Here is a 230,686-nt window from a genome sequence, read left to right on the forward strand (position 1 = left end):
GCCCGGATAACCCGGGATTATGACAAGGGCTATGCGCACTTCACTACGCGCCAGAACATTCAGTTAAACTGGCCCAATCTGGAAGATGTGCCAGACATTCTCGCCGAGTTGGCGGAAGTCGAAATGCATTCCAACCAGACCAGCGGTAACTGCATCAGAAACACCACAACTGACCAGTTTTCAGGTGTTCAGTCTGATGAACTTACAGATCCTCGGCCTTACTGCGAAATCATTCGCCAGTGGTCTACTTTTCATCCGGAGTTCGCATACCTGCCCCGGAAGTTCAAAGTTGCAGTCAATGCCTCCGAGAAAACCGACAGAGCGGCCATTCAGGTTCACGACATAGGCCTTCAGATTGTACGCAATGATGCCGGCGAACTGGGCTTCCGCGTGCACGTAGGTGGTGGCCTTGGGCGCACACCCATGGTGGCTCCGGTTATTCGTGAGTTCCTCCCAGAACTCGACCTGCTGACCTACCTGGAATCGGTACTCCGCGTTTATAACCGCTATGGCCGTCGTGATAACAAGTTTAAAGCCCGTATCAAGATTCTGGTAAAAGCGTTAACGCCTGAGGGCTTTGCGGAAAAGGTTGAGGCTGAGTGGGCTCACACCAAGGACTCCCCTAGCCGGCTTACTCCTGAGGCCATCGATCGCATCAAGACCTACTTTACCGAGCCAGCCTATGTCAGCCTGGACAACGCAACGGAACTTCTCGCTCAGCAAAGGTTCGAAAACCGTGGCTTTGACCAGTGGCTTAAGTACAACGTGGATGTTCACAAAAAGCCCGGGTACGCGATTGTTTCGCTGACCATGAAAGAAACCGGGACTCCCCCGGGAGATGTAACCGATCGCCAACTGGAGCAAATCGCCGATTTGGCCGATGAATACAGCTTCGGCGAAGTACGGGTAACCCATGAGCAGAACGTGGTTCTTGCGGATGTCCGCCAGGATCAGTTGCTGGAGCTGTGGGAGCAGTTAGGCCCCATGGGTTTCGCCACAGCAAACCTGAACATGCTTACGGATATTATCTGCTGCCCCGGCGGCGATTTCTGTGCGCTGGCTAATGCCAAGTCCATTCCTGTAGCAGAAGCCATTCAGCGTCGTTTCGATAACCTGGATTTCTTGTACGATCTTGGTGAGATTGATTTGAATATATCAGGTTGCATGAACGCCTGTGGTCATCACCACGTTGGAAACATCGGTGTTCTGGGTGTCGATAAAAAGGGTCAGGAGTTCTATCAGGTTAGCCTGGGAGGCACGTCACAGCACGATGCAACAATTGGCAAGATCCTGGGGCCATCTTTCGCTCAGGATGATATGCCGGATGTAATCGCCAAGATCATTGATGTTTACGTTAACAAGCGCACGGAGGAGGAATCGTTTCTGGATACCTACCGTCGTGTTGGAATTGATGCTTTCAAGGAGCGGGTTTATGCCTGACGTTATTTTCCGGGATGGCAGCATCCGTCAGAATCAGTGGAACGTTATTTCCCGCCCCGAGAGTGGCGAAGCTCTGGATATTCCAGCCCAGCGGCGTGTGTTGATTCCAGCTGATCTTTGGGTGGCCAATCGTGATCAGTACGCGGGCAACGAGGATGTTGGTGTTTGGCTCGACAGTCATGATGAGCCCGAGATTCTCGCGGAATATGTGAACGATCTGTCCATGATTGCGGTTAACTTCCCCAAGTTCAGCGATGGCCGGGGTTACAGCACTGCTCGCCTTTTGAGGGAGCGGTTTGGCTATAAAAATGAGCTGCGGGCGATTGGTGATGTGCTGTTGGATCAGCTTCAGTTTATGAAGCGCTGTGGTTTCGATACTTATGAGCTGCGCCCTGATAAGGATATTCGCAAGGCTGCACGGTGCTTGAATTTCTTTAGTCAGGGGTATCAAGCGGCTACGGATACTGATTTGCCTTTGTTTCGGCGTCGGGCTTCTTGATGGTCTGATCCGGAGTCCGGCATCAGAGCCGGGCCTTTAGTCAAAACACGCTGTGGATACGTCCTTGTACGCTTGGCTCCGCCATCCATGGCTACGCACAGTTTTGACTAAAGGCCCGGCTCTGATGCCTCAAACTTTGGCAGTTTACGCCGAGTGATCCAGAACAATTTTCCCTGCCGACTCGCCTTTCAGGAACGCTTTTAAAGCAGTATCGAGATCTGCGCGTCCAATTTTACTGGCAGACGCTTCCGTCTTCTCGCACTTCCAGTCACCCGCAAACTTTTTCCACACCACTTCCTTTTCCGCCAGCGGAATTTCCACTGAATCCACGCCCAGCAGGTTTACGCCCCGCAGGATGAATGGAAGCACTGTGGTTTGTAGCTGCACACCGGCGACCAGGCCGCAGCAAGATACAGAACCACCGGGTTTGATTTGCTTTAGAAGTTCAGCCAAAGGTGAGCCGCCTACTGTGTCCACAGCGTTGGCGAAGGTCGGCTTCAGCAAGGGCTTCTTGTCTTCGGTCAGTGCGTCGCGGCCAACTACTTCAGTGGCGCCCAAGGCTGTGAGGCTATCTGTATGATCTGCTTTGCCGCTGATTGCCACTACGTCGAAGCCCAGTTGCGCCAGCAGCTCTACTGCAACACTGCCAACTGCGCCTGAGGCGCCGGAGACGGCCACTTTGCCTTGTTCTGGCCTGGCACCCATGGTCAAGAGTTTTTGTACGCACAGACCGGCAGTGAGGCCTGCGGTGCCGTAGATCATGGCAGTTTTAGCATCCCATCCAGAAGGCATGGGAACACACCATGCAGCGGGTACGCGGATGTATTCGCCAAAACCGCCAGCGGTGTTCATGCCCAGGTCGTAACCGGTTACGATAACCTGACTGCCAACAGCCGGAGTGCCGGTGGCAGATTCAACAACCTCTCCAGCGGCGTCGATACCGGGTGTGTGTGGAAACGACCGGCTAACGCCTTTGTTACCAGAGGCCGAGAGGGCGTCTTTGTAGTTCAGTGAGGAGTAGCTGACTTTTATCAGTACTTCGCCCGCCGGGAGATCGGCCGTGCTCAGGGTCTGTTCTGTGCCTTTATAGTTGCCCTCATGCTCGTCAACTCGCCAGGCGTTGAATTCGACATTGCTGGTCATAGCCTTCTCCACGTTCTATTAGCTACTGAATGTTCTGGTTGCGAAATGCGCTCAACACTTTCCATACGGTGTGCTCGAGGGCGGCGCTGGTCGCGAGCCCAAGCTTTTCAGGCAAGGTTTTTTTGCGCTCGAATGACACCGATACTACGTCTGCCCTCTCACAAGCTTCAATGAGATATTCGTCGGAGGTTTTAATCTCGTCAATCAATTTTACGTCCAGTGCACGCTTCCCAAACCATATATCCCCGGTAGCTACCGCTGCTATATCCAACTCTGGCCGGCGTTCGCTAACGTAGTCTTTGAACAGGTCGTGGGTGTCTTCCAGATCCGACAGAAATTTCTGCCTGCCCTTATCGGTGTTCTCACCAAATATGGTCATGGTGCGCTTATGCTCGCCCGCCGTCAGGATCTCGAAGTCGACATCGTTTTTCTTGAGCAGGCGATGGAAGTTCGGCAACTGGGCGACAACACCAATCGAACCAAGAATCGCAAACGGCGATGCAATGATGCGGTCTGCCACGCAGGCCATCATGTACCCACCGCTTGCCGCGACTTTGTCGACGCAAGCTGTCAAGTGAATGCCTTTGCCTCGGATACGATCAAGCTGTGCAGCAGCCAGCCCATAGGAATGCACCAGCCCGCCTCCGCTTTCCAGCCGGATGACGACTTCATCTTTACCGGGTTCGGCCACGCTCAACACGGCAGAGATCGCCCTGCGCAGTGGATCGGTATCACTGGCTTTGATATCACCGTCAAAATCCAGCACAAAAAGCCGTGCCGGCGTTGCTTCTGGCTCACCTGCGTCCGGTTTTTTTGCTTTCTCAGCCTTCTTTTCGGCTTTCTCTTTTTTCTTTTTAGCCTTGCCCCAGGCTTTCAGCTCTTGCTCCGTCATCAGGCGTGCCTGAATCGACTCACGCAATTTACGGTACTTATCGTTGAGCTTACGGATCTGCAACTCTCCGTCGTCATCTTCTCCATCTTTATCCTTATGGGTGGCTGCAATAATGATAGAGACAACAACCACTGCCGCAATAACAAAGGTGACCACTTTGGCCAAAAACAAACCGTATTCTGTCAGGAACTCCAAATCACTTCTCCAGCGAGTTAAGCAAGCACGAGAGTGTAACTTACCGAAACTCTGGTGATAAGCAGAGCAAAATTATTAAAACAAGCGTTCGATCGGGCTTGACAGGGGTTAAGTCTCACCATAAAGTCGGAAAGCGAAGTCGGCTCTATCCGGCAGCTGCCAACGATGGCTTGTGTAGCCAAGCATACATAGCAGTTTTAAAGACAAGACAACCACTAAACAAAGGGTAAACAAATGTCTGTAGATCAAATCTTTGAAAAGCTCGAGCAGAACTTCAATGCAGATGCCGCGCAGGGCCTGGATCTGGTATTCCAGTTTGATATCGAAGACGACAAGACCCACCACCTGGTCATCAAAGACGGCACATGCAAGCTGCACGAAGGCCCGCATGACGATCCTTCTGTAACACTGATCATGAACTCAGAAACCCTTCAGGGTATCGTTTCCGGCGAAACCGATGGCATGCAAGCCTTTATGGCTGGCCAGCTGCGCGCTGAAGGCGACATGATGCTGGCTACCAAGCTGGGCGAGCTTTTCAACATGGGCTGATTGCGCCCTGTTGAGCAGATTAAAGCTCATAAAAAAACCCGCGCTTGGCGCGGGTTTTTTGTTCTCTGGAGAAGAGTTTTCAGACTTCCACTAAAGATCCACATCATCCAGAGATGTTTCCGCCAAACGAAGCAGATCTACGTTACTCTCCTCACGCTTGCCAATCCCCTCAATGTAGTACTCAAGCGATGTCAGAGCATCCGCCAGCGCTTCCAGAACCTGGTTCCCCGGCGCTTCACGAGAATCCAGCATGCGCTCCTGAATAGAGGCTGCCACACGCTCAAGCACGTGGGCAGCGCCCGGATCATTTATCATCTGCAACCCACCCCAAATACTGTGCAGGGTTGCGGGCAGATTCGCCAAATGAAGCTTGTCATAATCCGACTCCACGAAGGCGGTAATCGCGCGCTTCGCCAGCGTTAATGCTCCGCGGGCTTCATCCGCAACCACATACACGGCCTCCTTGAAGTACATAGACTCTTCATGGCTGCGCTCAGTGCCCGCCAGTGCGTCAGTTTCAGCGGTAATACCCCGGCTGACGATCTGCATAACAGCGTCTTCAATACCCAGTACCGAATCCGCAAGGCGGAATAGCTCTTCTTCTCCAGGTAGCCGTGATTCTGCTTCCCAGTTGCGGAGCTTGCCTGCTTCTTCGCGGGCAATGGTGGCAAGCCGATTAAGGTCCAGCATAACCAAGGTGTTAGAAAGGCGCTCCAGCGCATCGGCAATGGAGGAAAGCTCTGCCAGATCCGGCTCTATGCCACGCTCGATAATGTCCAGTTTATCTTTTAGCTGGTTGAGCTCATCTTGCAGTGCCTCGGATAACGACGTCAGTACGTCAGTACCAGGCCCATACAATCGTCTTGCATGGGCTTCGAGGATGGAATCCGGAAATTCGGCTGGTGCGAGCTGGAATTCTGAAAGCACACGCGTCACTTCGGGATTGCCGGAGCCGCTGCGGTAGAGCAGATATACCAGGTCGCGAATAAGCGAGTCCGGAGCATCTTTTGCAGTCGCTACCTTGCCAACATACACCAGTTCCCGAGAGTATTTTTCAATACGCATAAACGTGCGCTTTCGAGCTTTGGTAAACGGCATGGCACGGTCAAGCATGGTGTCAGCCACGATAGCAACGAGGCACCACATTTGCCCCATTGGGGCACCCTGACACAAACGAACAAAGCCCCGAGCGGCCCGGCTTATGAGCTTTTGGCTCACCACAGGGTTTCGATCCCTGAGAATACCCAACAAAGCTACCTGAAATGTAAGGCGCATCCGCCGAGCAACAATTTCGTATTCGGCCTCATTACCCTCAAAATCAGGAACTTTTAAACCAGCGCAAAAATTCCGTTGATCTTTTATGTCGACATCGAAAAAGCAGGACTCGGGATAAGGCTTTTCCCGGCGAGCTTCACGAAGGTCGTTTATAACAGGCAGTAACAACTCGGGATGGTCTGCGCGCTGCTGATGGTAGTACTCCACATAGCGGCGAAGGATAAACAGCGCATTGCTTAAGGTGGTGAGTAATATGTTCTTGTCATCGTTGGCGCCGACAGGAACATCGTTGGCCATGGCCACGGCTTCCTGGCACAAAAGCGTGCCGCCGCGAAGCTCCACCAGGATAAAGATGCCACGAAGCTGGTTGAGGAAATCCAGGCAGTTCTGCAAATCCTCTCCGCTTTCACGGTTTTCCTGAAAGCGCTCAAGACTGGATTCTGCCTGCTTGATGGTCTGCTCTATTTCACTTTTGACCAGATCAAACGACTGCGATTTCGTCGCAAGAGACGATTAAACCATAAACGCTTCCTGTTAATCTGCGGAAACTACCGCACCTTCCTAGTGAACTGTAGGCCGGCAAGGGTGGGTGCCAGACCTTTTTGTTATGGAGCCGGCTCAAACTCTCCTGACCTGAGCCCGTGCACTCTGCACGAAAAAACTGACGTACTTATCACTACTTATAACATAAAACTCGAGTACCTCAACAAGGCTGGCGTGTAACAATTAGTACAGGCCGACACAGTTCTCATTCTAGGCCTTCAAGTTTACTCCAGACAGTTTCACCTGCTTTCTTTTCCATAGCAGACATGAACGCTTGATGCGCCTCCAATTCAGCATCTGTAGCGCCAACAACAGGCAGCGCAGGACGGCTTGAGCTCAACCGGCGAACACCTCCGCCCAAGCCTCCATTCTCCGACCCGGCATCCAGTGACAACGCTGTCTGGCCACCGGTGAGAAGCAGGAACACCTCCGCCAGGATCTCGGCATCCAGCAGAGCTCCGTGAAGCTCACGGTTGCTGTTGTCAACGCCGTAGCGTTTGCACAGGGCATCGAGGTTATTCTTCTGCCCTGGGTGCTTCGCTCGAGCTATCGCAAGCGAGTCCACAACACCACAATGGTCCGCAGTTTTGCGCACAGGCCTGATTCGGCCAAACTCCGAATCCATGAAACCCACGTCAAAGGCGGCATTGTGAATAACAAGCTCTGCACCCTTGATGAACTCGAAAAACTCGTCAGCAATGTCTGCAAATTTGGGCTTATCAACGAGAAATTCGTTGGTGATCCCGTGAATAGTGATAGCTTCGGCTTCGATCTCCCGCTCAGGGTTCACGTACACATGGTAGTTACGCCCTGTGAGCTTGCGCTCCATCATCTCGACACACCCGATCTCGATGATCCGGTGACCTTGCGCCGGGTCAATACCGGTTGTTTCTGTATCCAGTATTATCTGTCTCATAAATCCCACATTAATCCAGTTCAGCAACGCCCTTGTTCGCAAGCTCGTCTGCGAGTTCGTTATCCGGCACACCTGCGTGGCCTTTTACCCAATGCCAGTTAACCTTATGCTTCTTCGTTTCCGAATCCAGTTCACGCCATAGGTCATCATTTTTAACCGGCTTTTTTGCAGAAGTTTTCCAGCCGTTACGCTTCCACCCGGAAAGCCATTCTGTAATTCCTTTCCGGACATACTGGGAGTCCGTGTACAACTCCACTTCACAATCGCGCTTGAGAGCTTTTAACCCCTGGATTGCAGCCATCAACTCCATGCGGTTATTCGTAGTGTGCCGTTCTCCACCGTGCATGGTTTTTACTGCGTCACCATAACGCAATACAACACCCCAACCACCTCGCCCCGGGTTCCCCTTACAAGCGCCATCGGTATATACAATTACCTTTCCGGACATTCAAACTCCCGCATGTATTTCAGTTTAGCGGCCTTTTAAGGCCGGTCAGTCTTCAGGGTGCTCGCAGCTCTGTGGCGGACACGCTCTCGCCGCACCAACTGTGCGTTTTCCCGACAGACCCAGAACGCTGCTTTGTCGCCAAACATGTCGCCGTGGAATCCGGGCACACACCCTTTTTTTTGCAAGGATACAGTAATAGGCACCAACCGGCAGAAACCCGTAAGCTGACATACGCTCGCCCAGCGCGCCCGTCCCTTTGCGACCACTGCGCTGCAAAGGTAATCGATAGAATCGGGTCAGGGATGTTTCAATCTGAAAGTCCAGCAAGTGAAGCCAATCCTCCATTCGCCCCCGGGACAGGAACCGCCCACCCCACGGCCCTCCATTATGACGCGATATCAGCCTTCGCACCCCCCAAAAGCTGACAGGATTAAAGCCAATCAGCGCAATCATGCCATCACCTCGCAACACGCGGGCAGCCTCTCGCAAAACCTGATGGGGATCGGGCGAAAAGTCCGCAGTATGATGGAGTACCACCAGATCCATGGAGTCCCCGGGGAAAGGCAACTCGTCCGCATCGCACACAACCACGCCCTCAGGTATGTTGGCAAAACAACTGGGGGTAGTCATGATCTTTTGAGAAAAGTCAGTCCCATTAGCCAAGGGAAGCCGGTGACTGACACCGACTTGAAGTTGCCGAGCTCCAGTCAACCTCTTCAGCCGCTGCTCAAGAAAGGCCCGTTGATCTGCCAGAAGCCTGCGCCCGAGCGGTGTCTGAAACCAATTCTCAAAGCTCTCGCTCCTTGATGAATAATCAACCATCTGGGCATTCTTCACACTACCTATACTCCCGCGTTGAATAACCGGATGGAATACCAGGGTTTCACCGGCTGTTGGGGCTACGACCTTAATGCTCTATCATATTAGCCACACTTGCCAAGCATTTACGGGGACATCTGATGCTCACCATCTCTGCCATACCGGCGTTCAGCGATAACTATATCTGGTGTATTGCCGATACAGATACCGGCAAAGCCCTGATTGTGGACCCAGGCCAGGCGAAGCCGGTTCAGGAACACCTTGCAAAACAGGGGCTGACACTGGACACCATTCTCGTTACCCATCACCACCCTGATCACGTAGGGGGAATCAAGGACCTCGTTCAGGACAATCCCGACTGCCGCGTAACCGGGCCTGCAGAATCACCCTTTAAAGGTAGCACCAACGTTGTTCATCCGGGCGATGAAGTGGTTTGGAGAGACATTACTTTTCAGGTGATGAGTGTTCCGGGACACACGCTCGATCACATTGCCTACTTCACAGACACTAAAATTAATGGACGCCCCGCTCTATTCTGTGGCGATACGCTTTTCGTAATTGGCTGCGGCCGATTATTTGAAGGCACCCCGTCCCAGATGCTGGAGTCTCTCAAGTCTATTCGCGAACTCCCAGGTGAAACGGCTATTTATTGCGCCCATGAGTACACTCTTTCAAACCTACGCTTCGCCCGCAGCTTGCTACCGGATGACAGCAAGCTTGAAGCCTTTGAACGTGCGTGCAAAGACAAGCGGGATGCAGGTGAGCCAACTGTGCCGTCGATACTTGATGAAGAAAAACAGCTTAACCCGTTTTTGCGCTGGGACGATCCCCAGGTTGTAAGTGCGGCCAAACGCTACGCTGCCGGGCAAGGTCTGCCGGCGGATTCAGACAGTGCGATCTTTGCAGCCATACGCCACGGTAAAGATAACTTTTGATCGGTTAACAAAACCTCTCATTGTCGTAACGAGAGGTTTCTTGACCCTATTAAACGAGCTCCCATAGAATCCTTTAAACTTTTGCTCGTAACTCATTAAATATGCCGGGTTTTTAGACATAAGCCCAGCGGAATATCAGATTCGGAATCCGCCTATGTTGGTCAAACGTTTGCCCCTGCTTTTTATCCTCGGTGCTTTGGCGGGTGGCTGCAGCTCTCTCTATTTGTCTAAAGATTCAGCATCTCAAAGTCCGCTGGAGTCTGAAGAAGTAACCCTCGCTGCCGGTGATGAAGAGCTTAAGGAGTCTGTTGAAACCGGCAAAGACAGTGATGCAGTGCGCAATGAGCCGCTGGACGACGCAATCGCGCCAGAGCTTAAAGCAGCCGCACGGGATGCACGGGAAAAATTGGACAATCCTGAACAGAACATCACCGCAGACGCCGCCGGAGAGGCGGATATGTGGGACCGGCTCAGGGCCGGATTCATGCTCGACCACGATGTTGATGACAAGCGCGTAGAAGACCAGTTGAACTGGTACGCACGGCATCCGAACTACATTAACCGCGTCGTTGAGCGCGGAAGCCGGTATCTGTACCACATTGTTAATGAAACAGAGAAACGTGGTCTACCAGCTGAATTCGCCCTGCTACCCGTCGTTGAGAGTGCGTTCGATCCGTTTGCATATTCCCACGGCCGGGCAGCCGGGCTCTGGCAATTTATTCCTTCAACAGGTAAGTATTTCGGCCTGACCCAAAGCTGGTGGCACGATGACCGCCGCGATGTAATAGCCGCCACAGATGCTGCCCTCACCTATCTCGACCGCCTGACCAACCGCTTTGGTGGTGACTACACACTCGCACTGGCCGCCTACAACAGTGGCGGGGGCACCGTTTCAATTGCCATGCGCCGGAACCGGAACAGCAACAAGCCCGAGGATTTCTGGTCGCTGCAATTACCACAGGAAACACGCCACTACGTGCCCAAGCTGATTGCGCTGGCAAAGATATTCGATGACCCGAAAGCCTACGGCATAGAGCTTCCAACGCTCAAAGACGAACCCTATTTCGACATCGTCGAAACCGGCGGGCAACTGGATCTCGCCCAGGCTGCAGAACTTGCGAGCGTCGACATTGACGAAATCTATCTGCTTAATCCTTCGTATAACCGTTGGGCGACCTCTCCAGAAGGCCCGCACCGTTTGCTCGTGCCCCACCAGAATGCCGAAAGCTTCCGTACGGCTTTAGCGAACATTCCACCAGAAAAACGAGTGTCCTGGCGCAACTATGTCGTCAAATCCGGAGATAGTCTGAACACTATCTCCAGAAAGTTTTCCACCACCCCTGCGGTGCTGCAGCAGGTCAACAACCTCAACGGCGACCTTATCCGCATTGGCCAACGGCTGATGATCCCTTCAGCTTCAAAGAATTCCGACGCCTACGCTCTCAGCGCGTCCCAGCGGCTTGAGCGCAAGCAGGACAAAAAGCGGTCGGGAAGCAAGCTGCGTTACACTGTGCGCCGCGGCGACACCTTCTGGGATATTGCGCGAGAACATCGGGTTTCAGTGCGCCAGGTGGCGGCCTGGAACGGTATGGCACCCGGAGACCCGCTGATCCCCGGAAAAGAACTGGTGATCTGGTCAAATACCGCACAACCCACTATTGCCTCAGCTGGCAGCACCCGTGGCAAAGCCATGGTTCGAAAGGTGGGATACCGCGTTCGTAAAGGCGACTCCCTTGCCCTCATTGCGAATCGTTTCTCGGTAAACGTGCGCGACATCGCAAGCTGGAACGATCTGAATACCTCCCGTTATCTGCAACCAGGGCAAAGTCTGGTACTCTACGTCGACATCCGGAACAGCCCCTGATTGTTAACTTTTCAGGGCCGGAACTTTCAGTAAGTATAAGAATCATAAAAATTTAGCAGACAGGAGCGCGGGGCAGGATGCCCCCGCGTCGGCTTGAAACACCTGAATGTGCGAGACCCATGACAAGAATCTTTTCTGCCTCACGCCTTACAACATTTCTTTCAGTTCTGGCTTTTTTGGCTTCTCCAATTTCTTTGTATGCCAGCGAATCATCAACAGACCCAGAAGGGCTCAAGGTACAACCCGTCCACGGTATGGCCATGCACGGCGCGCCAAAATATCCGGAAGGGTTTGGTCATTTCGACTACGTTAACCCCAAGGCCCCAAAAGGCGGATCGCTAAAAATGGCTGTAGTGGCCAACGGTTTTGATACCTTCAACCCCTTTGTTATTCGCGGGGTTTCCGCCGCCGGTATTAGTAGCTATCTCTACGACACCCTACTTGAGTACTCGGCAGACGAACCTTTCTCCATGTATGGGCTGATAGCGGAATCCCTGGAAACGCCGGAAGACCGAAGCTATGTGGTTTTCAACCTTAGGCAATCAGCGCGCTTCCAGGATGGCGAGCCCATTAATGCGGAGGACGTGAAATTTTCCTTTGAAACCCTGACGACCAAGGGGCACCCGTTTTACCGGAACTACTATGCGGATGTGAGCAACGTCACTATCGAAAGCCCTCACCGTATCCGTTTCGATTTCCAGGAAACCAGCAACCGTGAATTACCGCTGATTCTCGGCCAGATGCCCATTCTGCCTGCCCACTATTGGGAAGGTCGCGAGTTTGGAAAGAACGGCCTGACTACACCTGTCGGCAGCGGCGCCTATCGTATCGGTAGTTTTGAAGCAGGCCGCACAATTGAGTATGAGCGGCAGGACGATTATTGGGCGAAAGATCTTGCGGTACGCAAAGGCCGGTTGAATTTTGACCGTGTTCGCTATGACTACTATACCGACGACACCGTGGCTCTGGAGGCTTTCAAAGCGGGTAGCTTTGATTTCAGAGTTGAAACCTCTGCCAAAAACTGGGCAACCGCCTACACCGGTGAAAGGTTTGAGAACGGCACTATCATTACCGAAGCCATTGAACACCATCGCCCCACCGGCATGCAGGGCTTTGTGTTCAACACCCGCAAAAAGGTGTTCAGCGATCCCCTGGTACGGGAAGCACTCACTTACGCTTTCGATTTTGAGTGGACCAACAAGAATCTGTTCTATGGTCAATATGACCGCACCAACAGTTACTTCGAAAACAGCGAACTTGCTGCAACCGGCCTGCCAACTGGCCGGGAACTCGAAATACTCGAGGCTTACAAGGACAGATTGGATGAGGACATTTTCACCAAGGCGTTTGAAGCCCCTTCCACCGAAGGTAAGCAAGGCCTGAGAGGCAACCTCAGAACAGCGATGGAACTTCTGCGTTCGGCAGGCTACGAAGTTCGCGACGGGAAAATGGTTCATACAGAAACAGGCAAACAATTGGCCTTCGAGATTCTGCTGTTCCAGAAAACCTTTGAGCGCGTTGTACTGCCTTTCAAAAATAACCTCGCCCGCCTTGGTATTGACATGTCTGTACGCTTGGTAGACAGCAATCAATACGTTCAACGCGTGCGTGAATTTGACTACGACATGATTACCCAGGCCATCGGCCAGTCAGATTCTCCTGGCAACGAGCAGCGCGAGTATTGGCACTCATCCACTGTAGACACAAACGGCTCCCGTAACTATGCCGGCGTAAATGATCCAGTGGTGGACGAACTGGTAAGCCTGGTGATTCAGGCCCCAGACCGGGACGAGCTGGTACAGCGCACACGCGCCCTCGATAGAGTGTTACTTCAAGGGCATTACGTGGTGCCACACTGGCACCTTGCTAAAGATCGCGTTGCCTACTGGAGCCACCTGAAGCATCCGGATAAGACGCCCAAAAACGGTACCGACCTCGACGATTGGTGGGCAGAGCCCTGAGGAAGTAGCCGCTAAATGGGCATTTACATACTTCGGCGCCTCGCGCTGATCATCCCTACTCTGATCGGCATTCTGCTGCTCAACTTCGTGATCATTCAGGCTGCGCCTGGCGGACCAGTTGAGCAATTGATTGCCGAAATGGAGGGTCATGGCGGCAGTGCCCTGGCCCGTGCAGGTGGTGGCGACACAGGTGGTGAGGTTTCCAGCGCTTCCGGTGACAGCAGGGGGTCCCGAGGCATTCCTGATGAAATGCTGAAAGAAATCGAAGTAATGTATGGCTTTGATAAACCCGCCCACGAGCGTTTCTTTAAAATGCTCAAAGACTACGCCACATTCAACTTCGGTGATTCTTTTTTCCGCGAGCGGAGCGTAACCGAACTTATTGTCGACAAGATGCCCGTGTCCATATCGCTTGGGCTCTGGTCTACCCTGATCATCTACTTCATTTCCATACCCCTTGGTATTCGCAAAGCGGTGTCAGACGGTTCCCGGTTCGATGTATGGAGCAGTTCAGCCATTGTCATCGGTTACGCCATTCCGGGCTTTCTGTTCGCGATCCTGCTCATCGTCATTTTTGCCGGTGGCAGTTACTTCGATTGGTTCCCTCTACGGGGATTAACGTCCTCCAACTTCGATCAGATGAATTGGTATCAGCAAGTTGGCGATTATTTCTGGCATCTCGCACTCCCGGTGACCGCCAATGTGATCGGCGGCTTCGCCACACTCACCCTGCTAACCAAGAACTCATTTCTTGATGAAATCGGTAAGCACTACGTCGTCACAGCCAGAGCCAAGGGTCTGGATGAAAAGCAGGTTCTGTACGGCCATGTGTTCCGCAACGCCATGCTGATTGTAATTGCCAGCCTGCCCGGTGTTCTCGTTTCACTGTTCTTTACTGGCTCTCTTTTGATTGAGGTAATCTTCTCCCTCGATGGCCTTGGTTTGCTTGGATTTGAAGCGGCGCTTAACCGGGACTATCCAGTTATTTTCGGCACCCTCTTTATATTTACGCTGATGGGCCTCGCTCTGAAGTTGATCAGCGACATCACCTATGTGCTCGTAGATCCTCGCATCGACTTTGAAAGCCGGGAGGGTGCGTAACGTGAAGGCGCTGACTCCCATTCAACAACGTCGTTTGCGTAACTTTCGCAATAACCGCCGAGGTTACTGGTCGTTGTGGGCGTTTCTGGCAATTTTTGGGCTGACTCTGGTGGCCGAACTAATTGCAAACGACAAACCTCTGGTCATTTCGTATCAGGACACACTTTACTTTCCGGTGATAGAAAACGTACCCGAGGAAACCTTTGGTGGATTCTTGCCAACAGATGCCGATTACCGGGATCCTTTTATAGCTGAGGAGATTTTGGCTAATGGCTGGATGCTCTGGCCGCCGATCCGGTTCAGCTACGATACGATAAATTATGACCTTAAGGTGCCCTCACCTGCACCGCCAAGCTCCGTAAACTGGTTGGGGACTGACGACCAGGGGCGGGATGTTGCCGCACGAGTCATTTACGGCTTCCGCCTTTCGGTTTTGTTCGGCCTTACGCTCACCTTTGCCAGCTGCATTGTTGGCGTGATGGTTGGTGCCATCCAGGGCTTTTACGGCGGCAAGATCGACTTGATAGGCCAGCGTTTTATCGAAATTTGGTCGGGGCTGCCGGTACTGTACCTGTTGATTATTCTCTCGGGCATTGTGCAACCAAACTTTTGGTGGCTGCTCGGTATTATGTTGATGTTCAGTTGGATGGGTTTGGTTGATGTGGTTCGCGCCGAATTCCTTCGGGCACGTAACTTTGAATACGTCAAAGCTGCGAGGGCGCTGGGGCTGGATAATCGGAAAATCATGTTCCGCCACATTCTACCCAATGCCATGGTGGCAACCCTGACCTTCCTGCCATTTATCCTAACTGGCGCCATTACTGGCCTGACCTCGCTGGACTTCCTGGGCTTTGGTTTGCCGTCCGGTTCGCCGTCTCTCGGGGAGCTGATTGCCCAAGGCAAGGCCAACCTGCATGCGCCCTGGCTGGGTATTTCAGCCTTCGCTTCCTTATCACTGATGCTGACTCTGCTGGTTTTCGCAGGGGAAGCCGTGCGGGATGCCTTTGATCCCCGAAAGAACGGTTAAGAGGGCGCTGATATGAGTGAACTGTTAGAAATCACCAATCTCTCGGTTTCCTTCAACAAGGGGCCAAAGGCCGTCGATTCTATATCCCTCAGCCTGAACAAAGGAGAAACTCTGGCACTGGTTGGTGAAAGCGGTTCAGGTAAATCCGTTACTGCACTGTCGGTTTTGCGACTTCTGGATGAACGTTACGCGAGCTACCCCACAGGCGACATTCGTTATCGGGGTGAAAACCTTCTGCAGGCCTCTGAGAAGCGCTTACGCCAGGTTCGCGGGCGTGAAATCAGCATGATTTTTCAGGAGCCCATGACCTCTCTGAACCCGCTCCACAACATCGAGAAGCAAATCAGCGAAACCCTGGAACTGCACAAGGGCATGCGCGGGCCTCAAGCGAGACAGCGCTGCCTGGAACTGTTAACGCTGGTTGGTATCGAAAGCCCCGAGAGCCGCCTTGGCGCCTATCCGCACCAGCTTTCCGGTGGCCAGAAGCAGCGTGTGATGATTGCCATGGCACTGGCAAACGAACCGGACTTGCTGATCGCGGATGAACCGACTACTGCACTGGACGTAACCGTTCAAAAACAAGTGCTGGAGCTGTTGCAAGATCTGCAGAAGAAGCTCGGAATGGCCATTTTGCTGATTACTCACGACCTCACCATTGTGCGCCGTTATGCCAGTCGCGTTGCGGTCATGGAACATGGCAAACTGGTCGAGCAAGCTGAAACGGCTACATTGTTTGCTTCTCCCAGCCACCCTTATACCCGCAAACTTCTTAGTGCTGAGCCCCCAGAAGCTCCTCAAGCTACCCCAAAGAGTGACCGGCCACTATTGAGTGTCAGTAGCCTGGATGTCCGCTTCCCCACCCGCAAGGGGCTGTTCGGCAAGGTTAAAGAGCATTTCCATGCAGTCAAACAAGTCAGCTTCAGCCTCGACCGTGGCCAGACTCTAGGGATTGTGGGGGAAAGCGGAAGTGGTAAAACCACCATTGGCCATGCCATTCTGAAGCTTACGGGAAGCACTGGCAGCATAAAGTTAGACGGCCAGGAACTGTCAGAACTGAACCAAAGCGCCTTCCGGCCTTGGCGCCGGCGTGTTCAGATCGTCTTTCAGGATCCTTTTGGCAGCCTGAGCCCGCGAATGTCCATTGCCGAAATCGTTCGTGAAGGACTTGAGATACACGATGCTGACAACCGAGATACTCACGACGACAAAGTGATTACGGCGCTTAAGGATGTGGGGCTCGACCCTGAAGCAAGGCACCGCTACCCCCACGAGTTCTCTGGTGGCCAGCGCCAGCGCATTGCCATTGCCCGTGCGCTGGTTTTGCAGCCGGACCTTATTATTCTGGATGAACCCACATCGGCCCTGGATCGCACCGTACAAAAACAGGTCATCGAACTGCTTCGGGATATTCAGGCACGCTATGGTCTAAGCTATATTTTTATCAGTCACGATCTTGCGGTTGTCCGGGCGCTTAGCCACCAGTTGTTGGTGCTTCGGCAGGGTGCGATTGTAGAATTTGGAGAGGCCGACGACGTTTTCCGGGCTCCCGCAGAAGAATACACGCAAGAGTTGCTGCACGCGGCTTTTTTCTACCAGACGAAAAATGCCAATATCACTACGACTATTTGAGCGTTACTCCTGCCGGCTTACTTCGGGGATAATGCTCTAAAATCAGGAACACAGGGAGAAAGATCCATGGGTATACTCAGTGGTAAAAGAGCGCTGATTGTTGGCGTAGCCAGCAAACTGTCCATTGCTTACGGTATTGCAGACGCCTTTGCCCGCGAAGGTGCGGAACTGGCTTTCACCTACCAGAACGACAAGTTGCAGCCGCGAGTAGAGAAATTTGCCGAAGGCTGGGGCAGCAAGCTTATATTCCCTTGCGACGTAGCCAGTGATGAAGAAATTGAAAATGTGTTCAAGGAACTGAACAAGCACTGGGACAACATCGACATTATTGTTCATGCCGTTGGCTTCGCGCCTGGGCACGAGCTTGATGGCAACTATGTTGATGTGACCACACGTGAAGGCTTCAAGATCGCCCACGACATCAGCTCCTATAGCTTTGTCGCTCTAGCGAAGGGTGCACGCTCAATGATGCACGAAGGCAGCTCCTTACTAACCCTCACCTATCTGGGCGCCGAGAAGGTTCTTCAGAACTATAACGTGATGGGGCTTGCCAAAGCCTCTCTGGAAGCGAACGTTCGCTACATGGCGGCCAGCCTCGGTCGCGATGGTATTCGAGTGAACGGTATTTCTGCCGGGCCGATCAGAACCCTGGCTGCCTCTGGCATCAAGAGTTTCCGTAAGATGCTGGCGGAAAACGCCCGTCGCGCCCCGCTTCGTCGCAACGTAACCATTGATGAAGTGGGTAATGCAGCCGCATTCCTGACGTCAGATATGGCCAGCGGTATTACCGGTGAGATCATGTATGTAGACGGTGGATTCAATATCACCGGCATGGGTGAGTTGGAGGAGTAATTCGTTGCATGTCATGGGGAAAGTCAGCCTTGAGCTGGCTTTCCTTCAGCTTAAGCAAAATGGTCTTAGCTAGGGCGTTTCCATTGCGCTAGCCACAGCCTCTGTCCATTCCACATACGCAGTCTGAGCTGATTCAACAATTTGCATCCCTACCAGATAGCCAGCCCTTTCCGGGCGACACCAGACAACCTCCACAGTCAGAACAAACGGCTCTTCATGGTTCCCCAGTGACACTGACACTGGGTACAAGGCGCCAGTCGACAGGCACTCCTCGGAAAGCAGACAAAGCCCGCTGGCGGAAATATCACGTATGTCGCATGCCATTTCTCGCCCAGAGGAACCCGGTATGCCTTCCGATGCAGGGTACTCTGCTTCCAACTCAAGAGTAATTTGTGCACGGGCCGTTAGGCGGTACTGCATACGGTTATCCTGCCCGCCAGCAGGATCTTCCAGTGTTCCAAAGGTGTAGTCAGTGTCTTTCATTATTTTTCCTGGCTTTTTGTTTTTGGACCAATCAGTTACGCCCGACACGAATACGGCCAACCACCCTGCTTAGCGTGTCATCAAACTCTGCAGCACCACCAAGAATACGAATCCGTTCCTCGACAATTCCCAGCACGAGTTCATCTTCTAAAAACTCACGGCGATTAAGCCCAAGCCGGTCGACGAAGATCAGCTTTCTCGAGGCATTGGTGCGGACAGCAAGTTTGAGCCTGGCGTCTTCCGTTTCAGGCTCCTCTGCTTTCACCACAATCCAGCCACCAAGGCTTATCTCATCGACCTGTTTTTGCGCAATCAGGGTCTTTTCCCTGTGGAGCCTTTCCTGCTCCGCCTGCTCATCTGCCAGCCGTTGGTCTTCAGCTTCCTGTCGCTGACGCTCCTGCGTTTGCAGGCGCTTAGCTTCCTGTTCCTTGCGCGCAAGTTCAGCCGCCTCCTTTTCTTTGCGCAGCGCTTCAGCACGGGCTTTCGCCGCCGCCGCAGCAGCCTCACGCTGAACCCGTTGCTTATCATATGCCGCCGCGAGTAGGAGAACGGTTTCTTCAAGCACATCACCAAATGGCGTAGCTGCAGGGAGAGGACGAATGCTTCCGCGCTCCTTGGCTTCACAGAAGGCATCCCAGGGCTGCAAGCCAAGCTTTACACCTGTACCGTTGGTCCAGAGTATTTCAGCTGTATCTTCCAGCAAAACACAGAAAAAACGACGCTGTTCAGATGCACCCTCACCTTCAACGAACCACATTCCCTCAAACGGCTGAAACTGGTTGTTCTCTATACTTTCAAAGCTGAGCCAGGATGGGTTCCATGTGAAATTGCGGCTTTCGGGTAGTGCGTTGGTCAATTCGGGGGTTTCGCCACGCAATCTCGACATCATTACCGTCCCGATGCCGGCAAGCGCGTTAGGTGTAAGAGGGCGATCAAACACGCGACTCCATACATCCACCAGTCGGTCTCCAATCTGCTCACCAACATGGTATAGACGATCTCTGTCTTTATCTGACAGGGAGGGGTCACCTACCCATACCAGCCACTCCAGCAACTTGCTGCCGTGGCGACACGCTTCACCGTTGACACCTGAATCCCACACAGTTTGCTTAAGAAGGCCCTGCCAATGATCAAAAATAAAATCGAGTACTGGCTGAGGTAACTTCCGCCCCTGCAAAGCACGTCCGATCAGCGCTCTGGAAGTGTGCTCCGCACGTCGCTGGCGCGCTGCGCCCTGCTCGGTTTCCTGCAAACGTTGGCGTAGCTTTCCGGTGTGGGCATCACGCTTGGCTGTATCCTCCTGCCACTGAGCACAAAATGTGTCCACAGCGCTGGTTGAGCCAGAATTGAAACCCGCAGAAACGGCAACAACCAACGTGTCCAACTGATCGAGAAGTGCTTTTGATGAGCGTCCACCGGAATCACTCCATCCACGCCATTCCTGCAGACTGTCAAGCCACTCCAGCAATATGTTACTAAAAGCCTGGTGACCATCGATATTCATCCGCCATGCAAGATAGAAGCGCAACCGGGCAATACGCCGGGCAATCTCGGTATGCAACCCACTTGTTTTGAGGAATACATCCATGATGCGATCGGCCACGTAGGCGGCATTGATTTGACGCACCGACCAATCAAGGTGCACTGAACGAATAACGTGGGTTACTCGCTCATCCCGTTGCTCTGTCCAGCATGAAAACAGCAGCGACTTCCAATCGCTGGCGGTTTCTGGTGACAACTTACCCGCGGGGTAAGGAAGGTTGGGAACACGGATACCGGCAAGCACATCATCAATTTTTTCGGCAACCGCCTTCCGCGAAGCCACCTGGTGGGACTTCGGCCTATTTTGTGACATCCATTCCCCATGCTCAAGAAGCGTTGAAAAGGCCCAGTAAATAAAGCAGTATAACGAACTCGCCGGGGTTCACCACAACTGCGCCCGGCGTTATTCGCGTTAATCTGCAGTCCTGCTGGCTTATTTCACAGTACAGCCAGGCTACAATGAAAAGAATCGGGGAAACCGCAAACAATGTCCGGCAATAAACTTGAAAATTTGAACGTGGCGAGCCAGGAAACACTGATTACCCCTGAAAAGCTCAAACAGGATATGCCGCTCACTGGTAAGGCTGCGCAAACCGTTACGAATGGCCGCCAGGCGATTTATGACATTATTGACGGTAAAGACCATCGTTTGTTCCTGGTGGTGGGCCCCTGCTCTATTCACGACGTGGACGCGGCCCGTGATTACGCCATCCGGCTCAAAAAACTTGCAGATGAAGTCAGCGACACCCTGCTGATCGTTATGCGTGTGTATTTTGAAAAACCACGCACAACCGTAGGCTGGAAAGGTTTGATCAACGACCCGCACCTGAACGACACCTTTGATATCGAACGGGGCCTGCAACTTGGTCGTCGCCTCTTACTCGACATTAACGAGCTGGGGTTACCTGTTGCCACCGAAGCGCTTGATCCGATTTCGCCCCAATACCTCCAGGACTCTATTGCCTGGTCCGCCATTGGCGCCCGCACCACGGAATCCCAAACTCACCGTGAGATGAGCAGCGGTCTTTCCATGGCCATCGGCTTTAAAAATGGCACAGATGGCAGCCTTGATGTTGCCGTAAACGCCATGAAATCTGTTTCCTACTCCCATAACTTCCTGGGCATCGATCAGCAAGGCCAGGTGGCGATCATTCGCACCAAAGGTAACCGGTATGGGCATGTGGTTTTGCGTGGCGGAGGCGGAAAGCCTAATTACGATTCAGTCAGTGTGACCCTGTGCGAGCAAGCACTCGACAAGGCCGGCCTGCGCAAATCCATCATGGTTGATTGCAGCCACGCTAACTCCAGCAAAGATCCCGCCATTCAGCCACTGGTTATGCAGGACGTCAGCCACCAGATCCTTGAAGGCAACACTTCTATTCAAAGCCTGATGATTGAAAGCAATATCAACTGGGGTAACCAGTCTATTCCTGAGAATCTCGCAGACCTTAAATACGGTGTATCGGTTACCGATGCCTGTATCGACTGGGAAACCACCGAGAAAGCCATTCGCGACATGCGCAATAAACTGAAAGACGTGTTGCCGAAGAGAAAAACAACCTGAGTTTTTAATCAGGGTATAAAAAAACGGGGAGCCAGCGGCTCCCCGTTTTTGTTTGCCCGGTTCTGAAAGTCAGGCTGTCAGGCTTGGCAAGCCGCCTACCCAATCCAGCCGATTCCTTAAAGCAACGACATGGCCGACGATAACGAGAGTGGGTGCCTGCACGCCTTCATCGTTTACCCGCTGCACAATGGTTTCCAGATTGCCGGTAACGACCAGTTGATCACGGGTCGTACCTTTGGAAATCAGAGCAACCGGCATGTCCGGTGCCATTCCATGCTTTATCAACTGTTCACAGATAATCGGGAGGCCAACCAGGCCCATGTAAAACACCAGCGTCTGGTTGTTTTGTACAAAATCTTTCCAGGGTAAATCGCAGGTATTATTTTTAAGATGGCCCGTCACAAAGCGCACGGATTGTGCGTAATCACGATGGGTCAGCGGAATGCCGGCATAGGCCGCGCACCCGGACGCTGCCGTAATTCCCGGCACAACTTGAAACCGAATTCCAGCCCCGGCGAGGGTCTCGATTTCCTCACCACCACGGCCAAAGATAAACGGGTCTCCACCTTTAAGCCTGACGACCCGAAAGCCCTGTTTGGCTAAATCCACTAATCTTTGGTTGATCTGATCCTGGGGTAGCGTGTGGTTAGCACGCTGCTTGCCAACATGGATCTTTTCTGCCGAATCAGGAATCAACGCAAGAATCTCCGGCGACACCAATCGGTCGTATAGCACCACCTCTGCAGCAGTAATAAGACGCCATGCTTTCAGCGTGAGCAACTCCGGATCCCCGGGGCCCGCGCCCACCAGAGCAACCTCACCCGCCGAACTGTTGGGGTTAGAGGTAACCGGATTCGTTCTGTAGCGGACCGGTGCAGGCGTTGCACCCACACCTGATCCAACCTGTTGCCCGTGTTTGTCGCTCATTGAATACGCTCGGCGCCACCCATGTATGGCTTGAGGGCCGTGGGAATAAGAATACTTCCGTCCGCTTGCTGGTAATTCTCCATAACAGCAATAAGGGCTCGGCCAACTGCCAGGCCGGAACCGTTCAGTGTATGCACTGGCTCCGGCTTTCCGGTTTCCGGGTTGCGCCAGCGGGCACCCATTCGGCGGGCCTGGAAGTCGCGGGTGTTGGAGCATGAGGAAATTTCACGGTACTTGCCTTGCCCCGGCAGCCAGACTTCAATGTCGTAGGTTTTTGCAGCTGAAAAACCCATATCGCCGCCGCACAAAGCGACCAGCCTATACGGCAATTCAAGTAACTGAAGTACTTTTTCGGCATGACCGGTAAGTGCTTCCAGTGCCGCATCGGATTCTTCGGGACGAACCACCTGAACCAACTCAACCTTATCGAATTGGTGCTGGCGAATCATGCCACGGGTATCACGGCCGTATGAGCCTGCTTCGCTACGGAAGCAAGGTGTATGACAAACCATTTTCAGAGGCAACTCGGCGGCGTCAAGAATCGTGTCTGATACCAGGTTTGTTACCGGTACTTCCGCGGTCGGTATCAGATAGAGCGATGGCTCGCCCTGCATCTTGAACAGATCATCTTCAAACTTTGGTAACTGGCCCGTGCCATATAGCGCATCGGCGTTGACCAGATAAGGCACATAGGTTTCGGAATAACCATGCTCATCTGTGTGCAGGTTGAGCATGAACTGTGCAAGAGCGCGGTGCAGTCGAGCGACTTGCCCCCGCATGACCGCAAACCGGGAGTGTGCAAGCCGGGTGGCGGTTTCAAAGTCCAGGCCACCGAGTTCACCCCCCAGTGCAACGTGATCCTTAGGCTCGAAATCAAACGCTTTGGGCGTACCCCAGGTACGAACTTCAACGTTGTCTTCTTCGCTGTCACCGGGGGTTACTTCTGCATCCGGAAGATTCGGAATGCCGGCCAGGAATTCATTGATCTCCTGCTGCAGAACATTCAGCTCCTTTTCCGCCTCCGATTTGCGAGACTTCAGGCTCTCTACTTCGTCCAGCAACGGCTGAATATCTTCGCCTGCTGCTTTCGCCTTACCGATGGACTTCGACTTTTTATTCTGCTCGCTCTGCAAGTTTTCTGTACTTACCTGAAGGGCGCGGCGACGCTCTTCCAGAGTTTCGAAAGCGGCGATGTCAAATACGAAGTTCTTGATGGCCAGCCGGCGGGCGATCTCTTCAGTCTGGTTACGGACGAGTTTGGGATCGAGCATGGGTATCCTGGATTTTCCGGTTTACGATGTATGTAGAATAACTCACCATTATACCCGTGCCGGCGCCGGTGGCTACCGCTGCAGAATCCTTGTTCGAGGTTCAGGTATGACGTTTTCTTGGGCTTTGTTGATTGAGAGCATCCAGCCGCTGGCGCTTTTCGGAGAGTTTGATTTCCAGACCCCGGTTTACGGGCTCATAGTACCTGCGTTGGTGAATGGCCTCCGGCAGATAAGACTCACCTGCCGCAAAGGCATCCGGCTCATGGTGCGCGTAACGATAGGTGTCGCCATGGCCCAGGCTTTTCATGAGTTTGGTGGGGGCGTTGCGCAGATGCACCGGAACCTCATAATCCGGATCGCTCCGTATGTCAGCCATGCACTGATTGTACGCTTTATAAACTGCATCGCTTTTCGGCGACAGCGCGAGATAAGTTACCGCCTGTGCCAGGGCAAGCTCTCCTTCAGGACTGCCCAAGCGCTCCTGAACATCCCAGGCATCCATACTCAACTGCAGCGCGCGAGGGTCAGCATTACCTATATCTTCACTCGCGATGCGCACCAGACGGCGAGCAACGTACAGTGGATCACAACCCCCATCAAGCATCCGACACAGCCAATAAAGCGAGCCATCGGGGTCTGAGCCCCTTACAGACTTGTGCAGAGCTGATATCTGGTCGAAGAATACGTCTCCGCCCTTATCGAAGCGTCGCAAACTGGTTTGCATCACCTGTTCGAGGTGTTCTGCACTAACCCGGTTTTTCCCGTCGTTGCCTGGCTCCGCCAGATCCGCCGAAATCTCCAGAATGTTCAGCGCTCTGCGCGCATCCCCGCCGGATGCAGAGGCCATTACCTGCAACACTTCGTCCGACACTGCAAGCTGGCCACCAAACCCCTCTTCTGCCGCGAGGGCCCTGCTCAATAGTTGCAGAATGTCGGCTTCTTCCAGGTTTTTGAGGACGTATACACGGGTGCGGGACAGCAATGCACTATTCAGTTCAAATGAAGGATTCTCGGTGGTAGCACCGACAAAAATAAACGTGCCGTCTTCGATGTGCGGCAGAAAGGCGTCTTGCTGGCTTTTGTTGAAGCGGTGGACTTCGTCCACAAACAGCAGTGTATCCTGACCTTGGGATTGCTTGCGGTTGCGGGCGCGTTCAACAATGGCGCGAATGTCCTTAACACCACTGAGTACGGCTGAAACCGTCTCAAAACTGAGATCGCCAACGCTTGCCAACAGTTGTGCAAAGGTAGTTTTGCCAACCCCAGGCGGCCCCCATAAAATCATGGAGTGGAGCTGCGCCTGCTCTACCGCTCTACGCAGCGGTTTCCCGGGACCCACAAGATGCGCCTGCCCAACATAGTCGTCGAGGCTTTCAGGGCGCATGCGGGCCGCGAGAGGCCGGAAGCCGACCTGCTCGGTGAACAGGCTATTCTGCATATCAGCCTTCGTCCCGGATTACGTCTACGCCCTCCGGGTACTCAAGCTTGAACACGCTTTTTTCCACGGATTCATTCAGCCGAATGTGATCAAAACTCAGCACGCTGAGCTGCGCCAGGGAATCCTGCATACGCATCTCCTGCAACTCATTCTTGAAAAAAGTCAGGCGCAGAGACACAAACAACGAATCCTCGTTTTTAGGCTCAAGTGTGAACTCCCGGGTATCCTCGCTCACCTGGCGGCCGGAAACCCTGTAGGTCTCTTCCAGGTTATCAACCTCGCCACTCAGCAGCAGCGCGGGTGTGCTTTGCACCCGGTCATCCAGATTGTGCACGGTTACCTGTTCAAGGTCCGGATCGTACACCTCTACACTGCTTCCATCACTCACAATAAACTGGGACAAAGGTGCACGGGTTTCCCAGTAAAACAGCCCAGGCCGTTTGGCTTTCAGGGAGCCACGGGTTTCCTGAACGTTGTCCCCGTTCTCACTGACCACGATCTGGATAAAGTCTGCCTGATAAGTTTCGTAGCTTTTCAGCAGGGAGGCCAGCTCCGTTGCTGAGCTCTCTTTACTATCCGCCATCAGTGAATTGCTGAACGTAAGTGCTACCACCAATGTCGCAACCAATGCCGACAGGCGCTTCAGGAAAATCTGTTGCATACAATAGAACTCCTAATCTCTGGGTGGGGGCGGTGCCAGAACTTCACGGGCTCCGTTATGGCCGGCTGAACTGACCACTCCGGATGCTTCCATAGCTTCTACCAGGTTGGCCGCCCGGTTATAACCTATCTTGAATTTCCGTTGCACGGAGGAAATAGACACCCTGCGCCCTTCCGTTACAAACGCTACGGCTTCATCAAAAAGCGCATCACCTTCATTGTCGCCACCCTCAGAGAGAGTGGGCACACCCGGCAGGTGCTCGCCTTCAGCGCCGTTAAGCACATCGTCTACGTACACAGGCTCGCCTCTGGCCTTCCAGGCACTCACGACCCGGTGCACTTCGTCATCATCTACAAAGGCGCCATGCACACGCACAGGCAGACCAGAACCGGGTGGCAGATAAAGCATGTCACCATGTCCGAGAAGCTGCTCGGCACCGCCCTGATCGAGCACCGTGCGGGAGTCAATCTTGGACGATACCTGGAACGAAATACGGGTTGGAATGTTTGCTTTGATAAGGCCGGTAATTACATCCACCGACGGCCTCTGCGTTGCCAGGATCAAGTGGATACCGGCCGCTCTCGCCTTCTGGGCGATACGCGCGATCAGCTCTTCTACCTTCTTGCCAACAATCATCATCATGTCGGCAAACTCATCGATAACAACAACGATCAACGGCAAATGTTCAAGCTCCGGGCGTTGTTGCTCATCGTCCGCAAGGTACTCGTCAGGCTTCCACAGCGGGTCCAGCAATGGTTCACCGGCGGCAGCTGCCTCTTTAACTTTAAGATTGTAGCCAGCAAGGTTTCGTACGCCTTGCGTGGACATTAGCCGGTATCGACGCTCCATCTCTGCCACGCACCAACGCAGTGCATTTGCAGCCTCTTTCATGTCGGTAACAACGGGCGCCAGCAGGTGGGGAATACCATCGTAGATGCTGAGTTCCAGCATCTTGGGGTCCACCATGATGAAGCGAACATCCTCAGGCCCTGCCTTCAAAAGCATACTGAGCAGCATGGCGTTTACGCCGACAGATTTACCGGAACCAGTGGTACCGGCAACCAGCAGGTGAGGCATTTTGGCGAGGTTGGCAACCATGGGATTGCCGCCAATATCGTTACCCAGAGCCATGGTGAGCGCCGAACTGGATTCTTTGAATACACGAGAACCGAGGACTTCGCTAAGCCGAACGATTTCCCGCTTTTCATTGGGAATCTCGATGCCGACCACTGATTTACCGGGAATAACCTCCACAACCCGCACACTTAGTACCGCAAGTGAGCGCGCCAGGTCTTTGGCAAGATTGGAAATTCTACTGACTTTTACGCCCGCTGCCGGTTTGATCTCAAAGCGAGTGATCACTGGGCCAGGGTTAACTTCAACCACTTCTACAGACACACCAAAATCCCCCAGCTTTTCCTCAAGCAATCGGGACATGTGCTCCAGAGCTTCTTCGGAGTAACCGCTTTCCTTGTGCTCCTCGGGTGGGTCAAGCAGAGATATAGGCGGAATCGGGCTCTCTATATCCTCCAGCAACGAAGGCTGAGAGTTTTTTGCATTGTTTGTCGGTGGTTGTTCATTCTTTTTGAACGGGGATATCTTCAGAGCACGCCCACCGGCGGCTGGCGGTGTTTTTTCCTTGTTTGATTCCGATGGCTGGCTGCGAGCTTTCGCTGGCGCATCGTCCCGGGAGCTGAAACTTTCCAGGCGTGCAGGTTCGGAATCTTCATTGGCAGAAAAACCGTCAATCGCAGGTTCCTGCCGCTCGCTGGCTCGGGCTTTTAGCTTGGGAGCCTTGGCTGGCCCAAACCCGGGAATACTATGCCACCATCGTTTAGCTGGTTTGTCCTGCATAGCATCATTGTCAGGTTGGCTAATCCGGGCGGTTGATTTTGGCTTTGTCTCGACAGCACTTAACTCAGGCTGGGCAGGTTTCTCCGCGGCCGTCTTCGTTTTATCTGACTGCACAAGCTTTTTAAGGTACTGCCCGAAGCGAAGGGTAAGGCCACCAAGCTGATCCATAAGCCAGAACCATGACAAACCAACCGTCACTGTCAGGGCAAAGAGAAAGATCGCTATAAGCAAAAGCGTGGTTGCAGGCAGGTTAAAAAAGCGAATCATTGCGTCTGAAACAGCGGTGCCGAGCACTCCCCCTGACGAGGCACCAAGACCAAATACAGAGTAGAGTGAGAGAAGACTGGTCGCGGACAGCAAGATCAACAGAAAGCCACCGAATCGCATCAGAAACAGCGGCCAGTGCAGATCCAGAGAATCATTACGCCTACGGATCAGCATGATGGCGTAGCCTGCCACCATCATCGGGAACAGATAGGCGACGTGACCGAAAAAATCCATCAGAAGGCTTGCCAGCCAAGCACCAGAACGGCCCGCCGCGTTCAACACGCTAGTGTCGTGCCCGATGCTCGCCCAACCAGGGTCTGCAGGATTAAAGGTGACAAGTGCCATGGCCAAATAGATGCAAAGGGCAATAAGCCCGATCACCGCACCTTCACGGGCACCCTGTGCAGCAAGGCGACGGAAGCGCAGCTGTTTCTCTGTCAGGTTCTGTGGTGATTGCTTCGCTTTTGCAGATTCGGCCATGAATACTCAAACGTTAAGTGTTGCTTGCGTTCTGAAGTTCCTGAAAGCCTCTGTACAAGTCTGTTTTCAGATCTTCGACTGCTTCTATACCCACCGAGACACGCAAAAGATTCTCGGTGATGCCGGCCCTGGACTTGTCTTCCGGCGATAAGCGCCCGTGAGTCGTTGTGGCCGGATGGGTAATCGTGGTTTTAACATCGCCCAGATTAGCGGTAATGGAAATCATCCGGGTGGCATCGATAAACTTCCAGGCCTCTTCCCGACCGCCCTTCAGACAAAATGACAGCACCCCACCAAATCCTTTCTGCTGCTTTTTTGCAAGCTCATGCTGTGGATGGCTCTGAAGCCCGGCGTAGTATACCCGTTCCACGGCTGGCTGCTGTTCCAGCCACACCGCCAACTCTAGCGCATTGTCGCAATGGGCTCGCATACGGATTGGTAAGGTTTCCAGCCCTTTGTGAAAGACCCAAGCATTGAATGGGCTCATTGTCGGGCCTGCGGATCTCAGGAAGCCATAGACTTCATCCATGAGCTTTGTTGGACCAACCACAACACCACCTACACAGCGGCCCTGGCCATCGAGATACTTGGTCGCGGAGTGGATGACGATATCTGCTCCGTGTTCCAGAGGCCGCTGCAGTACCGGAGTGCAGAAGCAGTTGTCCACCACGAACAGCGCGCTATTTTCATGGGCAAGCTTTGCCAATGCCGCCATATCCGCCACTTCGCAAAGGGGGTTGGACGGGGTTTCAACAAACAGCATGCGTGTGTTCGGGCGCATTGCTCCGGCCCATTCCTGAGCATCTGTAAGGCTCACAAACGACGTTTCAACACCAAATTTCGCCATGTATTTCTGGAACAGCACATTGGTGGTTCCGAACACACCTCGGGAGCAAATGACGTGATCGCCCGCCTTCAACAGCGCCATGCAAGTGCTGAGAATGGCAGCCATGCCAGATGAGGTTGCGACCGCCCGCTCTCCGCCCTCCATCGCAGCGATGCGTCCCTCAAAGGCCTGAACCGTCGGGTTCGTAAAGCGGGAGTAGATATTACCCGGCTCTTCACCACCAAAACGTGCCGCAGCCTGAGCGGCACTGGCGTAGACGAAACTCGACGTAGGGAAAATGGCGTCGCTGTGCTCAAGCTGAGCCGTGCGCAACTGCCCTGCCCTCACCGCCAGAGTATCGAGAGACATACCCTCAAGATCCGATTCGGGAATCTGGGCAGTTTCTTCGCGGTGAAAAGTCATGAGCGTCTCCTGGTCAGGCTCGGTAATCAGTCTTCGTCGTTGTGAAGGTCAATAACGCCATTGTCACCAGACATAGCATCTCCGCCACCTGAACGCTGGATGTCATTACGCGCTTCATCAAGGCGATTGAGATAAGCCGTGTCTATATCTCCGGTTACATAATCTCCGGTAAACACGGAACACTCCCAGCCATCAATGTTGTCATTTACATCACTGACGCAGGTCACAAGGTCTTCCAGGTCTTGATACAGCAGCCAGTCGGCACCAATCTGGTCGCGAATTTCGTCCACTGTTCGATCATGAGCAATCAGTTCGCTGGCTGACGGCATGTCGATACCGTACACGTTAGGATAGCGAACCGGGGGCGCGGCAGAGGCAAAGTACACCTTTCTGGCACCGGCATCCCTGGCCATCTGAACAATTTCCTCACACGTGGTACCCCGAACAATGGAGTCATCCACCAACATCACGTTTTTACCCTTGAACTCAAGCTCAATGGGGTTCAGTTTCTGGCGCACAGACTTCTTGCGCATGGTCTGGCCAGGCATGATGAATGTGCGACCGATATAGCGATTTTTTATGAAGCCTTCACGAAACTTCAACCCCAACCTGTGGGCCATTTGCATCGCAGATGTGCGGCTGGTATCAGGAATTGGCATAACCACATCGATATCGTGGTCCGGGCGCTCACGCTGCACTTTGTCTGCGAGGGTTTCACCCATACGCAGTCGCGCTTTATAGACCGATACACCATCCATAATGGAGTCCGGGCGCGCAAAATAAACGTGCTCGAAAATGCAGGGGAACAACTTGGGTGCGGCGGCGCATTGCTGCGTATAAAGTGTGCCATCAGTTTCGATGTAAACCGCTTCGCCAGGAGCGATGTCTCTCACAAGGGTGTAACCCGCAGCACTGAGAGCAACACTCTCGGACGCAATCATATATTCCTTACGGCCGTTTTCATCTGTGCGCTCACCATAACACACCGGGCGTATGCCATTCGGGTCGCGAAATCCAACAATGCCGTAGCCGGTGATCATGGCAATAACGGCATAGGCTCCGCGGCAACGTTCGTGTACCGCCCGAACCGCCGAGAAGATTTCATCTTTGGTCGGATCAAACTTGCCCAGCTTTTGCAGTTCATGTGCAAAAACGTTTAGCAGCACTTCTGAATCCGAGTTGGTGTTGATATGACGCAGGTCTGTGCGGAACAGGTCCTGGCTCAGTTCGTCGGCATTCGTCAGATTGCCGTTATGAGCCAGAGTAATGCCGTAAGGGCTGTTTACATAGAAAGGCTGGGATTCAGCCGAACTGGAGCTGCCTGCTGTGGGGTACCGTACGTGGCCTATGCCAACGTTGCCCACAAGACGGTGCATATGACGGGTATGGAACACGTCCCGCACCAAACCATTGTCTTTACGCAGAAAAAAGCGATCATCCTGGAACGTTACAATACCCGCCGCATCCTGGCCTCGGTGCTGAAGTACAGTCAGCGCATCATAAAGCGACTGATTGACATGGGAACTACTGACAATGCCGACAATGCCACACATGGATAAGATGATCTCCGGGTGTTAATTCTGAATGTTATCGGGATGCGGACGTGGGTTCCACGGCCTTTTGAGATTCTGGTGCCAGAAAACGCGCAAACTCGTCACCGAATGTTCGCCGGGACCAGTCTTCAACCACCCCCAATCGATCAATCATGACGGATGTCCTCCACCAGGTATCCTGAGCCAGAGGGGTGTAACGAATGAATGCTATCGCAACAATCACAACAACAATGCCGCGCAGCAGTCCAAACCCCATACCAAGAACACGATCAGTTGCTGATAGCCCCGTAGCACGGACCAGATGACCGATCATGTTATTGATAATAGCGCCAACAATTAGAGTGCCAAAAAAGAGAATGGCAAACGCGGCAATCAGGCGTACCAGCGGCGTTTCTACCGTGTTCTCGAGCAACGCCTGCATTTGGGGATGGAAGGTTCGGGCAAGTATGAACGCACCGACCCACGTCACGAGCGACAAAGCTTCTTTGACGAAGCCCCGCTTCAGACTGATGAGAGTGGAAACTGTAATGAGGGCAATGATGACCCAGTCGATCCAGATCAGCGCTTCCATGGAAGTCCCGGTGGAGAAAAGGAAGCGCGAATTCTATCAGGAAACGGCTGTGTGCCAAAACGCCTGATTGACATAAAGCAGACCAAAAGCGTTATTTGTTGCCCGAAGTGACCAGACTGTTCAACTTGAAGGCTTCATCAAGGGCGCGCTTGGCAGCTTCTGCTTTGGATTTTTCAGCGAAAGGACCGCTAAAAACCCGTGTGAGCGTGCTATCACCACGAACGACTTCCTGAAGATGGGAACTGTATCCCGCCTTGCGAACGTTATCACGGAGACGGCGAGCATTGTCACCATCACCAAAGCTGCCTAACTGAACAACCCAGGCACCTTCTAACGAGCGAGTGAACTCTGCATTTGTCTGGCCAGTATCAGCCTCTGGAGTCTTTGGCTCTGATGCGGCAGGTTGAGAAGAAGACGCGACCGGCTTCGGCTCTGAAGGTTCAGCCTGTACAGGCTTTGCCACATCGGCGGCGGGGTTTGCAGGAGCATCTGGTACAGGCTGGGCTGCAGATCCATCATCTTCAAGGATTCGGAAGCCTTTATTGCCGGAGTCTGGACTACCCGCAGAATCTTGCTGGTACGCAGGTGGCGCTGCCAAATCTGACACCGGCGTTTCAACTTCCGGGAAAGGCGGTTCCTCAGGGATATTAATTGAGGTGGAGGTGCGTTCCGAGTGAGGCTCATCGAAAACCATAGGGACAAAAATAACAGCCAGCGAAATAAGAACCAGCGCCCCAATGATTCTTTGCTTCAGTCCATCCACGTTTCTTGGCTCCTCGCTCATTTTTCCCACAGTCATACTAACTGCCCTCCATCCATAACTCCAAGCCCTGCGGCAAGCTATGGACAAAGTTTAAGGCTCACCGCCTACTGCTCACAAAAGCATCAACCGCGCCTCTGCGACCGTAAAAAACGAACCAAAAACAATAATAATGTCATTCGGGCCAGCATCGCCCCGGGCTTTTTCAATGGCTCTGGCTACGGAATCCTGTGCACACACAGTGGGTAATTCGCAGGGGCCAAGCTTGGTTTGAAGGTCTTCAGAACTCAGGCCTCTGGGCACGTTCAGCCCGGCAAGGTACCAGTGATCAACAGCCGGGGCCATGGCATGCGCGACGCCCTCGACATCTTTGTCGGCGAGTGCCGCATACACCGCGTGCACCTTGCGGCTTACACCTTTCAGAGCCTTTAGCCTTGCGGAAAGCCAACGGGCGGCGTGGGGATTGTGGCCCACATCAACGTATATATCAGGCTTGCGCCCAAGGCACTCGAACCGTCCTGGCACAGACACCTTAGCCAAGGCAGCCTCGATTGAGACTATCGGCATATCCGGCTCAAGCGTCAGCATTGCCACCGCAGCAGCAGCCACACTCGGAACAGGCAAAGGTCCGGCCGGCAATCTTATGGCTTGATTCTGAACATGCAAAGTGAAACCAAGCTCACCTGTACTGCCGGCAAACTCCTCAATTGTGTACGTCTTTCCTACTCTTGCCAGCATGACCTTCTGCGCAACTGCCTGCTGAATTACTGAGCGCGGCGGATCCATATCGGCAAGCACCACGGGTATGCCGGGCCGCAGAACACCGGCCTTCTCGAACCCGATAACCTCACGGTTGTCCCCGAGAAATGCCACGTGGTCAATATCCACTGAGGTAATAATCGCCAGATCCGGGTCGATCACATTGACGGCATCAAGACGACCACCAAGGCCTACCTCAAGAATCCAGTCCTCGACACCCGCATCATTCAGAACGACAAATGCGGCCAGGGTACCAAACTCAAAATACGTCAGAGTTACAGAACCGCGAGCTGCTTCCACCTTTTCGAACGCAGATATCAGAGTCGCATCATCAACATCCTGACCATCAACGCGAATACGCTCGTTGTAATTTTGTAGATGCGGTGATGTATAGGCACCGGTGCGACGGCCCCGGGCCCTCAACAGCGCCTCAAGGGTTGCCACTGTGCTGCCCTTGCCGTTGGTCCCGGCAACAGTAATCACCCGCGCCTTGGGCTTGTTACGGAAAATCCGCCGCAGAACCACAAGTACCCGGTCGAGCCCAAGATCAATTTCGGTGGGGTGGATCGATTCCAGCCAGAACAGCCAGTCATTAAGGGAAGCACCAGCCCCCGGTGCTTTCGGGGGCTGGGATTGCGATTTACTCGGCTGGAACATCAGCGTCTGGCTTTTCCGTTATCTCAAATTCAATGGGCTCGTCGGTTCCCGGGCGTTCCTGGCCGGTGAACTTCGCCAACACGTGGGCAATGCGCTCACGCATCTGGTGACGGTGCAGAATCATGTCTATGGCTCCGTGTTCAAGCAAGAACTCGCTGCGCTGGAAGCCTTCAGGAAGCTTTTCACGAACCGTCTGCTCAATAACCCGCGGCCCTGCAAAACCAATCAACGCGTTGGGTTCCGCGATATTGAGATCGCCCAGCATTGCCAAGCTCGCAGACACACCACCGAAAACCGGGTCGGTCATCACGGAGATATACGGAATGCCTTCCTGCTTCATGCGCTCCAGCACGGCTGCTGTTTTGGACATCTGCATCAGCGAAAGAATGGCCTCTTGCATCCGTGCGCCACCGCTGGCAGAAAAACAGACCAGTGGAATACGCTCGGCAAGCGCTATATTGGCAGCCTGAACGAACTTCTCGCCAACCACCTGCCCCATGGAACCGCCCATGAAGCCAAATTCAAAGGAGCAGGCCACCAGTGGAACGCCCAGTGTTCTGCCTTTCATGGCAACAAGAGCGTCCTTCTCACCTGTGGCCTTTTGAGCCTGCACGAGGCGATCTTTGTAGCGCTTGGTGTCCTTGAACTTCAAACGATCCCACGGCTCAAGGTTTGCTCCGATTTCTTCGCGGTCTTCCGGGTCCAGAAAAATATCAAGACGGCGACGGGCAGCAACCCTCAGGTGATGATTGCACTTAGGGCAAACATCCAGATTCTTCTCCAGCTCCGGCTTGTAGAGAAAGGCTCCACATTTGGGACATTTTTTCCAAAGCCCTTCAGGAACACCCGTTCTGCGATTGGATTCCGAGCGAATCTTGCCCGGCATTATCTTGTCCAGCCAGTTACTCATGGTTTCATCCTGTCCTTTGATTCCTGTCTGCCGTCACCTTCCAACTTTCAGGTCAGGAGGCCAGGCTGTCCAGTGCTTCACGCATAGGGTTGAGCAGATCTGTCAGTGCTCGTTTAAGCGCGTCGATATCTGTTTGATTTCTGGCTATTGTATCCACCAATACACTGCCAACAATTACACCATCGGATACCCTTCCCACGGCGGCAGCTGTCTCTGCGTCACGAATACCAAAGCCAACACCAACCGGTAGCGCAGTCAGTTCATGGATATGGGCCACTTTAGCGGCAACTTCATCCACGTTTATTTTGGCAGCTCCGGTCACACCATTAAATGAAACATAGTACACATAGCCCGAAGAGTGGTCGGCAATTGCACGAATTCTTTCATCGGTCGTTGTCGGCGCCAGCAGGAAAATCGGGTCCAACCCGCGTTTTGCAAACATAGGTGCAACGTCATCCGCTTCTTCCGGGGGCAAGTCCACGGTCAGAACGCCGTCTACGCCTGCCTTTACCGCCGCATCAGCGAAAGCTTCATAGCCCATGGCTTCGACGGGGTTGAGGTAGCCCATCAACACCACCGGAGTGGTGTCATTGGTTTTTCTGAACTCACTCACCATCGCCAACACACGACGCAATGATGTGCCGTATTTGAGTGCGCGCTCGCAGGCCAGCTGAATCACCGGCCCATCGGCCATCGGGTCTGAAAACGGCACACCCAGCTCGATGATATCGACACCGGCGTCCACCATAGTGTGCATCAGCCCCACCGTTTCGTCGGGGTGCGGATCACCGGCGGTAATAAAGGGAATCAGTGCCTTACGGCCTTGTCCTTTGAGGGTTTGGAGAACCCCTTCAATTCGGCTCATGCCTGCTCCTGTCGATTAATCAGACCAATATTTACAGTTCAATACCATCTAGCTGTGCAACGGTATGGATGTCTTTGTCGCCGCGGCCGGAGATGTTAATTACCACCATCTGGTCTTTGTCCATTGTGGCTGCAAGCTTGACTGCATAAGCCACGGCGTGAGCTGATTCCAGTGCCGGCATAATACCTTCAACGAGAGTCAACATGCGAAACGCTTCGAGCGCCTCTTCATCGGTTACCGACACATAATTGGCCCGCCCGATATCCTTCAACCAGCTGTGCTCTGGCCCTACTCCGGGGTAATCCAGCCCGGCACTGACGGAATGGGTGCTGGCTATTTGCCCGTCATCATCTTCCATCAAGTAGGTGCGGTTGCCGTGGAGTACTCCAGGACGACCAGCACACAAGGGAGCCGCGTGCTCACCGGTTTCAATGCCATGGCCGCCGGCTTCAACGCCATAAAGCTGTACAGATTCATCGGTCAGGAACGGGTAGAACATACCAATCGCATTGGAACCCCCACCCACACAGGCCACCAGCGCATCCGGCAACTTGCCTGTTTTTTCAAGAGATTGGCGGCGGGTTTCGCGCCCGATGACCGACTGGAAATCACGCACCAACAAAGGGTAAGGATGAGGCCCGGCTACGGTACCGATAATGTAGAAGGTATCTTCAACATTGGTAACCCAGTCACGCATGGCGTCGTTCATGGCGTCTTTAAGTGTACGACTACCGCTCTGAACCGCGTGGACCTGTGCACCAAGAAGTTTCATGCGGTACACGTTAAGTGACTGACGCTGAACGTCGTCAGCACCCATAAAAACATGACACTCCAGCCCCAAACGTGCGCAAACAGTAGCTGTAGCAACCCCGTGTTGCCCTGCTCCGGTTTCTGCGATGATCCGCTTTTTACCGAGGAAACTGGCGAGCAAGGCCTGACCAATCGTATTATTTACCTTGTGGGCGCCGGTGTGATTCAGGTCTTCCCGCTTTAGCCAGATTTGCGCACCACCGGTTTCCCGGGTCAGTCGCTCAGCAAAGTATAAAGGGCTGGGACGACCAACATAGTCTGCGAGATCTTTATCAAACGTGGCCTGGAACTCAGGATCATTCTTGAGCCGCAAGTATTCCCGCTCAAGCGTCATCAAAGAATCCATCAGCGTCTCGGAAACAAATCGTCCGCCAAAGGCGCCGAAGTGTCCTCGCGCATCCGGTAGTGCCGTCAGCATTTCTTCAGTCAGTTTTACAGACACGGTGAACCTCTCTAATAAACTCAGTGATTTTTTCGATGTCCTTGATGCCTTTGCTCTTTTCAACACCACCGCTGACATCAACAGCCCAAGGCCTCACCTTCTCTACAGCGCCAGACACGTTATCAGATGACAAGCCACCGGCCAATATGAGAGGTAAAGCACGCTCGGGCGGAATCAGATCCCAATTAAATGAGTGGCCGGTGCCGCCATAGCGATCAGGGTCCCAGGCGTCGACCAGAAGCCCGGAGGCACGCTTGTAATCGTTAAAAGCTTGCTCGATTTGCCCGGCCCGCTGAACCCTAATTGCCTTGACCCAGCGTCGATCAAACTGCTCGCAAAACTCCGAGGTTTCATCCCCATGAAATTGCAACAAATCCAAAGGTACACGGCTCAGTACCTCTCTGACCTGCTCTTTTTGTGGGTTCACGAACAGCCCAACGACGGACACAAAGGCGGGAACATAACGGGCAAGCACCTCAGCCTGCTCAATCGTAACAGCACGAGGGCTCGGCTCGTAAAACACGAAGCCAATGGCGTCCGCACCTTCGGAGACCGCTGCCAAAACATCCTCAGCACGGGTCAGGCCGCAAATTTTTACTCGGGTATTCATGGTGATTGCACCGGCTTCTGCTTTGGGTGAATGTGCGTTGGTTGCACCGGATAGTTATCCGCTTTGCTAAACCAAGGCCGGACAAACCCCGGGCCGCATTCCGCCTGTGGTATCTCAAAACTGTCAGGGTAGCCAACATCAACCAGATACAAGCCGTGAGGCGGTGCGGTTACTCCGGCCAAGGTGCGATCCTTCGCAAGCAGTATGTCATGAATCCAGGACAACGACTGCTTTCCGGTACCTACCGCCATAAGTGCCCCGGCGATATTCCGAACCATGTGGTGAAGAAACGCATTAGCCTGCACATCTATTACGACGAAGTTTGCTTTGCGGGTTACTTTTATCTGTTCAAGAAAGCGAATGGGGGTTCGTGATTGGCAACCTGCAGCACGAAATGAGGAGAAATCATGTTCCCCCACCAGCGCCTGAGCCGCTTCGTGCATTCGCTCCGCGTCCAGCTCCCGAAAGGTCCAGCTCACCTGCCCACGCTGAATACCGGGGCGTACCGGGCTGTTATATATAACGTAGCGATAACGCCTGTACACGGCGGAAAAGCGCGCATGAAAGTCCTCGCAGGCGTTTCCAGCCCAGTGCACAGCAATATCAAACGGTAGTGCAGTATTAATGCCCATAACCCAGGAACGGAGGTTACGAACAGAAGGCGTCTCAAAATGCGCGATCTGATAGCTTGCGTGCACCCCGGTATCAGTACGGCCAGCACAGACAAGGTTTACGGGGTGGTTGGCCACCTTGGCCACGGCTTTGGTAAGTTCGGCTTCAACCGAGCGCACTCCGGATTTTTGCAACTGCCAGCCATGAAAACTTCGGCCATCGTACTCGAAAGCCAAGGCCACACGCCCGCCTCCAATCGCATTGTCCGCTGTGAGTTCCTGAGGGTAGAGAAACAAGTGTGAATCCGGAAAGTATGTTGCTGTAAAAACAAAGCGCCGGCTGAGTGCCGGGTAAATCCCCGGCGGCCGGCGCTTGCTGCCTCAATAATCCGATTATAACGGATCAGGACAGATTTTTAAGCAAGTCCTGGGCTTCAGCTTTCTGCTCGCCATTCCCTTCAAGAGCAACCTCTTCGAGAATATCACGGGCTCCATCATTGTCGCCCATCTCGATGTAAGCTCTTGCCAAGTCAAGCTTGGTGGCGGCTTCATCCGTTCCAGCGAGGAAGTCGAAGTCATCATCGTCGCCAAGATCGTCTTCGTGAATCTCGGAAAGCGGTGGTTTTACGACGGTATCCCGAACTTCTTCGGAAGCGATAGGCAGATCCTCATCGAGAAGGCTTTCGTCAGCTTCTGACTCCAGCGCGTCCTCAAGCCCGAGTTCATCTTCCAGAGACAACTCATCATCCAGAGAGAGTTCATCCCCTTCCAGACTATCGCTGTCGCTCTCAGCCGCATCGGAGAACTCTTCCATCAAGGCAAGGTCTTCATCCGATACATCCAGCTCAAGATCATCAAGCGTCGATTCTTCCATCTCTTCGCCAGCCAGCTCGTCGTCTTCACCGGCGACTTTGTCCAGCTCGGCATCCAGTTCGTCCAGGAAGCTTTCATCGAGGGAATCAAGATCCAGGCTTTCGACATCCGCTTCCACTTCCGACTCGTCTGCAGTCTCAGGCTCTATCTTGAAATCGGAATCGAGAGCATCATCAAGCTCCAGAGCACTCTCTGGAGATTCATCGGAATCGTCCAGATCTATCTCAAGAGATGAAAAGTCACTCTCCTCCGCAACGCCTGACTCTTCGTCATCGGCTTTGGGTAACTCAAGGCCTGACAAATCGTATTCGATCGGGTCGTCGGATTTATTCTTTTCTTCGGTGTCCAGCGCATCGAGATCGAAGTCAGCAAGATCGGCGTCGAAATCACCGAATTCGTTTTCAACCTGTTCCTCGCGGGCTGACTCAGCCTGATCGGACAAAAGCTCATCGGAAAGAGGTGCTGGCGTCTCAAGTTCTTCGCCGAAGGAGTCGGAACGAAGCTGGGATTCAAGATCATCAATGCTAGGCATTGACTCAGCCTCTTCAAGGCGAGCGCTAAGCTCGTTCGCCTGGGCCAAAGCCTCGTCATCGTTCAGCGTTTGAATTTCACCAAACTGCTTTTCGAAGGATTCGCGATCCCGGTTGTCGGCATACACTCCAAGAAGCTTCAAACGCAGATCTGTGCGGCTTGGCTCTTTGGAAATCGCAGCTTCCAGAACCTGTGCTGCCTGATCGTAGCGACCGTAAGCTACGTAGGTGTCAGCCTCTTCTAGAGCATCGCTGGCAACTTCGCTCTGAACAGGCTCTTCGTCGTCCAGGGTCAGATCAAAGGTATCTTCGGGCCCCTCAGGGTCATTGTTCAGCTGCTCGTAAAATGCCTTCTCTCTGTTCGCACTGCGTCGCGCAAGAAGCAGAAGAAGCAGGAGCAAAAGAATCAGGCCGCCACCAAGGGCAATCTGATACACCGTATTGCCAGTGATGGCATCGATGATATTTCCGGGAAAGCCCTTTTCAACAACGGGTGCAGGTTTTGGCTGGGGCTTGGCTTCAGCAGCGTCTGTCTCTGCAGGCTGAGCTGGCTGCTCTGACGGCTCGCCAGTGACAGGCATTGCCTCACCGCCGGCGACATCTGTTTCCTGGCCAACCTCGGTCACATCCCCAGTCGGCTCGGAATCAGAAGTGATATCCGTCGCTTCTGTCTCACTTGTGGCCTCACCTGAGGTCTCAGCCTGGTCAGCCGCCCCTTCCATGCCGGCAGGGTCAGTTTCAGCTGCTGATTGTTCTTGTCCAGCTTCACCAGCCAGCTCAGTTTCAGCGGCGTCTTCTGCAGTTTCACCTTGCTCAGGTTCTGCTGCCGTTTCACCTTGCTCGGGTGCGGTGTCACTCTCAACAGCGGTCGAATCAACTCCAGCTGTGTCTGCCACTGGTGCTGTTTCAGCTTCAACCATGGCGTCGCCAGCAGCTGCACCTTGCTGCATTTCTGCTAGCTGAGTATTTTTTAGTTCAAGCAGACGCTGAAGGGTTTGTACCTGGTCTTGAAGGTCGTCAACACGGGTATTAAGCTCGTCGTTCTCACGGCGCGTGCTTTCGAGCTGCTCCATGACTACGGCAGAACCTGCATCGACACCTCCGGCAAGTTGGCCATCACCACCAGCAGAACCGCCATCAACCTGGCTGCGGTTACCTTCATCGTCGGCAACCAGCAGTTTGAGCTCGTCTCCACCAGCCTGACTTGCACCAGCAACGCCCGCAGCAGACTGCTGGGCGACTGTTGCGTCAACGGTGCGCTTAGGCTGCTGGAACTCCTGATTCTGCTGAGCCACCGCACGGGTTGCCTCAGCACGACTGCGATTGCGGATTTGATCCGCTGTTGGAACACGAAGAACCTGGCCCCGCTTCAGCCGGTTGATATTGTTACCAATAAACGCGTCGGGGTTCAGATCCTGTAACGCCAACATTACCTGCTGCATGGACAGGCTATTATCAGGGCGAACGGTAGCTGCGATCGTCCAGAGCGTATCGGCAGGGCCTGTGGGCCCAAAGGTGCCTGAGCCATACCCACTGCTTCGGGGCTGCTCTACCCTGGCTTGACGCCGAACTGACTCAGCACTGCGCCCCGCAGTAGCGGGACGAGATTGTGCAGAAGGTGTTCGTACTTGTTCTGCAACGCCAGAATCTTCAGCAAAAACTGGGGGATCCACAAGAACTGCGTACTCACGCATGATCCGACCGTTAGGCCAGGTCAGTTCCAACAGAAAATTGAGGTACGGCTCTCTCAACGGCTCCCGGGAGGATACATTCACAACCAGGCTGCCATCAGGGCTCGTAGCTACATTAAAACGGAGCTTGCCAACAAATTGGCCCCGTTGCAGACCCAGTCTCTGATATGCCCTTTCTGGAGCGATGTTCACAAACACATCTCCGGGATCAACACCCCGGCTTTGTGGCAGAACAATTTCCGCATCCATTGGCTCATTCAGATAGGACTGAAGTTCAATCTCACCCAGTCCCAGGGCTTGAGCGACGCCAGATCCGAGTCCTCCGGCCAACGCCAATGCAACCGCAAGCTTGCGTACCTTCATGCTTTTTCCTTTCAAGTCTCCGTTATCCGCGACTGTTTTTTAAACAGAACCGGACGAGGTAGGGTGACTTCCGTCTGGATAATTCCCGATTAATATGTCGCGTTTTCAGTTCTTAGCCCGGCAAGTATTGTTGATAAAGCCTCTTTTATCAATCAATCAGCCGCAATCCTTGCACCAAATATTTATCAGTTGCACGGAACTCTCTATTAGCCCTGAAAATAACAGGGGCGGAGCCTGAAATCAGCCTCCGCCCCCTAACCGGCTTCCTGAAACCGGACACAGTTGGCATTTATTGCCTCTGTGTAACAATTCTTAACGTTCCTGAAGGATTCGCAACATGCGGCGCAAGGGCTCAGCAGCACCCCACAACAGTTGATCGCCTACTGTAAACGCAGAAATATACTCCGGTCCCATGGCCAATTTACGGATTCGACCAATGGGGATGCTCAGAGTACCGGTCACCTTTGCAGGCGTCAGTTCCGTAACGCTTGCATCACGCTCGTTGGGAATTACTTTAACCCAGTCGTTAGCCTTCGCCAGAATTGATTCAATTTGCGAAACCGACAGATCTTTCTTGAGCTTGATGGTTAGCGCCTGGCTGTGAGAGCGCATGGCTCCAATCCGCACGCAAATGCCATCAATAGGAATCGGGTTATCTGTCCGACCAAGAATTTTATTGGTCTCCACCCCTGCTTTCCACTCTTCCTTGCTCATGCCGTTATCAAGCTGCTTATCGATAAACGGTATCAAGCTGCCCGCCAAGGGCACCTGAAAATGCTCAGTAGGAAACGTATCTGAGCGCATGGCATCAGTGATCTTGCGGTCAATATCCAGAATCGCGGAAGACGGGCTTGCAAGCTCATCACCCACACTGCGGTTGAGCTCACCCATCTGGTTAAGCAATTCACGCATATTCTGAGCACCGGAGCCAGAAGCAGCCTGATAGGTCATGGGGGAAACCCATTCAATCAGATCCTGTTCGAGCAGACCGCCAAGCGCAAGCATCATCAGGCTCACTGTGCAGTTGCCCCCGATATAATCCTTAACACCGAGCTTTAACGCATCGTCAATAACGTTGCGGTTTACCGGATCCAACACAATGACAGAATGATCTGCCATACGCAGCGTGGAAGCAGCATCGATCCAGTAGCCTTCCCAGCCTGCATCACGCAGCTTCTGATAGACCGCACCGGTGTAGTCGCCACCCTGACAAGTGAGGATCACATCCAGAGTTTTGAGGGTTTCGATATCAAACGCATCCTGCAAGGGAGGCACACCCTCCTTGCCCACATCCGGCGCTGGCTGACCAGCTTGAGAGGTGGTGAAAAATACCGGATCGATATCAGCAAAATCATTTTCTTCGCGCATGCGCTGCATGAGGACAGAGCCCACCATACCGCGCCAACCTACAAGTCCAACTCGCTTCATGTGCGACCTTTGAACCTCGCTTTATGCCCGCCCTCAGCCTATATCGCTGGCGGGGACAGGATGAATGTTCCCGCAGCAACCGCATCGTGTTGCTGTCGGGGATGATCGAAATTTACAGGGCAGCCAGTACCGCATCACCCATTTCACGGGTTGAAACCCGGGTTCCGCCTTCCGACATAATATCGGCTGTACGCAGCCCCTGGTCCAACACCTTATGTACAGCCGCTTCAATTGCCGCTCCTGCCGGTTCTTCATCCAGACTGTACCGCAACATCATTGCGGCACTGATAATCGTTGCCAACGGATTGGCAATGCCTTTACCGGCTATGTCCGGCGCAGAACCATGGCAAGGCTCATACATACCTTGCTTTTCGGAGTTCAGCGATGCCGATGGCAACATACCAATGGAGCCTGTCAGCATGGCCGCTTCATCTGAAAGAATATCACCAAACATGTTACCAGTCACAATCACGTCGAACTGTTTGGGTGCACGAACCAACTGCATGGCTGCGTTATCCACGTACATATGGGACAGCTCGACATCCGGATACTCGCTCTTCAGCTCGTTCATAATCTCGCGCCACAGCACGGTCACTTCAAGCACATTAGCTTTGTCTACGGAGCATAGCTTTTTGCCCCGTTGCTGGGCTGCTTCAAACGCAACCCGGCCAATACGACGGATCTCGGTCTCGGTATAGGCGTAGGTGTTGTAGCCCTGGCGCTCGCCACTCTCTAGCTGGCGCACACCCCGTGGCTGGCCGAAGTAAATACCACCGGTAAGCTCACGCACAATCATGATATCCAGACCCGAAACCACCTCAGGCTTGAGAGAGGATGCGGACGCCAGCTGTGGGTAAAGAATAGCTGGCCGCAGATTGGCAAACAGCTTCAAGTTGGAACGCAAACCCAGCAATCCTTTCTCGGGCCGCTTGGCCATTGGAAGCGCATCCCACTTGGGGCCGCCAACTGCGCCCAACAAGATGGCATCAGCCCTACGCGCCTTCTCAAGAGTCTCATCCGGTAACGGATTATCTTCTTCGTCCAGAGCTGCCCCTCCAACGAGGCCTGTCTCAAACGTTAGCTTAAGGTCAAACTTTTCATTGATAGCACGCAGGATCTTTTCTGCCTCTGTAACAATTTCCGGGCCTATGCCGTCACCCGGCAAAAGAAGTACTGTTCTGGACATGATGCGCTTCCAAATCTTGATAAGCCGTCCCTGACCAGGTCGGCGAATTAAAAATTGCCGGGTGTGGTACTACGCACCCGGACTGTTACGAGCTTCAGCTTTTACGCAGTAAACCTGAAAGCCTTTACTGGCCAGCACCGAACAACCAAGGTGCCGTTTTGCGGCGCTGATTTTCATATGACTTGATCAGTTCTGCATCTTCCAGCGTCACCCCAATATCATCCAACCCATTCAACAAACAATGACGACGGAAATCATCCACATCAAAGCCGAAGGATTCGCCAGATGGCGTGATCACTGTTTTTGCCTCCAGATCCACAGTCAATTGATAGCCTTCCGAAACCTCAGCCTCTTCAAACAACTGGTCTACAGCTTTCTCTTCAAGAACAATTGGTAACAAGCCATTCTTAAAGCAGTTATTGTAGAAAATATCTGCAAAGCTTGGAGCGATAATAACTCGAAACCCATAGTCATCAAGTGCCCAGGGAGCGTGCTCACGACTCGACCCGCAACCGAAATTGCTGCGAGCCAACAAAACACTTGCACCCTTGTAACGGGACTGATTAAGCACAAAATCCGGATTCAGCGGGCGTTGGGAGCTGTCTTGATCCGGCTTGCCTTCGTCAAGATAGCGCAGCTCATCAAACAGATTCGGGCCAAAGCCCGTGCGCTTGATGGATTTCAAAAACTGCTTGGGAATAATCATGTCCGTATCCACGTTGGAACGGTCCATGGGGGCCACAAGGCCCTGGTGTTGCGTAAATGCGCGCATGGTTCAGTTCTCTCCTGTGGCTCAGTTCAGCAATTCGCGAACATCAACAAAATGACCAGCGATTGCGGCAGCGGCTGCCATCGCGGGGCTCACCAAATGGGTACGCCCGCCAAAGCCTTGCCGGCCCTCAAAGTTACGGTTGGAAGTGGATGCACAGTGCTCACCCTGCCCAAGTTTGTCGGCGTTCATCGCCAGACACATGGAACAGCCCGGGTCGCGCCACTCAAGGCCAGCATCCAGGAAGATACGATCCAGCCCTTCCTCTTCCGCCTGGGCTTTTACCAAACCGGAGCCCGGCACAACCATCGCCTGCATGAGGCTATCCGCTACTTTGCGGCCTTTTACCACCGCAGCCGCTTCGCGCAAGTCTTCAATACGGCTGTTGGTGCAAGAGCCAATAAATACCCTGTCGAGCTTTATGTCGGTAATTGCCTGATTTGCCTCCAGGCCCATATATTTCAGTGCCCGCTCAATGCCCTCGCGCTTGATAGGATCTTCTTCTTTGGCTGGGTCTGGCACATTACCCGTAACATCAGCCACCATTTCCGGAGACGTACCCCAGCTTACCTGCGGCATGATCGCCGAGCCGTCCAGCTCAACCACCTTGTCGAATTCGGCATTCAAATCGCTGTGCAGCGTGCGCCAGTGTTTAACGGCGGCGTCCCAGTTTTCACCGGTCGGTGAAAAAGGGCGACCTTTCACATAGTCGATCGTGGTGCCGTCTACGGCAACCATGCCAACTCTTGCGCCGGCTTCAATCGCCATGTTGCACACGGTCATCCGACCTTCCATGCTCATGTTCTGAAGTACCTCACCACCAAACTCGATGGCGTGGCCAGTGCCGCCGGCGGTGCCAATTTTACCAATAATCGCCAGCACCACATCTTTGGCGGTAACGCCTATCCCTAACTTGCCGTCTACCTTCACCAGCATATTCTTCATCTTCTGCTGAACCAGGCACTGGGTAGCCAGCACGTGCTCAACTTCGGATGTCCCTATACCGTGGGCAAGACAACCAAACGCGCCGTGAGTAGAAGTATGGGAGTCCCCGCACACAATGGTCATGCCGGGCAAAGTGGCGCCTTGTTCGGGCCCAATCACATGAACGATACCCTGGCGTTTATCCATGATCTTGAATTCAAGAATGCCGAACTCATCACAGTTCTTGCCCAGGGTTTCCACCTGAATGCGCGAAACCGGATCGACAATACCCTCAATACCCTTTGCACGGTCCGTGGTCGGAACGTTGTGGTCGGGTGTTGCCAGGTTCGCATCGATACGCCAAGGCGCACGATTGGCCAAACGCAGCCCCTCGAATGCCTGAGGTGAAGTCACCTCGTGCAACAACTGACGATCAATGTAAATCAATGCGGAGCCGTCGTCCCGCTGCTTCACCAGATGGTCGTCCCACAATTTATCGTATAACGTCTTGCCCGCCATGATTCTCTCTCACTCTCTGGAGGTACAGTTTCTAAAGCTATCGCTGGGTATTCGTATCCAATACTTAAGCCATCATACCGCCTGGGTTAGAATAACCGCAATTCATGTTTGTCATTCATCGCATTCCATTTGGTTATGCTGTAGCCTTTTCTTAAAAAGCTACGCCGGAGCATAAATCGTGGATTCAAACGCACTCAAAGCATTCCTGACCATCGTCGATCAAGGCTCATTTTCAGAAGCGGCTGAACAGCTCCATATCACCCAGCCAGCCATCAGCAAACGCCTGGCTGCCTTGGAGAACCAACTCGATACAACATTGATCGACCGCAGCCACCGGCTAATTCGCCTTACCGACACCGGAAACAGACTCCTGCCCCACGCGCGAAAAATCCTCGACGAAATTCACAATGCGCGCGTTGCCTTATCGCCTGATTCAGAGTTGCTCGAGGGCGAACTACAGATTATTGCCAGCCACCATATAGGCCTTCACCATCTGCCTAAATGGTTACGCCGCTTCAAACGTGAATACCCGCAGATAACCATAAACCTGCAGTTTATGGAATCCGATGCGGCCTACGAGCAAATGCGCAAGCGTAATGCCGAACTGGCATTTGTTACCCTGAGCGACAGCATGCTGCCAAGCTTTCATGTATTCGCCCAGTGGCCCGACCCCATGGCCTTTGTAGTAGGCACCGACCACCCTTTGGCGGAACTGGAAGCCCCCAAGCTTGCCGACCTGGCACAACACCCGGCCTTGCTGCCAGACACCTCTACCTCAACGTATCGCGTTGTGAGCCGGTTATTCCTTGAAGCAAATCTGCCCCTGAACCCACAAATGCCCACCAACTACCTGGAAACCCTGAAAATGATGACCAGCGTTGGCCTCGGGTGGAGCGTATTACCACTGCGCATGGCAGATGAAAGCCTGAAAGTGCTTGGAGGAGTTTTGGAAAAAGGAAAGGACACAGGCAATTCGGTTACCCGAGTTCTCGGCGGTATCGGCCTGACTGACCGGCAGCCCGGGAACGCCGCGAAGGCGCTGTTGAAGATTGTTCAAGAAGAAGAGGTAGCGGGAAAGCACCAAGTGGATTCGCTGAAGCTTTGAATAACTGCAGCCTTGGTAGGATAAACCACAAGCTATGGTGATCCAGTCAGGTGAAGCTGTTCAAAAATCTGGAGCGCCAAGGACGGCGCGACGAAGCCCTACACGGACGTATTCACGGGCGTTTTTTGAACAGCTTCACCTGACCGGATCGCTTCGCCAAAATTACCAAGCCTAAAGCTGCCCAATAACCGGCGTAGCAACAGAAACATCCCCATTCTGACCACGATGACGCAAATAATGATCCATCAACACAATGGCCATCATCGCCTCCGCAATCGGCGTCGCACGAATACCCACACAAGGATCGTGCCGCCCAGTGGTAATAACCTCCACCGGATTGCCATGCACATCAATACTGCGGCCCGGCAAACGCAAACTCGACGTCGGCTTGAGCGCAATACTGGCAAGAATCGGCTGCCCGGAAGAAATGCCACCCAGTACACCGCCAGCATGGTTCGACAAAAAGCCTTCAGGCGTCATTTCATCACGGTGCTCAGTACCCTTTTGAGCGATACACCCAAAGCCCGCACCTATCTCAACTCCCTTCACCGCATTAATGCTCATCAGCGCGTGGGCCAAATCCGCATCCAAACGATCAAAAACCGGCTCGCCCAACCCGGGAGGCACACCCTCGGCTACAACATTAATACGCGCGCCAATAGAATCCCCTTCCTTACGAAGCGCATCCATATAGGCCTCCATCTCCGGAACCTTATCGACATCAGGACAGAAAAACGGGTTTAGATGCACCTGATCCCAATCAAGCTTCTCCGCACGCACTGGCCCAAGCTCTGACAAGTATCCGCGAATACGGATACCCAGGCGCTCCTGCAAAAACTTCCGGGCCACAGCACCCGCGGCAACACGCATCGCCGTTTCGCGGGCTGAAGATCGGCCACCACCACGATAGTCCCGAATGCCGTATTTATGGGCATAGGTGTAATCAGCGTGTGCCGGGCGGAACTGTTCAGAAATTTTTGAATAGTCCTTGGAGCGCTGATCTGTGTTCTCAATAATCAGACCAATGGGCGTACCCGTGGTTTTACCCTCAAACACTCCAGACAGAATACGAACCTCATCTGCCTCACGGCGCTGGGTTGTATGTCGGGACGTGCCCGGCTTGCGCCGATCCAGATCCGCCTGCATATCCGCTTCCGACAGCGCCAGCCCGGGAGGGCAGCCATCAATAATGCAGCCCAATGCAGCCCCGTGGCTTTCACCGAAGGTGGTCACGGTAAAGAGTTTTCCGAAAGAGTTTCCTGACATAATTCAATATCTTGTTAGGGCATTTGAATAATTTGGTTTAACGCTTGTTTTGCCATTGGCGGAGATCCTGCTCTGTAATGGCAAACACGCCATCGCCGCCATTACTGAATTCCAGCCAAGTGAACGGGAGCTCGGGGTAGGCCTCATCCAGCGCCACCCAGCTATTCCCTACCTCGACGATCAGCAATCCGCCGGGCGTAAGATGCTCTGCTGCTCCGGCAATAATCCGGTGCGCAATATCCAGCCCATCATCACCGGCTGCCAGCCCCAGTACGGGCTCATGGTGAAACTCGTCTGGCATGTCGCCCATATCTTCCGCATCAACGTAGGGCGGATTGCTCACAATAATATCGTACTGCCCGCTGATATTTGCGAATACATCCGACTGCACAGTGCGAACCCGGCCCTGCAGTTCATGAAACTCTATATTGGATTCGGCAACTGCTAAAGCGTCTGACGATATATCAGACAAATCTACAGCAGCGTCTTCGAATACCATTGCCGCACCAATACCAATGCAACCGCTGCCAGTACAAAGATCAAGAATACGCTCAACAGGTTTGTCTCCCAGCCATGGCTGAAACCCATTCTCGATCAACTCCCCTATGGGGGAACGCGGCACCAACACACGTTCATCCACATGAAATGGCATCCCCATAAACCAGGCTTCGCCCAAAAGGTAAGCAAGGGGAACCCGCTCATCAATGCGGCGCCGAATACGTTCAAGCACGAGCTGCCGCTCATCTCGGGTTAACCGCGCATCCATAAACAGGGTATTGTTTTCCAGCGGCAAGTAAAGGCTGCGCATTACCAGATGCACGGCCTCATCCCATACGTTGTCTGTGCCATGGCCGAAAAAAACCGGCGCAGCTGCAAACTGCGAAGAGGCGTAGCGAAGGTAATCGCGAACGGTGTGAAGGTCTTCAATCGGGCTGGTCACAAACACTGTTTCCTGTCAGGTCGGATTCAGCGCGGATTATACGCTGTTTCAATGCTCTACTGCAGCCATGGTATTGCCACCATGCCATTGGCTCAAACTGACAATGGCCCAGAGCTGCTCCGGTTCTCCTCAAAACGATCCAAAGCTGCAGCCATGCACTCACGCCCTAACTGAATCAGCTCAGGGGCTTTATGGAAGTCGTAGGTCCGGCAGGCATTTTTGGGAACATTCACCAACAAATCAGGCGGATAACCCGCAAGCTTGTACTGTACCAACGCGCTTTGCATGGTTTCGATAGTCAGGTTCATTACATCAAACTTGCCGATACCCAACTTGTCCCAGTTGATCGTTTCGTGCTCTTCCTGCTGCTTCCTCTCGTTCTTCTTGCTACGCTCTTTTTCCACTTGTTTGTGGATTTTTTCTTCCGGGCTCTCATGCTCGTTCGCACTGGCTTTCCCACCACCTAGGGATCTTAGGGAGTCCCAGTCAAGCCAACGGGAGGCTTTGTCGCGGAATGTATCCACCATTGCATCCGGACCATCACCTCCAATGCCACCCTGATATCCGCTAAAGGCAGCGTCGGGAATACGGTGGTGGCGGTCATTTTCACCACTGAGATTCACTGCCACAACCAGATCCGCGTGAGCGGAAATAGTCGGCATAATGGGTAGTGGGTTCAGCAAAGCGCCATCGACCAGCACACGGCCGTCAAGAACAAGGGGCGTGACAACGCTTGGAATAGCAACGGAAGCCCGGATTGCCCTATCCAGCGGGCCCTCCTGAAACCAGATTTCCTTGTGTGCCAGCAAGTCAGTGGCGACAGCGGTGTAGTGCAGCGGCAGGTTTTCGATACGGGTATCGCCCAGCATTTCCCGAACGATTGAAAAAATCTTTTCACCCCGAATCGCGCCAACGGCATTGAAGGTCAAGTCGAGCAACTTGAGCACATCAAACTGGCCCAGCCCGGTTACCCAGTCTTTATAGTCCTGCATCTTGCCGGCAGCGTACATTCCGCCAACCAGGGCACCCATGGAACAACCAGAAATAGCCACAATGTTGTAGCCGCGCTCCGCCAGAATTTCGATGGCACCAATATGGGCATAACCACGGGCGCCACCACTGCCCAGCGTTAGGGCAACCGTTTGGCGTTTACGCTCCGGAGCTTTGTTTTCGTCACTCGCGTTTGAGTCAGTGGTCGATATGTCTGAGCTATCGGGAACCTTGGTTACAGGGTTATCCGGCACGTTACTACCTCATTCCAATTAGCGAGCTATAACCATTACTTCAACCCGATCACCCTGGCGAGCCGGATCAGTTACCACTACAGATGGCCCAACAATAACCAACTCCTGCTGTTGCCTCGAAACGCCTGTTTTAGCGAGCACTTCAGAAAGCGATTCGACAGCCCTGCGGGCACGCTCCATGGAAGCACTGAACGATTCACTCTCACCAAGCTCGGAGTATCCCACGAGTACCACTTTTGCACCTTCAGTTCGGGCAAGCTCACTGACCTTACGACGATCCGTAGCCTGCCAGTTAAAGCGATATGTAACACCACCCTGCCAAGGCACAATCACAGGCCCCTCAACCCGGCTTGTAACCGAACCAAGGCCAGGAACAACGGCGCCAGCGGCAACCTTCAGGTGTTCCACCCAAACGTACTCCCTGAGGTTGCCCCGGGTAACAGCGTAAACAGCGGTCAGCCACCGGGAGCCATCCTCGGCGACCACCCCTGCAACCAGGTAGTCCTGGGTGCCGTCACGGCCATAAAGTACAGACTGATTGAATATCTGGTTTGCCCACACATTACTTCGGCCGCAGCGAATGCCGGAACACTCGAATAAAATTTGCGCACCACGCTCGTTAAGCTGCCCAAGATAATGTTCCAGAGCCTCTCGACGATTGGCATCCCGGGAAATCTGATAAAGACGTCCCTCCCCGGAAACTGGCAACCGGGCCATGGTTTCAGAGCGAATCTCGTTGTTAACCTCGCGCACAGGACTAAACAACACAAGGTGGCCAGTTGAGTCGATCCGGGTGGTCACCTCCAGCACTGATTGGGTAAATGGCTGCGGTGCTTCGCCAGGCAAGGCCGCAGCGGTAAAACCGGAACCTGCTGATAGCACCGCTGAAACCAAAAAGCTAAGTACAAGATTCTTTGACAAGGTATCACTCGTTCTCAAGAAAATGTCTGACAGCATCGGCAACCGGACGGGTATCTCCATCAAGGTGACAATGATGTCCTCCAGGCACATCAACCATTTTCAGATCCGATATCGCTTCCGCACGACTATCAAGCCCTTTTCGCGTGGTCAGCAGTCCTTCCTTGGCCCTCACAAACAGAGTAGGCGCTTTAACGGCCTTCAAAGAAGCCACTACCTGCTCCTCGGTCATCATCAATGGCGAAGGGTGCCGCAAACGAGCATCGGTTCGCCAACCGTATCCTTCTGCCTCAGGCTTCACGTTACGGGAAATCAAAGCCAGTGCTGCTTCATGGCTCAAGGGGCTAAACCCACCTTCACGAACTTTAGCTGCAGCGGCAATATCAGCATAGATCGCTGGGCGGCCAGATCCGGCGATCCGCTTTTTAATGGATTTGCGTAGCTGTGGAATGGTTTCGGCTGCCGGATGGCTCAGTGCGCCAAGGCTGTCGATCATGACCAGCTTGCGCACCCTGTCAGGAAACGCAGCTGCATAGAGCGCACCCACAATACCGCCTAATGAGTGGCCAACAATGTCGAGCTGATCCAAGCCACTGAAATGCGTTTCTATCAACTCGGCAAGGTCTGCCACGTAATCCATCAATTGGTAGCTTTGCCCTGGGGGGCGGTGCCCGGAATGACCGTGGCCCGCCATATCCACTGCGTACAACACCGACTGCTGCGCCAACTCTGGTGCTAGCCGGGAAAAAGTCAGGCTGTTATCCAGCCATCCATGGAGCAATATAATCGGTGGGTTAGCGGGCTCAGCAGACTGTGGAGATTTGCACCAGTTCAGGCCCGCAAGCGTGATGTGCTGCAGTGGCCACACCATCTCGCGCACAACAGGCTCGCTGCCTTGAGCGTTCGGCGTTAAGGCAAGGTCATTCATCTGTGTAAAGCCCCTCACATTGTATGTGTTGGGCGATCAGAGCTCAGAGAACCGGCAAGATAGGATTCAATCTTGGTTTTGGCACTTTCATCATCACCGTTAAACTGAACGCCAATACCGGCCGCCCGATTACCCTGCGCGCCTTTTGGCGTAATCCAGATAACCTTACCGGCAACCGGCAACTTCTCTGGTTCATCCATCAGGTTCAACAACAAGAACACTTCGTCGCCAAGCTGATATTGCTTTTGCGTAGGTATAAACAGACCGCCCTGGCGAATGTATGGCATATAGGCGGCGTATAAAACCGCTTTATCCTTGATCGTCAGGGTAAGAATGCCGCTGCGTGCGCCGAATCCGGGCCCCATATCTGACACCTTCTGAAATTGATTATTTTAAGATTAAATAAAAACTCTTTATATTGCCCGATGATAGCAGGAGTTCTAACGAAAAGCGTAATCAGGACGCTCGGCGCCTTGTGGGCATAAGTTCCCGCCAGGCGATCAGCAGCCGGCTGGCCTCAAGCTCGGGGTTTACATTGTAGACCCCCGCCGTGCGGGCCTCTCGAACCATGTCCAGCAGCTCATGGGCGCGCCATGCCGGGTTATTGCTCGCCAGGAACCCGATCATTTCTCCGGCCTCGTGGTCGCTGGCTTTACCCCCGGCACACAGTCGGGCCAAATCGGCGGCCCAGCCTTCAAATAACCACAGCATATCTTCCAGCCCAAGCGCCTTGAACGCTTTGGCGGCTTCCGCCACCGCCACCTGGCCTCTCATGAACTGACGGAACTTGTCGAATGCATCATCCCGTAGCCCGGGAAACTCACCTGTTGCATATTCCAGCGCCAAGCGCGGTGCGTTACCCGCCAGCATCAGCGATTTGGTCAGAAGCTCCGCAGATGGTTTTTTGTCGCCTTCCATATGTGTAACTTTGGTGGCAAGCCACTGATCAGCTTGCTCCGTTGACGGCAGTGGAATAGACAGCACCTGACACCGGGAGCGAATAGTAGGTAATACAGGCCTGCCACTCTCTTGCAAAAGTATAAGCACGAAGTCTGGCACGGGCTCTTCAAGGGTTTTCAGTAACGCATTGGCAGAATTGATGTTGAGCTGATCGGCACGATCAATCACCGCAATCTTGCGACCAGCCACTTGCGGTGACGACACGGCGAACGCCGATAGCGACCTTATCTGCTCAATTCGTATCATCCGGGACTTTTCCGGCGAAAACACCCGAACATCCGGGTGGCTGGATGCCGAGAGAAGTTGGCACTGACGGCACTCACCACAGGCAACCGGCGCACCGCCTTCCTTGTGCAAAGGCGCGGAACATAATAACAAGCCGGAAACCGCATCGGCCCAAGCTCGCTTGCCTACACCACACTCACCATTAACCAACAACGCATGGGGAAGCCGGCCCTCAGACAGAAGACGTTGAATCATCTGCCAGGGTTTCTCCAGCCACGGCATTTCTAGAGCAATATCAGTCACTGTGTTTTCCTGAAGGGGCATTGGAGCTTGGTATTTTCGGCTGAGCTTTGCCGGCCCTGCGAAGCTGCCGCTTCATAGTACTCAACAATCGGCGCAAACGCCTCAGCTCATCATCGTGGTGCTGGCCGTTATCGCCTTTGGCAGAACCAGGAGCCGATACAGCACTATAGTAATGGCTGTTAACCATCCGGGCAAAAAGACGTGCCGATTCGGCTACAGCAGGTTCAGCCGCCGCCAGCCTTGAAGCCAGAGTGGCCGGGGTTTCGCCACTTCTTACCGGCACCCCTGCACGCCCGCATAGCTGATACCAGCCATCCAGCAACCGAATATAGCGGTCCTTGCTGCGCCCTCTGCGTATTTGCAAGGCCGATATCAGGCCCGCTATCAAGAGGCCAACGCCGACAATACCGGCGGTGAAGTAGCCTAACTCTTTCATACCGAACCCACCGGGCAAACGGGACATGAAGTTCAATTGGCTTTGACCCTGATAACCCACCACCCAGCGCTGCCATTGATAATTCACTCGATCAAGCTGTTGGCTCATCCATCTTATTACAGCCACATTCCCATACCGCTGTGCAGATGCCCAGTTGTTTTCAAGGAAGGACCCTTCGTCGGCCACTGCTTCCCGCAAGCCAGATTCAATTCTTCTTGGTGAGATAGCAGCGGTGGGATCAAGGCGAATCCAACCCTCACCTTCAACCCAGGCTTCAACCCATGCGTGGGCATCGTATTGGCGCACAACCAGGTACTCATTACCCGCCCCGCTTTCGCCCCCTTGATACCCGACCACAACCCTTGCCGGAATTCCGGCCGAGCGCAGCACAAATGTGGTGGCTCCCGCGTAATGGGCGCAGAACCCGCGCATTTCATCAAAAAGCAGGCTGTCTATTCCGTCGCTCGGCATTCTGGGTGGGCGCAAGGTATAGAAGTAGGGCTGCTCCCGAAACCGGTTCAACAGCGTCCGGATAACACCCATATCATCCGTGGACTGCCTCAGCTGTGCTGCCAATTCGCGGGCTCTCGGGTTTCCCGATGCGGGCAACTGCAAATAGCGACGCGCGTCGCCGGGTTTTAGAGTTTCGCTGACTTGCACTGCGGAATCGTTAAACGCCAATCTGTAACGAACGGCGCTATCTGCAGGCCGCCGGAAGCGAAACAAATCTTCAGCCTCTTTCACTACGTTGTCTGAAACCGCTACGGAATTTTCCAGGGCAAACGCCCAGCGCTTATCGGTTGGCTCCATCAACACATCGTATTGCCCGGGCTCCAGCGCTCCAATTCCGCCGTCAACATCAACCCGCCCCGGTCGACGGAAAGGTTCGTAACCACTCTGGCGCCAGGTGCCATTATCGAGGGTATCGAGAATCAGCCCACGCCAATATCTGTCTCGGTGTGCGGGAATGGGACCACCAAAGGTCACCCGAAACGCCCGCGCACTGCTTTGCGCAAGGTTTGAAATATCTCCCGGCCGCATGGTGTCGCTGATTCCACTGCGGGCCTGGCCAGACACCAATGGCACACTCCAAAGCGGTTCCATGCGCGGGAAGAACACAAACAACAACACAACAACCGGCAGCACTTTCAGTAACATGCTTGCCAGCCTGCGCCACCCCGCTTTTATTCCTCCAGGTAAATCCGGCGCATTAAGCACCTGCAACCCAATCAACAATAAGGCGATGGAACCGATGTTCACCAACGCCCAATGAATTTCCTGATGAAACAGGAAGTTTACTGTGGCCAGGTACACCAGAATATAAAACAGCACGTAGAAGTCACGGGCGCTGCGGGTTTCCAGCCACTTCAAGCCAACGGTCAGTACAAAGAACGATGCCGCTGTATCCACGGTGAAGCTTCCTTGGACTCGCACCAGGTATACCGCAATCAGCGCCAGCATAATCCCGGTTCGAAGCCAGCGCCCTGGTAAGCGCACACGGCCTTGTTGGGCGAGCCATCGCCAGCCCGCAAGCGCAACGCACACAAGGATCAGCCACAGGGGCAGGCGATCAATCTGAGGCGTTAGCAATAACGCAAAACTCGCCATCAACCAGAGCAGCGCCTGGGATGGCAGGCTGTCGCTCTGTTTTTCAGGCTCCGGCGTCGACCGGCTCCAAAAACTCATGTTCTGGCCCCTGCCATCGCTTTCCCACCCGAATCTGTATTGCTGCGTGTTCCGTGGGCCGCTCTGAGCATATCCCTTGGTTTTTCTTCACCCCAAACCGCCAGCGCCCGAAGGCAACGGGTTGCATGGGCTTGGCCAGAATCTGGCTCTATAACTTGCCCCGGCAGGTTCAAACCAAAGCGTGCCCCACTCTTGCCGCGCTCAATCACGAGCCAGGACAAGTAACTGAGCCGTAGTTCGTGGTCAGTGCCGGAAAACGCATTAAAATCCAACCAATGGGGGCTGCCCTTATCGGCTTCCCAATCAGCCACCACCATCTGGCCGCTGCGTGCAAATCGTTTCCACATAACGCGTTGGCTCATATCCCCATCACGCCAAGGCCTTAATTCCGCATGATCATTACCCTCGGGCGAACGGGTGCTTGACGTTTGATCGCCATCATCTACGGCGCTGGCAACATCGGAAGCGGCAACCGGCCTGGGAAACACAACACCCGCTGAAACCGGCCTCATCCAGGACCAGGCCTTGAGTAAACCAAAGGGGAAACGGGTTTCAATTCGAATACTGTCCGGCCGCAGGTAACCCCGAAAGGCCGAACCCACCGGCAAAGCCACGTCTGCAGACTGCCCGGAAGGCACATGGCCCAAGCTTACCTGTGTGTCGCCATCCGAAAGCGCAATGGCTATGGCGTCGTCTTTACCGGCGGCGGCCCGTAATCGAAAGATAATGTCATCCCCAGCAAATCCCTCCCCCGCTTGAACCAAGGTAAGCTCCAGACCAGACAGGTTTCGGTGGGTTTGGTGCATGGCACCCACAAACACGGTCCCAAGGAGAAAAGTAACCAGATAAATCAGACTGTTCTGATAATTAATGGCGGTAAGCAGCATAATCAGTAAAAGCACGCCGAATACCACGCCAGCCGCCGTAGGTAAGATGAAAAGATTTTTCTGGGTGAATCGCTGCACGTCGGAGCGCGGAATTCGACGGTTGATCCAGCGCTGCCAACGGCTACGGATGAGTCTGCTCATTATGTCCCTGAAGCGAGAAGATTGAATAGAAGTTCAGCACATCGAACATTCATTGCCATGTTACCCCGCAACGCAGCGGTTTTATAACTCTACGACCAATCAAGGATTCTGATCACAAACTAACACCCACACTCTTGAAATGAAGCGGGACAACCCGAATACTGCTAAATAGAGAGATGCGTACTGATTGCTGTAACCTCAGACACGCCTCGTACCTGAGTTTATCGCAGCAAGAGGCCAGACTATGAACCACCAACACCTGCCAGGCAGGCACAAGCTCCGCGTGGCCAGCCTTAATAAAAGTGCAACCCCTATCGCAGCGGCCATTGCGGCCACGCTTGCAGCCGCTTCAGTGCCGGCGTTTGCGGGCGTCCAGACCATGACCTCTGATGAGATGGTCGATACCTACGTTAAAGATTCTGCGGTTATTGTTGTACCCAGAGAAGGCCGCAAATCGGAAGCCGACCGTCAGCGTATCATCCGCGCTCTTACCATTTCCCCTGGTGAGCCGGTTGTTACCGAAGCAGAAGAAGAAGCCTACCGCGAAGGCCTGCAACGTCTTACCGACGAAAACCAATCCGATGCACTGGTTAGCGCCGAAGAAGAATTCCTGCGCCGGGCGCTGCTGCTTCCCCAGGAGGAACTGGCAAGAGCTCAGCCGCCGGCAGACTTCACGCCAAACCTTCCACCTTTAATCTTCGGCCAGCAGATGCAGATTCCGGATGAACCCTTCACCCAATCGTTTCTTAACGATCAGTTGGGCATAGGTTTTGATGGGCAGAACCTGAACTTCTCCATCGGCAATCCGCCGGGTATAGATCAGATTCATCTTCCTCAGGGAATAAATGAAGGGCCGATTCAGCTAACGCCACGGCCAGGTGGTGGGTTTGATCTTTCTATTCGAGTGCCTGATCAGTAAGTAGCAGCCCCCTTCCAGACACAGACGTAAACAAAACGGCAGTTTGTATTCGCAAGCTGCCGTTTTTTTTGTGCCTTTGAAACTGCATAGTTCTTTATATTTCTTTTCTATAAACGAAAAACGCCCCGCAGAGCGGGGCGCTTCAACACTACTGGTGGTCAGGTCAGATTAGTGACCGTATACCGCCAGCTTGGTGTTGGTTATAGCTACGTTGTCGAGCGCAACGGAACCGATGGAAGCGCCACCAATTTCGATGCTGGCAACCGAAACATCCATATAGATGTTGTTAACATCGATGCGGAGTACGTCAGTTGCTGTAGAAGCGCCAAGGCCGGAGCCTTTGTAGACATCCAAGTTAGCATTGGCGAACCCTGCCAATACTAGGGCTTCTTGTGAAGTTGGCGCGAGACCAAACTCACCGTCGGCATCCGCCGCCATTACAGAGCCATCGCCATCATAGTCGAAGTTTCCACCAGCACCGGTGATCTTCAGACCACGAACACCCACACCCAAGAAATCAACATCAAAGTCCATATTTTCAACGCTAAATGCTGCTACCAGGTTCAGGTGATCAGTTGCAGTGTCAACACGAATGTCAAGCTGTGCCAACATACCGAAGCCACTCAGATTCGAAATCAGAGTCGTGCTGTCTGTTCCAGTATTACCAGCCAGCAACTCCATGGAACCAATGTTCAGACCCCAATCGATCGGATTGCTGTCAAGTGTACTAACGTGAATGATCGCGTCGCCGTCGTCAGCAATGTCGATATCAACCTTGATCTGGTCCAGCAGGTCATTAAAGCCAGCACCAGCGCCGATTGTAGTCACACCAGCACCACCAAGAACGATATCGTTCACTGCGAAGGAACCTTCGTCGGTGTACTTGAACTGGCCAATAGACACTTTGGTTTCCAGCTCAATGGTGACACCGGCCTGACCGGTTACGTCGCCCATTGCGGTGTCGTTCATGGCTTGCAGTTCTGCGTTAGCTGCGAATGGGGCAGCCGCCATAGCAGTGATCAAAGCAATTCTTTTCAGGCCTTTCATATTGTTCTCCTTATAAACTCATTTTGTTTTTCTTGCTGAGCTTTTCGTTTTGGATGTGGAGATCGTTAATCCACGATTCCATTTAAGATTGTTTTACAGTCCTAGTCCGTGACCGCATTCACACTTCGTTAACACTGCATTTACATGCCGTAACGAATGTCGATTGGCTCTCACATCAATTCGTGGTGTTCGCTTCGGGCTTGCTGTCATGGAAGATCTGAAAAGGCTTCTCAGTAGTAACCGGCTCCCCATAGGTCACCTGGCCATTTTCCACCTGATATGGAACAACCTTGTTACCGGAAATGCCCAAGCGATGCTCAAACTCAATCACCAAGGCTTCATCATCGCTACCCTCACGAATTTTCCCTGTGTAGAGAATAACCGACCCATGGATCTTCCCGTGACGCGCCACAGATTTAAGGGCCGCACGATACATAAGAATACGAATCTGAGCCGGCGCCTCCTTTGCCTGCTCATCTATATTAATTCGCTTAACGGTGACGCCGTCTTCAAGAAGCATCCACGCTGAAGGCATGTTGGGCTCTGAGTCGGCCAAAGTCTCCGTATACTCATCGGTCGCCTGCTCAGTCAAATGAAGTATTTGCTGTTGGCCAAGAACTGCGTATTTTGACAGCTCCAGCTTTATGGCCATTTCCTGCTCTGGGGTTAGTTCAGCGGGGGGCGCTTCCTCGGCGCTTGCGGCAGGAACAGCAAAAAACACAGTAAGTAGAAGAGCGGTTTGCAGCGACTTTCCAAGATAAGACGTCATTATTGATCCTGTTTTATTAGCGGTAGCTTCTACGCTAAGACTTGCAACTCGGCTAGAATGCGACGTTCCAGTTCCGAGCAGGCAGTCTTCGTTTTTTTGTATTTTCATTAGACCAGCCGCCTTCTAGGTCCGACAATGCAAATTTTGTGGCCTGAGTATCATTATTCCAATTAACCGGAGTTAATTTGCTACTTCCTGTTTCCCCAATGTTAAGTCGCGAAGACTACGAACAACTACTCGAGCAAGCCGCCACCCAATCAGACTTTGCCTACCTGGGAAGTATTGGAGCTGGTAACGGCCGCGGTTCGTTTAGTGGGTTTACGGCCTGCGCGATTGCCACAAAGATCATTGAGCCGGATACTGACTTGCTACTCGACACAAACACCCTCGCCACAGAAATGGAAAGCCTGGTTCATCGCTACCAAAGCTCGGCGCAAGAGCCGCAAACCTACCTGACAGGTGGCTGGGTGGGTTTTCTGAGTTACGAATTCGGCTACATGAAAGAATCCCGCCTTGCTCCACTGTGCCCTGCGACTTTAACTCCCCTGCTCTTTGCAGGCTTTTATCTTTGGGCTGCAAGCCACAACCGAACCACCGATACGTATCACCTTTGGGTTCACCCCGAATGCCCAGAGTGGGTGCGCAGCAAGCTTCACCGGTGGCAGCACACTACACCTGTGCCCAGCGAAACCGTGACTGGGGAGACGGCAGACTGGAAAATGATTTCGCCGTTCAAGCCACGCCAACCAGCCGAAGAATTCATTAACGGTGTCGGCGTGATCAAGGACTACATAAATGCTGGCGACTGTTATCAGGTGAATCTTTCCCAGGAGTTTCAGGGTTGCTATCAAGGAACGCCCTGGGCGGCATTTCAGGCGCTGGCCGAAGCCAATCCAACACCTTACAGCGCTTTCCTGAAAACCGATTCTGGCTCGGTTCTGTCGATCTCACCGGAACGCTTCCTGGAAATTCGCGGCCGCACCGTTAAGACCAGCCCGATCAAAGGCACTCGGCCAAGAGGTACAACACCATCCGACGATATGGCTTATGCGGCAGAGCTGGAAGCATCCGAGAAGGACCGTGCCGAGAACCTGATGATTGTCGACTTACTAAGGAACGACTTAAGTGTGCACGCTGCGGCCGGGTCCGTATCCGTGGACAGCTTATTTGCCCTTGAGTCCTACCGGAACGTGCATCACCTGGTCAGCCACATTCGCGCCGAGTTGGCGGAGGGCGTTTCACCCATGCAGGTGCTGTTCGATGCCTTCCCAGGCGGCTCTATAACCGGCGCACCTAAAATTCGAGCCATGGAGATTATCAGGGAGCTTGAGCCCCATTGGCGCGGGCCCTATTGCGGATCGGTGTTTTATCGGGGCCTGGACGGCACACTGGATAGTAATATTGCTATTCGCACTATGCTATGTGAGAAAGAAAAGGCTAAGGGGCAAGCACAGGAGCAAGGAAGTATTCGTTGTTGGGGCGGTGGCGGGATCGTTGCGGATTCAGACCCGGAAAGCGAATACCAGGAAACCCTCACCAAAGTAAAACCACTGATGGATTTCCTGGAGAATCTTACCCAGAGCGAGTAGCACCGCTCTGGGCTGAAGGCCCTTTACAAAAGGCTCCTCAAAAACACCTTACGATCAAACGCTGTGAACAGCGCTCGCCTTCAGGAATTCTTTCTTCAAATCTTCAAATTCATGTACCGCCGGATACTGCGGGAACTCATCAATCACGTTTTTAGGTGCGTGGAACAGAATGCCTGCTTCCGCCTGCCCCAGCATGGTGGTGTCGTTGTAGGAATCACCCGCTGCAATAACGCGATAGTTCAATAGCTGGAAGGCACGCACCGACTGGCGTTTGGGGTCTCTCTGGCGCAGCAGGTAATTGGTAATCTGACCGTTCTCCGCCACTTCCAGCTTGTGGCACAAAAGCGCGGGGTAGCCCAGCTTTTTCATCAACGGCATGGCGAATTCGTAAAAGGTGTCTGACAGAATCACCACCTGGAACCGCTCACGCAGCCAATCCAGAAACTCACGGGCGCCCGGCAGCGGGTCCAATGTACCGATCACTTCCTGAATGGCCGGCAGGCCGTATCCGTGCTCATCCAGAATCCGCAGACGCTGCTTCATCAGAACATCGTAATCCGGAATGTCACGGGTGGTGGCCTTGAGCTCTTCAATACCGGTTTTTTCTGCAAATGCGATCCAGATTTCCGGGATCAATACGCCTTCAAGGTCAAGACATGCCAGTTCCACAGTGATCTCCTGATTCAATGATTCAAGTGTTAGTTCTGAATGAGAGCATGGCCTGCCCCCTGATATTGACGCGGTATGATAAGAAATATCCCGGCAAAAAGCATCGTGCATCCCGATAAAACACCAGGATATTCAGGGTTCGCTCGCCCACTTCGCTATAACCATATAGATTGTCATTCCTTCATGGAATTAGCCATTTAATGTAACCTGCACGAAACCCCATCAAGGTATTACTATTTTATGAGCAATATCCACGAGCTACAGAACGAACTGGCCGGTGAAAGCCCAAGGGGAATTCTGAAGGCTGCCTTCAAGCGCTATGACAACATCGCTATTTCTTTTAGTGGCGCCGAGGACGTGGTGCTTATCGAAATGGCCCACAAGCTGACGGACAACCTGAAAGTGTTCACACTGGATACCGGCCGTCTCCACCCGGAAACCTACGAATTTATTGAACGGGTCCGCAAGCATTACGGCATAGCCATTGAAGTGCTGTTTCCAGATACCTATGAAGTACAGGATCTGGTCAACCAAAAGGGTTTATTCAGCTTTTTTGAGGACGGTCACAGCGAGTGCTGCGGGATGCGAAAAGTAAACCCGCTCAAGCGCAAACTCGCAGGCGTTGACGCCTGGATTACGGGCCAACGTAAAGATCAGAGCCCGGGAACCCGGAATGAAGTGCCTGTTGTTCAAGAAGACGCAACCTTCTCTGCCCCTGACAAGGCTCTGGTGAAATTTAACCCCCTGGCGAACTGGACATCCAAAGAAGTGTGGGACTACATCCGCATGTCAGAAGTACCCTACAACGCGCTGCACGAACAGGGGTATGTCAGTATTGGTTGTCAGCCCTGCACTCGCCCAGTACTACCAGGACAGCACGAGCGCGAAGGCCGCTGGTGGTGGGAAGAAGCCACACAGAAAGAGTGTGGCCTGCACGCAGGGAACCTGATTGCCCGCCAGTGAACACTGGCGAATGACCCGTCAACTAAGCGCTTATAGAACCGGCAGCTTTATGTCTTTGAACAAGGCTTCTATTTCACTGCGGCTACTCTGGCGAGCCACCGCTGCATCAACCACATCTTTTGTCAGGTGTGGTGCGAAGCGCTGAATAAACTCGTACATATAACCTCGCAAGAAGGTGCCCTTGCGGAAACCGATTCGCGTAACACTCGCACTAAATAGCTTTTTGGCATCCAGCGCGACCAGATCCGGGTCCATTTTTGGATCGAACGCCATGCTCGCGATGATTCCAACCCCAAGCCCCAGGCGCACATAGGTTTTGATAACGTCGGCGTCTGCTGCAGTGAACACCACCTTGGGTGTCAAGCCCTTGGACTTGAACGCCTCATCAAGCTTCGAGCGCCCTGTAAAACCAAACACGTAGGTTACCAAGGGGTGCTCTGCCAGTGCTTCCAACGTCAGTTCAGGTAATTTGGCCAGCGGGTGGTCTTTAGGCACAATCACCGTGCGGTTCCAGCGGTAACAAGGCATCATTATAAGATCGTTGAACAGCTCCATAGCTTCAGTCGCTATGGCGAAATCGACCGCGCCCGTTGCGGCCATTTCAGAAATTTGCATGGGTGTGCCCTGGTGCATATGCAGGGAAACATCCGGGTAGGTCTCTATAAAGCCACTGATCACTGGCGGCAGTGCATATCGCGCCTGGGTGTGAGTGGTGGCGATGCTCAGCTCACCTTTGCGCTGGTTACTGAACTCCTGAGCGATCTTTTTAATTCCCTCCGCTCGGCGTAAAATCTCACCTGCCTCACGAACGATAATTTCGCCCCCCGGGGTAATGCGGGTGAGATGTTTACCACTGCGGGCAAAAATCTCCAGCCCCAGTTCATCTTCAAGAAGGCGAATTTGCTTGGAAATACCCGGCTGAGACGTAAAAAGACTCTGGGCGGTTGCCGACACGTTGAGATCATGGTGCGCAACTTCCCAAATATAGCGCAGCTGTTGTAACTTCATTGGCCTTGTCGCTCCCTGAGTTATTAGCCTGAGGCGGACTGCAAGTGGGTGTACACGGAAAAACAGTAACTAAGAATACGCATAAGAGATCCGTTTTTCATTCTTTTTTAGTATAGATGAGCCCTTTGATTCAGTTTAGACCAAAATTGCGCCTGCGCAGCCTGTAACGCAGGTGTTTGTTTCTCCAGCCATTGACTTGAGATACACAAAGCACACAATCCCAGTTCAACTTTCTATCTGGCATACAGGTCGTCAATGCTGTTAACCACCAAATTCCTAAGGCCAGCGAGCGATCCCAAAGCCGTGCAGCGCGAGCGACTTAGCTCACTGTTAGCGCCTGGCCATCCGAAGCGGCTCAACCTTGTATTGGCCCCGGCAGGGTTTGGAAAAACAACCCTGGTAAGCCAGTGGTGCGCACGCACCAGCGGACCTATTGCCTGGCTCTCCCTCGATGAGCACGACGATGACCCCCAGCGTTTTTGGCAATACATTGCCAGCGCATTTGAACACGCAGGCCTCACGGGGCTTGAACCCTGCCATAAAAGCCTTTCGGGTAGCACAGATGACAGCATTAACAGCGCGATCACGGCACTGGTTAATGCCTTGGCTGCGGATGGTGGCCCCTGGGTTCTGGTGCTGGATGATTTTCAGTTTGCTGCCAACGACCGTATTCACCGGCAGTTTGGGTACTTTGTGGACTACCTCCCTGCGGATGTGACCGTTACCTTGATCTCCCGCTCCGAGCCTCCCCTGCCTCTGGCTCGCTGGCGCGTGCGACGTTGGGTGCAGGAGGTCCACCCGGCACTTCTGGCGTTTTCCGAAGATGAATGCCGGGAATTTTTTCACACCACCATGGGCATGGCCATTTCAGAGAAGGATGTGCAGGCCATCTGCCACCGTACCGAAGGCTGGGTAGCGGCCCTGCAGCTTTCTGCTCTATCAGGCAGTGACAGTGGTCTGGAGCAGATCAAATCGGGCGCAGACCAAGGTGTTCCTTCCACCGCGCTGAGCATCGACGAGCGACACATCAGTGATTACGTGCTCAGCGAGGTGCTCGACAAACAGCCTGCTGAAACTGTGGCCTTCTTGCTCGACACCGCTTGCTGCCCACGACTGTGCGCTTCCATGTGCGACTCTATTCGTGACACTGCCAATAGTCAGGAGATGCTGGAAACCTTGCTCTCGCAGCACCTGTTCCTGATTCCTCTGGACAATCACAGCGAATGGTTCCGTTACCACGACCTGTTTCGAGATGCCTTACTCCAGCGGATTGGGCAGGCCGACCCCGCCCGGGCGCACCGCCTCTGGCAACGAACGGTAGAATGGTTGATTGACCACGGGCAAGTTCAGGGTGCCATAGCCCAGATTGTGCAGAATAGAGACTGGCCGTGGCTGGCGCAGGTATTAGCGACACACGGCAACAACCTTATTCATGGTGGGTATCACTTGCCGGTCCTGAACTGGCTCGATGAGTTGCCCGTGGATGACGTTAAAGAAAGCCCTCAGTTGCAGATGCTTCGGGTGTGGGGCCATTTTTTCGCGAATCGACTCGATAACCTGGAACACCTGCTGGCCAATGTGGAAGATTTGCTTGATCAGCGCGTCGCTGATTCCGCCCCGGATGCCGAGGGCGCACTTGGCGTGCAAAGTGAGATAACCTTGATACGCTCCTACCTTGCCCGCTCACGCAGCGATGACAAGAACGCCAGTGACCTCACTCGCCAGGTGCTTGCAGAAATAGATCACACGAAAATTCCCCTCAAATCCGTAACCTACTATGGCCTTGGCCTGGACGATTACGGCAAAGGTGACTTGCCAGGGGCCGAAGAAGCCCTGAAATCTGCGGTTCATTACGGGCAGGTTGAACGCAAGCCAAGCACCGTTCTCTCAAGCGGTGGTTTGCTCGCGTGGATACAGTACAACCGTGGCGACATGGATCTGGCCCTCGAGACCTGCACAAAGGTACGCAAGTGGGTAGATCAACACTACGCAGACCCAAGCCAGCCAAGGCTTATTTCCTGCTGGCTTAGCGCTTCACTGACGGAAATTTTCCGGGAGCGAAACCAGCTTCGGGATGCAGCAGCTCACCTGGAGCCTTTGCTTGAACACGTAAACAAGGGCGCTGAGCCAGGCCAGCATATAATTATCCAGCATGTGCGCGGGCACTTGGCCTTCAGCGATGGCCGTTATCAGGAAGCCATAGAGTATCTTGAAGACGCGGAGCAAGTCGGTCGTAAACGCCGGGAGCACATCGTGTTTGAACCACCCGCCAGCTCTGCCCTGTTTGCGCGCTGCTACCTCGCGGGTGGGCAAACCGCCCAAGCTCGCAGCATTCTTGAATCCGTCGAGAGCCATACGCTGACTAATCCGCTGAACAGGGAGCAGAACAGCATCAGCTATGCGCGGCTGTTGGTTGATGAAGGCAAGCCGGAACAGGCACTGGATATCCTCGATGCACTGATGGCAGCCGCCATGCATAACGAGCATACCCGGCACGTTGTTGAAGCCTTGCTTGTATCAGCTGAAGCGCTGGACCAGCTAAACCGTCCTGAAGAGAGCGAGGATCGCCTTGCACGGGCAGTGGCTGTTGCTGCCGAAGCCGGATTTTTGAGACTGTTTGCTGAAGAAAGTCCTCGTTTGCAGGCGCTACTGGCGGAATCCCCCACCCTCAATAATGGGGGCAGCTGGCAGCGCAACCTGACCGAGATGCTTTTAAGTCCGAACAGTAAGCCCGCCGATAACGTTCCGCAAACCTCTATTGAAACGAGCACCAAGGGTTCAGCTCAGGCACTTGCGGAGCCTCTGAGCCAACGTGAACTCGAAGTACTGGATCTCATTAATGCAGGCTATTCCAACAAGGACATTGCGGTACGCATGGGTGTGGCACCGGCCACGGTAAAAGCCCACATACGTAACCTCTACGGCAAGCTGGACGTAGGCCGGCGAACAGAAGCTCTGGCCCGAGCCCGTGAATTGGGCATCCTAACCGGGTGATTTTGTGACACACATCACATAGCGCAGGAAGTTTCTACCCGTGCTACGCCCTTTGGACGATTCGGCTACGCCCCCTACTCCCTTATTATTGTTTCCAAGGTGAGGCAACCCCTCGCTACGAATTCTGAAACTTCAGGCCTTCAGTGTTCTTATTCTTAAAAGCCAGCCCTCGGGCTGGCTCTTTTTTTGCCGAAAAACCACCTTCCATCTCATCTTCTTCTAGCTGACTACCTTTCAATAATGCGCCGAAACGGTGGCAGTGAATCCAGCAGCAGTTGTCCATAACGTCTTGCGACAATACGGCGATCAAGGATAGTAACCCTGCCGGTGTCTTCTTCTGTGCGAAGCAACCGGCCAACCGCCTGTACCAGCTTTATGGAGGCATCCGGCACCGTTATTTCCATAAAAGGATTGCCACCCCGCTGGGTTATCCATTCCGCCAGGCCAGCTTCGATAGGATCGTCAGGAACCGAAAAAGGCAACCGGGTAATCACCACGTGGTGCAGGTACTTACCGGGCAAATCGATACCCTCGGCAAAACTTGCCACACCAAATAACACGCTGGCCCTGCCTTCATCAATGCGACTACGGTGCTGGCGCAACACTTCACCCCGAGACATATCATCCTGGGTAATGATCAAATCCGGGAAGTCTGGTGCCAAAGCATCCCGAACCTGATGCATCTGGCGGCGGGAGGTGAACAGCACAAGTGTGGCGGTTTCCCCGGCCCAGCATTCCGGTAAGCGCTTGATCAGCTCATCAGCAAAGCCATCATCAGTGGGCATACAAGCCATGGCCGGAACTTCAACGGTTGCCATTTCTGCATACCGGAATGAACTGGGAACCACCAGCAAGCGGCTTGCTTCCGGCAACCCGGCCCTTGCCTGCAGCCGATCAAAACGGCCGAGGGCTGTGAGTGTGGCACTTGTTAGCACAGACCCATAAGCTCGCGACCACAGCCGGGAATATAGCAAGTTGTCTGCCAGCACTGGCGAACTGAACAGGGTGATATCTTCGGCGTGATCCCACTTCTGCCGCACACTCCAGCGTGCTGGAGGGGGGCTCCTATGTATCCGGCTTCGTGCTTCGGGTGCGGCGTCAGTGGCGTCATCCTGAGTATTTTCTGATGGGCCCTCAGTGACCCCCTGCTGACTTTCCGTCGCCTTTGTTGCACTGCCGACTTGCTCAGTCCAGGCCGCCCATAGTCGCAACTGGTCTTCGGCCCGGCTGTGGAAGGCGCCAATTACTGGATACCAGGCTTCGGCGGTGTCTCGGTCTATCTCGTGTTGCTTACGCTCATCGAAAGCGCCTTGCAGTTCATCTGCCAATGCGCCCAGGTGACGGACCAGGTTGGCAGTCACAATTCTGCTTTCAGCGGCTAATTCTGCCAAGGCGTCTGGCAGCTCACCTTCGGGATACCGCCATTGCGCAGATCGGCGCTCTTCATTGAACTCCCAGCCAGTATTGTGTTCGGCCTCTTCATAAACTCGGGCGAGAATGAGATCCACATCCCGCGAGGCAGTACTGATGCGCTCAACCGATTTAGCGGCTTGCGTAGCCGGCGCAAGATAGGGCTGCATTTTCACCAATGCCTGGGATAGCTGTTTAAGCCATTGGCGGGTGGAGTTCAGAGGCACAGAGGCCGCAAAGTGATTCAACGCTTTATCTGGGAGGTGGTGAGCCTCATCAAAGATGAACAATGCGTTTTCAGGCTCTGGAAGAATGGCGCCCCCACCCAACGCAAGATCAGCCAGCACAAGGTCGTGATTCGCCACCACGATATCTACTTCATCCAGATCCTTGCGAGCGTCGAAAAACGCACAGCTATCGAAATAACTACAATGCCGGTTCGTGCACTGGCGGTGATCAGTCGTTACCTGCCGCCAAACTTCGTCAGGTATCTGTTCAGGCCAGTGATCTCTGTCTCCGTCCCACTTGCGGGAGCCATAGCTTGCCAGCATTTCTTCAAAGAAAGCGCGGGTTCCTGGCTCTTCGGTGCCAGGGCTATCCAGCAAAAAGAGAGGCATGGTATCGCTGTCGCCGTTGCCTTCATCGTGCAGTCGCGTTTCCAGACGGGACATGCACAGATACCGTCCACGGCCTTTGGCGAGGGTCCAGCTGAAATTCATTTTGCTGTGTTTTTTGAGGTCTGGCAGATCTTTAAGAACAATCTGATCTTGCAGTGCCACGGTGGCGGTGGAGATCACCAGGGTTTTGCCCAAGGCCCGAGCTACGGGAATGGCAGTAATCAGATAGGCCAGTGTTTTACCGGTACCCGTTCCGGCTTCAACCACGCAGGCCGCTGGTGGTGATGTGCGTTGGCCGTCGTTGTCGGTAATCTCACCCATGTACCGGGCAATCTCAGCTATCATCAGGCGCTGGCCATAGCGGGCGCGCACCTCTTTACCGGCCAACACATCGCGATACGCCTGCTGAATCTGCTGTTTTACGTCCCCGGTTAATGCCATTAGCGCGGGCTCACCCAGTCGCGGACAATACCCACGCGGAAACTTCTGCCTTGCTTGCTGAGAATAACGCCATTTTCTGTCACTTCTTCTACCAGGATCCCCGAAAATGCATCCCCCTGACCAAGATAGTGGCCATTAATCATCACTCGGCTGGCGTAGGGGTCTGTTGAATAAAGATGACTGTTGAACATCAGGTCCGGAATACTCTTTTGAAATGAAAGGGGTAACTCAACAAGGTGCGGCACACGCATTTTAGGCCCAGTCTCGGCCACCTCCGGCTGCTCGCGTTGCTGGCGCACAGACGGCGTGATAATGGCAGGCCACTGGCGTTCGGCTTCAGCTACCGGATTGTTTTCCGACACAGGCGGCGGGGAAACGACAGCTTGGGTAGATTCAGCCTGGACTGCTGGCTCAGGCTCTACTTTTTCGGCTGCTGGCGCGGTTTTCGCCGCCAATTCTTGCTCCTGCTTTGGTGCTGGCTCTTGCGCTGTCTCCACTGCTGGCTTCGGCCAGAATACAACGGCCAGCACTCCAGCATTCACCAGCAACGCCAGCACCACCCACACCATTGAGGATGTACGCTTTTTCTTAGGGCGATGTATCAATTGCACCTGTTGCCCCAGATCAGGGACTTTACCCTGGCGGCGCTCGGTTTCAGATTTTCTGAGCGCATCAAGAATGTAGGACATGCGTTATCCCTTCCCCTCAGGCCCTTTGATCATAAGCCTCGGAACATCTGCATTGAGGTCGCTGTTGATCTGAATAACGGTCATGGCACCGGCAATACCATCCACCGTGAGCCCCTTCAACGACTGATACCAACGCACCTGCTGTTGTGCAGTCATGCGTTTGATTCTTGCCGTGTCGGCGGGTGATTCGCCGTAGGCTTCCGCAAGTTCCATCATGCGAACCCCTATCCACATTTCCTCACCGGCTACATCTCTGGCATCGGCCCGAAAGGTCACGTAGTTCGGAAGTTGCCACAACACGCGGTACTCTCCAAACCAGAAGGGCTCAATACTGGAAAATGACACTTCCGCCGAGCCCTCAGGCGTCACAATTTCCGTCAAATCGCCTTGAAGATGACGCAGCACAACATAACCCCGGTTGCCGTTGTCGTCCTGAAGCATCAGCATGGCCGGCCTGTCCAGATACCCCAGGCTACGACGGCTCCCCTGCCGTTCCAGGCAATCAAGACCCGAGCTGCGAGCAAACTCACAGGCAATCGGCGATTCCTGCGAGTTGTACGATAAACCCCAAATACTGAGCAGTCCGCGAAATGCTTCGGACAGATTCATCGCCTGATCTGAGAACCTGAACGAGGGCACCGGTTGCGGTTCTGTTTCATCTTGTGGTGCCAGTTGGACGTCCGGCGAGTCTTCACGCTGTACAGTACCGGCGAGCTGCTCGGGGACTGCGTCTACCTCGGATATCGCATCCGGGCCTGACCACTGCTTATACACCCAATAGCTGCTCACAATAGCGAGCAGTAATGATGCCGCGACCAACAGGATGCCGGGCAGGTCCGGTTTGCCTGCTCCCTTGGTTGACTTTGGCCCTATGTTTTTACCGCCTCCAACTTCTTTCGCCGCCTGCCGTATATGTGCAACCGACACTTCGTGCTCACCTTCGGCATAGGCTCCCAGCAGCGCACGATCGCTAATCAGGTTGATAAGCCGAGGTATACCGTTACTTAAACGATAGAGCTTACGGACAGCCGCCGGTGCGAAGATGTCGCCGCGCATGCCTGCAACGCCAAGTCGGTAGCTGAGATAGGCCGGCAGTTCATCACGGTTGATGGCATCCAGGTGGTAGCGTGCAGTTACCCGCTGGTTCAATTGGCGGAGTTTTGGAAGCGAGAGTATTTGCTGCAACTCCGGCTGGCCCAACAATACAATTTGCAGCAGTTTCTTTTCTGCGGTTTCGAGATTGGTCAGAAGGCGCAGTTGTTCCAGTACATCGGCTGACAAATTCTGAGCTTCATCAATCATCAGAACCTTATGCCTGCCGGCTGCATGGGCCTTGAGCAGATCACGGTTGATCAAATCGACCATCTGCTTGATGGTGGCGCCGGCCGGGTGAGCTATTTCCAGCTCGTCGCAAATCGACGAAAGTAACTCTCGGGCTGAAAGCCGTGGATTCAGAATCAGGGCTATGTCTGCATGAGCCGGCGCATTCTCAATAAAGCATCGGCTAACAGTGGTTTTACCCGTACCCACCTCCCCGGTGATCACAATAAATCCGCCCTGCCCCTGAACACCATACATCAGGTGCGCGAGCGCTTCTTTATGGCGTTCGCTCAAATAGAGGTATCGGGGATCAGGCGCAATAGAGAACGGAGGCTCTCTGAAGCCGAAGAAGTCGTAATACATGGGCGTCCAGTCTAATGCTCAGGCGCCGGGCTGATCGGTAAATTACCGAGCCAGGCTCTTTAGCTGCGTATCATACCGCCCGCCTCGCCAGGCTGTCATCTCAGGATGTTCCGGAATCAGCACTGTTTATCAGCCTGAGATCCGCGGCACTCTGGCGGTTTTTCTGTTTAAGGCGGCGCACGCAACGCTCCAGGGTTTTGGATATGCGCGCATGGGAACGGATCATTGAAATTTTTGGCCAGGTTGCGCGCTCACCTGCCAGAGTCATTTCTCGCACAAACTCTGGCTTAGGGTCGGCGAGCATTCGGGTGTAATCCATGAGGCCATAGGTGGGCGCAATGGTTATGTCTCCAGAGTACCGCTGGGCCATGATCGTGTACATGTGGCCGTAAATCTGCCGCAACAGCTCGGGGCGGGCGCGTTTACGGAGGTAATCGAACACTCCTTGCCCGTGAAACTGGACTTCAGATTTGAGCAAGTGCAGTGGCAGCCTGGCCAAAGACAATTTGTCATCAGTGCCACGGTCGCTTAAAAAAGGAACAACGTGGGGGTTGGTCTGGCTCACGATGGTGAAATTCACATCGTAGAGATGCATCAGCCGCTCAATGGGCAGATCGCTCACAACAGAACCATCCACAAATTTCAGCCTTGGCATGTAAGGCAAGGCCTGACCCTGAAGATCCTTTTTCATCAGTGTAACCGGCGGGAAGATACCCGGTACCGCCGCACTGGCTAACGCAGCGCTCCACACCATCAGATAGGGCGACGTGTAACCAGATAACAGTCGCGCCTTCTGATGGGCCTGCACCGGCGACACGCTCATATTAATCGAGCGGCCCGTACGCTGGTAGGCCTCTTCAAAGGTGTATTCACCAATGTTAGTTCTCAGGCACGAGCGCAGCTGCTCTTGATCCATTAAACCTTCACCGCGCATGGCGCTGATGATGCCCCGCCACTTCCAGGCTTTCAGGTTGTGGTTCTCCGGAACCAGCATCTCAGGGATTTCAGCGTCTGTATGCACGCCCAGCATGCCCGCAACAATAGCGCCGGCGCTAGAGCCCGTAACCACCTGAGGCAGCAAGCCTCTTTCCCATAGTGCTTTGATAACCCCGAAGTGAAACATGCCAAGGCTGGCGCCCCCACTTAACAAAAGTGTTGGTCTGCCATAACTGGTAAGGGTGTCGCGAAAAAACTGAAGTTTGTCAGCAACCGGAAAGCCGGGCACCGGGTGATCGCACAGGAAATCCAGGGCTTCACAGGCCTGCGCTATGTACTCTTCAATCAGGTGTTTGGTCCCAACCCGGGAACGTGTGTAAAGCGCCGGGTTACCCATATTGCCAAGGTCGTGGTGGAGGCCCTCACGCAGTGCGCGCTTGAGGCGTTCAAAATCGTTTTGTTGGCGATACTGTTTAATACTACTCAGACGGTCATACAGCAATTCGTAGTGATAATGCTCTGAGACAAAATCCTCTTTCCACTCAGCATTACCTTCCAGAAAATCCAGCTCCAGAGCCGCAGCCTTCCACACCTCATAATTTGGTGCCTCAGCCAGCATCTTGCGGAATTTACTAATCCTTGGATCTTTAAGCACCGCGTGTCTCCTTCACCCAGAAATCCGAATCAGAAGTCGTCCAGCATCAAGTCATCATCGTCTTCGCTGGCAAATGGATCTCGGGTCACCCTGCCATCATTAATAAGAAACTCTCTGCGCTGCAAGAAGGCGTTGCGTACAAAAATATATACGTCGCCAGAAATAAAGCCCTCTGCGGGAATCAGGTCTGCCCGTTTATCAACAATCTGGACGCCTCGGGCATAATAGTTATAAGGGCTGTCAACGTTGTCCCACAGCGATGGTAACGCAAACCCATCGGCACCCAATCCAGTAAGGTGCCTTGGGCTTGATGGCCCAAGGAATGGAAGCATCAGATAGGGGCCAGAGCCCGCACCCCAATATCCTAAAGTCTGGCCGAAATCTTCGGGCCGCTCAGGGAGATCAAACGCTGTAGCAACATCAATCAACCCACCCAGGCCAAACACAGTGTTGTAGGTGAAACGCCCGGCAGCGACAACAGCCGATTCGCCCTTCAACTGGAATATGCTGTTAGTGAAATTTCGCACTTCCGACAAATTATTGAAAAAGTTCGTGATGGCTCGGTCGACAATATCCGGCATGAACGTTCGGTAGGTTTGAGCTACCGGCCGCAACGCCCAGCGATCAATTGTGTCATTGAATGTATAAACCTTGCGGTTCCAGTTCTCGTAAGGGTCCTGCGGGTTAACGGTACGCGCACCTTCAGGGGCAGGCTCCGCTGCGTTCTGAGCTTTGGCGGTGCCAGCGACCAACACCAGTGCCAGCACTGCCATAAGTTGCATGGCAGCATGCCAGCTCCGGGGTAAAAGTTTTGTCATGCTCAACTCTTGGATTGTCGACTTTTAGCGCCGGCGTACTACAACACTGCCAATGGAATAACCTGCACCGAAGGAGCATATAACACCCGTATCGCCGGTTTTCAGGTCGTCTTTGTGCTTATGGAACGCAATGATGGAACCTGCGGAGCTGGTATTAGCGTACTCATCAAGAATCACCGGCGCTTCATCTTCGGCAGCATCGCGGCCAAGCACCCTGCGGGCGATCAGCTGATTCATATTCAGGTTTGCCTGATGCAGCCACATTCTGCGCAGATCGTCTGGCGCAAGCGACAAGCTCTGAAGATGATTCTGGATCGTTTCAGCAACCAGCGGCGAAACTTCCTTAAATACCTTACGACCCTGCTGGATAAATAGTTTATCCGGCTGACCAATTCCCGATTCATCCGCACGATTCAAAAAGCCGAAATTGTTCCGGATATTGTTAGAAAAGGTGGTTGTCAGACGGGTACCAAGAATCTCAAAGCCCTGCCCTGGTTCAGTATTTTCTTCCCGCTCTACCAGAATAGCCGTGCATGCATCACCAAAAATAAAGTGGCTGTCGCGCTCGCGGAAGTTCAAGTGGCCAGAACAAATTTCAGGGCTTACGACCAGCACAGCTCGGGCAGCGCCGTTCTCTACAGAGTTCACTGCGGCTTGCAGGCCAAAGGTTGCAGAGCTACACGCCACGTTCATGTCGTAGGCAAAGCCTTGAATACCCAATGCAGACTGAACTTCTATGGAAACGGCGGGATAGGCACGCTGCATGTTTGAGCAGGCAACGATAACTGCGTCTACATCGTCGACAGTCTTGCCCGCTTGGGCGAGTGCTTCTTTGCAGGCCACAACAGCCATATCACACTGCACAGATTGCTCATCGTCCCCACGCTCGGGAATATACGGAGCCATGCGTTTGGGATCAAGAATGCCAGTTTTGTCGATAACGTGCCGGCGTTTGATACCTGAAGCTTTTTCTATGAACGCTGAAGAGGACGGCTGCAACGGCTCGATGTCACCGCGCTCAATCGCGTCAGCGTGCTCCGCGTTATACAGTTCGACATACTGGTTAAAGGCTTCGACCAGTTCATCGTTATCGATGGTTGCCGGCGGTGTGTACAGGCCGGTTCCGGAAATGACGGCTTTAATCACGCTAACCCCACGTCATGAATATGAAAATAAGAAGAAAGGAAAATCGCACTTTCAGAAATACTAACACAGTCCGCAGAATTTGCCCGCCCCACTGCCTCCGACCAAAGGCGGACACTCGCTTGTTATACGCGGGTTAACTGCCACTGCTTATCAAGACGCTTGGCGGATACTGTCATGGCGGTGCCCAATTGTTGGGCAAAAAACGACACCCGGAATTCTTCCAGCATCCATCGGTAAATAACCAGCTCCGGATCCCGTACACCTTGTTTTTGCTGTTCATCCCGCTTGCTCGCGTAACGGGCCCAAAGCGGTTCCATAACATGCAGGAACTCCCTTTCACGGCCCATTTCTCTGGGCATCTTTTCCAGCCTGACCAGCGCAGCATCAAAATAACGGCCGAATTCCGCCAACCATTCAGGAGGCGTTGCGACCAAAAAGCCCGGATAAACAAGGTCCTGCAGTTGAAACTTCAAATCCGCCATACTGTTAGCCAAGGCAAGGTTAATCTTGCCTTTCAACTTTTTTGCGATTTGCTGGTAGCCAGTCATGGCCTGAAACAGGCGCTCGTCGGCTTGTTCAAGGGCCGGGATAAAATCACCCCTATGACGATTGACCAACGCATCAAAGGCTTCCCGGGAATCCGGCATCTGATCCTGTAAAAAATGCGCCATTGCCGTGGACAAAAGCAAATCGTCGAGAAGTAATTTTGCCTTGCCGATAGGGGCAAACATCAAAGCCGACTGTTTGAAGCGCGGGAGTTTACGCTCCAGATCGTCCAGCGTATTCCCGAACCGATTGAGGATAAGGCGTGCGACACCTTTACGGGTTGTATCCTCAGCAGTGAGCCGGTCGAGGCAGCGAATTTCTTTGACCGATTTACCCATATCCTCAAGTGCCGGGTACACCGTAATTTGCATGCCGCCTTTTTCCGTTTGAACCTTGGCGGGCAACTCGCCAAACTCCCATTCGGTGTATTCACTAACAGGCTTTTGTTCAGTGCTTTCGCTCGTTGCTGATGCCAATGCCGCCTCGGCCCGCCCTTCCAGTTGATCCTGAAGTACCCCTGCCTCACGGCTTTCGGCGATAACCTTACCGCCGTCTCCGAGCACTCTCAGATTCATCCGCAGATGTCGTGGCAGCTCATCTCTCGGCCAGATTTCCGGATCAATGCGCACACCCGTCATTCTGCGCAGCTGCTCTCCCAATTGGAGAGCCAAAGGCTCGTTAGAAGGCTGCAAGTTTGCGATGGCTGCATCGACAAAGTCTGGCACGGGAACAAAATTTCGCCGCAGCGCCTTCGGAAGCCCTTTCACCAGCGCTATGCACTTTTCTCTAAGTAGCCCTGGCACAAGCCATTCCAGGCGCCGTGAAGGAATCTGCCGAAGCGCCATTAGTGGCACATGAAGGGTAACGCCATCTCGCTCGCTGGTGGGTTCAAACTCATAACTGAGCGGGTAGCGCACCCCTTCCCACTCCAGAAAATCCGGGTAAAGATCGGCCGCCTGAGCATCCACCGGGCGCTGCAGAACATCTTCTTCTGTCAGTTCAAGATTGCGCAGCTCTTCCGCAGTCAGGCCTTTCCACCAGCTTTCGAAGTGGCGACCGCTGACAATCTCTGCAGGCACGCGCTCATCGTAAAAGCTGACCAGCACTTCATCGTCTACCAGAAGATCCCGCCGACGGGTTTTGCTTTCAAGGTTTTCGACGCTGGTGAGCATCTCCCGGTTGCGCGCAATAAACGGTGCTTTCGACCGGTAATCACCTTCTACGAGCGCATGGCGGATAAACAGGTTGCGACATTCAACCGGGTCTATTTTGCTGAACGCGATGCTGCGTTTGGGCACAATATCCAGGCCGTACAGGGTGATCTTCTCGTACCCCATCACTTGAGCTCGTTTCTGTTCCCAGTGCGGCTCAAAATAGTGATGCTTCACCACATGCCCAGCCAACGGCTCTATCCATTCAGGCTGAATTGCCGCAACCATACGGGCAAACACCCGACTGGTTTCCACAATTTCTGCGGCAACAATCCACTTGGGTCCGATTTTGGATACTTTCGACCCCGGGAAGATCATCACTTTGCGATTACGGGTAGCCAGATATTCCTTTTTCTCTACCTTGGTGGCTACCTGCCCCAGCAGTCCCGCCAAAATCGCCTTGTGCATGGCCTCGTAGGACGCAGCTTCCTTGTTGAGCGACAACCTTTGCTCACGGCAAATCAGTGTGAGTTGTCGGTGTATGTCTCGCCACTCCCGCATGCGCATCCAGCTAAGAAAACTTTTCTGACAGAGCTTCCTTAACTGGTTCTGAGTCAGTGTCTGGCGCTGTTCTTCGTAGAAATTCCAGATATTGAGCAGGGTGGCAAAGTCAGACTCTTTGTCATTGAAAGGCGCATGGGCCTGATCAGCTGCTTGCTGTTTGTCCTGGGGCCGCTCTCTCGGGTCCTGCACCGTCAGCCCCGCAATAATGACCAGTGTTTCTGCGAGGCTACCGTGATCTGCGGCGGTTACCAGCATCCGTGCGAGCCGCGGATCCAGCGGCAGCTTGGACATGGTGCGACCAAGCTTTGTTACCCGGCGCTTGTCGTCCACCGCACTGAGTTCTTCCAGCAACTTATAGCCATCATTAATCAGGCGTTTATCGGGCGCTTCTATAAACGGGAAGTGGCGAATTTCACCAAGGCCGGAAGTGGCCATTTGCAGAATGACGGCAGCCAGATTGGTGCGAAGTATTTCGGGATCTGTGTATTCAGACCTATTGAGAAAGTCGGCCTCGTCATACAGGCGAAAACAGATGCCAGGCGCAACCCGGCCACAGCGCCCTGCCCGCTGGTTAGCACTGGCCTGGGATACAGGCTCAATGGGCAGGCGCTGTATCTTTGATCGAACACTGTACCGGCTAAGCCGTGCGACACCGGTATCTATAACGTAGCGAATACCCGGGACTGTCAGTGAGGTTTCCGCCACGTTAGTTGAGAGCACAATCCGACGACCACGATGATTCTGGAATACCCGATTTTGTTCTTGATTGCTCAGCCGTGAATACAGAGGAAGCACTTCAGTGTGCCTCAACTCCGCATGTCGCAGCATCTTACTCAGGTTACGAATCTCCCGTTCGCCTGGCAGGAATATAAGCACATCGCCCGGGGGTAACTTAGCGCTACGCTCATGCTGCTCAATTTCATCCATCACCGCGAGCACGCCGTCGTTCCAGCCCTGGTCGCGATCGTCTTCGTCGCCTGTTAATGGACGATATTGGATATCTACAGGGAAGGTTCGGCCGCTGACTTCCAGCACCGGCGCCTTGTTGAAGAATTCGCTGAAGCGCTCCACTTCAATGGTCGCAGACGTGATAATAACTTTCAGATCAGGGCGTTTGGGCAGAAGCTGCTTGAGATAGCCCAACAGGAAATCGATGTTCAGGCTGCGTTCGTGGGCCTCATCGATAATCAGTGTGTCGTAACGTTTGAGGTAACGGTCGTGCTGAACCTCGGCCAGCAGAATCCCATCAGTCATGACTTTGACGCGGGTCTGATCGGAGGTGTTATCGGTAAAACGCACCTGATAGCCAATCTGCTGGCCCACCTGCTCGCCCAGTTCATCGGCAATACGGGCTGCGACACTGCGGGCAGCAATACGTCTTGGTTGGGTATGACCGATAAGGCCGCGAATGCCGCGGCCCATGTTCATGCAGATTTTGGGAATCTGGGTGGTTTTACCGGAACCGGTTTCCCCTGCAACGATGACAACCTGATGGTTTTCGATCGCTTTACGGATGTCATCCACACGATCAGAAACCGGCAACCCTGCCGGAAAACTGATCGGTTTGTGCAGGGCCGCCCGGATATCAGCTTTTGAAGTCACCGTTATTACTTGTTACCCGGCTCGTCGCGCAGCTCACGGCGCAGGATCTTACCTACGTTGGTTTTCGGAAGCTCATCGCGGAATTCAAAGAAGCGAGGCACCTTGTAGGCAGTCAGTCGCTCACGGCAGAATTCTTTAAGTTCGTTTTCGGTGACACCCTCAGCTGAAGCAACCAGGTACACCTTAACCGCTTCGCCACTCTTGGCATCGGGAACACCCACTGCCGCGCACTCAACTACCTTCGGGTGGCTGCTTACCACATCCTCGATCTCATTCGGGTACACGTTAAACCCGGAAACGATGATCATGTCTTTCTTGCGATCGACAATGCGGATGTAGCCATCTTCCTGTATCACAGCAACGTCGCCGGTCTGAATATAGCCATCTTCAGTGAAGGATTTACGGGTATCTTCCGGACGCTGCCAGTAACCGCGCATAACCTGAGGGCCTTTCACACAAAGCTCACCGGGCTCACCCAGTTTTGTTTCGTTGCCATCATCATCAATAGTCTTGACCGACGTCGATGGTACCGGCAATCCAATGGTACCCAACTGAATGGCACTGCGGGGGTTGAAGGTAACCACCGGCGAGGTTTCGGTCATGCCGTAGCCTTCAGAGATCGGACAGCCTGTTACTCGCTCCCACATTTTTGCGGTGTCGCTGGTCAGCGCCATGCCGCCAGAGGATGTGAGTTTTAGGTGACTGAAATCGAGACCCTGGAACTCCTCGTTGTTGCACAACGCAACGAACAGAGTGTTAAGCCCGAGAAACGCTGTAAATTTGTGGTTCTTCAACTCTTTCACAAAGCCCGGGATATCACGGGGATTCGGGATCAGAATGTTGTGGCCACCGGCCTCAAGCATAATGCCGCAGTTCAGGGTGAACGAATAAATGTGGTACAGGGGCAATGGTGCAATAACGACTTCTTGCCCCTCTATTACAGTGTCTTCCATCATCGGACGAACCTGCAGCAGGTTTGCTACAAGGTTCGCGTGGGTGAGCATCGCGCCCTTGGCCACGCCGGTTGTACCACCGGTGTACTGAAGCACGGCAATATCGTCGGATTTGACCTGAACCGGAGTAAACGTCTCACGGGCGCCCGCGCTGAGGACAGCCGGCAGCTTGTGAGCTTGTGGTAGGTTAAACGGCGGTACCATCTTTTTCACATGCTTCACAACCGCATTCATCAGTGTGCGCTTGATGGGCGAATGCATGTCGGCAATTTCAGTAACGATTACATGCTCGATGCTGGTATGGGGCAGCACTTTTTCTGCGTTTTCAGCCATGTTCGCAAGTACTACCAATGCTTTGGCACCAGAATCATTAAACTGGTGTTCCATTTCGCGAGTGGTGTACAGCGGGTTGGTGTTAACCACAATCAAGCCAGCGCGCATGGCACCAAATACCACAACCGGATACTGACCCAGGTTGGGCATTTGTACTGCAATACGATCGCCAGGCTTCAGATCGGTATTGTTTTGCAGCCAGGCCGCAAAATTCCGAGTTTGAGTATCCAGATCGCGATAGGTGAGAGTTGCCCCGACAGCACTGAAGGCTGGGCGGTCAGCGTATTTTTTAACCGCCTGTTCAAATACATCCACCATGCTGCTGTATTTATTTAAATCCACGTCACGGGGAATACTGGCAGGGTATTTGTCTTGATAGAACTTCTCGAAATCCATCACCATCTCCTGTCTAGCGCTTCTATTTATAGTGATTCACGTACATCGAGCGACAGCCTGGTCAACTCGACATAAGTATCAGCCTCAAAAAAGTGGGGAGAGAATAGCAGTTTTGCTATCGATGAGGTAGTTTCAAACGCTAACCCAAACACCAGCACTCACACGCCTTGATCAGGGAGCAGATGATGAGCGACACCTTGGATACTCTTGAAAATATCACTTACGACGAGCTAAATCAGGGCGATACCGCAACGTTTACGCGATCACTTACAGAAAAAGAGCTGGTGTTGTTCGCGGCTGTGTCGGGGGATTATAACCCGGTGCACCTGGACCAGGATTATGCCGCCAGCTCTATGTTCGGCGAGCGTATCGCCCATGGAATGTGGAGTGGTTCATTGATTTCCGCAGCACTTGCCACCGTTATGCCAGGCCCGGGTACGGTCTATCTGGAACAGAGCCTTGCATTCAAGCGCCCTGTAAAACTCGACGACACGCTTACGGTTAATCTTACGGTGTTAAGCAAAGAGCCCAAAAACCGGGTGATCTTCCAGTGCGATGTAATCAACCAGAATAATCAAAAGGTCGTTACTGGAGAAGCCAAAGTCATTGCGCCGTCAGAAAAGGTGAAACTATACAAACCAACGCTCCCGAAAATTTCCATTGATGGCTACGACTGACCGTTCTATAAGCGGCATCAACCTGGAAGAAAGTCGATCGGAAACCTCACCTTTCGGGCTTCCACATTGGCTGCCCCAAAGTTAAAAAGCCGCACGCGCATTGCAAGCTTTTGTTCCAAAGCAGGATTTTCCAATTCTGAGCTAACAACCTTACAAGCAGACACTGAGCCGTCTGGCTGTATGACCAGCTCAAGCAAAACCTTACCGGCCAGGGTCGGGTCCTGTCGCAATTCTCGTTGATAAAGGGAATACAGAGCTGTTTTGCCTGAGTCAAACACTTGGCGGATGTTGCTCATTGCCCGCTCCCCCGCCGCAGGCTTCTGTTTGCCTACAGGGGCGCTTGCCACAGCCGGTTCGGGTTGAGGAGCAGCCTCAACCTTTCTTACGTCGTGCCCGGCAACTGCCACTTCAGCTAGTGGTGCCTGTGAATCGGTTACCCCACCACTGCCTTTAAGAGCATTGTCCCCCGGTATCACGCCAGCCTGAGCGCCACTTCCTCCGCTGGACACGCTTCCGGTGTTGGCCGTAATCACAGGCGCAGCTTCAACCGCTGGCTGTCGCATGGAAGCCAGTCGATCTTTCATGTTCAGCAAGCCAGATCGAGAAGCTTTTTCCCGCGCCTGCTCCACGCTCTGGGTTACCGTTTTTGGCGAAGGCTTTACCGGCAAGGGTTTGACGACCGGTTTTATCACCTGGGGTTCGGGGTTCGCCGGTGCTGGTTCAGGTACTGGTTCCGGCACCGGAGGCACAACCTCTTCTATTGGTTTGGGAATTGATTTTTTGATTGGCTCCGGTTTTACAAGCAATTTGGCGAGTTGGGGCGGCAGGCTCTCAGCCTTTTCCCGGGCGGGTTCAGGGACGTCCATCGCCGTAATCACAACTGCCAAGGGTATAAAAAGCAGAAGTGCCACCAACGTGATCACGGTCAGGCGCAGGCGTTCGCCCTCTTCCTTACTCCAGGACAGCGAAGACAAAACCACATTTCCCAACGTATGGGTCAAACCAAAACTACTGTTGGCTGGCATTGCATTCATAGCTGTCATCGCCGCGCTCCCGGTTGCCCACCAGAATTCACAACGCCCAGGCTTTGGCGAAATGCCCGGTGGCGTTCAAGCACAAGGGCATCGAGCGGCTCAAGCAGCTCCGGCACGGTGCTTTCCAGCTCTGCCCTTGGTCGGCGCGGCAAAGTGGGTGCCCGCCAGGGTAGGATAGTCAACACACGGGGTTCATCTTCCCCAACATTTGCAGAAATGCCTTCTATGCTCAATCGCGCAGGTGAGCGACTACCAATACTATCTGCCTGCACCGCACTTTCTGAGCCAGCGGCTGCACACAAAGAAGGTGCAATGAATGCAAGCCCCCCAATCAAGCAAAAAGGGGCGCCCTGGCGTATCAGGGCAGAAACACTGATCAACATTTAATCCAGCCTCCTTTCAAGATCTGCGATCCATCCGGTTACCTTTTTATCTTCGCTCTCAGAAAGCCGCTGGTAACGCTGGTAATGAACAAGTGCTCTGTCGAGATCGAGTAAATAGAGCTCGGAAATAATTGCGAGGTTGTAGTGCAGCTCTGCAACCTCCGGTGACAAATCCAACCCCTTTTCGAGCAACTCTGCGGCTTCATTAAAGCGGTTATCCTGTTTCAATAACAACGCCAGGTTATTGACCGTTACCGCGTCAGCGGGATTAAGTTCAACCGCCAGATTCCACGACTCAATCGCCGCAGGAACATCCCCGTTCTCGTAGGCGACGGAACCTTGCTGCACATGTATTTGAGCCTGCTGGGGATAAAGCACAGGCGGTTTGCTCTCAGGTTCCAACGGCTTAGCCGCACAGCCGAATAGCAGAGCCGTTGAAACCACCAGGAAAACCATGACCACAAGCCGAAGGAAAGCCTCACGCACCGTCATTACCTCCCTCAACAGACACACTCATCCACCGCAAAGACCTCTGATAACGACCCGGATGCAACTCAGCCAGAACATTCAGGCTCTTTTCTACCCAGACATTAAAGCCATTGGTAGCGATCCCCTGATGGTTTTCTGAGTGCAGTACGATTGCACGCTCTTCAAACGGGTAGGCTTCCTCTTCAAGCAACATGGCGTATTGCATCTGCTCGAGCTCGTTCAACTCAGCCGGCGCCGTGGAGGCCATTAAATCGTTAGCCATAACGCGATGAAGCTCAGCCCTACGATACAGGGATTCCGGTAACACCTCAGAGCCGCCAAGGGATTCGGCATTGCGGAAATAGGTTTGCGCTCTTTCCATAGCCATTTGCTTTTGAACCAATGATTTCTCAAGCGGCACATCAAGTTCAATTTCGGCAAACTCCGCCGCGGCTTCCGCACCAAGAACCAGAGCGCCCTGTGCTGCCCACTGCAAGGTTTGTTCTGAATGCCAGCGGCTTTCCAGTTCGGCAGAAACCAGTTCGACACGCCACTGTGCGGAACGACTATCGTTCTCTATCAAACGCTGCCGCATCGTCTGCAGGCGAACGTGCTCGTCGGCATCCACTGCGACAGGGTTGGCCGCAAGGTAATCCATGTATATGGCATCGCGGTGATCATTTGCTTCTGCCGCGTGGAACAATTCCGCTGCCCGAAGCTGGTAAGCCAAAGCATCTTCAGCTGTGACAACCGCCTGATCACTATACCCATCCGCCATATCCATCAGCTCCCCTGCTGCGCGAACAGGCTGGCTGGAAGCGGTGTAGGCCAAGACCAGTTTTTCGCCGACATCCGACGCCAGAGCGTGGCTTGGATAATCTGCCCTGAAACGATTCAGCTCGTTGATTGCCGCCTGCCATTCTGATGCTTTGAGCAAAGTATTAGCTGCATCAAAACGCCCTTTTATAGCTGTTTCCGAGCCAGGCAACACTGTCTCGATCCGCTGAAAATGAGCGACTGCAATCACAGGCTTACCCGCCTCGGCGGCCTGCTCACCCTGACGATAAATCGCCGTAGCAAGTTGCCGTTGCAGTTCTGGCTTTTCCTGTTTCATGGCGGCGGTTGCGGATGCACTTACAGCGAGAGCCAAGGCCTCACGCCAGGCTCTTTCGGCAAGGCCGTACTCCGATATATTTTGACGCACCTGAGCCGTAACCAACCAGCCGGCATAGCGCACCTCGGGCCCAGCTTGTTCGTGGGTAACGGCTCGCACAGCATAGTTCAAAGCCTGTTCGTTGTTGCCCTCCTCAAGCCAACGGGCGGCCACGTAAGCCAGCAACTCTGGCGCACGTGCGTCGGCACCATGCCGGGCCGTAAAACGATCCGTTTCGGCGGAGAGTTCGTTCAGGCCGGGTGTATAATCTGAAGCCACCAGCTCGCCACTCACACCCGCCCTGATTAACGCAACCGCTGCCCAACCGGCATCAGCTGTGTATTCGTAGCCCGGTACTTCGTAGGCTGCTAACCGATAATTTTTAAGTGCAGCCGGGTACGCCTCTGCCTGCAGCCACGCATCGCCAGCAAGACGGTAGAACTCTCCAGCAGCGGCGCTGCGGCTTGCCAAACCCTCATAGTAGCTGGCTGCTGATCCATAGTTGCGAACAGCCACACTGCCACTGCCGGCCGCGCCTTCTGTGTAGTAGAAATCAGCAAGAACCCGACTGAACTCTCGCCATTTTGTACGATAGTTCTCGTCAAGAACGGCGTAATCGCTTGGGACATTAAACAGAGCAACGTAGTCAGCCATGGCAGCTCTGGCTTTTTCCGGTTGGCTGGACTGGCGCCATACATCAACCACCTGCACCATAAAGCCAGCACGCTGTGGGTGTGAAGGGAAATACGCCGCAAAAGCACGATTGGTGGCCACACTCGCCTCTGCATCACCTTGTACCGCGTATAGATCCGCAAGGCGATCAAACGCCAGCGGTGTCCAGGAACGCAAAGGGGTCGGCTGTAGCCATGCCATCAAGGTTTCAGCACCCTTGCGTTGGCTGGCCATCAACGCAAGAATGCGAAGAGTGTCATCAATGCTATCCACACTGGATTCTGATACGTGATAAAGGCTCTCTGCATCGGGCAGTGATTCGTCCAGCACCGACACGAATCGTTTTCCAGCGCGTTCCCAGGATTGTGGCCCTTGTTTGTAGAGCGACCACCCAAGCATATAGCGCGCTTTGTTTCTCAGATCGCCAATATCGGCCTTTCCATCAACAAGATTGCGGTAACCTGCCTCTGCTTCGACATAGTTACCCGAAGAAAACGCGGATTCTGCAACACGGAACCGCGCCTCTGGAACCAGAGGGGAGTCCGGATAGAGCCCCACCAATTGATGAAGGCGCTTCACAGAGGCATCGTTCTGACCGGTAAGAGCATGGGCTTTGGCCATCTGGTACAAGAGCTCGTCCAGGCGGCCGCCGAACGCCCCCCGCTCAAGAATAGACTCATAGCTTTCGATGGCCTGCTGATACACTGCCGCTTCTTCTGCAGGGGTGAACCCTATGTCTTGGCCGGAACGGTCACGAATATTGGTCAGGCGGTTCAACGCATCCACTCGTACAGAGGGTTCATCCGTTGTGCTGAACAGTTTTTGATAGCGCCTGGCAACTTCTGCCGGGGAAATCGCCGGAAGCGGCCTGGTTTCAAATTTCAGGAATACCGGGCGCATATCGGCAATGGTTTCGCCATCTTTCCCCAGTTCTACCCGAAACGCTTCCTGGCCACTCACCACGCCACAGAACAAACAAAGCGGCAGCAGTATAGCCTTGAACCCTTTCATCGCGCCGCCCCCCCGATATCCAGTTCCTGCAATGCCAGGTATTCATAGAGATGCGCGATTTGCTGCTCGGTTTTATCCAGGGCAAAGACCATTTTTTGATCCTGAGCTGCAACAAAATCCAGCGCAATCTGGTCCAGAACGGCCTCGGTCGGAACACGCAAGGCTACAACGCTATCAAGGTGCGCAAGTGATGTTTCTCGCAGCCTTTCGCTGTCAGCAAGCAGTTGCCGAGGATTGTCAGAGCGATATTCTGCATTGCTGCCGGGCTGGGCCAACTCTTCTTTGATAGCGGTAATAAACACTCCAAGATCATGGATATTGCGCTGAAGGTCTACTGCCATTTGCGCGAGATCTGCAACCCGATCAACGGCTAACTGCGCAGCTGGTTGTTCCATCAAAGTGAGAAGGTAGGCCATGCGGGGCTGGGCGAGAGTGCGGCTGTCTGCAAGAAACCATTCCACTTTCGGGCTACCAAGTGTGGTTTTACCACCCCCTGCCACTGTGCTTCCTGCAGTTCCTGCGCTCTGGCTTCTTGCATCCAGCACTAATGCTTTGAAGGCGCCCTGTTCTTCAATCTGGCTCGACAGAGCCCGCAGCGTAACCCGCTCACCTTCATACGCTGCATTCGCTGCCAAATATGCTTCGCCCGCTTGGCCAAGATACCCGGCAAGATCATAGCCACGCCCCATTCCTATCCAGGCGTAAGCAACACCGGGGTATGCCAATGGGTATTTTTTAGCGCGATGCCAGCTCTGCATTGCGGCACGGTGATTGCCCTGCTCCGCCAATGCCAAGCCGTGCAAATAAAGCGCCTGGGGTGTTTTGTGGCTATCGAGTGGTATTTTTTCAAGGAAACCAATGGCCTTCTCATAATCTGAGCTTGTATAGGCAAGGTAACCAGCCCGCAGCAAAATGCGGCTGCGCAGTGCCGCCCTCCGCTGGGCGTCAGCGTCCTTGTCGGCCATGGCAAGGGCCACCCGCAACGCGACCAGAGCCCGTGAAGGTTTTAAATCGTTGCGCGCATAATCTGCCGAAAGATTCAGGTAGCCAACCGCAGACCAGTAGCCTTCATCCATAGTTGCAAGGATTTTGCCTGCGCTTTCGGCATCGCCACTGGCCCGGGCCACTTCGGCTTTTTCGTAAAGTTTTTGTTGGTGTGATTTTGAGGCAGTACCGCTTTGAGTACCTGAATTCCAGCCAATGGCGGCGTTGGGAGATTGCTCAAACTCAACAAATGAAACATGGGGTTCGTAATCAGGCGCCCGGGCTTCAACGGCCATCTCCAACCGAAGTTCGCCCGGTCGTTTCTTGAAACTGTGTAAAGATTCTCGGCGCACAAAACGGTCATTGGCTGCCCGGGCCGTAATCACGGCCTTCAGTTCGTGAGTGCCATTGACCAGATTCCCCATGAACAGCTTCTGTATTCCGCCCTGCTTTAAGGCACCGTTTTCATTGGGAGTATAGAGTTGAGAAACCGCAGGTTTTCCGTTAACAAACAAATCCACCGAATCCAGATCCAGTCCGTTCTGGCTGCCTAACGTCAGGAATAGCGAAATTCGGGTATCAATCAGTTGACGCACTTTTTGTTCAAGCTGAGCGATGTCTTTTTCAGTAGCAGAGGTTTCTGTAGCGAGTGTGCCGATTTCATCATCGAGGGGTGCAGCTGCAACCGGAACCAGAGCGTTTAGCAGCACCACGATCACGCTGACACAGAATGCCGCAATGAATCCACTTCCCTGGCCGCGCCGGCATCCTTGTGTTTTATGTTGGCCAAACATAAGCCAATTGCCCCCACCGTCTCTGTAACAAGCTGATGGGAAGAGTAACACTTGGTAACCGGGAAGAACGGTATGCAGATCACCAAATCGGAATGCAGAAATCTGGCGATCGTGGGCAAACTCCATGCTTGGTAGGCGTCGAGTTATTTAACACACCGCCGCTGAGTTGCGAGTGTGATCGAAATGAGAAAGCGCTCTTGATTCTTATAAGCAGATGATTAATGAAGACTTTATCTTTCTGGCCTTATATTTGCTCATAATAAAAAGCGGGGATACGTTGTTAACGCCCCCGCTTGATATGCCGAGCTTTGCCGATGTCTCAACCGCATCGGCTTTTTTTATTTGCTCAAATGCTTCATGGCCGATTCCAACCCCTCAACCGTGAGTGGATACATGTGATTATTCACAAGTTGCCGCGTCATCGCCAAGGAGCCACCGGTACCCCAATATCCTTCAGGTAACGGGTTGATCCAGACCACCTTTCGGAAATGATCGCTGATGCGCTGAAACCAGGTAGCACCGGCCTCCTGGTTCCAATGCTCGATAGATCCGCCTGCATGGGAAATTTCATAGGGTGCCATGGTGGCATCGCCCACAAAAATCACCTTATAGTCTGGCGAGTACTTGTGAAGGATATCCCAAGTGCTGGTTGTCTCATTCATGCGCCGGATATTGCTCTTCCACAGGCTTTCATACACGAAGTTGTGAAAGTAGAAATACTCCATGTGCTTGAATTCCATACGTGCAGCGGAGAACAGCTCTTCGCATACCCGCACATGGGGATCCATGGAACCACCCACGTCGAAAAAGATCAGTACCTTGACCGCATTATGGCGCTCCGGAACCATTTTCAGATCCAGATAACCTGCGTTTCGTGCCGTTGAACGGATGGTATCATCCAGATCCAGCTTGTCTGCCGCACCTTGGCGCGCGAACTTCCGCAAACGCCGCAGCGCTACCTTGATGTTACGGATACCCAGGGTGACGCTGTCATCCAGATCCTTGAACTCACGTTTTTCCCAAACCTTGACAGCACGACCGTGGCGGCCCTTCTTTTGCCCAATCCGGAAACCTTCAGGATTGTAGCCGTCGGCACCAAAAGGCGATGTTCCGCCAGTGCCAATCCATTTATTGCCACCCGCATGGCGCTCTTTCTGCTCTTCCATGCGTTTCTTGAAGGTTTCAATCAGTTCCTCAAGGCCTCCCAGCGAATCAATCTTGGCCTTTTCTTCGTCTGTCAGGTTTTTCTCGAACTCGGCACGCAACCAGTCATCGGGAATCAACGCTTCCAGCATCTGATCGAGATGTTCGATGCCTTCGAAATAGGATTTGAAGGCCAGATCAAACTTATCGAAGTGTCGCTCGTCTTTCACCAAGCACAGTCGCGCCAGATAATAGAACTCTTCCATATCCGCAAACGCCAGGCGCTGCTGTAGCGCCTCAAGCAGATCGAGGAATTCGCGCAGGCTGGCAGGCACCTTGGCCCGCCGCACTTCGAGAAAAAAATCAATCAACATAAAACCGCACTCTTGCCGAATTTCAGCCGCGACGGCGGGCCATAAACGCCAGTTTTTGCAGCAGGTGTACGTCTTGCTCGTTTTTTACCAGCGCACCGTACAGAGGTGGCAGCGCCGAGCTGCTGTCCTTATCCTGAAGCATCTTGGCGGTCAGTTCGTCTGCCATCAGCAGCTTCAGCCAGTCAATCAGCTCAGAGGTAGAGGGCTTTTTCTTCAGTCCCGGCACTTTACGAACATCAAAGAAGACCTCCAGCGCATCCCTCACCACCTGCTCCTGAATACCCGGGAAATGTACATCCACGATGCTCTTCATGGTGTCGTGATCCGGGAAGCTGATGTAGTGGAAGAAGCAACGGCGCAGAAAGGCATCTGGCAGTTCTTTTTCGTTGTTACTGGTGATTACGATGATCGGGCGCTTCTTCGCCTTCACGAACTGCTGGGTCTCGTAAACGTAGAATTCCATGCGGTCCAGTTCCAGCAACAGATCGTTAGGGAACTCGATATCTGCTTTGTCGATCTCATCAATTAGCAGAACAACCTGCTCGTCAGCCTCGAAAGCCTCCCAAAGCTTACCCTTCACGATGTAGTTGCTGATGTCTTTAACTTTCTCATCACCCAACTGAGAATCCCGCAAACGGGACACCGCATCGTACTCATAAAGACCCTGCTGAGCCTTGGTGGTAGATTTGATGTGCCAGGGAATCAACTTCAGACCCAGCGAGCTGGCCATTTCTTCCGCCAGCAGGGTTTTGCCGGTGCCGGGCTCGCCTTTGATCAACAGGGGACGTTGCAGCGTAATGGCGGCATTCACGGCCATTTGCAGGTCATCGGTGGCTACATAATTTTCGGTACCGGTAAACTTCATGGGTAGAATTCCTGTTGGTTACTTTTTCTGTTCATCATCCGGTTGTTCATCCGGATCATCAGGTAAATCGTAGTCGGGTAGATCGTCGAATTCAGACAGGTCAAAGTCATCAAGGCCGAGCTCTTCGTCATCGTCGTCTTCCGCTGGCTCCGTCAACTCGGGAATCACCTCCTCAGGCTCAACCAAAGTTACCGCAACGGGTATATCTTCTTCTGGCTCTGGCTCCGGCATTATTATCGGAGTTTCCGCTTCGATATTTGCCATTTCCTCCTGCAATTCATTCAGGCCTTCAGCTTCTTCATCGGTTGTGACATCGGCTGAGGATCCATTGCGGCGCTTGCGCATCAGCAGGAAAATCAACAATGCGAGAGCCAACAAGGCTCCGGCGCCTGCACCAATCACCCATAACGGCACTGACAGCTTACCTGGCTCGTCTTCCAACTCAGCTTCAGCCAAAGGTTCTGGCTCTATTTGGGCGGACGGCTCAACATCAACCTCAGGCTCCAGAGCTGGCTCGGGCTCGGCGACCTGTTCTTCTGCCGCTGGGGCGGGTGGTGCGCTTTCGGCCTCTTCAGCCATGCTTATATCTATCGGGGCCCCAATGGTGGATTCAACCATTCCCGTAGGCACTATAAATTCGGTTGTGGCAGTAAATTTTCGGGCGAAGGTTTTACCGTCTGCAACAATGTCTATCCGGTACAAGCCTTCGGCCGGCAGCTTGCTGATGGTATCCGTGTATTCGCCATCCGCAGGCGGCTCGTCGCCAGAAAGCGATTTTCTGCCCCTGCGGCCGTCTTCAGAAGTCAGGCTGAGTGTCACACTCAATACGTCGAGAAAATCAGGATTGGTTACCTTTTCCGCTTTCTCAAAAAATGCCACCCCGATATCCACAGGCGATTCAGCGGTGAACGTTGCCGGTATGGGGCTAACTACCATCCTTAGGTCACTGACCACCGTAACACGGCTACCCTCACCCAACTCGCCGGTTACGCGCCACTCGCCAGCGGCAGGGTCGGTAATGGTCACCAGTTCGTATGCCGCTTCCCGGGCCCAACGCACGTTGTCGGGCTGTGCAGAATAGAGAAGCGTTTCACCATCAGGCTTGATCAGTTCAAACACCGCAGCTGTGTTCTCGCCCTGCTCTGGATCCGCTTCCGCTGCACCGCGAAAAATTAACGCGGTGAACTCTTTTACTCCCGCATCAACAATGAACGCGTTGCCTTCAATCGGTATCTGTTCCTGGGGTGCAGCGGTATTCAGGGCATCAAGAAACGCCAAATTGAGAGATTCTGCGGAATCCGCAATACGGAAACTGCCGTTTGATTTCTCCGCAAGGGTTTTCAAAAAAACGGCATCGGCCTGGTCTGACAGGCCAACTGGGTGGAAGGTCGCACCTTTAGCCACAAGGCCACCCAGCAGCTTGCCAAGAATGCGCGTCTCCTCAGCCTGATTTACGTCGGCGCTGTCCGAGATGTCCACTTTGCCGTCTGTGAGCAGGATGAAGTGGGTGTTGTCGAGGGTCCCACCGGTTACATAACCGTCGCTGGCAACTTCAATGGCTTTGCCAAGATTAGTACGCAATGCCACGGAGTTTATTTGCCGCGAACGATCAACCGCCAGTTGGCGCCAGGCGCCGTCTACCTGCTCATGGGAAACCAGCATGTTGACGTATTGGCCAAAGGTCCACACACCGGCGGTACTGCCTTCGGGGATAACCCGGGCCAACAACCGTACGGCAGGTTGACGCAGATTATTGGGGTCGGTTTCCTTCATGGAGCCTGAGATGTCCACAATAATGCGGACATCCGGGCGCTCTGGCAGCGCCAGTTTTACGGCCTCTTGTGCCCACAACGTTGCGGGCAGCCATAAAACAGTGAAAAAAATCAGCGTCAAAAATCTTGGCATTGTTTTTCCCGGGAGATTAAATGGGGGGGGGGGGTTCAGCGTCGGGATAGTCGATAGCGAACCAAATCCAGAACCCAGACAAGTAGCATCACAAGCCCCCCAATGCCCAGGTTGAGCCACGCGCGGCCTGCGTTATCTGCATCACCAAGAATCATCTCATACCCTCCGAACAGCCATGCGGGTATCCACCAACCCGCCAACTCGGGGGACTCTACGGGTGTCAGCAACACAGCCACCAACGCAGCGAGCAGCAGTGTGCGCAAACCGTATAAAGGTAAAAAGCGGAACAGTTTTTTCATCATGTAAAAAAACACGACGAAGGCTATGGCATAAGCGCCCCAAAAGACGGCGTAAGCAGTTTGTGCGTCAGTATCGATCATTACAGAACCCAGTGAATAATATGTTCTTCCCAGTTTTCTTCTGCCACTTTATCCTCTCGGATTACCTTGTGGCGTATGGAAACACCGGCTTCGTGTACCGTATCCGGGCTCCCGCTACGAAGCGGGTGCCAATCGGCTAGCGGCCTTCCCTCTGCCAGAGTGCGATAAGCACAGGTATGGGGAAGCCAATGGTAATCGCTCACCCTATCCGGTGTCAGCACCGTACAACCTGGCACTTTTTCAAGCCGGTCGGTGTAAACCGTACACTGGCATGTGTCTTCATCCATAAATCGGCAAACCAGATCTGTATGGTAAACCTCGCCCGTGTCCTCATCTTCCAGCTTATTGAGGCAGCACTTACCGCAGCCATCGCACAGCGACTCCCATTCCTGCTGTGTCATCTCGTTCAGGCGTTTACGCTGCCAGAACGGGATTTGGGCGATCATGAATGATTCATTCCCGGCTTCGTGCGAAAGTCCACAACGTACGAATCCTGCTCTTCAGGCATTTGCAAAAAGAAGTCTTTTTCTTCAATCGCCTTAAGTACCTGCTCACCACTGCTTCTTGCCAGCTTGCGCTCCGGCGTCATGACCAGATCCATTGAGTGCACAGGGGTGCCAAAAATGGATCTCAGGCTTTCAGGCAATTCTTCCCACTTCTGCCCACGACGAACAAAAATATAGGTGTCGCTTTTTTTGCTGCTTCGAAAAACAGACACAAATTCCCGATCTTTCATGATTGCAGGTAATCCTCAATATCGTTCATTACCGACGCTAGAATTTTCGTGCGCCAGCCAGCAAAAAACGGGCTTCCAGTCAGGCTTCCTTCCTGAACAACCTTCTCAAGCCGCTTCCTAGGTGCAAGCAATTCAATTGGAATATCAGCAGCTTCCGCCGCCTTTCTGAAAAACCGTTTAAGACCCTTAAAGTAATCCTGCTGATCTCTGGTTAGCGGTGGCGCGATACGTTCGAGCCCGGACGTATCGGCATCTAGCCCATCTTCAACAAGCTTGAGCAAAGCCTCACCATAACGCCGAACAACGCCACCGGGTACGCCCTGGATATCAGAAAGCTCGCTGAGGGTTGTGGGCATTCGCTCTGCAATAGCAATAAGCAATGGATCTGCCAGCACCCTGCCCCGTGGACGATCACGCTCTCTGCTCTCCAGTTCTCGCCAGACAACCAACTCCTTTAGCACAAGCTGTTGTTCAGCCGTTAAGGCCCAGCCGCCGCGCAATCGCAGGTAATGATGATGGGGGTTGTCCTGCCCCGCTAGCTCATCGGCGAAGCGGGTTGACTCCTCAATCAGGGCCGCCTCAAGATCCCTTTCCCTAAGGTGGCCGACTACCCACTCGTGCATGGGCGCCAGAAAACGTATGTCTTCAATGGCATAACGTTGCTGTGCTTCGCTCAAGGGGCGAGAAATCCAATCAGACCGGGTAACGGATTTATCCAGCGCCTCACCAAACAGCGTTTCAACAAGCCGCGCGTAACCCAGTGAAAAGCCAGCGCCAGCCATTGCAGCGCCGATCTGTAGGTCCACGACCCCCTTTGGGTTGATCCCCAGCCAGTCACGAAAGAGCTCAAGATCTTCACTCATGGCATAAAGCAACTTGGTTACCGAAGGGTCCGCCAGAACCTCCCGGAAACGGGTAGACTTTTCTGCCACGCCCGGGTCTACCAGGCAAAAGCTATCGCCAAGCCCAAGCTGAACCAGCCCTGGTATGGGGTAAAAAGTGTTTATCCGCTCAAATTCCGTATCAAGAACAAGCGGTACACCGGGAGCACTGTCCAGCCATTCGTTTAATGCCTCCGGTTGTGAAATCCATGTGATGATTTCAGGAGCTGGAGGAACGTCAATAGCGGTTGCAGGAAGAGTCATAAAAAAGGCCAGTCAATAACGCCGTACAGGCGCCAGTGCGGAGTCAGTCCAGCAGAGGTTTTCTGCCGCGAAACGCATGTGTGAGAGTAAATCCGTCAACGTAACCAAGCTCACCGCCTACCGGTATGCCATGGGCAAGGCGCGTAATCAATATGTTGGATCCATCGAGTCGATCAGAAATGTAGTGTGCAGTAGCTTCGCCTTCCACCGTCGGGTTGGTAGCCAGAATGAGCTCTGTTACGCCTTCTGAGCGAACCCGGCGTAAAAGCCGTTCAATGCCAATCTCATCCGGGCCGACACCGTCTATTGGAGACAAGTGCCCCATAAGAACAAAATAACTGCCCTTGTAATCTCCCGCTTGCTCGATGGCCAATAGATCCGAGGGGCTTTCCACTACGCAGAGTGTGCCGTTGCTACGCGCCGGATTTTCACAAATACCACACACTTCGGTATCGGAGAAGTTTTGGCAGCTTTCGCAGCGGCGGACCCTCTCCATGGCGTTGCTCAACGCATCGGACAACCGCGTACCACCGGAGCGGGCGCGCTCAAGCAAGTGGAACGCCATGCGCTGGGCAGTTTTCTGACCAACGCCAGGCAAACACCGAAGAGATTCGACAAGTTCATCAACCAGTGGGCTGAACGCCATGAAACTTCCTCAAACTGCAGAGCTGAATAGAGTCTTTAAAATGGCATCTTGAAGCCGGGGGGCATACCCATTCCAGACATCATGCCCGACATCGCATCCTTCTGGTTGGCCTCAACTCTGCGCACTGCATCGTTAACCGCCGCCGCCAGCAAGTCTTCCAGAATATCCTTCTCTTCCGACATCAGGGAGGGGTCTATCTCCACCTTACGGACATCGTGACGGCCGTTCATGGTCACTTTCACCAGGCCCGCGCCGGATTCACCGGTAATTTCAGCTTTCGAAGCCTCTTCCTGAGCCTTCTGCATTTGTTCTTGCATCTGCTGGGCCTTTTTCATCAGGCCGCCCATATCTTTCATCATGTGTTATCTCCTGACTGCTTCTGTCGGTTTGTCCTGTACTGGCCGAATACTATCTTCAACTACCCGCGCCTCAAACCGTTCCACAATGGATTGCACCAGTGGGTCGTTACGAATGGACTCTACCGCCGCGTTTTGGCGCAACACCCGCTGGCGTTCTTCAAAAGCCGCTGGCGTGTTCGGGCCAGGGTCGCCCTGCTCTATCTTTAATTGAATGGCGTCGCCAAAGTGATTTCTCAAGGCGGCCAGTATTTTTTCTTCATGCCTGGCATTCAACAGCCGGGCATGGCCAGTATCTATCAACAGTGTGATGGTATCGCCGCTGCGTGACATAGCACCATTGCCAGCGAGGTTGCCGGGCATTCCTACAATACCGAGGCTGCGAAAATCTCGCTCCCACACAAACTCGCCATCTACAACTGGTGCATCCTGAACTGAGGCTATGGGTGTTTCGATTGGCGCTATTTCTGGCTCTGGCTCTGGCTCTGGCTCTGGCTCAGGCTCAGGCTCAGGCTCAGGCTCAGGATATTCTGGCTGAGATTCCGCTTGAGCATCAAGGCTGGCTAACCATGCATCATCGGAAGGCGCATCGGCGTATCCCTCTGGCTCGTTTTCCTGAGTAGGCGCCGGCTCTGGGGCAGATTCAGGCTCTGGAGCCTGGGACTGCTCGATTGCCTTCGGCTGAGGTGCTGCTGCAGGCGCAGGCTCAGGTTCGTCTCTTGACTCTCCCTCAGCAGCAGAGCCCGCATTACTCACCGCGGGAGGTGCACGTCGATCAGAACCGGGGCGGAAGGCCAGCATGCGCAGCAGTGTCATCTCAAAACCCATGCGGGCATCGGGCGTAATGGCCAGATCCTTTCGGCCGATTAGAGCAGCCTGATAAAACAACTGGGCGTCTTCCGCACTGAGTTTGCGAGCCAGGGATTGCACTTGAGCGGCATCACCGAGCGCGTTATCGGCACTTCCTGGAACTACTTGTTCCATGGTTACCCGATGGAACAGCGACAACAGGTCCGCGAGTATAATGCTGTAGTCCGGGGCAAAGTCCGAGATACGGCTGATTTCGGCCAGCAATGCCGGGCCGTCCCGCTCTACCAGAGCATTGACAATCCGCTCAATATCCCGTTGATCAATGGTTCCCAGCATGCTGCTGACATCGCTGGCAGAAAGCTTCTGGTTACCGAATGCAATCGCCTGATCCGTGAGGCTCAGTGCATCTCGCATACTGCCGTCGGCGGCGCGAGCCAGCAGCCACAGAGCAGGCTCCTCAAAGGGAATTTTTTCAGCCGTAAGAACGTGCGTAAGGTGACCGGCAATATGCTCAGGCGTCATGCGCTTGAGGTTAAATTGTAAGCAGCGTGAGAGCACGGTTACGGGCAGTTTCTGGGGATCGGTGGTCGCCAGCAGGAACTTCACATGCTCCGGGGGTTCCTCCAGAGTTTTAAGGAAGGCGTTAAACGACTGATTGGTGAGCATGTGCACCTCATCGATGAGGTACACCTTATAGCGACCGCGACTGGGTGCGTACTGAACGTTATCCGTGAGCTCCCGCATATCATCCACACCGGTGCGGGATGCAGCGTCAATTTCAATCAGATCAACAAACCGGCCTTCCTGAATTTCCACACAGCTGGAACAGGTTCCGCATGGGCGTGGTGTGATGCCGGTTTCGCAATTAAGACACCGGGCGAGCAGGCGCCCAATGGTGGTTTTACCAACGCCACGGGTGCCGGTAAACAGATAAGCATGGTGCAGGCGCTGGTTTTCCAATGCGTGAATTAACGCCTGGAGAACGTGTTCCTGGCCCACCATGTCTTCAAAGGTGCGAGGGCGCCATTTACGGGCAAGTACCTGATAGCTCATGATCCGCCAAATGCTGAGAAAAACGCCTGCAACTTTAGCATGGACACGGATTTATAAGAAGTTATAAGGCGCAGGAATGAAAGCGAAAGGAAGGATTTCTAAAGGAAGCCTAAAGGCAAAACTGGGGGTGGCCCCACCAGCGACACTCCGGCACACAATTCCACCGCTGCGGCTGCTCCCTTCCGGGCCTGACCGGGTTCGCGGTTTCATGTTGCGGAGGCACCAATGGAGCCACCATATCGGCGTTTCAGGACAAACTTCCCGAAAGCGGCGCGAATCTTAACAAAAGGGTTTAAGGACTACAACGGCAAATCCCCAACACCGTCGAATTGGCGCCAGATATTGCCGATATCTATTAGAGAAGTGCCGACAAAGGCAACGGAATTACATCCTGGCGAAACCAGCACGCAAGGCTGTAGCGGGTACGATGAGCTTCCAGAACCTCATGACGGATCTCCTCACTCATGAACAGCGCCACTCTTCCCTTTTCGGGCAATACCAGCCCGCACACCTCGTTCGGGTTTTCCCGATTAAACACCTGAAGCTCCCCGCCATCCAATGGTTTCCAGTCGTCATTCAAGTAAAGCACCAAGCTTACAATGCGAGACGCCCGCCCCTGAAAGCTGTCCACATGGGCCTTATAAAAATCACCGGAATGATAGGTTGCATAATGAGCCTCAAACCGCCTCAAACCCAAAAACAACCGCTGGTTCAGCTCCATACGCAGGCTCTCGAGAAGGCCGAACAGCGCCACCTGCGGCTCAGACACACCTTGCAACCAGGCAATTTTGTCGCGGCGTATGGAGCGATCCCGAATGGGCGCAATACCCCGCCCTACGCCTGCTCGTTTAAGCGCATCATTTTGATCAAGAAGCATGATCTCATCCTGAAGCGAGCGCAAAAGATCCACCCCGAACCAGGGCGCAGCATCAAAGCTTATCCAACCCCGCTCGCTGAGGCCCCAGGCAAGCTCATCAAACCACTGTATTTTATCCAACGACATTTCCTATTAGGCCGAAAGCTATTGTATGGGCAAGAGTCGCCCACAACACGGTTTTGATTTACTCTTTCAGTACGCAGATGCACTTAAGCACGGAACAGAGCCTTATGTCTGAAAGCAGCAATAAGCCGCCCTTATCCCTCTCCCCGGGCCAATGGTCTTTTATCCGCTGGAAGACAATCGGGCAACTGGAAGCGCTGGAAGTTCACCACCCACTGTTCGAAGCCACCCTGTTTCTACAGGGTGCACATCTCACCCGGTTTGCCCCAAAGGACGAACAAGACTGGCTATGGATGAGTCCGACCGCCCGATTCGAACCTGGCCGAGCGATACGCGGCGGCATACCCATCTGCTGGCCCTGGTTCGGCGACCCCGCCCGCAATGCGCCGGAGGTACGAAAACGGGTAAAAACCCAAGAACCCCACGGGTTTGGCCGCACTGCTTTGTGGAAGCTGGAGGATGTAAGCGAAAGCGCCCATGAAGTAGAAATATCCCTGTCGCTGGATGCAAACCAGGACTTTGACGACATTTGGCATGGTCATGCCCTGGCGCTGCTCACGTTCAATTTTTCTGTACGGGGCTACCAACTAGCGCTTACCACTACTAATCCCGGCAGTGAGCCCCTCGCCTTCAGTCAGGCACTGCACACCTATTTACCAACAAGCGATATCACACGCTCACGGGTTCTGGGCTTAGGGTGTGCCCACTACATCGACACCCTGAAAAACTGGGAATACTGCACTCAGGACGGCCCCGTCTATTTTGATGGTGAAATCGACCGGATTTACGAAAGTGGTGAATCGCTAACCGTAGTGACACCCAACGCAAGCCGCAAGCTTACCGCCATTGGTAGCGACTCTACTGTGGTATGGAACCCCGGCCCGGACAAAGCCTTAAAGCTAAGCGACTTCCCCGACCCTGCCTGGCAGACAATGCTGTGTGTCGAAACTGCCAATGCAGCAAGCGATTATAGAGTGCTTAATAGTGGTCAGAGCCACACACTTGGCGTTCTCATCGGGCGTGGCAAAAACTGACAACAATAAAGGGAGTGCGCATGAGCTTGTTGTCCTTTGTGAAATCCCTACTGATCTCATCGGAACTGGACGAACAAATAAACCGCATCCGAAAACCCATAGGCACACTGGGTTACGACCCCTGGGGCTATAATAACGAGGCCGTCAAATTCGGGTTCTCGCTGGTTAAGCCGATTTACGAAAAGTACTTTCGCACAGAAGCCCATGGCGTAGATCACATTCCCGCCGAGGGGCCTGTTCTGATTATAGGCAACCACAGCGGGCAACTCCCGATTGACGGCATACTTGTTGGTTATGCCCTGGCCTCCCGCAAGAAAAACCCCCGCATCCCCCGCGCCATGATCGAACGCTTCTTCCCGACAGTGCCATGGCTGGGCAACCTGTTGAATGAAGTGGGCGCTGTACTGGGCGACCCGGTGAATTGCGCCAGAATGCTTGCCAACAACGAAGCCATCATAGTGTTTCCGGAAGGTGTGCGCGGCTCGGGAAAGCTTTACCGGGATCGTTACAAACTCCAACGCTTTGGCGTCGGGTTCATGCACCTGGCCATGAAATACAATGCGGCGGTCGTGCCTGTTGGCGTAGTGGGCTGCGAAGAAACCATACCAGCCATCGCCAACATCAAGCCCTTGGCCAAAGCTTTGGGGGTGCCCTACGCTCCGGTTGCACTGCCAATCGTACTGCCCGCCAAGGTTCACCTGAACTTCGGCCCGCCCATGTACTTTGAGGGCGGAGACCTTTCGGATGCCGAAATAGATAAACGCGTTGAGAAGGTAAAAACACAAATCAACCGCCTTATTGAAAAAGGCCTGACAGAAAGAAAAAGGTTGTTCTGATGAAGGCTCATACTAGCCAGCCACCCAAGCCCAACGTTCTGGTGACAGGCGCCGCCGGGGCGCTCACCCAGCAAGTGATTGAGCGGCTACGCAAAACGTGCAACCTGGTGGCAGTCGACGCCCGTAAACGAGTCGAACTTGGCGACGACATTCCAAGCTACTGCATCGACTTCAACAAGCGCACATTCGAAGACCTGTTTCGCCGTTATAAATTTGATAGCGTTATCCATTTGGGTCGTATCCGCTCAAGCCAACTCTCCCGCATGCGGCGCTACAACGCCAATGTGCTGGGCACGCAAAAACTGCTGGACCTCAGCCAAAAATACGGCGTACGCAGGGTTGTTGTGCTTTCCACTTACCACGTATACGGGGCCATGGCCTATAACCCGGCCTTGATCAACGAGTCCGCACCCCTCAAAAGCGCAGGCTTAAGCGCCGATCTGATTGATTCGGTAGAGCTCGAAAGCCTTGCAAGCATTTATTTGTGGCGCTATCCGGAGTTGAACATCAGCGTTCTCCGCCCTTGCAACATTGTCGGGCCCAGCGTGCGTAATACAATGGGCAGGCTACTTGCCAGCCCTCTGGCACCAGTAATGGCTGGCTTCTCCCCCATGATGCAATTTATACACATAGACGATATGGCAGATGCCATAGTGTTGGCGAGCCAAAAGCCAACCCGCGGAATATTCAACGTGGCACCCAGCGATTGGGTAGCCTACCAACGAGCACTGGATCTGTGCGGCTGCACACGAATCCCCATCCCGTCTATTCCCCCGGTATTGCCTCGATTGATTCTGCGCACCATGGGGCTAAAACGCTTCCCTGCCTACCTGATGGACTTCTTCAAGTATCCGGTGGTGATAGATGGAAGAGCCTTTGAGAAGGAGTTTGGTTTTACGCCAAAGCGTTCACTTAAGGAGATTTTCCGGTTTTACAAGGACAACAAAAAGCCTTTGTAGGGGTGGAAGCAGCCCAACCGCAGAAACCCCACCAACCCCCGCACACATGTCGCTTAAGGACATACACAGCCTGCCTGCATGTCCGATGGTGCCTCATAGGAGTTGCACAGAACCGCTGCCCACCTCAAACTACACCTATCCATGGAATAGGTAGATTGCATGCTTCCAGATATGAGCGTGATAAGCCACGGCGCGGCGGCTGTGGTATTTGCAATACTTTCGGTGCTTGTGGGCACTCGCTATCTGCGTCGCGACATAGACCGGGCTTTGTTCCTTGCTGCCACGGTTACCGCACTGTGGGCATCAACCCTCGTTACCCAGAGCCTCTGGGGCCACCCCGGCTTTTTTATTCGCTACCTGTTGGAACTACTCCGCGACACGGCCTGGATTCTCCTTCTGTTCGCCATGTTGCGAGATACCTTTCGGCAGGGCCGACTCAGTGGGCAAATAAAGAAATTCCTTGGGGGCGCGACAACGGTCCTGCTCATGACACTACTGCTCCTCGGCAGCTTGGAATTCATATTTGACATCGCCTTGGTGAATGGTAAAACCAAACTCATCGGCCAGATTACACTGTCGCTTCTCGGTCTCTCCCTGGTAGAACAAATCTGGCGCAATGCCCCCGCGTTCGGGCGCTCAAGCATGAAGTATCTGTGCATCGGAACGGCAACCATTTTCATCTTCGACTTCCTGATGTACGCCGATGCATTGCTCTTTGGCTCAATTGCCGATTCGTTCTGGAACGCGCGAGGCTTCGTAAACGCTGCACTGGTTCCGCTGTTTGCAATCAACGTAGTCAACACGCGCAAACAACCGATCGATTTCCAACTATCCCGCTCAGCGGTATTTCATGCCGGCACGCTAATCATGGCCGGGGCTTATCTACTGCTGCTTTCTGTGAGCGGATATTACGTGCGCATTCTCGGTGGCGACTGGGGCGAAGCCTTACAAGTGCTCCTGTCTGCCGTTGCTCTGGTGTTTCTGGCCACGCTGGTCCTCTCCCGCCGGATTCGGGCAAAACTAATGGTTTTGATCAGCCAGAACTTCTTCGATTACAAATACGATTACCGTGAAGAATGGCTAAAACTGACCAAAGAGTTGGCGTACCTGAGTGATGAGCCCCCGTTGGAGCAACGCGTTATTCGCATTCTGGCGGAGTTGGTGGAGTGCAACGCCGGCGCTATCTGGCTTAAAAGCGACCAGGGCTCCTACACACTCAGAGAATCCGCAAACCTGGCCACACCCAGATACACCGTTATCGATGAAGATGCCGAACTGGTGCGCCTGTTTAACGAGAAAGAATGGATCGTCAATCTCGACGAATACAGAGCCGACCCGGTGAGCTACGACCTGCTGGAAATTCCTGACGCCATTGCCAAAACTCCAGACGCCTGGCTGATCATCCCCCTATATCTCAGCAACGAACTCTACGGCATAGCAATGATTGGCCAACCTTATGCCCGGGTAGACCTCAACTGGGAAAACTTTGACCTGATTAAAGTGGTCGCCCGACAAACCTGCAACCTGTTGGCCCAAGCCGACGCGCAGAACCGACTATCCCGCGCCATGCAGTTTGAGGCCGTCAGCAAAGCGTCTGCCTTCATGGTGCACGACCTGAAAACAGTCGTCGCGCAACTGACGTTGCTGGTCAACAATGCCCAGAAACACAAGAACAACCCTGCGTTTATTGAAGACATGATCAACACCACAGACCATGCGGTTCGCAAAATGTCGAATCTGTTGGCCCACATTCGCAAACCAGCAACAGACGACCTGGAAATTAACAACAAGCTGGATCTGACAGAGCTGGTAAGCGAACTCGTTGAGCACTACAGCAAGCAACAACCGGCACCTGTACTCGATGGCGCCGAGCCACGAATAATTGTCAAAGCCGACGCCGAACAACTAAGAAGTGTGCTTGGCCACCTTATTCAAAACGCCCAAGATGCCACCCCTCCAGACGGGGAAGTCAGCCTCTCGCTAAAAATTGCCAAGGGCAATGTTGTGCTATTTATCCAGGACACCGGTTGCGGCATGAGTGACGAATTCATTAATGACCGGCTGTTCAAAGCCTTTGAAAGCACCAAAGGGCTCACGGGCATGGGGATTGGCGCCTACCAGGCGCGGGAATACATTCAGAAACTGGGTGGAAGCATAGATGCAACCAGTGAACCCGGGGTAGGGTCCTGTTTTTCTGTGCGGATACCGCTAGCGGAAAAATCGGAGCAGAGTAGCCAGGCAAATAAGCACCTGATTACCGACCTACCGAGCCCCGGGAATTCGTCAACTAAATGGCGAATTTGCACAACAAGTGAATAGATCATTGCAAAGTGTCAATGTTCGGTTAAGAATCATATATTGGAACATCAAAACAAAGGACTTGTTGCTGTTGTGACTAGACGACTACTGATTGTAGAGGACGATCCGGGGCTTCAAAGCCAGATGCGCTGGTGTTTTAGCGACGGCTTGGAGGTAACTGTCGCTGCAGACAGAGAAGCCGCCATAACAGCCCTGCGGCGCGAAGAGCCTGACGTTGTCACTCTGGATCTCGGGCTGCCGCCAGATCCTGGCGGTGCGACCGAAGGCTTTGCACTCCTGGAAGAAATTCTGCGCCTCGCACCTTTAACCAAGGTGATTGTAGTAACTGGCCGGGAAGACAAGGAAAATGCCGTAAAAGCCATCGGCATGGGTGCATCCGATTTTTACCAGAAACCTTTGGACGCCGATATCCTCACGTTTGTGGTCAACAGAGCCTTCCGCCTCGCCGAGCTAGAGCGGGAGAACCACGACCTGGCACACCAGAGCAATGGCACGTCAATCAAAGGCATCATCGCGGCAAGCCCGCAAATGATGGCTGTATGCCGTACATTGGAAAAGGTCGCACCTACAGATGTAACCACGCTCATTATTGGTGAAACCGGCACAGGCAAAGAGGTTCTCGCACGGGCGATACACGATCTCAGCCCTCGTGGGGGCAATGCGTTTTCAGCCATTAACTGCGCAGCTATCCCTGAAAACCTTCTTGAAAGTGAACTCTTCGGCTTTGAGAAAGGCGCCTTCACAGGCGCTACCCAAGCCAAAAAAGGCAAGATTGAAAGTGCCAATGGCGGCACCCTCTTTCTGGACGAAATTGGCGACATGCCAATGGCGCTCCAATCTAAACTGCTCCGTTTCCTGCAAGAGCGGGTTGTCGACAGAGTAGGCTCGGTAAAGCCAATCCCTGTCGATGTCCGGGTAGTGTGCGCCACCCACCAAAACCTCGCTCAACTCATCGAAAATGGAAGTTTCCGCGAGGATTTGTACTACCGAATCAGTGAAATCACCCTCGATATCCCAGCTGTTAGGGAGCGGGACGGCGACGCACTGGTTATTGCACAATCCCTGCTGAAAACCCTCGGCAAACAGATGGACAGGCCAAACCTCACGTTCTCTGACGAGGCCGTGAATGCCATCAACTGCTATTCCTGGCCCGGCAACGTGCGGGAAATGATCAACAAGGTGAAACGCGCCACCATCATGGCAGATGGCAAACGCATTACCAGCGCGGACCTTGAACTCCCAGGATGTGAAGCAGCCGGAGCAAGCCACCTTAATCTTCGCCAGGTGCGAGAACAGGCTGAAAGCCAGGCAATCCTTCAGGCGTTGCAAACCAGTGACTTCAACATGACTCAGGCCTCGCGGCTATTGGGCGTTACCCGCCCTACGCTATATAACCTGACCGACAAATATAGAATCGATACGTCAGTGGCAACCCCGGAAGCTTAGAGCAACCTACGGGCGCTCGTTGGCAGCGTACAGTTTCAAGGAGCAGTTTTAGATGATACCCAGGCAAATAAGAAAGAAAACACTTCCCGGGCTGGTTCTTGCGAGCAGCCTCATGCTTGCATTCCCGTTACTCACGGGCTGCAACGGCGGCCCAGACAATTCGGAGGCACTCTCACACATCACCCGTGCCGACACTTACTCTACGCAAGGGCAATACCGCTCAGCCTTGCTTGAAGTGAAAAACGCCATACAAAAGGATCCGAATAACGTCGAGCACATTGTGCACCTTGCAGATTTGTACCTGCAGGTTGGCGCTCCAAAAGAAGCAGCGCAACTACTTGAGCCCTGGAAAGAAGAGCAGCCACGAGCAATTGCCCTCACGCTCGCCCGTGCCTATGTGGAACAGGGCAAACACCTCTCCGCTACAGAAACCTTAGCCCTTCAGACTCCAAGTACCCCGGAAGAACAACTGGAGGCATCACTAATCCGCGCTGAAACCCTGCGCAGATCCGGCGAGCGCGCGGAGGCCTTGGCACTCTACGAAAGCCTCGTCACAAGTAACTCGAGCAGCACCAAGGCTATAACCGGCCTTCTTCAAACCCAACTTAATCTGGACAGAAACTCACAGGCAATAGAGACGGCAAACACATGGCTCGCAGCGAATGTGCAGGCTCCGGAAGTTTTGTATTGGAAAGGCGTGGCTCAATATCGACAAAATCAACTGGAAGACGCATCTGCCACTCTGACGGATGCCGTGGGTGTTCTGCCGACATCGGATCTTTTCCTCCCCATACGGCGCATGGTGCTGTCCACTCTCTCCCAGGTTCTCACTGAGCAAGGCAAGATAACCGAAGCCCAGCTGTACAGCCGGATACTGGCAGAAAATAGTGATACCTCGGCGCAGGTTCAAGGCGAGGCAGTTATCGCGGCCCTCAAAGAAGGCAAATTTGAAGAAGCGAAAGCCATACTGCGGGACACCCTCAAGCTGGATCCTGAAAATGAAAATGCAGCCATGCTACTGGGCGCAATTTCCGCAGGCACCGGCGAACTGGATGAGGGTACGCAGTTGCTCACTGAAAACCTGGATCCGGAAACAACACCTACCCAGTTTATAAGGGCCGCCACAATGGCCCAGATTGATACCGGCGACCGAGAAGCCGCTCTGAAAACCCTGGATCGAGCGATAGAAGCTCGCCCCAATGATAACGAACTCTTGGCCATGCACGGCATTCTAGCTCTCAGCCTTCCAGACCGCGAGAATGATGGCCTTGCAAGCCTAAGCAAAGCAATCAGCAATGAACCCGAGCGCGTGCGACTAAGGCTAGCACTCGCACGATATTACCTGCAAAAAAACCAGCCAGAACAGGCTCTCGGTCAACTGCGCATGGCTTTCACTGCAAATCCTGCCGACTGGACCGCCACCAGCACCTACTTAAACCTTCTAGTCCGACAGGGTGAAAAAAAGGAAGCCAGCGAGATTCGCGACTCACTGCTTAATGGCTATGGTGATCAGCCCCAAGCCATCATGCTGGCAAGCCTTGCAGATACCCAGCTCGGGAATCCAGACAAAGCCGCATCACGGCTTGAGAAGCTTGTTAAAGCTAGTCCGAATCTGCAAGCGCCAAAAATTGCACTTGCCAGTCTTTACGCCCAATCTGGACAACGCGATCAAGCCGTTGATTTACTGGTAACTGCTGCAACAATTACACCAAAAGTCATACGGCCTCTCCAGCAAGCTGGCCAGATCTACATGTTGGATCATACTATTGACGAGGCAGATACATGGCTTGCAGGAATCGCTAACAAGCACCCTGAATTAAAGCAAAACACCGATGCGCTCCGCGCGTTGATTGCGATAACGCAGACCGACCTGGCTGGGGCTAGAACATTGCTCTCTCAATGGAAGGGCTCAGACTCTGCAATCATCAACCGGGCCTACGGCCAACTATTGCTTGCTGAAGCGCAAGTCGCAGTGAACAACAAAGATTGGAGCACGGCCCGCGCTATAGCAGCCGAAGCAATTACCCTTGACCCTAAAAACCAGCAGTTTGCATTGCTACCGGTGGCGATCGCAGAGGCAGAGGGCCAAATGGAAGAGGCCTTCGAAGCCCTAGATTCAGTTGAAGAAAATCATGGCAAAACTACATTAACCATCATCTCCCGCACTAAACTGCTCAATCAGCAGAAAGGCACCAATGAAGGTTACACCTATCTATCTGAACAATGGCAATTAACCAAAAATATACAACTCATGCCTTTTCTTCTCGGACTAGCCAGGCAAGAAGCTCCAGATACCTTGGGCAACCTGACAGAAACCTGGGTTGACCAAGCCCCTGAAAACGCCGCTGCACACTTGGCAAGAGCAGAATGGCTAATGACAGACAAGCAGGACGCGGCGGCAGCGAACCACTACACGCGAGTAATTGAACAGCAGCCGAACAATGTTGCTTCATTGAACAACCTGGCCTGGGTGCTGCGCAAAGATAACCCGTCCCGCGCATTGGAGTTAGCACAACAAGCCAGCAAACTGGCGCCAAATAGTCCTGCTGTACTGGATACATATGGCTGGATTCTCCACCTCTCAGGCCAGCACGCTGAAGCCAAAACAGCCATAGAAAAGGCGCTCACTCTTGCGCCAGATAACAAAGAAATCGCTGAGCACCTAGAGATAGTGAAAAAGGCTCTGTAAAACTTCGGTGCTAACGGTGTGTTTGGTAGTGGCCTGAGGTGTCAACATCTCAGGCCTTTTTTTGAAGATGTGTCGAATTTGTTTACAGCACGCCAGAAACCCCCTTTAAATACCTATTAAAATCATCTGGTTACACTCCTGGCACACTAAGTGCTTATCTGTAACCGCAGGATCGGTAGTACCGGTCGTACGCCAAACCATTCGCGAGGATGGGACGGAAAGCCAAGGATCTCAGATCACAAAAGAGAGACCGCCTGGCTGCAAGCAAACGGAATTCAAAGTAGTCAACCGGAGAATACATATGCAGTACAAAACAGCCTTCACAATGGCAGCGATGCTTTCTTTTCCCGTAGCAGCTTTAGCTACGCCCACTTTAGATCAGATCATCTCTGGCGCACCGAATCTTTCCGATAATGGCGCTCAGTCCTTTCAGCTTATTGATATGGACAACACACAAGACGATTTCTTTGCGCAGATCGTGCTTGAACAAGCCTCATATGAAAGCAACATGGGCATCTATTCGTTTGATACAGACATCAACGGTAATGCCATACTCGGCAACAAGCTTCAGGTCTTTGCTGCTAACCAAGAGCCAGGCTTCGCCTCTAGTCAATCGGTCTACTTTGACTTGTTGAGCGGCATTGCCTACCTGGACGATGATGGCAACGTAGGTTTAACAACCGGTGATACTCAAGCGCTTATCGGACGCACATTCGGTTTCTACCTGGACGTTGTAAACACAGGGCAGACGTATTACTCCCACGTTAACTTAAACAACGACGGCTTCGACCATCTAGCGGCATACACCACTGCTGGTCATGGTGGCGTTACCAATGCTTTCGATCTGATTCTTGCCTGGGAAGACCTACCCAATGGCGGGGATAAAGATTTTACTGATATGGTCGTTGCAGTGAGTGACGTCGTAGCAGTGCCTGAGCCCGGCACCCTCGCCCTTCTCGGTCTTGGCCTTGCAGGACTTGGAGCGGCCCGCCGTCGTCAGAAAGCCTGATTTCGCTTGAGGAATCTATAAGCCAGCTCCCGCTGGCTTTTTTGTTCTGAATTTGAGTTTTATGTAGACCTCATACACAGTATCCTGTCGATTGATCAGCAGTCTGGCGGACAAGCGATGTTAAGGAAGACATTAGAAAACCTCCCTCTCACGAAGCCATACTTGGCTGTTACAGCGATTGCTGTGCTAATTTTTCTCCCCACCTGGATCAGGCTCGCGGAAGCCTGGCTTGAATTCGAACAGGTTCTGGCACACGGTCTTGCAACTGCCGTCATCTTTCTTGGTCTTTTGTTGATTCATCCGCCCAGCCACGTCGAACGTCCATCAACACCGAAGCCCTACCACCTTGCAGGCGCAGTTCTTTTAGTTGCGACAACGCTGATTTGGGGTCTGCTGGAACTGGTTCGCATCGATACTTTAGCCTACCTGTTGCTGCCCGTCGGACTGATTGCAACGGCCTGGGCAATGCTCGGATTGGCGCGAACACTGGCATTTCTCCCCTACGTTTTCCTTCTATCACTGTCACTGCCTATCTGGGCAGACCTTGTTCCAGCTCTGGTTGACCTTGCAAGTATTGTTGTAGGCACGTGGGTAGGTTGGTTCGGAATGACCGCCCTCATTGAAGGCAACAGCATCACCCTGCCCTACGGCCGCCTCCTCATCGCAGACGGCTGTTCCGGCATACGTTATTTTGCGATTGCCATTTTGCTGGCAATGATGACTTCCATCCTCAACGACTACCGTTGGCGGGATTGGCTCATCACCTTGCTGGCTGCCATAACCTTAGGTCTTATCGCCAACTGGGTACGTATAACCGTCTTGGTTGTGGTTGCTTACGAAACTGATATGCAAAGTGAAATGCTTTCTGATCACGAAACCATGGGCTGGGTCGTATTTGGCGCCTTTATCCTTCCGGCCCTATACTTTTCGCCAGTTCGTAGACGCATCACAAAACCAATCGTGCCGGCTGAGAACGGAATCAACTATAAAAAAGGTATCGCTGCAATTGCCATTGCAGCGATTCTTGGGCCGGTGGCGCTCCTATTTGCCCAAAGCACAGCTAGCGTAAAACCGGAATGGGAACTTAACCTCCCTGATTTCCGGCAGGTTCAGGCCGGCAAGCTGCCATTACCTATCACCATCCCCAGCGGACTGAATGAGCAGGTATGGCGCTCCGGAAATACTTGGATATCACTCGCACAAAGCCAGAAAAAAAGCACTACTGAAAAGCTTGTCCCCTATCTGCCTCAGTTGTTCGATACGTCTGTTTGGCACATAGAAGAACAGCTGGAGCCCGGCCTCAAGGTTTATCGCAACATCCTTACCAGAGATAAAGTACTGGTGGCTCAATGGTATAAGGTAGGCTCGCGAAAAATCTGGAGCTACCGCAACGCCAAGCTACTCCAAATTCCAGCGGCACTTGCAGGTGAAACACGATTTGCACTGGTTACTATTCAAACGTTCTGTGGAACTAAAGATTGCACCGACTCACTTACTAAAGTGCAAACCACAGCATCTTCAGTTGATAGCCAAAACTAATTAACTTTTATAAGGCAATTATCATAACCTCGCAATAAAGATTAAAAAACATACAGTTTAACATTATTTAACAAAATCCAACTTCAAGTCATTTCTCTAACTTCATCCCAACTACCTGTTACCCCATTCGTTATTCCTAGAATGCGGCTTTCAGGCGCTTATCCATACGACATATATCGCCCTTCCCTCCTAGATTATACTTTTTTGCCTGACGACAAACGTCACGGCGACAAACCTTAATCATGCTTTTATAGATGCTACATATGAACCTTGGGAGCGCCTGTGGATAGCACCTCTACCGAGTCTGCAATCACTGAATGGATCAACATCCTGGGGGAATCCCAAGTAATCGCCGCTAAACCAGCGGATTTTGGTGCCTCCACGATTGGAATTAAACGCTCTATTCCGGCAGTACTTCGCCCGGAAAGCCAGGAACAGGTAGCTGCAATTTTGCAGGTTGCCCAACGGTGGCAAGTTCCCGTCTATCCCGTTAGCACCGGCAATAACTGGGGTTATGGCAGTGCGAACCCTGTTGAGGATGGCTGCGCCATCTTGGACCTTAGCCGGCTGAACCGTATTACCGGTTTCGACTCGGAAATGGGCGTTGTCACCGTTGAGCCAGGCGTGACTCAAGCTGCTCTGAGAGACTTCCTCGATCAGCAAGAAGGTGATTTTCTGGTTCCGGTGACCGGCGCAGGCCCCACCTGCAGCATTCTTGGCAACGCTCTAGAGCGAGGTTACGGAATCACGCCAATTACTGACCATTTTGCAGCTGTCACCAAAATAGAAGCGATCTTGCCTGATGGCAGTCATTACCGAACACCCCTCAGCGAACTTGGTGGTTCGGAGGTAGACGGGCTTTTCAAGTGGGGCCTTGGCCCTTATATGGATGGGCTTTTCAGTCAGGGAAATTTCGGCGTGGTTGTAAATATGACCATTGCCCTTGCACCAGCACCGGAAACTGTGACGGCGTTTTTCTTTTCCACCAAAGACGACGCCAAACTGGAAGCATTAGTACCTACCGTAAGGGCGGTGTTGCGAGCGCTCAGCGGTTCGGTTGTGGCGATCAATCTGCTCAACAACCAGCGCATGCTCTCAATGATGGCACCCTTCCCCGAAGACGAGGCTATTGAAGGCGTTCTACCTGCGAAAGTAATCGAAGATCTTGCCAAACGCCATAACGTTCCGGCTTGGAGCGGAGTTGGGGCGATTTACGCATCAAAGGAAGTAGCCCGAGCCGCCAGGCGCACGTTAAGACGACTGCTCGGCCCAGTAACTGACCGCCTTATTTTTATCAACCAGCGCAAAGTTGAAACCGTGCGAAAAGTTTCCCGCATGCTGCCCGGCAATCTGGCTACACGAGTTAGAGGCATGACAGATACCCTCGCGGGCGCGTTAGAAATCATGCACGGCAGCCCAAATGACGTCGCTTTGGCATTAGCATATTGGCGCTCGGGTGCCCTGCCAGCTCACGGACAACCCAAAAACCCTGCACGAGATGGCTGTGGGCTCATATGGTTCGCGCCGCTTGTTCCCATTCGGGGAAAAGACGTTCGCCGCTATACCAATATGATTGAAAAAATTTGCCCGCAGTACGGCGTGAATCCGCTTATTACATTAACGACGGTAAATGAGCGCTGCTTCGACTCCACGGTTCCATTGCTATTTGACCGCAGTGACGCCGAGGCAACTGCAAGGGCTAACAATTGTTATCGAGCGCTATTGGAGGCCGGAAAAAAGGAAGGCTTCCTACCCTACCGTCTTAACATCAATGCGATGGACATCCTCAATGGCGGCTCTGCTTTCTCCATGATCGCCAACAAACTAAAAACTGCAGTCGACCCGAATTTCATCCTGGCACCCGGGCGATACGTACCCAGGGTTAACACCGCTCCAGAATCAACAATCACCCCGAAATCTGACCAGCTATAACTTAGATACACCCGGCATAACAGCTCCCTGAACGGGAATATATGAGGACTCATAATGCAAACCGGCCAACAAACTCACGAAAACGTCAGCACCATTTTTAACTCAGTATTTAATGTCCAGCTGGCCACCTCTCCTGAGGTAATTAACGAAGTTTATGAACTTCGATATCAGGTTTACTGCATCGACAAGCCATTCGAGGATCCCAACTGCTTCGCCGACAAGCGGGAGCACGATTCATACGACCCACAATCTGCGCACGCTCTCATTCGCCACAGAATGACGGGAGACAGCGTTGCGGCCGTTCGTCTCGTTATGGCCGGGGATAATCCGGAACAGGCCAGTTTTCCCATGGAAGGCCCTTGTTTGCACCGTATGGACCAAGCGGCACAGCAAGCTCTCGCGGACGCGCCGCGCCAGCAGATCGCTGAAATATCCAGAATGGCTGTCAGTAGAGAGTTCCGACGACGGCTTACCGAGGAAAAATCAGTCTCCGGCATCAGCGAGCCCGCATACTACAGCGATTCGGAGAACGGCAAGCGCGCCATGCCTTATATCAGCCTCGGGCTATTCTCTGCAATTCTCCAGATGTCCGTAAAGCACGGGATAACCCATTGGATGGCGGTCATGGAACCTGCACAACTGCGCCTGTTGAAGCGATTTGGCGTGGAATTTGATCATGTAGGGCCCGTTATGGAGTACCACGGCCGCCGTCGTCCTGCCTTCACTGAGGCTGCGTCACTAATTGAAGGCATGAGGAATCGCCGTCCCGATGTTTGGTCATTGGTTACTGAGGGTGGTCGATACATACCGGAAAAAGCCAATACCGGCTCGATGGTATACCCCAGACAGGTTGCATAATCTCGACTTGTAACAATAAAGCCCCGCTTCATCATAGCGGGGCTTTATACCATCAGCACAGTTATTCAAACGTTATTGCCGTCCAAACATTATGCTTTTGCTGCTTTTCTTCTGCGTGAAAGACCAAGACCCGCGAGGCCCATACCCAGCAGGGCCAGAGTACCTGGCTCAGGCACCATCTCTACAGCTGTAATTCTAAACTTAGTCTGGAAGTTGGTAACAGCATTCTCTGCCGTCACAAGCCCCACACATCCGCTTGGTGCTCCGGCTGCTGCACAGCTTGGATCGCCCAATGCGGTCAGGTTTGCCAGGTTCAGAAACAGCGAGTAGGTGTAGCCGCTATAATCAAACTCCGATTTGAATTCATAGCTTCCATCCATGAGGAGATCAGCACCGCTTACGTCCGCAATGGTGAAAATGTCGGCGCAGGGATCTCCTATTGGTTCGACACACCCTCCAGCGTTGAGAGTTTCTGTGAAGAAGCTGGCAAACGTTGTATCCGCCGCTGGAAGCGAAGGAGCCGCCGGCATGAATGGAGTCAACGTGAGTGTGGATACCAAATCAAAGCTGCTCAACGCGGTGCCTACAGCAGGTAGTTCATTATTGGTGTGGGTGAATACCCCACCGTTAACATAGCCTCCACCGGTGATCAAACCGCTTGCTGCACTCGCACTCGAAATCCCGACAGAAGATTGAGGTCCGTCCCCAACGCCCCACGAGAGAAGGTTAGTGCCTTCCCCGGAAACAGAGCCGGTTCCGCCAGTGTCGGTAATATTCTCGAATACACTGTCTACGTTAAAACCCCAATCAGTAACCAAAGCAGCATTGGCAGATTGCGCGCCGAGTGCAAAGGGTACGATAAGGGAGGTTAAAAGCGTTCTTTTCAGGGATGTTTTCATTGTTGTCTCTCCTTGTAATGAAAGCGCTTCAGATGGAATTTCATATAAAATTCACGTCGGCGCTGCTTGGACATTCAGCATCATCCATGCCATATCGTTAAAGTTGTTATCTTTCAGCAACGTGAAATATTGTCAAATCTAAACTTCGCTGACATAGAACCTAGGTGTAAGTATCTTCGACACCTAAGCGCTTAAAATATGTCTCATCGGACGTCATGTTGTTTTTAACGAAGCGTTCAAGGCGACCGAATATAACAAAATAATTAAAAAACCTATTTTTATAGTCGCTTTTTGACTAAACGATTTTAATTGTGGATATACGTACTACAAGCCTCGTAAATTATTCTGACGCCAGAAATATAAAGTCGCCAGTAGGGCAGTTCCGGTGAGAATCTTTGCTATTCTGTAAAAAAGCTCTAACAAGCGGATTGGCGGGTAAAAATTGTTTTTTTTTTATTTCACTCTTATGGAAGAGTAAAAAGAACAAAGGCCTATAAAATGAATAAAGATAATAACTTCAACACTTTGAAGGAACGTGAATGGTCTCTTTATTCGCAAAGAGGAGATTATTTTACGCGCTGGTTTGGCCTACCTGTTTCACTGCGCATAACCAACCTGTACCTGAACTTGGGGCTGAACGAAAATCATGCCTCAGCCTCAATGTTCATTACCGGCCTTATCGGCGCTGCACTGATGATCCTGGGGCCATGGGGTATTTTTTTAGGTGCTTCCTTTCTGGTACTACACCACCTGTTTGACTATGTGGATGGCCAAATTGCGAGGCACCATGGCCGTGCAAGCGTAAATGGAGCCGTGCTGGATCGCTGGAATCACTTCCTGGTAGAGTCGGCAACCTTTCCCTGCCTTGCGTTCGGTCTATATCTGGATAGTGGCCAGACGTGGCCCTGGATTGCGGTGTGGATACTGTATATATGGAACCGTTTTCGTGTTTTGCTCGCCCAGCTCCCTGCAAACATATTGTCGGAAGAACTTTCAAGGTACCCAGCGCTCGAACGGGAGATGATGCGAATGAATCTTTCTAATGGGCGGGAGCAACCGGCTAATGCCGAACCCATTACCAGTGATGTCAGTAACAAAGCAATAGCAAAACCGAAACGTGAAATCAGGTCTTATATTTCGAGTATGCGGGTCGCAAGCACATCCTATAACGGCTTTACGATACTGCTTTGGTTTGGCGCGGCAGTGGATCTCGTAGCCATGCACTTTTTTTCGCAGGATGGCGCGATTGAGGCAGTAATTATCATTCTGACAGCCTATGCCATTCTTAATATTCTCGATTATTCATGGACTTACATCAGCTCGGATAGGGTAGCTTTAGAGCTCACTGCCCGGCTCAAAAGTTTTTCAAAGTGATAAGGCATTTCGTAGCTGCAACTCATGTCCATTAGCCAGAAAGTCATTAAAAGTGCCGGGTTTCTACTCGGTTTACAGCTCATACATCGTGGTTTAGGGATTATCAGCACCTTCATCTAGGCTCGACTGCTTACTCCCGATCACTTTGGCATCGTTGCACTACTTACTATCGCATTACATTTTTTCAAATTATTAGTAGAAACCGGCAACCGACCATATATCATTTAAAAGTCAGTACTAGCAGACGAAGATCCTGACACAGCATGGACGCTGGATCTCCTGTCAAAATCTCGGATTGCTGCGCTTATAAACTGCACATCATCTTTTATTGCAGCTTGGTTCATCAATGACCTCGAACTTACACTTGCTCTCGCAGAAACTTCATTGGTTGTTGCCATGGTTCAGTCACTGGATCTATCAGACCATCATTTCCTCGTTCAGTTTTTGTTCTTGGTACCTTGCATGTAACAACAGCCGCACGATGTACCGGAGTTATTGGATTCTGATTTCTTAGGGGGACAGAGGAATGGAACCACCTTCGCCACCTCGTAAACCTGGCCCGCCAGAAACGAAAAACTCCAAAGTTACCCCTTGTACACTGGAAGCCTAAAAAATGTAGCTTTATGTTACCAAGCCAGCGGATTATCCTATGCACCACACAGGGAGTCATGCAGCAGGCAGATTTATGGATAAAATAGCCATTCGTTTAAATGAAACAGTCGGCATTGCTCGTAACAAGGAGCCAGTCAGCCTTGGCATTCCTCTGCCCCCAGGAGCAGCACAGTCTACCAACCAGTTTTCACTCATGGATGGCCAGCAACCGGTCAGCGTTCAGCTTGTACCTCTGGCCCACTGGCCAGACGGCAGTATCCGCTGGGTTCACGCCAGCTTTTTGGTCAGCCTGGATGCTTGCCGCGAAAAAGAGTTAGTACTGGTCAGGCTTGAACGCCCCTCACCCGCTGAGCACGCGCCCGCTTTTAATCAGACCATTGATGGCCTTGAGGTAGAGACATCCGCTGGCTGCGTTCATATAGAACCTGACACCCTGTCGTGGCACTTCAATAGCTCAGGCAGTGAAAGTACTCAATCGACGGTAACTCTGCATGATGAGATGGGTGTACCCTGCACTGCAAAAGCAGAATCCACATGGAAAATCAGTCAAAATGGCCCCGTATTTCTCGCCGCACACTTAAAAGGCCAATGGCAAAAACAAAACGAAGATCTGTTGGCACGTTTCGACTGTGAGCTTCGTATTTTCCTGGAAACCGGCCTCGTTCAAGTTGAACTGACAACTCATAATCCGAAGAGAGCACGCCATCCAGGTGGTTTATGGGATTTAGGTGATTCAGGATCAGTGTATTTTCGCGAACTAGCCGTTATAACAACGGTACCCGATCCCAGTTATAGCAAGGTCAATCCGCAAGCTACGGATAAAAGCCCAGTCAACTTTGATGTTACCGATTTCAACCTTTACCAAGATTCCAGTGGCGGCGAGAATTGGCAAAGCAGAAACCACCTCGGATCTGACGGTGAAATAACTCCCCAGTTCCGTGGTTACAAGTTCACTGATGCAGTTGAGTTGCGACACCAAGACAAGCGGGCTAACCCACTCATCACCATTGAGTACGATTCCGGGCAGCTCAACGTCACAGTACCCAACTTTTGGCAGAATTTTCCAAGCAGCCTGCGCAAAGAAGGAAACAATTTAACAATCGGCCTGTTTCCAAAAGATGCTAAGAGCGCTTATGAGCTACAGGGTGGCGAAAGAAAAACCCTAAGCTGCTTGATGGCGCACCACGCCAACAACAGCATCCACGCAACAGCTTATACACCGTTGGTACCAGTGCTTTCCCCTGAGTGTTATGAGCGTGCAGACGCCTTTCCGTGGTTCAAGGCCAATTCTCAACCCAGCGGTCTGGACGATCTCATAGCTGAAGGGCTGAACGGAAACTCCAACTTTTTTGCAAAAAGAGAGATTATTGACGAGTTTGGCTGGCGTAATTTTGGTGATATTTTCGCAGATCACGAAACTCTCTATCAGGCCGAGGGAGAGCCTCCCTTTATCTCCCATTACAATAACCAGTATGACCCGATATACGGCTTTGCAAGGCAGTTTGCTTTAACCGGGGATAAGCGCTGGTTTCAACTGACGGATGATTTGGCTCGCCATGTCGTGGACATAGACATCTATCATACTGATGAAGATCGCGCCGAATACAATAATGGCTTGTTCTGGCATACAGACCATTATCTTGATGCTCAAACTGCCACACACCGCACATTTTCCAAACTCAACGATTCAAGCTCTACGCCCGGTCAAACCGGCGGGGGGCCTGCCGAGGAGCACTGCTATTCAACCGGCCTCCTCTATCATTATTATCTTACGGGCAACGATAAATCACGCCAGGCTGTTCTTGATCTCGCTCAGTGGATGACAGCGCTTCATGAGGGCCGAGGTGGGTTATTTGAACAACTACTCGCTCTTAAGAGGCGGGAAATACGAACGTTAAAGAGAATGATCCGAGGGGAGCAGGTAACTACCCACCGATACCTTTTTACCCGTGGAACCGGAAACTATCTGAACTCTCTATTGGATGCCTGGGAACTTGACGTTGAGGGGCCATGGCTCGAGCGTGCAGAATTCGTAATCAGGAATACGATACACCCTGCTGACGACATTGAGCTGCGAGACCTATTGGACGTTGAAAATCGATGGTCTTATCTGATTTTTCTCGCCAGTCTTAGTCGCTATCTGAACGTTAAGCGCCTATTCGACAGTGAAGATGAGCACTATGAGTACACTAAAGCATCACTACTACACTATACGGACTGGATGCTAAAAAATGAACGGCCTTTCATGACCGATGTAACTCAGCTCGAATTTCCAAATGACACCTGGGTGGCTCAAGATTTGAGAAAAGCAATGCTCATGTTTCAAGCATCAGAGCTCGACCCTGAAAAATCCGCTAAATATCGGGAAAGGGGGGGAAACTGGTTGCAGGAAGTCACAGAAGTTCTTCAACACAGTAAGGAGGCTCATTTCACAAGGATACTGGTGATTCTCATGCTGATTCATGGTCCCCAAACCTTGGCCACCGACAAGTGCTTGTCATGTAGCGGCACAACTTCTGTAACCGGCCACTGGCCCCGACCCGTTCTGACGTGGAGACAGCTTAGCTCGCGAATTGTCACGCGGGTACTTCGCGCCATCAAAACTTTTAAGCCATCCCGCGAAAGGATTTGGCTAAACACACGACTGGATCGATCCTGAACATGCGCAATACGCTAAAACGAACCATTAAGAACATATTCCTTTTACTGGCGTTCCCTTTGTATGCGCTCTATTTGCTGCTCAGTTTAGTAGGAAACCCTGATAGTACGTTCCAGTCATTCTCTCAGGCGCTTAGCCTGATACCTGGGAAAATTGGAGTGTACGTTCGTGCTGCCTTTTATCGGCTAGCATGCCCAGATACATCAGACGACATCGTCGTAGGTTTTCTGACAATTCTCTCCCATCGGGATACGTCTATCCACAAAGGTGTATACATTGGCCCGCAGTGCAACATCGGAAAATGCTCTTTGGGCGAAAACACCTTATTAGGTAGCGGCATCCATATCCTAAGCGGCAAGCAACAACACCGGTTCGACGATCCAGAATTACCAATCAAAGAACAAGGTGGAATATTCATAAAAATTAACATTAGTGCCGATTGCTGGATAGGAAACAACTCAGTTGTTATGTGCGATATCGCGGAACATTCGATTGTTGCAGCCGGTGCAGTTGTTACCAAAGATCTAACTCAACAGGGAACAGTGGTCGCCGGGAATCCTGCTGCTGTAATCAGCCAACGCGAATTAGAAGGCCTATCCAAATGAAACCAACCTCCTTTTTAGTTAGAATAGGCAACAATCAACCTCTACCTTCTAATACAAGCCCTGTTTACTCAGATAGCTTGTGTTCACTCTATGTGCGAGTCCACAATAACAAACATATTCAGCATGAATGTAATGAGGATGGCTTTACAGTATTTATCGGCGAAACCACTCGAAACCCGCTTGCAAATAACATTACGAAGGCTCCCGGCCAGGGTACTTTAATTCAATATCAAAAGGCTTCAGGGAATATAGTCATCACTACCGATCGACTTGGTACCAGCCTGATTTATTACAGCAGAGATAACAACGATATTTTAGAAATATCTAACCGGCTGGACAATCTGGCACTTGCCGGAAAGGCCCCAGACTGGTCGTCGATACAACAGTACTTAAACACAGGCTACACAATCGGTTCGAACACCTTCTTCCACGACGTGGTACAAACTCTTCCAAATGAAAAGTTGACTGCTTGCTGCAAAGATGGCTTTAACATCAAGCGGACGACTTTTAAGCCGGATCAAACCAGGTCGATGGAGACAGACACAGTTGACGAGCTTATAGATACCCTCTCTGCACGGCTCTCTACGGTATTGCGTGACCATCCCCCTTCCGTGCTTATGATGTCGGCTGGATGGGATTCTCGTACACTCCTAATATCCGGAGCAGAAAATTACCGCACCGCGTATACACATGGCGACCTATCAAGTAGAGAAATAGCCATATCGCGCAGCCTGACCGGCATTTTACGAATGGATCATGTGTTCTCTGATGTTCAAAACCTGGATATTTCAGGGAATTTACTCGACGCAATGCTTGAAGAGCTTGGTTTTTGCGTTTTCCCCGTTTGGTATATCGCCGGACAGCGAGCGCAAGATACGTACAATGCCCCCCTCTCTAGTGGCGTACTAGGTGAATTTCTTGGTGGCCACTACGGCTTGCTGAGCATAGGAACCAGATTTCAGAAAATATTGGCATCAGCATCTCTACTCCCCGGAAATCTCGTCACTGACGATCAGTTTTCAAAGGCGCTCGAGCGTTTCACCACTCCGGCTCCAGATCACTGGTTTCTGTCAGCGGCAGGCCGAACTATTCTTGCAGACGCAGCGAGTTCCACTAAGACTATAATGCGACGAAAACTGGACTCAGCGTACGAAGAATACGGAGATTGGCAGAGAGCTCTTGAGGCGTTCAATATGGAGCACAGAGCTCGCCAGTATATCCTCAAACAAGCCCAAACTGCAGCGTGCACCTCTGGCTACATCACGCCTTTCGCAGATGATGAGCTTGCCGAAATAGTTAATTTAATCCCATTTAATTGCCGAGTTCACAACACCCTGAACCAAAGACTGTTAAAGGCTAAAAGTTCCCCGCTACTAAATTACTCAATGGCGGCAACACTTATACCCGCAAAGTATCCGGTCATCCTTCAGGAACTATCACGAGGAGCGCGCATATTTTTTGAACAAGCCCGAAAACTGGTTGGAATGAATCAACCGAGGCTCGGCTGGTTTAATTATGAGCATCTATATCAATCAAATATTTTACAAGAGATTACTGAAAGTTTGTCCTTAACTCTATGGGACAAGCCGGGCATGCAAAAGACAATTAATTGTAATCCGAAAAATGGAATTGATGCTGGCTCAACTTTAGACATGCTTTGCAAAATAAAAACCGTAGACTACTATATTAAAATGACGAATCATTGAAGACGTTCATTTTCGCGGCAGGAACAACTAATGATTATAAAAACAAATGTTAGTATAAGCATGCCAAGACTTACATGGTTTGCAGAATACCATTTAAGCCACAACCGAGTTTTTATAACTCACGGAAAGAACGTAGAAGTTGGGAAAAATTGTATAGTAGAAGGCGTTTGGGACGGCCAATATGAAGACTTTAAGTTTGAAGAGTCCAACCATTTTTTCGGCAGTGCCTTAAAAATATTGAACGACGACCTGATAATCGTTCCTTCTACAGGGCTCGTTGACCGAATCTTTATCGGAAAATCATCTGAAGCCTATTACATATCTAACAGTCTTATTGAAATTTTAGCAAGAACTAGCTCAAAATTAGACCCGGACCACAATTACAAAATACAAACAAACACTATCCAAAATGGATTTAAAAATTATACAAACGAATACCCGATAATAAGCGAAAAGATAGAAAGCTTACAGCAGTATTTTTACCACCCTATTAAATTAAACGCTAAAAGCACGATTATAATAAACCGGCCAAAACCAGTAGAGTTTCTTAGCTATGAACATTACAAATCTAAAATAAAAAATGATCTTTATAATATTTATTTGAACTCATCATCTCCTTTCCGAAAAAACAAAATTGATCTATATACAACAGTGTCCAAAGGCTATGATTCTCCCGCGGTCACTATTTTGACTGAAGACCTACCCATAAAAACTGCGTTTACAAGCAAAATCTCGAACTCTTCAATTCTAGGTTATTTGAGCAAAGAATCAATAAATGACGATGGAACCGAAATCGCGGAGAAGCTAGGTTTGAGCGTAACCTATCTTGACTTCCGGGGAATCGAAGTAGATGAAGATGAACTGTATTTTCTTGCTGCTACCACCGGCGGACCAGAACTACAGTTCTATAAAGTACACAAGATCCTAGAAACTAGTGATAATCCAAGCATAGTCCTTACAGGCTACCACGGTGATACAATCTGGAGCTTGTCACCTCCCAAGGCAGCATTGACAGATGATATTCTAAAGCCTGGGGCTTCCGGCTTAACACTATCAGAGGCAAGACTAAAATCTGGCTTTATTAACATACCTGTACCTATGATGCATGCCCGGAGTATAGTGTCAATCAATCATATATCCACCTCCGAAGTGATGTCTGGCTGGTCTGTTGGCGGCGATTACGATCGCCCTATCCCAAGAAGAATAGTTGAATCGGCCGGTATAGGACGAAACAGTTTTGGAAAAAAGAAACGCGCTATAGCAACTTTCTACGACCTACCAAGAAACAAAGATCTACGAAAAGAATTCCTAATTTACATGAAAAAGAGACACAAGTACTCAGCTACTAGAATATTAATAGGTTTTCTGGAAGATAGATTAAAATATAATCTAAAGATGACACTATTCTCTTTCGACCGCTCCTATTTAAAAATGGGAAAATTCAAACGACCTTTAGATGGTCATGCCATCGATACACCTTACCAAATGCATGTTTGGTCGTTGGAAAAACTGACTAAGATCCGAAGAAACGCATTCGATTCACAAACAAATAACTTAGCAGAATGAAGTTATGAATCTAAAAGAAAATATTTATTACAGATCTTCACCGAAAGTGCAGAATTTTCTGGTCAGTCTCGCCGGTAAAATGCAGTTCGCTAAGCGCTATCAAAGTCTAAACGATAAACTTATTGAGATTCGAGAAATAGAGTCGCTTGGCGACCGAGAGAAAACAGAATATCAGAATGAAAAAATAGAAAAAATGGTTCGTTTTTGCGGGGAAACCATACCTTTCTACAAAAAACTTTTTTCAGACTACGGCATAAACCACACACAAATATCGTCTAAACTCGATCTACAGAAGATACCGGTTCTCAGTAAACGGACAGTAATAGAGAATATTGATTTAATAACAAACCCAAACGTAAAGAAATATATCACCCAAAAAACAAGCGGAACCACTGGCACTCCATTCACCATTCGCATGAACAATAATACATACCAATTAGCAATGGCTTTGCTTGTAGCTCATGAAACTAAACATGGCGTCTCTTTCGGAGCAAAAAGAGCAACTTTTGCAGGGCGACTTATAAAAAACTATTCCGACAACACCCCCCCTTTCTTCCGGTTTAATAAATCTGAAAACCAGGCGATTTTTTCAACGTACCATTTAAGCAGTAAGACCCTAGAGCATTACGACAATGAGCTAAAGGACCTAAAACCAGAAGAGTTGATTGGCTACCCCTCAGCAATTTACAATCTTGCAACTCTCTATTTTGAAAGCCAAAAAGTTCCATCATTTAAGCCAAAAATCATCGTGACGAATTCCGAAACATTATTTAGCTGGCAGAGAAAAGTTATAGAGCTGGTATTTGGATCCACTGTCTACGACTATTACGGAACAGCGGAGTATATTCTGTTCGCTGGGCAAGAGGATGACCTTTCATACGCTATGAACCCAATTCTTGGCGTACACGAGATTATCGATAACCAGGGTTTAGCCTCCTCGTCAGGCCGCATTATAGGAACGTCCTTGAGCAACACTGTTATGCCGCTTCTAAGATACGAGATCGGGGATACAGCAGTGAGGGGCTCCTCGGAATTTACCATAAAAAGCTTTACTGGCCGTGTAGATGACCAGATACACACACCGGATGGTCGAAGAATAGGAAGAACTGGAGAGATTTTTGGATTTTTTGAGAACATTAAAGAAGCGCAAATAATACAACATGACTTGTCTTATTGTGAGGTTCTTATTGTCAGCTTAAAAGAAACAGATTTGGTACCAAAACATAACATTATCGCTAAGCTTAAGAGCAAGTTTGGAGAACAGATGACTTTCGATATAAAATTTGTAGACAACATAGAGAAAAGTAAAAACGGTAAATTCAAAGCAGTAAAATCCAACCTTAAGCAAATAAAGTGAAGTAATTTAGTAGCAGGCGTCGAACAGATATTATCTGTACACATAATCTTCAACGGATTTCTTGAAAACAAATGAAAAAGATAAAAGCTGCAGATGACAACCCACCGTTTTTTTCTATTGTTGTACCAGTATACAACGAGGAAAAACACATCGGGTCGTGCCTCCTATCGATTTTTAATTCCATTTATGATGGCACGCAATATGAAGTCATTGTTGTTGACAATGGATCTGACGATGAGAGTCTAGATATTGCCAAAAACTCAGACGCACGTGTATTTCAGTTAACTACGGGTAACGTTGGCGCCGTAAGAAACTATGGCGCAAAACAAGCTCGTGGGAAAGTGCTTGTTTTCATTGATGCGGACTGCTTATTAGATAGAAATTGGCTAAACAGGGCGGAGAAACTCATCCAAGACCAACCTTACTGTGCCTATGGTGGCGGCGCATGGTTGCCTGAGCACCCAACCTGGACTGAAGAGTTATGGTTATTAAATAAAAAAGGAATGCCAGCTTTACCAAAACACCTAATCGGTGCAAGCACTATGATATCTAAGGATCTCTTTTTACAACTAGGCGGGTTTAATGAGCTTATTTCATCAGGTGAAGACACGGATTTTCATAAAAAAGCCCTCTACCTAAAAGTTCCTATAAATATTTCCCATGAATTGAATGTCACTCACCTGGGAAATGCCAAAAACTCAATTCAATTTTTAATGCGCCAGGTTTGGCATTCAGAAAACTATCTACATAACCTTAATAGCTCTGCCAAGGATCCAATATTTCTTATCACCGTAGCCTTTGCACTATCCTTCACAACTTCTGCCTTTAGCATTTTAACACTATCTTTTAATACGAATTTAACAATAAGCCTTTTTACTTTTGCGATACTTCCCTCGATACTATCCTGCAAGAGAATATATCGGGCGAGATATTTCACATGGAACCCGCGTAAGATATTAGGAATATATATACTAGACTTACTTTACTTGATAGGCCGAAGCATTGGCCTTATAAAAGGACTGCGTATCATAAATCGATAATAAATATTATTTCAAACGGTCTATTCGATACTAATCAAAGAAGTCGTCAATTATTATATTTTATAATATACATGGAAGTCTTCTTGAATATTAAAGTAATAATAACTTTTAATACTGAAATAATCCATGAAAAAAGAGCAATTTAATTTTACGGATTTTTATAAACTAACAAAGCTTCCGTAAAAACCTATAACTCAAAACCTCACTAAATAATTAAAATAAACTTGTCGATTTGATAAAAAGAAAATAGAGAAATACCCGCAATGGTTGAAGGTGGCGACGGTTGAATCTTCCACTGGATCGGGAAATAAACAAAGCTCGAAATGGATAACTAGGAGCTCGAGTTGATTCTGCACTTCCCCCACTTCAGTAGACACGCTTCGCCAACTACGACACCATATAAAACATTATATTGAGTGCTTTTATAACACCCAAAGGCTCCACAGTAGACTTGATTACCGGACTCCGTTAGAGTTCGAGGAAGCTAACTAATGGGGCGTGTCCACTTTTTTAGGGGATTACCATTCTCATAACCCCCAGAAGCCCATTTCTATACAATAAATATAGAATCCTTTTATTAGTTTACTCCCACGCCTCCTGGCGGATTGGGTGGAGCAGCTTCACTCGTAGTTTGTTCAAGATTATCAGGTATCTTAGTTAATACCCTCACGTCATCAATCGCATACCATTCTTCATAACGCCGTTCATTGGGGTATCCTTGAAAATAATCGTTTCCACCAAGCCCGAAGACATTCCAAGATACACCAGGCTTCCCTACAGGAACCCAATTAACTTTGTCAGTGTGTAATATTTGGGTGTCATTAATCCATTGCGTCAAGACTCCGTCTAGCTTTCCCTTACCAGAGTTTAGCTTTACGAAAAAAGCAACCTTATTCCATGTCCCTGGCGGCCCAAACACCTGCTCCATCGACACTGCTTTTGTCGAACTCGGGGTGATGTACCCTCCATTTATTTGGTCAGGTAACTTTGCGTCACCGCCATCTGGAGCCATCCCTGCAAGGCTGCGCCCCATATAAGAAAGGGAATAATCCCCTGAATGTGGCTTTCCTGGGATCTCCGGAGCTCCCTCCTCGCCACCAATGCCATATAGTGATAGCTTATTACGAATCCCGTATCGTGGCCCCCCTTTAATCGACCAGTCGAGTGCGGGATGGGAAGTGCTATCAAAATATTTAAAAGGATCGTTCCAATCTCCAGTCCAAGAATAAACACGAAATATTTTCGCGTTTCCTAATTTATCGGTGGCGTAGCTTTCATACATCTCTTTTGAAAACGAAATATAAAACTCGAAGTATGCTTGAGATTGGTCGCCTATACGCTTCAACAAAACCCCATCAGAATTCCACTTATTCCACCCGGGATCATAACTGTCTCTCCAACTAACCATGGATTTGCCTACGCCTCCGCGCGACTTGTCTGAGTTAGCTGCTAGAATTTCGACGGCTTCATGTCGATCACCATGCCCGGTTGAGGGTCCCCATTGCGTATCAATTCTTGCAAAACTCCAACCCTCGGGAATAACATCGCCTCTTGAGGGTAGGCGCGAATTTGTGGATGACGGATGCGTATTCCCTGTCCAGTCGGGCTGATCGTCAAACGTTTCCTCAAAAACGATTTCCCCTTGGCTAACCGATGCCCAAAAAAGTAAACAGCTGGTCAAAACGGTTCGAATTAATAGCGTCTTTCTATAAATCATAACTTGACCCTTTGCCCACCAAGATTAAGAATGTTTTTCCTGTGTTCACTTGCCTACCTATCAAGACTAGCACACCGCAATGTACACGTAAGTCTGAACTTTCTCACCAGCGTCAGAAATCACACCGTTCCTTCCTCAGTTCCAAGGGACTGGCAAAATAGAACGTGAATTCTTCGTATTCCCGCTTTGGTGGGATCACTGTTAACTCGACCCTACCATACAGACCATCACCGGTATTAGTTGGCCTGCCATTTTAGTGAAGATTAAGGCCTGACGGAGTCTTAACGACTAACTTGCTAGACACTTGGACAAGACCTTACATGTCCATGATGTAGCCCCTAACGATGTAGCGCACCTAGTGTAGATTTATAATACACTTAGTTCTGAATAAACTGGACAAACCCAACTGATAGTGAGTGATCATAACTCACTGTTTTTGATTAACATTAACAGTTAGTTAACCAGGCGCATAATCCAGGTTTTCACTGACCTCTTCGCCTATGAACTTTAGTAGGGAGCCACAACTGCATGGGGGGTCCGGTTCATTGTGGATCAGCGTGCGCGGCAGTTCGAGCAAATGCAGCGTGCGTTTGGGCTGCAGTTTTGGCTTCGCTGGTGTTCCAGTGCCGCTTCAATGGCGGCAAATTCGCAGTCGAACAGCTCATCCATTAGGTTGCGCAGAACCGCATACTGTTGTTACCTGCGCTTTGCGAACTTATGGCAATTCAGAATCACCAGTGCGTGGCTCAGTTTTTCGATGACCGCATCGCAGTGCACCAGCGTTCGATCTTTTAGTTCCAGCGCCTATTCCTTGGCTTCCAAATGCACAATCAACTCCGCGTCAGGGCAAGAGGATTATCAGAAGAGAAGTAGGGGGTGCCATACTGAGCCGTATTCCAAGCTATGGTCACCAAGACGATGAGCCATTCTGGTGATGATCTGGGTAACTGGATAGTGGTTACAAAACCGAGATCACACCGGTCGCACCGAGACGTTGCCATGGCAGCCCTTGAGCCAGCGCGGCCAACTGTTCGTCCGTTAACAGCTATTGTCTGCCACGCCAAGTTACGGCCCAGCGGAATTTACCGCGATTCAATCGACGGGCACAGGGTCAGTTGCTGAAGCCATCGTGAATCAAAACTTTCATTCGGTTGCCCCCGTTTACTTGCGAGCAAGTACGCACCATGATGTCGGGCTGAGCCGTACACTTGAACGCAACGCGCCACCGCCTTGGCTGGACCGGCCCGCATATCCAAGGGCTCGGTGGCCAGCCAGATCTCGTCAATGCGGATCATGGCAACAGTTCGCGTAGAAACGCCGCACATTGCTGACTGCCACTCCACCACAACCGGGCCGCCGGCTCGTGGAATCTCGATTCGGATGGTGTGATCCTTATCGACAGGCCTTGTGGTATTTCCGACTGCTCCCGGCAAACGAACTGGCACAAAGGCTGGGGGTAGACTTCCACCGTCTTGCTTCGACTCCCTGATCCAACGCCGAGGTTGGTTGGCGTTGAGGTCATTGTCCAGGGCGATACGGAAAACAGACGCACCAGGATTTTGGCACTCAGCCACCAACCGAGCTTTAAATACCGGAGCGTGCCGGCGACGTTTTCGGTAAGGGCGGGTTACGCTTACGTTGTTCATAGATAGTGTCCACTAAAGAATAAGTGGAAACTTTCTTGAAGGTTGCGGCATCAGGCTCAAGATGGGTTGGCCGGACGGTTACCGGTGGCTAGGTATTTGGTAAGAATTGAGCTACCCGCCAAAGATACTATTGGAAGCACTTCAGCTTATTTTGAGGTTGAGACCAACTATCGTGCTGAACCCTGCTCTTTGCGAATTTCAAAATATTGGCTTTAACACTTCTAAGCCTTTATCCAAACTAGGCAATCTCTAGGCTGGTGTCACTTAATTAGTTATGATTACGCGCTTGGCGGCTGATCAACTGCAGCGCAGTAAAAGAAGGACTGCATACCGGGTTTTGAGACCTTCCCCGAGCCGTTTTCGAAAGCTAGCCAGTTGTAAAAAAGAACAAGATTGGTTGTGCGCAGTTTAAGTTCCTAAAAAGGCAATTCCAATGAGCAAGCAGAATACGAAATTGCACGTTAATCCTAGAAGCACCGGCATTGTTTCAGCTAATACCTATGAAAAGCACACCCAAAAAATTAACCTGATGCCCGAAGCGCTGGAGCTTACTCGTTGCCGAGACTTGAGCATTCGCACTAAGCACGTCAACGTAGTGGAATTGGTTGACTTTAACGAGACAACAAACCGCCTCACCACCCGCAGAGTGGATGCACAGGAATTGTTCCTCAAGGTCTGGAATTCAACCTATTTTTTGGGACGCTTAAAAGGTCACCATCTCTCTGAGCCAGACACTTTGCGAGCTAGAATTATTGAACTCGGTAGCTGGCTAAAAAAGTATCACCTCAGCTCCATCGAAGAATCCACCGAAGGTGCAAGTGGCAGATCACTTGAAGCCGACTTTCACAAGAAGATAAAAGACATAAGACGAAACCGCCTGATCCCTGAAACCAAACTAGCGCGAATCGAAAAAAAGTTTGGAAAGGATTTCAGCAATCTTAGCCAGCCAAGCTATCTTAACCTGAATGGCGCATTTCCATGCCGTGTCCATGGCGACTTCACAATCTATAACATTCTCATTGATCACCAAAACGACTTACACATTCTCGATTTTGGCGATACTCGGATATCAGGTAACTTCGAAGACTTAGCGCGTTTTTACAGCGGTTTGTGGGCTATATCCCGTACAAACCGTAGTCGTTTCAAGCTTCTTTCTGATTTACCTGAACGCTTCTTGAACGCCTACGGGGTATCGCATGAAATTACAGAAACTCCCTACTTCCGTTGTAACTTAGCCTTTAACTTCCTTACACATCTCGCCGCTCAAAATTATATGAAAGAGCTTTTATCATGGAATTCGAATCGAGAAATGAGTCTAATAACAAAGGCTGGATTAGAGTGGATTTACGAACAAATCTAGGAGGATCTTATACAATCAGATAATAATCTAACCTCGGTCCCCACTTAATCTTTCATAGCGTCAAGGAATTGATGAACCTATGCAAAACCCCACTGTTATCGAAGAACATTTTCGCCAGCTCGAAGACGTACTTAAAAGCCCTGTTGCTGCATGCGAACCTCGAAACCGAGCACAGACACTTATAAAAGCTAGGCAAATACTCGATACTTCAGCACAGTGCTGCATTGTAGTAGCTACCAGTATCAGCTCGAATCCAGTTCACAATATCATCGATCTGTACAGAAGTATGAGCTGCCTAAAATACATACAACGACAACTATGTGAAGAATACGTTCCTTTGCATACCTGCCTAATTGGCATCTACCCTTCCCTGGAGTACCCTGCTTGTGTTTACGAGCTCAACACTAACGCTGACCGTTATGTTATAAACAATGTATTTCCCTATGCTTCCTCCCCTCTGATAACTCTACTCAAGTATGTGATCAGTAAGTTTATTGGGTCCAACCCTTCGGTCGGCGGATTAGGCTTGGCTTTTTACAAGGGGTAACAATGCTATTTGTTAATCGATTTCTCTCGGACGCAAGGTTACATGACATCCACCTTACCGATCACTCCGTGGCGTGCATCAGCACAACGCGTCCCATCTATCTGGTTTTTGGCGATTCATCTGATTATCCAATCTACGTGATTAGAGAATTGAATGACGAACAGGATTTATACACACATCAAGTCCACAACCATTTGTATCAACTGGTCGGGAATCAGGTCCCAAAAATTGTTGGGATTTATGAATATGAAGGTGGAAAGTACAGCGTTCAACGTGGAGTGAAAGGCCTTCCTTGGTTTCAGATCAAATCAAAATTTCGAACTGAAGAAGCACGAATACGCTTAGAGAACAGACTATGGAATTCTCTGAATGAGTTTCATAACGCGCTTGCGACAAGCACTAGTTTCACTAGTCTAAGCGCTAATGAAACCAAAAAACTTCAGCCCCATAAAGAGCTTCTTCACGCCTACGAGGAATATAAAAGTGTAGAATGCTCTGAGAACGATGCGCTTGATAAACTGGTTAAATTTGCTGTCAAAGATCTATTAGAGATGCCAACCTGCATGGGGATACCGCAACATGGTGACTTCTGCTTGAACAATTTGATTATCGATACGGCACATGTAACTGTAATTGACTTTGAAGATTTCGCAATAACAACAATGCCGATGTATGATCACTTCACTCTGGCACTATCATTACCCTCATGCCCGGAAGATCCAAGCGTGGCAGTCAACATTCTGAATGGGTCAAAAATCATATGTGGAGCTAAAAAAATTGGTATTGATTCCGATTGTATTCGATGGCATTTCCTCCACCATATCTTGCTTCGACTAGGTCCATGGAGTGCTGGCCCTAAAAGAGCAGTACATAGAGCTTGGTTAAAAAATATATTAGGGAACTTTGTTGATAAACAACTACCACTGACAAATCACGGTAACAGATGCTAGCAACCCACTCGTTCATTTAACGGTTATTTAATATATTCGTTTAATGCATTTATAATAATATATTTCAGACTTTTCTTATATAAAACTACTTATCTTTTTTTGTCAGAGTCACTTTTAAAATCGCATAAAAACAATCCGAGTTAGTTATAAAAAAATCCGTCAATAGGTAAGTTCCAATTTAGGCGCTTTGAAATTTCGTACTGAGGATTAACACCAGTAATCAACTCAACGCTTTAATTTCGCCCTATAAATTTCGACAATCTCGTCTTTTAACGGGTGCTTGGTAGCAAATACAGCTGCTATCCAAACGGCAGGTAGCACTACTGAGATCTCAAGGATCGAATAAAGTGAACTGTTAGTTTCATAGGGAAAGATATGAGCAAGTAGTGTAGCTGCCAACCAACATATTGAAGAAACAATAGCGCTTGAAGTCAGTGACCGAATGTAACGAAAAACACCAAGTCCAATCGCTGTCTTTACAAAAAAACCTGACGCCAAAAAGTCGATTATACCGGAAAAAACAAACGCATATCCTACACCCATTAAACCCCAGTTTTGATATGCTAGTATAATCGAAAACAAAAAAACAACGAACACAAGAATTTCTTTGACTAGTACCAAAGTTTCTTTTCCCACTGCCACGAGAGCATTTGGCGCTAATATATGCCCGGTGCGGAAAATTGCCCAAAAAGCCACAACTGTCGCTATTGGAGCCGAATCATCCCACTGATCACCAAACATAAGCCGAATTGCAGGTAAACTTGCTACACTCGCTACAGCCAGCACTGGCCAGAGAATGCCCGCAATCAATTGGGAAGCTCTGGTATATGCGTAGGACAGACTCTCATTTCTCTTTTTAACATCGGACAAATAGGGTAAAGCAACGGGCGTCACGCCGGAGAGAAGGGTGTTCTGCAAAAATAACATGAACCCAAGCCCGCGCGAAAACATCCCAACCTGGGCAGGGCCTCCCATCTTACCAATTACCATATCCGGCACGGTATTTTGGGCTTTTTGAAGCATATGGCTCAAAGAAGTATAAACCCCAAGCTTTGCAATTGGCTTTATCTCTTTAAATCTTGGGCGGTAAACTTTCACATCCCTAGTAAAGTATATATATAGCAAGAACTGTACAAATGCCGTAAATAACCCAGACATCGCTAAGGAATAATAACTAAACCCCCTAAAAATTAAAACGACAACCATAATTAAAGAAGCAAAGGAAGAAAACAATCGTATAAACGATATCTCTTTGAACTTATACCGCCGAGCCAACAACGCATTAGGAATACTTATGTAAGGAGCAAAAATAAAACTTACAGACAATATTTTGAATATCAGAGATAAATCTGGAATATCAAAGAACTTTGACAGCGGATTAGATGCAAAAAAAACACCCAACCCAAGCCCCCAACATATAATCACAGTTAAGCCATAAGCAGACCTGATCTTATCCTCTGTAAGCTCTTTCTCTCTTATCAAATACGAGTTAGCACCAAGGATCCTAAACTCACTAATTATAACAACAATCGAGCTAGCCATTGCATATACGCCTATTTCCTCCGGAGTTAGCATTCGAGCAATAACAATAGTGCTAACAAGACCAACAGCCATTAAAGCATAGCGGCCCAAAGAGGAGTAAAGCAAAGCATACCTAACACTTGACATATTATTTATAACCAAAGTTTAATTTAATATTATATGCCAGTTCAAGATCGTCCTCTTACTGTGCACAACAAGGAGTTTCCGCTAACACCCAGATACGACCTTATAACCCGAAATTAAGTACCTTTATTTCGATGGCAACACGAAATTAACTCAAACACTTACTTTCTTGTCTTTTCATATTAATAATTAGCGAAATGGATCAATCCTTTGCGATAATGATAGCCTCCATAAGCTAAACGTGAGAAACGAGCTAGGATGGTGTCTTTCGACCGTATATCACAGTGCGCTTCAATTATCTGTAAATTTGCCCGAACCCTAAGCTGAGTACCACCTGACATATCGCCACCATTAACCCCGTACTTCACTAAAGCGTATGCCACTACTCATACGCTATACACCTTAGCTATTCGTAACCATAGATCCAAATTTTCAGATGCTTTGAAGTCGGTGAAGTACATCCCGCTTCAGAGCTATATAGGTTACTACTACAGTTCCTCCAGTCGTTCGGTTTTGTACTAGAAGTTGAGAGTAGATTTCCCTTTTGATGTTGTGGTCCGCGAGCTATTCGTAATGTCTGAGCCTCTTGGTCAATTATCTCTGTCCCCGATTACACTAGACCCGCACCAACTTCACAGCGGTATTTGGAGCTCAAGTCTTTCTACCATCCAGAGATCATCACTACCGAGGAAAGCAATGAACTAACCCCTTGCCACAAGTATGCTATTGTTCCTGGCAATAACCTGCCCCTGATTTGGCTGAATTGTTACTTGAATCTAATCTGGAAATAGCGCCTCAAATTTTCTGAGGATCGATAATGTGGCATCGGTCGAGCCATCATTGATCACGATAACTTCAATAGGCTCATAGGTCTGGTAAGGAACACTTTGTATAGTCTCAGAGACTAGCCTTTCACGGTTATATACCGGGACAATAACTGATACCAATTTACTGGTTTTTCTTGGCTCTCGCGACACTCTGAACTTCCTTGTTTCTTTCAGCTAGCTCGGTAACTCGGAAATAATAGATATTTGAAGCCACAGCAATAAATAGTATCAGCCAGTATAGAACTTCCGCTCTTGTGCGGTTTATAAAGCTGGCAGCGACTATAAAGCTCAATAAAGCCCCTTCGAGCGCCAGAATTTTGAAATACGCATCATAATTTTCTTTCCTAATCAGGTGTTGCTTTGTACGGCGGGATACCCGATAAGTTGATACAAGAAGCGCCAAAAAAATCAAAAATCCTAGCCAACCTATTTCGGCCAGCGCTTGGAACCACGTAGAGTGTACAGCTTTACCAGTTGTCCGGTTTTCAAAGTAATGAGCAGGTAAGTACGCCGGGCTTAATTGAATGTATCCACCTATTCCAACTCCTAAAGGGTAATCATTCAGAACATCGAAAGTCGCGAGCCAGAAATCGATTCTGTGGGAACCGCTTTTGCCGCCATCATCAACCTCACGCAGTGTATCCATTCGCTCCCAAAATGCTTCGTCGGCAACATATAAGGTGCCCCCAAAAGCAACCAGAATTATCAGGATAGCTGCTCCTCTTTGCCCTTTTCGTTGGTATCTTGAAAAGATCATATAGAAAAGGAAGAACAGACCTCCAGCTACAGCTCCCAAAAATGCTCCGCGACTGTTAATAAGAACAATTGCGTTGGCAATAAGGGCGCCACAAAAGATGCTCAGTATCTTTATTCTTTTGTTACCAATCCATGCTGTGTAGGTTAAAAGTATTAATGCAGGTACCATGGCAGCTGCGGTCATGTTGCCGTCGCCGCCTGTATCTACCATCCCTATGCCCTCAACCCTGCCCTGCGAATTCCGGCCTAAGGAGTAAGCTACATAACCGATGTACGTGGTTCCCAAAATATATGCCCATAGGCAGGCGTCCAGAGCCTTCTCTGAATTTACTAACTTATAGGCCACCAAAATGATGACGACCAATTTGACAAAATCAAAGGTAAAACGTGAGTGCTCGTCGGGGACGATCGCGAATAAATTCATCACTTCGTACATAATCAACAACGCCAACAGCCATTTGAATATCGGCTGCTGTTTCCATGGTGCAAGCTCTGTCAATTCCCTGTACTTCACCACCAGAATAACTAGCATGAATGAGGCAGCGATTAACGAGTATCGCATTCCCGGGATTGTGGCTGCCCACCAACGGCTGTCTGGATTGGCAAGATATACCGCTTGATACACAATGAAAGACGCGACAGGTGTCACGAAAAAGGCAGTAAAAATACCACCGAGAAAAACAAACAGAAAAAGCAGTGCGACCTTAGACATATTTAACGGCGGTGCCTCGTCCCTATTGGTATTGTTATTTCAAAGACTAGTGTAAACCGCCCGATAACTGGCGGTCATTGCCGCTGCGCTGAACTTTTCAGTGAAACGTAGATTAGCAGCAATCCCAATCATTTCCCTCAAAACTGCATCATCTCGCAAACTTTCTATAGCATTTGAGAAACCAAAAAAATCATCAGGTTCTGTTAGTATCCCCGTTACTCCATCTTCAATGATTTCCGGGTTTCCACCAACACGGGTTGCGACCACAGGCATGCCCAAACTCATCGCTTCAAGCAGAGTCATTGATGTGCCCTCTGTGTGTGAAGAAAGCAAAAACACGTCCATCGCAGCCAGATAATGCAAAGGGTTATTAATAAAACCAGTGAAAATTGTTTTCTGATTAATCCCATACTCAGTTGCTAGCCCGACGAGTTTTTCTTTATCAGGGCCATCTCCTACCATAAGCAGGACTGCATCTGGGTTCTTGGTTGAAAACTCTTTAAAGGCTCTGAGCATCATGCTCTGGTTTTTAACCGGATCAAGGCGGGAAACGGTTCCAACTACGAACGCATCTTTTCGAACTCCTAACCTGTCTCGTATCTTTTGCGCCTCTAGGCCATTCTTCTGTAACGGATCTATACCGTTGTAAATAACCCGGACTTTCTTTCGTGGGATGTATTCGAATCTGACGAGAGCGTCCTTGGTTGCGCTTGAAATCGCAACAATATCCGGAGTCAACATTGCCATTATAGGGTTAGCGAACATTGCTTTATGACGATGCCTATCTGGATAAAAACGTCCGTGTTCAGTAAACACAACTTTTGTATCAGTGCGCCAAGCTCCAAGCCACCCATACACCCAAGGCGTGTATTGGTGGCAATGCACCACATCAAACCGCCCTTCCCTCAAGCACTTACGAATTGCTTTTATCAACGACCAGTCAAACCCCTGCTTGCGCGCAAGTTTATAAACCGGAACACCAGACTGCTGAAGCGCTTCGCCTAACGGCCCGATGTGGCCGTCGATACAAAGAATTTCAGACTCGACGCTTTGACTGGCCATGCCTTGAACAAGCTGGCGTATAACCTGTTCAGTACCACCAATCCCCATATTGAAGGTAAGGTGCAGCACCCGCAGCGCCTTCTTGGGAGACTCTACTGTTATTTTTCTCTGTTCGCCCATCATGCACTCACCTGATACTGCTGCCACCAGAGTTCAAATGCCAGTAGCGACCATAGCTCTTGCGTGAACTGGTCATCCCCTGCCAAATGCTTTTGCCAGAGTCTGCGAATGCCAGCTGGCTGAAAGAAGTTGGCCACACCGCTATTTGGAGACAGTAAAAGCTGATCAACGATAGGCCTAAGTTCATGCCGCAACCACTGCGCCAAAGGCACCGAGAAGCCCATTTTCTTTCTATAGAGAATATCCTCTGGCAGCATGCGCTCAAAAGCTTTCTTCAGAATGTACTTCTTCTCTTTCCCGTGGAGTTTCAGTGCAGCGGGTATCTGCGCGGCATACTCTACCACCCGGTAATCAAGAAGCGGGGCCCTAGTTTCCAGTGAGTTCGCCATGCTCATGCGGTCTACCTTCACCAGAATATCCCCGGGAAGGTAAGTTTTTATGTCGGTGTAGAGAATGCTGGATAGGTGGTCGTCTGTGCCGGCATTCTTGTAATGAGCTCGGGTGATATCCGCCGGGTCGTACCCTTGCGTTTCCCGCTTCAGTTCACCCGTAACGAGTTCATTCCAAACATCTCTACGGAAGAAGCTGTTTGTGATAAAGAATGCTTCATCCGGATCGAGCGCAAGGGTTCCGAGAAGGGATTTTGCTTTTCGCGTAGGGCCGGAGTTGATCAAGCCAGCCAGGCGGGCGAGCCCGGGGAATAGATTGTGGCGAACTCCGGCAGGAAACAGCCCCCTTAGCCGGTTTTCTACGTGGTCTGTGTAATATTTGCTGTAGCCCGCAAAGTTCTCATCGCCGCCGTCCCCAGCAAGTGCCACGGTTACTTTTTGTCTGGCTAGCTGCGATACAAAATACGTGGGTACAAACGAAGGGTCTGCAAAGGGCTCGTCAAAGAACCGGGCAATGCTGTCAAGGCTGTCTGCGACATTGTCTTTCACAGTGAATTCGTGGTGATCGGTTTTGAATTGCTCGGCAACTTTTTTGGCCCAGTGCACTTCATCAAACCGCTTTGAATCAAAGCCGATGGCGCAGGTTGTCACGGGGGTGCTGGCGTGGCCTGCCATCAAGCCAACCACAGCGCTTGAATCAATTCCGCCACTGAGGAATGCCCCAAGAGGCACATCGCTGACCATGCGCAGGCGAACGGCATCGTCAATCAGGTTGTAGAGGCCATCCTGCAGTTCATCCAGACTGGCACTTGAGGGTGAACCGAATGACACATCCCAATACTGTTCTTGGTGTGTGTGGGTACCGTCGGTTTCCAACCAATAGCCGGGGGCCAGTTTGTGTACGTTTTTGTAGATGGTTTTTGGGTCTGGTACGTACTGGTAGGCGAAAAAGTCTTTAATTGCATCGTGCCGCAACTCGGTTTTAACGAAGGGAGCGGGCGTTAGAGCCTTTAGCTCAGATGCGAATGCAAACTGTCCATTGGCTTCGTAAAAGTACAGTGGCTTCTTGCCAAGGCGATCCCGAGCCAGGAATAGCTTTCGGGCTGTGCGATCCCAAATGGCTAACGCGAACATGCCATTCAGTAGTTGGAGGCATTCCGGGCCATGAATTTCGTAGAGTGCTAGTAGCACTTCCGTATCCGTGCGGGTACGGAAGTTATGGCCCTCGCTAATCAGATCGTCGCGCAGCTCCTGAAAGTTGTAGATTTCGCCGTTATAGGCAATAACGTAACGCTCAGAGGTGGATACCATGGGCTGGGTGCCGGCATCGCTGAGATCAAGAATGCTCAGCCTGCGATGTACCAAGCCGACTGCGTCGTCAAGCCACGTTGAACCCGCATCTGGGCCGCGATGAAAAATGGCCTGCCCCATGTTGTCGAGCCAGCCCTGATGGGCGTCTCTACCTGGTGTCGAGGCAGTGCGAAGGAAACCGGCGAACCCGCACATTAGCCCACCTCTCGCTTTTCTGGGGACTGTGTCGCGGCTACGGGTTTGGCTTTGCCAGTCAGCTCTCGGAACAAGGCTTCATATTCATCTGCCATACGGGCAGCAGAGTAGCGCGCATGCACCATTTCCCTGGCATTTTGACTAAGGGTGGCCGCCAGCGCGGAATCTTCCAGAACCTGTTTGCAGCATGCAGCCAGTGCAGCCTTGTCACCAAAGGGCGCCAGTAAGCCTGTTTTGCCATGTTCTACGAGCTGATCAACGCCGGGAATATCATAAGCCACCACAGGAATGCCCACGGCCATGGCTTCCATCATGCACCGGGGAATGCCCTCCAGAGAGGAGGTCATAACGAACAAGCTGAATTTGGAAAGCAGTTCTAGGCGATCAGTGCGAAAGCCTAAAAACTCTATGGCATTAACGCTCTTTAGCTGTGCTGCCTGTTGTTCCAGGTCTGATCGTTGACTGCCACCGCCCAGCAGTTGCAAACGAAGGTTTGGCTGCGTTTGGTGGAGCTGGTCAAAAACCTCGATCAGATCCGGTATTCCTTTGCGGGGAATCAACTGGCCGATAAAACCTATGACGGGGGATTCTTTATCAGCGGTATTTGTCTGAGGCAGGCTTGCCAAAGCCCCATCAATCTCTTTGAGATCTACGCCGTTGCGGATAAACGATGTTCTTGCTTCGGGCACTTTGAATCGCTTCATGTCGTCCATCAGTTCTTCCGACAGTGGGACAACCCGGTCGAAAAAGCGAAGCATGTAGGTACCGATACGAATAAATGTAGCGAGTTTGAAGCCAACGTTGCCGGAGAAACCGTGTGGTGTGCTGACACAAGCAATACCGGCACGTTTGGCAGCCATCAGCCCTAATATGTCGGATTTGTATCCGTGGGTATGAATAACGTCGATTTTGTTGTTGCGGATCACTTCGCACAGTCTGCTAACTACTCGAAAGTCGAAACGGCCGTTCATTTCCAGGTAGTGAACCTGCTGGCCATCGGTGCGTGGATAGTATTCGGCAACGGAAAGATCCTGATCCGGAGATTCCCGCGTGACCGCAAGATCACAGATCACGTCATCACGGTTGATGTTGTTGGCCAGCGCGAGAACCCAACGTTCCGCCCCGTAAAATCCCGCGGGGGTAATGAACTGAAGTACTCGTAGCTTACTCACTGGTCTGACACTCCGGAATTCCTTGTTTCGTTGTTTCTGGCACTGTTCCACGTTACTTGGGTGCGCCCCTGAAGCGCCTTCACAATCCCGCGAACCGCATAGCCATTTACCATCACAAAGTAGTAAGGCGTAGCAATCCAGGTTGGCAATTCGTTGCGATTTTGCGAAAGGTGTCCCACAAGGGTTAGCGCCAATATAAGCACTGTGCCTGCCGTGATAAGTTTGAAAAGGCCAAATCCTGAAAAAGCCAACAGTACGCTACCTGCCACCCCCACAAGCAGGAACAAGGGGATCAGCCAGCGCAATAACTTGTGAGAGATTACCTCAAAGGAAAACACGCCTGATTTGGTAGGATTCATTACCTGCCCTACCCGCATTAGCCCCCGAATACTGCGGTTTACGATGCGCTCTTTGCGGGCCACTTCCCGGTCGAAATCGCCAGCGGTTTCCTCGAAGCACTTTGCATCTGCATCGAACACACCGCGGTAGCCTTTGGCGATGATTTGCAGGGGGTTTACGAAATCGTTGATGTCCTGCTGTTGCAGCGGTTCCCAAAGCTTGGTGCGAATGGCGTAGATGGCACCGTCTCCGCCCACTACGGAATGCAGGCGGGATTCCATCGCTTTGATGGCCAGTTCATAGCGCCAGTAGAGGTTTTCGTTGCGGGCGCTGGCGCCCTCGTGGCCGTCGGTATAAAGGGCTGCACCCACCACATAACCCACATCCAGATCGGCAAAGTTGCGCACCAGTTTGCCGATGGCATCGCTGGCGTACATGGCGTTCGCATCGCTGAACACGGTTATGTCGGCTTTCACCTGCTCCATGGCAAGGTTGATGCCCATGGTTTTGCCCAAGCGGCCTTCCTGGCGAATTAATACTATGCCTTCGTTCTCAAACTCTCTTACCGCGTCGTCTGTACCATCCTCTGAGCCGTCTGATATCACGATGATCTGGAGCAGCTCTTGCGGGTAGTCCAGCTCCAGCGCATTTTGCAGTTTCTCGCGAATAACGTCTTCTTCGTTGTAGCAGGAGATAATCAGTGCCACAGAAGGTTTTTGTTCCCCCCGGCGATGGGTGATATCCGGCAGGCCTAGGGTGAGCAACCACAATATGGCCGGGTACCCGAAATAAACGTACACGGGCATGGCAAGGCAAAGCAGGGTTAACAGCAGTACTAACGTCATAAGGTAATGTATCGTCTCAATTTGGGGCCAACCCAGTTGGCGAACGACAGCGGCAGCCGTCGCCAGATATTTTCAATCAGGGGCCGCAGCTGTGAGGCAACGGATGCCCCGCTGCTGTTGGAATCGTTACCCGGCAGATTTAGCATGCCGCTGCGGTATTCTGTCCAGACCAACCTATAGGGTTGGGCACCCCACTGTTTCTTGAATCGGTAGGTGCCTTCATCCAGTGTTGAACGGCCGAAATCGAACCGGGTGTATCCCAGATCGCACACATGGCTTAACAAGGTCCAATACAGCAGCATATTAGGCGCAAGCCGGTTGAACTCTTCCAGCGTGGATGCCCAGGGAATGCAGGCTTCTTTACCCCCTAGCAATACGATGCCCGCCCCCACGGGCTTATCGGCCTGAAACACAATGCCAATCAGCATGTGCTCGCCATAGGCGGCTTTCAATTCCTGAAACCACTGCAGGCTATGCACCGGCGAACCCAGCCTACGCATGTTTTGGGCAAACACCTCGTAAAACAGCTCTACCGCACCCGTTTCTGTGTGGAGTTCGGCTCTCAGGCCATTTTTTTCAGCTTTGCGGATCTGGCTTCGCAGCTTGGGCTTGTAGCTTTTGAACAGGGCTTCGCTGTTTTCGGGTAGGTCGCACAACATTCGCACTTTTGTGCTGCCAGGCAAGGCATCAATGCTCTGCTTGTTTTGATCGCGTGTGGCATCGCTGCCGGCGTTCAGTGCTTCACCACCCTCACGGATTTCGAGGATCTTGACTCGATTTGTTTTAGTTAGAGCTTTGGCTTCGGTAATCAGTTGTTCCTGAATTTCCTCGTTGTCTGCCAGTGCACCGCCAAGATCGCAAAATGGCAGTGTCACCAGGCTGCTAGTGCCGATTGGCGGTTTTACTTCCACCAATGGCAATACACCACAGAGTGTTTCCTTGTGGTGCGCGCTGATCACCCAACCCGTGTGGTCATAGGCTTGTTCAGTCGCATGCAGCCAGGCGCTTCGGTGATAGGGCGTGGCTGCAGAATGCCCTGCCACGTACCGATTGTATTCATCGGCCGGGAATGCGTTAAATCTGGAGGCTCGAATATGTAGGTCAGCGCTCATTGTCGGCACTTGCCTCCCCAAGCCAGCGGTTTCTTGCTCGCCTTGCAACATCCTCAAGCTTCAGCTTGAAGCGGGGCCGCTGTAAAGCAATCTGCACCAGGTTGCGATGAAAATGGCCAAGGTTGGACTTGTAACGCTCATCGCCGCCCATAAAATCGTAATAGTCGAACCCTTGATTGCGGTAATCTTCAATGCACAGAGCATGGCCCAGCAAGCCTGGTTTAAGGCGGTTATCGGTTTCGACGGCCATACCACCCAAGTAAAAATACACCACCTTGTTGTGCAGCAGGTTGTAGAAAAAAGCAATTCCCTCATCCCCCGCCATTACGGAAATCAGATCAACGCTCCCCTCTGCCCACTGTTCACGAATAAGCTCCCGGTGGAATCGCACGAAATCCGGGTTGGCAAACCCGCTCTGGTCCGGCCCTTTGCCCCAACGTTCGAGGTGCCTGGGGCCAATGGCATCGAATACGGCCAACGCCTGGTCTACGGATTCAGGACGAACCAGGGTGACTTCACCTCGCTCGTTGTAAAGCCGGTGCGCACGATTTATCTGGTGGCGAGTGTTGCGCGAAAGGGTAGCGAGATAGTTTCCTCCGCTTTGGCGCAAGCCATCAAGATCGACCCCAAAACAAGGTGCTTCCCAACGCAGATACTTGTACAAGCCGGTGATTTTCGCATAGCGGTCGGCTTCGTCGGCGTCAATAGCCCCCAGAATAAACTCGTCCCAGCCAGGCATGGTACGGCACAGGTGCTCCAAGCAGGCTTTTGCAACGGCGTCTTCTTTGCCGCGTTCAGCCAGAAAACCGTTGTACTCGATCCAGATTTGATCAAGCAGCTTGTGGCCGGTTTGATGCAGGCGTAGGCAGCGGGATTTCAACAGGCCATGTCGGCGCTCATCGCTCTCTACTACCAATCCCAAGCCAACCAAGCGCTCTCCTTCCATTACGCGAAGTACCAAGGCATCTGGCTTATAAACGTTCAGCCAATGCCCCAGCCATTGCCAGGATAGAAACACCGTGGGTTGTGCACGGTGTTCCAGATCCAGCCAGTCGCTGCGCAAGGTTGCGCATTGGCTGGCTGGTTCTGTTGTCACGGTCAGCCGTCCTGCTGTCATGGTGCTACGTCCGTTGCCTGTTCAGTGCGCCGGGTTCGGGTGTTTTACCAGAAATGGACCTATGGCGAGATAGTCCAGGGCACCCTGAATGAAGGCTCTTACGCCATCCTCCGGAGAGTTGACGATGGGTTCTTCGTGCATATTGAAACTGGTGTTTATCAGGCTTGGGATGCCACTCAGCTTTTCGTATTCGGCCAATATGTCGTAGTAACCGGGGTTGGCTTCACGCTGGATAAGCTGCGGCCTGGCCGTGCCATCTACGTGCACAGCCGCCGGGCAGTTTTCTTTCATGAAATCGGTGCAGTCGAAGGTCACTGTCATAAATTCAGCCGCGTGCTCAGCGCCTTTGATGTTGAGATAGCACTTCTCACGGGCTTCGTAGAGGGTCACCGGGGCAAACGGCATGAACTCGGTGCGGCCAAGGCGTTTGTTCAGCCACTGATTCACTTCCGGTTCGCGGGCGTGGTACAGAATGGAGCGGTTACCCAGGGATCTTGGGCCATACTCCATGCGGCCATCGAACCTTGCGACTACTTCGCCGCCGTGAATCAACGCGGCGACTTCAGCCGCCAGATTCTCGGGCCGGCGATACTGCAGGTTTTCCGCCTTGAGCGCCTTTTCCATTTCGGCTTCGGAATAATCAGGGCCCATGTAGGCATTCACGATGGAGGGTTTAACGCCACCCGGCCAGCTGTGATAGAGCGCAGCGCCTGTTCCGCAACCCCCGTCGCCCATGTTGGGGTAAACAAAGATGTGGTTTACACCCTCAATTTCAAAAATGCGCTGATTGAGTTTTACGTTTGCTGTTACACCGCCAGAGAGCACGATGGTGTCGATACCGGTTTTTTCTACCCAGTAGCGAATATAGTTGGTTGCTACCTTCTCCAGTACATACTGGTAAGCGGCTGCCACATCGATTTTCGGGAATTTGGAGGCCAGATAACGGGAGAAAAACACGTTATTTGCTTCGTAAATCCGGAAGTCGCCCGGCTTCTGCTCAATGCGGGAGAGAAGAATTTCGCCCAGGATTTCTGGGTCACCGTAAGAGGCCAACCCGACAATTTTACCTTCGTGACGGCTGGGCTTGAAACCAAGGCTGGATGTCACGTGCTCGTAAAGGGTGCCGAGTGAATTCGGGAACGGCAGACCATGCAAGCGGTGGATTTTGCCATCCCGAGCTTCGCTCACCGAACCGGCCAAGCCGGAGCCGTAGCCATCCAGAGTCACGCACAATGCACGCTCATACCCACTGCACAGAAAACTGTTGGCTGCGTGAGACAGGTGGTGATCCATGCGCTTTACCGGTTTGGTCCAGCCCATGTCGCTCAAGCCTTGAACGAGTTCGTTTTCCCACTGTTGGAACGATTCGGTAGCGCCCTCACCCCAATGCCGGGAGGATTTCAGAGCCGCGTTGTTAGACGCCAGTTTCTGCACACCTGCCATGTTGTAATAAGAGTTATGCAGAAACCCTTTTTCCATAATGGCATTGGGGTGCTGAAGGCCGTGAATCGGCTGATTGCGATCTGGCACCCGGCCCAATGCATCTTTGATTTGTGGGCTTAGATCCCTGGGTTGAAAACCTTTGATAAAGGTCTTCTCATCTTCCAGGTTTTTTGTGAACAGCTTCTGTTCGTTCTCCCAAGTAAGGAACGGATAGCACACCAAGTCGAAGTCGCTCATGGAGAGGCCGGTGTAGGCAAGTGCTTTCTCCAGTGCCAAGCGCGGGAAACCGGATTGCTGCTTGGTTCTGGTAAACCGTTCCTCACCCGCGGCGAAGAGGATGTTGCCATCTTCAACAATTGAAACTGTCGAGTCTTTGTCTAGCGGGGATATCCCTAGCACCTTCATGCCTTACTCTCCATATACTTGCGAACGCGGGTGGGCGTTGAAGCCTGGCCGCCTAATTCGTTGAAAAAGAAATCGAAAAACTGTCGAAAGCTGTCCAGAAACCCCTTTAACTGGGCTTCGTTCTGTACATACGTTGTGTTACCCGGTACTACGCTGGGGCTATGGAAGCTCCAGGTGAACGTGCGTACGCCCTGATTGTAGAGTGCCCTTGTAAGCTTGATGTGTTCGGCCGGTGTGAACCCTTCCGGAGAAAGCATTAGCCTGTCCACCGCGCCGGCCCGAGCGAGAATGCCCGGAGCCTTAAGCTTACGCAGCCGTTGCGCGGCCTCGTACAGCGGGACCGCCACCGGTTGAGCCCAGCCGATAAAGCCACCGGTGCAGGGAATCTCCAAAATGGGTTTATCGGACCCACCAAACCAGAATGGGTGTGCGTTGTACCTGCGATAGTCCGGCCCGCCATCTTCCCGGGAATCCAGGGGTGGGCAAACGGATAAATCAATAGTGAACCCCAGTTCCTGAAGAATGCCCGTGGTATTGGGCCCAAAACCGTAACGCCCGGCCTTGTAGGCAACGGGCGCCTGACCAAAATTCTGCGCAATGGTATCCCGCAGCACACGGAGTTTTTCCCGCTCCAGACCTTCGGGCAAGTTGCCGGGGTACATATTTGAGCGGGACAGTATTTCTTCTTGAGGTGGGTTAACCCAAGGGTGAAGGTGGGCCCCAATTTCACACTGGCCTTTCTCGGCAAATTGTTTGAGCAACCCGTAACCGTGGCGCTGGCTGGCGACCGGATAGTCAATGACGTAACACGGGCGAATGCCATACTCGTTGAAGATGCTCTGAGCACGATCGATGTGCGCCATCGCGGACACCCGATTCGCCCTGGCGTCTGGTTCGGCACTCCAATCAAACTCTTCTTCAGTATCAATCACCACGATCAGTTGTGGTGGTGTCTCCGGTGGGAGCCGTATGTCCTTCTTTTGTTCAAACATGATTCCATTCCTGACTGTCGTATCGCCGTGCTACTACGAATCGCTCTAATGGCCAGCTGCCAACGCTACCTACTCAGTGCAAAACCGTGAGTCAGCACAAAACGCAGCTCAAATTGCTCTTCATCACTTCGGGCCAGACGCGTACGCAAGTACGATTGGTTGAACTGCACACCAAAGCTTGTGTTCTCAGCCAGCTGTCGACTCCAGTGCGTAGTAAAGCGATGAATCTGCTGGACAATAATGTTGGCATCTTCGTCTGCTTCAGCGTTCCAGCTGTATCCGAACGTTAGCCTTTGAAGCGCCGTCAGCTGAAAACCAAGGCTGGTACCAGCACGGTACTCATGGGTGGTTGCACCGGAGACCTGGGATTCCAGGATTGAGCCTTCAGCATAGATCCCTAGATCACATACATCGCAAACCCGTTGGTTGTTATGGGTAAAGAGCAGTGAGTCGGTAACGACCAGCTCTCGCAACCGGATTGTCTCTGGCAGGAATGAAAATTCCGGTGGGAAGCCTGTAGAAAGGTCTGTGGCGCTGTCAGACATGCTGCGATCGTATTTGATGGCTGTACGCCAATCAGAAGTGACCCAGGAGCGTTCTAAAAATCCGGTTATCGCCTCATTTTCGCTGACTGTACCGTCTGGGTACTCCGAGTTTGCCTTGCTAACACCGCCACCGATGCTAAAGAAGCCGCCTTCCGCATCGTAGCTGTATACAAGCTGGACTGTATCGATGGTTATATCTGTACGCCGTTCTTCAGACCAGCTCCGGCTGGCGTTGAGACTGCCTGTGGAGCGATCGGTCAGCCTGCGAGATAATTGGCTGCTGGCCGTCACGGATTTCTGATCGTTCAGGGTGCCGCTGCCAAGCGTTCGGCCAGCCTGGCCCGCAAATCGCAGCGTTGTCAGTTCGCCAGGGTAAAAACGAAGCCCGGCGCCTGCGCTCACGCTGTTCTGCATGTCATAACTTGACGGGTTGATCACAAACCCTGTGTCGTTACGTACTGAGTTGACCGTATGGCCCAGGTTAAAGTCGAGCCGGCTAGCGGGATCTTGGTGGGTGTAACGGGCCGCACCGGTAATAGTGCTGTTATCGGACTGATCCGAATCCGCCGATTGCCAGCTGGTATCAACCGTGCCGCCATACTGTAGCGTCAGCGCATTCGCGCCTCTCTCCAGAGTGCCTCCCACAGCCCCGGATACACCCACTCCCGGCTTTGTATTGGTATCCGTGTAGGTGCCCTGATCTGTACGCGTGTGAGTAACAGCGGTGAATACGGACGCAGAGCCAGAGAGCACCGATATATCGTCACTGAGGCCCTGCGCCGTTGCCACGAAAGGCCAGACAGCACAGCAAGCGCCCGCCAAAAGACCGGCGAGGCGGTAGTTGTTTGCAATCCCTGCTGTTCGCGCCACTGTGCTACTCCTGAAAAATCAGGCCGGAGAATTTGTCTGACCCAAGTGCATCCACGGAATCTTCAATGACTTCACCGGTGACTTCTCCAAATGGAACACCAAATACTATCTGGTCTGCGAAACGCTCAAGAATCCGCGCCTCGGTGTTCTCTCGAAAAGGTGGTGCATTCAACACTATGCACCGGTCTGGATAGCGTGCTTTGAGTTCAGTCATCAATTCGCGCATGCGAACGGCTGAAAACAGCTCCACTGCGGAGGATGCCCGAGTGCCTGCCGGAATCACTGTAAGCCGCTCTACACCACTGGAGTAGAGTATCGATTTGATGTCCATGGAGCGGTCGGCTACAAAATCCGTAACACCGGTATCCATCGGGCTGGAAACCAGGCCTTCCAGTTCGTTGCTGTAAGGATCGCAATCCACGAGCAACGCTGAGGTTTGTGAATCCAGGGCAAACGCAGCCGCCAAGTTGTAGGCCGTGAGCAGGCCACCGGGGCCGGTGCCAAGACTGCTGAACATAACGGTGAAACTATTACCTTCGCCCGCCCGGTTGCGCAGCTGTATTCGTAACTCCCGGTAGGCATCCATGACTTCTTTATCTGCCATACCCGAGAAGATTATTTTCCTTTCCCGCAACTGCTCACGGCTCCAGGGCCGAGGGTTACCAATTAGCCCCAGAGACACCGATGAATCGTAAACCGTCGGTGGGTGTTCACTTTTATTGGATTCCACCCGGGTCCAGTTTGGTTTGTCTCTATCTGAACCTGCATAGGGGCGCTCGGTGCGGAAGTTATCCTCCGCGTTGGCTTCACCACGGGTATGCCTATGTTGGCGCTGTTCTTCCTGACTTTTAAGAAGGGCATTGTAAAGTTTGTTGTCATCCATTAGATGCGCCCCCCCCTAAACCAGTTAGCTCGCCTGCTTTGTTAATCAATTGTTCCGGGGTAATGCCCATCACGCTGAACACAAGAACGGCGAGATACGCTGCCATGAACACGGCCAGCATCAGCAGAATCGACAGCACATCTTTGCGAAACAGGCGGTCTTTCCAGGTGCTTCTGTAATGTGGAATGCTGGTCAGCACGGGAATAGACTCCGGCAGGGCCAGTTGCAGCGCACGGGGCGAACGTACACGTTGATCAAACATTACGAGCATTACCAGCAAGCCCAGTACCATGGCGCTGCCAAGGAACGGGCCCGCAAGACCAACCTGGTACAACTGCAGGCCATCCCATCGAGTGGGATACGTAGCGGGCTCCTGAATTTTATAACTTACGCCCTCTCCCTGAACGTCCAGTGTCATCGACAACCGTGCTTTTTCCCGGCGTTGGAGCATGTCTTCGTAAACGCCTCGGGTAACGTCGTAATCCCGGGTTAGCTCTGAAAGCTGCGCCTGGTTCTCTGCAACACGTTGCGAGCGAACAAACGATTCTTCGAGGAGTCGCTCCAGGGATGCCAAGCGGTTTTTCTGAACGGCCAACCGGGTGGTGCTGTCGGAGAGTTGAATTTTAAGGTTTTCGTATACCGGATTTTCCATTACCTCGGTAACACTACCATCCCGATCATCATCGGTTTGGGTGGATACGCGCTTCTCGAGATCTGCGATCTGGTCCTGAACGCTAACCACATCCGGGTGGCGCTCGTGGTAACGCAACAATAGAGAGTCCAATTCTTGCCGCATAGCGACTAACCGCCGCTCGGCAGAGGACTTGCCGGGGTCTACAGTGATACGGCGCACCGGCTGCTCGCTATCCAATTGACGACGGGTAAGCGTTACCTCAGATTCGGTTTGCTGGATTTCCAGCTTGAGGTTTTCAATCTCCCGGCGCAGGTTTTCAATTCTGGCAAGCACGCTACTCTCGGTGCCATCCTGATTGCCAGATTTGAATTCTTTCAAGCGCTGCTCAGCGTCTTCAAGCTGGCGTTGGTAGGATTTAACTTGAGAATCAATGAACTCAAACGCACCCTGGCTCTCGGAGCGTTTTTTACGCACAGTGCGCTCGATAAAGCGGTTAAGCACTGCGCTTAGGACCTGAAAAGACTCATCTGGATTTCTGCTAGTGTAGCTCAGCTCGAGGAAGTTCCGGTTGGACACCCGAATACCGACCTGCGTTCGCAACTCACTGATTATCCCGTTCCGAAGAGCATCCGTTTCACCGCCCCGGATCAACCCGGTATCCAGAGCAATCTGCTCAAGAAATGTTCGGCTCTGCATCATTTCCCGAGCTTCGTTAATACGGTCAAGCTGAGTCACTTCGGCTTGGCCCCGGAGCAATGGCTGCAGGATATTGGATTGGTCGGCGTACAAAACGGCTTGGGAGGTATAGCTTTTCGGGGTTACATAGCCCAGCGTCAACACCCCTGCCGTCACGGCCATAAAAATAACTACAGCAGCCAACCTGTGGCGGTAAAGCTCAAGCTTTACCGCACGGAGGGTGTCGAGAATGAACTGTATATCCATCAGAGCTCGCCTCGGAACAACTGTTTGCGGGGCACGCTGATAACATCCCCAGGCTGCAAGCTATGGTTCGTAAGCATGTCGCCGTCGGTAAGTATGGCTTCAAGATCCAGCCCAAAGCTCTGATATTCGCCGTTGATCTGGCGGTGCAGAACGGCGCGGCTGTCTGCTGCAAAATCGGTAACGCCACCCGCCATAAGGATAACGTCGAGCACTGTCATGCCAGGCTGAAAAGCCACCGACTGCGGGGCTCCCACTTGGCCCGTTACACGAACCCGGTTCCGGAACTCTTTACTGAGTGGGTTGGTGACCATCACTGTCACTTCTGGCGTACGGATAAACTCGCCCAAGGTGTCACTGATTTCGGCGGCCAGTTGCTCAGGCTTTTTACCTTCTGCTTTAACATCCCCCATAAGGGGCATCGAAATATACCCATCGGGACGAACCACAATGGACTGCCCCAATTCCGGATTTCGCCAAACGTGGATAGAGATAGTATCCCCAACGCCTATCTCATAGGGCTCTGCCTCCAACTCGGATGCCGGCGGCATGTCGGCGGAAGAAGGTAAGCCTGCACAGGCAGCAATAAACAGACCCAGAACTGCAATCAAACCCATCCGCATAAACGTGAAACTAGTCATAAACGCCCTCCAATCCCTTATTGTTCTGAAGTTCAGTATGGCAGAACCGTTACCGTACGCCTTTACCCAGGAGGATCACTTCCACTGTTTGGATCATGATCAGAAAATCCATCAAAAGGCTATGATTTTTGGAGTAGTAAAGATCGTACTCCAGCTTGCCCCGGGCGTCTTCAACGGATGCACCATAGGGATATTTAAGTTGTGCCCAGCCCATCAGGCCAGGTTTTACATAATGCCGGGTATCGTAAAACGGAATTTTCTCTTTCAGTTCAGAGACAAACTCCGGTCTTTCCGGGCGTGGCCCGACGATGCTCATTTCGCCTTTGATCACATTGTAGATCTGTGGCAATTCATCCAGGCGGGTGTTGCGTATGAACGCGCCAACCCTGGTAACCCGGTTATCATTCGCTGAGGCCCACTGGGCTTTGCCATCTTTCTCGGCGTCCTGCCGCATGCTGCGAAACTTGTAGATGCGAAATTCTTTACCGAGCATGCCCACCCGAGTCTGGCTGTAGAGTATTGGCCGCCCGGTTTCCAGAAACACGGCGATAGCTGTGAGGATAATGAACGGTATCATGACGGCCAGGAGCGTGAGGCTGATCAGCAGATCCAGCGATCGCTTGGCGAATACCCGGGACTTCGAGGCTTTAAACCCCTCCGAAAAGACTATCCAGGAGGGGTGAACCATATCGAGCTTGGCCTTTTTAAGCTCTCGCTCGTAAAAATCTATGCCATTGGTGATAGCGATACCACGAAGTTTGCACTCCATCAGATCGGGCACAGGTAACCACCCGCCTTCATTGCGGCGGCGCTCCTGCTGGGCAATGACAATCTCGGAGATCCGATTTTGCCGACAGAACTGGTATAGGTCGTAAGGCGTGGGCAGCAATTTATCGGCATCGACAGCCCCGTTTGGAATGTCTGAGATGCAACCAATGATCCGAACACCTAACGCACGCATGTTGCGCTCGTACTCATCAAGAAGGTTGGCTGCAAAGTCACCGGCACCAAAGATCACTACACGACGAACGAGTTTCTCCGAATCCACAACTCGCAAAAATATGAGCCTCAACACAATCACGACCAGCGATGCGCAAATAACCGCCCAGAACAGATTGGTGCTGCCGGGGTTCGCCGTTGGCAACAAAAGATAGAGCAGTTTCAAGCCGATTCCGCCCACAAAACAGTAGGCAACCAAGGTGCGGAAAAACAGGGCTGAAAGGCTTTCATGGACCATGGCGAGATAGCCACCCATCGCAAGGGTTCCGCAGCTCAGAATCAGCGCGAACAGGCTAGCAGACAGAGCATCTGTATCGACGGAAGGATAACCGACTCCCGCAATGGACAGCAGCAACCCAAGAGAGGAAAAAATTGCATAAAGAACAACAAATTCGAGCGCGGCAAGCACCAGATATTGGATATGAAGATAGTGTTTTCTGAATCTTATATACGTCACGCCGAACTTCCTTGTCGTCTGCACAACAACCTGCGCCAGACCAACATCAAATTCTCCAGCAGATCACGCTCACTTTAGCTTTGAACGACACCCTTTCCACTGGTTCATTTTTTATTTAGTGGCCCATTCTGCGCTGGCCAGCAAGTAATCTCAACACATTGTATCTTTTGGTTACATAGTTTTACATTGTTTTTTATTGCTAGCCGACTTTATTGCATCAAGAATTGTATTTGCGCGGGCAGTGGGTGAAGATTAAGGCCTAGGTACTATTCCATTATTGGTACCACAGGTAAGGAGCACCCATGCCAAGTCAGGATAGACCTCAACCTTTGCACGCCATGAGCATAGACGTAGAAGATTACTTCCACGTTGCGGCTCTTTCTGGCGTGATCCGCCCAGAGCAATGGGGCTCGCTACCCTCTCGGGTGGAGCAGAACACCGAACGGCTGCTGGCGCTGTTTGAAAAGCACGATGTTAAGGCGACCTTTTTTGTGCTTGGCTGGGTTGCCGAACGATTTCCTGCCCTGATTCGAACCTTATCCGACCATGGCCATGAAATCGCCTCCCACGGATACAGCCACCAACTCATTTATAACCAGACTCAGGATGTTTTCCGGGAAGAAACGGTTCGCTCCAAAGCACTTCTGGAAGACATCACTGGCAAATCCGTCGACGGTTACCGTGCTGCCAGCTATTCCATTACCCGTGAGTCTCTCTGGGCGCTGGATATATTAAGCGAAGCAGGGTTTACCTGGGATTCGAGTATTTTCCCGATTCGGCACGATAACTACGGTATTCCTGATTCTCCAACTGCGCCCTACTCTATCCAAACCGCCAGCGGGGCGATTATCCGTGAGTTCCCGTTAACCACGGCGCACATCATGGGGCTTTCCATTCCCGCGGCGGGGGGCGGTTATTTTCGCCAGTTCCCTTATCCGGTATTCCGGTATCTCTTTCGCAATGCGTCCGGTTTTGGCGCGCGGCCGCAAATGTTTTACCTGCACCCTTGGGAAATAGACCCGGAACAGCCACGTTACGATAACGCAAGCTGGTTTTCCCGCTTCCGACATTATACTAATCTGGACCAATGTTACGGTCGCCTTGAGCGCTTGCTTGGGGATTTCCGATTCGGAACTGTGAGTGAAAGCTATAATGCCTACGAACCAGACAAAACCCTGCTGCGCAGCGATCAGATGATCCGCCTCGCTTGATTCAGGGCAATGAGCTGAACAGGAATTGACTATGTATCTGGAATTTTTCGGTCTCCATAGACATCCCTTCCGTATTACGCCGGAAGACGATTTCATTTACATGAGCCAGCAACATTCACGGGCTTTTGTATACATGTCTTCAGCGATCTGGAGTTCTGAGGGCTTTGTGGTTATCAGCGGTGAGATCGGGTCTGGCAAGACAACTTTGCTGAAAAAGACGGTCCGTAACCTGGAAGGCAATCTCAAGCTGCTCAATATTTCCTACACCAATCTTGAATCCAAGGACCTGTTTGGCCTGATCCTGCGTAAAGCCGGAATGAAGGTAGAGGACGAGAGCAAGGTGGCCATGCTGTTCCAGATCACAGACTACCTTGAGCAAATGGCCAAGGCTGGCACACCTGTAGTGCTTACCATTGATGAAGCCCAGAACCTTACCCGGGAAAACCTTGAAGATGTTCGTATGCTGGCCGGTATGGAAAGCATGGGCGGGCCCTCAATGCGAGTTATTCTCCTGGGCCAGCCAGAACTCAAACAGGCCGTACTGGATATCCCGCAGCTGGCCCAGCGGGTAAAGCTGTTCTTCCACCTGGAAGGCCTTTCTCCGAAAGAAACCGCTGAATATATTGATTACCGGCTTCTGGTTTCCGGCCACGGCGGCAATAAACTGTTTGATGGGGACACGGTTCGCGAGATTCACAAGCTGAGCAAGGGCATCCCACGTCTGATTAACAAGCTGTGTGACGGCATGATGATGTGCGCCTACTCGGAAGACCGGCCGTTTATTGATCCCCATGACTTGAAATCCATTCGTAAGGATTTGCTGGGCGACGATCTGCCGGTGAACACTCCGAAGTTGACTGGCCTGAAGAAACGGGAGCACGCGACCCCAGAGCAAACCGGGACCGCTGGCGATTTGGCGGGTGTGGGCCAGGCGCTCGTCCGCATGGCGGAAGCACTGGAGCGTATTGACAGCAGGCTAGCCAACATTTTCCCCGACGAGCAATCTGCCCGCAGGGAAAACCATGGCGTGCCGGATAACGTTAAGCCATTGTCGCCCAGCAGGAAGTAATCGCTGCGGTACCGGCCTAGATAACGAACATATCCACAAATTCGTGAACGGTAGTCTCTTCCAGGTTCTTCTGGTTTTTGCAGGCGCCGAAGATCTGCTCGCATCTTTGCGCCGGAAAGCGGGTTGCCAGATTAGCCCGGAACTTGTCAGATAGCAGTGGAATGCTCTCCTCTCTGCGCCTGCGGTGACCTATCGGGTATTCCACAGCCACTTTCTCCGTACTGGAGCCATCCATGAAGAACACCTGGATGGCATTCGCTATTGAGCGCTTATCTGCCTCGAGATACTCACGGGTATAGCGCTCATCCTCAACGATTTCCATCTTGTCTCTGAGTTCATCGATGAGTGGGTTGGCTTCGTGGAAGCTGTCTTCGTAATGCTCAGCCACCAGATCACCAAAAATGAGCGGCACAGCTGCCATGTATTGCAGACAGTGATCTCGGTCTGCAGCATTCGCCAGTTTACCGACCTTGGAAATGATGCGAATGGCAGATTCGTGTGTGGTTATTACGATTCGGTCAATCTCATCAAGCCGGTCTTTCACTTGCGGGTGAAGTGTTACAGCGGCTTCGGCTGCCGTCTGGGCATGAAACTCTGCGGGGAAAGATACTTTGAAAAGTATGTTTTCCATCACATAGGAACCAAACTCCTGAGGTAACGAAAACTGGCGCTTGTCTTCCGGTTTCAGGGCCTGGTCTTTGTTTGTTTTGCTGAAGAGGACGTCGTAAAAACCCCACTGGGGTGCCGTCAGTGCGCTTGGAATACCCATTTCACCGCGCATGGCAATATCTGCAAGGCGCACTGCGCGGGAGGTGGCGTCACCGGCTGCCCAGGATTTCCTTGAACCGGCATTGGGTGCGTGGCGGTATGTTCGCAGTGCCTGACCATCTACCCAGGCATGGGAGAGCGCAGTCAGCATTTGTTCGCGAGTCGCCCCCATAAGCTTAGCGGTGACGGCCGTTGAAGCCACTTTCACCAATATAACGTGATCCAGACCCACGCGATTGAAGGAGTTTTCCAAAGCGAGCACGCCCTGGATTTCGTGGGCCATGATCATGGCCTCGAGAACGTCACCCATGGTGAGCGGCGCTTTTCCTTCAGCAACACGCTTTTGAGACAGGTGGTCCGCCACCGCCAGTATGCCGCCTAAGTTATCCGAAGGATGCCCCCATTCGGCTGCCAGCCAGGTGTCGTTATAGTCCAGCCAGCGCACGATACAGCCGATATCCCAGGCTGCTTTTACAGGATCGAGCCTGAATGAGGTACCGGGAACCCGGGCGCCGTGGGGAACAACCGTGCCCTCCACAATCGGCCCAAGGTGTTTGGTGCAATCCGGAAAGCGTAAAGCCAGCAGGCCACAGCCTAGGGTGTCCATAAGGCAATGGCGCGCCGTATTCCAGGCTTCCTTGCTTGTTATTTTATAGGTGAGGACGTAATCGGCGATCTTCTGGAGGGCTTCGTCGTAATCAGGGCGTTCGTTGAGATCGAATGTGGCTGACGTAGTGACTGACATAGCACCGGCTCCTTCGATTTGAGTGTCTGCTTACTACAGCCTAGCAAACTTAGCACTCAATGACCGAAAGGAGCCGGTTACCCGTTTTTCACTTACCGCTAGAAGCTATCTCCCGGCACCCTCACCCATCCTTCCATCAGGATGCGGGCACTTCGGCTCATGATGGCCTTGGTGGCTGTCCACTGGCCGTCGACTTCTTTGGCTTCTGCGCCAACTTGCAAGGTGCCTGACGGATGACCAAAGGTGACTGAGGTGCGGTCACCGCCGCCTGCGGCCAGGTTCACCAGTGTTCCGGGGATGGCCGCCGCGGTTGCGATGGCCACTGCGGCTGTGCCCATCATGGCGTGGTGTAGCTTGCCCATGGAGAGCGCGCGCACCAGTACGTCGATATCACCTGCAGCAATCTTCTTGCCACTGGACGACGTGTACTCCGCCGGCGGCGCTACGAAAGCGACTTTCGGCGTGTGCTGTCGGGCGGCACCTTCTTCGATATTCTGAATCAGCCCCATCTTCACAGCGCCGTGGGCGCGGATGTTTTCAAACATCGCCAGGGCTTTGGGATCGCTGTTGATGTCGTCCTGCAGTTCCGTGCCGTTGTAGCCGATAGCCTCGGCGTTGATAAACACCGTGGGGATACCGGCATTGATCATGGTGGCTTTAAGGGTACCAACGCCTGGCACTTCCAGTTCGTCCACCAGGTTGCCGGTGGGGAACATTGAGCCTTCGCCATCGGCTGGATCCATGAATTCCACCTGCACTTCGGCTGCGGGAAAGGTTACTCCATCCAGCTCGAAATCACCGGTTTCCTGTACTTCACCGTTGGTGATAGGCACGTTGGCAATGATGGTCTTGCGGATATTGGCCTGCCAGATGCGAACCACCGCCGTGCCGTTTTCCGGAATGCGGTCTTTTGTGACGAAGCCACTGTTAATCGCAAAGGCGCCGACGGCTGCGGTGAGGTTACCGCAGTTGCCGCTCCAATCCACGAAAGGCTTATCGATGCTTACCTGACCGAACAGGTAATCCACATCGTGGTCTGGCTGAGTGCTTTCACTCAGGATCACGGTTTTACTGGTGCTGGATGTGGCACCGCCCATACCATCGGTTTGCTTCTGGTAGGGGTCTGGACTGCCTATTACACGCAGTAGCAGGTTATCCCGCGCGGGGCCCGGTGTGCGGGCCCTCTCCGGGAGATCGCCCAAACGGAAAAACACACCTTTGCTGGTGCCGCCACGTATGTACGTGGCGGGGACTTTGATTTGCGGTGCGTGACTCATTTCATTGCCCTCATTGTTCAAACTGCACCTTCAGACTGGAGGAAGTCCTCAGCAAAGCGCTGCAACACGCCACCTGCAGAATAGATGTGCAACTCTTCTGCGGTATCCAGCCTGCAAATTACCGGCACCTTCTCAGAGCTACCATCTTTGCGAGTGATGATCAGAGTCAGCTTGGCGCCAGGCGCAGGCTTGCCTTCCACATCGAAGGTTTCGGTACCGTCAATTTTCAGCGTTTTGCGCGTTGTGCCTTCCTCAAACTGCAGGGGCATAACACCCATACCCACCAGGTTGGTGCGGTGGATGCGCTCAAAGCCTTCAGCAACAATCGCCTCAACACCCGCCAGTGCAACGCCTTTTGCGGCCCAGTCACGGGAGGAGCCCTGGCCATAGTCAGCACCGGCAATGATGATCAACGGCTGTTTGCGCTCCATGTAGGTTTCAATGGCTTCCCACATACGGGTGACCTTACCTTCCGGCTCGATACGGGCCAAAGAGCCCTGCTTCACTTTACCGTTTTCATCCAGCACCATTTCGTTGAACAGTTTCGGGTTGGCAAAGGTTGCGCGCTGGGCGGTCAGGTGATCGCCGCGGTGGGTTGCGTAAGAGTTGAAGTCCACCTCTGGCACGCCCATCTTGTGCAGGTATTCACCGGCGGCGCTGTCCATCATGATGGCGTTTGAAGGCGACAGGTGATCCGTGGTGATGTTGTCTGGCAGAACCGCCAGCGGGCGCATGCCTTTAAGCTGCTTCTCTCCAACCATGCCACCTTCCCAATACGGGGGACGACGAATATAGGTACTCATCGGGCGCCAATCGTAAAGTGGACTAATGTTAGCGTGGGCTTCCTGGGTTACATCGAACATCGGAATGTAGGTGCTGCGGAACTGCTCGGGTTTCACCGATTCTTTTACGATGGCGTCGATTTCTGCATCATCCGGCCAGATGTCTTTCAGGGTGACAGCATTGCCGTCCTTATCGTAGCCAAGCACATCTTTCTCGATGTCGAAGCGGATGGTTCCGGCGATGGCGTAAGCAACCACCAAAGGTGGTGAAGCAAGGAATGCCTGCTTGGCGTAGGGGTGAATCCGGCCATCGAAGTTACGGTTACCGGAGAGCACTGCCGTCGCGTACAAATCGCGATCAACCACTTCTTTCTGGATAACCGGATCCAGCGCGCCGCTCATGCCGTTACAGGTGGTGCATGCGAAGCCCACAACGCCGAAGCCGAGATCTTCCAGCTCAGGTAACAATCCGGCATCGTTGAGGTACATTTCAACGGTTTTAGAACCCGGTGCCAGAGAGGATTTCACCCAAGGCTTGCGGGTAAGACCCAGCTTATTGGCGTTACGGGCAATCAGGCCGGCAGCAACCATGTTGCGAGGGTTACTGGTGTTTGTGCAGCTGGTGATGGCAGCGATGATTACAGCCCCATCCGGCATTTTTCCTTCCTCCTGTTCCCACTCACTGGCAATGCCACGTTCAGCAAGCTCGGAGGTTGGAAGGTGCGCGTGAGGGTTGGACGGGCCAGCCAGTGTGCGCACAACGGTAGAAAGATCGAATTTGAGAACCCGCTCGTACTCGGCTGTCTTCAGAGCATCTGCCCATAGGCCAGTGTGCTTGGCGAATCTCTCTACCAGAGCTACCTGCTCGTCTTCACGGCCGGTCAGCTTCAGATAGTCGATGGTTTGGCCATCGATGTAGAACATGGCGGCTGTAGCGCCGTATTCCGGTGTCATGTTGGAAATCGTTGCACGGTCACCGATGGTCAGGCTGTCTGCGCCTTCGCCGTAGAATTCCAGATAAGCACCTACAACACGCTCTGTGCGCAGGAATTCGGTCAGTGCCAGCACCATATCGGTACTGGTGATTCCCGGCTGCAGCTTGCCTGTCAATTCAACACCGACAATATCTGGCAGGCGCATCATGGACGCACGGCCAAGCATTACACTCTCGGCTTCCAGTCCACCCACGCCTACAGAGATAACGCCCAGGGCATCGACCATGGGTGTGTGGCTGTCTGTACCTACGCAGGTGTCCGGAAAGGCTACCTTCTTGCCTTCGCCATCGGCACGGGCCTGTACAACCGGCGACATTTTCTCCAGGTTGATCTGGTGCATGATGCCGTTACCCGGCGGGATCACATCCACATTCTTGAACGCTTTCTTGGTCCAGTTGATGAAGTGGAAGCGGTCATCGTTGCGGCGGTCTTCGATCTCGCGGTTTTTCTCGAAGGCGTCTTTCTCAAAACCTGCGTGTTCGACGGCCAGAGAGTGATCCACGATAAGCTGAGTGGGAACCACCGGGTTTACTTTGGCGGGGTCACCGCCCTTCTCGGCGATGGCATCACGCAGGCCGGCCAGATCCACCAGAGCTGTCTGGCCCAGGATATCGTGGCAGACTACGCGGGCTGGATACCAAGGGAAGTCGAGATCACGCTTGCGCTCGATGAACTGCTTGAGGGAATCGGTCAACGCATCCGGGTCGCAGCGGCGAACCAGTTGCTCCGCCAGAATTCTGGAGGTGTACGGAAGCTTGTCATAGGCGCCGGCTTGAATGTCTTCAACGGCCTGGCGTGTGTCGAAATAGTCCAGGTCGGTGCCTGGTAGGGGTTTGCGGTAATTGGTGTTCATGGACGTTACTCTGACTGAATCTGTTGTATTTCCCCCTCTCCCCCGACCCCTCTCCCGCAAGGGGAGAGGGGAGTAAAATCACTGTTCCCTCTCCCCTTGCGGGAGAGGGTTAGGGAGAGGGGGTCGCTTTTTAGACTCGCTTCTCAATCGGCACCCACTCAGCATGCTCCGGCCCGGTATAGTCCGCACTCGGGCGAATAATCCGGTTATTTTCACGCTGCTCTTTCACGTGGGCTGTCCAGCCGGATACGCGGGACATAACAAAAATCGGCGTGAACAGCTCAGTGGGAATGCCCATGAAGTGATAGGTCGATGCATGGAAGAAGTCGGCGTTACAGAACAGCTTTTTCTCGCGCCACATTACTTCTTCACAGCGAACAGATACCGGATACAGAACCGTATCCCCTACTTCTTTGGCCAGTTTCTCTGACCACTTTTTGATGATCACGTTGCGGGGATCGGATTCGCTGTAGATCGCGTGGCCGAAGCCCATGATCTTTTCCTTGCGGGCCAGCATGCCCATCAGGCCTTCTTCGGCTTCCTCTGGTGTCTGGAATCTCTGAATCAGCTCCATGGCCGCTTCGTTAGCACCACCGTGCAGTGGGCCGCGCAGTGTACCGATCGCGCCGGTTACACAGCTGTGGATGTCAGACAAAGTAGAGGCACACACGCGAGCCGTGAAGGTGGAGGCGTTGAATTCGTGCTCGGCGTAGAGAATCAGGGATACGTTCATCACACGTTCGTGCAGCTCGCTGGGCTTTTTGCCATGCAGCAGTTCGAGGAAGTGACCACCGATGGAGTCCACATCACTGTCGGTTTCAATGCGAACGCCTTCATGGGCGAAACGGTACCAATAGGTGATGATGCCCGGGAAAAGCGCCAGCATGCGGTCGATTTTGTCGTCCTGCTCGCTGAAATCCTGCTCGGTTTCCAGGTTGCCCAGCATGGAGGCGCCGGTGCGCATGACATCCATGGGGTGAGCGTCTTTCGGGATCTGCTCCAGAACGGTTTTCAGTGCTGCAGGCAATCCACGCAGGCTCTGGAGCTTGTGCTTGTAGGCGTCCAGTTCCTGCTGGTTCGGCAGCTTGCCGCGCAGCAGCAGGTAGGCCACTTCTTCAAACTGGGCGTTGTCTGCCAGATCGCTTACATCATAACCACGATAGGTGAGGCCGGTTCCGGTTTTACCAACGGTGCACAGCGCCGTTTCACCAGCTACCTGCCCGCGGAGGCCTGCACCACCGAGTTTCTTTGCTTCTGCCATGGATATCTCTCCTCTAATTATTTTGACTGCTGGAACAGCTGATCAAGCTTCTGTTCAAAGTCGTGATAGTTCAGGTAATCGTAGAGTTCCATACGGGTCTGCATCAGATCAACTACGTCTTTCTGATCGCCCTTCTCAAGAATGTTCTGGTAAACGGTTACGGCCGCTTTGTTCATGGCACGGAAGGCGCTCAGCGGATACAGAACCATGCTGGCGCCGGCCTCGCCCAGTTCTTTGCGATTATAAAGCGGTGTGGCCCCGAATTCGGTAATGTTGGCCAGCAAAGGTACGTCGCCCAGCGCTTCCGAAAACGCCTTGTAGTGTTCCAGCTCGGTAACCGCTTCTGCAAAAATACCATCAGCACCGGCTTCAATGCAGGCCTTGGCGCGATCGATAGCGGCTTCCAGACCTTCTTTCTGGAAGGCATCTGTACGAGCCATGATGAAGAAGTCTTTGTCTACACGGGCATCGGCGGCAGCTTTGATACGATCGACCATTTCTTCTTTGGAAACGATTTCCTTGTTTGGGCGGTGTCCGCAACGCTTCTGGGCCACCTGATCTTCAATATGAACCGCGGCGGCACCTGCGCGTTCCATCTGCTGGATTGTACGCGCAATGTTGAATGCCCCGCCCCAACCTGTATCGATATCGACAAGCAACGGCAGTTCAGTTGCTGAAGTGATGCGGCGTACATCCTCTACCACATCGTTCAGGCTCGTCATGCCAAGATCTGGCAAACCATAAGAGGCGTTCGCCACGCCACCACCAGACAAGTAGATAGCCTGGTGCCCTACGCGTTCGGCCATCATGGCAGCGTAGGCGTTAATTGTGCCTACAATCTGGAGGGGTTTGTTATCGTTCAAGGCTTTGCGAAAACGCGCGCCTGGGGAGAGCTTATTGGACATAGTTATTCCTCTCTTATCAGATGGTTAAAACGCCTTCCTGAATTTTTTTCTCGATGTTTTTTCGAGCGGCGTTGATGTGTCTTTTCATTAGAAATTCTGCGAGCTCACCATCGCGCTGGGCGATGGCTTCAACAATACGGCGATGTTCGCCGAGGGCTCGATGGGGGCGGCCAGCAGAGGTGCTTAACCGATAGCGGTACATTCGCACCATATAATAGAGATCGCCCAACAGCATTTGAGCCAGCTTGGCGTTCCGGCTGCCCGTGGCAATGCGGTGATGGAAATCGTAATCCCCTTCGGCCTGATAGTAGGCCTGCCCGTGGGCTTCGTCGATCATGGTTTCGTGGGCATCGAGCGTGGCTTGAAGGTCGGCAATTTCCTGGTCGGTCATGCGCTCTGCAGCCTGACGTGCTGCGAGGCCCTCCATGATTTCGCGTATGCGGTACAACTCCACCAGCTCCGTGGTGCTTAACGAGACTACCCGCACCCCCGCATGGGGGCGCCGCACTAACAACCCACGGGACTCGAGCCGGCCAAGGGCCTCCCGTAGCGGGCCGCGAGTCAATTCGAAGCGGGAGCAGAGATCCAGTTCGCCGATTTTGTCCCCCGGCACAAGATCCCCTTTAACGATTGCCGTTTGCAGACAATCAAAGGCTTCATCGGCTCGCGTGTAGGTTTGTGGTGTAGTGTCCAGCATAGTTTGTCGACAATATGGGCTTGATAATGTCGAAAGTTACGCTTAACGCTCTTGATTGTCAACAATCCGCGAGAGCAGTTGCTAACAATCCAGGGCAAGGTGAGGTTTTGCAGCTGCAGCCTTCAGTACAGCTTTCGCTCTGAAAGAGGTGGCGGCGTGTACTGGTAAACCCAAGTTTCAGTGAGTGGCTCACCACGCAATCGAAGATACATGCGGATAATAATGGGCTCTTCAGAATCCCCCGGAACCAAATCGAACATGGCCCGATATCCGTCGATTGCAGACAATGGCCGCGCTGAGGTAATTTCCACCTCGCCCCGGCTCACAGTGATAACCGCCTCAACCTCAGCGTTTTCACCGAGCATACTCAATACCCCGCCGGCAAAATCCACCGCGAAGCGCCAGGAAAAATACTCACGCTTCTGGCCGATCACACCGCCAAGGCCCGTGCGGGTTGCCTGCACTGTTGCAAGTTCATTCGGGGTAACAGGAGCCTGCTCACCCCAATGCAAGCGATAGGCGTACAAATACTCCTGATTCGGCATTAGTGGCTTATCCGGGTGCCAGAACGCCACGATGTTGTCGAAGGTTTCATCTACCGTGGGAATTTCCACCAGGTCGATACTTCCCTTGCCCCACTGGCCTTTCGGCTGCACCCATACACTGGGGCGGCGCTCGTAGAACACGCCGTCGTCCTGATAATGGTCAAAATTACGGTCGCGCTGCAACAAGCCAAACCCTTGGGGATTGTTATCGCTGAAGCTGTTGAAGCGCAGATGGGCCGGGTTTTCGAGGGGCCGCCAGAGCCATTCGCCGCTCCCGGAAAGCATGGCCAAGCCATCTGAATCGTGAATTTCCGGGCGCCAGTCGTAATCCATGCGCCTGTTGTTTTCACCCACCTGATACATGCTGGTCAGTGGCGCAATGCCAGCTCTTTTCATTTCGGTACGAGGGTAAAGGGCAATGTCTACATCCATCACCATGTTCCGACCGGGGTCGAGAACAAAGGCGTATGCCCCCGTGGTGCTGGGCGAATCCAGTAGCCCCCACACTCGTAGTACATGGCTGCCTGGCTGTGGCTTTTCCAACCAGTAGGCACTGAACCGGGGAAACTCCTCTTCACCGTTCATAGCGGTATCAATGGCCAGCCCTCGGGCAGACATGCCGTACTGCATTTCGGATCCCACTGCACGGAAGTAACTGGCGCCAAGAAATGCGGCTAGATCTCGGGAAAAGTCGGTTTGATAATGGAGGCGAAAACCTGCATAACCCAGATTACTCGGCAGGGTGCCAAGGGGCTCTTTGCCTTCGTAGGCAAAATATTCGGGGTTGTATTCCAGTAACCTGGCCTTTTCGTCAATTACTTCATGGATCTTCACAGGGGATTGAAAATACAGCCCCAAATGGAAGAGTTGCGCCTGAAACGCAGAGTCACTGTCGGCCCAAAGGGCATGATCTTTACGAAACCGGATGGCTTGATAATCGTCCCAGGATATCTGTTTCAGGCTCTGGGGCAGTTCGCCTTCATGGGAGACATAGGGCTGGCTGGCGAGCGCACGGGCGTGGCCTTTTAACCATGCATAGCTGAATGGCTTTTGATTGCTAACGCCTTCCAGCTTTTGCTCCCGCGCAAATACCAAAGGGGTCAGCGGCAGCGCACTGGCGCCAAGCCCTGCTATCAGGGTTTTCATTAGCGTGCGTCGATCCATAGCGTTTCTCCTTCTGTAACTCTGAGTGGGCGCGGGCAACCCGCTCTGGCCACTCGGCCATGCACGGTGTAGCCAAAGCTACGGGCCTTTCGCTTGAGCGCTCAGCCGAGCGATAGAGTGCCCCCAAAAACTCCCGGGCAATGCCCGCCAGGCCCCCTCATGGAGAGCCTTCAAAGACTCTCGATCTCGTACAATCTGACTCATTTCGGAACGTGACAGTGCATCAGGACCCAGTTCAAGACACCGTGCCACACAGGATTCCAGCTCAGCCTTACGGGAACCTCGCCGGTGATTCCATGCCAGCGCCTGATGCAAACGGTTGTGATCAAGCCTCAGTACAGCTTGCTCCAGAGGTGTGAGGGGGGAATTTGCCGGCTCCTGTGCCCGATACCAAACAGCGTCTTCAAGCAACGCCATAGCAGTGTTTTCTTCCGGTATAAGCAGTAATCGGCGCTTCTTCAAAGCCTGCCCTAATGAGTTCCGGCTAAGGTACACAGCGGTAGGTGCTGCAAGAATCAAGGGCAAGGCCACAGGCAAAGACCACAGGAAAAACATAGTGTCCAAGCTCCAAGCGAAGGCGGACCAACCAGCGCCCAGTACCATGCCCGGAAGCTGAGTAATCAACGCCTCTTTCCAGGTGGTTTCCTCGGTGCGGTTCTGCCCCGCCCACTGCAAGGACACATTCAATAGGGCTGAAACCACGTAACGGCTGTGTGCCCACATTCGCACCGGCGCCAACAGCACCGAAATAACGATTTCCAACATCACGCTGCAGAACAGGCGCCACAACCCGCCAAAATCCTTGGTAAACCGATGAATTACGGCGTCAATAATGGCCAGAAATTTTGGAAAAAACAGCAGAGCCAAGGTGCTGAGAGCCAGCCCGAGGGCCCATTCTGGCCGCCATTCCGGCCACAATGGAAACAGTCCCTGGTGTCCATCTGGAAAGTATTCGATGGGTGACAAGGTCATGTTAGCGGCAGCGATAGTGGTAAGAATCAGAAAACCAAGCCATAAAGGTGATGCCACATAGGCCATGATGCCATTGAGAAACGCCATTCGGTGGGCAAAGCGCAACCCTGGCTCCCGCAGCATGACCCAAAGGTGCTGCAGGTTTCCTTTGGCCCATCGGCTATCGCGGGCGAGTTCGTCGGCCAGGGTGGGAGGCGACTCTTCATAGCTGCCACTCAATCCCGGCTCCAACCATACTTCGTAACCGGCACGCCCCATGTAGGCCGCTTCAACAAAATCGTGGCTCATGATGGGGCCGCCAAAAATACCAATGCCTGGCAGCTTGCGCAGGCCGCAATGCTTCATGAAGGGTTCTATGCGCAGGATGGCGTTATGACCCCAGAATGCGGCGTCTCCCATCTGGATCGCCGCCAGGCCGGTGGCAAACAATGTGGAGTAAAAGCGGTTCGCGAATTGCTGAATGCGGGCGAACAATGACTGACCGTTTATGATATTCGGGTTGGTTTGCAGGATACCTACGCCGGGTTCTCTCTGCATAAGCTGTACCATGCGAACGATGGTGCTGCCGGTCATCAGGCTGTCTGCATCCAGCACTACCATGTACTTGCATCGCTTACCCCAGCGCCGAAGAAAATCGGCTACGTTTCCGCTTTTGTAGTTGAGGTTCACAGGTCGCCGGCGATAGAAAATTCGACCCTCACCTCCCAACTCTTTTGCGAGTTTGTTCCATGTCACCTGTTCCTCAAGCCACACGTCGGGATCACGGCTATCGGAGAGTATAAAAAACTCGAAGTGCTCAATCTGGCCCGTGCGTTCAATATCCCGGTAGACAGCCTTCAAACCGCTGAGGGTCCAGTGCACGGGCTCATGGTAAATCGGAAGCAACACGGCGGTTTTCGCTAGCGCTGTTTGCTCCAATTCGGCATCCGTGTGGCGTTTGAGTATGGAGTGTCTGTCTCCACCCATCAGCCGGACTATAAACCCGAACACGGCTGTCCAAAAACCCACAGCGATCCATGCATAGAGAATGGCGAACAATGCCAGCATGCCGATTTCCAGTGCCGTTCCGCCATGATAGGGCAGAACCCAAAGCAGGTAGTAGCTTGCGATACCTGTTTGGCCGAACACAAAGAGCATCAAAACGGTACGGCGAAGATTGGCTACCAATCGCCATGGGTGTTTGCGGGGAGTTAGCGTTGCGGTTTCATCCACGGCTGCGGTACCCGATACTGCCTCTGCACAGGGAAGGCACCGATGTGGGGATGTTTGCGTCCGGGAGGGTGAAATAGTCGGGCAGCCTGTCCATGGCATTTGCCAATAAACGATGACCGTCGAGCGTTGGGGAATTCGGGGATGGCTCGATTTGAACCGCTTGATTAACACCCGCACCAACTTCGGCTACAGCGTCGTCAATGAGCTGAAGTAGCTGGCGGCATCGCTCGCTGGTCATTTCAACACCGGCCTCACACAGATAGTTATACACACGGCTGAATACATGCTGGAAGGAAATATCCTCCATGTTTGTCTCCTTGCCTGTTAATGGCTGTCTGTTCTGCCTATCCGATAGCTATCGCGCGTTGCTCCGAAGATCTGTTTTAGGGCCCAGCAAGTATGTCCAGGTTTCGGTAATGGCGTTGCCATCCTTAGTCAGGGCACCTCTCAGCGTGAGAAGTTTTCCTGCGGTTGGTTTTGCGAGAATCGACAGGCGCCATGAATCGGTTGCTTCCACATATTCAACAAAATGCTCCAGAACTTCCACACCTTCGCCACCACTAACCTGGCTGACAACGGCAGCTCCCGGCCGCAATTCGGCAAGGTCACCACCCTCGAAATCAACAATCAGGCGTAATGCCTCTCCAGAATCCCCATCCGTATTACCTGTACCAACAAATGTGCGCACAGCGCGTGCATTAGGCTGCCCGGTGATGCCTGGATCGCCAAAGGTTACGGAATATTGCAGGCGTCGATTTTCACCCGCTTTCACCTTCTCGGCAGGCTTAAAGAAAGCGACAATATTATCGTTAGACTCTGCGCCAGAAGGGATTTCGACAAGTACAACTTCGCCCTGCCCCCAGCTGTCCCTGTTTTCACCGCCAGGCTTTATCCACATGCTTGGCCTGCGATCGTAACGAGCTTCGTTGTCCTGAAAATCGTCGAACTCACGGTCACGCTGGATCAAGCCGAAGCCTTTAACATCTTTTACATGGTGATAACTCAATTGCAGATCTGCCGGGTTTACTAACGGGCGCCAAAGCCACTCGCCGGTTCCGCCATCATTGATCAGCAAACCATCCGAGTCATGAACCTGCGGGCGCCACTCTCCCATCGGACGCAACGTATTGTCTCCATAGAAAAACATGGACGTGAGCGGCGCCTGCCCCAGTTGATCAATATCATTCCGGAAAAACAGTTGTGCGGTTACGTCGATCCGGGTGCTCTGCCCTGGATGGATTTCAAAACGGTATGCACCGGTGAGGCTGGCACCATCAAGCAAGCCATAAACCACCATTACATCGCTATCTGCGTTGGGGCGCTCCATCCAGAATTCAGTGAACGCAGGGAATTGCTCGCCGGACGGCAGGCCAGTGTCAATGGCGATTCCACGCCCTGAAAGTCCGAAATTCTGATTTGCCCCCACGCCACGGAAGTAACTCGCGCCACCAAACACCAGAAACTGGTTTTGTGTGCCCTTCTCCGACAAAGGATAGGTCAACTTGAACCCGGCGTAACCAAGATCGGCGGGAATGCGTTTCGCCATTTCAGCGTTGGGATAATCAAACCGGGTTTTATCAAACCCAACGGGTTGCACGCCCTCACTATCGATAACGTTCAGCTTGACCGCATGGGAATAGAAGCTGCCTTGAGGGATCATCATCACCTGAAAGCGCGACTTGCCTGAATGCCAAAGGCTTTGGTCAGGCTTGAATCGAATAGACTGGTAGTCTGAATAGCCAAGATTTACGAGGAAGTCTGGTGCTTGAGCTGGTTGCTCATATTTTTCGCGGGCCAAGGCTTGCGCTTTACCTGCGACATCTTTGAACCCGAACGCCTGAGCGTTGCCAGATAGCACCATCAAAATCGCAAATGAAGATAGAAACCCGGTTCGCCTTGATCCAGTCATACCAGAACTCCTTGTAAGCCACCTTATCAATGTAGCATCAGCTACACGGAAGGCTTCAAGTGACATCTTGGTAAGGGGTTAAATACCGACTGAAATGGAAAACGAGAGATCCGGGCTCGTAGGCATGAGGAGCGCCGTATTGGAGGTATTGAGCATCTGTCCAACGCTCAAGTCTGCACGAAAATCTCTGGAATAGAGCTGAAGCGAGATTTCACCTGTGCTGGTGCTGCCAAACCGGTCTGACTGTGCCTCTGAATAGGGCGCCCAGCCTTGTAACAGGGAAAACGTGATGGAGGAGTTAAGTTCGGATGCAAACGGCCAGTGGTAGCCAGGACTGCGTGCATTCATCCGCAGCAAACCTCCTTCAATAACCCGCACGCTCTGGCCGTTAAACCCCCTCATGAGACTGGGCCCTGCCACAACCATGTACTCGGAGGACGGCAAATCTCCAGGTGCGAACTGATATCGCCCGTTAAGCCCCAGGTTCCAGCTCAACACTTCCCTGCTGAGCGATGCCGCCACCGCTAATTTGTGAAAGCCATCGGAATCGCTACTGTAACCCGACGCCCCTATCGTCTCTTCTGAATCCAGCCCTCCAATGGCGGTTAACGATGTTGTTGCATAAAAACCGCCAATCAACTCTCGAGAGGCGCTGCCTTGAAGCCCAACACTCGAAAGACTGTGAGCGGCGTCCTCAATCCAAACTTCGTCTTCAAAGGCACTGCGTTTACTGCTGGAGTGGGAAAACAAGCTGCCGACCTCGATCCCTTGCCAGGACCAGAGGCCTCGTTTACCGGTCACCCTGAAATTACGTTGCGCTCCATAGGAATCGTAACGCTGCCCCGAACCATTTACTGCGCCCGCGTAGTCTCGGTTTTCAAGGTCAATCCGAAAATCACTGCCCGCTAATGGAAACGAATAGCGCAGCGCCAGTGTCGTAGATTCTGCGCTTCCTTCCCTTGCTACTGAATCACTAAAATTAAGGCCAAGCACGTGCTGGGACCAGATCAGGCTGTTGCTGGTCAGATTCAGGCGACCATCGGATCTGTCGTTGCTTCGGTTCGAGTCTCCGGAAAACTCAACATGCGAGGCAACATACTGGGTAACAGATTGCAGAAGGTCGGCGGGGTACAGATCCCACAAGGGGGATTCAGCCTGAGGTTTCACGCTGGCAGCTGAAGCCTGGCCGGCAGCAAGGCCAAAAATCAGGGTTGTCAGCAAAATGGGTCTCACGAAAAGCCTCAGTACAATGAAAAATGAGAATGACGATCCTTTTAAGATCCGGCGAATTACTTTAAAAAAAAGGGACAGGATAATCCAGCGGCACTTTCCAAAAATTACAATTTTAATGATTAGAAAAACAGTAGGTTATAGCGACATTTAAAAGCATTGCTTTAGATATCAGCGCCATGTTCAACGAAGATCCTGGTCTTACCCGCCGATTACAAAATGTAATGAATCCCGCATGCCCTCTCCACTAATGCAAATAACTTGGTAAACTCACCAAAATTTATGGATATGCTGCAAATCCCGACCAAAGGATGAATCAAATGATCAAAAAGTGCCTCTTCCCCGTAGCCGGTTACGGTACCCGCTTTCTGCCAGCCACTAAGGCTATGCCGAAAGAAATTCTGCCGATTGTTAACAAGCCTTTGGTTCAGTACGGGGTTGAAGAAGCCTCAGAAGCCGGCATTCATGAGTTCGGTTTTGTGACCGGCCGCGGCAAGCGCGCGATTGAGGACCATTTCGACATCAGCTATGAGTTGGAGCACCAGATTGCAGGCTCAGGAAAAGAAGATCTGCTCTCATCCATTCGCGAGTTGATCGACAACAACACTTTCGCATTTACCCGCCAGATTGAGATGAAGGGGCTGGGGCACGCAATCTTGAGCGGCCGAAATCTGATCGGTGACAATCCATTTGCGGTGGTTCTGGCAGATGACTTTTGCGTGGGCCCGAATGAGGGCGAAGATGGCGTACTGGCGCAGATGGTTAAACTCTATAACCAGTTCCGCTGCTCTATTGTCGCCATTGAGGAAGTACCGGAGGATGAAACTCACAAGTACGGTGTTATTGCTGGCGAGTCTATGAAAGACGGCCTGTATCGCGTGACAGACATGGTTGAAAAGCCGGCTCCGGAAGACGCCCCAAGCAATTTGGCGATCATTGGCCGCTACATCCTAACTCCAGACATCTTCGATATTCTTGAGCGTACGCCCGCAGGTAAAAACGGAGAGATCCAGATTACCGATGCACTGCTTGAGCAAGCGAAGAATGGCTGCGTGCTGGCTTACAAATTCAAAGGCAGACGCTTTGATTGCGGTAGCATTGACGGGTTTGTAGAAGCAACGAACTACGTTTACGAGAACATCTACAAGAAGCAGTAATGGGGATCAGAACCCACGAGTTATTCCCGGGCGCTCAGGCGCCCAGAATCTGCAATATCATGCGCCGGTTCTCTGCACTTGTCTTGCGGAAGCGGCGCAGCAGTTCACCCTCTTCCTCAGATAACTGAACCCGGTCTATTTCCCGCTCCAGTTCTTTCAATGCTGTTGATAGATCATCGCTGTGGCTGAAAGCTAACCCCGGCAATTCAAGCTGTCCGCCCCCGCCCGGCTCGGTGAGATCCAGCATGTTCTCCAGAGGCGTTTCTGTTTTTATACAGAAATCCAGTAACGCAGATACATCCGGGTAGGTGCGTTGCCTTGCGTCTGAAGCCTCCCAGCTCAGAACCTGCGCTTCTTCGACGCCACAGATCTCCGCAACATCCCGGGAAGACAAACGCTCTGCCTCACGCAACTGACGCAACCGACTGTTGAATGTCTGCAGGTAACGCATGGTATTCGCCTATGCACGTTTGTTCGGAAAATAAGTTAATAAGTAAATGTAACCTACATATAACTTTATAGGAAATTAATGATTCCTGGTGGTTTTGACGCTTTTGTGGAGCGTGTCACATGAATTCTCGGCGGACCTGCACTTCTTGACTATATTTTAGCCAGTACGGACCAACCGACACTGCACCTGTCGGACAACACAACAACCGTGAAGGTCAAATGGATGTTCCCGAAGGCACTCACAATAAGTCTGTTAGCTGTTGCCACCACAGTGATAGGAGCCGGGTATCTATTGTCGGAGGAAAACCGCTTTGCTTTTAGTTGGGAGTCAAAGACTCAAGGAAACGAAGGCAAACACGAAACCCCAGGCTCTGTAACCGCCACGTCTGCTTTAGCGTCACTGGCCGCCTCTCAGAAAAAGCCACCCTCAAGCAATCCTGTCGAGTTTATGTTGGCAAAAGTATCAGATGAGTATGCTCAGTCTGTTCGTTATCCACCTTGGTCGGTACCCTTAACCGAGGCCCAGGCAAAAGGTTATCGTGGAAACCATTACGAACCCGTGGTGCTGCCGCTTGAAAACAGCGGCCAGTTTACTGTAACCCTCGACAAGTTCCGCTTTACCCGGGGTGAGGACATTCTTGTTGTCGCATCACTGCAGGGGCCACAGGTGATGGGTTACTCGCTTGATGCAAGCCTGGAACGCACAGACTCCAGAGATTCGGCAGGAAGCACAACTCTGGAGCAGGATGACCAAACCGGGTACTACCAAGGCAGCTTGAGCTCCGACCAAGAACCTGGAGACTACCGGCTCCTCGTAGAGGCAACGGTGGATGGCAAACCTGTCCGGCACGTCTCCAGCCTAACTATTGAGCCTTATCTGGGAGACTTTGAGGGGCTTGACGATACTTACCTGAGTAACAACAACCTTGTAATTCCGGTTGCCTTTTCGCCGCAAGATCCCGGTTTCTTTGCATTGTCTGCCCAGCTCTATAACGGCCAGCAGCCTGTCGCCCAGCTTCAAGCCGAGAAACGGCTCGACCGCACTTCAGACACCATTTCACTAAAAGCTCACGGCACCGTGGTTGCCAACAAATCACTCAACGGAAAACTCCAACTGCGTAACTTGCAGATAAGGCAACTGCCGGCAAAACCTGGTGACCGCACTCACTACGCCTACGGTCCCGATGAAGGATATGACTTTGAGCCGCCGAGTCTTGATGATCTTCGTGACACTCCAGCGGTAAATCCCGAATCAGAACAGCGTGCAGCCTTACTGAAACAGTTGGCTGACAAGTTCTGAGTTAGCAAAATAATAACCAAGCAAACGGAGCAATCATGACAATAAAAAAGAACCGAAATGCCTGTAAAATTGCGCTTGCTGCGGCTCTCACCAGCAGCATGATGGCCGGAACTGCCCAGGCCCAAATCGCCGGGCACAACGTTATACTGGTCCACGGATTCCAGATGGAAGATCTCGCGACGCCTCCCGCCGATCTGCAGGCGATCAGAAATGCAGGAGAAGACTACTGGCGAACTTTTTGGCTGTCACGGTCTGAAGCCCGCATTGACTGGCCCAGCGATGGCCGTGTAGAGGGCAGCATTGCGCAAAGAGCCTACGAGCAGATGCGTGAAATCAGCCAGCAGGGTTTGTGCAACAATTTTTGCATAATCGTGTCGCACTCAACCGGCGACCTGGTTACACGTTATTTACTGGAGAACCAGGCACGCTGGCTACAGAACGAAGGTTTGCCCCCGCTGAAAATCCTCGCCTCCATAGATTACTCTGGCGCAGGTGGTGGTACCGAGTTAGCTAACCTGGCCGTAAATCTCGCGTATAACCCCACCTGGTATAACTGGCCTTTGCGCGCCGCGGTTCAGGCATTCACAGGAATAGATCCAGAGCCTGGCAAACTCGGTGTAGTCAATGATCTGCAGACCAACACCGCAAGAAATCTGGCGCTAAGCCCTAACTCTATCCCGAGGCTCAGGTTCGTCGCAGGCGGCTCATCCTACGGCGGCATCACCAAACCATTCATCGCAGGCACCGACGATGGGGTTGTCCCAACCCATTCAGCGTGCGGCGCCATCTCTGCGCAGGGTATCGATTCCTGCTCTGGCAATCTCAGCCTCGCAGGCAAAGTAAGCAGCCAGAATGGCCCTGCCGGGATTTACTACAACCACTACCCGGTGCTTATGAATGAGGGAGTGAGCCATAGCGGTGTGCTGGGCTCTGAAACCGGAAACATCTCGGTTCCAGTCGTGAATAACACAACTCTAAATGGCCTACAGGTGGATTTCGCCAGCAGAACCTACGGGAAACGCCCGTGGTGGAAACTGTGGGGATCCAAAGACCAGTACATAGAGGTGCCAGGCTCGGATCAGACCGATATGTCTGCACTTGTTTACACAACACTTAACAATTAACAGCCACTGACTATAAACAGTCCACCGGGTTCAGGGAGGAGCCCGCTTTCCTTTTTACTTCGCAAACTATACATTGTGGGGCAATACCACTTCCAAAACTCTGGTGCTTCCCTACACCATGTCCGACTCGCACAAATCTGATTTGCTCCTCGTAGTCGTCACCCTGCTTGCCGCCGTAAGCTGGATTTTTTCCAAAGAAGCCATTCTCCTCATGCCGCCGCTGCTATTTATGGCACTGCGCTTTCTGGTTGCCGGTGGCTTTCTGGCTCTTTTCGCATGGCGCTCCCTCGCCCACCTCAGCACCGACCAATTCAAACGTGCAATTGGCGTCGGCCTTGTGTTTGGCATCGCCATGAGCTTTTGGGTCATGGGCCTGTTTCACGGCACCAGCATGGGTGAAGGGGCGTTTTTAACGAGCCTTGGCGTTGTGATCGTACCCATTATTGCGCGGCTGGTTTTCAAAGAGGTTCAGCCCGCGAGTACCTGGCTGGCCATTCCTGTAGCCATCGCGGGGCTCGCTCTGCTGTCCCTTCAAAACGGATTTAAGCCGGAGCCCGGCCAAATTTTCTTTGTAGTGGCCGCAACGATTTTTGCTCTGTATTTCACTCTCAACACCCGGGCGGCGAATCAGCGCTCGACTATCAACCGCAAGGGCGAGTCCGTCGAGAAGCATCGTATCCCTGCCCTGCCTTTAACAGCCATCGCACTGCTAACCGTGGGAGTACTAACTCTGATTGAATCGTTGCTGATGGAACCTTGGCAGCCAACCTTCAGTAACCAACCCCCTCTTCTGGTCTGGTGGGTGCTCGCCAGCGCAATTGTAGGAACAGCCGGCCGTTTCCTTGTACAAACCTACGCCCAAAGCCTGTCTACCCACAGCCATGGTGCCGTTATTCTGGTATTGGAGCCTGTGTGGGTATCGCTGCTTGCGGCTGGCTGGTTTGGTGAAACCATGGCACCGATGCAGCTCGCCGGTTGCGGGTTAATCTTCGCGGCGCTGATTGTTAACCGGTGGAGTGCTTTGAGCAAAGCGCTTAGGGCTTCACTACGAAAAGGTAAAACCGGATAAAAGAGGTTGACCAAAATCTCTGGAATCAGTATATTTCGCCCCGTTGCAGAACATAGGACCATAGCTCAGTTGGTTAGAGCGCTACCTTGACATGGTAGAGGTCCCCAGTTCGAATCTGGGTGGTCCTACCACTTCTGCCAAGAAAGTCAGTTACTTACGGAGATCGTGAGAACTGGCTTTTTTTGTTTCTCAATATTTTCTCAATATCCATCCCTATACAGTGCCGGGATATCCTCAAAAGCGTACGCCTTCACGTTAAAAACCCCGCGCTAGTCATCGGTCTTTAGGTGACGAGCCTTCAAGATGTTGGGGTTTGCGAGCGTAAAACTTCCGCGTCTTTCGTCAACGCATGCTCAATACGATTGGTAGCGCCTTCTGGTGTAGAGGTAATTTCTACATTGCAGCTTGTAAATATTACAATAGATTCCCTTCTCAATACCCGTAAACGTGTGCCCCTTGAATTTAATATTTCATACAGAAGCATATTATATAAATAATACAATGGATTAAAGAAATTTTTCATGTCCGAGCCATGCAACCTATACCATGCTATCACTGGCACAAATTCTGCTACGGCCTGTTGAGGCCTGATGTATTTATTGGCCGCTATTCCCATCGTCTAATAAGGAAATAAACTATGAAAAGCTATATTGCGTTAGTAATGAGCATGATGGTAGCAGGAGCATCTCTCGCATACGCCGCGGACGACAAAGATATGGGCATGGATTCTGCCAGTGATACAAAAATGAATTCTGACAGTTTAACCCCGAAGGAAGTTAAGGGAGCCACCCAGCAGAAAAGTATGAAGGGCTCGTTGGACGCGATGGATCCAGATGATTTGGAGGGCATGGATATTTTTGACAGCTCCGATAATCAAATAGGCGATATAGATGAAATCGTTGTTAACAAGGCTGGAAAAAGGATGGCCGTTATAGGCCTCGAAGACGACCTTAAGGAGGTCGCGGTGCCAATGGATAGTCTTAGCATGTCCAGTGATAACAAAAAGCTCACAATTAATATGACCCGGAAAGAGCTGTTGGCACTGCCGGACTACGATCCGATGGATATGGAAAGTGCAGAAGAATAAAACTATCGATTTGTAAGCACCGCAACTCAGCTCGGGCGGGCATCATGTGCTCGTCCAAGCTCTAAATCCTCTTCTTTAATACTTGTCGATAAAAAATCTTGCCCGATCTTAAACGCACTAGCTGCGCAAGGCTGAATTGGAAAAATGCCACGACGTTTTTTCAACGGTTTCGCGTAGCGCACATCCGTAATACTTTTCGGCTGATGTTGAGTTCGATTTCTGTGGAGACGTTTGTTAACTTGAACTGGCTCCACGGGACCGCCACCGATTTTTCGCCCTCAGACTCATCATCATTCATTATCAACTTCACGTACTCAATTCTACCGTAACGAGCGTCGAGGATAATATCGCCGATACGGCCGAGCACTTCGCCATTGCGACCCTTGACGGACCTATGGAGCAATCGACTCAATTCAATATTTGCGAGCCTGAGTAACATATTACCCCCGCGTTAGGCTATGGCGCCATTTAGTGCATCAGCAATCCTGGACAATATCGCTATGCAGATTTTACGCCAAATCGATGGGGCGGAGGAGATGAGAGCATTGAAATAAAGAGGAGCGCGCAGTGGATAATTACGCGTCTGGCGGAGACAGCAAGTTCTTAGCTTCGTAGTGTTTCAGGCGATTGTAAAGCGTCTTTAGACTGATCCCAAGGTCTCTGGCGGCAGTGGTTTTGTTGCCATTATGCGCGTGTAAGGTTGTCACGATAATGCGCCGCTCAACATCTTCAAGGGTTTGACCATCCGGCAGGTGCAGCTCATCTGGAGTTGTGGATTGCGCCGATACAAGGTTGCCAGGCAGATCTTTCAACCCGATTTCAGTGTCCGCCAACAAAAAGGCCCGAGCCACAACATTTCGCAACTCTCGGATATTGCCTGGCCAATGATAGATGCGCAGGATGTCCAGTGCCTCATCAGAGAACTGTTTCCTGACCGACCCACCGCTGCATTGCTCCTCAAGAAAAGCCTTCGCGAGCAGAACCACGTCTTCCCCGCGCTGGCGCAATGGAGGTAAATCCAATGAAAACTGCGCTACACGGTAATACAAATCCCGACGCAACTGTCCGTTCGCCATTGCATCGCTCAGCTCCCGGTTACTGGAAGCAATAATCCGCACATCGGAGGATTGAGGCCGCTCGGCTCCTACCGGCTGGAATGTTTGCGACTCCAATACTCGCAACAACTTTACCTGAAGGTCGAGCCTCATTTCAGTCAGCTCATCAAGAAATAGAACGCCACCCTCGGCTTGTTTAAAAAAACCGTTATGAACACTCGTCGCACCTGTAAAAGCACCTTTCATGTGCCCAAACAGCTCACTCTCTGCCAACTCTGCCGCTATCGCGCCACAGTTAACCGCCACATAAGGGCCATCTCTTCGCGGTGAAAGTGCGTGAATCGTGCGGGCGACCAAGTCTTTTCCGGTACCGCTTTCACCATTAATTAACACAGAAATTTCGCCGGGAGCAATCTTACGAATAGTTCTGTACAAATCCAGCATGGGCAACGATTCGCCCACCAACAGCTCACGCCCACTAGTATGGCCGATTTCATCACTATCGCTGCTCATGTCGTTTTCATATTTGGCTATGGGAATTCAGGGCCTTCCTGAGGCATCGATACCTACCATCAGCATTTAGATGAATCATAGCGGCTTATCCAAGTTTTTGAGAGCTGCATATCTCCACAGGATTCTTATACCCATGACATAGTTTCCTCTCAGAACTGCTACCAATGCATTGTTTAGATTCGAAGCAATCTTCGCGTCTTGAGCAAACACAAGTCTCTAACTCAGAGTTTGTTAAATATAGTTAAATCTGCACCGAAAGCAAAGCCTGCGTGTGAGTACAAACCAGAGTTGGTTGACTTCAACCCCCTTTGCGACAAAAGCTGGAGGCCGAAGGAGCAACGGCGATAATTATTACGCCATCAATGGCTCCAATAAAGGGGGTTGACGGAAGTGCAGTCGAAACCGACGCCATGCTCAACGGCCTGCCTTCAGTAACCATCGACGCGGTTACTGTTGGAGTTTATTATCCGCGCTGTTATAAACGAAAAATAAATTTGAGCGTGGCCACGGAGACATGTTTTTATTGGAGGCGTGCAAGGTATTGCACTCGAACAGAAGCAGTGAGCCGGCAGGCCCTACTGGCGCCTCAATACCGCCGCGCTAACCGCTCTACATGCGCGGCATGCCATCTTCTGCATGCCAGGTTTCGAAATCCGAGTGCCAGTCGAACACACTGCCCTCAAACCCAAATTTTTCGTTGATTCGGGATTGATGAATATAAACCTCACTCCCCAATAACTGGCGCACCACCCCCAGTATGCGTGGGTCGCGAGTCAGGCGGCTAAAATGATCAGATAGCTCGTGCATGGCAAAGACCGAGCGTATATTGTTAGTATTTGGATCGTGGATAATTTGGTCAGATTTGTTGAGCTATTCGCCATCTCCTTAAGCTCATCAAAGAACGGCATCATGCGCTCCTGATTGCCCCCCCCCCTCAAACCAGAGAAATCCGTCTCTCTCATAACGTGAAAGCGATACCTCATCGAGTGGCCCTTCCCATCGGTGCTGGTTGCGCGAGTGAGCCACGGGGTCAGGCCGTAGAAACGGCTTACTTGAGTGCTTTAAACGAGTCGGAAATGGATCGTTTTTTTGCACCATGTCGATACCTTCATGAGCTGAATCCCAGCAAAGCTAAACAACTGCCAAAAGGGAAGATAAAATTTTCAGTGTCGCTCCAAACCACATGGATTATCCATAATGGCCCCCGCATTGAACAACAGGTCGGGTGGGGTGAAGCGGGCCAGGAAAGAATTGCTGGTGAGCTTCCCTTTTAACAATAAAATTCGACGCTTGCGCACTCGACGAAATAATAAAACAGAGTTATCAAACGTTTACGACTCAGATAGTTTATTCCATTCTTTCTCAGCGTCGTATCTATTCATGCCATATCGCTCTTGCACTTTACCGATAAAGTGATCCCTGCGACCGGCAATCTCGTCGACATCATCATTGGTCAGCTTGCCCCAGTTCTCGCGAACTTTGCCTTTAAGTTGCTTCCTGTTACCTTCAGCGATGTCGTTATTCATAGCATTATCCTAAACTTAATTAGACTGTGCGATAAATAATAACGAAATTCGGACTACCAGATGACATCGATATCGCATCCCTATTCCTTTATGAATAAATTCGCATACTGGGTCGCTTTGTAACAACCTCAGAAACATTGCAATTATTTCATAACATCGTCATGCCTGTAATCAGCTAAGTTGCTAAAGTAAGTTTAGGATCAAACAGAAAACATTACATGGACTACCACATTATGGATGCACCACTGAATGACAAAACAGTTGCCTTTCTAGCTACCGACGGTGTTGAGCAAATCGAACTGACCCGCCCCTGGAAAGACTTGCAGGGCGCCGGGGCCACTCTACACCTCATATCGTTGAAACAGGGTAAGATAAATGCGTTTCACCATCTCGACAAAGCACACAGCTTCCCCGTAGATAAAGTCGTAAGCGAAGTGAGCGCCAATGATTACGACGCGCTGGTTCTGCCTGGCGGCGTTGCCAATCCCGACGCTCTGCGCTTGGATAAGGATGCAGTTTCTTTCGTGAAACATTTTTTCAACAGCCACAAACCAGTCGCCGCGATCTGCCACGCCCCTTGGCTACTGGTCGAGGCTGGTGTAATCAAAGGCAAAACTCTGACCTCATTCCCCAGCTTGCAAACCGACATCCTTAACGCCGGCGGCACGTGGGTCGACGAAGAGGTATGCAACGATAATGGCTTGATTACCAGCCGCAACCCGCAGGATCTGGACGCCTTCTGCGCACGCATCATTGAGGTGCTTTCCGAAGACTGATGCATTGATATCCGTAACTCTACGTCAACGCAACCTTTCGGGACGGTGTCAGGGGGCATACTTTGGTGGATCAAACCGCTTGTCCACATAACGAAAACAATTCAAATTCTTCGCCCGATATGAAGGTGGCGTTAATTAGCGCCCACCATCACGCCATACCGGTCTCAGAAATGGGTGCAGTACTTGTGGTTTCACCTCATCCCGATGATGAAACCTTAGGATGCGGGGGACTTATTGGGATCTGCGCCCGAGCAATGTATCCACTCTCTGTTCTGGCCATGACCAATGGCGAAGCCTCACATCCGGGCAACGAGGTGTGGCGCAACGCGCTCAGTAAAATCCGACAACGTGAACAACGTAACGCACTAAAAGCGTTAGGGATTCCGAACCCAGACATCATTCAATTAGGGCTTCCAGACGGTGAGCTAAACCAGATTTCAGAGGCGCGCCGCGAACAAACTCTCGACCTAATCCGTGACGTTATTCGATCACGTAACATCAAAAGCCTATTTCTGCCTGCGATCGACGACCGCCATGCCGACCACCGGGAAGCCGCCAAGCTACTTGTTGAGGCTGTACGAAGTTGTCCAGTCACCTACGTTTTTAGTTACCAAATCTGGCCACCCGCCACCAGACCACGACAGGTGTCAGTGAATGAACGTGCTTATACCCTCGACGTTTCTGCGGTGTTGCCAGCAAAGCGCACGGCCGTTGAGCAGTATCGAAGCCAACTCGGCTTCACCGAGCCAACTCATACCGAGGGCTTTCGAATGCCCCAAGCCCTGTTGGACGAAAAATTAAGAGATCAGGAATGTTTTGCCCTGATTCTTGATTTGTCTGCATGGAGTGCGTAAGTGTGGAAATGCCTATCGCTCACGTTAACGGTAAAGACAATAACCCAACGCAGTCTGTCCTTATCATGCATATCGCCCTCCAAGGATGCCTTAAAGCCGGCTCCATTCCCTATGGCCTGACCGCTGATACCGGCGGCCATATTCGCTATCTTCTCGAACTTGTGGAAGCGCTCTCTGACCGCCCGGAAATCTCGCATCAAATTATTGTGACGCGGGCCTTCGATGCACCCCATCTTGGCGAGGCGTACAACAGACTGGAAGAGCAAATAAGCGACAAGGTGACGCTCTGGCGCTTTCGCGGTTACTCTTCGGCCTACTTACCGAAAGAAGAGATTTGGAAAGAGCTCCCGCATTTAACTGATTCCTTATTGCGTAAGATGCAGCAACGGAACATCAAACCCAACCTCATACATGCTCATTATGCCGACGCAGGGGTTGTAGCCATGCGTCTGAAGGCGGCACTTGCTATCCCTTATGTTTTCACAGGGCATTCTCTGGGCGCCACCAAGGCGCAGCACAGACCTGCGAACAGCGCTTTAGGAAATGATCTTAAACGCCGGATCCGTTACGAAGAAATCACAATCAAACACGCCGACAGTGTCATCGCCAGCTCAGAGCACGAAGCTCAGGTTCAATACGGCATGTACAGGTATCACGATGCGAGCAAAATATTGTTGAACCCGCCCGGTTGTAAACTGGGAATTATTCGTCTCAACGCGTCCAAAACTGTAGGGGGCCAAGTCGATTCGGAGTTAAAGCGCTTCCTTAAGGAGCCAAATCGGCCATGTCTTCTGGCCATAGCGCGCCCGGTTGAAAAAAAGAACCTATGTGCATTAGTAAGAGCCTACGGCGAACACCCGAAACTGCGTTATAACGCTAACCTCGTAATTTACGCTGGCACCCGAATTGGGATCGAGTCCGGAGAGCCGGAGGCCTGCCGCGTATGGACGCAGCTACTGCAATTGATCGATGACTATGACCTGTACGGCTACGTCGCCTATCCCAAATATCATACTTTGGATCAGATACCTGCCATCTATCAATGGGCTGTCAAACGCCAGGGGGTATTCGTAAATCCGGCTCTGAACGAACCATTTGGACTGACATTGCTGGAAGCTGCAGCAGCCGGCCTGCCCGTTGTTACCACCCGGGAAGGTGGGCCAGTCGATATTCTGGGCCGCTGCGGGCACGGGTTGCTGGTGTCACCTACCGACATCCAAGCGATAGGTGACGCTTGCCGCCGCTTGATATCCAGCGATCTTGAATGGCAACGCTACAGTTCACGCGGGTACCGTAATGTCGATTACTACACGTGGTCGCGCCACGCAGAACAATATGTTTCAGATATGAGATTCCCGATTTCCGAATGTCCGGCAGCCCCAGGCATTCGGCAAGTCAGTCAAATACTGGCTACGGATATGGATGGCACTTTATTGGGAGATAAGGTTGGTCTTACGCGCCTCGCAGCTTGGCTTGCGCTGAATCGGCAATGCCTGTTCATCGTAGCTACCGGCCGTTCACTAACCGCCGCTTTAAGCGAGTTAACGGCTTGGGCATCCCCCTTGCCTGATTTTCTGATCACCGACGTCGGTTCTGCTATTTACAGGCTCGATCCTCGTGGCCAGCCTCAGCTTATAACCTCTTGGCATCGGCGCTTGAGTAAAGGCTGGCGGCGCGCAGAGTGCGAACGGCTGCTCTGCCGCCACCCCGGGTTGGTACCGCAACCTCAAGATACCCAGTCGGACTATAAACTCAGTTTTTTCACCCGAAACACGCAAACCAGCACTCTTGCCGCCACGAACGGATTCAACCATACGAGACGCCCTGTTGCCTGGCACGATGAAACGATAAAAGAGGAAGTGGAGCAAGCTCTGGCCTCGGTTGGGCTGGCGGCGCGCGTTGTATATTCTCACGGCAACTTACTCGACATTCTTCCCGAGTCCAGCGGCAAAGCGCACGCCGTGGATTTTCTTCGCGAACGCTTCAACATTGATCGTGATGAAATTATAGCCGCGGGCGATTCAGGTAACGACATCGACCTTCTGCAATATGCAGCACACGGTATCGTGGTGGCCAACCACAGCAGCGAGCTAAAAAGACTGCAACATTCCAGCAGCCTTTATTGGGCCAAAACCGAATACGCTGCCGGCGTCCTTGAAGGCTTACAGCGTTTGGAAATCAGAGGTAAATGGATCGAAGCGGGAGACGGACATGACTTCACAAAAATCCTTGGCTAACGACACTGCGTTTTCCAAGCGGCCTGTCGGCTATTTTGTGCACCATCACGGACATGGGCATGCCAGGCGTTGCGTGGCAATTGCTCAGCAACTCAACCCGCGCCCCGTGACCATTTTCTGCGCAAAGCCCGAGATATTTCCGAATCTGCCGTCCAATGCCAACGTTATCCAAATACCCGATTTCCACGGCAAACAGGCGCGCTCTGAACAGCTGCATAATCAACCTGCCTGTTTGGCACTGGACTGCGCACCGGTAGGCGTGTCGGCTATTCGCCAAACCGGAGGAATCATCGCCGCTTGGCTCGGGCGTGAGGACCCTGCGTTATTCGTGGTAGACGTGTCAGCAGAGCTTGCACTGCTCGGGCGAATTTGTAGCGTGCCCGTGGTCAAAATAAGGATGCACGGTGATCGTGACGACCCAGCCCATCAGGCTGCATATTCCGCCTGCACGGGCATACTCGCACCCTTTGACGAAATACTGGAACAGACGGACTGGCCAGACAACCTGCGCAAGCGCACTTTTTATACCGGCGGCCTGATCGATACGCGGGACAAAGTGCTTAGTAAAACTCAAGCAAGGCAACAGCTGGGATTGCCGGAGCAGCAACAGATTTTCGTCGTAGTGGCCGGCAATGGCGGCGTTGGCATCCCAATAGCTCCAGTAACCCTCGCGGCCCGAGCCTACCCGGATGCGCTCTGGATCACAGTCGGCAAAACCGTAAGGTACGGTCATGAGACCGATTTCTCCAATCTCAGAGACGTTGGCTGGGTGGATAACGTGAACGACTACCTCGCCGCTGCTGATGTTGTTGTCGCAACGCCCGGCGATACCCTTACCCATGAGATCGCGCGGGTCGGCCGACCGCTTATTTGTATCCCTGAGTGGTGCTACTACAACGAACAAGCGCGCAAGGCTCAAGCTCTTGCTGCTCAGAATCTGGCAGTGTACTCGCCAACCTGGCCTGCCAGCTTCGGGCACTGGCGCACTTTAGTGGACGCAGTCAGCCAGTGTGATGTTTCCCATCAACGCCAGCTCGTCGACAACCAGGTAGCCAGCAGAGCGTCAGAATATCTAGAGCAGCTTATCGCGGAACTTTGGCTGAAAAGCGCGCCGGACGAGTTAATGGAAGAGACGGAGTTAGAAAATCTCTACCAATCAGCGATAGAGGCCGAAGAGTCGTGATTGATGCTAAGCGCCGCCCAGCGGCAAGCATATTGACTCTGGTTCGAGGCAGGCAGTCGCACCTCGACGCGCTAGTCGATGGATTAACACGACAAACCTGCCTAACGATAGAGCTGGTTATTGCCTATATGCAGCCTGAGCCGCCAAGCATCTCCGAAGCTCTGCCTTTTCCTGTCACCCTTGTATGCGTGCGCGGCGAAAAGCTACCGCTGGCAGCCGCCAGGAACGCTGCGGCGGCGCTGGCGGCCTCAGAACGGCTTATATTTCTTGATGTGGATTGTATTCCCTCGCCCCAATTGGTGCAGAGTTATATTCATCAACTGGATATCTCGGGTCGCTGCCTTCTTGGTGAAGTGCGCTATTTGCCCGGAACACTCTTAAAAACTGAGAGCACTGACGCCACTTTTGACGACCTTGCTGCCAGCGCCAAACAGCATCCGGCACGCCCTTGCCTACCAGACTGCGGCTGGATCGCAGAGCCAGAGCCACGTTCGCTTTGGGGGCTTTCGTTTGCGTTGACCCAGGCACAATACGAAGCTTCAGGGGGCATGGACGAAAACTACGAGGGCTACGGCGGTGAAGAAACCGATTTTGCAGAACAACTCGCTGCAAATGGCATTAAGTTGGGATGGTGCACGAATGCACTGGCGCTGCATCAATATCACGCAGTTTATTCGCCTCCGCTGGACAAATTCGATGACATACTCAGCAACGCCGTTCGCTTCTATGGCAAATGGGGCAACTGGTGCATGGAGTATTGGCTAACCCACTTCGTCGATTATGGTTTGATTGAATGGTGTTCCAGCGCGACCAAGATAAAAGTTCTGAGGCGCCCTTCGCAAGCTGACATTTCGGCCTGCCGCCAACCACCAGAGGTCGCGTTCGCATGAGACCAAACAAACCATCGTCTTGTCCGGACACTTCTCCCGAATTTTTTGACCGCCTTTATCAGAACTCCCAAGACCCGTGGGATTTTCGCCACTCGATGTATGAACGCGCCCGCTATCGGGCGATTGTTGAGGCCGTAAACGATAGACGCTATAAAAACGCTTTTGAACCAGGCTGCGCCATCGGCGAACTCACGGCAATGCTGGCACCTTTTTGCGAGTCTCTGAGGGCAATCGATTGTTCGGTCACCGCGGTGGAAATCGCCAGATCACGATGCCGCGAATTCCCTAATATCGACATTCGTCAGGGCGAGTTGCCGGAGGATTTACCCAAACAAACTTGCGATCTAATCGTGTTCTCTGAAGTGGGTTATTACTTTTCGCGCCAGGCGTTAGCATCACTGATCGCCCGGCTTTGGTTGGGGTTAGAGCCGAGCGGTCGCTTGATCGCCTGCCATTGGTTGGGGCACTCCAAAGACCATAAGCTACACGGCACCGCCGTTCATGATGCACTAACCCAAGTCTTAGGCGCGAGCGACAACCTCAACGCTGGCAACGACGGTTACATCTTACAACGCTGGAGCAAGGAAGAACGATGAACACGGATGACAAGGGGATTGCGCAATTGCTGGGTGGTCTTCCAGAGACGCCCACAGCCAGTGATTACCGAATTGTCGCTCAAAAGCTTCTGCCGTACATACATGCGCATGTGCCATTTATGGGCGAGGGCCATAGCCTCGCGCGGCTGAGTTTTCTGACTACAATTGCTCGCCACGACCTTGGCCTCGCACGACTTATTGAAGGACATCTGGACGCCACGCAGATTTTGCGCGAGGCACAATGCCCTGCAGGCAAGGATATGCTCTACGCCATCTGGGCTTCCGGAGGCCCAGCAGACACTTCGCAAATCACGCAATCCGACGTCACAGGCCGATCGACGGAACTGAACGGCAGCAAGCCGTTCTGTAGCGGATCCGATATCGTCGATCGTGCATTAGTTTATATATACCCGAGCGAACAAATCATTGAGATAAACCTCCGGACTATTGACGCGGGTAAGCGCCTCGTGTTTGACGGAGGGCTATGGAAATCGAATGCTTTTTCAGAAACCCATACCTGGACAGTCACCTTCAATGACTTGCCGATTACACAGGCTGATTACGTCGGGGAACCCACATGGTACTTCGAGCGTCCCGGATTTTGCTTGGGCGCCTTGGCGCCCGCAGCGTGTTGGGCAGGCGGAGCAATCGCACTGGTGGATTCGGTACGTGAGAGAACGCTCAAAGATGGACATGCAAAAGCCCACCTAGGCGCTATGGCCGCTTCTGCGCACAGTATGCAATTAATGCTCAAATGGGGGGCTGAGCAAATTGATGCCGACCCCACCAACCAGTCTGGGAGCATGTTTCCGGTAGCTCTTCTGGTCAGGCACCATATTGAACGCGGTTGCACTGAGATACTTGACCGTTTTGGCCGTACGTTGGGCCCGCGCCCCTTTGCCTTTGAGGCGGATAATGCTCGCCGTATCGCAGAACTCAACTTGTATATCCGGCAATGCCACGCCGAGCGGGATTTGGAAGAGCTCGGCGCCTACCTCGAAGAGCACTCCGGGTTCTCGCCATAGTCTGAGTAACTACTGCAATGGGTCAATCTAATTTTCATATACCTCAGAACCCGCGATTCGATTATCTTCCTTACCTTCTCGACTAATCGCATCTAGAGTTCGTCCGGTTTTCACGGACTTATTCTGGGTGGAGACGGGATTACGACGTGCATCCGCGCGGCTGTCATCCATTTTGATTAACAACCATTGCGGCTTCTTTCCTTCCCTAAAACGTTTGAGTGCGAAGCCGCCTACGAGTTTTTCCCCTTCCAACCAAACCTCAATGAGTCCCTCATGGTAGGCAGAGCTCATAGAGATCGTTGACTCGCCTTCGGCCCGAAGATTACGATAGGTGCCGCGATCCCAAACCATGACTGCGCCCGCGCCGTAATTACCCTCCGGAATGACACCTTCAAAATCCGCATAGTCGAGAGGGTGATCGTCTACCTCAATAGCAAGACGCTTGTCGGCCGGATCCAGCGAAGGGCCCTTTGGCACAGCCCACGATTTGAGAGCACCGTCCACCGCCAACCGAAAATCAAAATGAAGCTGTCGGGCAGCGTGTTTCTGAATCACGAACTCGTTATCGGTGCGGGAATTCTGGTTTGCACCATTGCGACTAGTTTCACGTTGATCCGTATCCATACAAACCTCCTGCTTTCCGCCACACAAGACATTTACTCAATCAGGTTCCAGCTAGCAATTATTAGCGCAATTACAATCGGAGTGTTAGCAGCCTTGTAAGCACATCGTTCATGAAGGTATGAGTACCGCGCCCATTTAATTTAACTGAATTGCAAGCCACGCCTGAGAAGGCAAAACTGTGGCAGCATTAGGGTGCAACCAAGTGCTACTCCCACATTTTTCATGAGATTCCATGCCGTCTCATCTTTATTTAATGTGTTCGATCAATCTGCAAGTTCGGTATTTTGGTGATGGTATTGATTGAAATATTTTGACACATCTAAATGTGTCAGCCCGCCATCAATGCGCGGGCTGGCAAGTCCTGCACAGATCGCGTTCACGACTTCTTTATATCACCGACGTTCTGCTTTTCCGCTTCAGATTCGGCGGCATCTACAATGCGCTTGCCATAGGATTTTGCCTCGTCAGCCACAGCTTGGCCTGCAGTATCCGCAGGAGCGGCATCATCGGCTTTTTCCCTGGATTCACTGACAGCCTTTTTGGCTTCATCCGTAGCCGCCTTTGCAACCCGACCGAGCTTTTGCTTCTCTTCTTCGAAGATACGCTCCGCGTCGTCGAACAATTTATCGCTATGTTCGCCAAGATATTGATCTTCCATCCGGCTGCGTGGCAGGGCTGCACCCAAAGCGGCGCCAACGGCAACCGCAAGCGCACCGGCGACCAGCGGCTGCTCTTCAAACATATCCACCGCCCGCTCACGACCTTGGCGGGCATACGACGCCGCAGCATCGCGTGCATCAATCGCACTTTCCCGAGCTGCAATTACACGGTTACGTGCTTCTTCCGTGAAATTTTCTGTGCCTTCGGTCAGCTGTTCTCTCCACGTTGCCGCCCGATCCGTTGCCGAAGAAGCGAGGTTGTGCGCGCTATCAGCTGCAGACTGAGCCTTGTCCGACACTGCTCTTGCCGCACCTTTAGCTTTGTCCGTGACAGGTGATCGCGCACTGCGAGCTTCGCCCACCGCATTCGACCGCGCTCCAGATAGGTTTCCACTGGCACTAGAGTCGACATTACTTCTTCTTGTTCTTATGCCCGGCCCTTCGTCGTTATAGTTAAAGTCAGGTCGACCATAACTGCGGTTGTGATCATAGCGATCACGCCCACCTGACCTGTCTCCCATGATCAACCAGGCAAGACCTACACCGGTCAACGCCAACGCTACTGGATTACTTTTGACTGCTTCAGACACAGACCGCCCGATATCACCGCCGTGCTCACGGAATTGGTCCGAGACCTGACGGGCAATTGACTCGATTGAGAACTTATTCTGCAAGTCATCCAGCGCGCCGGTCAGGCCGGCACGTTCGCGTTCGATCTCGCGCTCGATTTCCTCAGGGCTACGTGATTCATTTGTCATCGTAAACCTCCTTCACGGCTTTCGCATCGCGCTTGACGTTCGTCGCTGTTCGAGTTGGCGCGAGACGGCTGAGTTTCAGATCATTCATGCCCTTATTCATCATCACATAAGCGATAACTGCAAAAACGACACCCACGATCAGCGCTGACCATCCTGCGGGAACACCCGCTTCTGTAAGCGCTGCGACAAGTGCTGCTGACAAGACGTTGAGAGCAGTCAAACCAATAATGATGGCCGCAATGATCACGCCAATCGCCACACCTGCGCTTTTAAGGTTTTCATCGACTTCGGCCCGCGCCAAATCGACTTCACTCCGAACCAGTGAACTCACATGGGTCAGCGCATCGGTCAGCAAGCCTCCGGTGGATCTATTTGGATCGGTGCTCATACCGTGTTTCCTCCAGGATTGGGGGTGATTGCATGGCTATACTCGCGAGCCGAGCTGGGCGTACGCAACCGGCCCCCGGCGGCATACGGATCAATCCGGCTCCGATGCTGTGCAGCTTCATTGGGGTCGGGTCGACCGTCACTGGAAGCCCTGGCAAAGCGAGTGGCTGCGAAACCAATCAAAGCCGCGCTGCCGAGGAAAACCATCGGATTGCGCCTGGCAAAATTCGAGACAGCACCCACCATCTCGCCCAAATCTTTGTCGCGCATCGCATCAGAGGCATCCGCAAGCCCTTCAGCAATCTGGCTGAACGTTCGTTCTTGAGCAGAGCCCCTGCGCATTTCTTCTGCAGCGCTGCGAAGGGCTGACGCGACATCTTTCACTTCGTCCGCTGCCGCTCCCTTGGCTTGATCCGCATAATGGCCAGCTTCAGCCGAGACTGTATCTGCGGCGTCCTGCGCACCAGCTTTCACTTCTTCTGAAGCCGCGCCACCGGCGCGCCTGGCTTGCTCTTTAAAGGGTTTTCCACCGCGTTGATTATTTTCATCAATATTCGTCATAACGAACTCCTTGAATCCAAGATTAAAAGACTAGGTTGACGACTACGAGAACAACGACGATAACTCCGATGAGATAGAAGATGTTGTGCATTCTATTTCTCCTTGGCTATGCAAGTTACTTGTTAATCCAAAGACAACAACCCAACTCACTTCCTGATACAAAAAATAACATTTTCAAGATACCGCGATGTTGAAACTGGATCAAACCCTTTTAAGATCCATTACAACTTACTAATATTGAGTGTCTGAGTGATTCGCTTTAATCAGCAACAAGGGAGTATTAACGCGACATATAGTAAATTAGGCGTCGGTTTAAACGAGGGGCAGTTATGAGGTGGTAGAAATAGGCCCCACCCGTTAAATAGTAATGGGGCGCCCCTAAACGTTTTCCCTCAAGCTGGGCACAGCTTTCAAAAGAAACGCAGTGGTAAGATAGAGTAAAACCCGTTTATCCGATTTTGGAGTCAAGGTTGGTCTGGCTGCAGAAGAAGCCATATTAAACGCGATTTTGAGGAGTTAGCAACCGACTTCGAAGAGCAACTGAATTCGGGCGGCCTCCGCATTAGTACCGTGAAAAGAGCGATTGGAAGATCGGTACATAGTGCAACCTCTCAATCAGATTTAAACTACCCGTTAGAAGCGCACTTACAACCAGAGTGCTGGCACCCTTTACCTTCAGAGCACTCCTGACAACAATATATTCCAGCTTGTGTTTTAACATGGTTTTCGTCGTCAGCCACTTTGCAGTGGCAACCTTCACGGACACATTGGTACGCACCATCAGCGTTTACGTTAGCCATAACGTTTTCTCCGTGTTTGATTTACCGCTGAGCAGTGATTTCACGATAATAATCGTCAATATTTGGCACAAGAATGGGCAACCCCTGCGCCAAGTTCAACGCAACCCGTTTCATTAACGCGGATTCAATCATCGCATAAGTGTCCAGAGACTCATCTTCAGTATGAAACTGATTCTGAATCAGTGATATTTGAGCAAGCGCGCCCTGAATTTCTTCATCTTCAGGATATTTGGCTTGCAGCTCTGCCGGCGAAAGTCGCAGAAAATCCTTTGCCAGCGTCTCTCGCCTAGGTGTCTCAACTTCCATGGCGTAATTTCCTTTCTAAACCACTGCAAATGCATCGTTTTTCTACCGCGCACCTTCTGACTTTAGGGCAAACACTTGAGCCGAGCTCTCAGTATGTTAAATATAGTTAAATCAACGTGAAAAGCCAAGCCAGGTTCAGAGCAGATTAACATTGCACTAGCATTGATCTACCTTATCCGGATGCACTGACAAACCGCCATGCACACCAAGCAGACTGGAATCTTCGGGCTCACCTTTATTACTCTGAATTACGCTGAATGATCCATCCGTCTCAAGCACCACGGCCCTGAGGCTTTTCATATCTGCCACGCCTGCTGCGCGCACAGCCGCACGCACTTCGCTTTCTGATACTCTAGTACGGCCCAAGGCGTCAGTTATAAAACAGCCATGCTCTAGAAGTAGTTGCGGCTCTCCGGTAACCAACTGCCTGATCGATGGCATCCGTACGCTCGACCAGGTAACAAGAAACTGAAGAGCGATTAACAACGAAAACGCCACAATGCCCTTGGCCAGTGTTACCCCTTGGCTCAGCATTATTGACGCTAGGATTGAACCCAGAGATATAGTTACGATTAGATCAAACGCGTTCATTTTCGATAACGTGCGCTTCCCTGACACACGTAAACACGCGATAAGACTCGTGTAAGCGATCACGCCGACAATAGATGTTCGAGCCAGCTCTTCCCACCCAGCAAAAATGACGTTTTCCAAAAAGTCTTCTCCCCTAGCCTACGATCAACCAGTATGGATGCTTATCGAACCAAGTTCGATAATAAGCCAGTAGTGCATCTGCCACTATCGCTCATTAACAGCGTCTATTAACATGCGAATCATTTCAATGGCGCTATGCGCGCTGGTTGATTTGACTGAACAGGCTGAGCTAGTTTCGCCCAGAATGCTTTGCGAAATACATCGCTCTGTCGGCGCTTTTCAGCAGCTGTTCTGGCGTTTTTGCGTCCTCAGGAAACAAAGCGATTCCAATACTGCCCGATATCGTCGCTTCGCACGCCTGCCCCATCCCCACGTGGAACGGCACTGCAATCTTTCGAAGAATATTTTTGGCGATCAATCCGATTTGAAGTGTATCGCCTACGCCGATATCAAGCAGTATTACAGTGAATTCGTCTCCGCCCAGGCGAGTGATTGTATCTGACTGACGTACACATGATGTAATTCGAGTAGCCACACATTCAAGCAACTCATCTCTAACAACATGGCCATATTGGGGGTTAACGAGCCTAAGATGATCCAGGTCGATAAAGAGGAGAGCCAAGAGCTCCTTGGTGCGATCGGAGCGGTGGGTATGTTGCTATAATCGATCCCCAAAAAAGCCGCCGGCTAGGCGTGTTCGTGACGAAGTCATAATTGGCGTGACGCCAGAATTCCGCTTCGGACTCACGCCGTGTCGTTACATCGCGGTTTCTTACTCGCTTGTTCGGCAACAGACCGATTTTCATCATTCTCCTCACGATCCACATGACGGAACGACGAAGCCGATGAAAAGTCCGTCGCGTTCAGTTTTTCTAAAGTCTTTCGCAACTTACGACGTTCCCACAGCGACGCCAATCGTTTTGTATCCCAAGAGGCTGGCCTCAAAGTTAGCGTATCAGCGTTTACTGTCAGATCGAAACTTCGCTCTGCGCCAATCGGCATATTTTCAGGCCCATAAATACCAATAAGACGCAGCGTTATTCGCGTGAACTCCAAGTCGCCATGTGGCGCATCCCCGTGCATCAGAATGCCTTCATCACGGGCAAGCCGCTGTATGAGCTCGCTGAAAGTGCCAATATGCAGAAACCCACCGGATTCCATGGGCCCCTGCCTGACATTATCCATAACGCTCAGTGACCGTTGATCTGGGACCGACTGACTGCGCTGCTCCACTGGATCTTCATCGCCTTCGTCATATTCCTGCTCGAAATCAGTGACATCCATCGTGATGGTTCCCTCCGAGGTCTCAAGCTCAGCGATGATGTACTCAATGAAAACGACTTCTGCACTCATATTGCTGATAAGACAGAGTGCATTGACGTCTTTATTGCGGCCACGGTTAATGATAAGTCGCGGACTGCGTTGCCGCCGAAACCCCAAGTACAGAAGTTGAGCGTAGACCAACCAGATAATCACCGAGCCGAAACTGGCACACACAGAAAGCACCTTTTGGTGATCAGCTATCCAGTCATACATAACGTTACTCTTCCTCTAGGTCGGTGTCTTGCCCTACCCGCTCAACCTCAAGCCACCGCCATCCTTCCCCACGGACCATGTTGCGCAAACGAAGGCGCCGAGGCCGCACGGACTCGAAGCCCGCGTCGATTTCTTCAGCAGCTAATAGCGGTAGCTGACGCTCTGCAAGAAACTTGGTAGAGGACAAAGGAGGCACCTCTACCTCCCTTTTAGAAGCTTTGCTCTCGGTTCGATAAAGGTATTGGTTAATTACCTCTTGCACGTTAGCGCGCAGATAAGGCTGCAAACGAGCCGCCTGTTGCAACGCGAACGTGAGGAGACTCAAAGCTTCGTCCAACTTCGCTATTTGAAGCCCCAAGGAGTACTGGGATTGCCGGCAATAAAAAAGGTCAAGTATCGGATAGGCGAGTCGCTGTTCGGAACATTGCATCAGATCATTCGTCACCGTTTGAAGTGTACCCTCAAATATCTGATGTCCTCCCTGATGGAAGGACCTGGCTACAACAGCCTGAGGAGTTTTACCCAGAAACGATATGGTGAAAGCGAGCTTGCGGCGAATCACAGCACCCTGAACGAGAGGGAGCGCATAAGTAATGACAAGGGTCACTAAAATCGGACCGTTGAAAGACGCAAAAACGGTGAGTAACCGGGTGATATCTGCTGTAGGTGTAAAGTCTCCCCACCCCAAGAGTAGAAAGGGTGAAGCCTACATAGAAAATGCATTCAATATTATCGGCGGTCTGCCCAGTTTGCGCCGACACTAAACCATTCGGGAAAGCGCTGAAAAGCAAACACCACCCGAGCCACAATGCTACGAGCCATACTCCACCGAGCATAATGATCGTTAGGGGCCCCATGGGCAGCATAGGGGTCCTTCTCTTTAGAGTCCGCTGAAAATGGCCCGATAACCATTTAGCGCCGTCGGTCAGCCATGTTGTCAATGGTCAACCACCTTGAGTGGTCAACGTGGTCCACACCACATCTACCATGACAAAAATGACCAAGAACGCGCCGGCTAAAATTAACACCCTCTAATCCCCCTCTTGGCGTTATAATTGTTCTGACGTTGCTTTACGTTGCCGCACTCAAACTTTCATCCCGCTCGCTCGTCGAATAAATCAGCTGCCGCGCTTCGTTAAGGGCTTTACGCCTTGGCCGGCGAGCTCCCCGAAATCATCGTACATAGATAGGGGCGCGCAGTTTTTCCTAGTAGCCAAAATCTCCGTGCGTTTGTTCTTTGTGGCATAGGGCTCACCGAGTTTATTATCGACGCAGTTATAACTACCGTAGCTGAGTGCGGCGCTGATCCACCCCCATTAGCTTTTGTCTCGAACCCAACGATCACCCTCTTTGTGATATTCCTGCTTAACGGCGGCCCACGCTACCTTGTGGGCTGTTTCTTCGCGTCCTGTATTACTACGACGATCTTTCGGGTCTTCATACTCATCCCAAGCTGAATTAAACGCCTTGCGATAGATTTCTTGGGCGTGGCTTGGCAAATTGTTAATCACATTATCCGGTAGTTCTGACTTTTTTTTATAAGGCATAGCGTCGCTCCTTATTTTTGGCTCAGGTATCGCCCCACATACACGCATAATGGGCTACGCTTTATTTAGCAGATTCTGAATTCTATCAAGTGTAGTTCACGCCGGTAAAAGCAGTACGATCAATCTGACTCTCGTTTACCAACATGAAGGAGACCGCCATGACTAGTGCTGCTGCCCGACACTCCGGCACCGCGCTGTACCCGCTTCACCCGTTGCATGCGTTTGTCCTCGCCGGAATAGTGCCACTGTTTATCGGAGCTTTACTCAACGATTACGCCTATTGGACCAGCTACGAGCTGCAATGGAAGAACTTCGCCTCCTGGCTGCTCATAGGTGCGCTATTGTTCAATGGCCTGGCGTGGCTGGGCTCAATCGTATCTCTGGTCCGCGCTGATAAGCACATGGGGGCACCCCTGGCTTATTTTCTGTTGCTACTTGCGACCTTCGTGTTGGGGGTCATTAACTCACTGATACATGCGAAAGACGTGTGGGCCAGCATGCCAGCCGGCATGATTGTATCCCTTATCACTGTGATCCTGGCTTGCGCTGCAACTTGGATTGGCCTCGCCAGCTGGAGTATTGGAGGTGCAAGATGAACCCCGTTAATGTTCTGTCGATAACATTGATTGCTGCGTTCTTAAGCGCCTGTGGCCAAAACAACGTAGACGAGGCTGCACAATTAGGTCCTGATTCGACTCTGCCCGAAACTCAACGTGGCCTGTTACCAACCTTGAAAATCGCCGAGCCGGCAGGTTGGGGTGATCGTCAGCCTGTAGTGCCGCCAAACTATACGATCAGCGCCATTGCTACCGACCTGGAGATTCCCCGGCAGACATTGGTCTTGCCCAATGGCGATATTCTGGTGGCTGAAGGACGAGGCGGTAATGCGTCTAAACTTCGGCCCAAGGACTTTATTACGGGGTATTTCAAGAGTAAAGGTACTACCTCGGCCAAAAGCGGTGATCGCCTGACTCTGCTGCGCGACAGTGATGACGACGGCACCTACGAGACACGTACCGTGTTCGCCGATAATCTGAGTGCGCCTTACGGACGTGCGCTAATCGGCGACCAGCTGTACGTCGCCAATCAGGATGCGGTGGTGCAGTTCGATTATCAGCCCGGGCTGACCACGGCTAACGGACTAGAGGTAGAGGAAAATCGTGCCAGAACCTGGGAGATCGACGCTAAGAGCGGTGCTCACGGGCCCTATGCAACCGGCCTGCGCAATCCGACAGCGCTGGATATTCTACCCGGGACTGACCAACTATGGGCGGTAGCCAATGAGCGGGACGAGTTGGGTTCACGATTGGTGCCGGATAACCTAACCTCGGTTCAGGATGGTGAGTTCTACGGCTGGCCCTACAGCTACTGGGGACAGAATGTTGATCCGCGAGTGAAGCCGCAGCAACCCGACATGGTAGCCGCCGCGATTGCTCCGGATTACAGCCTGGGATCGCACAAGGCCCCTTTAGCCCTGGCATTCTCAACGTCGACCATGGGCGAAAAGTTCAGCGAAGGTGCATTCATCGGCGAGCATGGCAGCTGGAACCGGTCTGACCCCGCGGGTTACAAGGTAGCCTTCGTTCCCTTCAGTAATGGCATGCCTGCCATCACTGCTTTTCTCGATGATGAAAAAACGCAATACCTGCCGTTTGCCCCGCCCTTTCTGAAAGCAGGCGAGGTTGTCGTTTCTCATGTCGCCAACATCCTGCAGTTCCTCGGCCCCCGGTTGCAACTGGTGCCAGAGGATGAAACCTCGCGCCTGTGGGCCCACGGCTTACAGCTCTCGCTGATGGATTTCGTGGCCGAAGTTCACGATGTTCACCATCCCGTGGGGACAGAGATTTATTACGAAGATCAGAAAAAAGAGTCCAAACGGCGGGCACAAGCCTATCGCGACGAGCGTCTGCCCAAATTCCTGAATTATTTCGAGCAGGTACTGGTGAATAACCCGGCGGGAGATACCCATCTGGTTCGCGATAAGCTCTCTTACGTCGACCTGTCGCTATATCAGACCGTGGCTGGATTGCGCTATGCCTTTCCCAACGCATTGGCGTGCCTGGAGCCAAATTTACCAAAGGTCACCACGCTGGTTAAGCACGTCGGTGAGCGGACGAATATCAGGGCCTATCTCGATTCCGACCGCCATCAGGCCTTTAAGGAGGATGGCGTGTTTCGACACTATCCAGAGCTGGATATTTAAAGCGATTCAACGATCGGGAGGTAGCAATGAGCGAAAAATTCAAAATTGGCGATCACGTTAGCTGGAATTCCGAGGCCGGCCGGGTCAGCGGCAAAATTATCAAAGTACATACGCAGGATTTCGACTATAAAGGCCACACTAGGCGCGCGTCGAAGGACGAACCACAATACGAAATTAAAAGCGACAAGACTGACCATATTGCGGCGCATAAGGAAGACGCGCTAAACAAAATGGAATAGCTCGGGTATGGCTCAGCTGTACATGTGTCGGCGCGATAACTTTCTCATACTGGAAGGCTGCCCTGCCTTACGGCAGACAACCTGGAAGATGGCAAGGTTATCAATGTCGAAGGCATGGGCGCAGCCTGCGAAGTAGACCCGCCAGATCCGGTAGACTTCCTCGCCCACCATCTCACGAATCGTCTCCGCTTGAGCTTCGAACCGCTCGGTCCAGCACGCCAGTGTACGCGCGTAGTGGGGACGCAGATTCTCTACGTCAAGTGCCTCAATACTCCCCTGTTGCATGCTCTTGAGAACGAGCCCAATATGGGGTAATTCACCCTGCGGAAAAACGTATCGCTCACTAAAATTACCGCCGCCCAAGGGGGTCTCCCCGCTGTTAGCATTCACCGATGTGATGCCGTGATTCATGGCAATACCCTCCTCCGTAAGGAGATCCTTTAACCGCGAGAAATAGTCAGGCAGGTTGTCCAGGCCAACGTGTTCAAACATGCCGACACTCGTTATGCGCTCGAACTGGCCGGTGATGTCACGATAATCCTGCAGGGGGATCTCAACCCGATCCTCAAGGCCAGCCTCTTTTACTCGCTCTACGGCGAGATCGTACTGGTTCTGGGAGATGGTGACACCGACGCATTGGGCGCCGAATTTAATCGCGGCACGTAGCACAAGTGAGCCCCAGCCACAGCCACAGCCAATATCGAGAAGCGTTCGAGAGCCCGTACCAGCGAACTGCTCTGGTTAGTCTTTAGCGACGTCGTGAGGTCGTATCCAATTCTGATCAGATCCGGAAGGTCGCCGTCCAGGTCGATCTTTCCGCGAACATAGGCGTCGCCGAGGCTGTTGAGAGTGGGTGAAAGAATCGACCGAAGCGCGCTTGCTTCTTTGATGGTAAGCGTAACGGAGGGCGCCAGGAATTTTCCAAGTGGGTATTGGTGACCAGTCCACAACCGTAGCAGCACCGGCACGTTGACCGTCTCGCGAATCTGATTCGCCCAACGCTCAACTTTGTTGTCGATCAGTTTATCAATGAGCATCTTGAATCTCCTTACTAAGGAAGGGCCTGTGAAGAGAAACTGCTCAATCGCTTACAGCGCGAACCTTCAAGATTAACAGTATTGCACATTCAAACTAATTGCCTACGTCAGCATCCTCGGATTTGGAAGGATAGCGGCAGTACGTCATGCACAAGCATGCGGACACGTGGTCTCGCAACGTTCTGCGAATGACAGAATCGTAACAATGAGCTAAGCGCAGCAGCAGACAGGGATAACATTGACCCGGCAGAAACTGAGAGAGCAGTCACTTGGCGATTGCTTAAAAACTGTGCTAACCAGAATAGGAGGCAACAAGTTTTTGGACAACGCACTCAGTCGGCGCAAAGAGGACACATGATGATTAAAACTGCACTGCTCACATTCGCACTCGTCGGCACAATGCCAGTACTCGCTTTGGCGGCAAACCCAAACGCCAGCCATCTCGATATCAAGGTGTACAAAGTAACCGCCGACGGCAAGGGCGATTCTGTCGGTACCGTGCGCATACAAGACAATGAAGAAGGCGCCCTGTTTAAACCTGATCTAAAAGGACTGGAACCGGGACTTCATGGCTTCCATGTGCATGAAAATGCCTCCTGTGACCCCGCTAAAAAAGACGGAAAACTCACCGCTGCTGGAGCAGCAGGCGGCCATTTCAACCCCGATAAAGGCAAGCACAACGGGCCCTTCGAAAAAGGCCACGCCGGCGACGTACCAGCGCTTTACGTCAATAACGATGGCGAGGCGACAACACCCGTACTCGCACCCAATCTCAAATTCAAAGATCTGACAAACCGCGCTCTGATTATCCACGAAGGCGGTGACAACTACGCGGACTCGCCCAAACCACTGGGCGGCGGCGGCGCGCGCGTTGCTTGCGGTGTTATTACTGACGATTGACGCTCGCTCACAAACTTGCCGTCGCTTCGTCGCAGACAGGAGGAAGCCATGATTATTTTTTTAAGATGCGCTGCGCTTGCGGTGGCGTTAATGCCGGCAATGGTAACCGCAGTAGACGAACCCGACACTGGCGCAGAAGAAGCGGGAGGCAACGCTCTGTCGGTCTCGATGAGCCTTGCCACGCGTAATGGAAAATCTAAAGACATTGGCACGATACGCGTGGAAGAGAAGATAAGAGGCATTGTGTTAGCGCCTCACCTCAAGGGGCTAAGGCAGGGTGCTCATGGATTTCATGTGCATGAGCATGACGATTGCAGCTCAGTTCGTGAGGAGGCCAAATCCGGTAGCACACCTGAATACGTTGCTGCAGGCAACGAGGGCGGGCATTTGAGTTCGGGATTGGCCGATAGTCACACAGGCCCCTATGGTGACGGCCACCTCGGCGATCTCCCGATTTTGTATGTGGACAACAATGGTGTGGCCAACCACCCGGTTTATGCCCCGCGTCTCCGTTTAAATGACCTGCCAGGACGCGCATTGGTGATCCACGCCAACCCGGACAATTACTCTGACGATCCTGAAGAGAACGGCGGCAGCGGGCCAATTATCGCTTGCGGCATTGTGGACGGAGACAAATGATGAGCGACTTAAAAGACCCCCGTTATCTGTACCCGAGACCAGATTTCGCCAGGCAACAACAGAGTATTCCTGGCGAGGAGCGCGACATGGAACCGCTCGCTGACCATGGTGAAAGTTCCTACAAGGGTTCAGACAAACTGGCTGGGGCAGTTGCACTCATCACCGGCGCAGATAGCGGTATCGGCCGCGCGGTCGCACTGGCCTACGCAAGAGAAGGCGCTGACGTCGCATTTACTTATCTGGCGGAAGACACAGACGCGGAAAAGACGGCCGATTTAGTTCGCGACGCTGGCAGAAAGGTACTTGCTATCAAAATGGACCAATCCCAACGGTCTGCGTGCGATGAGGCAGTGGCGCAGGTTCTGCGTGAATTTGGACATCTTGACATACTCATCAATAACGCAGGTTTCCAACAGACGTACAGTAAACTGGAAGACGTACCGGATGATGAGCTCAGACGTACCGTCGGCACGAATATCGAAGGAATGATTTATCTCTGCCGCGCAGCGCTCACACACCTGCCGCCAGGAGGCTGCGTTATTAACACCACTTCCATTCAGGCATTCAAACCGAGTAGAAATCTTGCACCCTACGCAGCTACGAAAGCTGCTATCGCAAATTTTACGCTGTCACTTGCCGAAGAAGCTATTGCTAAAGGTATAAGAGTTAATGGGGTAGCACCCGGACCAGTCTGGACTCCACTAATTCCTTCTACCTTTCCGGCGGACAAGGTGCCCGAATTTGGCGCCAATACCCTTTTGGGACGCCCGGCGCAGCCCGCCGAACTGGCACCGATTTACGTGTTCCTAGCGTCCCCGGCCGCGAGCTATGTGACCGGTGAAATATACGGCGTAACCGGGGGTAGTAAACAACTTTAACGACAGTTGCAAGTTGTGGGCAGAAGAATGAGTTAGAGGTCCCTGCCCCTTTGCCTGTGCGTGGGGCCTTCAAGCATTAGTTAATTTCTTGCCAGCCCATGTCAGGCTGAAAGCGCGGGCCATAACGGTCGGCCAGTGTTTCCAAACCCTCGCGAATAAGGTCAAAGCCCCGATCATGCGCGCACTTCATCGGTCCACCCCGGAATGGCGCGAAACCGGTGCCAAATATCATCGCCCCATCGGCAATGTCTTCATCAGCAACCACGCCTTCTCGAATACAGGTCATGCAGGCATTGAGCATCGGCACCAGAAGCCTATCCAACGTATCTTCAGGCGGCGCTGAACCCGGCTCCTCTTTCTGGGCTTTGCCGTCCTTTCATGTGTAAACCCCCTCGCCTGTTTTCTTGCCTGACTTGCCATCTTCGACCAGCTTTTTGAGCCACTCAGGTGGGGCCGGCATGCTGGAATCGAGGCGCTCGCGCAGCATTTTTGCCACGCTCAGACAAATATCAAGCCCCACCTGATCCGCCAGTTCAATGGGCCCCATAGGCATGCCGAAGTCTTTTGCAACCTGGTCGATCGCCTCAGCTTGAACGCCCTCCTCCAGCAGTGTCATGGCCTCAACCAGATAAGGGGTCAGTGCCCGATTCACCAGAAATCGTGGAGCCATTGCTACGCTTGCGGGCCGGCGGTCGATCTGGCCGACAAAGGCGCGGGCACGAACATAGGTTTTTTTGAAATGGCATCGTGTGTGACCACTTCTATCAGTGGCATGCTGGCCACTGGATTAAAGAAATGACGGCCGACTAATCGCTTCGGGTTCTTCAGACCTTCCTTAGCTCATAAATGCCCCTCTAATAAACACTATCGTTTGACTAGAATTGACTATATTGCCCCAGCCAAGAATAAATAATAGGAGCGAGACTTAAATTTTTTCCTAACCTCTCCCGGTTGGAGGGAATGCAGTGAGCTTTGCCACACCTTTTCGCACTGAAACCGCCAAATAAGCCCCTAGCCTCTGTAAAGCGCGAAGCGGCTCGTGCTATATTTTAAATCGAAGCTCCGCTCAGCACCAATTGGCATATCCTCGAAGCCATTCCCGAGGCATTAACACGGCGAAAAATAGAGTTGTGCGCTATTCCTACTGAAACCATCAAAATTCGGAATACGCAACTCTATCGCAGGCTCCAACAGGAAAGTAATCTACGCTGCGCTCGGCGGTAACTTTCTGGTCGCGTGCACTAAATCTGTTGCTTCGGTAATGACCGGAAGCTCTGCCATGTTTTCAGAAGGCGTTCTCTCTCTGATCGATACTGCTAATCAGATCCTGTTGCTGTACGGTATAAAAAAAAGTGGCAAACCCGACGTCGACGAACTACATCGTATTGGGGTTGGCTATAGTGTTTGAAGGGGCTGCCCACCATTTTCGTGATGCTGTTCGAGGATTCTGCAGCGATAATTGGCCTACTGGTCGCGATGACCGGTATCTTTCGGGCAGATCATGCCTGCATGTACTGGATGGACGGTGCGGCCTCGCTGATTATGGGGCTGATTCTAGGTGGCACCGCGATCTGGCTGGCGTACCCACAGGTGAAACGAGTGTTCGTTGAAGCCGAGTCACTCAAGGTGCATGCAGCCACCCATCAACGAGATTAACTTTTTAATCGCGATTTGTTACTGCCATCCTCGCACTCTCGTTCCGGCAAATTTTTGACAGGCATGATCGTCACATCGAACACTTTCCAGTGTATGGATTTCAATTCATTGGTACCGCGCGTTATCCTCTCGGTGGCCTCACACTTGTCACTGAGGATTATAAAAACCTCTCCGAAGTAAACTTGACCATGTTCGCGAAACCTTACAGCATAGTCGTCTACCCAGCTCCAGCTAAGCACTACTTTCTCAATTGCCTCAATCAGCTCACTTACGCGGTCATCGTCAACGCGAGTAGGGTGGCGGTCCATCAGATCCGCCGTTGCATTTTTTAGATGGCTAACGCCGTCCCTAACAATGGATAAAGAGATCACAATTGCTGCGACCGAGTCAGCCCACCAATAGCCCCACCCGATGCCGAGAACGCCGCCAATTGCCGCCGCAGAGGTCAAATAGTCAGCCTTTTGAGTAACGGCATCGGTATGCATGATTTTGTTATGCAACTTCTCGGCTATTGGCTTTTTTATGGTTCCAATCACAACGGGAGGTATACCGCTGTATAGCAGCGCACCAATCATTACCCATCCCATCCACACTTGGTGCCCGAAAATGAATACGCTACCAATAGTTGGCCGCTCTGCCTTAATAAGCGAAAAAGCTGAATCTATGGCGAGGTAAAGTCCTATAACCAAAAGCGCTACTGATCCGCAAAGGAAAGCAATGCTGAAAGCTCGATGATATCCGTAAGGGAATTTATTGGTCGCCGGTCGGTCGTAAAAGCGCGAAGCTACCAGAAAAGAAATAGCTGGAATTAGGCTCAGGGTATCTTCCAACCAAGCAGTTTTCATTGCCTGAGAGCTCCCCATCACAAGAAACATAATGGCAACTACACTTGCCAGATAGAAAACTGTAAAACACTCCAACCGTTTCGCTTTTCGAAACTCTGGCTTTAATTCATCAGGCAGCTCAAACTTTGGAGTAATCATTTGTGAAGCCTTTTGAATGATTTCTCAAGCTCATACAACAATCGGTTCTCTCCCTTGCGAATAAGAACTACATGAACCCCATCATAGGGCATGGTTAACCCCACTTGCTGTTTCCAGAGCGTTTCTTTATCAAATCCTCCAATTAGCACATCCAATTGACCTTCGGTCAGTTTACGAACCAACGACGTCTCATTTGCGAACTCGAACTCAATGAGCAAACCCTGCTCTTCGGCGAACTGACGGAGAAGATCGACTTCCGTGCCCCGCGGTGACGGTACGCTATCAACCACGAATGGCGAGTTTTTACTCGCGCCAACGAGTAGACGGTCAGATTTGGCACGATTGAACGCATCCGACGCGTCGTGAGGAAAGCTGCAGCCTGCGTACATCAAAACTAGAAAAATCGTCGCAATGTGTCGGCACGAAAGACCTTTGTAATTTTTCATTAATCAGCGCTCCCGTTCCATGTAAGTTGCGAGTCATCATGCCCGCCCTGCAAAGATCAAGCTTTTTGGTGGCAGTCGTCTTGTTGCCATTATGGCTCTGTAATGTTGTCAATATAATGGGCCGCACAACATCGTCACGCGTTTTAACAACCGGCAGGCGCAACTCATCTTATGTTATGGATTGCCCCCGATCCAAGGTTGCCACGCAAATCTTCCAACGTGATTTCAGTGCTCACTAACAAAAAACCCTGGCCACAACATTTCGCTATTCTCGTACATTACCTAGTGAGTAATAGATGCGTAAAATATCCAGCACTTCAGGCCGCAGCTAGTGCTCCGTCCGGTTAATTCGCTGGGCTATACTTGTTATAATAGGGAGCGTCAAACAGCAATAAAAGGTGGCGGTCTCCAACTCTAAGTGTAACACCCAGTTTAATGAATGCCTGACGGCGCGTCTTGGGTACGTTTGACCAGGCCCATAAACACTTCCAGTGGCGCTTTGAAGCCTAACCGCTTCCGAGGCCGTGTATTAAGCAGGAAGGCAAAGGCGTCAAGCTCCTCCTGACTGAACACCGACAGGTCGGTTCACTTGGGCATGTATTGCCGCAACAAGCCGTTGGTGTTCTCGTTGATGGCTCGTTGCCAGGGGCTATGCGGATCTGCAAAGTAGATCGCCGTGGCGGTGGCTCCGTCCATTTTGGCCAGGAACACGCTCCACCAAGGTTCCAACGGCTGAGCGATTGAAGGCGCCTTTGATCAGGTCGCCTTCCCAGTGCCTAGGCAGCATTCGCTCTTCGACTTCCGGCGGTCGCAGGTGAATGCTGACCAAATCCGGGATTTGCTGGCGACGATCAACTCCGCCAGCCCGAGGGCGACGTTTGGTGTGACCCTGCCGCAGGCAGGTAATCAGCTCTTTGCGTAGTTCGCCATGAGGCTGGGCATAAATAGTTTTGTACACAGTCTCATGTGAGACTTGAAACTCGGGATAATTAGGAAACATAGCCTTCAGTGTGCCGCTGATTTGCTGAGGAGACCACTTGTTTCTCAGCATGTCGGCGACCACCCCATGCAAGTCGGTGCCCTCAACCAATTTGCGCCGTGGCCGACACCGTAAGCGGGCTGAACGTGCTGCAAGTCCCGCAGCTTCAGCGTCATAAGGCTGACCTTTTAATGTGCGTCGACACAGTTCTCGGCTCAGGGTGCTGGGTGAACGGTTCAACTTTCGGACAATAGCGCGAAGGTTATGACCCTGGCGCCTCAAAAACATGAGTGTCACGCGATCAGTGGTACTAAGATGATGATAGTGTTTTTCCATGGCAACACGATACTCGATTAGAGGGTGTTGCACTTAGTTATTGAGACCGCGCTCTTTCAACGGCTTTCCACCGCGTTGATTATTTTCATCAATATTCGTCATAACGAACTCCTTGAATCCAAGATTAAAAGACTAGGTTGACGACTACGAGAACAACGACGATAACTCCGATGAGATAGAAGATGTTGTGCATTGGATTTCCCCCTGACTGTTCAAGCTTTTGTTAATCTAAATAAACAATGTATCCAGAGCACTCAGAGCTCTTTGAAAGCTGTTGGTAACTGCATGCAGGACGTCTCGATAAGACGTTAGCTAAGCAGATCTTACGGCTTCCCAATAACGACAGACCAGAACCACTGCCACTTTATTAAGTGTTTTATGTTTCTACAAGACTTAAATTAAACCTTTAAAGAGAATTATTTAATTAATAAAACTTAATAAACATTATCCGGTAAAAATTACATCATCTATTTGTAAATTTTACAATTATTTCTCTTCCAGACCCTCTTTGCACAGAAACCATAATGGCCACTTACTATCACATAACACTGAACGCCATTTTGTATATTCAATTATTGTGACAAACTGGTGCTTTATATAACCAGAAGGCACCTTATGGTGCTGCCATATTAATACCAAACAGCTATAAACATTAGTTATAAAATCAATAACTTGTAAGTTAGTTCCGACTAAGAGAAATCGTATGATTTATTTGTTGACCCCGTTGGGTAACCTCCACGCCAATTTTTGACCAGGTGTTATCAGGTGCTACGAACGGACAATCTAGCTGCGCATACTGCCGGCTCAATGAATTGGCATGAGAGATGCTTTCATTAAATGATGCCCGCCAAAATTCTATTACGAGCAGGCTAAAATGGCGTTTATGGAGATTAGCATGAACAAAGATATTGCAGATGGAAAATGGCAGCAGCTGAAAGGTACGATTCAACAAAAGTGGGGCGACCTTACTGACGATGATTTGGATCGAATAAATGGCCGACGGGAAGAGTTTTCAGGCGTTATGAAAGAACGCTATGGAAAGAGCAAGGAAGAAGCTGAGCAGGAGTTCGACCGATTGCGTGATAACGATAACTGATCGCTAGCTTCAGCTGCGGCGGCGCTGGAAATAAAGCCGCCCCAGCTTCGACAGCGTACAAACCACAATGCAATCCCGTTTATTAATCCAACATCCGTAGCTTGCGCTATGAAAAAGAACTTTCGGAAACGACAAAGCCCGCCGTTAAGGCCCGACCAGAACTACTAGGGAGACACTGAATAAGTCCCAAAATCAGCGATAATACGGCCATCGTCAACCGAACAGGATTCGTTTCCGCCATGGATCAAATTAGCTTCTCCGAAGCCGAGTAATCCCCCCGGACCGAGAGTTAACTGCAATCGTTAGCCATTGCTGATGTATTTAATGTATCGACTCCGGCGCCAGCCAAGTGACTTTTTTGGTTTTAAAGCACTCGTTTACGGCGCCACTTGGTACCCCAGCGGCATCTGCTTGACCGGCAGCGATATCAAGTTCAGGTTTGCGCCACCTGCCGGGATGGTGAGCGATAGCTCTACCAAGCCCCTGAGCACTTTTTCAAACCCCACGTTTGCCTTTAAATTGACCACGTTCAAGGTCTCCAGCGTAACCAGCAAGCGCCCGTCATCGATGAGCCGGACAGGCCCGGAAAGCTCCAGTTCAAACTCTGTGCTGTAGATGTCATGCTTCAACAGGCTGTCGGTTTGTCCAAACAACTTGAGATTCGGGGCGTCCAGGTAGGCTGGTGCCGTGGTTCTGAATCGAAGCCTGCCATCCGCCCCCTGATCAATCATACCCACTATGTGGCCTTCCGGATTATCCTCCGTCACAACGTGGCGCATCCTGACAATCGCTGGCCCTGTTACCTGCTCCCCAAATACTTCCAAAAACACACTGATCGGGGTCGTCGCAATCACCGTCGGGTAGACTTTGACTTCAATTCCTTCATCGCCAAAAACGCTTGGGTCAATTGGCCCTGCCAAGTCAATGTTCAGCCCGTAGGTTTTATACAAAAACTTGTTCTCCGGGCAATCCTGGCTCTGCGATGGCTTACACCCAATCCTGGCCGGAAGTAACTCAATCCCCGCGACCTTCGCAGGACCGCCAGATAATATTGTGGTGGCATTGTTACTGGGCTTGTACACCGTTGGTGCATTCTGGCCCGCAGGGTAAGGCTCATGATCGAAGGGCTCCAGGCAGTCTGATGCGGAGTTGCAATCGATGACGTAATTGGAGTTCGCATCCCGCACAGGCACACTGCGCAGCGGTACAAATACATCATCTGTCTGAGGCGCACCGCGGAAATATATCTCCAGATCCGGGCCACCAATATCTTCTGAGTTAACAAGCAGGTCTGTTTGAAGAGGGAGCCCAGGTCCGTTCTGATCAGCCTCGGAACAGATTGCGTTATCGCACCCCCCACCCTGGCTGGACGCCAATGTATATCGATATAACGCATCCCGCTGCCATGGTTCTGCCGGGAAGAACTGAATACGCTGGTTGCTGAATTCCAATCGACCGGGCACGTTTTCAACGCGCGTGGTGCCGTCTTCGTTAGCCGAATCGACTCTGAACGTCTCCCCTAACCGCACCGTTCCTTCATCCAGGGACTGGGAAAACAGTACGGATATCGGGCGATTTGCAGGTAACCTGCTTAGAGGGATCATTTCTCCCAAAGGCCCGTCAATTGCGCCATCGACACACTGGCCATGCTTGTTATTTGCCAGATCCAAACCCACTGTCACGCAGGGATAACCCGGGTAGGTGGTTAGGGGAAGCGGTGAGACCTTGGCAACACCCGTTCCCAAATCGGGCAATTCGAACTCAAGAACCTGCTGGGGAATCCCGTTACCTGCCAGGTCGGTCAGGTTGGAATTAAGCTCTACAAAGTAGGTTACTCCGTGCTTCAGGCCGCCCTCCGGGTTGAGACTCACTGATGAACCGTCAACACGGTAGTTAACCGGCACTAGACTTGCGCCAGCTTTCAGGATGACACCTGTTGCCACAGAAGATTCCAGAATCGGCTCATCGAAAAACAAGGTCACCGGGTCGCCAGGCCTGTGTAATTTGCCCATGTCAGGGGCGAAGTCCTTCTCTCCAAGTGTGCCGGGAGACCAGCTCAGCAATGCAGGCGCTTCCCGATCTGATTCCCGGTTATCAAACGCCGCCAGTTGCGCATCAACTGAAGTATCGCCTGTTATCTGAAAGGCAATGGTAGAGTCCGCAACCTCCCTCCCCAAAAGGGTCGGTTCAAGTACTCCAAGCACATCAATCTTGAGCAGGCCGTCTTCAACTTGTGCGATCCCGACCAGCTCAGCATGCAGCAAGTTCTGAGTTAAGGCCGCATTTGGGCTTGCCATCTCTGTGCTCATGGAGACATCGATAAACAGCCGCGCGTGGCTAGGCGCATTTATATCATCTGTGTATGGATTGGGAATCAGATAACCCGTTGCATCTGTGATCATGGTTATGACGAGGTCACCGGTGGTCTGGGCCATCCCCGTGCCTTCATCAAGAACAGACACGGTTCCATTAGCCCTTACATCAACGGAACTGCCCGTCAGGCGTGTACCCCTTGGCACACGGATCGGCAAGGCTTCATCTGCGCCAAATGCGGGCGCGAACGCAAGTTCGCTGTACAGGCCACCACTGCTTTCGGACACGTCAGTGTTCCCGAGCAAAACAGAATTCAATATAACGCCGTTAACCGGCTGCCCGTTCAGTTTGGATAACACCAGTTCTGCATTTCCCTCGGTAATGCCCGGGTCGGTCACATTCTGAAACTGGACGACGGTCGGCTTTGTTGATTTGGCCAGGAACTGGCTAGCGTAGTCCAAACGCTCTCCGGTCATTGCCGGGAAGTCTTTGACTTCAAGTGTATAGCGTTCGCCACCAGTTAAATTATCACCCGGCAAACCACAGTTGTCCGCGCCATCAGAGATGCAGGGATCCACTGTAATACGGCGATCCTGCACAAACACGTTTGCGGGGACTTTATCGCCCTGCGCGTCCAGAAGCTCAATGGTGCCTCCCAGCGCCTGCCAATCAGGATGCGCAGGATGAGTTAGCTCTATACGAAATGAGGCGAAATCAGAGGGTTCGAACAGGGTGTCCGGTGCAGGATTCATATTGGCGACTGCAAAGTCGCGCCCTGCGGAATCAACATTCTTGAAACCGGTAAAGCCTCCACGGGTTATAAACTGAATGCCTGGTGCATCGTTCGCGAGATTATCATTCAGGTTTCGAATTTCCCTACCATCTTGAGCCTGAACCGGTTCATTGAAAACCACTTCATAGTCGGTGCCCGTCATCAGAAGCTCAACGGGGGTTAATCTCACACTGTACCCATCATCAATGTTTGTGATGACATAATCGACATCGCCTGCCTCTGAGCGCAATCTGGCGCTGCGCTGCAACGAGTCAGAGTCGACGGGCTCAGAGAACCTGAGAATCACTTCGGTGGCCGGGCTAACGTTGCGTTGCCCATCCGTAGGGTATGAATAAACGAGATCAGGGTTATCGAGCTTTGGCGTAAGCTCAAGAGTGTCAGTCTCGCCGCAGGCACCGATAAGCGAAGCCAAAAGAGGCAGCGTCAGAAGTCTAAGTTTCACAGCGAAGCCCACCTTAAAATTTGAAGGTAATTGAAGTACTGACAACATGAATATCGCCATCGGCTGCGACAGATGTTTCGTTGCCACTTCCATCAACAATCAGGAAATCTCGATCAATCAGCTGCTGATACTGATACGCAAAATCAAGACGTACGGGGTAGCTGAAAACGGGCGTGCGGTTATACACGGCTGCAAATCCAAGCCCGAAAACGGCCCTGTCTGTATCGTAGTAATTGAGACCCGGATTGCGTTCAGTGCGAAGCGGGGAGGTTTCGTAAGCAAGGCCGCCACTGACAGAATAGGTCTCGTTGAGTTGATACTCAGCGCCTACCCGTGGACTCAGCACATCGTCGAACTGAATGCGTTCAGAGGGCGGAAGCTCGGCCTGATCTTTAATCGTATCGCCGGCAAATTCCTCGACAAGCTCTGACCAGCGCTGCTGCTCAAGCGACACTGCCGTCCGCCACCGCTCACCTGAGTACTGCAAACCAACGGCATAGGTTTCCGGTTGAAACGCTTCTATCGTCGTGACAGCAAGCGACAATCCAGGTTCGGGGACTGTTTTGTTTACGACCACATCAGCCTCGACCGAGGTAGACGATGACGATTTGGTTCTGTATATGAGCGCTAGTTCCCAGCCATCCCAAATACAAGCGTCGTCACAGAAAAGCTTAGCGGGTTCGATGGTTGTGCCTAGAATCGCCTTCAGGGACGGTTTAGCATTTACGGTCAAGCTCTCCTGGCTCATATCACCTGCAAGTGTGGTGTGGGCTTCCAGTTCTGCGGAGGCCTTGAGGGTCAACCGCACCGATGCGCCAATGGAAACACCGTCGGCAATGCCTGTACCGACGCCGGCATTCAGAAACATCGGCTGCTTTCCAAATTGTAAATACTGCCCCGTGTCCGACGTCTCCGACCGAAACGCCATCATTTCCTTGCCGTACTTTTCCAGACCAAGAATTATGCCCACGTGTATAGGGTGCCTGTCACGGGTGAGCGAGGCGAGATTCGATTTAAACCCCAACAGAACATGCTGTGTTGGTGCGTTTGCAAGCACATTTCCACGGGCATCCGAACGGGTGGTACGAAGCTCCTGCTCTGCGTGGAGAATGCCCGCCGTCAACTCTCCACGCTCGTCGGCCGTAATGTAGGAGGGGTTGTAGTATGTTGCAGAGACTTCCTCAGTAAACATCGAAAGCCCCTGCGCAGTTGCTACGTCCTGGGGCATCAGTCCATAGCTGGTGCCCAGGTTTCCCATACCGGCCTGCGCCGATGGCAAGGCAAGTCCACACAATAACGTGGTGCATAGTTGCCACACCGCACTTTTTGCCATGTCCACCATTCCTTGTTTTATTCGAGTTTTTGCCTTTATGTTGTTCTACAATCCAGCATTCTTGCAACCAACCTGGGGGACTACAAGGGCATATTGTTACCCGAGCACTGGCCAATACTGCCACTGTCTTTTTGATGTGTTTTCTGTATGCCGGGGGAGCGGAAGCAGTCGGCCTGGCTCTCCAACGAACGGGGCTGGCCCGTCAGGAACGAGTCCAGAGGTTTCGGCATTAGGGTATAAATCGGACTGTATCTATGGAATCATTACAACGGTCAAGCCACAGCACCTTACACAATGAGAGAGTGAAGCATGCGTAAGTCACCATTTATTCTAGCCTTGGCAATGAGTGCCGCCGTATCAGCACCAGCCGTTGCCCAGTTGGATGTAGAAGATCAGATTGAAACACGCCAGAGTGCGTTTACGTTTGCAGCCTGGAACATGGGAAAGATTAAGGCTCAGGCAATAGATGGCAGCGTTGCCTATAACGAACAGCAGATGCTGGCTGCAGCCAATGCCATTGCGGCGGTGGCAAACTCTGGTTTGGGTGGCCTCTTTGGGCCAGGTACTGCCAACGACAAAAATGAGAACACAAGGCTATTGCCGGTGTTTTTTGATAAGCCAGAAAAAGCTCGAGAAGTTGCTATTGGCTTTGCCCAAGCTGCGACCAAGCTTCAGGAAGTTGCAGCTAACGGCGGCGGTAAGGGCGCCATAGCGGCTCAGTTCAGCGAAGTAGGTAAGTCCTGCAAGGCTTGCCACGACGAGTTCCGTGCCGAGTAAGCCTTACCACTAAAGCCTTCCTTAACGCTGTTCACCAACCAAGATCGGGTGGTGGCGGTGGAGGGGGCGACAAAAGTCCTCCAGTCGCTACCCATACGGCGAACGCTGCCACCGCCAATGCAACAACGAAAGCCAGCGGCCCACCGCCTGCTCTCTCCTCAACTTGCGTTTCTTCGACTTTTTTACGCCCGCTGACCATTGGTGTGATGAGATTATCTTTTTTAACCAGCGTATAGAAAAGTACGCTGGCAATATGCAGGCCTAACAGGCCGTAAATAAACCATTCAGTGAACTTATGCCAGGAAGTAATTGTGTCGTTCCAATCAGAAGACACTGCACGGTATAGTGGCCCATTGAACGCTATGGCGTCTGTAGCAAACAGCCCTGTAACCGCCTGAAAGCCCAATAATCCGAGCATGGCCAACACTGAAAGAGCACCTAAAGGATTATGCCCTAATCCTCGCCAGTCACCCTTCAGATACACGCGAATAGCAGATGGCTTCGGAAAAAAGTGCAAAAAGCGAGCGTAAGTCGAGCCTAGAACACCCCACGCCAACCGAAAGCTAATCAAGCCCACAATGGTGATACCAAAGCGTTCATGCCACAGCATCCAGGTACCCCCAAGGCTGACTGTCACCAGCGAACCTGTAACGGCAACCACCAGAAGCCAGTGAAAGAGTCGTGTGGGCAAATCCCACAAAGCGATCGACTTCATTTTCGGTTCCTTATAAAACTGACATAGACAGGCTGATTACCCGAAACCATACCGGTTTTGCTTTATACTGCCCACTGAATTTCACGTATCAAATTAAAGGTTTATTCAATGCGAGTGGTTATCCGTTATTTTTTCCGGACGTTGCGCCTTATTCTCACGCCGTTTGTCCTGTTGAGCGAAAAGCTTGGTGGTGGGAAGCCCATGGAGCGTAGCCCAGAGAAACAGAAGGAAGTTGATGCAGCCTGTGAGGACCTTGCGCTGTATCAGTTCAAAACCTGCCCTTTCTGTGTGAAAGTAAGAAAGCAAATTGCGAGATTGAATCTCAATATTGAAAAGCGGGATGCACAGCACAACGAAACCCATCGGACTGAATTGGAGCAAGGTGGGGGCAATATAAAAGTGCCCTGCTTACGGATTCAGAATGAGGATGGCAGTGAGCAGTGGATGTACGAGTCCGGAGACATCAATGCGTGGCTGGAAGCGCGCTTTGGGAAGCCTGCCTGATATGACAATCATAGACTGAAGCGGCAGTAAACTATCTAACGGCCTGTTGGCTACAGGGTTTTGGCACCAGTACTTGCTACCAAGTGTCAGGGGTTTTTACGCTTTCAGCCATCGTCGACTGCTCAGATCAAGCTACAACATTGATAATAAAGAACTAATCACCAATTGGCAGAGTTTCTGCTCCTATGCAGGTGTAAAAATCAACCACACCTAAAAGGATCTTACTCTTGAAAACAAAATGGATTGCAGGAACAACTGGAGTTGCTGCTGCAGTAATGATGAGTTCTGCAGCAGTCGCGACGCCGATCACCGCTGACGTGGTGTTTCTGGTCGATGAATCGGGCTCCATGGCCGGTGAGCATGCTTGGCTGAGCACCATGATTGCTAACCTTGAATCGGGTCTAACAGGCGCAAATGTTGGCGTTTCAGAAGCGAACCGATATTCGTTAGTTGGTTTTGGCGGCGGCGGAGCGCACTTTGCCCCTAATGTCCATGAGATGGACGGAAATGACTGGGGTAGTTCGGCCCAGTTCGCTGCTGCTGCGGGAACCTTGGTCACGAGTGGTGGCACGGAGGATGGCTGGAATGCACTCGACTGGGCAATGAGCAATCTGGCCTACCGTTCAAATGCGGCAGTTAATTTTGTCCTCGTTACAGACGAAGATAGAGATAACACTAATAATACGCTTAATCCCGCCGACTTGAAGAATCGTCTCAGCAGCTTCAACGCATTGTTGAACGTTGTTGTCAGCAACCCGTTTAGTTGTGACGGCGCAGGCGCCGCTATAGGCGTTGATAGCGCTCTGGATGGCTTTCAGGCAGACGGAGTTGGTGGCTACACCAAATGCGCTGGTGACGGCATTGTCGGTAACGGCGCGGGCACAACTGAAACCGACTATGTTGCGCTGGCTTTGGAATCAGGCGGAGCGGCTTGGAACCTGAACATCCTCAGGGATGGCGGTGACAATGCTACGTCATTTACCAAATCTTTTGTTGATACCAAAGTAAAAGAAATTACTGAGCAGCCGCCGGTCTCCGTGCCTGAACCTGGCACACTTGCCTTACTTGGCATGGGTCTGGCAGGTCTTGTATTCCGTCGTAGAAAATCCTGATCAGTAACGCACACAAAAAAGGCTGCCATTGGCAGCCTTTTTTGTGTCGGGTAATTTTACACTCCCTGATATTTTATGTGCCAACGATGACACTAAGTACTCCGCTTGCACTCTTAAATGCGACGAGGCTTCTGCTTAAACCTCGTAAAAGTCGCGATACCAGTCTACAAACTTTGCGATGCCCTCTTCCACCGGGGTTTCTGGCTTGTACCCTACGTCACTGATCAAGTCATCGACATTGGCGTAGGTGGCAGGCACATCACCTGGCTGCATGGGCAAGAGATTCTTTATCGCTTTCTTACCCGTTCTCTCTTCGATAATTTCGATGAAGCGAGACAGTTCAACGGGATTGTTACTGCCAATATTGTATATACGATAAGGCGCCTTGCTGGTGCTCGGATCCGGCGCTGCCCCACTCCACTTCTCATTAGGCCGAGCCACCTGATCGAGAGTGCGGATAACGCCTTCTACAATATCGTCTATATACGTGAAGTCGCGCTTGTGGTTGCCGTGATTGAATACGTCAATCGGCTGACCTGCGAGTATTTTCCTGGTGAATATGAACAGCGCCATATCCGGGCGGCCCCAGGGGCCATATACCGTGAAGAATCGGAGACCCGTAGTTGGCAGCCGGTACAGATGGCTGTATGTGTGGGCCATCAGCTCATTGGCCTTTTTTGAGGCCGCATACAGGCTTAACGGGTGGTCAACATTATCCCGGACAGCAAAAGGCATAGCCTCGTTGGCGCCATAAACAGAACTGCTGGATGCGTAAACCAAGTGTTTCACATCGTTATGGCGGCAGCCTTCGAGGATATTCATAAAGCCAACAAGATTGGCATCCACATAGGCGTTTGGATTTTCGATTGAGTAGCGCACACCTGCTTGGGCAGCCAGGTGCACGACTCGCTCAGGGCGATGCTTTGCGAAGATTCCTGCCATCACAGTGCGGTCGGAAATGTCCTCGCGTACTTCTGTGAAGCCAGGGTGTCCGGTCAGGCGTGCAAGCCGGGCTTCCTTGAGATTAACATCGTAATAGTCGTTAACGCAGTCAACGCCAATTACTTCATCTCCCCGCTCAAGTAATCGATGCGCAAGCTGCGCGCCGATGAATCCCGCGGTGCCCGTTACCAGAATCTTCACAATTTTTTCGCTCCTCTTAAAGCACCTTAAAAGGTTAAACCCGCACTTATAAAGGGACCGTCAACTTTAATGTCAAAGGAATCATCGCCATCCTTATAATCGACTGCATACTGGCGATAACCCGCTTGCAGCTGCAGCAACGACAGGTTGTACTGCCCGTAAACACTGAAATCACGCATCGAATCACCATCAAAGCTGATGAAGTTGCCCTCTGCACCAACCGCAACTCCGGTAAGCGGAAGGTCAAAGCGAGCGGAAATGTACCCCATAGGTAAAACCGCATCCGCTTCAGTACGGTCTACAACAGCACTTTTCTGCACTAGCAGTTCGCCGGAAAAATCTCGCACTGTAAGTCCGAGATCAAGATTGACCCAGTTATCGAGAATTTCGTAATACAGCGTTAAATCCAGCTGCTCCAGATCGAGCTCTGAATAGACCTGAGTACCTGCAGTAAAAATACCGTAGTTGCTGGTGAGCTCACCTTGCCCACTTTGTTGAATCAGCGTGTACGACAGGCGCACATTAGGCAACACGGGAACCGGGTGCTCCAGATAAATACTGGCATTGACGTTGCCGTCATCCTTCAAGCCTAGTTCGTCATTCATATCGACTGTACTATTGCCGGATGACGCTGTACCCGAGGCGTTCGAGTCCCAATAACTTACGCTAGCGCCAAGGCCCAAAATGTCGGCTTGAGCCAAAGGGGTGGCCAGGATTAAAGAACTGCCTAATGCAAGTGTGAGTTTACGCATGGTGCGCCTGTATCTTTATTGTCTGTTTGAGTATCTGGCGATGAAATCAGTCGAAGTTAATACCAATGCGACGACCAACTTCTTCGTAAGTTTCAATAACGCTACCCAAGCCTTGGCGGAAACGATCCTTGTCCATCTTTTTGCGGGTTTCCTTATCCCAGATGCGGCAGCCGTCCGGGCTGAATTCGTCACCCAGCACGATGTCACCGCCACTACGACCGAACTCCAGTTTGTAATCCACCAGCAACATTCCAGCTTCATCAAATAGGTTTTTCAGAACGCCGTTTACCTTGTAGGTTAACTCTTTCATGCGCGCGAGTTCGGCCTCGGTCGCCCAATTAAAACTAATGGCCAACGACTCATTCACCATAGGGTCGTGCAGTGCGTCATTTTTCAAAAAAAGCTCGTAGGTTGGCGGGGTAAGTTCCAGCCCTTCTTCGACACCCAGGCGCCGGCACAGACTGCCTGCAGATACGTTTCGTACAACGCACTCAACAGGAATCATATCGAGCTTTTTAACCAGTGATTCCGTCGCAGACAACAGGCCCTCATGGTGCGTTGGCACACCGGCGGCTTCCAGCTTATCCATAATGAACGCGTTGAAACGGTTATTCACCATTCCTTTACGATTGAGCTGTTCTTTCTTTTCGCCGTCAAATGCAGAGGTATCATCACGGAAGACAAGAACAAAGCGCTCTGGATCGTCGGTGCGGAATACAGATTTGGCTTTGCCTGCGTATAGTTCTTCGCGTTTTTCCATCTTAAGTCTCCGAAATGGAGGCCCGCACGCACTGCAGGCACCCCTTCTAGATCAGTATAGGTAATCGAATAGCTGCGTGAGCAAATCCTCTGCCCGCTTGTCGCCGCTGTATCCATCTACAACGTCAGCGGTAACCCTGACCTGCTCATCACGCTCGACCAGATTCACTGTATGAGTATGGCGGGGCTTCTCTTTATCACTAAACCAGCTGAACCATCCCGGGTCGCGCTCATCGGCGCTGCGGAAATCGACGAAAAGCCAACCTTCGCTCCGATTGAGGTCAAGCACGACAATATCCGATTCGCTCAGCGCGCGGTTCACCTCGGCCCAGGAGCGACCGTAGTCGAGATCCATGCCAATGGCTTGTGCCGTGTCGTTTTCAGATATCAGCTTAACCAAGGGTTTTGTATCCATGCCCGACGCTGCGCGCGAGAAAGACTTACTCTCTTCACGGGCTTTCAGGAACTCACCCATGTCGGCAAGCAGCCGCTTCTGTAACGCAAGTTGGTCGGCGGAAGACTCAGGAACTCCGTTCCAGGTAAGTAGCTCTCCTGGCCAGGCCGAGCCTTCTTCTGACCCGTGCACTGAAGCAAGCTTGCGCACCTGGATTTCCGTGGTTTTCCGCCGAACGCCTGGCGCTATACGAACTTGAAGAATGACTTTCGGTTCAGCTGCGGTTGCATCGACAGGAGCGCTGGAAAGCTCAAGAAGGTCGCGAGCACGCATATTGAAGTTGGCCAACTCACTCTGCAGCAGCCCCAGTTGAGGGCTATCGTGGGCAACGCCAAGGCCTTGATCGTTCATGTAAGTAGTGACCGCTGGCCAAATACGCCCCGGCACATCATTTACCAACAACCAGGCGCGACCATCAAGCTCTTCAACCAGGTAATTCTCTTCGAGAATTTCCGAGGTCATGTCCGGAGGACGAGGTATGTCAGATGGATACATTTTGCTGCCATCAGCCGGAGTTATTTTCCGGATAGGCATCACCTGTGAAAAACGGGAAGAATCCGCTGATTCTGGCAGAGTCAGTTCATCGCCTTCTTTCTCGTACACATAGCTTTCAGAACGATCATCAAGCACGCCACATCCGGCTGTTGCCATAATAAGCAAGAGCCCGGAGGCACCAGCCAAGCGTCGGACTGCAAAAAACTTACGGGTTCTTGAAAGAACCTGCATTGGCCTTCTCTCTGTATGGGTCTGTTTCAGGGCTGGTATTGGCAAACTCAGAGAACACCCGAAGCGTTCATTGCTTCTTCCAGTTCTCCGTGGAATTTCTCACTGAACTGGGTCAATGGAAGCCGTATACCCTCACCAATCATACCCATACGTTGAAGTGCCCACTTAACAGGGATGGGATTTGCTTCCAGGAACAGCTTCCGGTTCAAAGGCATAAGAAGCTCATTCAGGCGTTCTGTTTCTTCCCGATTGCCCGCAATCGCTGCGGCACAAAGATCAGACATACCTTGGGGCGCCACGTTTGCAGTAACCGAAACGTTGCCCTTTGCACCAGCGAGCATCAGTTCTGCTGCAGTAGCATCGTCACCCGAATAAACGGCCAGGCGACCATTGAGAGCTTCAATCAGTTCTGCTCCCCGGGGAATATTGCCCGTCGCGTCTTTGATGGCAACAATGTTCGGGATGTCGGCCAAACGCAAAACGGTTTCGTTTAGCATGTCGCAGGCCGTGCGCCCGGGTACGTTGTAGAGCATCTGGCTCATACCGGGTACCGCTTCGGCGATGGCTTTAAAGTGCTGATAGAGGCCTTCCTGAGTTGGCTTATTGTAGTAAGGCACAACCAGAAGACAGGCATCCGCGCCCAGCTTATGAGCTTCCGTTGTCAGGTAGATGGCTTCGCGGGTGCTGTTGCCACCGGTACCGGCAATAACGGGAATCCGCCCGTTTACGCGTTTGATAATGTAACCAATTACCCGGCAGTGCTCTTGCTGATCGAGCGTTGCGGATTCGCCGGTGGTTCCTACAGCAACGATACCGTTGGTACCGTTGTCCAGATGAAAGTCGACTAGTTTGTCCAGATGCTCCCAGTGAATGTCACCGTTTGGATGCATGGGCGTGACCAGTGCGACAAGGCTACCCGTAATCATAAAAGCTCCATCCGAATAAAACGAATATGGTAATGTTGGGCACGAAGTGACACAAGGAAATTAAATTACACTTCGTCCGAACTGGTTGAGAAAACAGGCCCCTTTACCGGCCAGGCAAAGAATACAGCTTTCAACATGGTGGCCAACGGAATGGCAAAGAACACGCCCCACAAGCCCCAAATACCGCCAAAGAACAATACCGAAATAATGATAACAACCGGGTGCAGGCTGTTCACTTCTGAGAACAGCACGGGAACCAACACGTTACCGTCTAATGCCTGAATTATGCCGTATATCACCATTACCCAGATAAAATGGCTACCCCACCCAAAAGCGAAGAGTGCAATCACCGCAACCGGAATCGTGACCACTGCCGCACCAATGTATGGGATTACAACACTCAAGCCCACCAGAAGCGATAGCAATGCAGCATAGGGCACGCCCAGGAGTTTGAACGCAATGTAGGTCGCGCCACCAACGATCAGAATTTCAACCGCTTTTCCGCGCACGTAATTTGCACATTGAAGGTTAACCTCATGCCAGATTTGAACCATCATCGGACGTTGAGGTGGAAGCAGCCTGGAAATAGCCCCTAGCAGGACTTCCCGGTCTTTCAGGAAGAAAAACACAAGTATAGGAACCAACACCATGTAAATGAGCAATGCGACAAGATCAGGGATGCTCGACAGCGAGAAGGACACCAGCCACTGAGTCATGTGGCCTACTTCCGTATTCACTTGTTGATAAAGGCTGCGCACAGCCTCAGCCGAGATCAAATGCGGGTACTCTTCAGGCAGAAGCTCAAGGTATGACTGCAGCTCACCAATGATTCGGGGAGCCTCGCCTGCAAGTGTGCTGACCTGGGTCCATATCAGCGGTAAAAGGCCAAAGATAAACCCTACCAACACACCTAGAAACACCAGAAACACACCGAGTATCGCTAAACCTTCCGGAACGCCATAAGCACTCAACCGAGTAACCAGTCCCTGCAGGATAAACGCCACAATAAGCGAGGCGATCGCGGGTGCAAGCATGGCACCAAATAAAATTATGAAAACTGTGCCTGCGACCAAAATCAGAAAAAGAATGACAGCTTCTTCATCTGAAAAGTATTTGTGCGCAAGACCGCGTAAAATTCTGAACATCAATGACTCCGGAAAATTAACCGCCGCACTCTATCACAAAGCGGAAATGGCCATCAGTTTGCGTAGAGTTCACCAAACGGTGGCGAGACAACTCCAGAAAGGCCGGAATATCGCGAGCGGAGCCCGCATCTGTGGCAATCACCTCAAGCATATCGCCCGGGGACATACCGTTGAGCTCCAATTTTGTTTTCAGCAAGGGCATGGGGCAGCGAAGCCCGGACGTATCCAGTGTACGATCAGCCATAAAGAAGGTGCACCATCACAAGACATGAAATTCGCAAGCCGGCATTATGCCTCCAGTGATACTGTATTGCATCACAATACCTGTTAATCAGCAGATCCGGATTTTTTGAGGGGATACGCTGTCTCAGCAGCAGCCAGAACCAGGAGCACACCGCATTACATGAATGACGTTCTATTGAAGTTTCGTGGGTACCGGAAGATTTCAACAGCAACCATTCTGGTTTTCTTACTGGCCTTGAGCTTTGTATCGCAAGCCCAGGATACCCGGCTACCGAATATTGGTGGAACAGGCGGCGGGCTTATTTCCGGGCATCAGGAAAGTGACATTGGACAACAGGTTATGGTGTCGATCCGCCGATCCGCTCCGCGTATCACCGACCCACTGATTTACGACTACCTCAGTGCCATTATTTACCGGCTTGTTCCCTCAGCTCCCCTGGAAAATCGCGAAATTACGCTCGCGCTTATTGATAGTCCGGCCCTCAACGCTTTCGCAGTGCCCGGGGGGATTGTCGGTGTAAACGGCGGGCTGTTTCTCAACGCCGCCACAGAACAACAGTTTGCATCGGTGCTCGCTCACGAACTTGCCCACCTTAGCCAGCGGCACTTCGCTCGCCGTCTTGAGCAGCAGGAGACCAGCGCACCCTTAACGCTTGCGGGCATGATTGCCGGCATCGTGCTCTCTGCGGTCACTCAATCCGATATAGGCATCGCGGCGATTGCCGGCACACAAGCACTGGCCATACAAAACATGCTGGCCTACAGCCGCTCCCATGAGCAGGAAGCAGACAGAGTGGGGCTGGATATTCTCGCTACTGCGGGAATGGACCCACGGGGCATGCCTGAAATGTTCGAAATAATGATGCGGCAGAATAGGCTGCAGGGCAACAACATGCCGGAGTACCTTTCAACTCACCCTCTGACCCAAAGCCGGGTGGCCGATACCCGTAACCGTGCAGAACAATACCCCGAGAAAACCATCCGGGATGGCCAGGAATACCATCTGATGCGCAGCCGCCTGCAAGTTCACTACGCGGCGTCTCCCGAGATAGCGGTGGACACCTTCGAAAATTACCTGAAAAAACCGGATGCGGAAACGAACGAAGCCATTCGTTATGGACTGGCAGTCGCCTACCTCAGCAACAACCAGCCTGAAAAGGCGGCACAAGTCATCAGCGAGATTATGAAGAACAACCCGGGCCGGATAACTTTGCAGGTAACTTTGGCAGAGATATATATTCAGCAAAACAAGCTGGATGAGGCTCGATCCGTTCTGAAAGATGCCCTGAACAGGAACCCGGGCAACTACCCGATTACCTCAACACTAGCAGATGTGGAAATAGCGGCGGGCAACGGCACTCAGGCGGCCGAGCATTTGAAGCAACTAACCCGCAGAATGCCGCAACAGGAATATCTATGGTTGCGCCTGGCAGAAGCCGAAGGTATGGCCAGGAACATCGTGGGAGTTCACCGCGCCAGGGCGGAATATGACGCTCTTATGGGGGACTTGGAGTCTGCCCAGAGGCAGCTCAGGCAGGCTCAGGAAAAACTGCCTGCAGGCTCAGCCCAACGACAGGTGGTAAGTGAGCGGCTAGCCGAGATCACCAGCCGCCACCAAGCCCGCAGAAACAATTGAAATCAGGCGTTACCCGCCGCTTTCAGGTTCATCCCCGCAGTGAAATCGAGCATACGCCGTAAAGGTTTAAGTGCAGCTTCCCGGGTTTGCGCATCCACAAGCACTTCCTGGTCGCCCTTCTCAATCACAGCAAGAAGGTTTTCCAGGCCGTTCATGGCCATCCACGGGCACTGGGCACAGCTGCGACAGGTAGCCCCGTTGCCAGCTGTGGGCGCCTCTATCAGCGTCTTATTCGGTGCCAACTGCTGCATCTTATAGAAAATGCCATTGTCGGTAGCAACGATGAATTCCTGATTTGGCAGGGTCTGCACTGCGTGAATCAACTGAGAGGTTGAGCCAACAACGTCTGCCATTTCCACAACAGCATCGGGAGATTCAGGGTGCACCAGTATGGCCGCATTCGGATAGAGAGCCTTGAGGTCTTCAAGGCCACGGTGCTTGAATTCTTCGTGCACTATGCAGGAACCATCCCACAGCAGCATGTCGGCCCCGGTCGTTTTCTGCACATAGTGCCCAAGATGCTTGTCAGGGGCCCAAAGTATCTTCTCTCCCCGCGAATCAAGATCTTCAACGATAGCCTGGGCACAGCTGGAGGTTACAACCCAGTCCGCACGGGCTTTGACAGCGGCGGACGTGTTGGCATAAACCACAACGGTACGGTCGCTGTGCTCATCACAGAAGGCCTGGAACTCATCCGCAGGACACCCGATATCGAGTGAGCAGGTTGCTTCAAGGGTGGGCATTAAAACGCGTTTTTCCGGGTTCAGTATTTTGGCAGTTTCACCCATGAATCGGACGCCCGCCACGACCACAGTAGAAGCCGGATGTTCATTTCCGAAGCGAGCCATTTCAAGTGAGTCTGCAACGCAACCGCCGGTTTCTTCAGCGAGACGCTGGATGTCGGGGTCGGTGTAATAATGGGCCACGAGTACGGCGTCTTTTTCCTTGAGGACTTCCTTGATGCGGGATTCAAGCCGCGCCTTCTCATCAGCGCTGAGCGGCTTGGGCTCCGCTGCATGGGCCAGGTGTTCCTGAACAAGAATTCGGTCTTCAGCTATAGTCATGTACGGTTACTCTCAATCAACAGGAAGCAATCACGTGAAACCAATTACGTGGCACCAGATACTTTCCGCCAGCTACATTCTGTATATGAGTATATCACTTCGGATACCGATAGCACTGTAGGGACCACAGCGAACCCAAAAATTCCATTTTTCTGCTGAGAAACCGGCAAAAAAAAAGGACTGCATTTCTGCAGCCCTTAAGCTTTAACTCGCAATGCTTTCGATCCTTCCAAATCAAACTTTGTAAACTAACAAACCTTGATTCTTCGTACTGCTGATAATGGTGGGTCGTGATGGATTCGAACCATCGACCAATTGGTTAAAAGCCAACTGCTCTACCAACTGAGCTAACGACCCTAAAACAGGTGATCAGTGCCTGGTGACCCTGATCGATCCCGGAGCGGCTCAGCAATTGCTCCGGAATTCGAATTGGTGGGTCGTGATGGATTCGAACCATCGACCAATTGGTTAAAAGCCAACTGCTCTACCAACTGAGCTAACGACCCAAGCGAGGCGCATATAGTAATGATTTTTCCCTGACGATCAACCCCCTCTCGCCATGTTTTCTAATATTTTTCCGATTATCGTGTTATTAACCCTGGGCAGACCCCAGATATTTTCTGGCAAGCCCCGCAGCATCACTCTCGGGATAGTCGTTTACAACCTGCTCCATTTGTTGACGGGCTTCGGCCTTCTTATCAAGCCGATCAAGGGTTACTCCCAGCTTGTAGACGGCATCCGGCGCCTTACGGTGGTCCGCATAACGGGTTGCAACAATGGAGAAGGCCTGACGCGCTTGCTCAAGTTGAGGTTTGACCAGATACACCTCACCCAGCCAATAGTACGCATTGACCGTAAGGTCTCCTTCGGGATACTTATCTATGAATTCATAAATACGGCTGATGGCTTCGTCGTATTTTTTCTGGCTATGAATGAGATCCTGAATGGCGGTGTACGCCTTCCGCTCCTCTGCTTCAGGCTGACGATACTCACGTATAGCTGCAGGTTTGCTCTTTCCGGAGTCGCCGCCAGCTGCTGCCTGGGGTTGAGTAGATACCTTCTCTGAAAGATCGAGTATGCGCTGATCGAGATCAATGTAACGATCCCTCCCCTGATCCTGCAGACGCTTTATCAGATGCCTCTGCTCTTCCGATTCACCCTGTAGCCGCCTGACTTCACCTTGAAGCTGCTGAATCATGTAAAACAACTCAGACGTAGCCTGGCTGGCATTGGCCTTGCGCTGAGCTTCAGAGGCATTACTCTGGAATGCGGGGGTAGATGACTGCGCCAGCGTTGTCCCCGCCTGCCCTAAGGCAAGCGGGAAAATCACTGCCGCCATGAGCTGTTTTCTCATGGGTTTAACCTGATGTTGTATATGTGTTTACTCGAATACGAGTTCCACACGGCGATTTTGTGCCCATGCGCTCTCTGTCGAACCCATAACCGCCGGCTTCTCTTCACCATAGCTTACGGTTTCCATCTGACCCCGTGAAGCACCATTCACAATCAGGAAACGCTGAACGGCATTCGCACGGCGCTCACCCAGTGCCAGGTTATATTCCTTTGAACCGCGTTCATCACCGTGACCTTCCAGACGAACATTCTGGCCAGGATTGCTGGACAGATAGCGTGCGTGCGCCATGAGTACATCACGGGCTTCGGGCTTGATTTCAGAGGTATCGAAATCGAAATAGAAGGTTGTAATATCCCGCAGAGCAGCCTGCTCTGCCTGCTTTTCAATTTCCATGCGCTCGTCTTCGGTCATTGACGACGAAGAAATTCCACCCTGATCGCCACCGCCATAAACGGTAGATCCGCCGTCCTGATCAATAGGCTGAACGTCAGAGCCGTATGCTCCGTCGTCCATATTTTCGCCTGTCGTACTACAACCGGCGAAGAGGCCTGCGGAAAACAGCAGTGCAACTACTTTGGCTTGGGCTGACAACTTCATGATTTATTCCTTTCCGTTGGTTTATTTGAACTTCGACTCTTCAAATGGATGCCGTTGCACCCATCTACTACCGAACAATAGGCCCCCAGGCCGGGTCGCGGACATCCCCTTCCGAAGCGGGAAGGCTATATGCGGCACCGCCATCTGCTGAGATAACAGTCAGCACGCTTTCACCGCTCTGCTTGGTGGCGTATATCAGCATGCGGCCGTTTGGCGACACGCTGGGAGACTCATCGGATTCTGTGCGAGTGAGGACGGTCTCCTCATCGGTCTCAAGATTCGTGCGAGCAATCGTGAATGCCCGATCGCGCTGGTGCACGTAATACACATATTTACCTGTGTTATCGGGACGCGGGCGAGCGTTGTAGCGGCTGCCGAAGGTTATCCGCCGCGGCTCCGCTCCCGGCTTTGCCATGTAGTAGATCTGCGGCCCACCTGAACGGTCCGATGTAAAGAAAATACCCTTACCTGCACTGTCCCATGCGGCTTCAGTATCAATCGCCCAGTGGTTACTGAGTTTCGTCACCTTACGGGACTGAAGATTCATCTGATAGATCTCGGCATTGCCGTCTTTAGACAGGGTCATCAGCAGCGACTGACCATCCTGTGACCATGCTGGCGCCGAGTTCAACCCAGGGAAATCCGCCACCTTGGTACGCTGCCCCGAACTGAGTTCATGAACAAATATAGCGGGTTTGCCGGTTTCAAAAGACACATACGCCAGCTTTCTGCCATCCGGCGACCAGGCCGGGGAAAGAATCGGCTCTTTACTCTCAAGGCGAATTCCAGCTCGCTTACCGTCTATGTCACTGACTTGTAGCCGGTACCGGGATTTCCCGTTTTCCCGCTCAAGGGTTACGTACGCCAGCTTGGTAGAAAAAGCACCGGGAACACCCGTGATCGCCTCATATACTTTGTCGCTAACGTGGTGAGCCAGTGAGCGAATGTTGGACGCTGGCGCTCCCGCGGTCTCGCCCAGTATTCGCTCTTCCCGGTTAACATCAAACAGCTCATAACGCGCCTCTACCCTGTCACCCGTGCGTGTGAGCTCACCCACCAAAACATAGCGCTGACCAAGCAGGCGCCAATCCCGGAAATACACATCCGAGCGTTTTGATGGAAGGCTTAGCATTTTCTCTGGTGGCAAGGGGCGAAACTCGCCACTCATCGCCAGATCGGCCTGCACAATGCTGCTTAACTTATCCCCTACAGGCATGCTGCCATTTTCAGCAAACGGCACCACAGATACCGGAATGGCGGAGTCTGCGCCCTCAGTGATACGAATTAACAGCTCAGCTTGAGCACTTCCGGCGGCTGCCAGCATCACGACAAACGCTGCGATAATCATTGTCGGTAGCCTGAATGAGATTCTTTGCTTCATGGTGTTACCCGTATCCTTATCTCAATCGTTTAGGATTGAATTCGATCGTAAACTGGCGAAAATAGGTTTCAAACGTGTCTCGCTCAGATGGCACCGGGTATCGGCTCAGTGACTTTACCGCACCCAGAGCGGAGTTATCGAACGCGGTGTTTCCACTACTGGCCACCAGTTTAACGCTTGCCAGCTCGCCGGTTGGCAGCAAGGTGATCTGTAAACGCGCAGTCATGTCTTCGGTTGCCGATGAAGGCGGATACCACGCCTGGCTAAGCCTCTCACGAATCAACGCCTGATATTTCTGGCTTTCAGACAACATTTGGCTTTCACGGGCTTTCGCCGCTGCTGCTTGCTCCTGGCGACGCGCTTCATCTGCACGGGCCTTACGAGCCTGCTCTGCCTGAGCTTCCAACTGCCGCTCTTGCAACTTGCGTTCTGCTTCCAGACGTTTGCGCTCAGCTTCTTTGCGGGCCAGTTCTTCCTGCTTCTTACGCTCGGCTTCTTCGCGTTTTCGCTGCTCTTCCTTGCGCTGCCTTTCCTCTTCCGCCTTGCGCTTGGCTTCTTCCTGTCGCTTTTTCTCAGCGTCTGCTTCTGCCTTACGGCGCTCTCGTTCTTTTGCCTCTGCTTCGGCTTTCTGGCGCGCAGCCTCTCGCTGCTTTTGAACCTTTAACTCTTCAGCCTTGGCTTGCTCGCGCTTGCGTTCCTGCTCTTCAGCTTTGCGCTTGGCTTCTTCGCGTTTTTTCTGCTCGGCTGCTTTACGCGCCTCTTCTTCTTTCTGGCGCTGCTGCAATTCCGCCTGCTTCTGCTTTTCCAGTTCCTTCCGCTCCAGCTCCTTGTCGGGCTGATCAACCGGTTCAACAACCGGGCTTGGTTCGGGCTTCTGTTGCGTGATCAGGCGCGCCGAAATACTGCTGGGCGGCGGCTCCTGAATAGGATTCGACCACGACCAACCCGCTAGGGCCACGCCGGCAATAAGCAGATGCAAAGCTACTGAGAGCGCGACTGGTGATTTCCAGGGCGGCACTCCCGTGCTGGTATATTCCCGTTCCTGACCTGTCACAACCATTCCGCCTGCGCTGATGTCACGTTTCGTCCGGGGCTGAATCGGTAATCAAGCCAATGCTGGTGGCACCTGCACCCTGCAACGCAGCCATCAAGCGCACAACGGTTCCGTAATCAACGTTTTCATCGCCACGCACAAGAATTTCACTGGATGTTCTTTGGGACAGTATTTTCGCCACCTGCGCTCGAACGTCAGCCAAGGGCATTGGATCACTCCCCTCATCTCCCACTTCCACGTAATAAGCGCCGTTTGAATCCACCGACACTATGATGGATTCGACGTTCTTGTCGGCGGTAATTGGCGCAGACGATGTCTCCGGAAGATCAACCTTAACCCCCTGGGTAAGCATCGGCGCCGTGACCATGAAGATAATCAACAGCACCAGCATCACATCGATGTACGGAACAACGTTAATTTCCGACATCGGCTTCTTGCGGTTTTCGGGCATCATCCCCATGCCTTTCATAGCGCTGTGCTCCGTCTGTTAACCGTAAATATCATCAAGCTGCGCCCTTCTCGGCGCTGTGGACACGACGATGCAGAATGCTGGAAAATTCTTCGGCGAAAGTTTCGTAGTTTTTGAGCAGCGCATCTGATTTAGCGGAAAACCGGTTGTACGCGATAACCGCTGGAATCGCTGCGAACAAACCCATGGCCGTTGCAATCAGGGCTTCCGAGATGCCCGGCGCAACCGTTGCTAGCGTGGCCTGCTGAACCTGGGCCAACCCCCGAAACGAGTTCATAATGCCCCACACCGTACCAAACAGACCTACATAAGGGCTTGTTGAGCCTACCGTTGCCAAAAAAGGCAAGTGGGTTTCCAGTCGCTCTTGCTCACGGGAGAATGCAACCCGCATAGCACGCTGCGTGCCCTCCATAACGGCATCGGCATCGCGGCTTTGCTGGCGAAGCCTGGAGAACTCTTTGAAGCCGGCACGGAATAAGGCTTCCATGCCCGAGAAAGGCGTGGGCTCGGCATTTACTTCACGGTAGAGTTGCCCCAGATCCATGCCAGACCAGAAGCGCTCTTCAAACGCCAACTGCGCCTGTCGGGCTTTGCGAAATACCTGCAAGCGCTGAAAAATAAGCGCCCAGGACATTACCGATGCAGCGGCAAGTAACAACATAACCAGCTGAACCAACACACCGGCATTTGCAATCAGACTCCAGACTGACAGTTCCGAATCCACCACTTACTCCTGGGTTATTTCGTGTTTTGTTTCGATTTTAAAGCTTTGGGCAGTTATGCCCCAAAAGCTCCAGCATGTTTTCAGGTAAGCGCCTTGGGCGCCCACTATCCAGTGCTATACAGGCAACTCTTACGCTTGCCTCACACAACTTTTTGCCATCTTTTACCCGCACTACCTGTTGACGGAAATCCATCCAGACGCGCCCAAAGGCCACGGGCTCTGCGGTAACGGTAAGCTCATCATCCAGCATGGCTGGAATGGCGTAGTGAATCGACAAGCGCTGTACTACATAGCTTATGTTTTCAGCCAACCCCGCCCGAAGTCCTACCCCGCAACTTCGCACCCACTCCGTGCGTGCGCGCTCCATGTAATGCAGGTAGCGCGCATGATAAACAATGCCGCCGGCGTCTGTATCTTCAATATATACCCGGATTGGCAGCGCAAAAGTTGCAGCTGCTTCGCCCTCGCTCAAAGAGCACCCCCTTCAGAAGCAGGGGCATCCGGTGCTTCCCGCACAATGCCAAAATGCTGATACGCGTGGGATGTCACCATCCGACCTCGGGGTGTACGCACCATAAAGCCCTGCTGAATCAGAAACGGTTCGAGAACATCCTCAATCGTCCCGCGCTCTTCACTGATTGCTGCCGCCAGGCTTTCTACGCCCACTGGTCCGCCATCAAACTTTTCGATCATCGCAAGCAGTAGTCGACGGTCCATGTGATCAAAACCCTGACTATCTACCTTCAGCATGTTCAAGGCCTGATCGGCTATCGCCGCATTGATGTGGCCATCCGCTCGTACTTCCGCGTAGTCTCTCACCCGCCGCAACAGGCGATTGGCTATCCGGGGCGTACCTCGGGAGCGGTGCGCTATTTCATAGGCACCCTCTTCATCCATATCAACACCTGAAAGCCGCGCTGAGCGACTGACAATGTGCGTAAGATCCGCCGTATTATAGAATTCCAGGCGCTGAACGATTCCGAATCGATCCCTCAGCGGAGATGTCAGCAGGCCAGCCCGAGTGGTGGCGCCCACCAGTGTGAAAGGCGGCAAATCCAGCTTGATCGAACGCGCTGCCGGCCCCTCACCAATCATGATATCCAGCTGATAGTCTTCCATCGCCGGGTACAGTATTTCTTCTACCACAGCGCTAAGGCGATGGATCTCATCAATGAAGAGAACATCGCCCTCTTCCAGATTAGTCAGCATTGCCGCGAGATCTCCGGCCTTTTCAAGCACCGGCCCGGACGTTGTCTTTATCGACACGCCCATCTCGTTGGCAATGATGTTGGCTAAGGTTGTTTTCCCCAGCCCTGGAGGCCCGAAGATCAGCACATGGTCCAAGGCTTCCCGACGACCGCGAGCCGCCGAGATGAAGATATCCATCTGTTCCCGCACCGCGGGCTGCCCAACATACTCCGCAAGCAACGTTGGCCGGATAGCGCGATCCTGAACCTCTTCGTTGTCACCGGCCCTGGCTGAGATCAGTCGGTCGGATTCAATCATGAACTTATCCGCTTATCGGGAATCAATAGACTGCCACTTAAAACCAAAAGTGACCCAATTGTACAAACAGCCACCTGCGTGTCACGTTACGCTCTCTACAGGTTTGGCGCCATACAGGCTACATATTAAAGTCACGTCATCAAACAGGAATCATATTGCGCAGGGCCAGACGAATCAGGGCCTCACTGGTCACCCCCTCTTTTGCCACCTTGCTAATTGCCCGCGCAGCTTCCTGAGGTTTATACCCAAGTGCTATGAGCGCCGCCTCTGCTTCGTCGGCAGGATTGTGTGAGGACAGTGTATGCTGGGCTGAGTCTGCGGCACCCGCCTCTGTCCCTGCAGATGCAGGTAGAAACTGCCCTTCAAGCTGTTTGATGCGGTCTGGCATCTCAATCAGCAGGCGCTCAGCTGTCTTCTTGCCAACACCCGGCAGCTTCACCAATGACTTGATGTCGCGAGCCTCCACGCAGTGAATAAACTGCTGCGCCTCCAACCCTGAAAGAATACCGGCAGCCATCTTGGGGCCTACACCGTTCACTTTAATCAGCAATCGAAATAGATCCCGATCAAGCCTTGAAGCAAATCCATACAGGCTTTGAACGTCTTCTCGAACCACGAAATGTGTATGAAGGGTAACCTCCTGCCCGGGTTCTGGCAGGTGATAGAAAGCAGTGAAAGGAATATCAACTTCGTAACCCAGACCGCCACATTCTACCAATGCTTGTCCGGGTGTCTTTTCGACCAGAATACCTCGGATACGACCTATCAAGGATTGCCTCCTGCCGCTCCGCAGAGCAGTTTATTGTTGTCGCACGCGCCCACTGCGCGCCTTACCC

199 protein-coding genes, 3 tRNA genes, 1 other RNA gene, 7 pseudogenes and 1 riboswitch (2 of these 211 only partly in view) are annotated in these 230,686 nt (G+C 52.1%); of the genes and pseudogenes, 67 read left to right on the forward strand and 143 right to left on the reverse strand.

The features are described from left to right. Both Q0824_RS02460 and Q0824_RS02465 read left to right on the forward strand, forming a co-directional pair. Window positions 1–1,440, forward strand: the 3' portion of a protein-coding gene (locus Q0824_RS02460) for a nitrite/sulfite reductase (protein WP_298447218.1). The gene continues 213 nt to the left of window position 1, outside the view; 1,440 of the gene's 1,653 nt are visible here — the last part of the coding sequence; its start codon lies off the left edge, out of view; its stop codon occupies window positions 1,438–1,440. After that, complete coding sequence (locus tag Q0824_RS02465) at window positions 1,433–1,939, forward strand: DUF934 domain-containing protein (protein ID WP_298447220.1); 507 nt, start codon at window positions 1,433–1,435, stop codon at window positions 1,937–1,939. Before Q0824_RS02460 ends, Q0824_RS02465 begins: the two co-directional genes overlap by 8 nt. A 144-nt stretch (window positions 1,940–2,083) precedes the next feature. On the opposite strand, the gene Q0824_RS02470 is transcribed toward Q0824_RS02465, so the two are convergent. Continuing rightward, window positions 2,084–3,082, reverse strand: coding sequence for a YhdH/YhfP family quinone oxidoreductase (locus tag Q0824_RS02470; protein WP_298447222.1), 999 nt, complete (start codon window positions 3,080–3,082; stop codon window positions 2,084–2,086). A 22-nt stretch (window positions 3,083–3,104) separates the two neighbouring features. Continuing rightward, complete coding sequence (gene sohB / locus Q0824_RS02475; protein WP_298447224.1) at window positions 3,105–4,169, reverse strand: protease SohB; 1,065 nt, start codon at window positions 4,167–4,169, stop codon at window positions 3,105–3,107. 234 nt (window positions 4,170–4,403) lie between these two features. On the opposite strand from sohB, the gene Q0824_RS02480 reads away from it, so the two are divergent. After that, a complete protein-coding gene (locus tag Q0824_RS02480; RefSeq protein ID WP_200200748.1) occupies window positions 4,404–4,718 on the forward strand; it encodes an SCP2 sterol-binding domain-containing protein in 315 nt (104 codons plus the stop codon). A 90-nt stretch (window positions 4,719–4,808) separates the two neighbouring features. Here the strand turns inward: Q0824_RS02480 and Q0824_RS02485 are convergent, their stop codons facing one another. From Q0824_RS02485 to Q0824_RS02500, 4 genes are all read right to left on the reverse strand, one after another. Beyond that, window positions 4,809–6,473 (reverse strand): chemotaxis protein, encoded by a 1,665-nt coding sequence (locus Q0824_RS02485; RefSeq protein WP_366521634.1) that lies wholly within the window; start codon window positions 6,471–6,473, stop codon window positions 4,809–4,811. Window positions 6,474–6,741: 268 nt separating this feature from the next. Then, on the reverse strand, window positions 6,742–7,452 hold the full coding sequence (gene dnaQ, locus Q0824_RS02490) for a DNA polymerase III subunit epsilon (RefSeq protein WP_298447229.1): 711 nt from the start codon (window positions 7,450–7,452) through the stop codon (window positions 6,742–6,744). Window positions 7,453–7,462: 10 nt separating this feature from the next. Beyond that, entirely contained in the window at window positions 7,463–7,900 is a 438-nt protein-coding gene (gene rnhA / locus Q0824_RS02495) for a ribonuclease HI (RefSeq protein WP_298447230.1), read from the reverse strand. A 45-nt stretch (window positions 7,901–7,945) separates the two neighbouring features. Next, the gene (locus Q0824_RS02500) at window positions 7,946–8,737 is read right to left on the reverse strand and encodes a class I SAM-dependent methyltransferase (protein ID WP_298447233.1); all 792 of its coding nucleotides are present in this window, start codon (window positions 8,735–8,737) and stop codon (window positions 7,946–7,948) included. A 122-nt stretch (window positions 8,738–8,859) separates the two neighbouring features. Between Q0824_RS02500 and gloB the strand changes: the two genes are divergently transcribed. The 7 genes from gloB (at window position 8,860) to Q0824_RS02535 (ending at window position 18,088) form a co-directional block, all read left to right on the forward strand. Next, entirely contained in the window at window positions 8,860–9,654 is a 795-nt protein-coding gene (gene gloB, locus Q0824_RS02505) for a hydroxyacylglutathione hydrolase (protein WP_298447235.1), read from the forward strand. A gap of 154 nt (window positions 9,655–9,808) precedes the next feature. Continuing rightward, the gene (locus Q0824_RS02510) at window positions 9,809–11,518 is read left to right on the forward strand and encodes a LysM peptidoglycan-binding domain-containing protein (RefSeq protein ID WP_298447236.1); all 1,710 of its coding nucleotides are present in this window, start codon (window positions 9,809–9,811) and stop codon (window positions 11,516–11,518) included. Window positions 11,519–11,778: 260 nt separating this feature from the next. Beyond that, window positions 11,779–13,479 carry an extracellular solute-binding protein gene (locus Q0824_RS02515; RefSeq protein WP_298449487.1) on the forward strand — a complete coding sequence of 567 codons (1,701 nt, stop codon included), beginning with the start codon at window positions 11,779–11,781 and terminating at the stop codon, window positions 13,477–13,479. Between the two features lie 15 nt (window positions 13,480–13,494). Then, a complete protein-coding gene (locus tag Q0824_RS02520) occupies window positions 13,495–14,580 on the forward strand; it encodes a microcin C ABC transporter permease YejB (protein WP_298447238.1) in 1,086 nt (361 codons plus the stop codon). A gap of 1 nt (window position 14,581) precedes the next feature. Continuing rightward, entirely contained in the window at window positions 14,582–15,607 is a 1,026-nt protein-coding gene (locus tag Q0824_RS02525) for an ABC transporter permease (protein ID WP_298447240.1), read from the forward strand. A 12-nt stretch (window positions 15,608–15,619) separates the two neighbouring features. Further along, window positions 15,620–17,236 carry an ABC transporter ATP-binding protein gene (locus Q0824_RS02530; RefSeq protein ID WP_298447242.1) on the forward strand — a complete coding sequence of 539 codons (1,617 nt, stop codon included), beginning with the start codon at window positions 15,620–15,622 and terminating at the stop codon, window positions 17,234–17,236. A gap of 66 nt (window positions 17,237–17,302) precedes the next feature. After that, window positions 17,303–18,088, forward strand: a complete 786-nt coding sequence (locus tag Q0824_RS02535) for an enoyl-ACP reductase (RefSeq protein ID WP_298447244.1) — start codon at window positions 17,303–17,305, stop codon at window positions 18,086–18,088. Window positions 18,089–18,157: 69 nt separating this feature from the next. Here Q0824_RS02535 and Q0824_RS02540 read toward each other — a convergent pair whose 3' ends face one another. Then, the gene (locus Q0824_RS02540) at window positions 18,158–18,571 is read right to left on the reverse strand and encodes a PilZ domain-containing protein (protein ID WP_298447247.1); all 414 of its coding nucleotides are present in this window, start codon (window positions 18,569–18,571) and stop codon (window positions 18,158–18,160) included. A gap of 31 nt (window positions 18,572–18,602) precedes the next feature. After that, window positions 18,603–20,426, reverse strand: coding sequence for a DUF1631 family protein (locus tag Q0824_RS02545; protein WP_298447249.1), 1,824 nt, complete (start codon window positions 20,424–20,426; stop codon window positions 18,603–18,605). Window positions 20,427–20,600: 174 nt separating this feature from the next. On the opposite strand from Q0824_RS02545, the gene Q0824_RS02550 reads away from it, so the two are divergent. Continuing rightward, window positions 20,601–21,677 (forward strand): 3-deoxy-7-phosphoheptulonate synthase, encoded by a 1,077-nt coding sequence (locus Q0824_RS02550; protein WP_298447251.1) that lies wholly within the window; start codon window positions 20,601–20,603, stop codon window positions 21,675–21,677. A gap of 69 nt (window positions 21,678–21,746) precedes the next feature. Here Q0824_RS02550 and cobA read toward each other — a convergent pair. The 20 genes and pseudogenes from cobA to leuC all read right to left on the reverse strand — a co-directional run. Next, window positions 21,747–22,505: pseudogene (gene cobA, locus Q0824_RS02555) on the reverse strand (uroporphyrinogen-III C-methyltransferase); the annotation flags it as partial. 95 nt (window positions 22,506–22,600) lie between these two features. Beyond that, complete coding sequence (gene serS, locus Q0824_RS02560; RefSeq protein WP_298447253.1) at window positions 22,601–23,875, reverse strand: serine--tRNA ligase; 1,275 nt, start codon at window positions 23,873–23,875, stop codon at window positions 22,601–22,603. A gap of 100 nt (window positions 23,876–23,975) precedes the next feature. After that, window positions 23,976–25,313: a replication-associated recombination protein A gene (locus Q0824_RS02565; protein ID WP_298447255.1), complete on the reverse strand. Its 1,338-nt coding sequence runs from the start codon at window positions 25,311–25,313 to the stop codon at window positions 23,976–23,978. 1 nt (window position 25,314) lies between these two features. Beyond that, window positions 25,315–25,974, reverse strand: a complete 660-nt coding sequence (lolA, locus tag Q0824_RS02570) for an outer membrane lipoprotein chaperone LolA (RefSeq protein WP_298447256.1) — start codon at window positions 25,972–25,974, stop codon at window positions 25,315–25,317. Window positions 25,975–25,986: 12 nt separating this feature from the next. Then, a complete protein-coding gene (locus Q0824_RS02575) occupies window positions 25,987–28,575 on the reverse strand; it encodes a DNA translocase FtsK (RefSeq protein WP_298447258.1) in 2,589 nt (862 codons plus the stop codon). Window positions 28,576–28,588: 13 nt separating this feature from the next. Beyond that, complete coding sequence (locus Q0824_RS02580) at window positions 28,589–29,824, reverse strand: O-succinylhomoserine sulfhydrylase (RefSeq protein ID WP_298447260.1); 1,236 nt, start codon at window positions 29,822–29,824, stop codon at window positions 28,589–28,591. A gap of 26 nt (window positions 29,825–29,850) precedes the next feature. Next, complete coding sequence (purF, locus tag Q0824_RS02585) at window positions 29,851–31,377, reverse strand: amidophosphoribosyltransferase (RefSeq protein WP_298447261.1); 1,527 nt, start codon at window positions 31,375–31,377, stop codon at window positions 29,851–29,853. A 34-nt stretch (window positions 31,378–31,411) separates the two neighbouring features. Beyond that, on the reverse strand, window positions 31,412–31,948 hold the full coding sequence (locus Q0824_RS02590; protein ID WP_200200770.1) for a CvpA family protein: 537 nt from the start codon (window positions 31,946–31,948) through the stop codon (window positions 31,412–31,414). 91 nt (window positions 31,949–32,039) lie between these two features. Then, window positions 32,040–32,711, reverse strand: a complete 672-nt coding sequence (locus Q0824_RS02595; protein ID WP_298449489.1) for an SPOR domain-containing protein — start codon at window positions 32,709–32,711, stop codon at window positions 32,040–32,042. Window positions 32,712–32,822: 111 nt separating this feature from the next. Next, entirely contained in the window at window positions 32,823–34,124 is a 1,302-nt protein-coding gene (gene folC, locus Q0824_RS02600; RefSeq protein WP_298447264.1) for a bifunctional tetrahydrofolate synthase/dihydrofolate synthase, read from the reverse strand. Next, a complete protein-coding gene (gene accD, locus Q0824_RS02605; protein ID WP_298447266.1) occupies window positions 34,108–35,034 on the reverse strand; it encodes an acetyl-CoA carboxylase, carboxyltransferase subunit beta in 927 nt (308 codons plus the stop codon). The genes folC and accD overlap by 17 nt, the downstream gene beginning before the upstream one ends. 52 nt (window positions 35,035–35,086) lie before the next feature. Continuing rightward, on the reverse strand, window positions 35,087–35,899 hold the full coding sequence (gene trpA / locus Q0824_RS02610; RefSeq protein WP_298447268.1) for a tryptophan synthase subunit alpha: 813 nt from the start codon (window positions 35,897–35,899) through the stop codon (window positions 35,087–35,089). A gap of 31 nt (window positions 35,900–35,930) precedes the next feature. Further along, window positions 35,931–37,127, reverse strand: coding sequence for a tryptophan synthase subunit beta (trpB, locus tag Q0824_RS02615; protein WP_298449491.1), 1,197 nt, complete (start codon window positions 37,125–37,127; stop codon window positions 35,931–35,933). Between the two features lie 4 nt (window positions 37,128–37,131). Then, the gene (locus Q0824_RS02620; RefSeq protein ID WP_298447270.1) at window positions 37,132–37,761 is read right to left on the reverse strand and encodes a phosphoribosylanthranilate isomerase; all 630 of its coding nucleotides are present in this window, start codon (window positions 37,759–37,761) and stop codon (window positions 37,132–37,134) included. Continuing rightward, on the reverse strand, window positions 37,758–38,669 hold the full coding sequence (gene truA, locus Q0824_RS02625; protein ID WP_298447272.1) for a tRNA pseudouridine(38-40) synthase TruA: 912 nt from the start codon (window positions 38,667–38,669) through the stop codon (window positions 37,758–37,760). The genes Q0824_RS02620 and truA overlap by 4 nt, the downstream gene beginning before the upstream one ends. A 106-nt stretch (window positions 38,670–38,775) precedes the next feature. Continuing rightward, window positions 38,776–41,829, reverse strand: coding sequence for a FimV/HubP family polar landmark protein (locus Q0824_RS02630; protein WP_298447274.1), 3,054 nt, complete (start codon window positions 41,827–41,829; stop codon window positions 38,776–38,778). A gap of 312 nt (window positions 41,830–42,141) precedes the next feature. Next, window positions 42,142–43,257, reverse strand: a complete 1,116-nt coding sequence (gene asd / locus Q0824_RS02635) for an aspartate-semialdehyde dehydrogenase (protein WP_298447276.1) — start codon at window positions 43,255–43,257, stop codon at window positions 42,142–42,144. Between the two features lie 112 nt (window positions 43,258–43,369). Next, on the reverse strand, window positions 43,370–44,443 hold the full coding sequence (gene leuB, locus Q0824_RS02640; RefSeq protein ID WP_298447279.1) for a 3-isopropylmalate dehydrogenase: 1,074 nt from the start codon (window positions 44,441–44,443) through the stop codon (window positions 43,370–43,372). 124 nt (window positions 44,444–44,567) lie between these two features. Further along, window positions 44,568–45,215 carry a 3-isopropylmalate dehydratase small subunit gene (gene leuD / locus Q0824_RS02645; protein ID WP_298447280.1) on the reverse strand — a complete coding sequence of 216 codons (648 nt, stop codon included), beginning with the start codon at window positions 45,213–45,215 and terminating at the stop codon, window positions 44,568–44,570. A gap of 21 nt (window positions 45,216–45,236) precedes the next feature. Next, complete coding sequence (gene leuC, locus Q0824_RS02650) at window positions 45,237–46,655, reverse strand: 3-isopropylmalate dehydratase large subunit (RefSeq protein ID WP_298447282.1); 1,419 nt, start codon at window positions 46,653–46,655, stop codon at window positions 45,237–45,239. Window positions 46,656–46,833: 178 nt separating this feature from the next. Here leuC and Q0824_RS02655 point away from each other — a divergent pair, with 178 nt between their 5' ends. Beyond that, complete coding sequence (locus tag Q0824_RS02655; RefSeq protein ID WP_298447284.1) at window positions 46,834–47,760, forward strand: LysR family transcriptional regulator; 927 nt, start codon at window positions 46,834–46,836, stop codon at window positions 47,758–47,760. Window positions 47,761–47,931: 171 nt separating this feature from the next. On the opposite strand, the gene aroC is transcribed toward Q0824_RS02655, so the two are convergent. From aroC to Q0824_RS02700, 9 genes are all read right to left on the reverse strand, one after another. Beyond that, window positions 47,932–49,026 carry a chorismate synthase gene (gene aroC, locus Q0824_RS02660; protein WP_298447286.1) on the reverse strand — a complete coding sequence of 365 codons (1,095 nt, stop codon included), beginning with the start codon at window positions 49,024–49,026 and terminating at the stop codon, window positions 47,932–47,934. 37 nt (window positions 49,027–49,063) lie between these two features. Continuing rightward, on the reverse strand, window positions 49,064–49,966 hold the full coding sequence (prmB, locus tag Q0824_RS02665) for a 50S ribosomal protein L3 N(5)-glutamine methyltransferase (protein WP_298447288.1): 903 nt from the start codon (window positions 49,964–49,966) through the stop codon (window positions 49,064–49,066). A 92-nt stretch (window positions 49,967–50,058) separates the two neighbouring features. Next, window positions 50,059–51,168 (reverse strand): patatin-like phospholipase family protein, encoded by a 1,110-nt coding sequence (locus tag Q0824_RS02670; RefSeq protein WP_298449493.1) that lies wholly within the window; start codon window positions 51,166–51,168, stop codon window positions 50,059–50,061. A 60-nt stretch (window positions 51,169–51,228) separates the two neighbouring features. Continuing rightward, on the reverse strand, window positions 51,229–52,092 hold the full coding sequence (locus Q0824_RS02675; protein WP_298449495.1) for a DUF4892 domain-containing protein: 864 nt from the start codon (window positions 52,090–52,092) through the stop codon (window positions 51,229–51,231). Window positions 52,093–52,135: 43 nt separating this feature from the next. Further along, window positions 52,136–53,056, reverse strand: coding sequence for an alpha/beta hydrolase (locus Q0824_RS02680; protein WP_298447290.1), 921 nt, complete (start codon window positions 53,054–53,056; stop codon window positions 52,136–52,138). 14 nt (window positions 53,057–53,070) lie between these two features. Continuing rightward, on the reverse strand, window positions 53,071–53,421 hold the full coding sequence (locus tag Q0824_RS02685; protein WP_200200787.1) for a PilZ domain-containing protein: 351 nt from the start codon (window positions 53,419–53,421) through the stop codon (window positions 53,071–53,073). Between the two features lie 91 nt (window positions 53,422–53,512). Further along, the gene (locus tag Q0824_RS02690) at window positions 53,513–54,544 is read right to left on the reverse strand and encodes a DNA polymerase III subunit delta' (RefSeq protein WP_298447293.1); all 1,032 of its coding nucleotides are present in this window, start codon (window positions 54,542–54,544) and stop codon (window positions 53,513–53,515) included. Next, complete coding sequence (locus Q0824_RS02695) at window positions 54,537–56,666, reverse strand: transglutaminaseTgpA domain-containing protein (RefSeq protein WP_298447295.1); 2,130 nt, start codon at window positions 56,664–56,666, stop codon at window positions 54,537–54,539. The genes Q0824_RS02690 and Q0824_RS02695 overlap by 8 nt, the downstream gene beginning before the upstream one ends. Then, window positions 56,663–57,694: a DUF58 domain-containing protein gene (locus Q0824_RS02700; protein WP_298447297.1), complete on the reverse strand. Its 1,032-nt coding sequence runs from the start codon at window positions 57,692–57,694 to the stop codon at window positions 56,663–56,665. The genes Q0824_RS02695 and Q0824_RS02700 overlap by 4 nt, the downstream gene beginning before the upstream one ends. A 244-nt stretch (window positions 57,695–57,938) precedes the next feature. Between Q0824_RS02700 and Q0824_RS02705 the strand changes: the two genes are divergently transcribed. After that, entirely contained in the window at window positions 57,939–58,613 is a 675-nt protein-coding gene (locus Q0824_RS02705) for a hypothetical protein (protein WP_298447299.1), read from the forward strand. Between the two features lie 168 nt (window positions 58,614–58,781). On the opposite strand, the gene Q0824_RS02710 is transcribed toward Q0824_RS02705, so the two are convergent. After that, complete coding sequence (locus Q0824_RS02710; protein ID WP_298447301.1) at window positions 58,782–59,660, reverse strand: DUF6160 family protein; 879 nt, start codon at window positions 59,658–59,660, stop codon at window positions 58,782–58,784. 175 nt (window positions 59,661–59,835) lie between these two features. Beyond that, entirely contained in the window at window positions 59,836–60,429 is a 594-nt protein-coding gene (locus tag Q0824_RS02715; protein ID WP_298447303.1) for a hypothetical protein, read from the reverse strand. A gap of 206 nt (window positions 60,430–60,635) precedes the next feature. On the opposite strand from Q0824_RS02715, the gene pabB reads away from it, so the two are divergent. Then, window positions 60,636–62,018: an aminodeoxychorismate synthase component I gene (pabB, locus tag Q0824_RS02720; protein WP_298447304.1), complete on the forward strand. Its 1,383-nt coding sequence runs from the start codon at window positions 60,636–60,638 to the stop codon at window positions 62,016–62,018. Window positions 62,019–62,072: 54 nt separating this feature from the next. Here the strand turns inward: pabB and thrH are convergent, their stop codons facing one another. Next, window positions 62,073–62,687, reverse strand: coding sequence for a bifunctional phosphoserine phosphatase/homoserine phosphotransferase ThrH (gene thrH, locus Q0824_RS02725; RefSeq protein WP_200369501.1), 615 nt, complete (start codon window positions 62,685–62,687; stop codon window positions 62,073–62,075). Window positions 62,688–62,927: 240 nt separating this feature from the next. Here thrH and Q0824_RS02730 point away from each other — a divergent pair, with 240 nt between their 5' ends. Next, window positions 62,928–63,650: a phosphoadenylyl-sulfate reductase gene (locus Q0824_RS02730; RefSeq protein WP_298447308.1), complete on the forward strand. Its 723-nt coding sequence runs from the start codon at window positions 62,928–62,930 to the stop codon at window positions 63,648–63,650. Between the two features lie 30 nt (window positions 63,651–63,680). Here the strand turns inward: Q0824_RS02730 and cysB are convergent, their stop codons facing one another. Beyond that, a complete protein-coding gene (cysB, locus tag Q0824_RS02735; protein WP_298447310.1) occupies window positions 63,681–64,658 on the reverse strand; it encodes an HTH-type transcriptional regulator CysB in 978 nt (325 codons plus the stop codon). A gap of 255 nt (window positions 64,659–64,913) precedes the next feature. On the opposite strand from cysB, the gene Q0824_RS02740 reads away from it, so the two are divergent. After that, window positions 64,914–67,652 (forward strand): LuxR C-terminal-related transcriptional regulator, encoded by a 2,739-nt coding sequence (locus Q0824_RS02740; RefSeq protein WP_298447312.1) that lies wholly within the window; start codon window positions 64,914–64,916, stop codon window positions 67,650–67,652. Between the two features lie 227 nt (window positions 67,653–67,879). On the opposite strand, the gene dinG is transcribed toward Q0824_RS02740, so the two are convergent. The 8 genes from dinG to Q0824_RS02780 form a co-directional block, all read right to left on the reverse strand. Next, window positions 67,880–70,120 (reverse strand): ATP-dependent DNA helicase DinG, encoded by a 2,241-nt coding sequence (dinG, locus tag Q0824_RS02745; protein WP_298447314.1) that lies wholly within the window; start codon window positions 70,118–70,120, stop codon window positions 67,880–67,882. Further along, the gene (locus tag Q0824_RS02750; RefSeq protein WP_298447316.1) at window positions 70,120–70,809 is read right to left on the reverse strand and encodes a general secretion pathway protein GspB; all 690 of its coding nucleotides are present in this window, start codon (window positions 70,807–70,809) and stop codon (window positions 70,120–70,122) included. The genes dinG and Q0824_RS02750 overlap by 1 nt, the downstream gene beginning before the upstream one ends. Window positions 70,810–70,812: 3 nt before the next feature. Beyond that, window positions 70,813–72,492, reverse strand: a complete 1,680-nt coding sequence (locus Q0824_RS02755) for an AAA family ATPase (RefSeq protein ID WP_298447318.1) — start codon at window positions 72,490–72,492, stop codon at window positions 70,813–70,815. A 100-nt stretch (window positions 72,493–72,592) separates the two neighbouring features. Continuing rightward, window positions 72,593–74,083, reverse strand: coding sequence for a DUF3336 domain-containing protein (locus tag Q0824_RS02760; RefSeq protein WP_298447320.1), 1,491 nt, complete (start codon window positions 74,081–74,083; stop codon window positions 72,593–72,595). 29 nt (window positions 74,084–74,112) lie between these two features. Then, window positions 74,113–74,901, reverse strand: a complete 789-nt coding sequence (locus Q0824_RS02765; protein ID WP_298447321.1) for a VacJ family lipoprotein — start codon at window positions 74,899–74,901, stop codon at window positions 74,113–74,115. A 24-nt stretch (window positions 74,902–74,925) separates the two neighbouring features. Further along, window positions 74,926–76,047 carry a beta-ketoacyl-ACP synthase III gene (locus Q0824_RS02770; RefSeq protein WP_298447323.1) on the reverse strand — a complete coding sequence of 374 codons (1,122 nt, stop codon included), beginning with the start codon at window positions 76,045–76,047 and terminating at the stop codon, window positions 74,926–74,928. A 122-nt stretch (window positions 76,048–76,169) separates the two neighbouring features. Beyond that, window positions 76,170–79,910, reverse strand: coding sequence for an ATP-dependent RNA helicase HrpA (gene hrpA, locus Q0824_RS02775; RefSeq protein ID WP_298447325.1), 3,741 nt, complete (start codon window positions 79,908–79,910; stop codon window positions 76,170–76,172). Window positions 79,911–79,915: 5 nt separating this feature from the next. Continuing rightward, the gene (locus Q0824_RS02780; RefSeq protein WP_298447327.1) at window positions 79,916–81,592 is read right to left on the reverse strand and encodes an AMP-binding protein; all 1,677 of its coding nucleotides are present in this window, start codon (window positions 81,590–81,592) and stop codon (window positions 79,916–79,918) included. Window positions 81,593–81,777: 185 nt separating this feature from the next. Here Q0824_RS02780 and Q0824_RS02785 point away from each other — a divergent pair, with 185 nt between their 5' ends. Then, window positions 81,778–82,269 carry a MaoC/PaaZ C-terminal domain-containing protein gene (locus Q0824_RS02785; protein WP_298447329.1) on the forward strand — a complete coding sequence of 164 codons (492 nt, stop codon included), beginning with the start codon at window positions 81,778–81,780 and terminating at the stop codon, window positions 82,267–82,269. Between the two features lie 17 nt (window positions 82,270–82,286). Here the strand turns inward: Q0824_RS02785 and Q0824_RS02790 are convergent, their stop codons facing one another. From Q0824_RS02790 to Q0824_RS02870, 17 genes are all read right to left on the reverse strand, one after another. Continuing rightward, window positions 82,287–83,312: an AgmX/PglI C-terminal domain-containing protein gene (locus Q0824_RS02790; RefSeq protein WP_298447331.1), complete on the reverse strand. Its 1,026-nt coding sequence runs from the start codon at window positions 83,310–83,312 to the stop codon at window positions 82,287–82,289. Continuing rightward, window positions 83,309–83,686 carry a hypothetical protein gene (locus Q0824_RS02795; RefSeq protein WP_298447333.1) on the reverse strand — a complete coding sequence of 126 codons (378 nt, stop codon included), beginning with the start codon at window positions 83,684–83,686 and terminating at the stop codon, window positions 83,309–83,311. The genes Q0824_RS02790 and Q0824_RS02795 overlap by 4 nt, the downstream gene beginning before the upstream one ends. After that, window positions 83,687–84,178, reverse strand: a complete 492-nt coding sequence (locus tag Q0824_RS02800) for a hypothetical protein (protein ID WP_298447334.1) — start codon at window positions 84,176–84,178, stop codon at window positions 83,687–83,689. Beyond that, window positions 84,165–86,990 carry a tetratricopeptide repeat protein gene (locus Q0824_RS02805; RefSeq protein ID WP_298447336.1) on the reverse strand — a complete coding sequence of 942 codons (2,826 nt, stop codon included), beginning with the start codon at window positions 86,988–86,990 and terminating at the stop codon, window positions 84,165–84,167. Before Q0824_RS02805 ends, Q0824_RS02800 begins: the two co-directional genes overlap by 14 nt. Continuing rightward, entirely contained in the window at window positions 86,987–88,768 is a 1,782-nt protein-coding gene (locus tag Q0824_RS02810; RefSeq protein ID WP_298447338.1) for a hypothetical protein, read from the reverse strand. The genes Q0824_RS02805 and Q0824_RS02810 overlap by 4 nt, the downstream gene beginning before the upstream one ends. Before the next feature lie 338 nt (window positions 88,769–89,106). Further along, window positions 89,107–90,285: a VWA domain-containing protein gene (locus Q0824_RS02815; protein ID WP_298447340.1), complete on the reverse strand. Its 1,179-nt coding sequence runs from the start codon at window positions 90,283–90,285 to the stop codon at window positions 89,107–89,109. A 22-nt stretch (window positions 90,286–90,307) separates the two neighbouring features. Continuing rightward, entirely contained in the window at window positions 90,308–91,150 is an 843-nt protein-coding gene (locus Q0824_RS02820) for a MoxR family ATPase (protein ID WP_298447341.1), read from the reverse strand. 18 nt (window positions 91,151–91,168) lie between these two features. Next, window positions 91,169–93,055: a VWA domain-containing protein gene (locus Q0824_RS02825; RefSeq protein ID WP_298447343.1), complete on the reverse strand. Its 1,887-nt coding sequence runs from the start codon at window positions 93,053–93,055 to the stop codon at window positions 91,169–91,171. 35 nt (window positions 93,056–93,090) lie between these two features. Next, window positions 93,091–93,435, reverse strand: a complete 345-nt coding sequence (locus Q0824_RS02830) for a hypothetical protein (RefSeq protein ID WP_298447344.1) — start codon at window positions 93,433–93,435, stop codon at window positions 93,091–93,093. Further along, entirely contained in the window at window positions 93,435–93,881 is a 447-nt protein-coding gene (locus Q0824_RS02835) for a YcgN family cysteine cluster protein (protein ID WP_298447346.1), read from the reverse strand. Before Q0824_RS02835 ends, Q0824_RS02830 begins: the two co-directional genes overlap by 1 nt. Further along, window positions 93,878–94,171, reverse strand: coding sequence for a YcgL domain-containing protein (locus tag Q0824_RS02840; RefSeq protein ID WP_298447347.1), 294 nt, complete (start codon window positions 94,169–94,171; stop codon window positions 93,878–93,880). The genes Q0824_RS02835 and Q0824_RS02840 overlap by 4 nt, the downstream gene beginning before the upstream one ends. Then, window positions 94,168–95,316 (reverse strand): HRDC domain-containing protein, encoded by a 1,149-nt coding sequence (locus Q0824_RS02845; protein ID WP_298447348.1) that lies wholly within the window; start codon window positions 95,314–95,316, stop codon window positions 94,168–94,170. Before Q0824_RS02845 ends, Q0824_RS02840 begins: the two co-directional genes overlap by 4 nt. A gap of 43 nt (window positions 95,317–95,359) precedes the next feature. Further along, window positions 95,360–95,962 carry a recombination mediator RecR gene (gene recR / locus Q0824_RS02850; RefSeq protein ID WP_298447350.1) on the reverse strand — a complete coding sequence of 201 codons (603 nt, stop codon included), beginning with the start codon at window positions 95,960–95,962 and terminating at the stop codon, window positions 95,360–95,362. A gap of 35 nt (window positions 95,963–95,997) precedes the next feature. Beyond that, window positions 95,998–96,321, reverse strand: a complete 324-nt coding sequence (locus Q0824_RS02855; RefSeq protein WP_298447352.1) for a YbaB/EbfC family nucleoid-associated protein — start codon at window positions 96,319–96,321, stop codon at window positions 95,998–96,000. 3 nt (window positions 96,322–96,324) lie between these two features. After that, window positions 96,325–98,181, reverse strand: a complete 1,857-nt coding sequence (dnaX, locus tag Q0824_RS02860) for a DNA polymerase III subunit gamma/tau (RefSeq protein WP_298447354.1) — start codon at window positions 98,179–98,181, stop codon at window positions 96,325–96,327. A 131-nt stretch (window positions 98,182–98,312) separates the two neighbouring features. Then, window positions 98,313–98,409, reverse strand: an RNA gene (gene ffs, locus Q0824_RS02865) — signal recognition particle sRNA small type. A gap of 127 nt (window positions 98,410–98,536) precedes the next feature. Continuing rightward, on the reverse strand, window positions 98,537–99,178 hold the full coding sequence (locus Q0824_RS02870; RefSeq protein ID WP_298447356.1) for a 2OG-Fe(II) oxygenase: 642 nt from the start codon (window positions 99,176–99,178) through the stop codon (window positions 98,537–98,539). Between the two features lie 110 nt (window positions 99,179–99,288). Between Q0824_RS02870 and Q0824_RS02875 the strand changes: the two genes are divergently transcribed. The 10 genes from Q0824_RS02875 to Q0824_RS02920 all read left to right on the forward strand — a co-directional run bounded on the left by Q0824_RS02875 (window position 99,289) and on the right by Q0824_RS02920 (window position 113,802). Continuing rightward, on the forward strand, window positions 99,289–100,215 hold the full coding sequence (locus Q0824_RS02875; RefSeq protein ID WP_298447358.1) for a D-hexose-6-phosphate mutarotase: 927 nt from the start codon (window positions 99,289–99,291) through the stop codon (window positions 100,213–100,215). 20 nt (window positions 100,216–100,235) lie between these two features. Beyond that, the gene (locus Q0824_RS02880) at window positions 100,236–101,051 is read left to right on the forward strand and encodes a lysophospholipid acyltransferase family protein (RefSeq protein ID WP_298447360.1); all 816 of its coding nucleotides are present in this window, start codon (window positions 100,236–100,238) and stop codon (window positions 101,049–101,051) included. Next, window positions 101,051–102,010 carry an SDR family oxidoreductase gene (locus Q0824_RS02885; protein WP_298447362.1) on the forward strand — a complete coding sequence of 320 codons (960 nt, stop codon included), beginning with the start codon at window positions 101,051–101,053 and terminating at the stop codon, window positions 102,008–102,010. The genes Q0824_RS02880 and Q0824_RS02885 overlap by 1 nt, the downstream gene beginning before the upstream one ends. A 159-nt stretch (window positions 102,011–102,169) precedes the next feature. After that, on the forward strand, window positions 102,170–104,329 hold the full coding sequence (prsK, locus tag Q0824_RS02890; protein WP_298447363.1) for an XrtA/PEP-CTERM system histidine kinase PrsK: 2,160 nt from the start codon (window positions 102,170–102,172) through the stop codon (window positions 104,327–104,329). Window positions 104,330–104,401: 72 nt separating this feature from the next. After that, window positions 104,402–105,775 (forward strand): PEP-CTERM-box response regulator transcription factor, encoded by a 1,374-nt coding sequence (gene prsR, locus Q0824_RS02895; protein ID WP_298447365.1) that lies wholly within the window; start codon window positions 104,402–104,404, stop codon window positions 105,773–105,775. 52 nt (window positions 105,776–105,827) lie between these two features. Beyond that, window positions 105,828–108,464: a tetratricopeptide repeat protein gene (locus Q0824_RS02900; RefSeq protein ID WP_298447367.1), complete on the forward strand. Its 2,637-nt coding sequence runs from the start codon at window positions 105,828–105,830 to the stop codon at window positions 108,462–108,464. Between the two features lie 181 nt (window positions 108,465–108,645). Further along, window positions 108,646–108,730, forward strand: a riboswitch (cyclic di-GMP riboswitch). A gap of 35 nt (window positions 108,731–108,765) precedes the next feature. Continuing rightward, on the forward strand, window positions 108,766–109,473 hold the full coding sequence (locus Q0824_RS02905) for a DUF4114 domain-containing protein (protein ID WP_298447369.1): 708 nt from the start codon (window positions 108,766–108,768) through the stop codon (window positions 109,471–109,473). Between the two features lie 183 nt (window positions 109,474–109,656). After that, a complete protein-coding gene (locus tag Q0824_RS02910) occupies window positions 109,657–111,012 on the forward strand; it encodes an exosortase/archaeosortase family protein (protein WP_298447370.1) in 1,356 nt (451 codons plus the stop codon). A 282-nt stretch (window positions 111,013–111,294) separates the two neighbouring features. Continuing rightward, window positions 111,295–112,944 (forward strand): FAD-binding oxidoreductase, encoded by a 1,650-nt coding sequence (locus Q0824_RS02915; protein ID WP_298447372.1) that lies wholly within the window; start codon window positions 111,295–111,297, stop codon window positions 112,942–112,944. A 54-nt stretch (window positions 112,945–112,998) separates the two neighbouring features. Beyond that, the gene (locus Q0824_RS02920; protein ID WP_298447374.1) at window positions 112,999–113,802 is read left to right on the forward strand and encodes a PEP-CTERM/exosortase system-associated acyltransferase; all 804 of its coding nucleotides are present in this window, start codon (window positions 112,999–113,001) and stop codon (window positions 113,800–113,802) included. An 89-nt stretch (window positions 113,803–113,891) separates the two neighbouring features. Here Q0824_RS02920 and Q0824_RS02925 read toward each other — a convergent pair whose 3' ends face one another. Next, window positions 113,892–114,701, reverse strand: coding sequence for a THxN family PEP-CTERM protein (locus Q0824_RS02925; RefSeq protein ID WP_298447376.1), 810 nt, complete (start codon window positions 114,699–114,701; stop codon window positions 113,892–113,894). A gap of 498 nt (window positions 114,702–115,199) precedes the next feature. Here Q0824_RS02925 and Q0824_RS02930 point away from each other — a divergent pair, with 498 nt between their 5' ends. The 9 genes and pseudogenes from Q0824_RS02930 to Q0824_RS17330 all read left to right on the forward strand — a co-directional run. After that, complete coding sequence (locus Q0824_RS02930; RefSeq protein ID WP_298447378.1) at window positions 115,200–116,075, forward strand: CDP-alcohol phosphatidyltransferase family protein; 876 nt, start codon at window positions 115,200–115,202, stop codon at window positions 116,073–116,075. 126 nt (window positions 116,076–116,201) lie between these two features. Beyond that, on the forward strand, window positions 116,202–116,303 hold the full coding sequence (locus tag Q0824_RS17325; RefSeq protein ID WP_366521635.1) for a hypothetical protein: 102 nt from the start codon (window positions 116,202–116,204) through the stop codon (window positions 116,301–116,303). 457 nt (window positions 116,304–116,760) lie between these two features. Beyond that, complete coding sequence (locus tag Q0824_RS02935) at window positions 116,761–119,346, forward strand: hypothetical protein (protein ID WP_298447380.1); 2,586 nt, start codon at window positions 116,761–116,763, stop codon at window positions 119,344–119,346. A gap of 2 nt (window positions 119,347–119,348) precedes the next feature. Beyond that, window positions 119,349–119,951: an acyltransferase gene (locus tag Q0824_RS02940; RefSeq protein ID WP_298447382.1), complete on the forward strand. Its 603-nt coding sequence runs from the start codon at window positions 119,349–119,351 to the stop codon at window positions 119,949–119,951. Beyond that, window positions 119,948–121,657 carry a hypothetical protein gene (locus Q0824_RS02945; RefSeq protein ID WP_298447384.1) on the forward strand — a complete coding sequence of 570 codons (1,710 nt, stop codon included), beginning with the start codon at window positions 119,948–119,950 and terminating at the stop codon, window positions 121,655–121,657. The genes Q0824_RS02940 and Q0824_RS02945 overlap by 4 nt, the downstream gene beginning before the upstream one ends. 30 nt (window positions 121,658–121,687) lie before the next feature. Next, the gene (locus Q0824_RS02950; protein ID WP_298447386.1) at window positions 121,688–123,223 is read left to right on the forward strand and encodes a hypothetical protein; all 1,536 of its coding nucleotides are present in this window, start codon (window positions 121,688–121,690) and stop codon (window positions 123,221–123,223) included. A gap of 4 nt (window positions 123,224–123,227) precedes the next feature. After that, complete coding sequence (locus tag Q0824_RS02955; RefSeq protein ID WP_298447388.1) at window positions 123,228–124,580, forward strand: hypothetical protein; 1,353 nt, start codon at window positions 123,228–123,230, stop codon at window positions 124,578–124,580. Between the two features lie 71 nt (window positions 124,581–124,651). Then, entirely contained in the window at window positions 124,652–125,620 is a 969-nt protein-coding gene (locus tag Q0824_RS02960) for a glycosyltransferase (protein WP_298447389.1), read from the forward strand. A 381-nt stretch (window positions 125,621–126,001) separates the two neighbouring features. Then, window positions 126,002–126,112 (forward strand): annotated as a pseudogene (locus Q0824_RS17330) (IS3 family transposase); the annotation flags it as partial. A gap of 85 nt (window positions 126,113–126,197) precedes the next feature. Here Q0824_RS17330 and Q0824_RS02965 read toward each other — a convergent pair. Continuing rightward, window positions 126,198–127,337 (reverse strand): hypothetical protein, encoded by a 1,140-nt coding sequence (locus Q0824_RS02965; protein ID WP_298447391.1) that lies wholly within the window; start codon window positions 127,335–127,337, stop codon window positions 126,198–126,200. A gap of 1,082 nt (window positions 127,338–128,419) precedes the next feature. Beyond that, a complete protein-coding gene (locus Q0824_RS02970) occupies window positions 128,420–128,983 on the reverse strand; it encodes a transposase (protein ID WP_298447392.1) in 564 nt (187 codons plus the stop codon). Window positions 128,984–129,416: 433 nt separating this feature from the next. Between Q0824_RS02970 and Q0824_RS02975 the strand changes: the two genes are divergently transcribed. Both Q0824_RS02975 and Q0824_RS02980 read left to right on the forward strand, forming a co-directional pair. Continuing rightward, complete coding sequence (locus tag Q0824_RS02975; RefSeq protein WP_298447394.1) at window positions 129,417–130,343, forward strand: phosphotransferase; 927 nt, start codon at window positions 129,417–129,419, stop codon at window positions 130,341–130,343. 549 nt (window positions 130,344–130,892) lie between these two features. Continuing rightward, the gene (locus Q0824_RS02980; RefSeq protein WP_298447396.1) at window positions 130,893–131,840 is read left to right on the forward strand and encodes an aminoglycoside phosphotransferase family protein; all 948 of its coding nucleotides are present in this window, start codon (window positions 130,893–130,895) and stop codon (window positions 131,838–131,840) included. Between the two features lie 225 nt (window positions 131,841–132,065). Here the strand turns inward: Q0824_RS02980 and Q0824_RS02985 are convergent, their stop codons facing one another. The 16 genes from Q0824_RS02985 to Q0824_RS03055 all read right to left on the reverse strand — a co-directional run bounded on the left by Q0824_RS02985 (window position 132,066) and on the right by Q0824_RS03055 (window position 152,270). After that, complete coding sequence (locus Q0824_RS02985; RefSeq protein WP_298447397.1) at window positions 132,066–133,508, reverse strand: lipopolysaccharide biosynthesis protein; 1,443 nt, start codon at window positions 133,506–133,508, stop codon at window positions 132,066–132,068. 773 nt (window positions 133,509–134,281) lie between these two features. After that, window positions 134,282–134,482 (reverse strand): glycosyltransferase family A protein, encoded by a 201-nt coding sequence (locus Q0824_RS17335; protein ID WP_366521621.1) that lies wholly within the window; start codon window positions 134,480–134,482, stop codon window positions 134,282–134,284. Beyond that, entirely contained in the window at window positions 134,454–135,800 is a 1,347-nt protein-coding gene (locus Q0824_RS02990; protein WP_298447399.1) for an O-antigen ligase family protein, read from the reverse strand. The genes Q0824_RS17335 and Q0824_RS02990 overlap by 29 nt, the downstream gene beginning before the upstream one ends. A gap of 39 nt (window positions 135,801–135,839) precedes the next feature. Next, window positions 135,840–136,985 carry a glycosyltransferase gene (locus tag Q0824_RS02995; protein ID WP_298447401.1) on the reverse strand — a complete coding sequence of 382 codons (1,146 nt, stop codon included), beginning with the start codon at window positions 136,983–136,985 and terminating at the stop codon, window positions 135,840–135,842. Further along, on the reverse strand, window positions 136,982–138,877 hold the full coding sequence (gene asnB / locus Q0824_RS03000) for an asparagine synthase (glutamine-hydrolyzing) (RefSeq protein WP_298447403.1): 1,896 nt from the start codon (window positions 138,875–138,877) through the stop codon (window positions 136,982–136,984). Before asnB ends, Q0824_RS02995 begins: the two co-directional genes overlap by 4 nt. After that, on the reverse strand, window positions 138,877–140,049 hold the full coding sequence (locus Q0824_RS03005) for a glycosyltransferase family 4 protein (RefSeq protein ID WP_298447405.1): 1,173 nt from the start codon (window positions 140,047–140,049) through the stop codon (window positions 138,877–138,879). The genes asnB and Q0824_RS03005 overlap by 1 nt, the downstream gene beginning before the upstream one ends. Then, entirely contained in the window at window positions 140,046–141,233 is a 1,188-nt protein-coding gene (locus tag Q0824_RS03010; RefSeq protein ID WP_298447407.1) for a glycosyltransferase family 2 protein, read from the reverse strand. Before Q0824_RS03010 ends, Q0824_RS03005 begins: the two co-directional genes overlap by 4 nt. Continuing rightward, window positions 141,230–142,345 carry a FemAB family XrtA/PEP-CTERM system-associated protein gene (locus Q0824_RS03015; protein ID WP_298447409.1) on the reverse strand — a complete coding sequence of 372 codons (1,116 nt, stop codon included), beginning with the start codon at window positions 142,343–142,345 and terminating at the stop codon, window positions 141,230–141,232. Before Q0824_RS03015 ends, Q0824_RS03010 begins: the two co-directional genes overlap by 4 nt. Continuing rightward, entirely contained in the window at window positions 142,335–143,441 is a 1,107-nt protein-coding gene (locus Q0824_RS03020; protein WP_298447410.1) for a GNAT family N-acetyltransferase, read from the reverse strand. Before Q0824_RS03020 ends, Q0824_RS03015 begins: the two co-directional genes overlap by 11 nt. 42 nt (window positions 143,442–143,483) lie before the next feature. Next, window positions 143,484–145,310 (reverse strand): carbamoyltransferase C-terminal domain-containing protein, encoded by a 1,827-nt coding sequence (locus tag Q0824_RS03025; protein ID WP_298447412.1) that lies wholly within the window; start codon window positions 145,308–145,310, stop codon window positions 143,484–143,486. Beyond that, window positions 145,307–146,302: a polysaccharide deacetylase family protein gene (locus Q0824_RS03030; RefSeq protein ID WP_298447414.1), complete on the reverse strand. Its 996-nt coding sequence runs from the start codon at window positions 146,300–146,302 to the stop codon at window positions 145,307–145,309. Before Q0824_RS03030 ends, Q0824_RS03025 begins: the two co-directional genes overlap by 4 nt. Window positions 146,303–146,367: 65 nt before the next feature. Beyond that, window positions 146,368–147,717, reverse strand: a complete 1,350-nt coding sequence (locus Q0824_RS03035) for a hypothetical protein (protein WP_298447416.1) — start codon at window positions 147,715–147,717, stop codon at window positions 146,368–146,370. Window positions 147,718–147,721: 4 nt separating this feature from the next. Next, entirely contained in the window at window positions 147,722–148,600 is an 879-nt protein-coding gene (locus Q0824_RS03040; protein WP_298447417.1) for a polysaccharide biosynthesis protein, read from the reverse strand. Continuing rightward, on the reverse strand, window positions 148,593–150,176 hold the full coding sequence (locus Q0824_RS03045) for an XrtA system polysaccharide chain length determinant (RefSeq protein WP_298447419.1): 1,584 nt from the start codon (window positions 150,174–150,176) through the stop codon (window positions 148,593–148,595). Before Q0824_RS03045 ends, Q0824_RS03040 begins: the two co-directional genes overlap by 8 nt. Then, window positions 150,176–150,814 carry an XrtA/PEP-CTERM system exopolysaccharide export protein gene (locus Q0824_RS03050; RefSeq protein WP_298447420.1) on the reverse strand — a complete coding sequence of 213 codons (639 nt, stop codon included), beginning with the start codon at window positions 150,812–150,814 and terminating at the stop codon, window positions 150,176–150,178. Before Q0824_RS03050 ends, Q0824_RS03045 begins: the two co-directional genes overlap by 1 nt. Window positions 150,815–150,863: 49 nt before the next feature. Beyond that, window positions 150,864–152,270 (reverse strand): TIGR03013 family XrtA/PEP-CTERM system glycosyltransferase, encoded by a 1,407-nt coding sequence (locus tag Q0824_RS03055; protein WP_298447422.1) that lies wholly within the window; start codon window positions 152,268–152,270, stop codon window positions 150,864–150,866. 302 nt (window positions 152,271–152,572) lie between these two features. Here Q0824_RS03055 and Q0824_RS03060 point away from each other — a divergent pair, with 302 nt between their 5' ends. Both Q0824_RS03060 and Q0824_RS03065 read left to right on the forward strand, forming a co-directional pair. Then, window positions 152,573–153,481, forward strand: a complete 909-nt coding sequence (locus tag Q0824_RS03060) for an XrtA system polysaccharide deacetylase (protein WP_298447424.1) — start codon at window positions 152,573–152,575, stop codon at window positions 153,479–153,481. A 31-nt stretch (window positions 153,482–153,512) separates the two neighbouring features. Then, complete coding sequence (locus Q0824_RS03065; RefSeq protein WP_298447426.1) at window positions 153,513–154,550, forward strand: AAA family ATPase; 1,038 nt, start codon at window positions 153,513–153,515, stop codon at window positions 154,548–154,550. A 16-nt stretch (window positions 154,551–154,566) separates the two neighbouring features. Here the strand turns inward: Q0824_RS03065 and prpD are convergent, their stop codons facing one another. The 11 genes from prpD to Q0824_RS03120 form a co-directional block, all read right to left on the reverse strand. Continuing rightward, window positions 154,567–156,063 (reverse strand): 2-methylcitrate dehydratase, encoded by a 1,497-nt coding sequence (gene prpD / locus Q0824_RS03070; RefSeq protein WP_298447428.1) that lies wholly within the window; start codon window positions 156,061–156,063, stop codon window positions 154,567–154,569. Between the two features lie 98 nt (window positions 156,064–156,161). Continuing rightward, complete coding sequence (gene prpF, locus Q0824_RS03075; protein ID WP_298447430.1) at window positions 156,162–157,340, reverse strand: 2-methylaconitate cis-trans isomerase PrpF; 1,179 nt, start codon at window positions 157,338–157,340, stop codon at window positions 156,162–156,164. A gap of 17 nt (window positions 157,341–157,357) precedes the next feature. Beyond that, window positions 157,358–159,970, reverse strand: coding sequence for a Fe/S-dependent 2-methylisocitrate dehydratase AcnD (gene acnD / locus Q0824_RS03080; protein WP_298447432.1), 2,613 nt, complete (start codon window positions 159,968–159,970; stop codon window positions 157,358–157,360). A 130-nt stretch (window positions 159,971–160,100) separates the two neighbouring features. Then, window positions 160,101–161,231, reverse strand: a complete 1,131-nt coding sequence (gene prpC / locus Q0824_RS03085) for a 2-methylcitrate synthase (RefSeq protein ID WP_298447434.1) — start codon at window positions 161,229–161,231, stop codon at window positions 160,101–160,103. Window positions 161,232–161,248: 17 nt separating this feature from the next. Then, complete coding sequence (gene prpB, locus Q0824_RS03090; protein WP_298447436.1) at window positions 161,249–162,136, reverse strand: methylisocitrate lyase; 888 nt, start codon at window positions 162,134–162,136, stop codon at window positions 161,249–161,251. Between the two features lie 16 nt (window positions 162,137–162,152). Next, entirely contained in the window at window positions 162,153–162,833 is a 681-nt protein-coding gene (locus Q0824_RS03095; protein WP_298447438.1) for a GntR family transcriptional regulator, read from the reverse strand. 122 nt (window positions 162,834–162,955) lie between these two features. Beyond that, entirely contained in the window at window positions 162,956–164,542 is a 1,587-nt protein-coding gene (locus Q0824_RS03100) for a glucan biosynthesis protein (RefSeq protein WP_298447439.1), read from the reverse strand. A 78-nt stretch (window positions 164,543–164,620) separates the two neighbouring features. Continuing rightward, window positions 164,621–166,726 (reverse strand): glucans biosynthesis glucosyltransferase MdoH, encoded by a 2,106-nt coding sequence (gene mdoH / locus Q0824_RS03105; protein ID WP_298447441.1) that lies wholly within the window; start codon window positions 166,724–166,726, stop codon window positions 164,621–164,623. After that, a complete protein-coding gene (locus Q0824_RS03110) occupies window positions 166,719–167,033 on the reverse strand; it encodes a hypothetical protein (protein WP_298447443.1) in 315 nt (104 codons plus the stop codon). Before Q0824_RS03110 ends, mdoH begins: the two co-directional genes overlap by 8 nt. Window positions 167,034–167,081: 48 nt before the next feature. Beyond that, on the reverse strand, window positions 167,082–168,635 hold the full coding sequence (locus Q0824_RS03115) for a glucan biosynthesis protein G (RefSeq protein WP_298447445.1): 1,554 nt from the start codon (window positions 168,633–168,635) through the stop codon (window positions 167,082–167,084). 78 nt (window positions 168,636–168,713) lie between these two features. Further along, on the reverse strand, window positions 168,714–169,868 hold the full coding sequence (locus tag Q0824_RS03120) for a ShlB/FhaC/HecB family hemolysin secretion/activation protein (protein WP_298447447.1): 1,155 nt from the start codon (window positions 169,866–169,868) through the stop codon (window positions 168,714–168,716). Between the two features lie 317 nt (window positions 169,869–170,185). Here Q0824_RS03120 and galU point away from each other — a divergent pair, with 317 nt between their 5' ends. Then, window positions 170,186–171,022 (forward strand): UTP--glucose-1-phosphate uridylyltransferase GalU, encoded by an 837-nt coding sequence (galU, locus tag Q0824_RS03125; protein WP_298447450.1) that lies wholly within the window; start codon window positions 170,186–170,188, stop codon window positions 171,020–171,022. A gap of 34 nt (window positions 171,023–171,056) precedes the next feature. Here galU and Q0824_RS03130 read toward each other — a convergent pair whose 3' ends face one another. Next, a complete protein-coding gene (locus Q0824_RS03130; protein ID WP_298447452.1) occupies window positions 171,057–171,473 on the reverse strand; it encodes a helix-turn-helix transcriptional regulator in 417 nt (138 codons plus the stop codon). Window positions 171,474–171,764: 291 nt separating this feature from the next. Between Q0824_RS03130 and Q0824_RS03135 the strand changes: the two genes are divergently transcribed. The 5 genes from Q0824_RS03135 to Q0824_RS03155 all read left to right on the forward strand — a co-directional run bounded on the left by Q0824_RS03135 (window position 171,765) and on the right by Q0824_RS03155 (window position 176,052). Beyond that, window positions 171,765–172,772 carry a hypothetical protein gene (locus Q0824_RS03135; RefSeq protein WP_298447454.1) on the forward strand — a complete coding sequence of 336 codons (1,008 nt, stop codon included), beginning with the start codon at window positions 171,765–171,767 and terminating at the stop codon, window positions 172,770–172,772. A gap of 35 nt (window positions 172,773–172,807) precedes the next feature. Next, window positions 172,808–173,896, forward strand: coding sequence for a hypothetical protein (locus Q0824_RS03140; RefSeq protein WP_298447456.1), 1,089 nt, complete (start codon window positions 172,808–172,810; stop codon window positions 173,894–173,896). Between the two features lie 118 nt (window positions 173,897–174,014). After that, complete coding sequence (locus tag Q0824_RS03145) at window positions 174,015–174,965, forward strand: EamA family transporter (protein WP_298447458.1); 951 nt, start codon at window positions 174,015–174,017, stop codon at window positions 174,963–174,965. A 54-nt stretch (window positions 174,966–175,019) separates the two neighbouring features. Then, a tRNA-Val gene (locus Q0824_RS03150) sits at window positions 175,020–175,096 on the forward strand. A 506-nt stretch (window positions 175,097–175,602) separates the two neighbouring features. Next, window positions 175,603–176,052 (forward strand): PRC-barrel domain-containing protein, encoded by a 450-nt coding sequence (locus Q0824_RS03155; protein WP_298447459.1) that lies wholly within the window; start codon window positions 175,603–175,605, stop codon window positions 176,050–176,052. A gap of 160 nt (window positions 176,053–176,212) precedes the next feature. Here the strand turns inward: Q0824_RS03155 and Q0824_RS03160 are convergent, their stop codons facing one another. From Q0824_RS03160 to Q0824_RS03175, 5 genes are all read right to left on the reverse strand, one after another. Then, complete coding sequence (locus tag Q0824_RS03160; RefSeq protein WP_298447461.1) at window positions 176,213–176,491, reverse strand: PRC-barrel domain-containing protein; 279 nt, start codon at window positions 176,489–176,491, stop codon at window positions 176,213–176,215. Between the two features lie 136 nt (window positions 176,492–176,627). Continuing rightward, complete coding sequence (locus Q0824_RS03165; protein ID WP_298447463.1) at window positions 176,628–177,620, reverse strand: sigma-54 dependent transcriptional regulator; 993 nt, start codon at window positions 177,618–177,620, stop codon at window positions 176,628–176,630. A 447-nt stretch (window positions 177,621–178,067) separates the two neighbouring features. After that, window positions 178,068–178,211 carry a phytanoyl-CoA dioxygenase family protein gene (locus Q0824_RS17340; protein WP_366521636.1) on the reverse strand — a complete coding sequence of 48 codons (144 nt, stop codon included), beginning with the start codon at window positions 178,209–178,211 and terminating at the stop codon, window positions 178,068–178,070. Window positions 178,212–178,229: 18 nt separating this feature from the next. Next, on the reverse strand, window positions 178,230–178,472 hold the full coding sequence (locus Q0824_RS03170) for a phytanoyl-CoA dioxygenase family protein (RefSeq protein ID WP_366521637.1): 243 nt from the start codon (window positions 178,470–178,472) through the stop codon (window positions 178,230–178,232). A 479-nt stretch (window positions 178,473–178,951) separates the two neighbouring features. Beyond that, a complete protein-coding gene (locus Q0824_RS03175) occupies window positions 178,952–179,146 on the reverse strand; it encodes a CsbD family protein (protein WP_298447467.1) in 195 nt (64 codons plus the stop codon). Between the two features lie 218 nt (window positions 179,147–179,364). On the opposite strand from Q0824_RS03175, the gene Q0824_RS03180 reads away from it, so the two are divergent. From Q0824_RS03180 to Q0824_RS03210, 7 genes are all read left to right on the forward strand, one after another. Beyond that, window positions 179,365–179,922, forward strand: a complete 558-nt coding sequence (locus Q0824_RS03180) for a type 1 glutamine amidotransferase domain-containing protein (RefSeq protein ID WP_298447469.1) — start codon at window positions 179,365–179,367, stop codon at window positions 179,920–179,922. Window positions 179,923–180,092: 170 nt separating this feature from the next. Next, window positions 180,093–180,776 carry a PIG-L deacetylase family protein gene (locus Q0824_RS03185; protein ID WP_298449497.1) on the forward strand — a complete coding sequence of 228 codons (684 nt, stop codon included), beginning with the start codon at window positions 180,093–180,095 and terminating at the stop codon, window positions 180,774–180,776. 65 nt (window positions 180,777–180,841) lie between these two features. Then, complete coding sequence (locus Q0824_RS03190) at window positions 180,842–183,013, forward strand: HAD-IIB family hydrolase (protein ID WP_298449499.1); 2,172 nt, start codon at window positions 180,842–180,844, stop codon at window positions 183,011–183,013. Beyond that, window positions 182,988–184,196 carry a glycosyltransferase gene (locus Q0824_RS03195; protein ID WP_298447471.1) on the forward strand — a complete coding sequence of 403 codons (1,209 nt, stop codon included), beginning with the start codon at window positions 182,988–182,990 and terminating at the stop codon, window positions 184,194–184,196. Before Q0824_RS03190 ends, Q0824_RS03195 begins: the two co-directional genes overlap by 26 nt. After that, complete coding sequence (locus tag Q0824_RS03200) at window positions 184,193–185,086, forward strand: galactosyltransferase-related protein (protein ID WP_298447473.1); 894 nt, start codon at window positions 184,193–184,195, stop codon at window positions 185,084–185,086. Before Q0824_RS03195 ends, Q0824_RS03200 begins: the two co-directional genes overlap by 4 nt. Further along, window positions 185,083–185,682 (forward strand): SAM-dependent methyltransferase, encoded by a 600-nt coding sequence (locus tag Q0824_RS03205; RefSeq protein WP_298447474.1) that lies wholly within the window; start codon window positions 185,083–185,085, stop codon window positions 185,680–185,682. The genes Q0824_RS03200 and Q0824_RS03205 overlap by 4 nt, the downstream gene beginning before the upstream one ends. After that, window positions 185,679–186,707 carry a hypothetical protein gene (locus Q0824_RS03210; RefSeq protein ID WP_298447476.1) on the forward strand — a complete coding sequence of 343 codons (1,029 nt, stop codon included), beginning with the start codon at window positions 185,679–185,681 and terminating at the stop codon, window positions 186,705–186,707. Before Q0824_RS03205 ends, Q0824_RS03210 begins: the two co-directional genes overlap by 4 nt. Before the next feature lie 171 nt (window positions 186,708–186,878). Here Q0824_RS03210 and Q0824_RS03215 read toward each other — a convergent pair. The 10 genes and pseudogenes from Q0824_RS03215 to Q0824_RS03260 all read right to left on the reverse strand — a co-directional run. Next, window positions 186,879–187,331, reverse strand: a pseudogene (locus Q0824_RS03215) (DNA polymerase ligase N-terminal domain-containing protein); the annotation flags it as partial. Between the two features lie 376 nt (window positions 187,332–187,707). Then, entirely contained in the window at window positions 187,708–188,748 is a 1,041-nt protein-coding gene (locus Q0824_RS03220) for a DUF3618 domain-containing protein (RefSeq protein WP_298447477.1), read from the reverse strand. Next, window positions 188,738–189,136, reverse strand: a complete 399-nt coding sequence (locus Q0824_RS03225) for a phage holin family protein (RefSeq protein WP_298447479.1) — start codon at window positions 189,134–189,136, stop codon at window positions 188,738–188,740. The genes Q0824_RS03220 and Q0824_RS03225 overlap by 11 nt, the downstream gene beginning before the upstream one ends. Continuing rightward, window positions 189,133–189,696, reverse strand: a complete 564-nt coding sequence (locus Q0824_RS03230; RefSeq protein ID WP_298447482.1) for a hypothetical protein — start codon at window positions 189,694–189,696, stop codon at window positions 189,133–189,135. The genes Q0824_RS03225 and Q0824_RS03230 overlap by 4 nt, the downstream gene beginning before the upstream one ends. Window positions 189,697–190,517: 821 nt before the next feature. Beyond that, a complete protein-coding gene (locus tag Q0824_RS03235) occupies window positions 190,518–190,802 on the reverse strand; it encodes a hypothetical protein (protein WP_298447484.1) in 285 nt (94 codons plus the stop codon). 156 nt (window positions 190,803–190,958) lie between these two features. Further along, window positions 190,959–191,456 carry a YetF domain-containing protein gene (locus tag Q0824_RS03240; protein ID WP_366521638.1) on the reverse strand — a complete coding sequence of 166 codons (498 nt, stop codon included), beginning with the start codon at window positions 191,454–191,456 and terminating at the stop codon, window positions 190,959–190,961. 226 nt (window positions 191,457–191,682) lie between these two features. Beyond that, window positions 191,683–192,093 (reverse strand): annotated as a pseudogene (locus tag Q0824_RS03245) (GGDEF domain-containing protein); the annotation flags it as partial. A gap of 104 nt (window positions 192,094–192,197) precedes the next feature. Continuing rightward, complete coding sequence (locus Q0824_RS03250; protein WP_298447487.1) at window positions 192,198–192,989, reverse strand: hypothetical protein; 792 nt, start codon at window positions 192,987–192,989, stop codon at window positions 192,198–192,200. Window positions 192,990–192,993: 4 nt separating this feature from the next. Then, entirely contained in the window at window positions 192,994–193,596 is a 603-nt protein-coding gene (locus Q0824_RS03255) for a hypothetical protein (RefSeq protein WP_298447488.1), read from the reverse strand. Window positions 193,597–194,305: 709 nt separating this feature from the next. Next, window positions 194,306–194,536, reverse strand: a complete 231-nt coding sequence (locus Q0824_RS03260; RefSeq protein ID WP_298447490.1) for a ChaB family protein — start codon at window positions 194,534–194,536, stop codon at window positions 194,306–194,308. Window positions 194,537–194,694: 158 nt separating this feature from the next. Between Q0824_RS03260 and Q0824_RS03265 the strand changes: the two genes are divergently transcribed. The 4 genes and pseudogenes from Q0824_RS03265 (at window position 194,695) to Q0824_RS03280 (ending at window position 196,978) form a co-directional block, all read left to right on the forward strand. Then, window positions 194,695–195,132 carry a DUF2231 domain-containing protein gene (locus tag Q0824_RS03265; RefSeq protein WP_298447492.1) on the forward strand — a complete coding sequence of 146 codons (438 nt, stop codon included), beginning with the start codon at window positions 194,695–194,697 and terminating at the stop codon, window positions 195,130–195,132. After that, window positions 195,129–196,145 (forward strand): annotated as a pseudogene (locus tag Q0824_RS03270) (PQQ-dependent sugar dehydrogenase); the annotation flags it as partial. The gene Q0824_RS03265 and the pseudogene Q0824_RS03270, both read left to right, overlap by 4 nt. 216 nt (window positions 196,146–196,361) lie before the next feature. Next, window positions 196,362–196,739 (forward strand): annotated as a pseudogene (locus Q0824_RS03275) (glutathione S-transferase C-terminal domain-containing protein); the annotation flags it as partial. Window positions 196,740–196,765: 26 nt separating this feature from the next. Further along, complete coding sequence (locus Q0824_RS03280; protein WP_298447494.1) at window positions 196,766–196,978, forward strand: DUF2945 domain-containing protein; 213 nt, start codon at window positions 196,766–196,768, stop codon at window positions 196,976–196,978. Between the two features lie 12 nt (window positions 196,979–196,990). On the opposite strand, the gene Q0824_RS03285 is transcribed toward Q0824_RS03280, so the two are convergent. Together Q0824_RS03285 and Q0824_RS03290 are read right to left on the reverse strand one after the other, a co-directional pair. After that, complete coding sequence (locus Q0824_RS03285) at window positions 196,991–197,647, reverse strand: cyclopropane-fatty-acyl-phospholipid synthase family protein (protein ID WP_298447496.1); 657 nt, start codon at window positions 197,645–197,647, stop codon at window positions 196,991–196,993. Next, a complete protein-coding gene (locus Q0824_RS03290) occupies window positions 197,569–198,015 on the reverse strand; it encodes a hypothetical protein (RefSeq protein WP_298447497.1) in 447 nt (148 codons plus the stop codon). The genes Q0824_RS03285 and Q0824_RS03290 overlap by 79 nt, the downstream gene beginning before the upstream one ends. 399 nt (window positions 198,016–198,414) lie before the next feature. Here Q0824_RS03290 and sodC point away from each other — a divergent pair, with 399 nt between their 5' ends. Genes sodC through Q0824_RS03305 form a run of 3 tightly spaced genes read left to right on the forward strand, consistent with a single transcriptional unit; the run spans window position 198,415 to window position 200,432 of the window. Further along, complete coding sequence (sodC, locus tag Q0824_RS03295) at window positions 198,415–198,915, forward strand: superoxide dismutase [Cu-Zn] SodC (protein WP_298449502.1); 501 nt, start codon at window positions 198,415–198,417, stop codon at window positions 198,913–198,915. A gap of 48 nt (window positions 198,916–198,963) precedes the next feature. Next, window positions 198,964–199,554: a superoxide dismutase family protein gene (locus Q0824_RS03300; protein ID WP_298447499.1), complete on the forward strand. Its 591-nt coding sequence runs from the start codon at window positions 198,964–198,966 to the stop codon at window positions 199,552–199,554. After that, window positions 199,554–200,432, forward strand: coding sequence for an SDR family oxidoreductase (locus Q0824_RS03305; RefSeq protein WP_298447501.1), 879 nt, complete (start codon window positions 199,554–199,556; stop codon window positions 200,430–200,432). Before Q0824_RS03300 ends, Q0824_RS03305 begins: the two co-directional genes overlap by 1 nt. Window positions 200,433–200,508: 76 nt before the next feature. Here Q0824_RS03305 and Q0824_RS03310 read toward each other — a convergent pair whose 3' ends face one another. From Q0824_RS03310 to Q0824_RS17345, 3 genes are all read right to left on the reverse strand, one after another. Continuing rightward, window positions 200,509–200,733, reverse strand: a complete 225-nt coding sequence (locus tag Q0824_RS03310; protein ID WP_298449504.1) for a hypothetical protein — start codon at window positions 200,731–200,733, stop codon at window positions 200,509–200,511. A 75-nt stretch (window positions 200,734–200,808) separates the two neighbouring features. After that, on the reverse strand, window positions 200,809–201,102 hold the full coding sequence (locus Q0824_RS03315) for a 3-hydroxyacyl-CoA dehydrogenase family protein (RefSeq protein WP_298447503.1): 294 nt from the start codon (window positions 201,100–201,102) through the stop codon (window positions 200,809–200,811). 2 nt (window positions 201,103–201,104) lie between these two features. Beyond that, window positions 201,105–201,260, reverse strand: coding sequence for a 3-hydroxyacyl-CoA dehydrogenase NAD-binding domain-containing protein (locus tag Q0824_RS17345; RefSeq protein ID WP_366521639.1), 156 nt, complete (start codon window positions 201,258–201,260; stop codon window positions 201,105–201,107). Window positions 201,261–201,693: 433 nt separating this feature from the next. Between Q0824_RS17345 and Q0824_RS17350 the strand changes: the two genes are divergently transcribed. Both Q0824_RS17350 and Q0824_RS03320 read left to right on the forward strand, forming a co-directional pair. After that, the gene (locus tag Q0824_RS17350; protein WP_366521622.1) at window positions 201,694–201,840 is read left to right on the forward strand and encodes a cation transporter; all 147 of its coding nucleotides are present in this window, start codon (window positions 201,694–201,696) and stop codon (window positions 201,838–201,840) included. A gap of 23 nt (window positions 201,841–201,863) precedes the next feature. Then, window positions 201,864–202,088: a hypothetical protein gene (locus tag Q0824_RS03320; protein ID WP_298447505.1), complete on the forward strand. Its 225-nt coding sequence runs from the start codon at window positions 201,864–201,866 to the stop codon at window positions 202,086–202,088. Here the strand turns inward: Q0824_RS03320 and Q0824_RS03325 are convergent. The 3 genes and pseudogenes from Q0824_RS03325 to Q0824_RS03335 all read right to left on the reverse strand — a co-directional run bounded on the left by Q0824_RS03325 (window position 202,085) and on the right by Q0824_RS03335 (window position 204,784). Next, entirely contained in the window at window positions 202,085–203,071 is a 987-nt protein-coding gene (locus tag Q0824_RS03325; protein WP_298447507.1) for a cation diffusion facilitator family transporter, read from the reverse strand. The genes Q0824_RS03320 and Q0824_RS03325 overlap by 4 nt on opposite strands. Next, window positions 203,068–203,517 carry a transporter substrate-binding domain-containing protein gene (locus tag Q0824_RS03330; protein WP_298447509.1) on the reverse strand — a complete coding sequence of 150 codons (450 nt, stop codon included), beginning with the start codon at window positions 203,515–203,517 and terminating at the stop codon, window positions 203,068–203,070. Before Q0824_RS03330 ends, Q0824_RS03325 begins: the two co-directional genes overlap by 4 nt. Window positions 203,518–203,949: 432 nt before the next feature. Then, window positions 203,950–204,784, reverse strand: a pseudogene (locus Q0824_RS03335) (IS30 family transposase). Window positions 204,785–205,727: 943 nt separating this feature from the next. Here Q0824_RS03335 and Q0824_RS03340 point away from each other — a divergent pair. Beyond that, the gene (locus tag Q0824_RS03340; RefSeq protein ID WP_298447510.1) at window positions 205,728–205,928 is read left to right on the forward strand and encodes a CsbD family protein; all 201 of its coding nucleotides are present in this window, start codon (window positions 205,728–205,730) and stop codon (window positions 205,926–205,928) included. 377 nt (window positions 205,929–206,305) lie between these two features. Here the strand turns inward: Q0824_RS03340 and Q0824_RS03345 are convergent, their stop codons facing one another. Together Q0824_RS03345 and Q0824_RS03350 are read right to left on the reverse strand one after the other, a co-directional pair. Continuing rightward, on the reverse strand, window positions 206,306–209,476 hold the full coding sequence (locus Q0824_RS03345) for an Ig-like domain-containing protein (protein WP_298447512.1): 3,171 nt from the start codon (window positions 209,474–209,476) through the stop codon (window positions 206,306–206,308). A gap of 13 nt (window positions 209,477–209,489) precedes the next feature. Next, window positions 209,490–210,809 carry an outer membrane protein transport protein gene (locus Q0824_RS03350; RefSeq protein WP_366521623.1) on the reverse strand — a complete coding sequence of 440 codons (1,320 nt, stop codon included), beginning with the start codon at window positions 210,807–210,809 and terminating at the stop codon, window positions 209,490–209,492. Window positions 210,810–211,118: 309 nt separating this feature from the next. On the opposite strand from Q0824_RS03350, the gene Q0824_RS03355 reads away from it, so the two are divergent. After that, on the forward strand, window positions 211,119–211,586 hold the full coding sequence (locus Q0824_RS03355) for a cytochrome c (RefSeq protein ID WP_298447516.1): 468 nt from the start codon (window positions 211,119–211,121) through the stop codon (window positions 211,584–211,586). A gap of 31 nt (window positions 211,587–211,617) precedes the next feature. Here Q0824_RS03355 and Q0824_RS03360 read toward each other — a convergent pair whose 3' ends face one another. Beyond that, on the reverse strand, window positions 211,618–212,301 hold the full coding sequence (locus Q0824_RS03360; protein ID WP_298447518.1) for a cytochrome b/b6 domain-containing protein: 684 nt from the start codon (window positions 212,299–212,301) through the stop codon (window positions 211,618–211,620). Window positions 212,302–212,409: 108 nt separating this feature from the next. On the opposite strand from Q0824_RS03360, the gene Q0824_RS03365 reads away from it, so the two are divergent. After that, window positions 212,410–212,805: a glutaredoxin domain-containing protein gene (locus tag Q0824_RS03365; RefSeq protein ID WP_298447520.1), complete on the forward strand. Its 396-nt coding sequence runs from the start codon at window positions 212,410–212,412 to the stop codon at window positions 212,803–212,805. Window positions 212,806–213,032: 227 nt separating this feature from the next. Then, entirely contained in the window at window positions 213,033–213,917 is an 885-nt protein-coding gene (locus Q0824_RS03370; RefSeq protein ID WP_298447522.1) for a PEP-CTERM sorting domain-containing protein, read from the forward strand. Between the two features lie 135 nt (window positions 213,918–214,052). Here the strand turns inward: Q0824_RS03370 and Q0824_RS03375 are convergent, their stop codons facing one another. From Q0824_RS03375 to Q0824_RS03405, 7 genes are all read right to left on the reverse strand, one after another. Further along, a complete protein-coding gene (locus tag Q0824_RS03375) occupies window positions 214,053–215,060 on the reverse strand; it encodes an NAD-dependent epimerase (protein WP_298447524.1) in 1,008 nt (335 codons plus the stop codon). A 26-nt stretch (window positions 215,061–215,086) separates the two neighbouring features. After that, a complete protein-coding gene (locus Q0824_RS03380) occupies window positions 215,087–215,812 on the reverse strand; it encodes a TIGR04219 family outer membrane beta-barrel protein (RefSeq protein WP_298447526.1) in 726 nt (241 codons plus the stop codon). Window positions 215,813–215,858: 46 nt separating this feature from the next. Continuing rightward, complete coding sequence (gene purC / locus Q0824_RS03385) at window positions 215,859–216,572, reverse strand: phosphoribosylaminoimidazolesuccinocarboxamide synthase (protein ID WP_298447528.1); 714 nt, start codon at window positions 216,570–216,572, stop codon at window positions 215,859–215,861. Window positions 216,573–216,623: 51 nt separating this feature from the next. Then, window positions 216,624–217,751 (reverse strand): outer membrane protein assembly factor BamC, encoded by a 1,128-nt coding sequence (bamC, locus tag Q0824_RS03390; protein WP_298447530.1) that lies wholly within the window; start codon window positions 217,749–217,751, stop codon window positions 216,624–216,626. A 47-nt stretch (window positions 217,752–217,798) separates the two neighbouring features. Further along, window positions 217,799–218,677, reverse strand: coding sequence for a 4-hydroxy-tetrahydrodipicolinate synthase (dapA, locus tag Q0824_RS03395; protein WP_298447532.1), 879 nt, complete (start codon window positions 218,675–218,677; stop codon window positions 217,799–217,801). Window positions 218,678–218,742: 65 nt separating this feature from the next. Then, window positions 218,743–219,822, reverse strand: a complete 1,080-nt coding sequence (locus tag Q0824_RS03400; protein ID WP_298447534.1) for an AI-2E family transporter — start codon at window positions 219,820–219,822, stop codon at window positions 218,743–218,745. A 16-nt stretch (window positions 219,823–219,838) separates the two neighbouring features. Beyond that, entirely contained in the window at window positions 219,839–220,066 is a 228-nt protein-coding gene (locus tag Q0824_RS03405; RefSeq protein WP_298447535.1) for a sulfurtransferase TusA family protein, read from the reverse strand. Window positions 220,067–220,225: 159 nt separating this feature from the next. Here Q0824_RS03405 and Q0824_RS03410 point away from each other — a divergent pair, with 159 nt between their 5' ends. Beyond that, complete coding sequence (locus Q0824_RS03410; RefSeq protein WP_298447537.1) at window positions 220,226–221,701, forward strand: M48 family metalloprotease; 1,476 nt, start codon at window positions 220,226–220,228, stop codon at window positions 221,699–221,701. Between the two features lie 2 nt (window positions 221,702–221,703). Here Q0824_RS03410 and nadA read toward each other — a convergent pair whose 3' ends face one another. From nadA to ruvC, 13 genes are all read right to left on the reverse strand, one after another. Beyond that, window positions 221,704–222,765 (reverse strand): quinolinate synthase NadA, encoded by a 1,062-nt coding sequence (gene nadA / locus Q0824_RS03415; protein WP_298447539.1) that lies wholly within the window; start codon window positions 222,763–222,765, stop codon window positions 221,704–221,706. Window positions 222,766–223,046: 281 nt separating this feature from the next. Next, window positions 223,047–223,122 (reverse strand) — tRNA-Lys (locus Q0824_RS03420). A gap of 73 nt (window positions 223,123–223,195) precedes the next feature. Continuing rightward, window positions 223,196–223,271 (reverse strand) — tRNA-Lys (locus tag Q0824_RS03425). A gap of 86 nt (window positions 223,272–223,357) precedes the next feature. Next, entirely contained in the window at window positions 223,358–224,119 is a 762-nt protein-coding gene (ybgF, locus tag Q0824_RS03430; protein WP_298447541.1) for a tol-pal system protein YbgF, read from the reverse strand. Between the two features lie 27 nt (window positions 224,120–224,146). Further along, window positions 224,147–224,716, reverse strand: coding sequence for a peptidoglycan-associated lipoprotein Pal (gene pal / locus Q0824_RS03435; RefSeq protein WP_298447542.1), 570 nt, complete (start codon window positions 224,714–224,716; stop codon window positions 224,147–224,149). Window positions 224,717–224,783: 67 nt separating this feature from the next. Beyond that, complete coding sequence (gene tolB / locus Q0824_RS03440) at window positions 224,784–226,064, reverse strand: Tol-Pal system beta propeller repeat protein TolB (protein WP_298449506.1); 1,281 nt, start codon at window positions 226,062–226,064, stop codon at window positions 224,784–224,786. Window positions 226,065–226,113: 49 nt separating this feature from the next. Further along, window positions 226,114–227,157, reverse strand: coding sequence for a cell envelope integrity protein TolA (gene tolA / locus Q0824_RS03445; protein WP_298447544.1), 1,044 nt, complete (start codon window positions 227,155–227,157; stop codon window positions 226,114–226,116). A 16-nt stretch (window positions 227,158–227,173) separates the two neighbouring features. After that, window positions 227,174–227,620 (reverse strand): protein TolR, encoded by a 447-nt coding sequence (gene tolR, locus Q0824_RS03450; RefSeq protein WP_298447546.1) that lies wholly within the window; start codon window positions 227,618–227,620, stop codon window positions 227,174–227,176. A gap of 34 nt (window positions 227,621–227,654) precedes the next feature. Beyond that, window positions 227,655–228,344 (reverse strand): protein TolQ, encoded by a 690-nt coding sequence (gene tolQ / locus Q0824_RS03455; protein WP_200360961.1) that lies wholly within the window; start codon window positions 228,342–228,344, stop codon window positions 227,655–227,657. A 37-nt stretch (window positions 228,345–228,381) separates the two neighbouring features. Next, on the reverse strand, window positions 228,382–228,816 hold the full coding sequence (gene ybgC / locus Q0824_RS03460) for a tol-pal system-associated acyl-CoA thioesterase (RefSeq protein ID WP_298447551.1): 435 nt from the start codon (window positions 228,814–228,816) through the stop codon (window positions 228,382–228,384). Beyond that, window positions 228,813–229,850: a Holliday junction branch migration DNA helicase RuvB gene (ruvB, locus tag Q0824_RS03465; protein ID WP_200369427.1), complete on the reverse strand. Its 1,038-nt coding sequence runs from the start codon at window positions 229,848–229,850 to the stop codon at window positions 228,813–228,815. The genes ybgC and ruvB overlap by 4 nt, the downstream gene beginning before the upstream one ends. 139 nt (window positions 229,851–229,989) lie before the next feature. Next, window positions 229,990–230,619: a Holliday junction branch migration protein RuvA gene (gene ruvA / locus Q0824_RS03470; RefSeq protein WP_298447554.1), complete on the reverse strand. Its 630-nt coding sequence runs from the start codon at window positions 230,617–230,619 to the stop codon at window positions 229,990–229,992. A 30-nt stretch (window positions 230,620–230,649) separates the two neighbouring features. Beyond that, window positions 230,650–230,686, reverse strand: partial view of a crossover junction endodeoxyribonuclease RuvC gene (gene ruvC, locus Q0824_RS03475; protein WP_298447556.1) — the 3' end only. Its footprint extends 491 nt past the window's final position; the window shows 37 of its 528 coding nt (coding positions 492–528); its start codon lies off the right edge, out of view; the stop codon is at window positions 230,650–230,652.

Origin of the sequence: uncultured Marinobacter sp., from assembly GCF_947488835.1 — a bacterium.
Taxonomy (GTDB): Bacteria; Pseudomonadota; Gammaproteobacteria; order Pseudomonadales; family Oleiphilaceae; genus Marinobacter.

Coding starts and splice junctions, on each gene's coding strand:
- dnaX (WP_298447354.1), bottom strand. CDS start 98,181: ATGAGCTATCAGGTACTTGCCCGTAAATGGCGCCCTCGCACCTTTGAA.
- prpD (WP_298447428.1), bottom strand. CDS start 156,063: ATGTCAGTCACTACGTCAGCCACATTCGATCTCAACGAACGCCCTGAT.
- Q0824_RS03355 (WP_298447516.1), top strand. CDS start 211,119: ATGCGTAAGTCACCATTTATTCTAGCCTTGGCAATGAGTGCCGCCGTA.
- Q0824_RS02705 (WP_298447299.1), top strand. CDS start 57,939: ATGAACCACCAACACCTGCCAGGCAGGCACAAGCTCCGCGTGGCCAGC.
- Q0824_RS03130 (WP_298447452.1), bottom strand. CDS start 171,473: ATGCGTTACCTGCAGACATTCAACAGTCGGTTGCGTCAGTTGCGTGAG.
- Q0824_RS03330 (WP_298447509.1), bottom strand. CDS start 203,517: ATGAAAAATTACAAAGGTCTTTCGTGCCGACACATTGCGACGATTTTT.
- Q0824_RS03325 (WP_298447507.1), bottom strand. CDS start 203,071: ATGATTACTCCAAAGTTTGAGCTGCCTGATGAATTAAAGCCAGAGTTT.
- leuB (WP_298447279.1), bottom strand. CDS start 44,443: ATGTCCAGAACAGTACTTCTTTTGCCGGGTGACGGCATAGGCCCGGAA.
- Q0824_RS03115 (WP_298447445.1), bottom strand. CDS start 168,635: ATGACTGGATCAAGGCGAACCGGGTTTCTATCTTCATTTGCGATTTTG.
- Q0824_RS02515 (WP_298449487.1), top strand. CDS start 11,779: ATGCACGGCGCGCCAAAATATCCGGAAGGGTTTGGTCATTTCGACTAC.
- purC (WP_298447528.1), bottom strand. CDS start 216,572: ATGGAAAAACGCGAAGAACTATACGCAGGCAAAGCCAAATCTGTATTC.
- Q0824_RS02960 (WP_298447389.1), top strand. CDS start 124,652: ATGAAAAAGATAAAAGCTGCAGATGACAACCCACCGTTTTTTTCTATT.
- Q0824_RS03155 (WP_298447459.1), top strand. CDS start 175,603: ATGAAAAGCTATATTGCGTTAGTAATGAGCATGATGGTAGCAGGAGCA.
- Q0824_RS02790 (WP_298447331.1), bottom strand. CDS start 83,312: ATGACAGCTATGAATGCAATGCCAGCCAACAGTAGTTTTGGTTTGACC.
- pal (WP_298447542.1), bottom strand. CDS start 224,716: ATGAAGTTGTCAGCCCAAGCCAAAGTAGTTGCACTGCTGTTTTCCGCA.
- Q0824_RS03145 (WP_298447458.1), top strand. CDS start 174,015: ATGTCCGACTCGCACAAATCTGATTTGCTCCTCGTAGTCGTCACCCTG.
- Q0824_RS02480 (WP_200200748.1), top strand. CDS start 4,404: ATGTCTGTAGATCAAATCTTTGAAAAGCTCGAGCAGAACTTCAATGCA.
- leuC (WP_298447282.1), bottom strand. CDS start 46,655: ATGGCGGGCAAGACGTTATACGATAAATTGTGGGACGACCATCTGGTG.
- Q0824_RS03010 (WP_298447407.1), bottom strand. CDS start 141,233: ATGACGTTAGTACTGCTGTTAACCCTGCTTTGCCTTGCCATGCCCGTG.
- dapA (WP_298447532.1), bottom strand. CDS start 218,677: ATGATTACGGGTAGCCTTGTCGCACTGGTCACGCCCATGCATCCAAAC.
- Q0824_RS03140 (WP_298447456.1), top strand. CDS start 172,808: ATGACAATAAAAAAGAACCGAAATGCCTGTAAAATTGCGCTTGCTGCG.
- nadA (WP_298447539.1), bottom strand. CDS start 222,765: ATGACTATAGCTGAAGACCGAATTCTTGTTCAGGAACACCTGGCCCAT.
- prpF (WP_298447430.1), bottom strand. CDS start 157,340: ATGAGTCACGCACCGCAAATCAAAGTCCCCGCCACGTACATACGTGGC.
- serS (WP_298447253.1), bottom strand. CDS start 23,875: ATGCTCGATCCCAAACTCGTCCGTAACCAGACTGAAGAGATCGCCCGC.
- Q0824_RS02520 (WP_298447238.1), top strand. CDS start 13,495: ATGGGCATTTACATACTTCGGCGCCTCGCGCTGATCATCCCTACTCTG.
- Q0824_RS02750 (WP_298447316.1), bottom strand. CDS start 70,809: ATGTCCTACATTCTTGATGCGCTCAGAAAATCTGAAACCGAGCGCCGC.
- tolR (WP_298447546.1), bottom strand. CDS start 227,620: ATGAAAGGCATGGGGATGATGCCCGAAAACCGCAAGAAGCCGATGTCG.
- Q0824_RS02465 (WP_298447220.1), top strand. CDS start 1,433: ATGCCTGACGTTATTTTCCGGGATGGCAGCATCCGTCAGAATCAGTGG.
- Q0824_RS03050 (WP_298447420.1), bottom strand. CDS start 150,814: ATGACTAGTTTCACGTTTATGCGGATGGGTTTGATTGCAGTTCTGGGT.
- Q0824_RS02755 (WP_298447318.1), bottom strand. CDS start 72,492: ATGTATTACGACTTCTTCGGCTTCAGAGAGCCTCCGTTCTCTATTGCG.
- Q0824_RS03260 (WP_298447490.1), bottom strand. CDS start 194,536: ATGCCTTATAAAAAAAAGTCAGAACTACCGGATAATGTGATTAACAAT.
- Q0824_RS03365 (WP_298447520.1), top strand. CDS start 212,410: ATGCGAGTGGTTATCCGTTATTTTTTCCGGACGTTGCGCCTTATTCTC.
- Q0824_RS02695 (WP_298447295.1), bottom strand. CDS start 56,666: ATGAGTTTTTGGAGCCGGTCGACGCCGGAGCCTGAAAAACAGAGCGAC.
- Q0824_RS02780 (WP_298447327.1), bottom strand. CDS start 81,592: ATGGATTTCGAGAAGTTCTATCAAGACAAATACCCTGCCAGTATTCCC.
- Q0824_RS03205 (WP_298447474.1), top strand. CDS start 185,083: ATGAGACCAAACAAACCATCGTCTTGTCCGGACACTTCTCCCGAATTT.
- Q0824_RS02950 (WP_298447386.1), top strand. CDS start 121,688: ATGATTATAAAAACAAATGTTAGTATAAGCATGCCAAGACTTACATGG.
- Q0824_RS03235 (WP_298447484.1), bottom strand. CDS start 190,802: ATGGAAGTTGAGACACCTAGGCGAGAGACGCTGGCAAAGGATTTTCTG.
- rnhA (WP_298447230.1), bottom strand. CDS start 7,900: ATGTCCGGAAAGGTAATTGTATATACCGATGGCGCTTGTAAGGGGAAC.
- Q0824_RS02815 (WP_298447340.1), bottom strand. CDS start 90,285: ATGTTGATTGATTTTTTTCTCGAAGTGCGGCGGGCCAAGGTGCCTGCC.
- Q0824_RS03110 (WP_298447443.1), bottom strand. CDS start 167,033: ATGGAGGATATTTCCTTCCAGCATGTATTCAGCCGTGTGTATAACTAT.
- Q0824_RS03350 (WP_366521623.1), bottom strand. CDS start 210,809: ATGGCAAAAAGTGCGGTGTGGCAACTATGCACCACGTTATTGTGTGGA.
- Q0824_RS03095 (WP_298447438.1), bottom strand. CDS start 162,833: ATGCTGGACACTACACCACAAACCTACACGCGAGCCGATGAAGCCTTT.
- Q0824_RS03195 (WP_298447471.1), top strand. CDS start 182,988: ATGACTTCACAAAAATCCTTGGCTAACGACACTGCGTTTTCCAAGCGG.
- Q0824_RS02700 (WP_298447297.1), bottom strand. CDS start 57,694: ATGAGCAGACTCATCCGTAGCCGTTGGCAGCGCTGGATCAACCGTCGA.
- Q0824_RS03065 (WP_298447426.1), top strand. CDS start 153,513: ATGTATCTGGAATTTTTCGGTCTCCATAGACATCCCTTCCGTATTACG.
- Q0824_RS02765 (WP_298447321.1), bottom strand. CDS start 74,901: ATGACAAAACTTTTACCCCGGAGCTGGCATGCTGCCATGCAACTTATG.
- Q0824_RS02680 (WP_298447290.1), bottom strand. CDS start 53,056: ATGAATGACCTTGCCTTAACGCCGAACGCTCAAGGCAGCGAGCCTGTT.
- Q0824_RS02885 (WP_298447362.1), top strand. CDS start 101,051: ATGAAGGCTCATACTAGCCAGCCACCCAAGCCCAACGTTCTGGTGACA.
- pabB (WP_298447304.1), top strand. CDS start 60,636: ATGTTAAGTCGCGAAGACTACGAACAACTACTCGAGCAAGCCGCCACC.
- Q0824_RS02710 (WP_298447301.1), bottom strand. CDS start 59,660: ATGAAAGGCCTGAAAAGAATTGCTTTGATCACTGCTATGGCGGCTGCC.
- asd (WP_298447276.1), bottom strand. CDS start 43,257: ATGAAGCGAGTTGGACTTGTAGGTTGGCGCGGTATGGTGGGCTCTGTC.
- Q0824_RS02840 (WP_298447347.1), bottom strand. CDS start 94,171: ATGAAAGATCGGGAATTTGTGTCTGTTTTTCGAAGCAGCAAAAAAAGC.
- Q0824_RS03220 (WP_298447477.1), bottom strand. CDS start 188,748: ATGACAAATGAATCACGTAGCCCTGAGGAAATCGAGCGCGAGATCGAA.
- prpB (WP_298447436.1), bottom strand. CDS start 162,136: ATGTCCAATAAGCTCTCCCCAGGCGCGCGTTTTCGCAAAGCCTTGAAC.
- Q0824_RS03310 (WP_298449504.1), bottom strand. CDS start 200,733: ATGCTCAATGCCTGCATGACCTGTATTCGAGAAGGCGTGGTTGCTGAT.
- Q0824_RS03380 (WP_298447526.1), bottom strand. CDS start 215,812: ATGCGTAAACTCACACTTGCATTAGGCAGTTCTTTAATCCTGGCCACC.
- Q0824_RS03030 (WP_298447414.1), bottom strand. CDS start 146,302: ATGTTTGAACAAAAGAAGGACATACGGCTCCCACCGGAGACACCACCA.
- Q0824_RS02855 (WP_298447352.1), bottom strand. CDS start 96,321: ATGATGAAAGATATGGGCGGCCTGATGAAAAAGGCCCAGCAGATGCAA.
- Q0824_RS03410 (WP_298447537.1), top strand. CDS start 220,226: ATGAATGACGTTCTATTGAAGTTTCGTGGGTACCGGAAGATTTCAACA.
- Q0824_RS02805 (WP_298447336.1), bottom strand. CDS start 86,990: ATGAAAGGGTTCAAGGCTATACTGCTGCCGCTTTGTTTGTTCTGTGGC.
- tolB (WP_298449506.1), bottom strand. CDS start 226,064: ATGATTATCGCAGCGTTTGTCGTGATGCTGGCAGCCGCCGGAAGTGCT.
- purF (WP_298447261.1), bottom strand. CDS start 31,377: ATGTGTGGCATTGTCGGCATTGTCAGTAGTTCCCATGTCAATCAGTCG.
- Q0824_RS02975 (WP_298447394.1), top strand. CDS start 129,417: ATGAGCAAGCAGAATACGAAATTGCACGTTAATCCTAGAAGCACCGGC.
- Q0824_RS02575 (WP_298447258.1), bottom strand. CDS start 28,575: ATGGCCGAATCTGCAAAAGCGAAGCAATCACCACAGAACCTGACAGAG.
- Q0824_RS02715 (WP_298447303.1), bottom strand. CDS start 60,429: ATGACGTCTTATCTTGGAAAGTCGCTGCAAACCGCTCTTCTACTTACT.
- Q0824_RS02830 (WP_298447344.1), bottom strand. CDS start 93,435: ATGATCGATACTGACGCACAAACTGCTTACGCCGTCTTTTGGGGCGCT.
- Q0824_RS02835 (WP_298447346.1), bottom strand. CDS start 93,881: ATGATCGCCCAAATCCCGTTCTGGCAGCGTAAACGCCTGAACGAGATG.
- gloB (WP_298447235.1), top strand. CDS start 8,860: ATGCTCACCATCTCTGCCATACCGGCGTTCAGCGATAACTATATCTGG.
- Q0824_RS02845 (WP_298447348.1), bottom strand. CDS start 95,316: ATGACTCTTCCTGCAACCGCTATTGACGTTCCTCCAGCTCCTGAAATC.
- Q0824_RS03025 (WP_298447412.1), bottom strand. CDS start 145,310: ATGAAGGTGCTAGGGATATCCCCGCTAGACAAAGACTCGACAGTTTCA.
- Q0824_RS02740 (WP_298447312.1), top strand. CDS start 64,914: ATGCTGTTAACCACCAAATTCCTAAGGCCAGCGAGCGATCCCAAAGCC.
- Q0824_RS03405 (WP_298447535.1), bottom strand. CDS start 220,066: ATGGCTGATCGTACACTGGATACGTCCGGGCTTCGCTGCCCCATGCCC.
- Q0824_RS03180 (WP_298447469.1), top strand. CDS start 179,365: ATGGACTACCACATTATGGATGCACCACTGAATGACAAAACAGTTGCC.
- Q0824_RS03100 (WP_298447439.1), bottom strand. CDS start 164,542: ATGGATCGACGCACGCTAATGAAAACCCTGATAGCAGGGCTTGGCGCC.
- Q0824_RS03320 (WP_298447505.1), top strand. CDS start 201,864: ATGCTGTTCGAGGATTCTGCAGCGATAATTGGCCTACTGGTCGCGATG.
- Q0824_RS03305 (WP_298447501.1), top strand. CDS start 199,554: ATGAGCGACTTAAAAGACCCCCGTTATCTGTACCCGAGACCAGATTTC.
- Q0824_RS03040 (WP_298447417.1), bottom strand. CDS start 148,600: ATGGATGACAACAAACTTTACAATGCCCTTCTTAAAAGTCAGGAAGAA.
- asnB (WP_298447403.1), bottom strand. CDS start 138,877: ATGTGCGGGTTCGCCGGTTTCCTTCGCACTGCCTCGACACCAGGTAGA.
- Q0824_RS17350 (WP_366521622.1), top strand. CDS start 201,694: ATGACCGGAAGCTCTGCCATGTTTTCAGAAGGCGTTCTCTCTCTGATC.
- Q0824_RS03230 (WP_298447482.1), bottom strand. CDS start 189,696: ATGACGAATATTGATGAAAATAATCAACGCGGTGGAAAACCCTTTAAA.
- Q0824_RS03290 (WP_298447497.1), bottom strand. CDS start 198,015: ATGCTCATTGATAAACTGATCGACAACAAAGTTGAGCGTTGGGCGAAT.
- Q0824_RS02810 (WP_298447338.1), bottom strand. CDS start 88,768: ATGTTTGGCCAACATAAAACACAAGGATGCCGGCGCGGCCAGGGAAGT.
- Q0824_RS02935 (WP_298447380.1), top strand. CDS start 116,761: ATGGATAAAATAGCCATTCGTTTAAATGAAACAGTCGGCATTGCTCGT.
- Q0824_RS02620 (WP_298447270.1), bottom strand. CDS start 37,761: ATGAATACCCGAGTAAAAATTTGCGGCCTGACCCGTGCTGAGGATGTT.
- Q0824_RS02965 (WP_298447391.1), bottom strand. CDS start 127,337: ATGATTTATAGAAAGACGCTATTAATTCGAACCGTTTTGACCAGCTGT.
- sodC (WP_298449502.1), top strand. CDS start 198,415: ATGCCAGTACTCGCTTTGGCGGCAAACCCAAACGCCAGCCATCTCGAT.
- Q0824_RS02540 (WP_298447247.1), bottom strand. CDS start 18,571: ATGAAAGACACTGACTACACCTTTGGAACACTGGAAGATCCTGCTGGC.
- Q0824_RS03160 (WP_298447461.1), bottom strand. CDS start 176,491: ATGTTACTCAGGCTCGCAAATATTGAATTGAGTCGATTGCTCCATAGG.
- Q0824_RS02565 (WP_298447255.1), bottom strand. CDS start 25,313: ATGCAGAATAGCCTGTTCACCGAGCAGGTCGGCTTCCGGCCTCTCGCG.
- Q0824_RS02880 (WP_298447360.1), top strand. CDS start 100,236: ATGAGCTTGTTGTCCTTTGTGAAATCCCTACTGATCTCATCGGAACTG.
- Q0824_RS02940 (WP_298447382.1), top strand. CDS start 119,349: ATGCGCAATACGCTAAAACGAACCATTAAGAACATATTCCTTTTACTG.
- Q0824_RS03340 (WP_298447510.1), top strand. CDS start 205,728: ATGAACAAAGATATTGCAGATGGAAAATGGCAGCAGCTGAAAGGTACG.
- Q0824_RS02795 (WP_298447333.1), bottom strand. CDS start 83,686: ATGTTGATCAGTGTTTCTGCCCTGATACGCCAGGGCGCCCCTTTTTGC.
- aroC (WP_298447286.1), bottom strand. CDS start 49,026: ATGTCAGGAAACTCTTTCGGAAAACTCTTTACCGTGACCACCTTCGGT.
- Q0824_RS03165 (WP_298447463.1), bottom strand. CDS start 177,620: ATGAGCAGCGATAGTGATGAAATCGGCCATACTAGTGGGCGTGAGCTG.
- Q0824_RS02580 (WP_298447260.1), bottom strand. CDS start 29,824: ATGACTTTTCACCGCGAAGAAACTGCCCAGATTCCCGAATCGGATCTT.
- recR (WP_298447350.1), bottom strand. CDS start 95,962: ATGGCGTTCAGCCCACTGGTTGATGAACTTGTCGAATCTCTTCGGTGT.
- Q0824_RS02685 (WP_200200787.1), bottom strand. CDS start 53,421: ATGGGGCCCGGATTCGGCGCACGCAGCGGCATTCTTACCCTGACGATC.
- Q0824_RS02990 (WP_298447399.1), bottom strand. CDS start 135,800: ATGTCTAAGGTCGCACTGCTTTTTCTGTTTGTTTTTCTCGGTGGTATT.
- Q0824_RS02920 (WP_298447374.1), top strand. CDS start 112,999: ATGCAAACCGGCCAACAAACTCACGAAAACGTCAGCACCATTTTTAAC.
- acnD (WP_298447432.1), bottom strand. CDS start 159,970: ATGAACACCAATTACCGCAAACCCCTACCAGGCACCGACCTGGACTAT.
- Q0824_RS03360 (WP_298447518.1), bottom strand. CDS start 212,301: ATGAAGTCGATCGCTTTGTGGGATTTGCCCACACGACTCTTTCACTGG.
- Q0824_RS03210 (WP_298447476.1), top strand. CDS start 185,679: ATGAACACGGATGACAAGGGGATTGCGCAATTGCTGGGTGGTCTTCCA.
- dnaQ (WP_298447229.1), bottom strand. CDS start 7,452: ATGAGACAGATAATACTGGATACAGAAACAACCGGTATTGACCCGGCG.
- Q0824_RS02875 (WP_298447358.1), top strand. CDS start 99,289: ATGTCTGAAAGCAGCAATAAGCCGCCCTTATCCCTCTCCCCGGGCCAA.
- Q0824_RS03250 (WP_298447487.1), bottom strand. CDS start 192,989: ATGTATGACTGGATAGCTGATCACCAAAAGGTGCTTTCTGTGTGTGCC.
- leuD (WP_298447280.1), bottom strand. CDS start 45,215: ATGCGCGCATTTACGCAACACCAGGGCCTTGTGGCCCCCATGGACCGT.
- Q0824_RS02925 (WP_298447376.1), bottom strand. CDS start 114,701: ATGAAAACATCCCTGAAAAGAACGCTTTTAACCTCCCTTATCGTACCC.
- prpC (WP_298447434.1), bottom strand. CDS start 161,231: ATGGCAGAAGCAAAGAAACTCGGTGGTGCAGGCCTCCGCGGGCAGGTA.
- Q0824_RS02550 (WP_298447251.1), top strand. CDS start 20,601: ATGTCCGGCAATAAACTTGAAAATTTGAACGTGGCGAGCCAGGAAACA.
- Q0824_RS03060 (WP_298447424.1), top strand. CDS start 152,573: ATGCCAAGTCAGGATAGACCTCAACCTTTGCACGCCATGAGCATAGAC.
- Q0824_RS02945 (WP_298447384.1), top strand. CDS start 119,948: ATGAAACCAACCTCCTTTTTAGTTAGAATAGGCAACAATCAACCTCTA.
- Q0824_RS02955 (WP_298447388.1), top strand. CDS start 123,228: ATGAATCTAAAAGAAAATATTTATTACAGATCTTCACCGAAAGTGCAG.
- Q0824_RS02970 (WP_298447392.1), bottom strand. CDS start 128,983: ATGAACAACGTAAGCGTAACCCGCCCTTACCGAAAACGTCGCCGGCAC.
- Q0824_RS02530 (WP_298447242.1), top strand. CDS start 15,620: ATGAGTGAACTGTTAGAAATCACCAATCTCTCGGTTTCCTTCAACAAG.
- Q0824_RS03300 (WP_298447499.1), top strand. CDS start 198,964: ATGATTATTTTTTTAAGATGCGCTGCGCTTGCGGTGGCGTTAATGCCG.
- Q0824_RS02630 (WP_298447274.1), bottom strand. CDS start 41,829: ATGAAGGTACGCAAGCTTGCGGTTGCATTGGCGTTGGCCGGAGGACTC.
- accD (WP_298447266.1), bottom strand. CDS start 35,034: ATGAGTAACTGGCTGGACAAGATAATGCCGGGCAAGATTCGCTCGGAA.
- Q0824_RS02825 (WP_298447343.1), bottom strand. CDS start 93,055: ATGCCAAGATTTTTGACGCTGATTTTTTTCACTGTTTTATGGCTGCCC.
- Q0824_RS02985 (WP_298447397.1), bottom strand. CDS start 133,508: ATGTCAAGTGTTAGGTATGCTTTGCTTTACTCCTCTTTGGGCCGCTAT.
- Q0824_RS02590 (WP_200200770.1), bottom strand. CDS start 31,948: ATGGAAGCGCTGATCTGGATCGACTGGGTCATCATTGCCCTCATTACA.
- folC (WP_298447264.1), bottom strand. CDS start 34,124: ATGTTCCAGCCGAGTAAATCGCAATCCCAGCCCCCGAAAGCACCGGGG.
- Q0824_RS03015 (WP_298447409.1), bottom strand. CDS start 142,345: ATGAGCGCTGACCTACATATTCGAGCCTCCAGATTTAACGCATTCCCG.
- Q0824_RS02995 (WP_298447401.1), bottom strand. CDS start 136,985: ATGATGGGCGAACAGAGAAAAATAACAGTAGAGTCTCCCAAGAAGGCG.
- Q0824_RS03315 (WP_298447503.1), bottom strand. CDS start 201,102: ATGGCTCCACGATTTCTGGTGAATCGGGCACTGACCCCTTATCTGGTT.
- Q0824_RS02800 (WP_298447334.1), bottom strand. CDS start 84,178: ATGACGGTGCGTGAGGCTTTCCTTCGGCTTGTGGTCATGGTTTTCCTG.
- Q0824_RS02930 (WP_298447378.1), top strand. CDS start 115,200: ATGAATAAAGATAATAACTTCAACACTTTGAAGGAACGTGAATGGTCT.
- galU (WP_298447450.1), top strand. CDS start 170,186: ATGATCAAAAAGTGCCTCTTCCCCGTAGCCGGTTACGGTACCCGCTTT.
- ybgF (WP_298447541.1), bottom strand. CDS start 224,119: ATGAGAAAACAGCTCATGGCGGCAGTGATTTTCCCGCTTGCCTTAGGG.
- Q0824_RS02470 (WP_298447222.1), bottom strand. CDS start 3,082: ATGACCAGCAATGTCGAATTCAACGCCTGGCGAGTTGACGAGCATGAG.
- Q0824_RS02785 (WP_298447329.1), top strand. CDS start 81,778: ATGAGCGACACCTTGGATACTCTTGAAAATATCACTTACGACGAGCTA.
- trpA (WP_298447268.1), bottom strand. CDS start 35,899: ATGAGCCGAATTGAAGGGGTTCTCCAAACCCTCAAAGGACAAGGCCGT.
- Q0824_RS02980 (WP_298447396.1), top strand. CDS start 130,893: ATGCTATTTGTTAATCGATTTCTCTCGGACGCAAGGTTACATGACATC.
- Q0824_RS02545 (WP_298447249.1), bottom strand. CDS start 20,426: ATGTCACAAAATAGGCCGAAGTCCCACCAGGTGGCTTCGCGGAAGGCG.
- prsK (WP_298447363.1), top strand. CDS start 102,170: ATGCTTCCAGATATGAGCGTGATAAGCCACGGCGCGGCGGCTGTGGTA.
- Q0824_RS02535 (WP_298447244.1), top strand. CDS start 17,303: ATGGGTATACTCAGTGGTAAAAGAGCGCTGATTGTTGGCGTAGCCAGC.
- tolA (WP_298447544.1), bottom strand. CDS start 227,157: ATGGTTGTGACAGGTCAGGAACGGGAATATACCAGCACGGGAGTGCCG.
- Q0824_RS02510 (WP_298447236.1), top strand. CDS start 9,809: ATGTTGGTCAAACGTTTGCCCCTGCTTTTTATCCTCGGTGCTTTGGCG.
- ruvB (WP_200369427.1), bottom strand. CDS start 229,850: ATGATTGAATCCGACCGACTGATCTCAGCCAGGGCCGGTGACAACGAA.
- dinG (WP_298447314.1), bottom strand. CDS start 70,120: ATGGCATTAACCGGGGACGTAAAACAGCAGATTCAGCAGGCGTATCGC.
- Q0824_RS03185 (WP_298449497.1), top strand. CDS start 180,093: ATGGGTGCAGTACTTGTGGTTTCACCTCATCCCGATGATGAAACCTTA.
- Q0824_RS03190 (WP_298449499.1), top strand. CDS start 180,842: ATGCATATCGCCCTCCAAGGATGCCTTAAAGCCGGCTCCATTCCCTAT.
- trpB (WP_298449491.1), bottom strand. CDS start 37,127: ATGCTGACGGCACTACCGGATGCGCGAGGACACTTCGGCGCCTTTGGC.
- Q0824_RS03175 (WP_298447467.1), bottom strand. CDS start 179,146: ATGAATAACGACATCGCTGAAGGTAACAGGAAGCAACTTAAAGGCAAA.
- lolA (WP_298447256.1), bottom strand. CDS start 25,974: ATGCAACAGATTTTCCTGAAGCGCCTGTCGGCATTGGTTGCGACATTG.
- cysB (WP_298447310.1), bottom strand. CDS start 64,658: ATGAAGTTACAACAGCTGCGCTATATTTGGGAAGTTGCGCACCATGAT.
- Q0824_RS03400 (WP_298447534.1), bottom strand. CDS start 219,822: ATGTTCAGAATTTTACGCGGTCTTGCGCACAAATACTTTTCAGATGAA.
- Q0824_RS03045 (WP_298447419.1), bottom strand. CDS start 150,176: ATGGATATACAGTTCATTCTCGACACCCTCCGTGCGGTAAAGCTTGAG.
- Q0824_RS03280 (WP_298447494.1), top strand. CDS start 196,766: ATGAGCGAAAAATTCAAAATTGGCGATCACGTTAGCTGGAATTCCGAG.
- bamC (WP_298447530.1), bottom strand. CDS start 217,751: ATGCAGGTTCTTTCAAGAACCCGTAAGTTTTTTGCAGTCCGACGCTTG.
- Q0824_RS03225 (WP_298447479.1), bottom strand. CDS start 189,136: ATGAGCACCGATCCAAATAGATCCACCGGAGGCTTGCTGACCGATGCG.
- Q0824_RS02820 (WP_298447341.1), bottom strand. CDS start 91,150: ATGAAGTTTACCGGTACCGAAAATTATGTAGCCACCGATGACCTGCAA.
- Q0824_RS03265 (WP_298447492.1), top strand. CDS start 194,695: ATGACTAGTGCTGCTGCCCGACACTCCGGCACCGCGCTGTACCCGCTT.
- Q0824_RS02905 (WP_298447369.1), top strand. CDS start 108,766: ATGCAGTACAAAACAGCCTTCACAATGGCAGCGATGCTTTCTTTTCCC.
- Q0824_RS02900 (WP_298447367.1), top strand. CDS start 105,828: ATGATACCCAGGCAAATAAGAAAGAAAACACTTCCCGGGCTGGTTCTT.
- Q0824_RS02730 (WP_298447308.1), top strand. CDS start 62,928: ATGAGCAATATCCACGAGCTACAGAACGAACTGGCCGGTGAAAGCCCA.